Annotated in this window: 225 protein-coding genes, 4 tRNA genes and 2 pseudogenes (2 of these 231 cut by a window edge); 86 read left to right on the forward strand and 145 right to left on the reverse strand. The window is 65.6% G+C overall.

What is annotated here, in order from left to right:
• The 12 genes from C3B78_RS14040 to C3B78_RS14095 all read left to right on the forward strand — a co-directional run.
• On the forward strand, nt 1-945 hold the 3' portion of the coding sequence (locus tag C3B78_RS14040) for a CpaF family protein (RefSeq protein WP_104998614.1). It extends 528 nt beyond the left edge of the window; the window shows 945 of its 1473 coding nt (coding positions 529-1473); its start codon lies beyond the left edge, outside the window; it ends in the stop codon at nt 943-945.
• Nucleotides 946-947: 2 nt separating this feature from the next.
• Complete coding sequence (locus tag C3B78_RS14045; RefSeq protein ID WP_234005398.1) at nt 948-1889, forward strand: type II secretion system F family protein; 942 nt, start codon at nt 948-950, stop codon at nt 1887-1889.
• Between the two features lie 9 nt (nt 1890-1898).
• Nucleotides 1899-2777 carry a type II secretion system F family protein gene (locus C3B78_RS14050; protein WP_104998615.1) on the forward strand — a complete coding sequence of 293 codons (879 nt, stop codon included), beginning with the start codon at nt 1899-1901 and terminating at the stop codon, nt 2775-2777.
• Nucleotides 2778-3046: 269 nt separating this feature from the next.
• On the forward strand, nt 3047-3238 hold the full coding sequence (locus C3B78_RS14055) for a Flp family type IVb pilin (RefSeq protein ID WP_104998616.1): 192 nt from the start codon (nt 3047-3049) through the stop codon (nt 3236-3238).
• 150 nt (nt 3239-3388) lie between these two features.
• Complete coding sequence (locus tag C3B78_RS14060; RefSeq protein ID WP_104998617.1) at nt 3389-3763, forward strand: TadE/TadG family type IV pilus assembly protein; 375 nt, start codon at nt 3389-3391, stop codon at nt 3761-3763.
• Nucleotides 3751-4809, forward strand: a complete 1059-nt coding sequence (locus C3B78_RS14065) for a TadE/TadG family type IV pilus assembly protein (protein ID WP_104998618.1) — start codon at nt 3751-3753, stop codon at nt 4807-4809. The genes C3B78_RS14060 and C3B78_RS14065 overlap by 13 nt, the downstream gene beginning before the upstream one ends.
• A 38-nt stretch (nt 4810-4847) precedes the next feature.
• Nucleotides 4848-5606 (forward strand): Flp pilus assembly protein CpaB, encoded by a 759-nt coding sequence (gene cpaB, locus C3B78_RS14070; protein WP_104998619.1) that lies wholly within the window; start codon nt 4848-4850, stop codon nt 5604-5606.
• Nucleotides 5603-6799 carry an AAA family ATPase gene (locus C3B78_RS14075; RefSeq protein ID WP_104998620.1) on the forward strand — a complete coding sequence of 399 codons (1197 nt, stop codon included), beginning with the start codon at nt 5603-5605 and terminating at the stop codon, nt 6797-6799. Before cpaB ends, C3B78_RS14075 begins: the two co-directional genes overlap by 4 nt.
• On the forward strand, nt 6799-8283 hold the full coding sequence (locus C3B78_RS14080) for a CpaF family protein (protein WP_104998621.1): 1485 nt from the start codon (nt 6799-6801) through the stop codon (nt 8281-8283). Before C3B78_RS14075 ends, C3B78_RS14080 begins: the two co-directional genes overlap by 1 nt.
• A 10-nt stretch (nt 8284-8293) precedes the next feature.
• Nucleotides 8294-9226, forward strand: coding sequence for a type II secretion system F family protein (locus tag C3B78_RS14085; RefSeq protein WP_104998622.1), 933 nt, complete (start codon nt 8294-8296; stop codon nt 9224-9226).
• Between the two features lie 6 nt (nt 9227-9232).
• Nucleotides 9233-10117, forward strand: coding sequence for a type II secretion system F family protein (locus tag C3B78_RS14090; protein WP_104998623.1), 885 nt, complete (start codon nt 9233-9235; stop codon nt 10115-10117).
• Nucleotides 10118-10208: 91 nt separating this feature from the next.
• A complete protein-coding gene (locus C3B78_RS14095; protein ID WP_199775258.1) occupies nt 10209-10673 on the forward strand; it encodes an Hpt domain-containing protein in 465 nt (154 codons plus the stop codon).
• A 6-nt stretch (nt 10674-10679) separates the two neighbouring features.
• Here C3B78_RS14095 and C3B78_RS14100 read toward each other — a convergent pair whose 3' ends face one another.
• Nucleotides 10680-11471: a response regulator transcription factor gene (locus C3B78_RS14100; RefSeq protein ID WP_104998624.1), complete on the reverse strand. Its 792-nt coding sequence runs from the start codon at nt 11469-11471 to the stop codon at nt 10680-10682.
• A 251-nt stretch (nt 11472-11722) separates the two neighbouring features.
• Here C3B78_RS14100 and C3B78_RS14105 point away from each other — a divergent pair, with 251 nt between their 5' ends.
• Entirely contained in the window at nt 11723-13393 is a 1671-nt protein-coding gene (locus tag C3B78_RS14105; RefSeq protein WP_104998625.1) for a sensor histidine kinase, read from the forward strand.
• 43 nt (nt 13394-13436) lie between these two features.
• Here C3B78_RS14105 and C3B78_RS14110 read toward each other — a convergent pair whose 3' ends face one another.
• The 31 genes from C3B78_RS14110 to rpsJ all read right to left on the reverse strand — a co-directional run bounded on the left by C3B78_RS14110 (nt 13437) and on the right by rpsJ (nt 31912).
• Nucleotides 13437-14348, reverse strand: a complete 912-nt coding sequence (locus C3B78_RS14110; protein WP_199775259.1) for a tRNA pseudouridine synthase A — start codon at nt 14346-14348, stop codon at nt 13437-13439.
• 32 nt (nt 14349-14380) lie between these two features.
• The gene (gene rplQ, locus C3B78_RS14115) at nt 14381-14974 is read right to left on the reverse strand and encodes a 50S ribosomal protein L17 (protein ID WP_104998626.1); all 594 of its coding nucleotides are present in this window, start codon (nt 14972-14974) and stop codon (nt 14381-14383) included.
• A 71-nt stretch (nt 14975-15045) separates the two neighbouring features.
• Nucleotides 15046-16056, reverse strand: coding sequence for a DNA-directed RNA polymerase subunit alpha (locus tag C3B78_RS14120; RefSeq protein WP_013601812.1), 1011 nt, complete (start codon nt 16054-16056; stop codon nt 15046-15048).
• A gap of 130 nt (nt 16057-16186) precedes the next feature.
• Nucleotides 16187-16588 carry a 30S ribosomal protein S11 gene (rpsK, locus tag C3B78_RS14125; RefSeq protein WP_018769149.1) on the reverse strand — a complete coding sequence of 134 codons (402 nt, stop codon included), beginning with the start codon at nt 16586-16588 and terminating at the stop codon, nt 16187-16189.
• Nucleotides 16589-16642: 54 nt separating this feature from the next.
• Nucleotides 16643-17017, reverse strand: a complete 375-nt coding sequence (gene rpsM / locus C3B78_RS14130) for a 30S ribosomal protein S13 (RefSeq protein WP_003803743.1) — start codon at nt 17015-17017, stop codon at nt 16643-16645.
• A 183-nt stretch (nt 17018-17200) separates the two neighbouring features.
• On the reverse strand, nt 17201-17314 hold the full coding sequence (rpmJ, locus tag C3B78_RS14135; protein WP_009358722.1) for a 50S ribosomal protein L36: 114 nt from the start codon (nt 17312-17314) through the stop codon (nt 17201-17203).
• Between the two features lie 70 nt (nt 17315-17384).
• Nucleotides 17385-17606, reverse strand: a complete 222-nt coding sequence (infA, locus tag C3B78_RS14140) for a translation initiation factor IF-1 (RefSeq protein ID WP_009358723.1) — start codon at nt 17604-17606, stop codon at nt 17385-17387.
• A 167-nt stretch (nt 17607-17773) separates the two neighbouring features.
• Nucleotides 17774-18709 (reverse strand): P1 family peptidase, encoded by a 936-nt coding sequence (locus C3B78_RS14145; RefSeq protein WP_104999807.1) that lies wholly within the window; start codon nt 18707-18709, stop codon nt 17774-17776.
• 36 nt (nt 18710-18745) lie between these two features.
• Nucleotides 18746-19573: a type I methionyl aminopeptidase gene (map, locus tag C3B78_RS14150; protein WP_104998627.1), complete on the reverse strand. Its 828-nt coding sequence runs from the start codon at nt 19571-19573 to the stop codon at nt 18746-18748.
• A 71-nt stretch (nt 19574-19644) separates the two neighbouring features.
• Nucleotides 19645-20214 (reverse strand): adenylate kinase, encoded by a 570-nt coding sequence (locus C3B78_RS14155; protein WP_199775422.1) that lies wholly within the window; start codon nt 20212-20214, stop codon nt 19645-19647.
• 5 nt (nt 20215-20219) lie between these two features.
• The gene (gene secY / locus C3B78_RS14160) at nt 20220-21530 is read right to left on the reverse strand and encodes a preprotein translocase subunit SecY (RefSeq protein ID WP_104998629.1); all 1311 of its coding nucleotides are present in this window, start codon (nt 21528-21530) and stop codon (nt 20220-20222) included.
• Between the two features lie 214 nt (nt 21531-21744).
• Nucleotides 21745-22230, reverse strand: coding sequence for a 50S ribosomal protein L15 (gene rplO, locus C3B78_RS14165; RefSeq protein WP_104998630.1), 486 nt, complete (start codon nt 22228-22230; stop codon nt 21745-21747).
• Nucleotides 22231-22437 (reverse strand): 50S ribosomal protein L30, encoded by a 207-nt coding sequence (gene rpmD, locus C3B78_RS14170; protein WP_078027228.1) that lies wholly within the window; start codon nt 22435-22437, stop codon nt 22231-22233.
• Between the two features lie 2 nt (nt 22438-22439).
• Entirely contained in the window at nt 22440-23162 is a 723-nt protein-coding gene (gene rpsE, locus C3B78_RS14175; protein ID WP_104998631.1) for a 30S ribosomal protein S5, read from the reverse strand.
• On the reverse strand, nt 23159-23542 hold the full coding sequence (gene rplR / locus C3B78_RS14180; protein ID WP_104998632.1) for a 50S ribosomal protein L18: 384 nt from the start codon (nt 23540-23542) through the stop codon (nt 23159-23161). Before rplR ends, rpsE begins: the two co-directional genes overlap by 4 nt.
• Before the next feature lie 2 nt (nt 23543-23544).
• Entirely contained in the window at nt 23545-24081 is a 537-nt protein-coding gene (rplF, locus tag C3B78_RS14185) for a 50S ribosomal protein L6 (RefSeq protein WP_050054319.1), read from the reverse strand.
• An 18-nt stretch (nt 24082-24099) separates the two neighbouring features.
• Complete coding sequence (gene rpsH / locus C3B78_RS14190; protein WP_041652213.1) at nt 24100-24498, reverse strand: 30S ribosomal protein S8; 399 nt, start codon at nt 24496-24498, stop codon at nt 24100-24102.
• Nucleotides 24499-24590: 92 nt separating this feature from the next.
• Complete coding sequence (gene rplE, locus C3B78_RS14195; protein ID WP_102975105.1) at nt 24591-25172, reverse strand: 50S ribosomal protein L5; 582 nt, start codon at nt 25170-25172, stop codon at nt 24591-24593.
• Entirely contained in the window at nt 25172-25534 is a 363-nt protein-coding gene (gene rplX, locus C3B78_RS14200) for a 50S ribosomal protein L24 (RefSeq protein ID WP_102975106.1), read from the reverse strand. Before rplX ends, rplE begins: the two co-directional genes overlap by 1 nt.
• A gap of 3 nt (nt 25535-25537) precedes the next feature.
• Nucleotides 25538-25906, reverse strand: a complete 369-nt coding sequence (gene rplN / locus C3B78_RS14205) for a 50S ribosomal protein L14 (RefSeq protein ID WP_009358299.1) — start codon at nt 25904-25906, stop codon at nt 25538-25540.
• 635 nt (nt 25907-26541) lie between these two features.
• Entirely contained in the window at nt 26542-26847 is a 306-nt protein-coding gene (gene rpsQ, locus C3B78_RS14210; RefSeq protein ID WP_013601827.1) for a 30S ribosomal protein S17, read from the reverse strand.
• The gene (gene rpmC / locus C3B78_RS20305; RefSeq protein WP_013601828.1) at nt 26844-27173 is read right to left on the reverse strand and encodes a 50S ribosomal protein L29; all 330 of its coding nucleotides are present in this window, start codon (nt 27171-27173) and stop codon (nt 26844-26846) included. Before rpmC ends, rpsQ begins: the two co-directional genes overlap by 4 nt.
• Nucleotides 27174-27175: 2 nt before the next feature.
• Nucleotides 27176-27592: a 50S ribosomal protein L16 gene (gene rplP / locus C3B78_RS14220; protein WP_013601829.1), complete on the reverse strand. Its 417-nt coding sequence runs from the start codon at nt 27590-27592 to the stop codon at nt 27176-27178.
• Nucleotides 27593-28438 carry a 30S ribosomal protein S3 gene (gene rpsC, locus C3B78_RS14225; RefSeq protein WP_104998633.1) on the reverse strand — a complete coding sequence of 282 codons (846 nt, stop codon included), beginning with the start codon at nt 28436-28438 and terminating at the stop codon, nt 27593-27595. It abuts the gene before it with no gap.
• Nucleotides 28439-28804 (reverse strand): 50S ribosomal protein L22, encoded by a 366-nt coding sequence (gene rplV / locus C3B78_RS14230; protein WP_009358304.1) that lies wholly within the window; start codon nt 28802-28804, stop codon nt 28439-28441.
• 38 nt (nt 28805-28842) lie between these two features.
• The gene (rpsS, locus tag C3B78_RS14235) at nt 28843-29124 is read right to left on the reverse strand and encodes a 30S ribosomal protein S19 (RefSeq protein ID WP_003803803.1); all 282 of its coding nucleotides are present in this window, start codon (nt 29122-29124) and stop codon (nt 28843-28845) included.
• Nucleotides 29125-29136: 12 nt separating this feature from the next.
• Nucleotides 29137-29976 (reverse strand): 50S ribosomal protein L2, encoded by an 840-nt coding sequence (gene rplB / locus C3B78_RS14240; protein ID WP_104998634.1) that lies wholly within the window; start codon nt 29974-29976, stop codon nt 29137-29139.
• A 29-nt stretch (nt 29977-30005) separates the two neighbouring features.
• Nucleotides 30006-30311 carry a 50S ribosomal protein L23 gene (gene rplW, locus C3B78_RS14245; RefSeq protein ID WP_102975110.1) on the reverse strand — a complete coding sequence of 102 codons (306 nt, stop codon included), beginning with the start codon at nt 30309-30311 and terminating at the stop codon, nt 30006-30008.
• Complete coding sequence (rplD, locus tag C3B78_RS14250) at nt 30308-30931, reverse strand: 50S ribosomal protein L4 (RefSeq protein ID WP_104998635.1); 624 nt, start codon at nt 30929-30931, stop codon at nt 30308-30310. The genes rplW and rplD overlap by 4 nt, the downstream gene beginning before the upstream one ends.
• 4 nt (nt 30932-30935) lie before the next feature.
• Nucleotides 30936-31586, reverse strand: a complete 651-nt coding sequence (rplC, locus tag C3B78_RS14255; RefSeq protein ID WP_013601833.1) for a 50S ribosomal protein L3 — start codon at nt 31584-31586, stop codon at nt 30936-30938.
• Between the two features lie 17 nt (nt 31587-31603).
• Entirely contained in the window at nt 31604-31912 is a 309-nt protein-coding gene (gene rpsJ / locus C3B78_RS14260; protein ID WP_003803825.1) for a 30S ribosomal protein S10, read from the reverse strand.
• Nucleotides 31913-32322: 410 nt separating this feature from the next.
• Here rpsJ and C3B78_RS14265 point away from each other — a divergent pair, with 410 nt between their 5' ends.
• Entirely contained in the window at nt 32323-33759 is a 1437-nt protein-coding gene (locus C3B78_RS14265) for a GH1 family beta-glucosidase (RefSeq protein WP_104998636.1), read from the forward strand.
• 31 nt (nt 33760-33790) lie between these two features.
• Here the strand turns inward: C3B78_RS14265 and C3B78_RS20255 are convergent, their stop codons facing one another.
• From C3B78_RS20255 to rpoB, 7 genes are all read right to left on the reverse strand, one after another.
• Complete coding sequence (locus C3B78_RS20255; RefSeq protein ID WP_267895214.1) at nt 33791-33916, reverse strand: hypothetical protein; 126 nt, start codon at nt 33914-33916, stop codon at nt 33791-33793.
• 100 nt (nt 33917-34016) lie between these two features.
• Nucleotides 34017-35207, reverse strand: coding sequence for an elongation factor Tu (gene tuf, locus C3B78_RS14270; RefSeq protein ID WP_104998637.1), 1191 nt, complete (start codon nt 35205-35207; stop codon nt 34017-34019).
• Nucleotides 35208-35471: 264 nt separating this feature from the next.
• Nucleotides 35472-37586 (reverse strand): elongation factor G, encoded by a 2115-nt coding sequence (gene fusA, locus C3B78_RS14275; RefSeq protein WP_104998638.1) that lies wholly within the window; start codon nt 37584-37586, stop codon nt 35472-35474.
• A 69-nt stretch (nt 37587-37655) separates the two neighbouring features.
• The gene (gene rpsG, locus C3B78_RS14280; RefSeq protein WP_026531948.1) at nt 37656-38126 is read right to left on the reverse strand and encodes a 30S ribosomal protein S7; all 471 of its coding nucleotides are present in this window, start codon (nt 38124-38126) and stop codon (nt 37656-37658) included.
• A gap of 1 nt (nt 38127) precedes the next feature.
• Complete coding sequence (gene rpsL, locus C3B78_RS14285) at nt 38128-38502, reverse strand: 30S ribosomal protein S12 (RefSeq protein WP_009358312.1); 375 nt, start codon at nt 38500-38502, stop codon at nt 38128-38130.
• A gap of 421 nt (nt 38503-38923) precedes the next feature.
• A complete protein-coding gene (locus C3B78_RS14290; RefSeq protein ID WP_104998639.1) occupies nt 38924-42823 on the reverse strand; it encodes a DNA-directed RNA polymerase subunit beta' in 3900 nt (1299 codons plus the stop codon).
• Nucleotides 42824-42922: 99 nt separating this feature from the next.
• Complete coding sequence (gene rpoB, locus C3B78_RS14295; RefSeq protein ID WP_104999808.1) at nt 42923-46432, reverse strand: DNA-directed RNA polymerase subunit beta; 3510 nt, start codon at nt 46430-46432, stop codon at nt 42923-42925.
• Nucleotides 46433-46893: 461 nt separating this feature from the next.
• Here rpoB and C3B78_RS14300 point away from each other — a divergent pair, with 461 nt between their 5' ends.
• On the forward strand, nt 46894-48093 hold the full coding sequence (locus C3B78_RS14300) for an acetyl-CoA C-acetyltransferase (protein WP_104998640.1): 1200 nt from the start codon (nt 46894-46896) through the stop codon (nt 48091-48093).
• Nucleotides 48093-48590: an aminoacyl-tRNA deacylase gene (locus tag C3B78_RS14305; RefSeq protein ID WP_104998641.1), complete on the forward strand. Its 498-nt coding sequence runs from the start codon at nt 48093-48095 to the stop codon at nt 48588-48590. Before C3B78_RS14300 ends, C3B78_RS14305 begins: the two co-directional genes overlap by 1 nt.
• Before the next feature lie 137 nt (nt 48591-48727).
• On the opposite strand, the gene rplL is transcribed toward C3B78_RS14305, so the two are convergent.
• From rplL to C3B78_RS14350, 9 genes are all read right to left on the reverse strand, one after another.
• Nucleotides 48728-49105 carry a 50S ribosomal protein L7/L12 gene (gene rplL / locus C3B78_RS14310; RefSeq protein WP_013601842.1) on the reverse strand — a complete coding sequence of 126 codons (378 nt, stop codon included), beginning with the start codon at nt 49103-49105 and terminating at the stop codon, nt 48728-48730.
• A gap of 77 nt (nt 49106-49182) precedes the next feature.
• On the reverse strand, nt 49183-49764 hold the full coding sequence (gene rplJ, locus C3B78_RS14315; RefSeq protein WP_104998642.1) for a 50S ribosomal protein L10: 582 nt from the start codon (nt 49762-49764) through the stop codon (nt 49183-49185).
• 297 nt (nt 49765-50061) lie between these two features.
• Nucleotides 50062-51180, reverse strand: coding sequence for a GNAT family N-acetyltransferase (locus C3B78_RS14320; RefSeq protein ID WP_104998643.1), 1119 nt, complete (start codon nt 51178-51180; stop codon nt 50062-50064).
• Between the two features lie 8 nt (nt 51181-51188).
• The gene (locus C3B78_RS14325) at nt 51189-52328 is read right to left on the reverse strand and encodes a GNAT family N-acetyltransferase (RefSeq protein WP_104998644.1); all 1140 of its coding nucleotides are present in this window, start codon (nt 52326-52328) and stop codon (nt 51189-51191) included.
• 124 nt (nt 52329-52452) lie between these two features.
• A complete protein-coding gene (rplA, locus tag C3B78_RS14330; protein WP_104998645.1) occupies nt 52453-53160 on the reverse strand; it encodes a 50S ribosomal protein L1 in 708 nt (235 codons plus the stop codon).
• A 186-nt stretch (nt 53161-53346) separates the two neighbouring features.
• The gene (gene rplK, locus C3B78_RS14335) at nt 53347-53778 is read right to left on the reverse strand and encodes a 50S ribosomal protein L11 (RefSeq protein WP_003803853.1); all 432 of its coding nucleotides are present in this window, start codon (nt 53776-53778) and stop codon (nt 53347-53349) included.
• 129 nt (nt 53779-53907) lie between these two features.
• Entirely contained in the window at nt 53908-54720 is an 813-nt protein-coding gene (gene nusG / locus C3B78_RS14340) for a transcription termination/antitermination protein NusG (protein WP_104998646.1), read from the reverse strand.
• Between the two features lie 115 nt (nt 54721-54835).
• On the reverse strand, nt 54836-55120 hold the full coding sequence (secE, locus tag C3B78_RS14345) for a preprotein translocase subunit SecE (protein ID WP_104998647.1): 285 nt from the start codon (nt 55118-55120) through the stop codon (nt 54836-54838).
• 82 nt (nt 55121-55202) lie between these two features.
• Nucleotides 55203-55275: transfer RNA gene (locus C3B78_RS14350), tRNA-Trp, on the reverse strand.
• A gap of 275 nt (nt 55276-55550) precedes the next feature.
• Between C3B78_RS14350 and C3B78_RS14355 the strand changes: the two genes are divergently transcribed.
• Nucleotides 55551-56768 carry a pyridoxal phosphate-dependent aminotransferase gene (locus C3B78_RS14355; protein ID WP_104998648.1) on the forward strand — a complete coding sequence of 406 codons (1218 nt, stop codon included), beginning with the start codon at nt 55551-55553 and terminating at the stop codon, nt 56766-56768.
• A gap of 113 nt (nt 56769-56881) precedes the next feature.
• Here C3B78_RS14355 and C3B78_RS14360 read toward each other — a convergent pair whose 3' ends face one another.
• Nucleotides 56882-57571: a LuxR C-terminal-related transcriptional regulator gene (locus tag C3B78_RS14360; protein WP_104998649.1), complete on the reverse strand. Its 690-nt coding sequence runs from the start codon at nt 57569-57571 to the stop codon at nt 56882-56884.
• Nucleotides 57568-58995 carry an ATP-binding protein gene (locus tag C3B78_RS14365; protein WP_104998650.1) on the reverse strand — a complete coding sequence of 476 codons (1428 nt, stop codon included), beginning with the start codon at nt 58993-58995 and terminating at the stop codon, nt 57568-57570. The genes C3B78_RS14360 and C3B78_RS14365 overlap by 4 nt, the downstream gene beginning before the upstream one ends.
• A 124-nt stretch (nt 58996-59119) precedes the next feature.
• Between C3B78_RS14365 and C3B78_RS14370 the strand changes: the two genes are divergently transcribed.
• The 5 genes from C3B78_RS14370 to C3B78_RS14390 all read left to right on the forward strand — a co-directional run bounded on the left by C3B78_RS14370 (nt 59120) and on the right by C3B78_RS14390 (nt 63250).
• Nucleotides 59120-60712, forward strand: coding sequence for a PspC domain-containing protein (locus C3B78_RS14370; RefSeq protein WP_104998651.1), 1593 nt, complete (start codon nt 59120-59122; stop codon nt 60710-60712).
• A gap of 1 nt (nt 60713) precedes the next feature.
• Complete coding sequence (locus tag C3B78_RS14375; protein ID WP_234005399.1) at nt 60714-61013, forward strand: hypothetical protein; 300 nt, start codon at nt 60714-60716, stop codon at nt 61011-61013.
• A 3-nt stretch (nt 61014-61016) separates the two neighbouring features.
• Complete coding sequence (locus tag C3B78_RS14380; RefSeq protein WP_104998652.1) at nt 61017-61274, forward strand: PspC domain-containing protein; 258 nt, start codon at nt 61017-61019, stop codon at nt 61272-61274.
• 151 nt (nt 61275-61425) lie between these two features.
• Entirely contained in the window at nt 61426-62451 is a 1026-nt protein-coding gene (locus C3B78_RS14385; protein WP_104998653.1) for an ATP-dependent 6-phosphofructokinase, read from the forward strand.
• A gap of 82 nt (nt 62452-62533) precedes the next feature.
• Nucleotides 62534-63250, forward strand: coding sequence for a GNAT family N-acetyltransferase (locus tag C3B78_RS14390; RefSeq protein WP_104998654.1), 717 nt, complete (start codon nt 62534-62536; stop codon nt 63248-63250).
• A gap of 85 nt (nt 63251-63335) precedes the next feature.
• Here the strand turns inward: C3B78_RS14390 and C3B78_RS14395 are convergent, their stop codons facing one another.
• The 4 genes from C3B78_RS14395 to C3B78_RS14410 form a co-directional block, all read right to left on the reverse strand.
• On the reverse strand, nt 63336-63770 hold the full coding sequence (locus C3B78_RS14395; RefSeq protein ID WP_104998655.1) for an ankyrin repeat domain-containing protein: 435 nt from the start codon (nt 63768-63770) through the stop codon (nt 63336-63338).
• Nucleotides 63767-64852, reverse strand: a complete 1086-nt coding sequence (ygfZ, locus tag C3B78_RS14400; RefSeq protein WP_199775260.1) for a CAF17-like 4Fe-4S cluster assembly/insertion protein YgfZ — start codon at nt 64850-64852, stop codon at nt 63767-63769. The genes C3B78_RS14395 and ygfZ overlap by 4 nt, the downstream gene beginning before the upstream one ends.
• 100 nt (nt 64853-64952) lie before the next feature.
• On the reverse strand, nt 64953-65561 hold the full coding sequence (locus tag C3B78_RS14405; protein WP_104998656.1) for an FABP family protein: 609 nt from the start codon (nt 65559-65561) through the stop codon (nt 64953-64955).
• A 171-nt stretch (nt 65562-65732) separates the two neighbouring features.
• On the reverse strand, nt 65733-66500 hold the full coding sequence (locus C3B78_RS14410) for a permease (protein ID WP_104998657.1): 768 nt from the start codon (nt 66498-66500) through the stop codon (nt 65733-65735).
• 339 nt (nt 66501-66839) lie between these two features.
• On the opposite strand from C3B78_RS14410, the gene C3B78_RS14415 reads away from it, so the two are divergent.
• The 11 genes from C3B78_RS14415 (at nt 66840) to asd (ending at nt 76985) form a co-directional block, all read left to right on the forward strand.
• Complete coding sequence (locus tag C3B78_RS14415; protein ID WP_104998658.1) at nt 66840-67538, forward strand: winged helix-turn-helix transcriptional regulator; 699 nt, start codon at nt 66840-66842, stop codon at nt 67536-67538.
• Between the two features lie 33 nt (nt 67539-67571).
• Nucleotides 67572-68543: a mycothiol synthase gene (gene mshD, locus C3B78_RS14420; RefSeq protein WP_104998659.1), complete on the forward strand. Its 972-nt coding sequence runs from the start codon at nt 67572-67574 to the stop codon at nt 68541-68543.
• Nucleotides 68544-68671: 128 nt separating this feature from the next.
• Entirely contained in the window at nt 68672-70921 is a 2250-nt protein-coding gene (locus C3B78_RS14425) for an RNA degradosome polyphosphate kinase (protein WP_104998660.1), read from the forward strand.
• 11 nt (nt 70922-70932) lie between these two features.
• Complete coding sequence (locus C3B78_RS14430) at nt 70933-71901, forward strand: NUDIX hydrolase (protein WP_104998661.1); 969 nt, start codon at nt 70933-70935, stop codon at nt 71899-71901.
• Nucleotides 71902-71945: 44 nt separating this feature from the next.
• Nucleotides 71946-72749, forward strand: coding sequence for a thymidylate synthase (locus tag C3B78_RS14435; protein WP_104998662.1), 804 nt, complete (start codon nt 71946-71948; stop codon nt 72747-72749).
• A complete protein-coding gene (locus C3B78_RS14440; protein WP_104998663.1) occupies nt 72746-73330 on the forward strand; it encodes a dihydrofolate reductase in 585 nt (194 codons plus the stop codon). The genes C3B78_RS14435 and C3B78_RS14440 overlap by 4 nt, the downstream gene beginning before the upstream one ends.
• Before the next feature lie 3 nt (nt 73331-73333).
• Nucleotides 73334-73552 (forward strand): NF038396 family protein, encoded by a 219-nt coding sequence (locus C3B78_RS14445; RefSeq protein WP_104998664.1) that lies wholly within the window; start codon nt 73334-73336, stop codon nt 73550-73552.
• Between the two features lie 112 nt (nt 73553-73664).
• Nucleotides 73665-74708 (forward strand): WXG100 family type VII secretion target, encoded by a 1044-nt coding sequence (locus C3B78_RS14450; RefSeq protein WP_158677253.1) that lies wholly within the window; start codon nt 73665-73667, stop codon nt 74706-74708.
• Between the two features lie 20 nt (nt 74709-74728).
• Nucleotides 74729-75370 (forward strand): hypothetical protein, encoded by a 642-nt coding sequence (locus C3B78_RS14455; RefSeq protein ID WP_104998666.1) that lies wholly within the window; start codon nt 74729-74731, stop codon nt 75368-75370.
• The gene (locus C3B78_RS14460) at nt 75367-75777 is read left to right on the forward strand and encodes a hypothetical protein (RefSeq protein ID WP_104998667.1); all 411 of its coding nucleotides are present in this window, start codon (nt 75367-75369) and stop codon (nt 75775-75777) included. Before C3B78_RS14455 ends, C3B78_RS14460 begins: the two co-directional genes overlap by 4 nt.
• 65 nt (nt 75778-75842) lie before the next feature.
• Nucleotides 75843-76985: an aspartate-semialdehyde dehydrogenase gene (asd, locus tag C3B78_RS14465; RefSeq protein WP_104998668.1), complete on the forward strand. Its 1143-nt coding sequence runs from the start codon at nt 75843-75845 to the stop codon at nt 76983-76985.
• An 84-nt stretch (nt 76986-77069) separates the two neighbouring features.
• On the opposite strand, the gene C3B78_RS14470 is transcribed toward asd, so the two are convergent.
• The 9 genes from C3B78_RS14470 to C3B78_RS14510 form a co-directional block, all read right to left on the reverse strand.
• Entirely contained in the window at nt 77070-78179 is a 1110-nt protein-coding gene (locus tag C3B78_RS14470) for a winged helix DNA-binding domain-containing protein (RefSeq protein WP_104998669.1), read from the reverse strand.
• A gap of 87 nt (nt 78180-78266) precedes the next feature.
• Nucleotides 78267-79334 carry a UDP-N-acetylmuramate dehydrogenase gene (locus tag C3B78_RS14475; protein ID WP_104998670.1) on the reverse strand — a complete coding sequence of 356 codons (1068 nt, stop codon included), beginning with the start codon at nt 79332-79334 and terminating at the stop codon, nt 78267-78269.
• 39 nt (nt 79335-79373) lie between these two features.
• A complete protein-coding gene (locus tag C3B78_RS14480) occupies nt 79374-79811 on the reverse strand; it encodes a MaoC family dehydratase (protein WP_104998671.1) in 438 nt (145 codons plus the stop codon).
• A 2-nt stretch (nt 79812-79813) separates the two neighbouring features.
• A complete protein-coding gene (locus C3B78_RS14485) occupies nt 79814-80275 on the reverse strand; it encodes an FAS1-like dehydratase domain-containing protein (RefSeq protein WP_104998672.1) in 462 nt (153 codons plus the stop codon).
• A gap of 40 nt (nt 80276-80315) precedes the next feature.
• Nucleotides 80316-80540 carry a DUF3188 domain-containing protein gene (locus C3B78_RS14490; protein ID WP_104998673.1) on the reverse strand — a complete coding sequence of 75 codons (225 nt, stop codon included), beginning with the start codon at nt 80538-80540 and terminating at the stop codon, nt 80316-80318.
• 22 nt (nt 80541-80562) lie between these two features.
• The gene (locus tag C3B78_RS14495) at nt 80563-81495 is read right to left on the reverse strand and encodes a DUF2797 domain-containing protein (RefSeq protein ID WP_234005400.1); all 933 of its coding nucleotides are present in this window, start codon (nt 81493-81495) and stop codon (nt 80563-80565) included.
• A 29-nt stretch (nt 81496-81524) separates the two neighbouring features.
• Nucleotides 81525-82388 carry an HpcH/HpaI aldolase/citrate lyase family protein gene (locus C3B78_RS14500; RefSeq protein ID WP_104998675.1) on the reverse strand — a complete coding sequence of 288 codons (864 nt, stop codon included), beginning with the start codon at nt 82386-82388 and terminating at the stop codon, nt 81525-81527.
• 167 nt (nt 82389-82555) lie between these two features.
• On the reverse strand, nt 82556-83497 hold the full coding sequence (locus tag C3B78_RS14505; protein ID WP_104998676.1) for an aldo/keto reductase: 942 nt from the start codon (nt 83495-83497) through the stop codon (nt 82556-82558).
• Nucleotides 83498-83531: 34 nt separating this feature from the next.
• Complete coding sequence (locus tag C3B78_RS14510; RefSeq protein WP_104998677.1) at nt 83532-85244, reverse strand: glycoside hydrolase family 13 protein; 1713 nt, start codon at nt 85242-85244, stop codon at nt 83532-83534.
• A gap of 96 nt (nt 85245-85340) precedes the next feature.
• On the opposite strand from C3B78_RS14510, the gene C3B78_RS14515 reads away from it, so the two are divergent.
• Nucleotides 85341-86546 (forward strand): ROK family protein, encoded by a 1206-nt coding sequence (locus C3B78_RS14515; protein ID WP_104998678.1) that lies wholly within the window; start codon nt 85341-85343, stop codon nt 86544-86546.
• Nucleotides 86547-86552: 6 nt separating this feature from the next.
• Here the strand turns inward: C3B78_RS14515 and C3B78_RS14520 are convergent, their stop codons facing one another.
• From C3B78_RS14520 to C3B78_RS14545, 6 genes are all read right to left on the reverse strand, one after another.
• A complete protein-coding gene (locus C3B78_RS14520) occupies nt 86553-87203 on the reverse strand; it encodes an NAD(P)H-binding protein (protein ID WP_104998679.1) in 651 nt (216 codons plus the stop codon).
• A gap of 16 nt (nt 87204-87219) precedes the next feature.
• A complete protein-coding gene (locus tag C3B78_RS14525) occupies nt 87220-87777 on the reverse strand; it encodes a dihydrofolate reductase family protein (RefSeq protein ID WP_104999811.1) in 558 nt (185 codons plus the stop codon).
• Between the two features lie 195 nt (nt 87778-87972).
• Nucleotides 87973-88046 (reverse strand) — tRNA-Met (locus C3B78_RS14530).
• A 61-nt stretch (nt 88047-88107) separates the two neighbouring features.
• Nucleotides 88108-88179: transfer RNA gene (locus C3B78_RS14535), tRNA-Thr, on the reverse strand.
• A 250-nt stretch (nt 88180-88429) separates the two neighbouring features.
• On the reverse strand, nt 88430-90565 hold the full coding sequence (locus C3B78_RS14540) for a DEAD/DEAH box helicase (protein WP_104998680.1): 2136 nt from the start codon (nt 90563-90565) through the stop codon (nt 88430-88432).
• A 404-nt stretch (nt 90566-90969) separates the two neighbouring features.
• On the reverse strand, nt 90970-91626 hold the full coding sequence (locus tag C3B78_RS14545) for an MOSC domain-containing protein (RefSeq protein WP_104998681.1): 657 nt from the start codon (nt 91624-91626) through the stop codon (nt 90970-90972).
• 196 nt (nt 91627-91822) lie between these two features.
• Between C3B78_RS14545 and C3B78_RS14550 the strand changes: the two genes are divergently transcribed.
• Genes C3B78_RS14550 through C3B78_RS14560 form a run of 3 tightly spaced genes read left to right on the forward strand, consistent with a single transcriptional unit; the run spans nt 91823 to nt 95230 of the window.
• A complete protein-coding gene (locus tag C3B78_RS14550; protein WP_104998682.1) occupies nt 91823-92464 on the forward strand; it encodes a Tat pathway signal protein in 642 nt (213 codons plus the stop codon).
• 2 nt (nt 92465-92466) lie between these two features.
• Nucleotides 92467-93678, forward strand: coding sequence for a glutathionylspermidine synthase family protein (locus C3B78_RS14555; RefSeq protein WP_104998683.1), 1212 nt, complete (start codon nt 92467-92469; stop codon nt 93676-93678).
• Between the two features lie 13 nt (nt 93679-93691).
• Nucleotides 93692-95230 carry an APC family permease gene (locus C3B78_RS14560; protein ID WP_104998684.1) on the forward strand — a complete coding sequence of 513 codons (1539 nt, stop codon included), beginning with the start codon at nt 93692-93694 and terminating at the stop codon, nt 95228-95230.
• 76 nt (nt 95231-95306) lie between these two features.
• Here the strand turns inward: C3B78_RS14560 and C3B78_RS14565 are convergent, their stop codons facing one another.
• The 7 genes from C3B78_RS14565 to C3B78_RS14595 are packed head-to-tail and all read right to left on the reverse strand — an operon-like array spanning nt 95307 to nt 101395.
• Nucleotides 95307-96077, reverse strand: coding sequence for an SDR family oxidoreductase (locus C3B78_RS14565; RefSeq protein ID WP_104998685.1), 771 nt, complete (start codon nt 96075-96077; stop codon nt 95307-95309).
• 34 nt (nt 96078-96111) lie between these two features.
• On the reverse strand, nt 96112-97416 hold the full coding sequence (locus tag C3B78_RS14570; RefSeq protein WP_104998686.1) for an MFS transporter: 1305 nt from the start codon (nt 97414-97416) through the stop codon (nt 96112-96114).
• Nucleotides 97413-97904, reverse strand: a complete 492-nt coding sequence (locus tag C3B78_RS14575; RefSeq protein WP_104998687.1) for a winged helix-turn-helix transcriptional regulator — start codon at nt 97902-97904, stop codon at nt 97413-97415. The genes C3B78_RS14570 and C3B78_RS14575 overlap by 4 nt, the downstream gene beginning before the upstream one ends.
• Nucleotides 97905-97961: 57 nt before the next feature.
• Nucleotides 97962-99125 carry a cystathionine gamma-synthase gene (locus tag C3B78_RS14580; RefSeq protein WP_104998688.1) on the reverse strand — a complete coding sequence of 388 codons (1164 nt, stop codon included), beginning with the start codon at nt 99123-99125 and terminating at the stop codon, nt 97962-97964.
• Nucleotides 99126-99135: 10 nt separating this feature from the next.
• Nucleotides 99136-100521 carry a cystathionine beta-synthase gene (locus tag C3B78_RS14585; protein WP_104998689.1) on the reverse strand — a complete coding sequence of 462 codons (1386 nt, stop codon included), beginning with the start codon at nt 100519-100521 and terminating at the stop codon, nt 99136-99138.
• 33 nt (nt 100522-100554) lie between these two features.
• A complete protein-coding gene (locus C3B78_RS14590; RefSeq protein ID WP_104998690.1) occupies nt 100555-100932 on the reverse strand; it encodes a DUF1304 family protein in 378 nt (125 codons plus the stop codon).
• Between the two features lie 31 nt (nt 100933-100963).
• Nucleotides 100964-101395, reverse strand: coding sequence for a VOC family protein (locus tag C3B78_RS14595; protein WP_104998691.1), 432 nt, complete (start codon nt 101393-101395; stop codon nt 100964-100966).
• A gap of 168 nt (nt 101396-101563) precedes the next feature.
• Between C3B78_RS14595 and C3B78_RS14600 the strand changes: the two genes are divergently transcribed.
• From C3B78_RS14600 to C3B78_RS14610, 3 genes are all read left to right on the forward strand, one after another.
• Nucleotides 101564-102544: a DNA-3-methyladenine glycosylase family protein gene (locus C3B78_RS14600; RefSeq protein ID WP_104998692.1), complete on the forward strand. Its 981-nt coding sequence runs from the start codon at nt 101564-101566 to the stop codon at nt 102542-102544.
• Between the two features lie 112 nt (nt 102545-102656).
• Entirely contained in the window at nt 102657-103625 is a 969-nt protein-coding gene (locus C3B78_RS14605) for an ATP-binding cassette domain-containing protein (RefSeq protein WP_104998693.1), read from the forward strand.
• A gap of 20 nt (nt 103626-103645) precedes the next feature.
• The gene (locus tag C3B78_RS14610) at nt 103646-104428 is read left to right on the forward strand and encodes an ABC transporter permease (protein ID WP_104998694.1); all 783 of its coding nucleotides are present in this window, start codon (nt 103646-103648) and stop codon (nt 104426-104428) included.
• A 49-nt stretch (nt 104429-104477) separates the two neighbouring features.
• Here the strand turns inward: C3B78_RS14610 and C3B78_RS14615 are convergent, their stop codons facing one another.
• On the reverse strand, nt 104478-105419 hold the full coding sequence (locus C3B78_RS14615) for a hypothetical protein (protein ID WP_104998695.1): 942 nt from the start codon (nt 105417-105419) through the stop codon (nt 104478-104480).
• Between the two features lie 152 nt (nt 105420-105571).
• On the reverse strand, nt 105572-107248 hold the full coding sequence (locus C3B78_RS14620; RefSeq protein ID WP_104998696.1) for an AMP-binding protein: 1677 nt from the start codon (nt 107246-107248) through the stop codon (nt 105572-105574).
• A gap of 106 nt (nt 107249-107354) precedes the next feature.
• Between C3B78_RS14620 and C3B78_RS14625 the strand changes: the two genes are divergently transcribed.
• Nucleotides 107355-107633: a putative quinol monooxygenase gene (locus C3B78_RS14625; protein ID WP_104999812.1), complete on the forward strand. Its 279-nt coding sequence runs from the start codon at nt 107355-107357 to the stop codon at nt 107631-107633.
• 84 nt (nt 107634-107717) lie between these two features.
• Here C3B78_RS14625 and C3B78_RS14630 read toward each other — a convergent pair whose 3' ends face one another.
• Nucleotides 107718-108140, reverse strand: a complete 423-nt coding sequence (locus C3B78_RS14630) for a thioredoxin family protein (protein WP_104998697.1) — start codon at nt 108138-108140, stop codon at nt 107718-107720.
• 159 nt (nt 108141-108299) lie between these two features.
• Between C3B78_RS14630 and C3B78_RS14635 the strand changes: the two genes are divergently transcribed.
• Nucleotides 108300-109223, forward strand: a complete 924-nt coding sequence (locus C3B78_RS14635) for an ABC transporter ATP-binding protein (protein ID WP_104998698.1) — start codon at nt 108300-108302, stop codon at nt 109221-109223.
• Complete coding sequence (locus C3B78_RS14640) at nt 109220-110017, forward strand: ABC transporter permease subunit (protein WP_104998699.1); 798 nt, start codon at nt 109220-109222, stop codon at nt 110015-110017. Before C3B78_RS14635 ends, C3B78_RS14640 begins: the two co-directional genes overlap by 4 nt.
• Here the strand turns inward: C3B78_RS14640 and C3B78_RS14645 are convergent.
• The gene (locus C3B78_RS14645; RefSeq protein WP_104998700.1) at nt 110014-110565 is read right to left on the reverse strand and encodes an acyl-CoA thioesterase; all 552 of its coding nucleotides are present in this window, start codon (nt 110563-110565) and stop codon (nt 110014-110016) included. The two genes, C3B78_RS14640 and C3B78_RS14645, sit on opposite strands and share 4 nt — an antisense overlap.
• Nucleotides 110566-110666: 101 nt before the next feature.
• Between C3B78_RS14645 and C3B78_RS14650 the strand changes: the two are divergent.
• Nucleotides 110667-111125: pseudogene (locus tag C3B78_RS14650) on the forward strand (potassium channel family protein); the annotation flags it as partial.
• A 353-nt stretch (nt 111126-111478) separates the two neighbouring features.
• Nucleotides 111479-112447 (forward strand): LysM peptidoglycan-binding domain-containing protein, encoded by a 969-nt coding sequence (locus tag C3B78_RS14655; protein ID WP_104998701.1) that lies wholly within the window; start codon nt 111479-111481, stop codon nt 112445-112447.
• A 98-nt stretch (nt 112448-112545) separates the two neighbouring features.
• Here the strand turns inward: C3B78_RS14655 and C3B78_RS14660 are convergent, their stop codons facing one another.
• The 5 genes from C3B78_RS14660 to C3B78_RS14680 all read right to left on the reverse strand — a co-directional run bounded on the left by C3B78_RS14660 (nt 112546) and on the right by C3B78_RS14680 (nt 116588).
• Entirely contained in the window at nt 112546-112977 is a 432-nt protein-coding gene (locus tag C3B78_RS14660) for a CBS domain-containing protein (protein ID WP_104998702.1), read from the reverse strand.
• A gap of 140 nt (nt 112978-113117) precedes the next feature.
• Entirely contained in the window at nt 113118-114560 is a 1443-nt protein-coding gene (locus C3B78_RS14665; RefSeq protein WP_234005402.1) for a phenylacetate--CoA ligase family protein, read from the reverse strand.
• A 148-nt stretch (nt 114561-114708) separates the two neighbouring features.
• The gene (locus C3B78_RS14670; protein ID WP_104998704.1) at nt 114709-115785 is read right to left on the reverse strand and encodes a hypothetical protein; all 1077 of its coding nucleotides are present in this window, start codon (nt 115783-115785) and stop codon (nt 114709-114711) included.
• 298 nt (nt 115786-116083) lie between these two features.
• Nucleotides 116084-116165, reverse strand: a tRNA-Tyr gene (locus C3B78_RS14675).
• A 168-nt stretch (nt 116166-116333) separates the two neighbouring features.
• Nucleotides 116334-116588, reverse strand: coding sequence for a hypothetical protein (locus tag C3B78_RS14680; protein WP_104999813.1), 255 nt, complete (start codon nt 116586-116588; stop codon nt 116334-116336).
• A gap of 183 nt (nt 116589-116771) precedes the next feature.
• Between C3B78_RS14680 and C3B78_RS14685 the strand changes: the two genes are divergently transcribed.
• Nucleotides 116772-117263, forward strand: a complete 492-nt coding sequence (locus tag C3B78_RS14685) for a YajQ family cyclic di-GMP-binding protein (RefSeq protein WP_104998705.1) — start codon at nt 116772-116774, stop codon at nt 117261-117263.
• Between the two features lie 84 nt (nt 117264-117347).
• On the opposite strand, the gene htpX is transcribed toward C3B78_RS14685, so the two are convergent.
• Together htpX and C3B78_RS20100 are read right to left on the reverse strand one after the other, a co-directional pair.
• Complete coding sequence (gene htpX, locus C3B78_RS14690; protein ID WP_104998706.1) at nt 117348-118217, reverse strand: zinc metalloprotease HtpX; 870 nt, start codon at nt 118215-118217, stop codon at nt 117348-117350.
• Nucleotides 118218-118268: 51 nt separating this feature from the next.
• Nucleotides 118269-118535: pseudogene (locus C3B78_RS20100) on the reverse strand (MFS transporter); the annotation flags it as partial.
• Between the two features lie 217 nt (nt 118536-118752).
• On the opposite strand from C3B78_RS20100, the gene C3B78_RS14700 reads away from it, so the two are divergent.
• From C3B78_RS14700 to C3B78_RS14710, 3 genes are all read left to right on the forward strand, one after another.
• A complete protein-coding gene (locus C3B78_RS14700) occupies nt 118753-119238 on the forward strand; it encodes a Fur family transcriptional regulator (protein ID WP_104998707.1) in 486 nt (161 codons plus the stop codon).
• Between the two features lie 16 nt (nt 119239-119254).
• Nucleotides 119255-120751, forward strand: coding sequence for a catalase (locus tag C3B78_RS14705; protein ID WP_104998708.1), 1497 nt, complete (start codon nt 119255-119257; stop codon nt 120749-120751).
• Between the two features lie 128 nt (nt 120752-120879).
• Entirely contained in the window at nt 120880-121515 is a 636-nt protein-coding gene (locus tag C3B78_RS14710) for a DUF2461 domain-containing protein (RefSeq protein WP_104998709.1), read from the forward strand.
• An 86-nt stretch (nt 121516-121601) separates the two neighbouring features.
• Here C3B78_RS14710 and C3B78_RS14715 read toward each other — a convergent pair whose 3' ends face one another.
• From C3B78_RS14715 to C3B78_RS14750, 8 genes are all read right to left on the reverse strand, one after another.
• Nucleotides 121602-122207, reverse strand: a complete 606-nt coding sequence (locus tag C3B78_RS14715) for a TetR/AcrR family transcriptional regulator (RefSeq protein ID WP_104998710.1) — start codon at nt 122205-122207, stop codon at nt 121602-121604.
• A gap of 71 nt (nt 122208-122278) precedes the next feature.
• Nucleotides 122279-123826, reverse strand: coding sequence for an amino acid permease (locus tag C3B78_RS14720; RefSeq protein WP_104998711.1), 1548 nt, complete (start codon nt 123824-123826; stop codon nt 122279-122281).
• A gap of 176 nt (nt 123827-124002) precedes the next feature.
• Nucleotides 124003-124410, reverse strand: coding sequence for a DUF779 domain-containing protein (locus tag C3B78_RS14725; RefSeq protein ID WP_104998712.1), 408 nt, complete (start codon nt 124408-124410; stop codon nt 124003-124005).
• Nucleotides 124410-125432 (reverse strand): alcohol dehydrogenase AdhP, encoded by a 1023-nt coding sequence (gene adhP, locus C3B78_RS14730; protein WP_199775261.1) that lies wholly within the window; start codon nt 125430-125432, stop codon nt 124410-124412. The genes C3B78_RS14725 and adhP overlap by 1 nt, the downstream gene beginning before the upstream one ends.
• Before the next feature lie 38 nt (nt 125433-125470).
• Entirely contained in the window at nt 125471-126994 is a 1524-nt protein-coding gene (exaC, locus tag C3B78_RS14735; RefSeq protein ID WP_104998714.1) for an acetaldehyde dehydrogenase ExaC, read from the reverse strand.
• Between the two features lie 123 nt (nt 126995-127117).
• Nucleotides 127118-128467 (reverse strand): GAF domain-containing protein, encoded by a 1350-nt coding sequence (locus C3B78_RS14740; RefSeq protein ID WP_104998715.1) that lies wholly within the window; start codon nt 128465-128467, stop codon nt 127118-127120.
• 230 nt (nt 128468-128697) lie between these two features.
• Complete coding sequence (locus tag C3B78_RS14745) at nt 128698-130152, reverse strand: FAD-dependent oxidoreductase (protein WP_442778246.1); 1455 nt, start codon at nt 130150-130152, stop codon at nt 128698-128700.
• A 50-nt stretch (nt 130153-130202) separates the two neighbouring features.
• The gene (locus C3B78_RS14750; protein ID WP_104998717.1) at nt 130203-131201 is read right to left on the reverse strand and encodes a DNA topoisomerase IB; all 999 of its coding nucleotides are present in this window, start codon (nt 131199-131201) and stop codon (nt 130203-130205) included.
• A 105-nt stretch (nt 131202-131306) separates the two neighbouring features.
• On the opposite strand from C3B78_RS14750, the gene rarD reads away from it, so the two are divergent.
• Nucleotides 131307-132362: an EamA family transporter RarD gene (rarD, locus tag C3B78_RS14755; protein ID WP_442778276.1), complete on the forward strand. Its 1056-nt coding sequence runs from the start codon at nt 131307-131309 to the stop codon at nt 132360-132362.
• 40 nt (nt 132363-132402) lie between these two features.
• The gene (locus C3B78_RS14760) at nt 132403-133656 is read left to right on the forward strand and encodes an NAD(P)/FAD-dependent oxidoreductase (protein ID WP_104998719.1); all 1254 of its coding nucleotides are present in this window, start codon (nt 132403-132405) and stop codon (nt 133654-133656) included.
• 93 nt (nt 133657-133749) lie between these two features.
• Here C3B78_RS14760 and gabT read toward each other — a convergent pair whose 3' ends face one another.
• Nucleotides 133750-135120: a 4-aminobutyrate--2-oxoglutarate transaminase gene (gene gabT, locus C3B78_RS14765; protein WP_104998720.1), complete on the reverse strand. Its 1371-nt coding sequence runs from the start codon at nt 135118-135120 to the stop codon at nt 133750-133752.
• 53 nt (nt 135121-135173) lie between these two features.
• Nucleotides 135174-136604 (reverse strand): gamma-aminobutyraldehyde dehydrogenase, encoded by a 1431-nt coding sequence (locus C3B78_RS14770; protein ID WP_104999814.1) that lies wholly within the window; start codon nt 136602-136604, stop codon nt 135174-135176.
• Between the two features lie 168 nt (nt 136605-136772).
• Here C3B78_RS14770 and C3B78_RS14775 point away from each other — a divergent pair, with 168 nt between their 5' ends.
• Nucleotides 136773-138209, forward strand: coding sequence for a PucR family transcriptional regulator (locus C3B78_RS14775; protein ID WP_104998721.1), 1437 nt, complete (start codon nt 136773-136775; stop codon nt 138207-138209).
• A gap of 79 nt (nt 138210-138288) precedes the next feature.
• Here the strand turns inward: C3B78_RS14775 and C3B78_RS14780 are convergent, their stop codons facing one another.
• Nucleotides 138289-139875 carry a CYTH and CHAD domain-containing protein gene (locus C3B78_RS14780; protein ID WP_324778170.1) on the reverse strand — a complete coding sequence of 529 codons (1587 nt, stop codon included), beginning with the start codon at nt 139873-139875 and terminating at the stop codon, nt 138289-138291.
• A 152-nt stretch (nt 139876-140027) separates the two neighbouring features.
• Here C3B78_RS14780 and C3B78_RS14785 point away from each other — a divergent pair, with 152 nt between their 5' ends.
• From C3B78_RS14785 to C3B78_RS14795, 3 genes are all read left to right on the forward strand, one after another.
• Nucleotides 140028-141305, forward strand: a complete 1278-nt coding sequence (locus C3B78_RS14785) for an MFS transporter (RefSeq protein WP_104998723.1) — start codon at nt 140028-140030, stop codon at nt 141303-141305.
• Nucleotides 141306-141311: 6 nt separating this feature from the next.
• Entirely contained in the window at nt 141312-141992 is a 681-nt protein-coding gene (locus C3B78_RS14790) for a FadR/GntR family transcriptional regulator (protein WP_104998724.1), read from the forward strand.
• Between the two features lie 113 nt (nt 141993-142105).
• The gene (locus C3B78_RS14795) at nt 142106-143356 is read left to right on the forward strand and encodes an AI-2E family transporter (RefSeq protein ID WP_104998725.1); all 1251 of its coding nucleotides are present in this window, start codon (nt 142106-142108) and stop codon (nt 143354-143356) included.
• 111 nt (nt 143357-143467) lie between these two features.
• Here the strand turns inward: C3B78_RS14795 and C3B78_RS14800 are convergent, their stop codons facing one another.
• Nucleotides 143468-144004: a hypothetical protein gene (locus C3B78_RS14800; protein ID WP_104998726.1), complete on the reverse strand. Its 537-nt coding sequence runs from the start codon at nt 144002-144004 to the stop codon at nt 143468-143470.
• A 155-nt stretch (nt 144005-144159) separates the two neighbouring features.
• On the opposite strand from C3B78_RS14800, the gene C3B78_RS14805 reads away from it, so the two are divergent.
• From C3B78_RS14805 to C3B78_RS20105, 3 genes are read left to right on the forward strand one after another with little or no spacing between them, the layout of a single operon-like run.
• Entirely contained in the window at nt 144160-144450 is a 291-nt protein-coding gene (locus C3B78_RS14805; protein ID WP_104998727.1) for a hypothetical protein, read from the forward strand.
• A 3-nt stretch (nt 144451-144453) separates the two neighbouring features.
• Nucleotides 144454-145281, forward strand: a complete 828-nt coding sequence (locus tag C3B78_RS14810; protein WP_104998728.1) for a DUF1206 domain-containing protein — start codon at nt 144454-144456, stop codon at nt 145279-145281.
• Nucleotides 145282-145309: 28 nt separating this feature from the next.
• A complete protein-coding gene (locus C3B78_RS20105) occupies nt 145310-146596 on the forward strand; it encodes an SRPBCC family protein (protein ID WP_234005403.1) in 1287 nt (428 codons plus the stop codon).
• Between the two features lie 105 nt (nt 146597-146701).
• Here C3B78_RS20105 and C3B78_RS14820 read toward each other — a convergent pair whose 3' ends face one another.
• The 7 genes from C3B78_RS14820 to C3B78_RS14850 form a co-directional block, all read right to left on the reverse strand.
• On the reverse strand, nt 146702-148168 hold the full coding sequence (locus C3B78_RS14820; protein WP_104998729.1) for an FAD-dependent oxidoreductase: 1467 nt from the start codon (nt 148166-148168) through the stop codon (nt 146702-146704).
• Between the two features lie 98 nt (nt 148169-148266).
• Nucleotides 148267-149532, reverse strand: coding sequence for a uroporphyrinogen-III C-methyltransferase (gene cobA, locus C3B78_RS14825; RefSeq protein WP_104998730.1), 1266 nt, complete (start codon nt 149530-149532; stop codon nt 148267-148269).
• Nucleotides 149533-149713: 181 nt separating this feature from the next.
• Nucleotides 149714-150163 carry an SRPBCC family protein gene (locus C3B78_RS14830; protein ID WP_104998731.1) on the reverse strand — a complete coding sequence of 150 codons (450 nt, stop codon included), beginning with the start codon at nt 150161-150163 and terminating at the stop codon, nt 149714-149716.
• A gap of 166 nt (nt 150164-150329) precedes the next feature.
• Nucleotides 150330-151277: an ABC transporter permease gene (locus C3B78_RS14835; RefSeq protein WP_104998732.1), complete on the reverse strand. Its 948-nt coding sequence runs from the start codon at nt 151275-151277 to the stop codon at nt 150330-150332.
• Nucleotides 151267-151992, reverse strand: a complete 726-nt coding sequence (locus C3B78_RS14840) for an ABC transporter ATP-binding protein (protein ID WP_104998733.1) — start codon at nt 151990-151992, stop codon at nt 151267-151269. Before C3B78_RS14840 ends, C3B78_RS14835 begins: the two co-directional genes overlap by 11 nt.
• 28 nt (nt 151993-152020) lie before the next feature.
• Complete coding sequence (locus tag C3B78_RS14845; protein ID WP_104998734.1) at nt 152021-153181, reverse strand: ABC transporter substrate-binding protein; 1161 nt, start codon at nt 153179-153181, stop codon at nt 152021-152023.
• A 129-nt stretch (nt 153182-153310) separates the two neighbouring features.
• A complete protein-coding gene (locus tag C3B78_RS14850) occupies nt 153311-154477 on the reverse strand; it encodes an RtcB family protein (protein ID WP_104998735.1) in 1167 nt (388 codons plus the stop codon).
• A gap of 77 nt (nt 154478-154554) precedes the next feature.
• Between C3B78_RS14850 and C3B78_RS14855 the strand changes: the two genes are divergently transcribed.
• Nucleotides 154555-154908, forward strand: coding sequence for an SRPBCC family protein (locus C3B78_RS14855; RefSeq protein WP_104998736.1), 354 nt, complete (start codon nt 154555-154557; stop codon nt 154906-154908).
• A gap of 80 nt (nt 154909-154988) precedes the next feature.
• On the opposite strand, the gene C3B78_RS14860 is transcribed toward C3B78_RS14855, so the two are convergent.
• The 5 genes from C3B78_RS14860 to C3B78_RS14880 are packed head-to-tail and all read right to left on the reverse strand — an operon-like array spanning nt 154989 to nt 160736.
• The gene (locus C3B78_RS14860; RefSeq protein ID WP_104998737.1) at nt 154989-156395 is read right to left on the reverse strand and encodes a sulfate adenylyltransferase subunit 1; all 1407 of its coding nucleotides are present in this window, start codon (nt 156393-156395) and stop codon (nt 154989-154991) included.
• Nucleotides 156395-157342 carry a sulfate adenylyltransferase subunit CysD gene (gene cysD, locus C3B78_RS14865; protein WP_104998738.1) on the reverse strand — a complete coding sequence of 316 codons (948 nt, stop codon included), beginning with the start codon at nt 157340-157342 and terminating at the stop codon, nt 156395-156397. The genes C3B78_RS14860 and cysD overlap by 1 nt, the downstream gene beginning before the upstream one ends.
• Entirely contained in the window at nt 157339-158067 is a 729-nt protein-coding gene (locus C3B78_RS14870) for a phosphoadenylyl-sulfate reductase (RefSeq protein WP_104998739.1), read from the reverse strand. Before C3B78_RS14870 ends, cysD begins: the two co-directional genes overlap by 4 nt.
• Nucleotides 158067-159812, reverse strand: coding sequence for a nitrite/sulfite reductase (locus C3B78_RS14875; RefSeq protein ID WP_104998740.1), 1746 nt, complete (start codon nt 159810-159812; stop codon nt 158067-158069). Before C3B78_RS14875 ends, C3B78_RS14870 begins: the two co-directional genes overlap by 1 nt.
• Before the next feature lie 54 nt (nt 159813-159866).
• The gene (locus C3B78_RS14880) at nt 159867-160736 is read right to left on the reverse strand and encodes a sirohydrochlorin chelatase (RefSeq protein ID WP_104998741.1); all 870 of its coding nucleotides are present in this window, start codon (nt 160734-160736) and stop codon (nt 159867-159869) included.
• Between the two features lie 60 nt (nt 160737-160796).
• Between C3B78_RS14880 and C3B78_RS14885 the strand changes: the two genes are divergently transcribed.
• Entirely contained in the window at nt 160797-161465 is a 669-nt protein-coding gene (locus tag C3B78_RS14885) for a trimeric intracellular cation channel family protein (protein ID WP_104998742.1), read from the forward strand.
• Between the two features lie 14 nt (nt 161466-161479).
• Complete coding sequence (locus tag C3B78_RS14890) at nt 161480-161905, forward strand: hypothetical protein (protein WP_104998743.1); 426 nt, start codon at nt 161480-161482, stop codon at nt 161903-161905.
• A gap of 120 nt (nt 161906-162025) precedes the next feature.
• Here C3B78_RS14890 and C3B78_RS14895 read toward each other — a convergent pair whose 3' ends face one another.
• The 5 genes from C3B78_RS14895 to C3B78_RS14915 all read right to left on the reverse strand — a co-directional run bounded on the left by C3B78_RS14895 (nt 162026) and on the right by C3B78_RS14915 (nt 167455).
• The gene (locus C3B78_RS14895; RefSeq protein WP_104998744.1) at nt 162026-162889 is read right to left on the reverse strand and encodes a DUF559 domain-containing protein; all 864 of its coding nucleotides are present in this window, start codon (nt 162887-162889) and stop codon (nt 162026-162028) included.
• Nucleotides 162890-163394: 505 nt separating this feature from the next.
• On the reverse strand, nt 163395-164495 hold the full coding sequence (locus C3B78_RS14900; RefSeq protein ID WP_104998745.1) for a polyprenyl synthetase family protein: 1101 nt from the start codon (nt 164493-164495) through the stop codon (nt 163395-163397).
• Nucleotides 164492-165832: a geranylgeranyl reductase family protein gene (locus C3B78_RS14905; protein ID WP_104998746.1), complete on the reverse strand. Its 1341-nt coding sequence runs from the start codon at nt 165830-165832 to the stop codon at nt 164492-164494. The genes C3B78_RS14900 and C3B78_RS14905 overlap by 4 nt, the downstream gene beginning before the upstream one ends.
• 3 nt (nt 165833-165835) lie before the next feature.
• Nucleotides 165836-166612: a demethylmenaquinone methyltransferase gene (locus C3B78_RS14910; protein ID WP_234005404.1), complete on the reverse strand. Its 777-nt coding sequence runs from the start codon at nt 166610-166612 to the stop codon at nt 165836-165838.
• 51 nt (nt 166613-166663) lie between these two features.
• Nucleotides 166664-167455 carry an alpha/beta fold hydrolase gene (locus tag C3B78_RS14915; protein WP_104998748.1) on the reverse strand — a complete coding sequence of 264 codons (792 nt, stop codon included), beginning with the start codon at nt 167453-167455 and terminating at the stop codon, nt 166664-166666.
• Nucleotides 167456-167543: 88 nt separating this feature from the next.
• Between C3B78_RS14915 and C3B78_RS14920 the strand changes: the two genes are divergently transcribed.
• From C3B78_RS14920 to C3B78_RS14935, 4 genes are all read left to right on the forward strand, one after another.
• Entirely contained in the window at nt 167544-168953 is a 1410-nt protein-coding gene (locus C3B78_RS14920) for an isochorismate synthase (RefSeq protein WP_104998749.1), read from the forward strand.
• Between the two features lie 179 nt (nt 168954-169132).
• Nucleotides 169133-169936: an ABC transporter substrate-binding protein gene (locus C3B78_RS14925; protein WP_104998750.1), complete on the forward strand. Its 804-nt coding sequence runs from the start codon at nt 169133-169135 to the stop codon at nt 169934-169936.
• A gap of 147 nt (nt 169937-170083) precedes the next feature.
• Complete coding sequence (locus C3B78_RS14930; protein WP_104998751.1) at nt 170084-170875, forward strand: amino acid ABC transporter permease; 792 nt, start codon at nt 170084-170086, stop codon at nt 170873-170875.
• Between the two features lie 12 nt (nt 170876-170887).
• Nucleotides 170888-171682, forward strand: coding sequence for an amino acid ABC transporter ATP-binding protein (locus C3B78_RS14935; RefSeq protein WP_104998752.1), 795 nt, complete (start codon nt 170888-170890; stop codon nt 171680-171682).
• 28 nt (nt 171683-171710) lie between these two features.
• Here C3B78_RS14935 and C3B78_RS14940 read toward each other — a convergent pair whose 3' ends face one another.
• From C3B78_RS14940 to C3B78_RS14970, 7 genes are all read right to left on the reverse strand, one after another.
• On the reverse strand, nt 171711-172706 hold the full coding sequence (locus C3B78_RS14940; RefSeq protein WP_104998753.1) for a type IV toxin-antitoxin system AbiEi family antitoxin domain-containing protein: 996 nt from the start codon (nt 172704-172706) through the stop codon (nt 171711-171713).
• A 146-nt stretch (nt 172707-172852) separates the two neighbouring features.
• Nucleotides 172853-174604 (reverse strand): 2-succinyl-5-enolpyruvyl-6-hydroxy-3-cyclohexene-1-carboxylic-acid synthase, encoded by a 1752-nt coding sequence (menD, locus tag C3B78_RS14945; RefSeq protein WP_104998754.1) that lies wholly within the window; start codon nt 174602-174604, stop codon nt 172853-172855.
• A 150-nt stretch (nt 174605-174754) separates the two neighbouring features.
• On the reverse strand, nt 174755-176827 hold the full coding sequence (locus C3B78_RS14950) for a PhoX family protein (RefSeq protein WP_104998755.1): 2073 nt from the start codon (nt 176825-176827) through the stop codon (nt 174755-174757).
• Nucleotides 176828-177062: 235 nt separating this feature from the next.
• On the reverse strand, nt 177063-178067 hold the full coding sequence (locus C3B78_RS14955; RefSeq protein WP_199775262.1) for an o-succinylbenzoate synthase: 1005 nt from the start codon (nt 178065-178067) through the stop codon (nt 177063-177065).
• A gap of 22 nt (nt 178068-178089) precedes the next feature.
• Complete coding sequence (locus tag C3B78_RS14960; protein ID WP_104998756.1) at nt 178090-179106, reverse strand: magnesium and cobalt transport protein CorA; 1017 nt, start codon at nt 179104-179106, stop codon at nt 178090-178092.
• A gap of 70 nt (nt 179107-179176) precedes the next feature.
• Nucleotides 179177-180799 (reverse strand): ABC transporter permease, encoded by a 1623-nt coding sequence (locus tag C3B78_RS14965; RefSeq protein WP_234005611.1) that lies wholly within the window; start codon nt 180797-180799, stop codon nt 179177-179179.
• 1 nt (nt 180800) lies between these two features.
• Nucleotides 180801-181796: an ABC transporter ATP-binding protein gene (locus C3B78_RS14970; RefSeq protein WP_104998757.1), complete on the reverse strand. Its 996-nt coding sequence runs from the start codon at nt 181794-181796 to the stop codon at nt 180801-180803.
• A 105-nt stretch (nt 181797-181901) separates the two neighbouring features.
• Between C3B78_RS14970 and C3B78_RS14975 the strand changes: the two genes are divergently transcribed.
• The 6 genes from C3B78_RS14975 (at nt 181902) to C3B78_RS15000 (ending at nt 186632) form a co-directional block, all read left to right on the forward strand.
• Entirely contained in the window at nt 181902-182243 is a 342-nt protein-coding gene (locus tag C3B78_RS14975) for an ArsR/SmtB family transcription factor (RefSeq protein ID WP_104998758.1), read from the forward strand.
• Between the two features lie 11 nt (nt 182244-182254).
• A complete protein-coding gene (locus tag C3B78_RS14980) occupies nt 182255-182755 on the forward strand; it encodes an SRPBCC family protein (RefSeq protein ID WP_104998759.1) in 501 nt (166 codons plus the stop codon).
• Between the two features lie 132 nt (nt 182756-182887).
• Nucleotides 182888-183430, forward strand: coding sequence for a Chromate resistance protein ChrB (locus tag C3B78_RS14985; protein WP_234005405.1), 543 nt, complete (start codon nt 182888-182890; stop codon nt 183428-183430).
• Nucleotides 183427-184611 (forward strand): MFS transporter, encoded by a 1185-nt coding sequence (locus C3B78_RS14990; protein ID WP_104998760.1) that lies wholly within the window; start codon nt 183427-183429, stop codon nt 184609-184611. Before C3B78_RS14985 ends, C3B78_RS14990 begins: the two co-directional genes overlap by 4 nt.
• Nucleotides 184612-184707: 96 nt before the next feature.
• Nucleotides 184708-185613 (forward strand): phosphatase PAP2 family protein, encoded by a 906-nt coding sequence (locus C3B78_RS14995; protein ID WP_104998761.1) that lies wholly within the window; start codon nt 184708-184710, stop codon nt 185611-185613.
• A 308-nt stretch (nt 185614-185921) separates the two neighbouring features.
• A complete protein-coding gene (locus C3B78_RS15000) occupies nt 185922-186632 on the forward strand; it encodes a response regulator transcription factor (RefSeq protein ID WP_104998762.1) in 711 nt (236 codons plus the stop codon).
• Here C3B78_RS15000 and C3B78_RS15005 read toward each other — a convergent pair.
• Complete coding sequence (locus C3B78_RS15005; protein WP_104998763.1) at nt 186580-188070, reverse strand: sensor histidine kinase; 1491 nt, start codon at nt 188068-188070, stop codon at nt 186580-186582. The two genes, C3B78_RS15000 and C3B78_RS15005, sit on opposite strands and share 53 nt — an antisense overlap.
• A gap of 203 nt (nt 188071-188273) precedes the next feature.
• Here C3B78_RS15005 and C3B78_RS15010 point away from each other — a divergent pair, with 203 nt between their 5' ends.
• Nucleotides 188274-188786 carry a PepSY domain-containing protein gene (locus tag C3B78_RS15010; RefSeq protein WP_104998764.1) on the forward strand — a complete coding sequence of 171 codons (513 nt, stop codon included), beginning with the start codon at nt 188274-188276 and terminating at the stop codon, nt 188784-188786.
• A 203-nt stretch (nt 188787-188989) separates the two neighbouring features.
• Here C3B78_RS15010 and C3B78_RS15015 read toward each other — a convergent pair whose 3' ends face one another.
• Genes C3B78_RS15015 through C3B78_RS15025 form a run of 3 tightly spaced genes read right to left on the reverse strand, consistent with a single transcriptional unit; the run spans nt 188990 to nt 191897 of the window.
• Nucleotides 188990-189949 carry an LssY C-terminal domain-containing protein gene (locus C3B78_RS15015; RefSeq protein WP_234005406.1) on the reverse strand — a complete coding sequence of 320 codons (960 nt, stop codon included), beginning with the start codon at nt 189947-189949 and terminating at the stop codon, nt 188990-188992.
• Nucleotides 189946-190650, reverse strand: coding sequence for an esterase/lipase family protein (locus C3B78_RS15020; RefSeq protein WP_104998765.1), 705 nt, complete (start codon nt 190648-190650; stop codon nt 189946-189948). Before C3B78_RS15020 ends, C3B78_RS15015 begins: the two co-directional genes overlap by 4 nt.
• 29 nt (nt 190651-190679) lie before the next feature.
• Complete coding sequence (locus C3B78_RS15025; RefSeq protein WP_104998766.1) at nt 190680-191897, reverse strand: MFS transporter; 1218 nt, start codon at nt 191895-191897, stop codon at nt 190680-190682.
• A 235-nt stretch (nt 191898-192132) separates the two neighbouring features.
• On the opposite strand from C3B78_RS15025, the gene C3B78_RS15030 reads away from it, so the two are divergent.
• Nucleotides 192133-192477 (forward strand): hypothetical protein, encoded by a 345-nt coding sequence (locus tag C3B78_RS15030; protein ID WP_104998767.1) that lies wholly within the window; start codon nt 192133-192135, stop codon nt 192475-192477.
• On the opposite strand, the gene C3B78_RS15035 is transcribed toward C3B78_RS15030, so the two are convergent.
• The 5 genes from C3B78_RS15035 to C3B78_RS15055 all read right to left on the reverse strand — a co-directional run bounded on the left by C3B78_RS15035 (nt 192399) and on the right by C3B78_RS15055 (nt 197364).
• Nucleotides 192399-194348 carry a hypothetical protein gene (locus C3B78_RS15035; RefSeq protein ID WP_104998768.1) on the reverse strand — a complete coding sequence of 650 codons (1950 nt, stop codon included), beginning with the start codon at nt 194346-194348 and terminating at the stop codon, nt 192399-192401. The two genes, C3B78_RS15030 and C3B78_RS15035, sit on opposite strands and share 79 nt — an antisense overlap.
• A gap of 109 nt (nt 194349-194457) precedes the next feature.
• Nucleotides 194458-195210: a cation transporter gene (locus C3B78_RS15040; RefSeq protein ID WP_104998769.1), complete on the reverse strand. Its 753-nt coding sequence runs from the start codon at nt 195208-195210 to the stop codon at nt 194458-194460.
• On the reverse strand, nt 195207-195533 hold the full coding sequence (locus C3B78_RS15045) for an ArsR/SmtB family transcription factor (protein WP_104999820.1): 327 nt from the start codon (nt 195531-195533) through the stop codon (nt 195207-195209). The genes C3B78_RS15040 and C3B78_RS15045 overlap by 4 nt, the downstream gene beginning before the upstream one ends.
• Nucleotides 195534-195601: 68 nt before the next feature.
• On the reverse strand, nt 195602-196042 hold the full coding sequence (locus tag C3B78_RS15050; protein WP_104998770.1) for a hypothetical protein: 441 nt from the start codon (nt 196040-196042) through the stop codon (nt 195602-195604).
• Nucleotides 196039-197364 carry a serine/threonine-protein kinase gene (locus tag C3B78_RS15055; RefSeq protein WP_234005407.1) on the reverse strand — a complete coding sequence of 442 codons (1326 nt, stop codon included), beginning with the start codon at nt 197362-197364 and terminating at the stop codon, nt 196039-196041. The genes C3B78_RS15050 and C3B78_RS15055 overlap by 4 nt, the downstream gene beginning before the upstream one ends.
• Nucleotides 197365-197435: 71 nt before the next feature.
• Between C3B78_RS15055 and C3B78_RS15060 the strand changes: the two genes are divergently transcribed.
• The 6 genes from C3B78_RS15060 (at nt 197436) to C3B78_RS15085 (ending at nt 205283) form a co-directional block, all read left to right on the forward strand.
• Nucleotides 197436-199979, forward strand: a complete 2544-nt coding sequence (locus C3B78_RS15060) for a DUF4118 domain-containing protein (RefSeq protein ID WP_104998771.1) — start codon at nt 197436-197438, stop codon at nt 199977-199979.
• Nucleotides 199964-200635 carry a response regulator gene (locus C3B78_RS15065; protein WP_104998772.1) on the forward strand — a complete coding sequence of 224 codons (672 nt, stop codon included), beginning with the start codon at nt 199964-199966 and terminating at the stop codon, nt 200633-200635. Before C3B78_RS15060 ends, C3B78_RS15065 begins: the two co-directional genes overlap by 16 nt.
• A 198-nt stretch (nt 200636-200833) precedes the next feature.
• Complete coding sequence (locus tag C3B78_RS15070) at nt 200834-202816, forward strand: APC family permease (protein WP_104998773.1); 1983 nt, start codon at nt 200834-200836, stop codon at nt 202814-202816.
• Nucleotides 202817-202905: 89 nt separating this feature from the next.
• The gene (locus C3B78_RS15075; protein WP_104999822.1) at nt 202906-204285 is read left to right on the forward strand and encodes a TrkH family potassium uptake protein; all 1380 of its coding nucleotides are present in this window, start codon (nt 202906-202908) and stop codon (nt 204283-204285) included.
• Nucleotides 204286-204402: 117 nt separating this feature from the next.
• On the forward strand, nt 204403-204810 hold the full coding sequence (locus C3B78_RS15080; RefSeq protein ID WP_104998774.1) for a response regulator transcription factor: 408 nt from the start codon (nt 204403-204405) through the stop codon (nt 204808-204810).
• A 125-nt stretch (nt 204811-204935) separates the two neighbouring features.
• On the forward strand, nt 204936-205283 hold the full coding sequence (locus tag C3B78_RS15085; RefSeq protein WP_104998775.1) for a hypothetical protein: 348 nt from the start codon (nt 204936-204938) through the stop codon (nt 205281-205283).
• 127 nt (nt 205284-205410) lie between these two features.
• On the opposite strand, the gene C3B78_RS15090 is transcribed toward C3B78_RS15085, so the two are convergent.
• The 4 genes from C3B78_RS15090 to C3B78_RS15105 form a co-directional block, all read right to left on the reverse strand.
• Entirely contained in the window at nt 205411-207186 is a 1776-nt protein-coding gene (locus C3B78_RS15090; RefSeq protein ID WP_104998776.1) for an EAL domain-containing protein, read from the reverse strand.
• Nucleotides 207183-208019, reverse strand: coding sequence for an alpha/beta fold hydrolase (locus C3B78_RS15095; RefSeq protein WP_104998777.1), 837 nt, complete (start codon nt 208017-208019; stop codon nt 207183-207185). The genes C3B78_RS15090 and C3B78_RS15095 overlap by 4 nt, the downstream gene beginning before the upstream one ends.
• A 104-nt stretch (nt 208020-208123) precedes the next feature.
• Nucleotides 208124-208330 (reverse strand): helix-turn-helix domain-containing protein, encoded by a 207-nt coding sequence (locus tag C3B78_RS15100; protein WP_104998778.1) that lies wholly within the window; start codon nt 208328-208330, stop codon nt 208124-208126.
• Entirely contained in the window at nt 208330-208809 is a 480-nt protein-coding gene (locus C3B78_RS15105; protein WP_104998779.1) for a DUF2975 domain-containing protein, read from the reverse strand. Before C3B78_RS15105 ends, C3B78_RS15100 begins: the two co-directional genes overlap by 1 nt.
• Before the next feature lie 274 nt (nt 208810-209083).
• Between C3B78_RS15105 and C3B78_RS15110 the strand changes: the two genes are divergently transcribed.
• The 4 genes from C3B78_RS15110 (at nt 209084) to C3B78_RS15120 (ending at nt 212262) form a co-directional block, all read left to right on the forward strand.
• Nucleotides 209084-209839, forward strand: coding sequence for an SDR family oxidoreductase (locus C3B78_RS15110; protein ID WP_104998780.1), 756 nt, complete (start codon nt 209084-209086; stop codon nt 209837-209839).
• Nucleotides 209840-210064: 225 nt separating this feature from the next.
• On the forward strand, nt 210065-210811 hold the full coding sequence (locus C3B78_RS15115) for a GAF and ANTAR domain-containing protein (RefSeq protein WP_234005408.1): 747 nt from the start codon (nt 210065-210067) through the stop codon (nt 210809-210811).
• A gap of 292 nt (nt 210812-211103) precedes the next feature.
• Complete coding sequence (locus C3B78_RS19720) at nt 211104-211304, forward strand: hypothetical protein (protein WP_158677254.1); 201 nt, start codon at nt 211104-211106, stop codon at nt 211302-211304.
• Nucleotides 211305-211488: 184 nt separating this feature from the next.
• Nucleotides 211489-212262 carry a GAF domain-containing protein gene (locus C3B78_RS15120; RefSeq protein WP_104998781.1) on the forward strand — a complete coding sequence of 258 codons (774 nt, stop codon included), beginning with the start codon at nt 211489-211491 and terminating at the stop codon, nt 212260-212262.
• Here C3B78_RS15120 and C3B78_RS15125 read toward each other — a convergent pair.
• Both C3B78_RS15125 and C3B78_RS15130 read right to left on the reverse strand, forming a co-directional pair.
• Nucleotides 212259-213470: an acyltransferase family protein gene (locus C3B78_RS15125; protein WP_104998782.1), complete on the reverse strand. Its 1212-nt coding sequence runs from the start codon at nt 213468-213470 to the stop codon at nt 212259-212261. The two genes, C3B78_RS15120 and C3B78_RS15125, sit on opposite strands and share 4 nt — an antisense overlap.
• A 307-nt stretch (nt 213471-213777) precedes the next feature.
• Nucleotides 213778-214212, reverse strand: a complete 435-nt coding sequence (locus C3B78_RS15130; protein WP_234005409.1) for a hypothetical protein — start codon at nt 214210-214212, stop codon at nt 213778-213780.
• A gap of 152 nt (nt 214213-214364) precedes the next feature.
• Here C3B78_RS15130 and C3B78_RS15135 point away from each other — a divergent pair, with 152 nt between their 5' ends.
• On the forward strand, nt 214365-215048 hold the full coding sequence (locus tag C3B78_RS15135) for an ArsR/SmtB family transcription factor (protein ID WP_104998783.1): 684 nt from the start codon (nt 214365-214367) through the stop codon (nt 215046-215048).
• A gap of 236 nt (nt 215049-215284) precedes the next feature.
• Here C3B78_RS15135 and C3B78_RS15140 read toward each other — a convergent pair whose 3' ends face one another.
• The 3 genes from C3B78_RS15140 to C3B78_RS15155 all read right to left on the reverse strand — a co-directional run bounded on the left by C3B78_RS15140 (nt 215285) and on the right by C3B78_RS15155 (nt 219440).
• Nucleotides 215285-216412 (reverse strand): serine hydrolase domain-containing protein, encoded by a 1128-nt coding sequence (locus tag C3B78_RS15140; RefSeq protein WP_234005410.1) that lies wholly within the window; start codon nt 216410-216412, stop codon nt 215285-215287.
• A gap of 778 nt (nt 216413-217190) precedes the next feature.
• Complete coding sequence (locus tag C3B78_RS15150) at nt 217191-217889, reverse strand: hypothetical protein (RefSeq protein ID WP_104998786.1); 699 nt, start codon at nt 217887-217889, stop codon at nt 217191-217193.
• 93 nt (nt 217890-217982) lie between these two features.
• The gene (locus C3B78_RS15155; RefSeq protein ID WP_104998787.1) at nt 217983-219440 is read right to left on the reverse strand and encodes a sensor domain-containing phosphodiesterase; all 1458 of its coding nucleotides are present in this window, start codon (nt 219438-219440) and stop codon (nt 217983-217985) included.
• A 73-nt stretch (nt 219441-219513) separates the two neighbouring features.
• Between C3B78_RS15155 and C3B78_RS15160 the strand changes: the two genes are divergently transcribed.
• A complete protein-coding gene (locus tag C3B78_RS15160) occupies nt 219514-220407 on the forward strand; it encodes an SGNH/GDSL hydrolase family protein (RefSeq protein WP_158677256.1) in 894 nt (297 codons plus the stop codon).
• A 269-nt stretch (nt 220408-220676) separates the two neighbouring features.
• Entirely contained in the window at nt 220677-221027 is a 351-nt protein-coding gene (locus C3B78_RS19725) for an Hpt domain-containing protein (RefSeq protein WP_158677257.1), read from the forward strand.
• Nucleotides 221028-221083: 56 nt separating this feature from the next.
• Here C3B78_RS19725 and C3B78_RS19880 read toward each other — a convergent pair whose 3' ends face one another.
• The 4 genes from C3B78_RS19880 to C3B78_RS15180 form a co-directional block, all read right to left on the reverse strand.
• Entirely contained in the window at nt 221084-221224 is a 141-nt protein-coding gene (locus C3B78_RS19880; protein ID WP_199775264.1) for a hypothetical protein, read from the reverse strand.
• Between the two features lie 113 nt (nt 221225-221337).
• The gene (locus C3B78_RS15170; protein WP_104998790.1) at nt 221338-222192 is read right to left on the reverse strand and encodes an SGNH/GDSL hydrolase family protein; all 855 of its coding nucleotides are present in this window, start codon (nt 222190-222192) and stop codon (nt 221338-221340) included.
• The gene (locus C3B78_RS15175; RefSeq protein ID WP_104998791.1) at nt 222185-223117 is read right to left on the reverse strand and encodes a lipid kinase; all 933 of its coding nucleotides are present in this window, start codon (nt 223115-223117) and stop codon (nt 222185-222187) included. Before C3B78_RS15175 ends, C3B78_RS15170 begins: the two co-directional genes overlap by 8 nt.
• Nucleotides 223118-223237: 120 nt before the next feature.
• Nucleotides 223238-223592, reverse strand: partial view of an MBL fold metallo-hydrolase gene (locus tag C3B78_RS15180; RefSeq protein WP_104998792.1) — the 3' portion only. 461 nt of this gene lie beyond the right edge of the window; 355 of the gene's 816 nt are visible here — the last part of the coding sequence; its start codon lies beyond the right edge, outside the window; its stop codon occupies nt 223238-223240.

Below are 223592 nucleotides of genomic sequence, written 5' to 3' on the forward strand. Positions count from 1 at the left end.
CGGACAGTAATCGAACGGATCGTGTCCAAGGTGGGCCGCCGGATCGACGAGTCGTCACCCTTGGTGGATGCCCGGCTGGAGGACGGGTCCAGGGTCAACGCGATCATTCCGCCGCTCGCAGTCAATGGGCCATCCCTCACGATCCGAAAATTCAGCCAGGTGCCCTTGACGGTGCAGAACCTGATCGACTGGGGGTCGCTGACCCCGGAAATGGCAGAACTGCTAAGCGCCTGCGTGCGGGCCCGGCTGAATATCATCGTTTCGGGTGGCACCGGAACCGGCAAGACAACACTGCTCAATGTCCTGTCCTCTTTCATTCCTCCGGACGACCGTATTGTCACGATCGAAGACGCGGTGGAGTTGCAGCTCCAGCAGGAGCATGTTGTCCGCTTGGAAAGCCGCCCGCCAAACATTGAAGGCAAGGGTGCAGTGAACATCCGCGAGTTGGTCCGCAATTCCCTCCGCATGCGGCCAGACCGCATTATTGTCGGGGAAGTTCGAAGCGGCGAGTCCCTCGACATGTTGCAGGCCATGAATACGGGCCACGACGGCTCGTTGTCCACCGTGCACGCCAACTCACCAAGGGACGCCGTGGCCCGCCTTGAAACCTTGGTCCTTATGGCTGGCATGGACCTTCCGCTAAGGGCGATCCGCGAACAGGTCTCGTCTGCCGTCGACCTCATCATCCAGGTGACAAGGCTCCGGGACGGCAGCCGTCGCGTTACCCACGTGACTGAAGTGCAAGGGATGGAAGGCGACATTGTTACCCTGCAGGATGCTTTCCTCTTCGACTATTCCGCGGGCGTGGATGCGCAGGGTCGTTTTCTGGGGAAGCCGGTAGCCACCGGTATTCGGCCCCGTTTCTTGGATCGATTCGCCGAACTGGGCATTTCCGTATCACCAGCAGTCTTTGGTGCGGGCGTGGCCCCGGTAGGAAGGCGGTAGCAGTGGACTCCCCCATGGTTTTCGTCCTTGCCGTGACGCTCTGTCTGTCCGCCATAGTGATAGTGGTTTTCGTCGTCTTTAAGCCACGGCTTGGATTCATTCCGCTGGAACGAAGGCGGATCGGCGTCCAACAAGACAAATCGGCAGTTGCCCGTGTCTCGCAGACAGCCCTCGACGCGGTCGAGAATGTCATTGGCGAATCCGGTGGTCCTTATAACCGTGAAGTGCTTTACAACGCGGGCGTCAAAATGGCACCCGCAGACTTCACGGTCGGTGTAGCTCTTGCCTCGCTATTGACGGCGGCGTTTGCGGCGCTGCTGACGCACCCCCTTCTGGGGCTCCTGGCGGGGGCAGCGACGCCCTTTCTTGCCAAGATTGTTCTCCTCATTCTCAGGGACAGGCGGCGGGCCAAGTTTGAGGAACAGTTGACGGACACCATCCAGATGCTGATCGGTGGGCTAAGGGTTGGCCATAGCGTCCTTCGATCGGTTGAAGCTGCGGCCCAAGAGGCAGACGCGCCGACGTCAGAAGAACTCCTTCGCATTGTGAACGAGACCCGGATCGGCAAGGATGTCCGGCTGGCATTGGACGACGTGGCCACCCGGATGGACAGCGAGGACTTTCGCTGGATCTCCCAGGCCATCCAAATTAATCGTGAAGTCGGCGGCGATCTGGCGGAAGTACTCGAACAGGTTGCAGGGACCATACGTGAACGCAGTGAAATCAAGGGCCAGATCAGGTCCCTAAGCGCTGAAGGAAAGATGTCAGCCTATATCTTGATGGCAATGCCAGTGGGAGTTGCCTTCATCCTCGCCCTCATCAATCCCGGTTATCTCAACGTGTTCGTGGAAAAGCCGCTCGGGATGCTGATGCTGGCCAGCAGCATTGTCATGTTCATAGTCGGCGGCGTCTGGATGAGCCGCATCGTGAAGATCAAGTTTTAGGGGGACACGATGACACCAATAGCGTGGCTCTACATCTCTCTTGTGGTAGTACCAGTCGCCTATCTCGTCTGGGCTCTGGTGACGACTGACCGCAAGGCCGCACTAGCTGTACAAACTAATCTGGCGCAAGGTTTCACACAGGAGGGCGGGGCTGTGATTCAACGCCCGCCGGCACTCCTAGACCTGTCAAAGCGGCTGACTCCGAAGGGTTATGAGGCAAAGCTGGACCGCTGGCTGTCACTCGCAGGTCGGCCGGCATCGCTGCCTTTGGACAGAATGATCATCGCAAAGCCGCTGCTCGCCCTGGCCGGCGCCATGCTAGGACTGCTGATGTACGCTGGCTCACCATCAGCACAGATCATAGCTCTGGGCTTATTCTTGTCTGCTTTGCTCTATTTCCTTCCAGACCTGCTGGTCTACAACAAGGGCACCAAACGCCAACAAGAAATTGAGCTTGAACTGCCGAACACCCTGGACCAGTTGCTCATTTCTGTTGAGGCTGGACTTGGCTTCGAAGCTGCAATGAGCCGGGCGGGCGCTAACGGCGGCGGGGCCTTAGCACAGGAACTTATGCGCACGCTGCAAGACATTCAGGTAGGGCGTCCGCGGCAGGAGGCGTACGAGGCTATGGCTCAGCGCTCCTCAGTACAGGACTTGCGGAGCTTCGTGCGGGCAGTGGTCCAGGCAGATAAGTACGGAATCGGCATCGCCAAGGTTCTACGGACACAGGCAAAGCAGGCCCGCGTCAAGCGTCGCCAAAGGGCTGAAGAAAAAGCAATGAAGTTGCCCGTGAAGGTGCTCTTCCCGCTCCTTCTGTGCATCTTCCCCGTGCTGTTTATCGTTCTCCTTGGGCCGGCTGCCCTAAAGATCGTGGAAGCCTTCACCTAAGTAACCCCACCGCGCCGTCGTGGCGCCCAAGAGACCGGACCCCCTCGGCACCCAGAACCGAGGGGGTCCGTTTTGCGTTCGTACAGCAGTTGGATCCAGCCCATCCCCACTTCCCCTCAAGAAATGCTCTGCATAAGCGCAGGAAAAGCGCACTGTGAAAAGCCTTTGCGCAGGATGTCCCAAGATACGGCCAGAAGCCCCAAACCCGTTGCTAACTTCGTATTAGCGCTGGTACAGGGCCAGCCATCCGTCTCGCTCAGGAGTACAGAATGCTTTCTCTCATCGCCACCCTTCAGACCCTCGGCTTCAACCTCAAGAACCGCCTCAGCAACGAAAAGGGCGCAACCGCCGTCGAATACGGCATCATGGTTGGCCTCATCGCCGTCGTCATCATCATCGCCGTCCAGCTGTTGGGCACGACGCTGGACGGAATGTTCGACAAGGTGAACGTCACCATCTAAGAACTCCCCGCTCCCATGGAGCAATCAGGATCTATATTGCGGAACACGCCCAAACTTGTTGTGCGGCGCAGCCGAAACCTGCGCCGCACAATTTGCTTGCATCTCGAAAACGATGCGTGTCAAGAGTAGGTACGAGGAGGGACGCAGCCAATGCCGGAGTCATCAGAACGCGGGGCAGCCGCTGTTGAATTCGCTATCCTCCTTCCAGTACTCCTGATGCTCGTCCTTGGAACCATCGAGTTTGGGCGCGCGTACAACGCCCAGATCACCCTCACCAATGCCGGTCGAGAAGGAGTGCGGGTCATGGCGATTGCCAACGACCCGGTCGCTGCCAAGGCTGCAGCAGTGAAGGCTGCTGCAGCGGTCAGTACCTCAATTTCAGATTCGGACGTTACCCTGAGCCCCACCGTGTGCACCACGGGCGCCCAGGTGACACTAACCATCAAGTACAACCTGTCCACTATCACGGGCATTGCAGGCCCATTTCCCATGACGGGCAAGGGGGTCATGCTATGCGGAGGATGACGCGCGACACCACAAACGAACGAGGGGCCATCAGCGTCATCGTGGCCATCCTCATGGTGGCCCTCCTCGGCTTCGTGGCAGTCGCCGTCGACATCGGAGTGATCTACTCAGAACGTGCGCAGCTGCAAAACGGCGCCGACGCCTCCGCAATCGCCATAGCGCAGAAATGCGCGAGGAACGCAAGCGATGTGAACTGTTCCACGACGTCGGCACTCGCCGGCGCCCTCGCCAACCACAACGCTTTGGACGGCTTGAGCAAGGTCCACACCATCGACCTCGACAAGACCGCCAGGACGATATCCGTCGCCACCACGGCGAAGGAAACGGGCGGAGACGAGAACTCGGTATCACTTTTCTTTGCAGACATTCTCGGCATTCCTACGAAAGAAGTCGGAGCGCGGGCATCAGCCGTATGGGGCAGTCCCAAGGCCGGCCGTACCGCCTTTCCCCTCGCATTCTCCATCTGTCAAGTCAAAGGTCACGTGGATGGCTCGCTCCAACTGCTCCAGGACCACGGCAACAACGCCAACCCGGACTGCAACTATGGTCCGTCAGGCGCGGCGGTCTCGGGAGGGTTCGGCTGGCTTGCACCTGACGCCGGCAAGTGCGGCGGAAGTATAGATCTGGACCTCAGCGAGGGTGGCAGCGACACGGGCAACAACGCTCCCGGACACTGCGCTGCCGAGCTCTATCAGTGGGCTTCCGACATCTCGGCCGGCAAGGATGTCGTAGTCCTGCTGCCCGTGTTCGACGAGGTAACGGGAACAGGCTCCGGGGCTGTCTATGGCTTGGTGTCTTTCGCCGCCTTCAAAGTCACGGGTTGGAAGTTCAGCGGCGGCGACGGCAAAGGTCCCGATGACGACAGCCTTCCCTACACGTTCCGCAATCAAGTCTCGACCGTGACCGGCGTTACCAAGGCGACTGAATGCAAAGGCAGCTGCCGTGGAATAATCGGCAGCTTCGTGAAATACGTCTCGCTCGCCGACGGCTACACCTTGGGCCCAGTGGACGAATACGGGGCCACCATCGCTCGCCCCACCCTCTGATCGTTAGACGAAGAACCCACCTTATACAGGAGTTGAAAGTGAAGTCTCGCCTGCTCGCCGGAACGGCCGCGGTCGCCCTGGCGCTCGTGGGAGCCCTCCTCATCATTTTCTATGCGCAGGGCGCTGACCAGCGTGCCATAGCAACCACCCAACCAGTAGACGTCCTGGTGGTGAAGGCTGCAATCCCCGCGGGCACTCCCGTTAACGACATGGCTGCCGCCCTCGCCCTCGAAAAGGTTCCCGCCGCCGGGGTTTCAGACACCGCCTTGAGCACCCTGGACAACAAAGCCGGCACCGTTAGTGCGGTTGACCTCGTACCCGGGGAACAGCTCCTGGCCGAGCGGCTCGTCGCCCCGGCCGACGTCAAAGCCCAAGGCGCCGTCGAGGTGCCCGCAGGCCTTCAGGAAGTCTCCTTCGAGGTTGAACCCAAGCGGGTGGTGGGTGGTCGGATCAATGTGGGTGACCACGTCGGAATCGCGCTTAATTTCGAGGGCGGCGCTTACAAGGCCAAAGCCGAGGACGCAACGACGCAACTCACACTGCGCAAAGTACTCGTGACCGCCGTCCAGCGGGCACCCGAACCTGCCAGCACGGAGAAGCCGGCCGAGGGTGAGGCCAATTCTCAAGACACCACCCTCCCGCAGGGTTCCCTCATGATCACCGTCGCCGTCACCGATGTCGATGCCAGCAAGATCATCTTCACGTCAATCAACGGCACTCTCTGGCTCACCAAGGAACCCCTCGACGCCCAGGACAATGGCCCCCGGGTCGAACGCAAGGAAGTGGTCTACAAGTGAGCCGCTTCGTCCTGCTCTCCCCCAGTGGTGAGTTCGACCAGAAACTCCGCGACGCCGTCGCACACGGCCTGCGTGGAACAGTTCAGACGATCGCGTCTGACGTCCTCCCTGCCGGGCCTCAGGAACTGTTCGCACTCCTGAATCAGGAACAGCCGGAGGTCCTCATTATCGGCCCGGACGTTCCCCCCGAGGAGGCCCTGCGCTTTGCCAAGGTCTTCGACGTCCAGGTTCCCGAGCTGAGCCTGGTGCTGGTCAGCGACGTGAGCCCTACCTTCGTGTTGGAAGCCATGCGCGCCGGTATCCGCGACGTCCTGAGCCCGCACGCAGACGCGGCAGAAATTCGCGTGCTGTTGGAACGTGCCTGCCAGTCCTTCGCCACGCGGCACCGAAACCATGACATGCCGCCGTCCGAAAACGCCGGCAAGGGCCTGGTTATTGGCGTCTTCTCCCCCAAGGGCGGCGTTGGCAAGACCACCCTCGCGACCAATATCGCCATAGGGCTGGGCAAGATTGCACCCATGAGCGTGGTCATCGTTGACCTGGACCTGCAGTTCGGCGACGTGGCCTCGGGCCTGTACCTCAAACCGCAGCACACCGTTACCGATGCCGTTACTCCCGCCGCCAGCCAGGACTCCCTGGTGCTCAAGGCCTTCCTCACGGTGCACCCAGCGGGAATCTACGCCCTATGCGCCCCGGAGAACCCGGTGCACGCGGACCACATCACCGCGGAACAGGTGAGCCATCTGGTGGAGCAGCTGGCCCAGGAATTCCAGTACGTCGTCCTGGATACGGCGCCGGGTATGCAGGAGATCGGACTTGCCGCCATGGAACAGTGCACGGACGCCGTCTGGGTCAGCGGTATGGACATCCCCAGCCTTCGCGGACTGCGTTCGGGACTCGAAGTGCTGCGCCAACTCGAGATCATGCCGGAGTCCCGTCACGTTGTGCTCAACATGGCCGACAGCAAGTCCGGCCTCAATGTTCAGGACGTTGAATCCACTATCGGTGCTCCCGTGGACGTCAGTATCCCCCGGTCCCGTGCGGTTGCTTTGTCCACGAACAGGGGTATCCCTGTCCTCCAGGAATCCAAAAAGGACCCTGCCGTGAAGAATCTCCGCCAACTTGTGGAGCGATTCAACCCGGCATGGCGTACCCAGACCCAGCGTAAACTGCACCGAAGGGTGGTCATCTGATGAAACTGTCCGAACGGATCAGCGCAGTCCAGGACCGCAATCAGGCATCTGGCAGCAATGTTGCAGTGCTCGAGCCGACGCGTCCGACTGCTGCCCCCGCCCCGGCGCGGGAGAGCGAGCCGCGGCACTTTCCTGCCCGTCCCACCGTCGACGTAACGGCCGACGCCGGTGCTTCCAATGCGCCCAAGGTCCAGCAAGTGGATGTCTTCGCAGCCATGAAGCTCAGGGCCGCCACCGCCCTCTTCGAACGGATGGGCGCACGCTTCAACGACGCGGCGGTTACCGAGCAGGAGCTCCGAAGCACGGCGAAGGAGGAACTGACCCGCATCATCGACGCCGAGCAGGTTCCGCTGTCACCCGAGGAACGCACCCGCCTTGTCCGCGACGTTGCCGACGACGTCCTCGGCTATGGCCCTCTCCAGCGCCTGCTCGATGATCCTGATGTCAGCGAGATCATGGTCAATCGGATGGACCAGATCTACGTTGAACGCAAGGGCAAACTCACACTGTCAGAATCCCGGTTCAGTTCTGAGGAACACCTGCGCAAGGTCATTGAGCGGATCGTTTCCAAGGTGGGCCGCCGCATCGACGAGTCCTCACCCTTGGTCGATGCGCGCCTTGAGGACGGCTCCCGTGTCAACGCCGTGATCCCGCCCCTTGCCGTCGGCGGCTCCTCGCTGACTATCCGTAAATTCAGCAAAACCCCGCTGACCGTCCAAAACCTTATCAATTTCGGAACCCTTACACCCGAGATGGCGGAATTACTCAACGCCTGTGTCAAAGCCAAACTCAATATCATCGTTTCCGGTGGTACGGGCACCGGCAAAACCACGCTCCTCAATGTGCTGTCGTCCTTCCTGCCATCGGACGAGCGCATAGTCACGATCGAAGACGCCGTGGAACTCCAGATCCAACAGGAACACGTGGTCCGGCTCGAGAGCCGACCGCCTAACACCGAGGGCAAAGGCGAGGTAACCATCCGGGAACTGCTCCGGAACTCGCTGCGTATGCGGCCTGACCGGATCGTGGTGGGCGAGGTCCGTGGAGGCGAGTCACTGGACATGCTCCAGGCCATGAACACCGGCCACGACGGCTCGCTCTCAACTGTCCACTCGAACTCCCCCCGGGACGCGGTGGCTCGACTCGAAACGCTTGTGCTCATGGCAGGCATGGACCTGCCTCTGCGGGCCATCCGCGAACAGATCGCGTCAGCGGTCAACCTCATCGTGCAGATCTCGCGGCTCCGCGACGGCTCCCGCCGCATAACCCACGTCACCGAGGTCCAAGGCATGGAAGGAGATATTGTGACCCTGCAGGATGCTTTCGTCTTCGACTACTCCGCAGGAGTGGACGCCCATGGCCGTTTCCTCGGCAAACCCGTAGCCACCGGGATCCGGCCCCGATTCATCGACCGGTTCGAGGACCTGGGTATCCACGTTTCACCGGCCGTGTTCGCAGGCCCGCAGATGCCGGCCGCAAAATAAGGGGACAACCGTGATCCTTACTGTTGGAGCAATCATCCTGCTTGTCGCCGTGCTTCTGCTGGGCGTTGCTGCGCTTCAGCCCAGCGCCCCGACAGTGCCGCTGGAGCGCCGTCGTCCTTTTGAATCCGAACCTCCCTCCTCGCTGTCCCGGCTGGCGGGATCCGCCGTCAGGTCCTTCGAGCGCCTCTTTACCGGTCGGGATGTCAAAATGTTCTCCCGGGCCGAACTAGAAAATGCCGGGCTGCGGCTGAGTCAGGCCGAGTTCTTCCTGTTAGTGGGGATCGGCGCATGCGTGGGAATGCTGGTAGGGACTGTCACCGTGGGGCCTCTGGTGGGGTTACTGCTTGCGCTGCTGGCGCCGTTCGTCGGAAGACTGGTCCTAGGATTCCTGGCCGGAAAACGGCGGGCTGCCTTCGACAGCCAACTGGGCGACACCCTGCAACTGCTCTCCGGCGGACTGCGGGCCGGCCACAGCATCCTCCGCGCAATCGACGCCGCCGCCGCAGAATCACAAAAGCCTACGTCTGAGGAGATGCGGCGTGTGATCACGGAAACCAGCCTGGGCCGTGACCTGCTGGCCGCCCTGAATGACACTGCCGACAGGATGCAGAACGAAGACTTCGTGTGGATCTCCCAAGCCATACAGATCAACCGTGAAGTGGGCGGTAACCTAGCGGATGTCCTGGACCAGACCGGCGAAACTATCCGTGAGCGCAGTGAGATCAAGGGCCACATCAAAGCCCTCGCCGCTGAGGGCAAGTTCTCCGCATACATCCTGATCGCCATGCCCTTCGGCATCGTAGCCATGCTGGTGGCTATGAGTCCGACCTACATGAATTCCATGTTCGCCCATCCTTTGGGCTGGGCGATGATGGGGGTCTCCTTCGTCCTCATGACTATCGGCGCGCTGTGGATGCGCAAGATAATCGACCTGAAGTTCTGAGAAAACATGAACGTGATCATTCTCCTCTCGGTCGTCCTAGTCTCCGTTCCCATAGCCGCCCTGGCCTGGTCCGTCCTCACCGTGGACAAGCAGGGCCAGTTAGCGGTGAGCGAATTGCTGGCCCGGGGCGCCCCATCAGTCAGCGTGGCCCCGGCCGAAAAACGAAGCCTGCTCGAAACAATTGGACGCCGGATTACGCCCCCGGGCTACGTCGCATTCCTGGATCGTTTGCTTTCGCTCGCCGGGCGGCCCCTTTCCATGCCATTGGGCAAAGTAATGGGCACCAAGTTGGCGCTCGGACTTACGGGGCTCGTGTTAGGGCTCTACATGACGGTGGTGGGAACCACGCCGCTCATGAAACTTGCAGGCCTTTTCGTCCTATTCCTGGGTTATTTCATTCCGGACCTCCTGCTGTACAGCAAGGGAAAAGAACGGCAGAAGGTTATCCAGCTGGAACTCGCGAACACCCTCGACCAAATGCTGATTTCCGTGGAGGCCGGCTTGGGTTTCGAAGGCGCCATGGCACGGGCTGGCGAGAACGGGAAGGGCCCGCTCTCCGAGGAACTAGTGCGCACCCTGCAGGACATGCAGGTCGGCCGCAGCCGGAGGGAGGCCTATCTGGCGCTTGCCGAACGAACCAGTATCCCTGAACTTCGCAGCTTCGTGCAGGCGATAATCCAGGCGGACACCTACGGCATTGCCATCAGCCGGGTGCTTCGCGTCCAAGCCAAGGTGATGCGCATGAAACGGCGGCAGCGCGCTGAAGAAAAGGCAATGAAGCTCCCCGTAATGATCCTGTTTCCACTGCTCTTCTTCATTTTCCCGGTCCTCTTCATCGCCATCCTTGGACCGGCCGTCATCAATACCGTGGTGACTTTGGGCGGACAATAGGCCACGGCCTCCGTCTCAAAGGATCCGCAAGGTTTCCACAGGATCACCCGAATTAGGACAACGGACGAATTACAGGAAGTAGCCTTGAATCATGCAAAATCACGATCCCGGCTTCAGCAGCGAGGCCGCCGCTGCGGGCTACCTGCCGCCCGGGGTCGCTTCAGCCGCAGGAACACCACCCTCACAGGAAACGGCCGGACTCTTGCCGCTCGTTGACGCCGCGGTCCTCGAAGAGCTCGAAGACGAGCTCGCGGGCTCCGGCCTGGCCCAGCGCTTCGCCCGCGACTATGCAGCCATGTGGGACCAGCGCTACGCCCGGCTGGCCGCAGCAGTTGACAACCAGGACAGGGACTCTGCCCTTGACGCCGTAATAAGCCTGAAGATCACGTCCATGATGGTGGGCGGACTCCGCCTCGCGAAACTTGCCGAACTGCTGGAGGCCGTCATCCGCATAGGTGACTTTGGCCAAAGCAAGGTGTTGATGGTGCGGGTGGCAGAGGACGGCGGGCATACGGTGTCCGAGTTGCAGGCCAACTACATCCTGGAAAACGACTGATCCTGATCAACCCTCGGACTGTCTGCTGGGAGCCAGCCGGTACCCCACGCCGCGGACCGTCTGCAGCCAGCGCGGGGACACCTGGTCCTCCTTGAGCTTGCGGCGCAGATTTCCCACATGGACCTCGACTGCGCGTTCGTCCGCCTCGCTGATGTACGTGTCATGGTCATAGAACTCGCCGCGCACGGCCCGGACCAGGTCAGCCCGGGTGCACACTGCACCGCCGCCGCGCAGCAGCACATGCAGTAGATCGAACTCGCTGCGGGTAAGCCCCAGCGGTTCACCCTTGATCTCCACCGTACGCGTGCGGTGGTTCAGCGTAAGTCCATTGTGGTGCAGGACGGCGGTGTCATGGGTTCTCGCTGCGGCGGCCGGAGCAGGAGGCGCTCCCCCCGCGGACACGTCCGCTTTCTGCCCGCTGACTTCGTGCCTCGGCCTGCGCATCATTGCGGCTACGCGCGCCCGCAGTTCCCGGGGCCGGAACGGCTTGGCAATGTAGTCGTCCGCACCAGCGTTGAGGGCGGACAGCAGGTCCGGTTCCTCAGTCCTGCCGGTCAGCATTACCACATAGGCGTTACTGAAATGTCGGATCCGACGCAGTACCTCAAAGCCGTCGATGTCTGGCAGTCCAATGTCCAGTGTCACCACATTGGCCTGCTTGGTGCGGACCACTTCTACTCCGGCCCGCCCGTCCGCGGCTGTATGCACTTCAAAGCCGGCCTGGGTGAGCACACCTTCCAGCAGGTTGCGCACGTCGGCGTCGTCTTCTATTACTACCGCCACACCAAGTTCGTCCATTACTATCCCCATGCCAGGCGGATATGCCCCCCATTGGCCCAGCGCCAATGCCATACCCGCTCCAACCATTTATACGCTACTCGTAAGCGCTGCTGTTGACATCCATTCGACATTGATTTCGAAAAGTCAATTATCATGACAAGGGATGTGGATTATGATACCGAAAGGATGGGGCACGGTGACCCACCCGAAAATGCATTACAGCTGCGAATGCTCCAGCTTCGGGACAGTCCCAGAAATGGTGGTCGACGGTGGCTGAACACCTGTTCCAGCCTGGACCTGCGCGGATTTTCCGTGGTCTCGGACCCCGGGCCCAGGCGGCCCTGTGCCAGCTCCCACTCACGTTGATTGTGGCGGGGCTTGCGGTGGCTACGCCCTTTGCATGGCCGGCGTTGCTGCACAGTCCCCTCTATATGGCCGGCATCCTCCTCCATGCGATCCTCTTCCTAGGCTGTTTCCTGGTGCCGTGGGAACGCTTTGGCCACCAGGCCTATCTGTTTGTGCCCATCCTGGACTTCGCGGCAATCGGGCTCCTGCGCAACGGAGCCGCCCCGCTCCTGCCGGGGCTCGCTGTCCTGGTGGTATTCCCGGTGATCTGGCTTTCCGCCTCGGGAATGCTCACGCGCAGCAGCCTTGTGCTCAGCTTTGTTGGCCCAATGTTCATCGTGGTCCCCCCAGTGGTGGGACGATTCCCCAACCTCAACGCCTCGGACATCACCACCGTGATCCTCTTTCCCCTCATGATGCTGTCCGTATCGCTGGCCATCCGCTTCGCGAGCATCCACCTCCGTTTGCAGCAGCGCGAACTCGCGGAGAAAGACACCGAACTCCGGAAACTGCTGCAGGAGAGCCGGGAACGGGAAAAGCTGCTCCAGACGGTCCTTGACGCCACCGACGTCGGAATTGCCGCCGTCGACCGTACCGGCCATTTCCTCGTCTCCAACAACCGTCAACGCCACTTCCGCCGCGCCACCGGCGCCGACGACGCCGTGCCGGGCCAGGGACACCAGCTGATCTTCGGGCAGGACAGGCGTACCCCTCTGCCACCGGAAAAACGTCCCATCAACCGGGCGATCGCAGGCGAGTCCTTTGCCGACTATCTGGTGTGGGCCGGCGAAGGAACCGAACAGCGCGCCTTGTCCACGGCAGCGCGCCCCCTGGTCAGCGAGGACGGCAGCTTCAACGGTGCGGTGGTGGTCTACAGCGATGTCACCGGCTGGGTGGAAGCCCTCGCCGCCAACCAGGAACTCGTCACGAACGTCTCCCACGAGTTCAAGTCCCCCCTGAATTCGATCATCGGCAACATCGACCTCGTCCTGGACGACGTCGGCGCGGAACTGCCGCCGCAGGTGGCCCAGCGCCTGCTGGTGGTCCAGCGGAACGCGGAACGGCTGGTTGCCCTCGTCTCCGACCTTTCGGCGTCGGCGTCGGCCGCCCTGAATGTCCACCCGAAGCGGACAGACCTGGCCAGCCTGGTGGAGACCAGTCTCGGTTCCGCGCAGGCCCAGGCTGAGCGGGCACACATCGAACTCAGGACCGACGTTCCTTCGCCCCTCTGGGCCTACGCGGATCCGCTGCGCATCGGGCAGGCACTGGACAACCTCGTCTCCAACGCCATCAAGTACTCCCCCGACGGCGGGACGGTCAGCGTCAGCGCCAGTTTCAGTGAGGACTGGGTCCGGCTCAGCGTCAGCGACACCGGAATGGGCATGAGCAGCGAGGACACTGCAAGGGTCTTCAAGCGCTTCTTCCGGACGGAGTCTGCACGGAAGGCGGCCATATCCGGCGCAGGGCTTGGCCTGTCCATCACCAAGATGATTGTGGAGGGTCACGGCGGCACCATCACCTGTGAGAGCGGCCAGGGCAAGGGCAGCACGTTCACGCTGACGCTCCCGGCGGACGGGCCCCCGCCGTCCTTCTAGGCCGGGCCCACGCCCGGAGGATTCCCTGGCCGTACTTGCGAGGTTAGGGTGCGGGTGGGGACGAGTGCTCCCGCAGCGCCCTTGTCAGTTCCGAGCGGGCCAGCAGCTCGTCGTCTGACGGGTAGGCCACTTCCTCCAGCACCAGCGGGTGCGGCGCGGCGAGCACGGACCTGGCGTCCCGCTTCCTGGCCAGCAGGCGCTCATGCAGCCAGCCCGGTTCTTCAACGCCCTCCCCCACATACAGGGCAGAGCCGATCAGGGCGCGCACCATGTTGTGGCAAAAGGCGTCGGCCTGGACAGTGGCCACGATGACGCCGTCTTCGGCCCGCGTGAACTCGAAGCGCTGGAGCTCGCGGATGGTGGTTGCACCCTCCCGCGGCTTGCAGAAGGACAGGAAGTTCTGCAGCCCCAGGAGCTTGGCGGCACCCTCATTGAGCAGATCAACGTCCAGCGGATTCTTATGCCACAGGGTGGAGTAACGGCCCAGCGGGTCCCACAGGGCAGGCCCGTCCGCGATGCGGTAGCTGTAGCGCCGCCACAGGGCCGAGAAACGGGCATCAAAGCCTTCAGGTGCCAGAGAAATCCTGTGCACCTCCACGGCGCCGGTGAGGTCGCCTAGCACCCGGCTCAGGGCGCCGCGGATCCTGCGCAGCATGGCGACGGCGGGATCCAGTTCGTGCCCGCGCGGGAGTCCCAGCCACTCGGCTTCCGTGAGGTCCAGGTGGACAACCTGGCCGCGTGCGTGCACTCCCGCGTCCGTCCGGCCCGCAACAGTGACGCGGACCGGCCGCCGTACCAGCAGGTGCAGGGCCTCCTCGAGGACGCCCTGGACCGTGCGCAGCCCAGGCTGCAATGCCCACCCGTTGAAAGGGCCGCCGTCGTAGGATAAATCAAGCCGGACACGCAAAAACCCGCCGCCCCCCAAAACGGGGGCCGCGGGTTTTTGGTCGTTCATAGACTCAAGTCTATGCGAAGGAAGTCAGCGAATTACTTCGCGTCTTTCTCCTCGGCAGCCGGAGCTTCGGGAGCTTCTTCAGCGGCGGGTGCCTCTTCGGTTGCAGCCTCTTCAGCGGCGGGAGCCTCAGCCGCTTCGGTCTCAACAACCTCAGCCTCAGCTTCGGGAGCTTCCTCGGCAGCAGGGGCAGCAGCAGCGGTTTCCTTCTTGTCCGCGTCGCGCTTGGCAGCGGAGGTAGCCTCAGCCACAACAGCCTGCTTGGCGGAAACGGGCTCGAGGACGAGCTCGATGACAGCCATGGGAGCGTTGTCGCCCTTGCGGTTGCCGATCTTGGTGATGCGGGTGTAGCCGCCGTCGCGGTTCTCCACTGCCTGGGCAATGTCGGTGAACAGCTCGTGGACGACGCCCTTGTTGCTGATCAGGCCGAGGACCCGGCGGCGGGAAGCGAGGTCGCCGCGCTTGGCGAAGGTGACCAGGCGCTCTGCGTACGGCTTCAGGCGCTTGGCCTTGGTCACCGTTGTGGTGATCCGCTTGTGCTCGAACAGGGATGCTGCCAGGTTCGCGAGCATGAGGCGCTCGTGAGCCGGGCCGCCTCCGAGGCGCGGACCCTTAGTAGGGGTAGGCATAATTGTTTCTCCTCAAATGGAAGCCGTGGGCGCTGCACACCGTGGTGCCTGCCCGCCGGCCAAGGTCTGGTTTAGAGTTCGTCGTCGCCGAAGGCGGCGTCGTCCTCTTCGATTGCTGCGGCGCGTGCTGCGAGGTCAAAACCGGGAGGCGAGTCCTTGAGGGACAGGCCCAGTTCAACCAGCTTTGCCTTGACCTCGTCAATGGACTTGGCACCGAAGTTGCGGATGTCCATCAGGTCAGCCTCGGAGCGGGCAACGAGTTCACCCACGGTGTGGATGCCCTCACGCTTGAGGCAGTTGTAGGAACGGACGGTGAGGTCCAGATCCTCGATCGGCAGTGCCATGTCGGCTGCCAGGGCAGCGTCGGTGGGCGACGGGCCGATCTCGATACCTTCAGCTGCGGTGTTCAGCTCACGTGCCAGACCGAAGAGCTCCACCAGGGTGGTGCCTGCGGAAGCAACAGCATCGCGGGGGGCGATGGCCTGCTTGGTCTCGACATCGACAATCAGCTTGTCGAAGTCGGTGCGCTGCTCAACACGGGTTGCTTCCACGCGGAAAGTAACCTTCAGCACCGGCGAGTAGATGGAGTCGACCGGGATGCGGCCGATCTCTGCATCGCCGGACTTGTTCTGAGCTGCCGAAACGTAGCCGCGGCCGCGCTCGATGGTCAGTTCGAGTTCGAACTTGCCCTTCGAGTTCAGCGTGGCGATGTGCAGATCCGGGTTGTGGAATTCGACGCCGGCCGGAGGAGCGATGTCCGCGGCGGTGACGACTCCGGGGCCCTGCTTGCGCAGGTATGCAACAACCGGCTCGTCGTGCTCGGAGGAGACCGAGAGGCTCTTGATGTTCAGGATGATCTCGGTGACATCTTCCTTCACACCCGGAACCGTGGTGAACTCGTGCAGCACGCCATCGATCCGGATGCTGGTTACGGCAGCACCGGGGATGGAGGAGAGCAGGGTACGGCGGAGGGAGTTTCCGAGGGTGTAGCCGAAGCCCGGTTCCAGCGGTTCAATGATGAAACGCGAACGGTTTTCGGAGACTACCTCTTCGGAGAGGGTGGGGCGCTGTGCAATGAGCACTTAGGTTTCCTTTCGGCGAGCATCCGCTATATGACGCAACACAGGTGGTGGAAATTCGGTCTGAAGACTTAACGCGCTGGGCTTGCCCGGACCGTCGACGGTCCGGGCAAGCTCAAACGGCGGAAAAGCCTTAGACGCGGCGGCGCTTCGGCGGGCGGCAGCCGTTGTGCGCAGCGGGGGTGACGTCCTGGATGGAGCCAACCTCGAGGCCGGCGGCCTGGAGCGAACGGATCGCGGTCTCGCGTCCGGAGCCCGGTCCCTTGACGAAAACGTCTACCTTGCGCATGCCGTGCTCCTGCGCACGCTTGGCAGCAGCTTCGGCAGCCATCTGGGCTGCGAACGGGGTGGACTTACGCGAGCCCTTGAAGCCAACCTCACCTGAGGAAGCCCAAGAGATAACAGCGCCGTTCGGGTCCGTGATGGAAACGATGGTGTTGTTAAAAGTGCTCTTGATGTGCGCCTGGCCCAGCGCGATATTCTTCTTGTCCTTCTTACGCGGCTTGCGAACCGCGCCACGAGTCTTCGGGGGCATTTTTTCTCCTACAGAAAGTTATCGGGGGAAAGTCCGTTAGTCCCGGCGGGGATTTTAACGGGCCTTCTTCTTGCCAGCGACGGTACGCTTCGGGCCCTTGCGGGTACGTGCGTTGGTCTTCGTACGCTGTCCGCGTACGGGCAGGCCCTTGCGGTGGCGCAGGCCTTCGTAGCTGCCGATTTCAACCTTGCGGCGGATATCTGCTGCTACTTCGCGGCGAAGGTCACCCTCAACCTTGTAGTTGCCTTCAATGTAGTCACGCAGCTCAACCAGCTGGGCGTCAGTCAGGTCCTTGACGCGAACGTCAGCGCTGATGCCAGTGGCAGCCAGGGTTTCGTGTGCACGGGTCTTGCCCACGCCGTAGATGTAAGTAAGCGCAATTTCCAGCCGCTTTTCGCGGGGAATGTCTACGCCAGCGAGACGAGCCATAGTGGCAGTACTCCTTGATAAACCGGAGGTCCTAGGCAGTACACCCGCACGTTCTGTGCGGCCCCAGCCTCCGACCGGGGGTTAGCTGTCCGGACTCTTTCGAGCTCAATGTTCCAGATCAGCTTGTGCTGCCTTTATTTACTTGCGTGGGTTAGCAACCCAGGATTTCCCGATGAAGGGAAATTAGCCCTGGCGCTGCTTGTGGCGCGGGTTCTCGCAGATCACCATGACCCGGCCATTACGGCGGATCACTTTGCACTTTTCGCAGATCTGCTTGACGCTCGGCTTGACCTTCATGGCATTCCTTTGCGTGTAACAGTTGGTCAACTGGAGCGGCGCTCAGCTCGCGCTGAAGCCGCCCAGCAATTTACTTGTAGCGGTAGACGATACGACCACGGGTGAGGTCGTACGGGCTCAGCTCCACCACTACGCGGTCCTCTGGGAGGATTCGGATGTAGTGCTGACGCATCTTTCCAGAGATGTGTGCCAGAACGATGTGCTTGTTGGTGAGCTCAACGCGAAACATCGCGTTAGGCAGCGCCTCGGTCACAACGCCTTCGATCTCAATGACCCCGTCCTTCTTGGCCATACCCTCCGCTAACTGTTGTTGCCGCAGCCCTGCCGGATTGCACCGGGCATGGCCACGAACGTTTTGGTTGGATCGATTGCCGGCTCCAGACCCAAAAGGGCGTGGCAGTCCAGACAACCAACAAACAACACTACGCCACTTTGCAGCGAAAGTTAAATCCAGCCATGCTAGCGCATCCCGCCGCCGTACGCACCATATTCCCCCGCCGGAGTGCTCACGGCTTGGGCGCTGGCCACGCCATCGAGGATGGCCAGGCGTACGACGTCGGCTGCCGCACTCTGCAGGGTGATGAGGCTGAGCCGCCGGGCAGCTTCGTCCGAACGGTCGAGTGCCGCAGCCTGGGTGGCCAGGCAGAATACAGTGTCCCCGTCGGCCAGGGTGTGGCTTGGATTCAGGGCCCTTGCTATGCCGGCGTGCGCCGCGGAAGCAGTCCGCTTGCACTCGGCAACATCCAGAACGGCGTTGGTGGCGACAACGAGGAGGGTAGTGTTCAGTGGCGCGTCTGCATCATGGTGCTCGAGCTTTTCGAAACCAAACGGGAGTCCCAACGCGTTGACGATGGCAAGGGCTCCGACAATGACGCCGTTGTCCAGGGTAATGGAGGCCGTGCCTGCGCCGCCTTTGAACTGTCCCCTGCCGATGAGGGCCCCGGTGCCGGCGCCTACGTTGCCGCGTCCGACGTCGTGCCCTTCCGTTTGCGCCGCAGCGGCGGCGGTTGCCGCGTAGCCCATGTCCGCCGTCGGGCGTGCGGAGAAGTTCCCGCCCCTGCCCAGGTCGAAGATCGCCGCTGCCGGCACGATAGGGACTACTCCCCCGGGCACCGGGAAGCCGCGGCCGTTCTCCTCGCACCAGCGCTGGGCGCCGGCAGCGGAGGCAAGGCCGTAGGCGCTGCCGCCGGTGAGGACTATGGCGTGAACGGTGCTGACCAAGGTGGTGGGATCCAGCGCGTCGGTCTCGTGGGTGGCCGGTCCGCCTCCCTGGACATCCACAGAACCTGTCGTTCCAGGCGGCGGCAGGACCACCGTCACCCCGCTCAGCCAGCCGTCGTCGGATTTTTGCGCATGGCCAACCCGGATCCCGGGCACATCGGTAATTGCTCCCATGGCACCCATTCTTCCCCTCCGCGGGCGGAGCGAAACCTACGGGATCGGCACCGGGGTGACGCCGAGGGGCACCAGGTGCTCCGCGCCGCCGTCGGGCGCTGACAGCACCCAGATGCCCTTCTCATGGACAGCCACCGAATGCTCCCACTGGCAGGAGCGCTTGCCGTCCGTGGTCACCACGGTCCAGTCGTCCTCAAGGACAGCAGTGTCGATGCCGCCGCGGACCAGCATGGGCTCGATCGCGAGGCAGAGGCCGGGCCGGATCTTGGGGCCACGGTGGCTGGTGCGGTAATTCAGCACATCCGGGGCCATGTGCATTTCCGAGCCAATGCCGTGGCCTACGTAGTCTTCAAGGATCCCCAACGGCTTGCCGGGGACGGAGGAAACGTAGTCGTCGATGGCGGCGCCGATGTCACCCACATGCTTGCCCGTGGCCAGCGCCGCGATTCCGCGCCACATTGCCGCATTGGTCACGTCCGAAAGGCGCTGGTCCTCCGGATCGGCGGTGCCCACAATGACGGTCCTGGCAGAGTCGGAGTGCCAGCCGTTCACGATCGCGCCGCCGTCGATCGAGATGATGTCCCCGTCCTTGAGCACACGGCTGCCGGGGATACCGTGCACCACTTCCTCATTGACGGAGGTGCAGATGGTGGCCGGAAATCCGTGGTAGCCGAGGAAGTTCGACTTTGCGCCCGCCTCGTTCAGCACTGCGGCGAAGACGTCGTCCAGGTGCTTGGTGGTCACTCCGGGCACGGCCGCGGCGACGGCAGCGTCAAGCGCGCGGCTCAGGACCAGGCCTGCCTCGTGCATGGTACGCATCTGGGCATTGGTCTTGTATTCGATGCGGGGCTGGCCAAAGGCCATGGTGTTCCTTCTTTCAAATGGCTGAGGCTCCTCCCGGATGACGGGAGGAGCCTCGGATAACTGCCGCCTTGTCAGGCTGCCTGCGCTGCCTTGATGGCCTGCATGACGCGGTCGGTGACCTCGTCGATGGGGCCGATGCCGTCCACCTGGGTGAGGATGCCGCGCTCGGCGTACTTTGCCACCACGGCTTCCGTCTGCTCGTGGTAAAGGTCCAAGCGGTGGCGGATGACGGCTTCGTTGTCGTCGCTCCGGCCCGTTTCCTTGGCCCGGCCGAGCAGCCGGTGCACCAGTTCCTCATCGTCTGCAGTCAGCTGCAGGACGACGTCGAGCTTTTCCTCACCCTTGGCGAGGATCTCGTCCAGGTAGTCCACCTGGGCGGTGGTGCGGGGGTAGCCGTCCAGCAGGAAGCCGTTTTCGACGTCGGCCTCGCTGAGCCGGTCCCGCACCATCTTGTTGGTCACGCTGTCCGGAACGAAGTCGCCGTTGTCCATGTACTTCTTGGCCTCGATGCCAAGGGGCGTCTCGCCCTTCACGTTCGCACGGAAGATGTCGCCGGTGGAGATGGCCACAACGCCGAGGCGCTCTGAAATCCGTTCCGCCTGCGTTCCTTTTCCGGAGCCCGGAGGCCCAATAATCAGCATTCTCGTCATCGCAAAAGCCCTTCGTAGTGACGTTGTTGTAGCTGCGCATCAATCTGCTTGACGGTCTCCAGGCCCACGCCCACCATGATCAGGATCGAGGTGCCACCGAACGGGAAGTTCTGGTTCGCGTTGATCAGAACCAGTGCAACCAGCGGGATCAGCGCCACGAACCCCAGATACAGGGCTCCGGGCAGGGTGATCCTGGAGAGCACGTACTGCAGATAGTCAGCGGTCGGCTTACCCGCGCGGATACCCGGGATGAAACCGCCGTACTTCTTCATGTTGTCCGAGACCTCTTCAGGGTTGAAGGTGATCGCGACATAGAAGTAGGTAAAGAACACGATCATGGCGAAGTACAGCACCATGTAGATCGGTTGGTCGCCGCGGACCAGGTTGTTGTTGATCCATTCCACCCACGGCTGGAGCTGCTCGCCCTGCTTGGGCTGGTTGAACTGGGCAATCAGGCCCGGCAGGTACAGCATGGAGGAAGCGAAGATCACCGGAATAACACCGGCCATGTTGACCTTGATGGGGATGTAGGTGCTGGTGCCGCCCACGGTGCGGCGGCCGATCATCCGCTTCGCGTACTGCACGGGGACACGGCGCTGCGACTGCTCCACAAAGACCACCAGGGCCACGGTGAGCAAGCCGACGGCGAGGACGATGAAGAACGTCCCGGGACCCTGCGAGGTCCAGATGGCGCCCAGGGAGGTGGGGAAGGTGGCGGCAATGGACGTGAAGATAAGCAGCGACATGCCGTTGCCCACGCCCTTCTCGGTGACGAGTTCGCCCATCCACATGATCAGGCCGGTGCCGGCCGTCAGGGTGATGATGATCAGGATGGTGGTGACCACGCTGCTGTCAGGAATGATCGGCAGGTTGCAGCCCGGAAGCAGCTGGCCGGAACGCGCCAGCGACACCAGGGTGGTGGCATTGAGCAGGCCCAGCGCGATGGTGAGGTAACGGGTGTACTGGGTCAGTTTCGACTGACCTGAGGCGCCCTCTTCGTAGAGCTGCTGGAAACGGGGAATGACCACCCGAAGCAGCTGGACGATGATGCTGGCCGTGATGTACGGCATGATGCCCAGGGCGAAGATGGACACCTGGAGCAACGCGCCGCCGCTGAACAGGTTCACGAGCTGGTACAGCCCGCCTGCCGTCTGACCGTTCTGCAAGCATTGCTGGACATTCTGGTAGTTCACACCAGGCGAGGGAATGAAAGCACCCAAGCGGAAGATGGTGATGATTCCCAGCGTGAACAACAACTTGCGTCGCAGATCAGGCGTGCGAAAGGCCCGGCCAAATGCGCTAAGCAAGCGTCCTCCTGTGGTGTAAATAAGAGTGGTGTGATGGGGATCTATGAATCCCAACAACCGAGTCTAACGGGTGTACGCGCCCTGCGAACAATCCGCGGAAGCGGCACTGCGCCGGATGGCGGCGAAAAAACGCCGGGCGGATGGAAAAACTCCCGGCCCCGGGGCCGTAGCCCCGGGACCGGGAGTTCAACAACGGGCTTGGCGCCCACCGGCTCTAGAGCGCGGTGGTGCTTCCGCCTGCTGCGGCAATCTTTTCAGCGGCGCTGGCCGAGAATGCGTGGGCGGTGACGTCAACCTTGACGGTGATGTCGCCGGTGCCCAGCACCTTGACGGGCTGGTTCTTGCGAACGGCACCCTTTTCGACCAGGTTCTCCACGGTGACTGCGCCACCTTCGGGGAACAGCTCGTTGAGCTTGTCCAGGTTTACAACCTGGAACTCGACCCGGAACGGGTTCTTGAAGCCGCGCAGCTTGGGCAGGCGCATGTGCAGCGGCAGCTGGCCGCCGGCAAAGCCAGCCTTGATCTGGTAGCGGGCTGCAGTACCCTTCGTGCCACGGCCAGCGGTCTTACCCTTGGATGCTTCACCACGACCAACACGGGTCTTGGCGGTCTTGGCACCCGGGGCGGGACGCAGGTGGTGAACCTTCAGGGCGTTCTGCTTCTCAGCAGCCTGTGCCTTATCAGCAGTGTTCTCTGCCATTTACTTCGCCTCCTCTACCTTTACCAGGTGCGGAACCGTGTTGAGCATTCCAACGGTCACGGCATCAGCGGTGCGGACAACAGTCTGTCCGATCCGCTTCAGGCCGAGGGACCGCAGGGTGTCGCGCTGGTTCTGCTTGCCGCCAATGGCGGACTTGATCTGAGTGATCTCCAACTGGGCGTCGGAGGGAATCAGGTTCTTAGCCATGACTAGGCACCTGCCTTCATGTTCAGAAGGGCCTTCACCAGTGCCGGCGGAGCGATCTCGTCGAGGGGCAGGCCGCGGCGTGCTGCCACTGCTGCCGGCTCTTCGAGGCGCTTCAGGGCATCAACCGTCGCGTGAACGATGTTGATGGCGTTGGAGGAACCGAGCGACTTGGAGAGGATGTCGTGGATGCCCACGCACTCCAGTACTGCACGGACCGGGCCACCGGCGATAACACCGGTACCGGCGGAGGCCGGACGCAGCATTACGACGCCTGCGGCAGCCTCACCCTGAACGCGGTGCGGGATGGTGCTGCCAACGCGGGGAACGCGGAAGAAGGACTTCTTAGCTTCTTCTACGCCCTTTGCGATAGCGGCAGGAACTTCCTTAGCCTTGCCGTAGCCAACGCCGACCATACCGTTGCCGTCACCGACGACGACCAGGGCGGTGAAGCTGAAGCGACGACCACCCTTGACCACCTTGGAAACGCGGTTGATGGTGACGACGCGCTCTACGAACTGGCTCTTCTCGGCTTCACGGCCGCCGTCGCGGCCGCCACGGCCACCACGGTCGCCGCGGCCCTGGCCACGGTCGCCACGCTCGCCGCGACGAGCGCCACCACGGCGGTCATCGGCAGCTGCGGGGGCAGTGGTCTCAGCGGCAGCTACGGCTTCAGTAGCCTTCTGATCTGCAGACACAGTGTCCTTTTCCTTGTTTGCTTCCGTCACAGTGACAGCCCACCTTCACGTGCACCGTCAGCGACGGCGGCGATCCGGCCGTGGTACTTGTTACCACCGCGGTCGAAGACAACAGCTTCGATACCGGCAGCCTTGGCACGCTCTGCGACGAGTTCGCCAACGCGCTTGGCCTTGGCAGTCTTGTCGCCGTCGAATGCACGAAGGTCGGCTTCCAGAGTGGAGGCGCTCGCTACGGTCATGCCCTTGGTGTCATCGACAACCTGGACGAATACGTGGCGTGCGGAACGGTTGACGACCAGACGCGGACGTACAGCCGTACCGGAGATGCGCTTACGGATACGAAGCTGGCGGCGGCTGCGCGAAGCAGACTTGCTCTTGTTCGTACGCTTCTTGTTAATTGAGATGGCCATGGTTACTTACCAGCCTTTCCGACCTTGCGGCGGATGACTTCGCCGGCGTAACGGATGCCCTTGCCCTTATAGGGGTCCGGCTTCCGCAGCTTGCGAATGTTGGCAGCAACCTCGCCGACCTGCTGCTTGTTGATACCTGAAACAGAGAGCTTGGTCGGGGTCTCAACTGCAAAGGTGATGCCCTCCGGTGCGGAGACATTGACCGGGTGGCTGAAACCGAGAGCGAACTCAAGGTCAGATCCCTTGGCCTGAACGCGGTAACCGGTACCGACGATTTCAAGCTTCTTCTCGTAGCCCTTGGTGACACCCTCGATCATGTTGGAGATCAGGGTGCGGGTCAGGCCGTGGAGTGAACGGGAGGCGCGCTCGTCGTTCGGGCGGGCGACAGTCAGGGTGTCTGCATCCAGGGTGACCTCGATCGGGCTGGCCACAGTGTGGTTCAGCTCGCCCTTGGATCCCTTGACGCTGACGACAGAGCCGTCAACCTTGACCTCAACGCCGGCAGGAACGGTGATGGGGAGACGTCCAATACGTGACATTATTCTCTTCCTTTCCCGTTACCAGACGTACGCGAGGACTTCGCCGCCCACGCCCTTCTTGCCGGCCTGCTTGTCAGTCAGGAGGCCGGAAGAGGTGGACAGGATTGCGACACCCAGGCCACCGAGCACGTGCGGCAGGTTGGTGGACTTTGCGTAAACACGCAGGCCCGGCTTGGAGATACGGCGAACACCAGCGATTGAACGCTCGCGGTTCGGTCCGAACTTGAGCTCGATGGTCAGCTTCTTGCCAACCTCAGCGTCCTCTTCCTTCCAGCCGGCGATGAAACCTTCGGCCTTGAGGATGTCGGCGACGCGTGCCTTGAGCTTGCTGTACGGCATGGTCACGGTGTCGTGGTATGCCGAGTTTGCATTGCGCAGACGCGTAAGCATGTCTGCGACAGGATCTGTCATTGTCATGGTGGGCTCTTGCCCTTCCTCGTAACGGTTTCCGCGGCGCAGCTTTCCTGACGGAGTCAGGACCGTGCCGCCGGACCTTTTACGTAGTTAGATTAGTCTTCGGCCTTGAACGGGAAACCAAGCGCCTTGAGCAGCGCGCGGCCTTCGTCATCGGTCTTGGCAGTGGTAACAACCGTGATGTCCATACCGCGGACGCGGTCGATCTTGTCCTGGTCGATTTCGTGGAACATAACCTGCTCGGTCAGACCGAAGGTGTAGTTGCCGTTGCCATCGAACTGCTTGCCGGAGAGACCGCGGAAGTCCCTGATTCGGGGCAGTGCCAGGGTGACAAGACGATCAAGGAATTCCCACATGCGGTCGCCACGCAGGGTAGCGTGCGCACCGATGGGCATGCCTTCGCGCAGCTTGAACTGTGCGATCGACTTGCGGGCCTTGGTTACCTGCGGCTTCTGGCCGGTGATCTGGGTGAGGTCGCGGACAGCGCCGTCGATCAGCTTGGAGTCCTTGGCGGCATCTCCAACACCCATGTTCACAACGACCTTCACGAGGCGGGGAACCTGGTTGACGTTCTGGTACTTGAATTCCTCAATGAGCGTGCTCTTGATGGATTCGGCGTACTTGGTCTTCAGACGAGGAACGATCTTCGTTGCCGGAGTCTCGAGAGTCTCAGTCATTAGATGTCCTTCCCTGAGCTCTTGGCCACGCGGATGCGGACTTCGCGCTGCTTGCCGTTACGCTCAACGGTCTCAGTGCGGAAGCCGACGCGGGTGGGCTTCTTGGTGGACGGGTCAACCAGAGCCACGTTGGAGATGTGGATCGGGGCTTCAACAACCTCGATGCCACCGGTCTTGGTGCCGCGCTGCGACTGACCGACCTTGGTGTGCTTGGTTACGCGGTTAACGCCTTCAACCAACACGCGGTTGGTGTCGGTGAAAACACGCAGGACCTTGCCCTGCTTGCCGCGGTCGCCGCCGCGCTCAGCCTTGGCGCCAGTGATGACCTGAACGAGGTCACCCTTCTTGATCTTAGAAGCCATGGACTAGAGCACCTCCGGAGCCAGAGAAACGATCTTCATGAACTTCTTGTCACGGAGTTCACGACCAACCGGTCCGAAGATACGGGTACCGCGGGGGTCACCGTCGCCCTTCAGGATCACAGCTGCGTTCTCGTCAAACTTGATGTAGGAACCATCCGCACGGCGGCGTTCCTTCTTGGTACGGACGATGACTGCCTTGACAACATCGCCCTTCTTTACGTTGCCGCCCGGGATTGCATCCTTGACGGTGGCGACAATGACGTCACCGATGCCTGCGTAGCGACGGCCAGATCCACCGAGAACGCGAATGGTAAGGATTTCCTTAGCACCCGTGTTGTCGGCGACCTTGAGTCGCGACTCCTGCTGAATCACTATTTACTCCTTGCGTCGCGCCGGTTCTCAGACCGAAAATCTTCCTACGGAATGAGCCTTGCGGAACGGTTGATCGGGGTGTCTCTTGACCTGCCTGGATTTTGCCAGACCAGGCCTAAACTCCCGTGCCAGAAGCAGTTGCTCCCATCCGGTCCAGGACTGGTCCTGGGCGCAAGGGGGCACTATGCCGTGGCACGCTTGTTTACGAGGTTGATGACGGCGCACGAAAGGCGCCATACAAACTCAAAATCTTAGCACAGTTCCGCCCAGTCCCCATATCACCCCCGGCGCTCCCCCGCAAGGCGGACGACGGCGTCACGCACCGCAGCCTTTCGGCCCCCCTGGTGCCGCTCCCCGCCGTCGGACGCTCTCTCACTTAATGCGCCATTTCCACCATCGCTCTCTCACTTTCCTGAGGGAAGTGAGAGAGCGACGGCCAAAAACCGGCGTTAAGTGAGAGAGCGTCCGGGGATAACGACGGCGTCATTAGCGGCGGCCTTTCGGCGTACCTTACATGCCACTTCCGCACGAAGCCGCAGCGCCGCCGTCGTGCGGTCACCAGGAGTACACGCTGTTAAAGCGGAAACCCCCGCTCCCAAGGGAGCAGGGGTTTCCGGTTACCGAAGCAGCAGGTGCTACTTGGCCTTCTCGAGGATCTCCACGAGCCGCCAGTTCTTGGTGGCGGACAGCGGGCGGGTCTCGGCGATAACAACGAGGTCGCCGATGCCGGCGGTGTTGTTTTCGTCGTGAGCCTTGACCTTGGAGGTACGGCGGATGACCTTGCCGTACAGGGCGTGCTTCACGCGGTCTTCAACCTGGACAACGATGGTCTTTTCCATCTTGTCAGAGACCACGTAGCCGCGACGCGTCTTGCGGTAACCGCGCTGCTCAGCCGTGGCTGCGGTAGCAGTTTCCGTCACGTTCTCGTCCTTTTCACTCACTTGGCATCCTCCTCGGTCTCAACCGTTTCAGCCGGCTCGGCCTTCTTGGTTGCGGCCTTCTTGGACTTCTTCTCTTCCTTGGCTTCCACAACCGGTGCGGCAACCTCGGCACGAATGCCCAGTTCGCGCTCACGGAGAACGGTGTAGATGCGGGCGATGTCCTTCTTTACCGCGCGCAGACGACCGTGGTTCTCCAGCTGTCCGGTGGCGGACTGGAAACGCAGGTTGAACAGCTCTTCCTTGGCCTTGCGGAGTTCTTCAACGAGACGCTCGTTGTCGAAACCGTCCAGCTGTGCGGGAGCCAGATCCTTGGATCCTACTGCCATTTCTATTCACCACCTTCGCGACGCAGAATGCGTGCCTTCAACGGGAGCTTGTGGATTGCCAGGCGCAGTGCCTCGCGGGCTACCGATTCCTCGACACCGGAGATCTCGAAGAGAACCCGGCCCGGCTTGACGTTTGCGACCCACCATTCCGGTGAACCCTTACCGGAACCCATGCGGGTTTCGGCAGGCTTCTTGGTCAGGGGACGGTCCGGGTAGATGTTGATCCAGACCTTACCGCCACGCTTGATGTGGCGGGTCATCGCGATACGGGCAGACTCGATCTGACGGTTGGTGACGTATGCCGGGCTCAGGGCCTGGATGCCGTACTCACCGAAGGAGACCTTGGTGCCGCCCGTAGCAGCGCCGGAACGACCCGGGTGGTGCTGCTTACGGTGCTTGACTCGACGTGGGATAAGCATTTAAGCCTGTCCTCCTTCTACAGCCTGTGCCGGTGCGGCAGCAGCTGCCTCGGCTGCCGGAGCCTCGGCAGCAGGAGCTGCGTCGGCGGCCGGGCGGTCGTTGCGACGGCGGCGGTCACCACGGTCAGCGCCACCCGGGCGGCCCGGACGGTCGCTGGGACCGCGGCCACGGGACGGGGCGGAAGCGGCCTGCTGGGCCAGTTCCTTGGCGGTGACGTCACCCTTGTAGATCCAGACCTTCACGCCGATGCGGCCGAAGGTGGTCTTGGCCTCGTAGAAGCCGTAGTCGATGTTCGCACGGAGGGTGTGCAGGGGCACACGGCCTTCGCGGTAGAACTCCGAGCGGGACATTTCAGCGCCACCCAGTCGACCGGAGCAGGCGATACGGATGCCCTTGGCACCTGCACGCTGCGCGGACTGCATGGCCTTCTTCATCGCGCGGCGGAACGCCACACGTGAAGTCAGCTGCTCAGCAACGCCCTGGGCAACAAGCTGGGCTTCCATCTCGGGGTTCTTGACCTCGAGGATGTTCAGCTGGACCTGCTTGCCGGTGAGCTTTTCGAGCTCGCCGCGGATGCGGTCTGCTTCTGCTCCACGGCGGCCGATGACGATGCCGGGACGGGCCGTGTGGATGTCCACGCGGACGCGGTCACGGGTGCGCTCGATCTCAACCTTGGCGATACCGGCGCGCTCCATGCCCGTGGACATGAGCTGGCGGATGCGGATGTCTTCGCGAACGAAGTCCTTGTACCGCTGGCCGGCCTTGGTGCTGTCAGCGAACCAGTGCGATACGTGATCGGTGGTGATGCCGAGTCGGAACCCGTGCGGGTTTACTTTCTGTCCCACTTAGCGAGCCTCCTCTTTCTCCGGGGTAGCGACTACCACGGTGATGTGGCTGGTGCGCTTCTTGATCTGAAATGCACGACCCTGGGCACGCGGCTGGAACCGCTTCATGGTCGGGCCTTCATCAACAAACGCTTCGCTGATGATGAGGTCACCTTCGTCAAACGCCACGCCGTCGCGGTCCGCGAGGACCCGGGCGTTGGAGATTGCCGACTGTACTACCTTGAATACCGGCTCCGAAGCTGCCTGGGGGGCAAACTTCAGAATTGCCAGAGCCTCATTCGCTTGCAATCCACGAACAAGGTTGACGACGCGCCGGGCCTTCATAGGCGTTACGCGGATGTGGCGCGCAATTGCCTTGGCTTCCATTGCTTTCCTTCTCTCGTCTTTGACGTAAGTGCAGGCGCCTAGCGGCGCTTGCCCTTACGGTCGTCCTTGACATGGCCGCGGAATGTCCGCGTGGGAGCGAATTCGCCGAGCTTGTGCCCGACCATCGACTCAGTGACAAACACCGGAATGTGCTTGCGTCCGTCGTGTACGGCGATCGTGTGTCCGAGCATGTCGGGGATGATCATCGAACGGCGGGACCAGGTCTTGATGACGTTCTTGGTGCCCTTTTCGTTTTCCCTGGCTACCTTCACAAAGAGGTGCTGGTCGACGAAAGGACCTTTTTTCAGGCTGCGTGGCATGTGTCCAGGCTCCTATCGCTTGTTCTTGCCAGTACGACGGCGACGAACAATAAGCTTGTCGCTCTCTTTGTTGGGGCGGCGGGTGCGGCCTTCCCGCTGACCGTTGGGGTTGACGGGGTTACGTCCACCGGACGTCTTACCCTCACCACCACCGTGCGGGTGGTCAACCGGGTTCATGGCGACACCACGGACGGTCGGGCGGACGCCCTTCCAGCGCATGCGGCCGGCCTTGCCCCAGTTGATGTTCGACTGCTCGGCGTTGCCGACCTCGCCGACGGTTGCGCGGCAGCGCACGTCAACGTTGCGGATTTCGCCGGAAGGCAGACGCAGCTGGGCGAACCGGCCTTCCTTGGCAACAAGCTGGATGGATGCACCGGCGGACCGGCCCATCTTGGCGCCGCCACCCGGACGCAGTTCAACTGCGTGGATAACGGTACCCACGGGGATGTTACGCAGGGGCAGGTTGTTGCCAGGCTTGATGTCAGCGTTGGCGCCGGCTTCTACGAAGTCACCCTGGGCAAGCTTGTTCGGGGCGATGATGTAACGCTTGGTGCCATCAACGTAGTGCAGGAGGGCGATGCGAGCCGTACGGTTCGGATCGTACTCAATTTCAGCAACGCGGGCGTCCACGCCGTCCTTGTCGTGACGACGGAAGTCGATCAGACGGTACTGGCGCTTGTGTCCGCCACCCTTGTGACGGGTGGTGATCTTACCGGTGTTGTTACGGCCGCCCTTTTTGGGCAGCGGACGTACCAACGACTTTTCCGGCGTTGACCGCGTGATTTCGGTGAAGTCCGCTACGCTCGAGCCACGACGGCCCGGGGTAGTCGGCTTGTATTTACGGATTCCCATAATTTATTTCCTCGTTAAAGTGGTCTCCGCTACGAGAGCGGACCGCCGAAGATGTCGATGGTGCCTTCTTTGAGGGTGACAATCGCACGCTTGGTGTTCTTGCGGGTACCCCATCCGAATTTGGTGCGCTTGCGCTTACCGGCACGGTTGATGGTGTTGATCGAGTCGACCTTGACGGAGAAGATTTTCTCCACGGCCAGCTTGATCTCGGTCTTGTTCGACCGGGGGTCCACCAGGAAGGTGTACTTGCCCTCGTCGATCAGGCCGTAGCTCTTTTCCGACACGACGGGTGCAAGCACGACGTCGCGGGGATCCTTGATGGTGGCTGCACTCACTTGGCATCCTCCTCATTCTTTGCCACTGCCTTGCCGGCAACGAATGCGTCGTAGGCAGCCTTGGTGAAGACAACGTCATCAGACACGAGAACGTCGTAGGTGTTCAGCTGGTCTGCGTACAGAACGTGAACACCGGCGAGGTTGCGCACGGACAGTGCAGCAACATCGTTGGCGCGCTCGATGACGACCAGCAGGTTCTTGCGGTCGGAGACGCCGCGCAGCGCTGCAAGTGCAGCCTTGGCGGAGGGCTTGGAGCCTTCTACCAGCTCGGCGACAACGTGGATGCGTCCGTTGCGTGCCCGGTCAGACAGTGCGCCGCGCAGTGCAGCAGCAATCATCTTCTTGGGAGTGCGCTGGCTGTAGTCACGCGGGGTGGGACCGTGGACAACGCCACCGCCGGTCATGTGGGGAGCACGGATTGAACCCTGACGGGCGCGGCCGGTGCCCTTCTGCTTGAACGGCTTGCGTCCTGCACCGGAAACTTCAGCGCGGGTCTTGGTCTTGTGGGTACCCTGGCGAGCAGCAGCGAGCTGGGCAACGACAACCTGGTGCAGCAGCGGCACGTTGGTCTGAACGTCGAAGATTTCTGCAGGCAGGTCAACCTGGACAGTGTTAGCCATTGGACTAGGCTCCCTTCACGGCGGTGCGTACGAGGACGACCTGGCCGCGGGCGCCGGGAACGGCACCCTTGATAAGGAGCAGCGACTTCTCGACGTCAACCGCGTGAACCGTGAGGTTCAGCGTGGTGTGACGAACGGCGCCCATGCGGCCGGCCATTTTCATGCCCTTGAAGACGCGGCTCGGGGTGGATGCGCCACCGATTGAACCGGGCTTACGGTGGTTCTTGTGGGCACCGTGGGAAGCTCCAACGCCGTGGAAGCCGTGACGCTTCATAACACCGGCGAAGCCCTTACCCTTGGTGGTGCCGATGACGTCGATCTTCTGGCCGGCTTCGAAGACCTCTACGGAGAGCTCCTGGCCCAGCTCGTACTCTGCAGCATCTGCGGTACGGAGTTCGACGACGTGGCGGCGAGGCGTGACGCCTGCCTTTTCAAAGTGACCAGCCAGCGGCTTGGTGACCTTGCGGGGATCGATCTGGCCGTAGCCGATCTGAACGGCGACGTAGCCATCAGCTTCTGCGTTGCGCAGCTGGGTGATGACGTTCGAATCTGCCTGGACCACAGTGACGGGGATGAGCTTGTTGTTCTCGTCCCAGACCTGGGTCATGCCGAGCTTCGTGCCCAGCAGGCCCTTTACGTTACGGGTTGCGGTCATAGTCTCTCAGCACCTCCCTACAGCTTGATTTCGATGTTCACGTCAGCCGGCAGGTCGAGACGCATGAGCGAGTCAACAGCCTTCGGCGTGGGATCGATGATGTCGATAAGACGCTTGTGCGTGCGCATTTCGAAGTGCTCGCGGCTGTCCTTGTACTTGTGCGGAGAGCGGATCACGCAGTACACGTTCTTCTCCGTAGGCAGCGGCACGGGGCCCACTACCGTTGCGCCTGCGCGCGTGACCGTCTCAACGATCTTCCGTGCTGAAACGTCAATGACCTCGTGGTCGTATGACTTCAGCCGGATGCGGATTTTTTGTCCCGCCATGTCGCCTGACTCTCTTTCAGTCTGTGCTTCCCCTGGTTAGGGCTGCCCTGTTCATTTCTCGTTGTATGGCTGCCGAAGCATTTGAAGTCGTAACTACCACCCGCCGCACAAACTGAATCCGGATGAATCCGGGTTCCTCACCTTGCCGGCGCAACCGACCCCCGCGGTCGGGCGTGTCGCGCTCTGCACGCATACAAATCCGCTATTCCATGGGGAGTGGGTTATGTTTGGTCTTCCACTTGGACCCTGGCATCCGGCATTATCCGGATCGGGACGCGAAGAAGCGCTTGAACAACTCATCTAGTATGCCGGAATTTGGCGGCAGAAGCGAATCGGCGGTCCTGACGCCCGCCTTGGGCCGCCCGCCCGGGGCCATTGCCCCCGGTCCTTGCCGAATGGATGATAGGGGCATGACCCTCGAACGCACTGAATCGGCGACGGAACTCGCCAGCCGCATGCCGCCGTCGTTCACTTTGGGGGTGGCCGCCGCCGCCTTCCAGATTGAAGGAGCATTGGCCGACGGCGGGCGCGGGCCCTCCGGCTGGGACGCCTTCGCCGAAAAGCCCGGCGCCATCGTGGACGGCCACTCCCCCGCCGTGGCGTGCGACCATTACAACAGGTTGCCGGAGGACGTGGCCCTGCTGCAGGATCTTGGGGTGGATTCCTACCGCTTTTCACTGTCCTGGCCGAGGATCCAACCCGAAGGGCGCGGCGGTTTCAACAAAGAAGGCCTGGACTTCTACGACCGGCTCCTGGATCACCTGCTCGCGGCCGGGATCAGCCCCATGGCCACGCTCTACCACTGGGATACCCCGCTGCCGCTGGAACACGGCGGCGGCTGGATGAACCGGGAGACAGCCGAGCGCTTCGGCGAATATGCCAGTGCCGCGGGCGAACGGTTCGGGGACCGGGTGGCGCAGTGGGTCACCTTGAACGAGCCCGTCTCGGTGACCCTGAACGGTTATGCCCTGGGCGTCCATGCCCCCGGCCATGCGCTGATGTTCGATGCCCTCCCGTCCATCCACCACCAACTGCTGGCCCACGGCCTCGGTGCCCAGGCCCTGCGGGCGGCCGGCGTAACCGGAGGCATCGGGGTGACCAACCTGCACGCCCCTGTGCGGCCCGCCAGCGGCAAGATAGGTGACCGGCTCGTGGCCCACCTCTATGACCTGCTGATGAACAGGATCTACGCAGATCCCGTGCTGCTGGGCCGCTACCCGAAGCTTCCCCTGTATGCCAAGCCGTGGCTGCGCTCTATCGGAAGGATCTCCGATGCCGATCTGCGCACCATCCACCAGCCACTGGACTTCTACGGCCTGAACTACTATTTCCCCGTGAAGGTTGCGTTGGGACGCGGCACGGCATCAATCCCGGCAGACGTCCACAAAGCGGTGGCCAGGCTCCCCTTCCACGAGGTGGGCTACCCGGAATACGACAGCACCGGATTTGGTTGGCCTGTGGCCCCGGATCACCTGGGTGTCCTGCTGAAGGAGCTCCACGACCGGTACGGCGAAGTTTTGCCGCCGGTGTTCATCACCGAGGGCGGCGCAAGCTTCCCGGAGCCCGAGACGGTGTCAGGAACGTTGCAGGACGAGGCGCGGGTGCGCTATTTGGCCACGCATCTCGGGGCGGCCCTTGATGCCACGGCGCCGGACGGGATCGCCTCCGGCGTGGACCTCCGCGGCTACTACGTGTGGACCCTCATGGACAACTTCGAGTGGGCGGCCGGATATTCACAACGCTTCGGACTGGTCCATGTGGACTTTGACACCCTGGCGCGCACGCCGAAACAGTCCTTCTACTGGTACCAGGCACTCAGCCGTGCGAGGAAGGCGCGCAGGACCTAGTTTGCGCTCCCGGTAAGGCTGCCGGGAGCCGCTACAACTTTTTGTTTGCCCTGTTAATGCGTTTCGCGCGGTCGATCTCGTGGCGGAAATGCCTCTTGGCCCAAAACACGCCGGCCACGACGGCAACAGCGATGATCAGGAAAATTAGCCAGGTCACGGTGGACTCCTTTCGGTCCAGCAACACTATCAGGCGGCGTTAACGGAAAAGAACAGCCCCGCTGCAGTAGCAGCGGGGCTGTTCTTCAGTTCAACAAGAATTACTTGATGATCTTGGTAACGCGTCCTGAACCAACGGTGCGGCCGCCTTCGCGGATTGCGAAGCCGAGGCCCTCTTCCATTGCGATCGGCTGGATGAGCGCAACGGTCATCTCAGTGTTGTCGCCAGGCATAACCATTTCCGTGCCCTCGGGCAGGGTGATAACGCCGGTTACGTCCGTGGTACGGAAGTAGAACTGCGGGCGGTAGTTGGAGTAGAACGGGTTGTGACGTCCGCCTTCGTCCTTGGAGAGGATGTAGACGTTAGCCTCGAAGTCGGTGTGCGGGGTGATGGAACCCGGCTTGACAACAACCTGGCCACGCTCGACATCGTCGCGCTTCAGACCGCGGAGCAGGAGGCCACAGTTCTCGCCGGCCCATGCTTCGTCGAGCTGCTTGTGGAACATCTCGATACCGGTAACCGTGGTCTTCTGGACCGGGCGGATGCCGACGATCTCGACCTCAGAGTTGATGGCGAGGGTTCCACGCTCGGCGCGGCCCGTAACAACGGTGCCACGGCCGGTGATGGTGAAGACGTCCTCGATCGGCATCAGGAAGGGCTTGTCGCGGTCGCGGATGGGGTCCGGAACGGACTCGTCCACAGCAGCCATCAGGTCCTCAACGGACTTGACCCACTCGGGGTCGCCTTCGAGGGCCTTGAGGCCGGAAACGCGCACAACCGGTGCTTCGTCGCCATCGAAGCCCTGCGAGCTGAGGAGCTCACGAACTTCCATTTCAACGAGGTCCAGCAGTTCCTCATCGTCAACCATGTCGGCCTTGTTCAGGGCGACCAGCAGGTAGGGAACACCAACCTGGCGGGCGAGCAGAACGTGCTCGCGGGTCTGTGCCATGGGGCCATCGGTAGCAGCAACCACGAGGATTGCGCCGTCCATCTGGGCAGCACCGGTGATCATGTTCTTGATGTAGTCAGCGTGACCGGGAGCGTCTACGTGTGCGTAGTGGCGCTTCTCGGTCTGGTACTCCACGTGGGAGATGTTGATGGTAATACCACGCTGACGCTCTTCGGGAGCAGAGTCGATCGACGCGAAGTCGCGCTTCTCGTTGAGATCCGGGTACTTGTCGTACAGCACCTTGGAAATGGCGGCCGTCAACGTCGTCTTACCGTGGTCAACGTGACCAATGGTGCCGATGTTAACGTGCGGCTTAGTCCGCTCGAACTTTGCCTTTGCCACAGGTTCCTCCTAGAACGTTTTCAAATGACGTACCCTTCAGCCGCGCTTGTCGCGGCGGAAACTCAGGTAAGTCTACTTGGGGGGCTTTGGATTGGTGAAATTGCAGATTCAGGAACTAATACTAGTGCCTTGAGCCTGTTCGTGCAGATGGCCGAAACCCGGCTTGACCGGATGAATCCGACCGGCCCGGCCACCTGCACCGGCTGCGCTGTCCGCTTCCGGCAGGCGCACCCGAGGTTATTCGCTTAGAAAAGTCCCAGGGGACTATTCGCCACGGCTCTTCTGGATGATCTCGTCGGCAACAGCCTTCGGGACCTCGGCGTAGCTGTTGAACGTCATGGAGTACACAGCACGGCCCTGGGTCTTGGAGCGCAGGTCACCGATGTAGCCGAACATGCCGGACAGCGGGACGTGTGCACGGATGACCTTGACGCCCTGTGCATCTTCCATGGACTGCATCTGGCCACGGCGGGAGTTGAGGTCACCAATAACTTCACCCATGTATTCCTCAGGGGTGCGGACCTCGACATCCATCAGCGGTTCGAGCAGAACAGGGTTCGCCTTGCGTGCGGCTTCCTTGAAAGCCATACGGCCGGCGATCTTGAACGCCATTTCCGAGGAGTCGACATCGTGGTATGCGCCGTCAACCAGCGTTGCCTTGATGCCAACAACCGGGTAGCCGGCCAGGACACCGTCGTTCAGCGCATCCTGGATACCAGCGTCAACCGACGGGATGTACTCGCGGGGAACGCGGCCACCGGTGACCTTGTTCTCGAACTCGTACAGCTCGCCCTCGGCAGTGTCCAGCGGCTCGATCGCAATCTGGATCTTTGCGAACTGGCCCGAACCACCGGTCTGCTTCTTGTGCGTGTAGTCGTGACGCTCCACAGCACGCTTGATGGTTTCGCGGTAGGCGACCTGCGGCTTGCCCACGTTGGCCTCGACCTTGAACTCGCGGCGCATGCGGTCCACCAGGATGTCCAGGTGGAGCTCGCCCATGCCGGCGATGATGGTCTGGCCGGTGTCTTCGTTGAGGGACACCTGGAAGGTGGGGTCCTCAGCGGAGAGCTTCTGGATGGCCGTGGAGAGCTTCTCCTGGTCACCCTTGGTGTTCGGCTCGATGGCAACCGAGATCACGGGCTCCGGGAAGCTCATGGACTCGAGGACGATCTGGTTCGCGGAATCACACAGGGTGTCGCCCGTGGTGGTGTCCTTCAGGCCGATGGCTGCGTAGATGTGGCCCGCGGTAGCGCCCTCAACGGGCATTTCCTTGTTGGCGTGCATCTGGAACAGCTTGCCGATGCGCTCCTTCTTGCCCTTGGTGGAGTTGACCACCTGCGCGCCTGCCTCCACGTGACCTGAGTACACGCGGATGAAGGTCAGCTGGCCGAAGAACGGGTGCGCAGCAATCTTGAAGGCCAGTGCGGAGAACGGCTCTTCGGAGGACGGCTTGCGGGTCAGTTCCTTCTCTTCGTCGCGAGGATCGTGGCCGATCATCGGCGGGACGTCAAGCGGGTTCGGCAGGTAGTCCACAACTGCATCGAGCATGGGCTGGACGCCACGGTTCTTGAATGCGGAACCGCAGAAGATCGGGTACAGCTCGGAGTTGATCGTCATCTTGCGGATGCCGGCCTTGAGCTCGTCGATCGAGATCTCTTCGCCCTCAAGGTACTTCTCCATGAGTTCTTCGGAGGACTCGGCGACGGTCTCAACGAGGTTCGCGCGGTACTCCTCAGCCTTTGCCTGGAGGTCGGCCGGGATCTCGCGGATCTCGTACTTGGCACCCATGGTCACGTCGCCCTTGGCGTCGCCGGGCCACACGAGGGCGCGCATGTAGAGCAGGTCCACAACACCGATGAAGTCGTTCTCTGCACCGATCGGCAGCTGCATGACCAGCGGCTTGGCGCCGAGGCGGCTGATGATGGTGTCTACGGTGAAGTAGAAGTCGGCACCGAGTTTGTCCATCTTGTTGACGAAGCAGATGCGCGGAACGTTGTACTTGTCAGCCTGGCGCCAAACGGTCTCAGACTGCGGCTCAACGCCTTCCTTGCCATCGAAAACGGCAACGGCACCGTCGAGGACGCGCAGGGAGCGCTCAACCTCAACGGTGAAGTCAACGTGGCCGGGGGTGTCGATGATGTTGATCTGGTTGTTCTCCCAGAAGCAGGTCACGGCGGCAGACGTGATGGTGATGCCGCGTTCCTTTTCCTGTTCCATCCAGTCAGTGGTCGAAGCGCCGTCGTGCGTTTCGCCGATCTTGTGGTTCACACCCGTGTAGAACAGGATGCGCTCGGTGGTGGTGGTCTTGCCGGCATCAATGTGGGCCATGATGCCGATGTTGCGGACCTTACTAAGGTCGGTAAGCACGTCCTGTGCCACGGGGTCTCCTTTTGGGATTGACTACGCGTTCGCCGCCGGCTCGGTTGAGCCGGCGGCGCCCGGGGAGTATTACCAGCGGTAGTGTGCGAAGGCCTTGTTGGACTCGGCCATCTTGTGGGTGTCTTCGCGACGCTTCACAGCGGCACCGAGACCGTTGGATGCATCCAGGATTTCGTTCTGGAGGCGCTCGGTCATCGTCTTTTCGCGGCGGGCCTTGGAGTAGCCAACCAGCCAACGCAGTGCGAGGGCGGTGGAGCGGCCCGGCTTGACCTCGACCGGAACCTGGTAGGTTGCGCCACCAACACGGCGTGAGCGGACCTCAAGGGAAGGCTTGACGTTGTCCATGGCCTTCTTGAGGGCTGCTACGGGGTCGCCGCCGGACTTGGCACGGGCGCCTTCGAGGGCACCGTAGACGATGCGCTCTGCAGTGGACTTCTTGCCGTCAACGAGCACCTTGTTGATGAGCTGGGTGACCAGCGGGGAACCGTAAACGGGATCTAGTACGAGCGGCCGCTTGGGGGCCGGACCCTTGCGAGGCATATTACTTCTTCTCCATCTTTGCGCCGTAGCGGCTGCGTGCCTGCTTACGGTTCTTGACACCCTGGGTATCGAGGGCGCCACGGACGATCTTGTAGCGGACACCCGGAAGGTCCTTCACACGACCACCGCGAACGAGCACAATGGAGTGCTCCTGCAGGTTGTGGCCAACACCGGGGATGTAGGCGGTAACTTCCACGCCGCCGTTGAGGCGCACACGGGCCACCTTACGCAGAGCCGAGTTCGGCTTCTTCGGGGTGGTGGTGTAGACGCGGGTGCAGACACCGCGGCGCATGGGGCTGCCCTTAAGCGCGGGAGCCTTGGTCTTTGAGACCTTAGGCGTGCGGCCCTTGCGGACCAGCTGGTTAATCGTAGGCACTCTCGTGTTCTCCGTTTTATCCGGAGTGGCCGCTTCCGGCCACTCTCCTTTGCGTTGCCCCGCCGCCCGGGCCTTGAAGAAGTTCTCCATGGCGGCGAAGGCGAAGCCTTAATAGTCGGATCGCATCCAAAGGAACTGACTCGCGTCTTCAATGGCCCCTAGGCATGCAAAAATGTGGCATACGTTGCACAAGAACCCTGCAAACCGGAAACGTCGCTCTGGTTCAGCCTTTCAGCTGGTACCGGCGCACTCATCCACTGCCACAATAACAATTGGTAACAAGTCTAGCATGGACGGGCTCCACGCCTTAATCAGGCCGTACTCCCCCGGTGCACCCGGGCTTAAACAGCAACGCGGGGTCACTACGTGCCCAATCCGGGGTGCGGATTGGGCCGTAAGTGACCACGCGTTGCTTTAGGGGTTAGCGGAAGTCGTTGCCGAGGTCGTAGTCATCCAGCGGGATGGCGTGGAACTCGGGAGCTCCATCCCCACCCAGGGTGTCGTACGAGAAGTCACTGAACGCGCTGGGGCCGGTGAACAGGTTGGCCTTTGCTTCTTCAGTGGGCTCCACGGTGACCTCGGTGTAGCGCGGGAGGCCCGTGCCGGCCGGGATCAGCTTACCGATGATCACGTTCTCCTTGAGGCCCAGCAGCGGATCGCTCTTGCCCTCCATGGCCGCCTGCGTCAGGACGCGGGTGGTCTCCTGGAAGGATGCTGCGGACAGCCAGGATTCAGTGGCCAGCGACGCCTTGGTGATACCCATGAGCTCAGGACGTCCGGATGCCGGAGTCTTGCCCTCGGACACAACGCGGCGGTTGGCATCCTCGAAGCGGCTGCGCTCGGCGAGCTCGCCGGGCAGCAGGTCCGATTCGCCGGACTCGATGACCGTGACGCGGCGCAGCATCTGGCGGACGATAACCTCGACGTGCTTGTCGTGGATACCGATGCCCTGGCTGCGGTACACGCCCTGGACCTCGTCCACCAGGAACTTCTGTGCTGCACGCGGGCCCATGATGCGCAGGACCTGCTTGGGATCCACCGGTCCGTTGATCAGCTTCTGGCCGACGGTGACGTGGTCGCCATCCTCGATCAGCAGGCGTGAACGGCGCAGGACCGGGTACGCGATCTCTTCGGTTCCGTCATCGGGAGTGATGACCAGGCGCATCTGGCGCTCGGACTCTTCGATGGTGATGCGGCCGGCTGCTTCGGCAATCGGCGCGACACCCTTCGGAGTACGTGCTTCGAAGAGCTCCTGGATACGGGGCAGACCCTGGGTGATGTCGTCGCCACCGCTGGCGGAGACTGCACCACCGGTGTGGAACGTACGCATGGTCAGCTGGGTACCGGGCTCACCAATGGACTGTGCGGCGATGATGCCCACGGCCTCACCGATGTCCACGGTCTTGCCGGTGGCCAGCGAACGGCCGTAGCAGAGGGCGCAGGTGCCGACGCTGGACTCACAGGTGAGCACGGAGCGGACCTTGACCTCGGTGATGCCTGCCTTGAAGAGCTCATCGATGACCACGTCACCGCAGTCGGTGCCGGCGGCCGCAAGGACCTTGCCCGTGGAGTCCACGACGTCGACGGCGAGGGTGCGTGCGTAGGCACTGTTCTCGACGTTCTCGTCCAGGACCAGCTCACCGTTGGAATCGGCGACGGCGATGGGCGTGACCAGGCCACGCTCGGTGCCGCAGTCCTCTTCGCGGACGATGACGTCCTGGGACACGTCCACAAGGCGACGGGTCAGGTAACCCGAGTTTGCGGTACGCAGCGCGGTGTCAGCCAGGCCCTTACGGGCACCGTGCGTGGCGATGAAGTACTCCAGCACCGACAGGCCCTCGCGGTAGGAGGACTTGATGGGACGCGGGATGATTTCACCCTTCGGGTTGGCCACCAGGCCACGTATACCCGCGATCTGGCGGACCTGCATCCAGTTACCACGTGCACCGGAGGACACCATGCGGTTGATGGTGTTCATCGGCGACAGGCTGTCGCGCATTGCCTGGGCGATCTCGTTGGTTGCCTTGTTCCAGATCTCGATCAGTTCCTGGCGACGCTCGTCGTCGTCGATCAGGCCCTTGTCGTACTGGCCCTGGATCTTGGCAGCGCGTTCCTCGTAACCGGCGAGGATCTCAGGCTTTGCGGCCGGAACCTCGATGTCCGAGATGGCGACGGTAACGCCCGAGCGGGTGGCCCAGTAGAAACCGGCATCCTTGAGGTTGTCCAGCGTTGCCGCGGTGACGACCTTCGGGTAGCGCTCGGCGAGGTCGTTGACGATGCGGGACAGTTCGCCCTTGTCGGCAACAGCCTCAACCCACGGGTAGTCCTCGGGCAGGGTCTCGTTGAAGAGAACCTGGCCCAGGGAGGTCTGGACGAGTGCCGGCTGGCCCGGCTCCCAGCCCTCCGGAGCTTCCCAGCCGGCGTACGGCACGAAGCCTTCGAGGCGGATCTTGACCTGCGAGTTCAGGTGCAGCTCGCGGGCGTCGAACGCCATGATAGCCTCTGCGACCGAGCCGAAGATGCGGCCTTCACCGGCCGAGCCCTTCCGCTTGGTGGTCAGGTGGTAGAGGCCGATGATCATATCCTGCGACGGCAGGGTGACCGGGCGTCCGTCAGAGGGCTTCAGGATGTTGTTGGAGGACAGCATCAGGATGCGGGCTTCAGCCTGGGCTTCGGGGCTCAGCGGCAGGTGGACTGCCATCTGGTCGCCGTCGAAGTCGGCGTTGAAGGCGCCACAAACCAGCGGGTGGAGCTGGATTGCCTTGCCTTCAACAAGCTGCGGCTCGAAGGCCTGGATGCCGAGGCGGTGCAGGGTGGGTGCACGGTTGAGCAGCACCGGGTGTTCGGTGATGATCTCTTCCAGCACGTCCCAAACCTGCGGACGGTAACGCTCAACCATGCGCTTGGCCGACTTGATGTTCTGGGCGTGGTTGAGGTCAACCAGGCGCTTCATCACGAACGGCTTGAAGAGCTCCAGCGCCATCTGCTTGGGCAGGCCGCACTGGTGCAGCTTCAGCTGCGGACCGACGACAATGACCGAACGGCCCGAGTAGTCGACGCGCTTGCCCAGAAGGTTCTGGCGGAAACGGCCCTGCTTGCCCTTGAGCATGTCGCTCAGGGACTTCAGCGGACGGTTGCCCGGTCCGGTGACCGGACGGCCGCGGCGGCCGTTGTCGAAGAGGCTGTCAACAGCTTCCTGAAGCATGCGCTTCTCGTTGTTGACGATGATCTCCGGAGCACCGAGGTCAAGCAGGCGCTTGAGGCGGTTGTTGCGGTTGATCACGCGGCGGTACAGGTCGTTGAGGTCGGAGGTCGCGAAGCGGCCGCCGTCCAGCTGGACCATGGGGCGCAGTTCCGGCGGGATCACCGGGACGGCGTCGAGGACCATGCCAAGCGGGCTGTTGTTGGTGGTCAGGAACGCGTTGACCACTTTCAGGCGCTTCAGGGCGCGGGTCTTGCGCTGGCCCTTGCCGTTGGCAATGATGTCGCGCAGCAGGTCCGATTCGGCCTGCATGTCGAAGCTCTCAAGGCGCTTCTTGATGGCTTCGGCACCCATGGAGCCTTCGAAGTACATGCCGTAGCGGTCGCGCAGCTCACGGTACAGGCCTTCGTCACCTTCGAGGTCTGCGACCTTGAGGTTCTTGAAGCGGTCCCAGACCTGCTCGAGGCGCTCGATGTCGGCGTCCGCACGCTTGCGCACGTTGGCCATCTGGCGGTCCGCGGAGTCGCGGGCCTTCTTCTTGTCGGCAGCCTTCGCGCCTTCGCCTTCGAGGCGGGCGATTTCGCCTTCGAGGTCGCGGGCGATCGCCGCGATGTCGGAGTCGCGGTTGTCGATGAGCTGCTTCTTCTCGATGTCGTGCTCAACCTGCAGGTTGGGCAGTTCCTCGTGGCGGGCGGCTTCATCAACGCTGGTGATCATGTAGGCGGCGAAGTAGATGACCTTTTCGAGGTCCTTCGGCGCCAGGTCAAGGAGGTAGCCCAGGCGTGAGGGAACACCCTTGAAGTACCAGATGTGCGTGACCGGAGCGGCCAGTTCGATGTGGCCCATGCGTTCGCGGCGGACCTTTGCGCGCGTGACTTCAACGCCACAACGCTCACAGATGATGCCCTTGAAGCGCACGCGCTTGTACTTGCCGCAGTAGCATTCCCAGTCCCGGGAGGGGCCGAAGATCTTCTCGCAGAAGAGGCCGTCCTTCTCGGGCTTGAGCGTGCGGTAGTTGATGGTTTCCGGCTTCTTAACCTCGCCGTAAGACCAGCCGCGGATGTCTTCCGCGGTGGCGAGGCCGATCTGCATGAGGCCGAAGGAGGATTCGCTGGACATATGGTCCCTGTTCTCTCTTGTTCTCTAAATTCTGAAGTCTTGGGTGCGGGATGAGGAAGGAGGACGACGACGGGCACCGGCCCGTCGTCGTCGGACTCCTTAGACCTCTTCTACGGAACTGGGCTCTGCACGGGACAGATCGATACCCAGTTCCTCCGCAGCCGTGAAGACTGCGTCATCAGAGTCACGCATTTCAATTGTGGTTCCGTCCGTGGAGAGGACTTCCACGTTCAGGCACAGCGACTGCATTTCCTTGATCAAGACCTTGAAGGACTCGGGAACGCCCGGCTCGGGGATGTTCTCGCCCTTGACGATGGCTTCGTATACCTTCACGCGGCCATGGATGTCGTCAGACTTGATGGTGAGGAGCTCCTGGAGCGTGTAGGCGGCGCCGTAAGCTTCGAGCGCCCACACTTCCATTTCACCGAAGCGCTGGCCACCGAACTGTGCCTTACCACCCAGCGGCTGCTGCGTGATCATGGAGTACGGGCCGGTGGAGCGCGCGTGGATCTTGTCGTCCACCAGGTGGTGGAGCTTCAGGATGTACATGTAGCCGACCGAGATCGGATCCGGGAACGGCTCGCCGGAGCGGCCGTCGAACAGGCGGGTCTTGCCGGAGGAGTTGATCAGGCGTTCGCCGTCACGCGTCACGTTGGTGGAGTCGAGCAGGCCCGTGATTTCCTCTTCGCGGGCGCCGTCGAACACCGGCGTTGCAACAGTGGTCTGGCCACTCTCGCGCGGCAGGTTCGGCAGCTGCTTGACCCATTCGGGCTCGCCTTCGATCTTCCAACCGGTCTTGGCAACCCAGCCGAGGTGCGTCTCGAGCACCTGGCCCACGTTCATACGGCCCGGAACACCCAGCGGGTTCAGGACGATGTCAACGGGGGTACCGTCGGCCAGGAAGGGCATGTCCTCAACGGGGAGGATCTTGGAGATGACACCCTTGTTGCCGTGGCGGCCGGCGAGCTTGTCGCCGTCGGTGATCTTGCGCTTGGCAGCGACGTAGACGCGGACCAGCTGGTTGACGCCCGGGGGCAGCTCGTCGTCGTTGTCGCGGTCGAAGACGCGCACGCCGATGACCGTGCCGGACTCGCCGTGGGGCACCTTCAGGGAGGTGTCGCGCACTTCGCGGGACTTCTCGCCGAAGATCGCGCGCAGCAGGCGCTCTTCCGGGGTCAGCTCGGTTTCACCCTTCGGGGTGACCTTTCCGACCAGGATGTCGCCGGCTTCAACCTCGGCACCGATGTGGATGATGCCGCGCTCGTCCAGGCCCGCCAGGACTTCCTCGGACACGTTGGGGATGTCACGGGTGATTTCCTCGGCACCAAGCTTGGTGTCGCGGGCATCGATCTCGTGCTCCTCGATGTGGATGGAGGAAAGAACGTCCTCGGCAACAATGCGCTGCGAGAGGATGATGGCGTCCTCGAAGTTGTGGCCTTCCCATGACATGAATGCCACGAGCAGGTTCTTGCCGAGGGCGAGCTCGCCCTGGTCCGTTGCCGGACCGTCGGCGATGATGCCGCCAACTTCCAGGCGCTGGCCTTCGTTCACCAGGACACGGTGGTTGTAGCAGTTGCCCTGGTTGGAGCGGGCGAACTTGTTGATGCGGTAGTTGGTCTCGGTGCCGTCGTCGTTTAGCATGATGACGAGCTCGGCGGAAACCTCGGTGACCACACCGGCCTTCTTCGCGATGACAACGTCACCGGCGTCGACGGCTGCTGCGCGCTCCATGCCGGTGCCCACGAACGGAGCCTCGGAACGGACCAGCGGCACGGCCTGGCGCTGCATGTTGGCACCCATGAGTGCGCGGTTGGCATCGTCGTGCTCGAGGAACGGGATCAGGGCGGTAGCCACGGACACCATCTGGCGCGGGGAAACGTCCATGAACTCGACGTCTGCGGCGGGAACGAGGACAGGCTCGCCTCCACCACCGCGGGCACGGACCAGGACGGTCTCTTCGGCGAACTTCTTGTTCTCGTCCAGCGGCGCGTTGGCCTGGGCGATCAGCACTTCGGCCTCGTCGTCGGCCGTCAGGTACTGGACGTCGTCGGAAACGACGCCGTCCTTGACCAGGCGGTACGGGGTCTCGATGAAGCCGAACGGGTTGATGCGTCCGTAGGAAGCCAGCGAACCGATCAGGCCGATGTTCGGGCCTTCAGGGGTTTCGATGGGGCACATACGTCCGTAGTGGGACGGGTGCACGTCACGGACTTCCATGCCGGCGCGGTCACGGGACAGACCACCGGGGCCAAGCGCGGACAGGCGGCGCTTGTGGGTCAGGCCCGAGAGCGGGTTGTTCTGGTCCATGAACTGCGAGAGCTGGGAGGTTCCGAAGAACTCCTTGATCGCGGCGACCACGGGGCGGATGTTGATCAGGGTCTGCGGCGTGATGGCCTCGACGTCCTGGGTGGTCATACGCTCGCGGACAACGCGCTCCATGCGGGACAGGCCGGTGCGGACCTGGTTCTCGATGAGCTCGCCGACGGCGCGGATGCGGCGGTTGCCGAAGTGGTCGATGTCGTCGATTTCGACGCGCAGGTCCACCTCCTGGCCATCGCGGGTGCCCTTGATGGTCTTCTCGCCGGCGTGCAGCGCGACGAGGAACTTGATCATGGCAACGATGTCTTCAACGTGCAGGACCGAAGCTTCCTTGTCGCCAAGGGAGCGGTCGATGCCAAGCTTGCGGTTGATCTTGTAGCGGCCAACCTTGGCCAGATCGTAGCGCTTGGAGTTGAAGTACAGGTTGTCCAGCAGCGACTGGGCAGCCTCGACGGTGGGCGGCTCGCCCGGGCGCAGCTTCCGGTAGATGTCAAGCAACGCGTCTTCGCGGGTTTCGGTGGCGTCCTTCTCCAGGGTTGCCCGCATGGAGTCGTACTGGCCGAACTCCTCGAGGATCTGGCCTTCGGTCCAGCCGAGGGCCTTGAGCAGGACCGTGACGGACTGCTTGCGCTTGCGGTCGAGGCGCACGCCGACCTGGTCGCGCTTGTCGATTTCCAGTTCGAACCAGGCGCCGCGGGACGGGATGATCTTCGCGGTGAAGATGTCCTTGTCGCTGGTCTTGTCGGCGGCGCGCTCGAAGTAGGCGCCCGGAGAACGGACCAGCTGGGAGACGACGACACGCTCGGTGCCGTTGACGACGAAGGTGCCCTTCTCGGTCATCAGCGGGAAGTCACCCATGAACACGGTCTGCTGCTTGATTTCGCCCGTGTTGTTGTTCATGAACTCGGCCTTGACGTACAGGGGAGCCGAGTATGTAGCGTCCCGGTCCTTGCACTCGGCCATGGTGTATTTGGGGTCAGCGAACTCCGGATCGGAGAAGCTCAGGGACATGGTGCCCTGGAAGTCCTCGATCGGGGAGATCTCTTCGAAGATGTCCGACAGGCCGGACGTAGTGGCGACGCTGAGATCGTTTTCTTCGACAGCCTTCGCTACGCGTGCCTGCCAGCGCTCATTTCCGACCAGCCAGTCGAAGCTGTCCGTCTGGAGGGCAAGCAGATTCGGAACGTCAAGAGGTTCGTGAATCTTTGCGAATGAGAGCCGGCGAGTGGCACCATCAGTGCTGTCGGCGGTGTTAGCGGTTTCGTTATTAGAGGTGCTCGAGGCGACCAAGAGGGATCCTTCCACAGACCTTCAGGCGTTTTCAGATCTCCCCCGCTGTGCACCCTGCGGAATGCTCCGCAGTGCTACCAGTCCGGTTCCGCTATATGACCCGGGGCCCGTGCTGACCATGCTGTGACGTTGTTGACGGCACGTTGATTGTCAGCTGCCAGGCAAAGCCCACCGCTATATGAAGGCTGAAGGTAAACAGGGAAGACGCAAATATCTACGATACGGCAAAATAACCTACATGTCTACCCCACATCCGGCCCGATTGCAAGCACCGGTTTCCGCCCAGCTCTACGGCACCATTTGAAGGGGCCCCCTGAACAAGCCCCGGGACGCCACCCGCTTTCCGGGATGCACCTCGCTTTGCGGAATGCACCTGGCGGGACCGGCGTTTGAATAGTTAGGTGACCAGGGTCACGGTACCCTTGGTGGCCTACACCGAAAATAGACCGGAAGAGATAACCATGGGCAACTCTCCTGACAACACTGACGTTGTCATACTCGCAGCAGCGCGCACACCGCAGGGCCGGATCAACGGTCAACTGGCAAGCTTCACCGCGGTGGAGCTCGGGGCCCGCGCCATCAAGGCTGCCCTGGAAGCCAGCGGCGTGGGCGCCGCCGACGTGGACGCCGTCATCATGGGCCAGGTGCTGCAGGCGGGCGCCGGCCAGAACCCCGCCCGGCAAAGCTCCATTGGCGCCGGCATCGGCTGGGACGTCCCTGCCGTGACCGTGAACAAGGTGTGCCTGTCCGGGCTCACCGCGGTGATCGACGCTGCCCGCCTGATCCGGGCCGGGGAGGCGGACGTTGTGGTGGCCGGCGGCCAGGAATCCATGACCCGGGCCCCGCACCTGCTGCCCGGCTCCAGGCAGGGGTGGACGTACGGCTCAATCCAGGCACTGGACGCCGCCGCCCACGATGGCCTGACTGACGCCTTCGACGGCCAGTCCATGGGCCTCTCCACCGAGACCCGCAACCTGGCCCTGGGGATTGACCGGACCTCCCAGGACAACGTCGCGGCGCAGTCCCACCAACGTGCCGCGCTGGCTGCCAAGAATGGAACGTTCGACGACGAGATCGTCCCGGTCAGCGTGAAGCAGCGCAAGGGCGACCCCATCGTGGTGTCCACGGACGAAGGGGTCCGGCCCAACACTTCCGTGGATTCCCTCGCCGGCCTGCGCGCCGCCTTCGTCACGGACGGCACCATCACCGCCGGGAACTCCTCTCCCCTGTCCGACGGGGCGGCCGCCCTTGTGCTGGCCTCCCGCGGTTATGCGGAGAAACACGGCCTTGAGTACCTTGCTGTGGTTGGGAAGCCCGGGCAGGTGGCAGGACCGGACAACTCGCTGCACTCCCAGCCGTCCAACGCCATCCGGGACGCTTTGGCACGGGCGGGCTGGACCGCTGCTGACCTCGACTTCATTGAAATCAACGAGGCCTTCGGATCGGTGGCGGTGCAGTCACTGAAGGACTTGGACTACCCGCTTGAGAGGTGCAATATCCATGGCGGGGCAATTGCGCTGGGCCACCCTATCGGGGCCTCCGGCGCCCGCCTGGCCGTGCATGCAGCCCATGAACTCAAGCGCCGCGGAACCGGCAAGGCGGCAGTGTCCCTGTGCGGCGGCGGCGGGCAGGGCGAAGCGCTCCTGCTGTACCGCGACTAATGGCGGGCCAGATCAGGAAGGACGCGGACGGCGTCGGACATGGACGCTTCCTGGCCGATGCCGCCGCCCGCGGCCTGCAGGTGGACGTCGTCGAAAGACCCGCCGCCAAAAGCCTCGAGGAAGCAGCCGGCATCCTGGGAATCACGCCGGGGGACATCGTGAAGTCGCTGGTGGTCAAGCACAAGGACGGCTCGTTCCTGTTTGCGCTGATTCCCGGCGACCGCCAGATCTCGTGGCCCAAACTGCGGACACTGGTGGGCGTCAACAAGCTGTCGCTGCCGCCCGCGGACGTGGCCCTGGATGCAACCGGCTATGAACGCGGCACCATCACCCCGCTGGGCAGCACCAAGAGCTGGCCGGTCTATGCGGACTCCACCGTGACCGGGCGCAGGATCTCGATGGGCTCAGGGGCCCACGGCTACAGTGCCTTCGTGGACGCGGACGCCCTGACCGCAGCACTGGGTGCCGTGGTCGCGGACATCAGCGACCCCGCCTGACCTCCCCGGACCCAACTAGGTAGCGCCAAGTGTCGTTTTGAACCCTCAAAACGACACTTAGCGCTACCTAGTTGGGCTGGGAACGCAAAAGCCCCGCCCACTAGATGTGGGCGGGGCTTTTCGTGGAAAAGGCGCTGTTACTTGAGGGTAACGGTGGCGCCTGCAGCCTCGAGCTGCTCCTTGGCCTTCTCGGCAGCTTCCTTGGTTGCACCTTCGAGGACAGCCTTGGGAGCGCTGTCAACCAGGTCCTTTGCTTCCTTGAGGCCCAGGGAAGTGATGGCGCGAACTTCCTTGATCACTGCGATCTTCTTGTCGCCGGCTGCTTCGAGGACGACGTCGAAGTCGGTCTTCTCTTCAACCTCTTCAGCAGCTGCGCCACCGGCGGGGCCGGCAACTGCAACAGCAGCAGCGGTAACTTCGAAGGTCTCTTCGAAGAGCTTGACGAACTCGGAGAGCTCGATGATGGTCAGTTCCTTGAAAGCTTCAATGAGCTCTTCGTTGCTGAGCTTCGCCATGGTAGGCGTCCTTCCTGTTGTGGTGTTCAGCGGCACGGGGCCGGGCATCACACCGGAGTCTGGTGGGGTGAAGAGACTTAGTTCTCTTCAGCTGCGGGAGCGTCAGCCGGGGCTTCAGCTTCTGCGGCAGGTGCTTCTTCAGCGGCAGGCGCCTCGGCAGCTGCCGGTGCACCGTTCTCTTCTTCAAGCTTGAGGCGCAGTGCGTCAATGATGCGTGCAGCGGCGGCGGCAGGGGCCTTGAGGACGCCTGCAACCTTGGCGAGCTGCAGCTCACGGGACTCGAGTGCTGCCAGTGCGGCAACCTCGCTGGCGTTCAGAGCCTTGCCCTCGAAGTAGCCGGTCTTGATGACGAGCTGCTTGTTGGTCTTGGCAAAATCCGTCAGGCTCTTGGCAGCGGCAACTGCGTCACCCTTGATGAACGCGATTGCAGTGGGGCCGGAGAGCTGGTCGTTGAATGCTTCAACGCCGGCTTCCTTGGCTGCAATGGCGGTCAGGGTGTTCTTGACGACCGCGAACTTGGTGTCCTGGCCGAGAGAAACACGCAGCTGCTTGAGCTGTGCAACGGTGAGCCCACGGTATTCGGTCAGGACAGCGGCGTTCGATTCCTTGAAATCGTTAGTGATCTCAGCTACTGCTGAAACCTTGGTAGGCGTTGCCATAACCCTCCTTCCGGGGATAGTGCCGGTATTCGACGGTCCCCGCTCAAGGTGAGCTAAAACTAAAAACGCCCCGCGCAGATGCACGGGGCTTGGCTCAACACGGATATCCCATGGAGCTGCTGCTTCGTTCACCTGCGCCGGCCGCCCTACGTTGAGGGTCCTTCGTCCAGAAATCCACTGCGCCTCCCGCGCACAACTGCAGAGTTGAGCCATGTTCGAGAGAGTGGATTTCCAACAACCGACGGTCTTTGGTCCTTCAAGTCTACGGGAGAGCCATCACTGCGCCAAATCGCGCCGTCAGCTGGTGCTTGTGCCCAGCTGCGGGAGTTCTTTCTGCCAGATGCCGGTGACCCCGGCCGTCTGGAACCCCAGCTGCTTGTTGACCGTCAGGAGGTACCGGTTTTCCGGCGCATTCCAGGTGTAGATGATCCGGGCATCCGGAAACTGTTCGGTGAGCCGTTCCATGTTTGCCACCTTGATCAGCAGGCCGAGCTTGTTTCCGCGGTGTTCCTGCAGCACCAGTGTGTCGTCCTGGAAGACAACATCGGCGCGGTGAGCCAGGACAGTGATGGTGGTCAGGCCCACAAGGGCGCCGGTGGCGAGGTGCTCGACGGCGGTGACCACCGTCCGCCGCCCCTGCGCGATGGCGACGTCTTCCGCTTCCCGGAGGATGCCGCCGTCGAACACCATGTCCTGCTCAACGGGCGCTTCCAAGGAGGGATCGACGTCGGCACCCGCCTGGTTCTCAAGGACGGCGACAGCTTCGAGCCATTGGTCAGGGCACCGGTCCGTCCAGTGGTGCAGCCGGTAGCGGCCGTTGTTGGCCTCTTCCGCTTCGGCCTGCAGATCCGCAACCAGCTTCGAATCCAGCGGCAGGGCGCAGGAGCTGAACTGTTCAATGTGTTGGAGCGTGTACCCGGTCTTCTGCGCGAACTCTACTTCGCGGCTCTCAAGCGGCACGAAGCCCTGGCCGGAACCGGGGACAAGCTGAGCCTTTTCGAACTCGTGAAGCGACGCACCCGGGTGGTTGGTGTCCACCAGGATCATGGTGCGCCCCTCTGCCCGGGCCAGCTGTTCGGCGGCCTGGAGCAGCCGCCTGCCCACGCCCTGGCGCTGGAATTCCGGCAGGATGTCCAGCGTGAACTCCGCGAGGTCCAGGTTGTCGGTGAGGGGCAAGGCGATGTCCACGGTGCCCACGATTTCGCCCTCCACTTTGGCCACCAGGATGAGCTGCCGCTCATAGGGGTCTTCAAATTCCAGGAGCTTTTCCAGCGGCTCGTAGGCGAGGTCGTCACTCCCCCAGGTCTGCATCCGGACCTTCCGGCCCACCTCGACGGCGGCAAGGAAGTCTGCGGCGTCCGGGGACTCGAGTGAGTCGGGGATCCAGAGCTGTTCGATCTTCACGTCTTTTGCCATTGGCGTCTTCATCCCAGCCGTTTCTGCCACTCACCTTCATAGCCGGCGGGCCTGAATCCAAGGGCAATATTTATGGCCAGCATATGTTGGTTTTCAATGGCATTCCACGTCAACACCGAACGCGCGGACGGCCACCTGTCCTGGGCGCGCCGGAGGTTCGCCAGTTTCACCAGGAGCCCGAGGCGGTGGCCGCGGTGGCCTCCGGCAACGAGCGTGTCCTGCTGGGCGATCGTGTCGGGGACCCCGGGCCGCCAGTTCAGGACGGTGTAGGCAACCAGCTCGCCCGTACTTAGGTGGAGGGCCGCCGTCACTGCCGACTGCACTCCGCCCCCGAGCAGCGTCCGTTCCTCCTCCCGCACGCGGGCGGCATCCCAGTCCTCGCCTTCCCAGTCCATGCCGGCGATGGGAACGTCCTCGGTCATCCTGGCCTTTAGCCGGGCGAAGGCGTCCACCAGGGTCTCCGGGCAGTGATCGTCCCAGCCGATAAGTCCGTAGCCTGCGGCCCGGGAAGAGGCTTCGGCCTCCAAATGGTCCAGCAGTTCCGGCGGCACCGGCAGCTCCAGGCGGCTGGATCGCTCAACCTGCTCCAGCTCGTAGCCGGAAGCGAGGGCAAAGGCTACGGCGGGGGCCGTCAGCGGCAGGGCACCCGCACCGGATTTGGCGGGCAGCAGGACAGCTCCGTCCGCATACTCCAGCGGGACCTCGTGATAGGCGTCCAGGGACGTCCTGCCCCGCTCCCGGGCTACGGTTTCGGCGTGTTCCCGGAGGATGCGTCCCAAACCCCGGCGCCGGTGGGCCGGGGAGACGAGGACGTCGATTCCGGCGGTGTGCGTGTTCTCGCGGAGCGGGAGCGTCACAGAGCAGAAGCCCACCGGTTCCCGGCCTAGCCTGGCAAGGTAAAACTGCCGCTCCTCGTACTCATTGCCCCGCCAGAACTCCACGGCTTCCGCCAGCGTGGGGCAGCGGTCCAGGTTGCCCCACAGCTCCAGTTCGTGGGCCACACGCATGGCATGGCACACCTTGAAGTCGGCAGTTGCCTCCCGGGCGCCTGCCACCATTCCGCTGCCAGGTGCCAGGAGGACGTCGACGGCGGAAATCGTGAGGGCATCGGGCGTCCCCGGGACGCCATCCAACTCCGGTCCGGCCATTTCTACAGCTTAGGCACAACGCAACCCTTCCGGGACGGACGCTTAAAACACAACCGCCCGGCACAGGTGCCGGGCGGTTGTGTTGGCTGCGGACGGGTCCGCAGCCAGAAGTTCAGGTGAGGATTTAGGCCTCGGTCAGAACCTTGGTGACGTTCGGGTCAACGGAGATGCCGGGACCGAACGTGGTGGCGACAGTAGCCTTCTGGATGTAACGGCCCTTGGAAGCGGACGGCTTCAGGCGAAGCACCTCTTCCAGCGCTGCTGCGTAGTTCTCGGCCAGCTTGACGGCGTCGAAGGACACCTTGCCGATGATGAAGTGCAGGTTGGAGTGCTTGTCGACGCGGAAGTCGATCTTTCCACCCTTGATGTCGTTGACGGCCTTGGTGACGTCAGGGGTCACGGTGCCCGTCTTCGGGTTCGGCATCAGGTTACGCGGACCCAGGACCTTACCGAGGCGGCCAACCTTGCCCATGAGGTCAGGGGTGGCGACGGCGGCGTCGAAGTCGGTCCAGCCGGCCGCGATCTTTTCGATCAGGTCATCGGAACCAACGAAGTCGGCGCCGGCGGCGATTGCAGCCTCAGCCTTGTCGCCGGTGGCGAACACCAGGACGCGGGCGGTCTTACCGGTGCCGTGGGGCAGGTTGACCGTGCCGCGGACCATCTGGTCAGCCTTGCGGGGGTCGACGCCGAGGCGGAATGCAACCTCTACGGTGGCATCGAACTTGGACGGGTTGGTGTCCTTGGCGAGGGTTACTGCCTCGAACGGCGCGTAGAACTTCTCCGCGTCGATCTTGGCGGCTGCTGCCTCATATGCTTTGCTGCGCTTTGCCATGCTGCTTGTTTCTCCTTGTGCAGTTGTGGTCTGCGGACCGCGCTGGGCCCTGCCACAGTTGGTGAGCGGACTCGTTATCCGTGCCCGGTTCCCAACATTTCTATGTAGGTGGTGCCGGTCGTCCCGGCGGTGCCGCCCGTCGTCGTGATCGGTTTCCCGAGCCCGACGCCAAGGCGACGGAAGCGACTAGCCTTCGACGGTGATACCCATGGAGCGGGCGGTGCCGGCGATGATTTTCGCGGCGCCTTCGAGGCTGGTGGCGTTGAGGTCTTCCATCTTGGTGGAAGCAATCTCGTTGACCTGGGCCTGGGTCAGCTTGGCAACCTTGACGGTGTGCGGGGTAGCTGAACCCTTGGCGACGCCTGCAGCCTTCTTGATGAGCTCTGCAGCCGGCGGTGTCTTGGTGATGAACGTAAAGGAACGGTCCTCGTAGACCGTGATTTCCACGGGGATGACGTTTCCGCGCTGGGCTTCCGTCGCAGCGTTGTACGCCTTGCAGAATTCCATGATGTTGACACCGTGCTGGCCAAGCGCAGGACCGATCGGCGGAGCCGGGTTAGCGGCACCTGCCTGGATCTGCAGCTTGATGAGGCCGGTGACCTTCTTCTTGGGAGCCAATGTAGGGTCCTTCTCTCAATAACGTCCTGGGGCACAGGAGCGTGCCTCAGGTTTTTGGCCGCCATGGCGAGGCGGCCGGCCGTTCCGGTGCCGCTAAGCGGGCAGCGCCGGGACGAATTCTTTGGATAATCAGATCTTGGTGACCTGGTTGAACGCCAGGGTGACCGGGGTTTCGCGCTCGAAGATGGAAACCAGCACCACGAGGGTCTGGGATTCGACCTTGATCTCGGAGATCGTGGCGGGAAGGGTCTCGAAGGGGCCCTCCTTGACGATGACCGACTCGCCGACCTCGAAGTCAACGTCCACCGGAGCCTGGTTCTGCTTGTTGACCGGCTTGCCCTTCTCGGCCTGCTCTTCCTCGAAGACGGGGGCGAGCATGGAGAAGACCTCATCAAGGCGCAGCGGCACCGGGTTGTGGGCGTTGCCCACGAAGCCGGTAACGCCGGGGGTGTGCCGGACGGCGCCCCAGGAGGCGTCGGTCAGGTCCATGCGGACCAGCACGTAGCCCGGGATGCGGACGCGGTTGATCACCTTGCGCTGAGCGTTCTTGATCTCAACGACTTCTTCCATCGGGACCTGGATCTCGAAGATGTAATCTTCCATGTCCAGGGTCTGGATGCGGGTTTCCAGGTTGGCCTTCACGCGGTTTTCGTAACCTGCGTAGGAGTGGATGACGTACCAGTCACCTTCCTGGCGGCGCAGCTTGGCCTTGAACTCTTCTGCGGGGTCTACCTCGGCCTTGGCGGCGGCAGCGGCGAGGGCGTCGGTGGACTGTCCCTCGGAGCCGGCCTCGTCATCGGCCTCTGCGTCGAAGTCATCGGAATCGGCGTCATCGGATTCGGGCGCGGAGGATTCAACCCCAGACTCGTCACCGGCTTCTGCCGTGATGTCCGCGGACTCTTCCAGCTCAGTCTCGGTTACCTCGAGCTCCTGCTCAGACACTTGGTCTCCTGCTTCCTCATTGCCTAACATGCCTATTTAAATGGCTCAATTCCGCACACCGGGTGTTTCCCTCCGGATTCCCGGATGGAACACACAGCCTGCGGACGGTGCAGCCTTAGCTGTCCGTGGGGCCTTTACCGCCGAAGAGCCAGCCGACGGCGGATCCGAAGCCAATGTCCAGCAGGCTGACGATGACCATCATGATGCCTACGAACACCAGCACCACGAGTGTGTAATTAATCAGTTCCTTGCGGGTTGGTGCAACAACCTTCTTCAGCTCGCCGATGATCTGGCGGACAAAGAGTGCAATACGGGCGAAGAAGTTTGCCTTGGCGTCCTTCTTAGCTGGGCGGCCCTTGGAGCTGCTGGCAGCTGTTTCGGTCACCTGGTCCTCGCTCATCTTTGCAATGTTGGATTACCCGGCCCTGATCAGAACCATGGTTGCTGCGCTTGCCCCGGATTTTCGCCCGGGGCAGCTTGCGCAGGGCAGACAGGACTCGAACCTGCAACCTGCGGTTTTGGAGACCGCTGCGCTACCAATTGCGCCACTACCCTATGGAGTGAATTCCACTCTCCGATGACGAACCGCCAGCTGCACTGGGGCGCACGTCATCATCCGTGTTTCAACACCGGTGAACCAGTCTACGCAACAACTTCGCGTTCGTCGAACCGGCCCGTTTCCGGCCCCCGACTGCTGCCCCTGGCTGACATTGACCGGAACAGTCACAAATCAAAACGGGCAACCCGGAGGGTCCGCTGAACAGCATAGAGTAGAACTCGTCGAATCCCACATTCCAGCCGCCAGGCTGCAAGCGAAGAACGGACCTGCCATGTCTGCCGCCCGCGTTTCCCAGCGCATTTCCGCCATTGCCGAATCCGCAACCCTCGCCGTTGATGCCAAGGCGAAGGCGCTGAAGGCAGCAGGCCGGCCGGTCATTGGTTTCGGCGCGGGTGAACCCGACTTTCCCACCCCGGACTACATCGTCCAGGCCGCCATTGAGGCGGCGGGCCAGCCGAAATACCACCGCTACTCCCCCGCCGGCGGGCTGCCCGAACTGAAGAAGGCCATCGCCGAGAAGACCCAGCGCGACTCCGGCTACGCCGTGGACCCTTCCCAGGTGCTGGTGACCAACGGCGGCAAGCAGGCCGTCTACAACACCTTCGCCACCCTGGTGGACCCGGGTGACGAGGTCATTGTTCCCACTCCATTCTGGACCACCTACCCGGAAGCCATCCGGCTTGCCGGTGGCGTGCCCGTGGAGGTCTTCGCCGGCCCGGAGCAGGACTACCTAGTCACTGTTGAACAGCTTGAGGCGGCTGTCACGGACAAAACGAAGATCCTGCTTTTCGTCTCGCCGTCCAACCCAACCGGCTCGGTCTACTCGCCGGAGCAGGTTGCCGAGATCGGCAAATGGGCGGCGTCAAAGGGCCTGTGGGTGGTCACCGACGAGATCTACGAGCACCTGACGTACGACGGCGTTCCCTTCACCTCGATCGCGACCGCCGCCCCTGAGCTGGGCGACAAGGTCGTCATCCTCAACGGCGTCGCGAAGACTTACGCCATGACCGGCTGGCGCGTGGGCTGGATGATCGGCCCGGCCGATGTCATCAAGGCAGCCACCAACCTCCAGTCACACGCAACGTCCAATGTCTCCAACATCATGCAGATCGCCGCCCTGGCCGCCGTTTCCGGTCCCCTGACCGCCGTCGACGAGATGAAGGTGGCGTTTGACCGCCGACGCAAGGCCATCGTTGCGGGCCTGAACGCCATCGACGGGGTGGAATGCCCGACGCCGAAAGGCGCCTTCTACGTCTACGCGGACGTCCGCGCGCTGCTGGGGAAGGAATTCCCGACGGCGTCCGGCACCGCCACGCCGCAGACCTCCGCTGAGCTGGCGGCACTGATCCTGGACGAGGTCGAGGTGGCAGTGGTTCCGGGTGAGGCCTTCGGCCCCTCCGGCTTCCTGCGCCTTTCGTACGCACTGGGCGACGATGACCTCGCCACCGGTGTGCAGCGCCTGCAGGACTTCCTGGGCAAGGCCCAGTAGGCACCCTCTCTCACTTAACGCGGGAAAAACCGGAGCGCTCTATCACTCCCTCCAGGAGAGTGAGAGAGCGTTCGGGTTTAAGGCGCATCAAGTGAGAGAGCGTTGCGTGGGGGTTAGAGGAGGCGGCGTTCGGCGGCCCACTTGGTCAGCTCGTGCCGGCTGGACAACTGGAGTTTGCGGAGTACTGCCGAGACGTGGGTTTCCACGGTCTTGATGCTGATGAAAAGCTCCTTGGCCACCTCCTTGTAGCTGTAGCCGCGGGCGATGAGGCGCATCACCTCGAGCTCCCGCGCGGAGAGCCTGTCCAGCTCGTCATCCGCGATGTCGGCCGGGGCGGTGCCGAAGGCGTCCAGGACAAAGCCGGCCAGCCGCGGCGAGAAGACGGCGTCTCCTCCGGCCACCCGATATACGGCGTCGGTTATTTCGGCCCCGGAGATGGTCTTGGTGACGTAGCCCCGGGCTCCAGCCCGGATGACCGCCACCACGTCCTCCGCCGCGTCCGAGACGCTGAGCGCCAGGAACCTCGTAGTGGACAGCAGTGCCGCCGAGCCGGCGATCACTTCGCGGCCGCCGCCGCCGAGGCCGCCCGGCAGGTGGACGTCGAGCAGCACCACGTCCGGCCGTTCCTGCGCTATCACGGCGATGGCCTGCTCCACGGTGGCGGCCTCGCCCACAATCTGGACGCTCGGATCGAGGTCGGCCTTCAGGCCTGAACGGAAGATCGCGTGATCATCCACGAGCACCACCCGGACAGACTGTGTGGCGCGGTTGGTCCCGTTGCCGGCTCCCTGTGCTGTGTTCATGGTTTGCCTTCCGTGTACTGCGGTTGCTTCTCCGCCTGCGCGGCCGGGAACCCCAGCCGGACTTCCGTGCCTTCACTGGTGCTGGTGATGGTGGCCGAGCCTCCGTGCCGGTTCATCCGGCCGATGATGGACTCCCGCACGCCCAGCCGGTCTTCGGGGACGTCCTGGAGTTCGAAGCCGGGACCCCGGTCCTTGATGAACACTTCGGCCCGCCCGCGGGTGGCCTCAAGATAGACCGATACCGCGCCGCCGCCGTGCCGCGACGCGTTAAGCATTGCCTCACGGCTGGCCTGGATCAGCGCCTCATGCCCCTCGGTGACCTCGGTGTCTCCCACGCTGACCACCTCCACTGCGTTCCCCAGCAGGTCCTCCACTTCCCCGGCGACCGCCTTGATCCGGTCCGAGAGCAGCCCGGAGTCCTTTCCGGGGTCGCCGAATAGCCAGCCCCGGAGTTCCCGCTCCTGCGCGCGGGCCAGGCGGACGACGTCGTGCTCGTTGGCGGCGCGCCGCTGGATGAGTGCCAGCGTCTGCAGGACCGAGTCGTGAAGGTGTGCCGCGATTTCCGCGCGTTCGGTCTCGCGGATCCTGCCGGCGCGTTCAGCTTCGAGGTCGCGCCAGAACTTCAGCGCCCACGGCAGCAGGACCAGCACCACCCCGCCGAGGACGGCCACGGATGCCAGCAGCGCCAGCCAGGTCTGCTCCCAGGAACCGGAGCCGGACACCATCACCAGGACGCCCGCCACCACCAACGCCAAGCCGGCGGCGAGCCGGGCCCAGCCGCCCGCTTGGTTTGCTTTGGTCTTGTCCACCAGCCCGGCCCGGCGGGTCTCATCAAGCTGCATCCAGGCGATGGAGGCCCCGCCCAGGACCGCGGCCGCGGGGATGATGGTCCCCAAGGGAACGTCCACGCCCAGCAGTTGGGCGCTCAGGATGCCCGCCACCAGGAGCAGCCCGGCACCGAGCAGGATCTCCTTGCCGTACCGCATCTCGCGGAACCGGAACCAGGGTGCCGGCACCTCCTCCGCGGCCAGTCCTGCTCCTGCAACCATGCCGGGGCCGGCGTTAGCCGACGGCGTGCCCATACCGGCGCCGGCGGGAGAACCGCCCGGGGAGCCGCCGGCAGGAACGCCTTTGAAGGGATCCACCGTAGTCCCGGCCGGCAAGGGCTTGAGGCTCACGGCAGGAGCAATGGGCGACGCCGGCCGCCGTCCCTGCCGCCGGGCGCTTTCGTAAGCGGTGGGCACCATGATCCAGAGCCAGGCGTAGAACACGACGCCGGCACCTCCGGCAAGGGACGCCAGGACCATCCCCACACGCACAGTGTTCACCGGCAGCCCAAGATGCGCGGCGAGGCCTGAACAGACCCCCGCAATGAAGCGGTCGCTGCTCCGGACCAGCGGCGGGCGGGCAGGCGCGGATGTCATGGTTCAATCCAAGCACGGATCAGGGTCTCCCGGACCCGGTTCGCACGGGAACCGGGGGCCCCTCAGGGAAGGCTCAGGGTGTCCCCCAGTAGAGCGGCCCAGCCGGGGGCGGCACGATCGAAGTATGAACTCGCTAACCCCAAACCCCCATGACGGCACGCCGGAAGATCCCCCAGCCAGCCCGGAAAAGGAGAATCCCACAGAGCCCCTCCCCAGGCGCGGGAACCCCATTCAGCCCCTGGTTCTGCCTCCTTCTGCCTCCGCATCGCCGCAGGATTCCGCAAGCCCGGGCCCAGCGCATGAACCAGTCTTCGAAACTGCGCAGGAGTCCGCCCAGGACTATCCGCATGGTCACCGGTCCCAGGGCCCTCCGCAGCCGGAAACTCCTGGCGGCGGCAGCTACTCCTATGCCGGAGTCCCGGACCAGCAGACCGACTTCTTCGGCTGGGTCCGCAGCCAGGGAATCAGCCGCGGCCAGGACCGCTGGGTGGGGGGCGTTTCCAGCGGCATCGCGCAGCGTATGGGAATCGACCCGTTGATTGTCCGCGGCGTCTTCATCATCCTTGCCCTCTTCGCCGGGATCGGCGTGCTTCTCTACGGACTTGCCTGGGCCTTCTTGCCTGAGCCCGACGGGCGCATCCACGTCCAGGAAGCCGGCGCGGGGCGCTGGACCACCGGGATGACGGGTTCACTGATCACGGTGGTGGCAGGATTCAGCGGGCTCGGCAACGGCTTCTGGGGCTGGGGCAACCGGGGTGTTGGCCCCTTCCTGTGGTCCCTGTTGTGGGTCGGCGGTGCCATCTACCTGGTGTACTACCTGGTGCAGCGCAACAAAACAGCCCCAGGCACGCCGGCCAGTGCAGCTACGGCCGGCGCGGCTGCCTACCCAGCGGGGACGTCCACTCCAACTACCCCGCCGTACTCAGACGTCGCAGGCAGCGGCCCGTTTGCCGGCAACCCCTACGGCGGGACTGTCGGTGGCACCGGAGCTGGTGCCGGGAGCGGTTCCGGCAGCGGTGGATGGGGCAGCGGTGGATACAGCGGCGGCCGGCCGTCGCCGGTTCCGCCCCCCGCTCCCAGGGTGCGCGCCGCAGGTCCCGGAACTCCCGCCGTCGCAATCGCTGCAGGCAGTGCGCTGCTGGTGGGCGCTGGCCTGAAAGCCCTGGACCTCACCAACGTCATCGACCTCGGCAACTCCGCCAACGCGGTTGCCTGGGCCAGCGCGGCAGCCGTCCTGGGCATTTGCATCCTCATTCTTGGCCTCCGCGGCCGGACCGCCGGCATCCTCTCGTTCTTTGCCGTGGCGGCCCTGATCACAGGAGGAATCTTCAATGTGGTGGGCAACAACGGAGACCGCGTCCGCTTCCAGCACGTTGACTGGGCACCGACGAGCATCGAGCAGGCCAGCGGCGGATTCGACATCACGGCCGGCAGCGGAACCGTTGACCTTACGGCTATGCCCCTGGATACCCCGCTCACCTCGGAGGTCCGCGTCCCCCTGGACATCACCGCCAGCAACGTCACAGTGATCATCCCGGGCGAGGTGCCCGTGGACATCAAGGCGGACATGACCCTCGGCAACCTGAACGAACGCGGGAACCAGCGGGGCGGCATCACCACCCGGCAGGGCAGCTACAACACCGACAAGCCCGGCAGCCACCTGGTGATCCAGATCAACGGCACCGTCAGCAACGTCACCATCCAGGAAGGCAAGTGACATGAGCAGCCAAACTACGGGCCCAAACCCGTACATTCCGGATCCGCATGCACAGGGAAGCACGACGGCGGCAGGCGCCTCTCCTGCCCCATCTTCCGGGGCACGCGTGGGAACCATCGTCTGGGGCCTGATCGTCCTGGCCCTCGCCGCACTGATCATCATCGCCCAACTGGGCATCGTCGCCCTCAACGGAACCTACGTCCTGATCGGACTCATGATCGGGGCAGGCGCGGCCCTGGTGCTCGGCGGCCTCCTCTCCGCCCGGAAACGTGACAACGGCCCAACAACACGGAAGTCTTGAACCATGGACAAGTTTTTCAGCATCGTCAGGGGCCTCGGCCTGAAACGCGGACCGGAACGGTGGCTTGGAGGCGTACTGGGAGGAATCGCGGCCAAGCTCAACGTGGACGTTGCTTTCGTCCGCATCGCGTTCCTGGTTTTCTGCCTGCTCCCCGGCCCGGCCGTCATCTTCTACCTCCTGGCCTGGGTGATCCTGCCGGACCAGAAGGACGTCATCCCGCTCCAGGTATTCCTCGAGCGGCGGTCCCTGAACCGTCCCTGACAACAGCACTACAAGGCCCCCGCTCCAGCTGCACCGGAGCGGGGGCTTTGTGTAACCAGTTTGTGTCGTACCCCACACACGCCACTAGAATCTATGTGAGCTCAGCGTGGCGCTCTGCCTGTAAACCCTCTCCCCAGGATTTGAGCGAGACATGAAAATCGGAATTCTTACCAGCGGTGGCGACTGCCCCGGCCTGAATGCGGTCATCCGCGGCGCGGTCCTCAAAGGTATTGCCATCCACGGCCACGAGTTCGTCGGCTTCCTCGACGGCTGGCGCGGCGTCGTTGAGGGCGACATCATCGATATCCCCCGGACCATGGTCCGCGGCATCGCCAAGCAGGGCGGCACCATCCTGGGCACCTCACGTACCAATCCGTTCGAAAACGGTGGCGGTCCCGAGGTCATCAAAGCCCACATGGACCGGCTGGGAATTGATGCCATCATCGCCATCGGAGGTGAGGGAACGCTCGCTGCGGCGAAGCGCCTCACGGACGCAGGCCTGAAGATCGTCGGCGTGCCCAAGACGGTGGACAACGACCTTGATGCCACGGACTACACGTTCGGCTTCGACACCGCTGTGCAGATCGCCACCGAAGCGATCGACCGCCTCCGCACCACCGGTGAGTCCCACCACCGCTGCATGATTGCCGAAGTCATGGGCAGGCACGTCGGCTGGATCGCCCTCCACGCCGGCATGGCCGCCGGTGCGCACGCCATCCTCATCCCGGAGCAGAAGGTCAGCATCGAGCAGATCACCGAGTGGGTGAAGGAAGCCCATTCCCGCGGCCGTGCGCCGTTGGTGGTGGTGGCGGAAGGTTTCGTCCCGGAGCACATGGAGACCCCGCATTCCGAGCGCGGCCTGGACACCTTCGGCCGCCCCCGCCTGGGCGGCATCGCGGACCAACTCGCCCCGGAACTGGAAGCCCGGACCGGCATCGAAACCCGCGCCACCATCCTGGGCCACATCCAGCGCGGCGGCGTGCCGTCCGCCTTCGACCGCGTCCTGGCCACCCGACTGGGCATGGCGGCCATCGACTCCGTGGTGGAAGGCTACTGGGGCACCATGGTGGCGCTCAAGGGAACGGACATAGAGCACGTGGGCTTCCAGGATGCGCTCGGACAGCTCAAGACCGTCCCGCAGAAACGCTACGACGAAGCCGCCGTCCTGTTCGGCTGAGTTGTCGCCGGGAGGCCAGGTCCTCCCCTGCTGCCGTGGCGTCCTGTTCTGCGGCGCGCGCTGCCCGCCCTAGGCTGGAGGCATGACACTTGACCCCGGTTCCGCAGCCATCATCCAGCTCGCGTGGGCCCGGCACCTGGGACTAGAGGACGACGCCTTCGGATCCGCCCTGGCGTCCGGGGAACGGATCGTCCGCGCGGACGACAATGCCCGGACGGTGGAGTTTGTCCGGCTTTTTGGCAGCTCTGCCCTGGTGGGCCCTCAGTGGGTCATCGACGCCGCGGAGGGCATCGCCGACGAAGAGATGGCCCAGCATGTAACGCTCATGACGCTGACGCGGTCCCACGGCGGCCATGGGATGGGCGCCGCAGCCCTGTTCTTCGCGGACGACCTCCCCCTGAAGCAGCCCCCGGAAGAGATGACTGTTTCACACGGCAACCCGGAGGCCATCGAACTGGAGGGCAACTGCCCGCCGGACGACGTCAACGAGGTGGGCCTGTCGGACCTCGAAAACCGTTACACGATCGTCCACGAGGTGGAGGGCCGCCGCGTGCCGCTTGCCTGCGGAGCCTATTCCGAGTGGGAGGGCCTGCTGGCCCACTTGGGTGTCCTGGTGGATCCGGCATGGCGGCGACGGGGCCTGGGGACGCTGGCCGCTTCCATCGCGGCGCACGAGGCGCTGGCCGCGGGGCTTACGCTGCAATGGCGGACGGACGTCAGCAACACCGGAGCCCTGGCGCTGGCCCGGAATCTCGGCCTGTCAGCCGGCGGAATCCAGACCAGCGTCCACCTTGGCTGACCCCGGGATTGCCGCGCCAGGTCCGGTGAGGGCCACCGGGTCCTCCTCGGCCAGGTTGTGATCTGCCGGACGCGACCCGGTGGCACTAGCCCAGGAGATCCGTGATCTCCTGGCGGGCGAACATTTGGGCTGCTGCGCGGGCGGACGGCGAACCTGCGTCCGGATCGGCGCCGGCGTCGAGCAGGACCCGGGCAACGTCGGTGTAACCCTTGAATGCGGCCCCGGCGAGCGGTGTCTGGCCCCGGTCGTTCGCGGAGTTGGCATCGGCACCGTGTTTCAGGAGGAGCTGAACGGTCTCCGCGTGGCCGTGGTAGGCGGCCAGCATGAGCAGCGAATCCCCGGCCGCATTGGTCAAGGTGGCGGGAGCGCCGGCGTCGAGATACGCACGCAACAGTGCAGTCTCCCCCTCCCGTGCCGCCTGGAAGAGCGTCTGCGCCAGGGCCAGCGTCTCGTCGTCGGGCGCTGCGCCGCGTGGTGCTGTGCTGGACGGCGCTGTTCTGGTTTCGGCGTCTTCGGTCATGAGCGTGGCCCCCTGAGGAATCCGGTCTGGCGCCCCACCACCTGGCCGGCGTCGGGGGCAACGATGAGTTCCTGGGCAGCGGGGTACGGCTCGTCGCCGTCCAGGACCGTCAGTATCTCATCGGGGGCAACCGAACGCTTTATGACTGCCAGGGCAACCGGGCCCATCTCATAATGCTGCGCCACGGATGTAACGGTCCCCACTTTCCGCTCCCCCGCCAGCACGGGGCTGCCGGCCTGGGGCAGCGTGTGCTGGGAGCCGTCCAGCTGGAGGAAGACGAGCCGCCGGGGCGGGTGGCCCAGATTGTGCACCCGCGCGATGGTTTCCTGTCCTTTGTAGCAGCCCTTGGCCAGGTGCACGGCGGTCCGCAGGAGGTCCAGCTCGTGCGGAATGGTCTTGTCGTCCGTCTCGGCCCCGATCCGGGGACGCCAGGCGGCCACGCGCAGCGCCTCGGCGGCAAGGACGCCTGCAAGGGGGCGCTCTCCCACTGTCCGCTCCAGCTCGTCGGCCGGCACCAGGTACTCGAACCACGGCCGGTCCAGGCCGGGGTGGCCCGACTCCGGGACAGTGGCGTAGGAGTAGCCGCCCGCCCCCACGTGCGGCCACGGGTCCTGCCAGGCCAGCAGACCGGACCATTCGGGCACAGCCTTCGTGCTGCCGACCACGGCCCAGTCCGCGGAGGCATCCGCGATATCCACCCGCAGCGTGAACTTCATCCTGTTGAGGAACTCTGCCAGCGGGGCGGCTTCGGCGGCCTCGACGATCAGCCAGGTGGTGCCGCCGTCGTCAATGACCCGGGCGTCGAAATCGATCCGGCCCTGCACGCTCAGAAGGAGCAGTTCGCTGGACTCGCCCGGCTGCAGGCCTGTGACCTGCTGCGAGGAGAGGGTGTTGAGCCAGCTGAGGCGGTCCGGACCTGTCACTGTCACGACGCCGCGGGAGGAGAGGTCGACGACGGCGGTTCCGGCCGCGAGGGCGCGCTGCTCGCGGAGGGGCTCACCGTAGTGGGCGGCAACACCGGCGTCGGCACCGGCCGCCTCGACGGCGCCAGGGCGCGACAGCAGGGGGCTGGGAGTAGTCATATGTAGTAGAAGTCCTTGGGGCTCGGCGGTATTCCGGATTCTTGCAAATCGACGCGGGATTCGGCCGCCTGCACCCTCGGCGCGGAAGGACGGGTAGGGGTCAGGAGACCTTTTTCAGGAAGGCCGAGGCGTGCGCTTCCAGGCCCTTTCCTTCCTTGCCGCCAACGGCCACGTCCCAGCGCCACAGGAGGTTCCCGTCTACCAGGCCGAAGATGCGCGTGGCGGCGCTGTAGTCCTTGGAATGGCTGCCGCGCATCACCATATCCGTGGTGAGCTGGATCTGCGGGCCCTTGATCTGCCCGTAGTAGAGCTCGGAAATGCCGCCGGGGTGCGAAATGGACACCGAGATGTCGAACCCGCCCTCGCTGTTGCGCAGGGCCTCCACTTCGTCGGCACTCTTCAGCGCCGGAACGATGTCCGCGGGGATCAGGCCCGGGCCGCCGTCGGCATCAAGCTGCTTGCGCTCCAGCGCCCAGAAGCCGGTCTCGACGGTGAGCGGCCGCAGGCGCGTGCCGTCGTCGTCCGTCAGCCAGCTCTCCGCGCGGTACTGAAGGTACGGCAGCCCGTTGTGGGTGAAGGACACGTGCTGCAGGAAATGCTCCGAGTCCTCGTCCCCGCTGCCGAGGCGGCCGCGGCCTTCCCACTCACCAATGAGCCAGGAAAGCGGAACAAGTTCGGGAGTCAGGTCTGTGGGAATCTCAATGGGCACTGCGATTACCTCGGGAAACGGCTAGCTCCGGAAAAGGGGACTACTTCTGGCCTTTGAACAGGCGGTAGACCACGAAGCCGGCAAACCAGGCCATGGCGAGGCTGGCGATGCCGAGCAGGACAAGGAAGAAGATTTCAAAAGCAAGTACGGACATGGTGCCATCCTAACGCGTTAGTAGATGAGAAGTTTGTCTATGAAGTAGGCCAGGGAACCCACCGCGGAGACAGGAGCTAGGCCCATGCTAAGGGCTGCCTGGATGTTAAGGGGTGCACCGCGAAGCGTGACGAGCCGCCGGAAGCTTGCCAGTACTGCACCAACCACTACGCCGAAGATGGCGGCCGGCAGGACGGCTATGTCCGAGAACACCAGTCCGGCAAGGGGCCCGGCAAGGCCGGCCAGCACGATTCCAAGGGGCGCCACCACGCTGTCCGGCCAGCGGATCAGCCCGGCCAGCAGGGCAACTGCGGCACTGATGGCCGCCACCAGGAGCATCTCCCGGACACCGTTGAACCGCGCACCCGCTATCCAACCGGAGCCCAGGCAGGCGAGCAGCACGCCTACGCAGCATCCCAGCGTGGATTCCAGCCGCTGCGCCTGCCCGGTTCCGCGGATCAACTGCACCACAAAGACCGCGATCATGCCCAGGGCGATGAAGGCGGGGGTCCAGTCCAGGTACCCGGGAGCGGGAGCCAGGCCGGCACCGAGCGCGGCTCCGGCGCCTGGCACGGCAATCACTGCTGCCAGGGTCTTCTTGGCAGGAATACGGAGAAAGTGCGGCCAGCCGACGCCGATGGCGGCGGCGGTGGCCACCGCCACGCCTACGAGCACCTCGCGGGACGTATAGACGCCGGCAATGATCGCGGCCAGGCCGGCCATTCCCACCACGCCGATGGTCCACGAGCCCAAGGGCCGCGCAGGAGCCTGCAGTTCCGCCGTCATGCGGAACCCGGCCTGGACTTAGTTTCTGCACTCACTGCGCTGCAATCCCATCCTGGCGGCGACCTGGAAAGGCGGGCCGCCCTTCGCGGAGGGCGTCGGGGCCCTTGGCTCAATCCTGCCTTATATGAACGGCATATGTCGCAAAACGTCCCCTCATCCGGGCCGAATCCATGGTTGCGAAGGCACCGCCGGGTATACTCAAAGCTCAGCTACGCTCCCTGCTGAGGTTGCCGGCCGGCGCCCTGAACAATGGCCGGAGACCCGAGCAGGAAGCCAGTACCGGCCGGTGGAAACCCGGTTCAGTCGCCCAATGATGCGCGGACGGCCCTTGGAGGAACAATGTCGCACATCCTGCTCTTGACGAACAGCCCTGGCTCTTCGGTGGACATCCTGCCCGCCCTGGAATTGCTGAACCACCGGGTCCACATCCTCCCTGCCGAGCCCACCGCGCTGCTGGAGACGGACCCCTGCGACATCGTGCTGCTGGATGCCCGCAAGGACCTGGTGGGCGCCCGCTCCCTCACCCAGCTGCTCAAGGCCACCGGCCTGAGCGCGCCCCTGGTACTGATCCTGACCGAAGGCGGAATGGCGGCTGTTTCCTCGGCCTGGGCCGTGGACGACATCGTGCTGGACTCCGCCGGGCCTGCTGAAGTGGAAGCCCGGATCAGGCTGTCTGTTGCCCGCGCCGTCCCGGACCAGGAGGACACGCCGACGGAGATCCGGGCCGCCGGCGTAGTCATCGACGAAGCGAGCTACACCGCCCGCGTGAACGGCGCACCGCTCAACCTGACCTTCAAGGAATTCGAGCTGCTGAAGTACCTGGCGCAGCACCCCGGCCGCGTTTTCACCCGCCAGCAGCTGCTCACCGAAGTGTGGGGCTACGACTACTACGGCGGCACCCGCACCGTGGATGTCCACGTCCGCCGCCTACGGGCGAAGCTGGGCGCCGATCACGAGAACCTCATCAGCACCGTGCGCAACGTGGGCTACCGCCTGACCTTGGTGCGGCAGCAGGAGGATGAGCTCACCGAGGCCTGAGCGCCGGAGCCGCTTCCCGTATAGCCTTGCCTCATGACTCCAGCGCACCCAGAGAAGTGGCCCGTCCATGCTGAACGGGGCGCGGTTGACCAGCAGCTGCTGAAGGACTGCCGGGACCTCCTGACCGCGGCAGAGGAATCGGACGGTAATCCTTCCATTTCGGAGCAGACCCAGGTGACCATGCGCGCCGGCGATTCGGCGGAGCACTCGGTGCTCACCCTGGCGCTGTATGCCCCTGACGAGGACTCTGATCCCGCCAGCGGGCAGGACCTGGCCGGATTTGCCGTGGTGGTGGAATCCCCCGACGGCACCGGAGTGCTGGAGATCGCCGTCCACCCCAGCTACCGGAACCAGGGCGTGGCAGACCGCCTGGTGGGTGCCCTTCAGGACAGCCGCGGCCTAAACGGATTGAAGGCGTGGTCCCACGGCAACCACGAGGCCGCCGCGGAACTGGCTGCCCGCTACGGTTTCGGGCCGGTGCGTGAGCTTTGGAAGATGAGGATGACGACGGCGGGGGCGGACCTTCCCGAGGCCGTCCTGCCGGAGGGCGTGTCAATCCGCGCCTTTGTTCCCGGGCAGGATGAGGAAGCCTGGCTGGCCGTCAACCGGGCCGCCTTCGCCCACCACCCCGAACAGGGCAGCCTTACCCGGGCCGACCTTGAGGCGCGCATGGCCGAGGACTGGTTCAACCCTGAAGGCTTCCTGCTGGCCGAGGATCGGCAGGGCAGGCTGCTGGGTTTCCACTGGACCAAGGTCCACCCCAAGCACGGACCCCACCCGGCCATCGGCGAGGTGTACGCGGTGGGTGTTGCCCCTGAAGCGCAGGGCATGGGCCTTGGCAAGGCCCTTACCCTGGCCGGCATCAGGTACCTGCAGGACCTGGGGCTGCACGCCGTCATGCTTTACACCGATGCCGACAACGTCCCCGCAGTTTCGCTGTACCGGCGGCTGGGGTTCACCCGTTGGGACATGGACGTAATGTACGGGCCGGTGGCAGCCGGTTAGTCCTGCAGGCGGTTCATGAAGGTGGGGCCGGAAATCCGCGGTCTTGGGCCAGCTGAATGCTTGTAAGGTTGAAGCAGGACCGCGCAGGCCGGAAGCGCCAGCATCAACCGCCAGGTAAAGGAGATGCCATGAACCCGGAACCTTCCGGATCAGCCACGTCACAGGATGTTGCCGTGCCGGTGCGTGCCCGCTTCGGTTCCTCTGAGGTTCCGGCGTCGCGCGCCACCCAGGACCGCATTGACATCCCCGAATTCGCGCCGAACCTGCAGCCGGAGGGCGACATCCGGCCGGACCGCTTCCTGGACCGGGAGCTGAGCTGGCTCAGCTTCAACTCCCGCGTGCTGGAACTGGCCGAGGACGCCACCCTCCACCTCCTGGAGCGCGTCAGCTTCCTGTCGATCTTCGCCTCCAACCTGGACGAGTTCTTTATGGTGCGGGTAGCCGGCCTCAAACGGCGCATCGCCACCGGCCTGGCCGTCCCCTCCCCCGCGGGCCTCAGCCCGGTGGAGGTGCTGGAACGGATCAGCGAAGAGGCCCACCGGTTGCAGCAGCGGCACGCGCAGGTCTACGCCGAGCAGATCCGCCCCGCCCTGGCCTATGAACACATCCACCTCATGCACTGGGACGAACTGGATGAGACCGCCAAGCAGCAGCTCAGTGTGATGTTTGCCGAGAAGGTGTTCCCCATCCTCACGCCCTTGGCGGTGGACCCGGCCCACCCCTTCCCCTACATCTCAGGGCTTTCGCTCAACCTCGCCGTTGTGGTCCGTAACCCGGTCAGCGACAAGGAGCTCTTCGCCCGCGTCAAGGTACCGGACCAGCTCCCGCGCCTGATCTCCATCGACGGTCCCCGTGCCGGTGCGGTGGCCGGGCGCGTGGCCCGCTTCATCGCCCTTGAGGAAGTCATTGCCGTCCACCTTGACAAGCTTTTCCCTGGGATGGAGGTCCTGGAGCACCACACCTTCCGCGTCACTAGGAATGAAGACGTTGAGGTGGAGGAGGACGACGCCGAGAACCTCCTGCAGGCCCTCGAAAAAGAACTCCTGCGCCGCCGCTTCGGCCCGCCCGTCCGGCTTGAGGTCACCAACGACATCAACCCGAACATCCGCGCGCTGCTGATCCGCGAGCTGGGCGTCGACGAATCCGAGGTCTACTCCGTTCCGGCTCCCCTGGATCTGCGCGGGCTGTCCGTGATTGCCGGCATCGACCGTGCCGACCTCCACTACCCCAAGCACGTCCCGCACACGTCCCGGTACCTCAATGAGTCGGAGACGTCCAAGGCCGCGAACGTGTTTGCCGCCATGCGCCGGCGGGACATCCTGCTCCACCACCCCTACGACTCGTTCTCCACCTCCGTGCAGGCTTTCCTGGAGCAGGCTGCCGCGGACCCCAAGGTCCAGGCCATCAAGCAGACCCTGTACCGCACGTCCGGCGACTCCCCCATCGTCGACGCGCTGATCGATGCTGCCGAGGCCGGCAAGCAGGTCCTGGCCCTGGTGGAAATCAAGGCGCGGTTTGACGAGCAGGCGAACATCTCCTGGGCGCGCAAGCTGGAACAGGCCGGCGTGCACGTGGTCTACGGCATCGTGGGACTCAAGACCCACTGCAAGCTCTCGCTGGTGGTCCGCCAGGAGGTTGACGGGCTGCGCCGCTACTGCCACATCGGCACCGGCAACTACCACCCCCGGACTGCCCGCTACTACGAGGACCTGGGCCTGCTGACCGCCAACGAGCAGGTGGGCGAGGACCTGTCCAAGCTGTTCAACCAGCTCTCCGGCTACGCGCCCAAGTCAACGTTCAAGAGGCTGCTGGTCGCTCCACGCTCCGTGCGTTCAGGGCTGATCGACCGCATTGAGACTGAAATCCGCAATGCCCGTGCCGGAATCCCCGGCCGGGTGCAGATCAAGGTCAATTCCATGGTGGATGAGGCCATCATCGATTCCCTGTACCGCGCCTCGCAGGCCGGCGTGAAAGTGGACGTGGTGGTCCGCGGAATCTGCTCCCTCCGCCCGGGAGTGCCGGGCCTCAGCGACAACATCACCGTCCGCTCCATCCTGGGCAGGTTCCTGGAACACTCCCGCGTGTTCGCCTTCGCCAACGGCGGGGATCCCGTGGTGTACATCGGTTCGGCGGACATGATGCACCGCAACCTGGACCGCCGGGTGGAGGCCCTGGTCCAGCTGGCCAGCGCCGACGACATCAGCTACGTCCTTGACCTGTTGAAGCGCTACATGGCTCCGGAAACCGCCAGCTGGCACCTCGACAACCAGGGGGTCTGGACCCGGCACCACCTGTCCGAGGACGGAACGCCGCTTGAAGACGTCCAGTCCTGGCTGCTGGCCTCCCGCCCCCGGCAGCGCAGCCTGAGCCGGCGCTAAGGGCCACTGTTTTGTCGAGCGATGCACTTGTAGCAGACCAGACAGACCACCCCGGGGAACCAGTAGCCGTAACAGCTGCCGGCGCCCTGCCCTGGCGCGTGGTGAAGGACAAGCTTGAGGTCCTGCTGATCCACCGCCCGCGCTACGACGACTGGTCGTGGCCCAAGGGCAAGATCGACGACGGCGAGACGGTGCCGGAGTGCGCGGTCCGGGAGGTGCAGGAGGAAATCGGGCTCATCGCCCAGCTGGGCATCCCCCTGCCGCCCATCCACTACCACGTGGCCTCCGGCCTCAAGGTGGTCCACTATTGGGCTGTCAAGGCAAACGGGGTCAGCCTCCTTCCCGACGGGAAGGAGGTGGACAGCGTCATGTGGTGCGCCCCCGAGAAGGCGGCTGCGCTGCTGTCCAACCCCTCCGACGTCGTGCCCCTTCAGTACCTGCACGACGCGCACAGGCGCGGGGAGTTGGACACGTGGCCGCTCATAGTGCTCCGCCATGCCAAGGCCAAGCCGCGCTCATCCTGGAGCAAGGCGGAGGGCGAGCGGCCGCTTGCCGCCACGGGGACACGGCAGGCGCAGGCCGTCAGCAGGCTGCTGCACGCCTGGAAGCCGCTCCGCGTGGTGACCAGCCCCTGGCTGCGGTGCGTGGCAACAGTGGCGCCTTACGCGAAGGCGGCGGGCGCGAAGGTGAAGCTGGCGGAGCCGCTCACGGAGCACCGGCACCAGCGGAGCCCCAAGAAAACGGCAGCCGTCATCGAGGGCCTTTTCGACAAGCAGCGTCCGGTGGTCATCTGCACGCACCGCCCCGCGCTGCCCACGGTGTTCAGCCAGCTCAGCCGGCACATGCCGGCGCACCTGCGCGCCCTCCTGCCGGCCAAGGAGCCGTACCTCAGCCCCGGCGAACTGGTGGTGTGCCACGTGGCACCAGGCGGGCAGGCGCGGGTTGTGGCGGTGGAGCAGTTCAAGCCGTTCGACGACTGAATGTCGCGCAGCTGCTCTCCGGACCAGCCAAGTAGACTTTAGCCGTGAGCATCCCAACGCCTTATGAAGACCTCCTCCGCGATGTCCTGGCTTCCGGCACGCACAAATCGGACCGCACCGGAACCGGAACCACCAGCGTTTTCGGCCGCCAAATACGCTTCGACCTGACGAAGGGTTTCCCGCTGATCACCACCAAGCGGGTGCACTTCAAGTCCGTGGCAGTAGAGCTCCTGTGGTTCCTGCGCGGTGAAACAAACATTAAATGGATGCAGGACCAGGGCGTCACCATCTGGAACGAATGGGCTGACGCCGACGGCGACCTCGGACCTGTCTACGGCGTGCAGTGGCGCAGCTGGCCCACTCCCGACGGCGGCCACATTGACCAGATCGCCGAGCTGATCGACAACCTGAAGTCCAACCCGGACTCACGCCGGCACATTGTGTCCGCCTGGAACGTCTCCGAACTCCAGGACATGGCCCTGCCCCCGTGCCACGCCTTCTTCCAGTTCTATGTGGCTGACGGCAAACTGTCCTGCCAGCTGTACCAGCGCTCCGCGGACATGTTCCTGGGCGTCCCCTTCAACATTGCCTCCTACTCGCTGCTCACCTGCATGGTGGCGCAGCAGGTGGGGCTGGAGCCCGGCGAGTTCATCTGGACCGGCGGAGACGTCCACATTTACGAGAACCACATGGACCAGGTCCTCAAGCAGCTGGAGCGGGAGCCGTACGAATACCCGCAGCTGAGGATCACCCGCAAGCCGGCGTCGATCTTCGACTACACGCTGGAAGACTTCGAAGTGGTGGGCTACAAACACCACCCGACCATTAAGGCCCCGATCGCCGTATGAGCACCGAGAACTTCACTGACCCGCAGTCCTTCACTGAAGAACTTGCCGCCTCCGTGACGGGCGTTGGCCTGGTCTGGGCGCAGACCCCGGACGGTGTCATCGGCAAGGACGGCGACATGCCGTGGCACCTGCCCGAGGACCTCAAGCACTTCACCCGGCTGACCATGGGCCACCCCGTGATCATGGGCCGCAAAACGTGGCTGTCCTTCCCGGACAAGTACCGCCCCCTGCCCGGCCGCACCAACATCGTGGTCACCCGGCAGAAAAGCTGGGCCGAAACGCCCGAGGCGGAGGGCGCCGTCGTCGTTCCCTCCCTTGACGACGCGCTGCTGGAATCGCAGTTCGTGGATGGCGGGGACACGGTCTGGATCCTGGGCGGCGGCGAGATTTTCCGGCAGGCCACCGAGCTCGCCAACGTTGCGGTGGTCACCACCATCGACGTCGAGGCCGACGGCGACACGTTCGCCCCGGAGCTTGGCACCAGTTGGGAGGCATCCGCCTCCGTCCCTCCCGACGGGTGGCTCACGGCCGCCAACGGCACGCGCTACAGGTTCACCAAATGGTCAAGGACCGAGGGCTAGGACATGCTGAAGAAACCGGAAACCCTGTTTGTCCTCGGGTACATGCTTCTCCCGCTCCTGGCTCTCTTGTCCGCGATCGTTGGGCTCACCATGATTTTGGGCGGGAACAAGATCGCCGGAGCCATCGTGCTGGTGGTGGTGACGCAGGTGTTCGCGTTCGGTGCATTCTTCGCCTTGCGTGCCCGAAAAGCTGCTGTGCGGGAGGAATCCGACACTCGTTAGTGGCCTTGTTCGAGGATGGGGAGGACACCCCATCGCGCACGCCCCGGGTTGTTAACTAGGCTGGGGCCTGCAGCGTCAAGGACGGCTGTTTCAAAAGATTGGGGGATGCCTGGTGGCAGGAAACTTGTGGGGCGCCGACGTTGAGCAGCTGCGGACGCTCGCGAAGCAGTTCGGCACAACGGCGGACCTGCTGCTGCAGCAGTCCACGCAGCTGAGCAGCCAGATCAACAACACGCCTTCCTGGAAGGGCCAGGACGCTGAGCATTTCCGTTCCGACTGGAACGGCAACCACCGTGCGCTCCTGCAGAAGACGGCTGCACGCCTGAAGCAGGAATCAAAGCTTTTGCTCACCAACGCCGACGAACAGGACAGGGCGAGCAGCGCCGGTGGTGCCGGCACGCCCGGGACAGGCGGCGCGGGAGCGCCGGGCGGCGGTCCGGGCGGGACTGTCCCCGGACAAGGCAGCAACAACCCGTGGGGCCCGGACTGGCTCGCGGCGGGTTCACCATTCAGGGATGCCTGGGGGCTCCGGGGAACGGGAAAGGCAGCCCTGGACCTGCCCAAAAGTGTCTTTGGACTCGCCGCCATGGCCTCCAAAGGGCTCGACAGCTTCACTGATGCAGCCCTCTGGGCCAAGCTTCCGGCCCAAAGCGTCACCTACAACTTGCTGGATTCCGGTACAGACCTCCTCGGACTCAAGAATCTCCAGAAATACGTCCCGGCCCTCAACCAATTCGGTGGGGTCTTCAAGGAGAGCCCGTGGCTGTTCAAAGGCCAGGGCTCAATCATGGAAAGCCTTGGGAAAGGCGGTCTCGGCCGCGGCCTGGGGTGGGCTGGTGTGGGCCTGAATGCATTCGACACAGCCGGTTACATCGCGGCGGGTAAAACGGAGGATGCCCTCTGGTCGGGGGCAAAGACAGTGCTTGGCGTAGCGTGTTTCCTTCCGCCGCCTGCCGGGACCATCTGCACGGTGGCCAGCGCGGGAATCGCGATCTACGAAATTCCTGCTGTCAAGGAGTTCGTGAACGGTGCTGCCAGCACCGTCGCGGACACTGTGGCCAGCGCTGTGAAAGATCCAGGCAAGTTCGTCGAAGACACCGGCGAGAACCTGGCGGACCTCGGAAAGAGCGCCGCCAGCTTCCTCGGATTCGGATAACTCAACCAAAGGACAATCCCGTGACAACCAGCATCGACTCCACCGAGTCGCCCGGCACTGCAGTGGGCTTCGGTTTCGCCGAAATCGCCTACCTCATCAAAAGGTTTGATACCGAAGCTGCCAAGAAGTCCGGCCAGGTACTGCGGCTGGAAGAGGAAGTGCAGTCCGATCCAATCTGCATCGCCGGAGGATCGTCGCTTCTGGGCCGCGGCTTCGCGAGCGTCGACGACGACCTTGAATTGGAAGGGCCGGCAGTACCCACCGCGTATGCCTTGTCCAAGGCGGTCCGCTGGACCGAAATCAGTCTTGTCGACGGGGAGAAAACCGACACTGTCGTACACGTCGAGTCCGACAAGGTATCCCTGCTTATGCAGCCCCGAACCTTGGGCACCTGGTTTGTCTTCGCCCAAGACCCCGACGTTGACGGCGCTGACGCCCAACTCTCCGTTATCGAAGCGCACACCCAGGCCAATCCCCAAGGGACCGCATTCATCAGGGTCAAGTCGATGTCCGGCGAAGACCACCTGCTGATCCGACCGGACGGCCTCGGCTGGGCGGTCGCCAAAGTCGTCGATCCCACAACGGATGTCGAGGAAACCACCGGCCTGGACACTTCAGGGCTGCTCACGTCCATTCGGGAAACCCGGGGAGAAACTCCATGAGCAACGAGATTCCGCCTGCTGAGCCTCCGGCCCGGCGCAAGGGCTATTACAAGCGCCAGGTCGAACTGGAAGCCGCGAGGCAGGGACTCACGCCGGAGGAGTACGGAGTCTACAAGGGCTCCACCGGCAGTGTCATCAAACCCATAAATTCGGCCGGTGGCCTGCTCTTCCTGGCTATTCTGATCTCAGTCTTCTCCGCGGTTGTCGTCGGGGCCGCCATCATTCTCCTCACAGGTGAGGGGGTCACCAACTGGGTGCAATTCATTATCGGCTGCGCCGTTGTGGTTTTCCTTGTCCCGACGTCATGGGCGTACTACTTCAAGGAACGCAAAGCCACACGTTTACGGAAGGCAGCGGGGAAAACACTTGAACCCCCTACCCGCCGCTCAAGCAGGCCGGACTGGTAACAACGCGTTCCGCACCGTGACGTAACCGACTGCGCCGTCCCGGTTCCGAAGTCTAAACTGGACGAATGACTACAGCAGCTACCCCTTCCGTCGGCCTGGTCGGATGGCGCGGCATGGTCGGTTCCGTCCTCATGCAGCGCATGCAGGACGAGGGCGACTTCGCCAACATCAACCCGGTGTTCTTCTCCACGTCCAACGCGGGAGGTGCCGCGCCGACACTGGCCGGAACAGCAGCAGGCAGTGCCGGCAAGCTCGAAAACGCGTTCGACGTCGACACGCTGGCTAAGCTGCCCATTATTGTCACCGCCCAGGGCGGCGATTACACCAAGCAGGTCCACGGTGAGCTGCGCAGCCGCGGCTGGGACGGCCTCTGGATCGACGCCGCCTCCACCCTGCGCATGAACGACGATTCAATCATCGTGCTGGACCCGATCAACCGGGACGTCATCGACAAGGGCCTGGTCAACGGCACCAAGGACTTCATCGGCGGCAACTGCACGGTCTCCTGCATGCTCATGGGCCTCGGCGGCCTGTTCAAGAACGGCTTGGTGGAGTGGGGCACTTCCATGACCTACCAGGCTGCCTCCGGCGGCGGCGCACGGCACATGCGCGAGCTGCTCAGCCAGTTCGGCACGCTCAACGCCGAGGTCAGCACGGAACTGGACGATCCGGCGTCGGCCATCCTGGACATTGACCGCAAGGTCCTTGCCCACCAGCGGACGGACATCGACGCCACCCAGTTCGGCGTTCCGCTGGCCGGTTCCCTGATCCCCTGGATCGACGCAGACCTGGGCAACGGACAGTCCAAGGAAGAGTGGAAGGCCGGGGTCGAGACCAACAAGATCCTGGGCACCTCCGAGGAAAACCGCGTGATCATGGACGGCCTTTGTGTCCGGATCGGCGCCATGCGGTCCCACTCGCAGGCCCTGACGCTCAAGCTCCGCGAGGACCTGTCCGTCGCCGAGATCGAGAAGCTGCTCGACGAGGACAACCAGTGGGCCAAGGTGGTTCCGAACACCAAGGAAGCCTCCATGGCTGACCTGACGCCGGTTGCCGCATCAGGCACCCTTGACATTCCGGTGGGCCGCATCCGCAAGATGGAAATGGGCCCGCAGTACATCAGCGCCTTCACCGTGGGTGACCAGCTCCTCTGGGGTGCTGCCGAGCCGCTGCGCCGCATGCTCAACATCGCCACCGGGAACCTGTAGCTCTCCCCGTACAGAGCAACGCGGGGTCACTTACCGCCCGATCCGCACCCCGGATGGGTCGCTAAGTGACCCCGCGTTGTTTTGTCAGGTGCTGAGGAACGTGAAGTAGCGCTGGGCTGCTTTGGCGAAAGCTGCCTCGGCGGCCGGACCTAGCGGCCGGGCGGCGTCAAACAGTTCAGGCACGACGCCGGCGCGCGGGCCGGTGCCGTCGCGGGACCACGTGCCGATCACCTCTCCCCCGGCCACCAGTATCTTCTTGAAGACGCCGTTGCCGCCGGGGACGATCCTGCCCGAATGCTCCGGCGGCAGCACGGCGCGCCGGTCCGTGTAGCCCAGCAGGAACTCGTCGAAGCCGGGCAGGAGCAGGATTGACCGGGCCCCCGGCACCCCGGTGTCCAACAGGGAGGCGGTCTCCGGCGACATCCAGAAGTCCCCGCCGTCGAACCGGAAATCCACCAGCAGGCCGCGGACGGACTCGAGCGCCGCCCGGACCTCAGCCAGGGGAATCTGGGTCCACCAGGCAAAATCGCGCAGGGTGGCCGGGCCATGGCTGCGGAGGTACCGCAGCAGGAACTCTGCGACGGCCTCCTGCCGTTCCAGCTTCCGCGAAACGGGTATCCAGTCCTCGAAGGCCACCAGCAGCTGCTGGTTCTTGGCCAGCGGCCCCTGAACGAGCCACGCGTGCCTGCACAGGGTCCCCAGGATGTGAATGCCCCGCTGGCCCTTCGTCGGCTGCCCTGCTGCGTCGAAGGCGGTGAACAGTTCGGTGCGGCTGGCGGGACCGCCGCCGGCAATATGGTCCAGCGCGATGTCCCGGCATTTCTCGATGTCCGCCCACGTGATTTCCAGCTCCCGGTGCCGCGCGGCAATAATCTTGGTGAGCCGGTCCGCTGTGAGCCCAAGCATCCACCGCAGGTCCTCCGGAGCCACCAGGTGCAATGTCCCGCGCATCGGCCAGGACCGCACCACAGCACCTGAATCAATGGCGGACCGGACGTCGGTGAGGCCGCATCCGGGAACCCTGGCGCCCACAGCCCACATCGCTGCCTGGAGGTCCTGCGCCTGCATGGCGGTCATCCAGCGGACAGCATCAGCAACCGAGCTGGACGGCCGGGCTCCGCCTGCGAGGCCCTGCGAGGCCATCCTCAGGCGGCCCACCGTTTTGCGGTTGGAACGGTGCAGGTCAGCAGCCATGGGCCCATCTTAGGCACGTTCCCGGCCCGCCCGCACAGCCCGTTAGGGAACGGGGAGAGCGGCGCGGCCAGGACTAAGCGGCCAGGACTAAAGCGTCAAGCCGATAAGCAGGGGTTCCGGGTGCAGTCGGATGCCAAAGCGCTGCTCGACGCCGGCGCGCACCTCCCGCGCCACCGCCAGCACGTCCTGGGCGCTGGCAGAGCCGCGGTTGGTAATGGCGAGCGTGTGCTTGGTGGACAGGGACGCCCGGCCCCCGCTCACACTGCCCGGCTCCAGTCCAAAGCCCTTGCTGAAGCCCGCCTGGTCGATGAGCCAGGCCGCGGACAACTTCACCATCCCGTCATTGCCTGCCGGGTAGCGGGGCGCCTTTTCCGGCAGGGCTGCCGCGATTTCGGCGGGGACGATCGGGTTGGTGAAAAACGACCCCGTGGAATAGGTATCCCTGTCCGCCGGGTCCAGCACCATTCCCTTTGAAGCCCGCAGCCGCAGCACTTCCCGCCGCACGTCCGTGGAGTAGGCGCGCTTGCCCTGCTCCACGCCCAGTGAGCGGGCCAGCTCCGCATACCGGATGGGAGCGCTCATCCGGCCGATGGGCAGCTGGAATTCCACGGTCAGCACCACGTAGCGCGGCGAGCCATTCGTGGTGGCCTGTTTGAGGATGGAGTCCCGGTAGCCGAACTTGAGCTCAGAGTTCGTGAAGGTCTTCACGGCGTTCCGCTGGCGGTCCCAGGTCCGGACAGCGGCGATGGTCTGGGACACGTCGGAGCCGTAGGCGCCGACATTTTGCACCGGGGTGGCTCCCGTGGAGCCCGGGATGCCCGCGAGGGCCTCAATCCCGGACCACGCGTGAAGAACAGCGTATTCCACCAGCTTGTCCCAGTTGTGGCCGGCCTGCACCACCACGGCCACGCCGCCGCAGGAATCCTCCGCGTTGACCGCGAAGCCTTCCGAGGCGATCTTCACTACGGTGCCGGGGAACCCGTCGTCGGAAACCAGCAGGTTGGAGCCTCCGCTGATGATCAGCAGAGGCTCCCCGGCAGCGTCGGCTGACCGGACGGCCTCGATGATCTCAGCCTCGGTGCGGGCCTCGATGTAGGTGCCGGCGGGCCCCCCGACGGCGGCCGTTGTGAGCTGGGAGAGCAGGGTGGAAGTCACCAGACAACCCTATCGGGAAAGTGGGACACGCTTCCCGGCTCAGCTGAGCCGGACGACGGCCTGGGCTTTCATCAGGACCTTCTGTCCCGCGGAAACTACGGTGAGGTCAACACGCGCGGTGTTCGCCTCGGCGTCGAGCTTTCCGATGATGCCGCTGACCTCGATGGTGGCGCCGGGTTCGTCTGTACCCGTGGTGTCCGTGACCAGGACGGGCTTGGTGAAGCGGGTCTGGAAGTCGACGACGGCGGCCGGGTCGCCTGCCCAGTCAGTGACCAGCTGCACGGCCGAACCCATGGTGAACATGCCGTGGGCGATGACGCCGGGCAGTTCCACGCTGGTGGCGAAGGCTTCGTTCCAGTGGATGGGGTTGAAGTCGCCGGATGCTCCGGCGTACTTGACCAGGTCGGTGCGGGTGACCTCGATGGTGCGGCTGCCGATCTCCTGGCCGGCGCTGAGGTCGTGGATGCTGAGGCTCATGGTTACTGTCCCTCTCCGCGGACCAGGATGGACGACGTGGTGGTGGTGACGGGCTCGCGGGAATCGTCCGTACCGAGGGAAAAGACCTCCGAACGCGTGGTGATCATTGCCCCGCCACCCATGGCACGGACGCCGTCGACGTGGAGCTCCGCTACCAGGCGGTCGCCGGCGAAGATGGGCCGGTGGTGGGTGAAGCGCTGGTCCGCATGGACCACGCGGGAGAAGTCGATGCCGGCCTCCGGATCCTCGATGAGCTGTGCGTCGGCGCGCTGGGCGATGATGATGGCGAACGTCGGAGGGGCAACAAGATCCGCGTGCCCCAGGGCCTTGGCGGCGTCGACGTCGAAATGTGCAGGATGGGCGGCCTTCACGGCGCGGGCAAACTCGCGGATTTTCTCGCGGCCAACGTCGTACACCTCTGCAGCAGGGTAGCTTCGGCCCTGCAGGTCCGGATTGATAGTCATGGGCTCCAGCCTATCGCCAGGCTTCGGGGCGCCCGAAAGGTTACCGGCGGAGGTTCTTCCGGATGGCCTGGCCGCGGACCACGATCCCGGCGATATGAAGGACGAGGCCCAGCCCGATCAGCGGGAGGGATGCGGTGGCGAGGACGGAGTTGCCGCTGGTGTTGCCCACCAGGTTCAGGATGATGCCGACGGCGATCATTCCCATCGCACTGAAGACCAGGACTTTGTAGCGGGTTGGCGCGGTGGCCCAGAATTCGTTCAGCACCCTGAAAGTCTACCGGGCAACCTCAGAACAGGGCTTCCTGCACGGCCGGGACCTCCGAGGAATAGTCTCCCAGTTCGATGGTTCTGCCTTTGAGCCGGCCGAGGTCCACGACGAATTCGAGGTCCGTTCCACCGAGGGCGGCCAGCACGAAACTGCCGCTGACGGACTGGATGGTGAAGCCGTGCGGCCCGGACGCCAGGCTGTGGGGGTAGGCGTGCCTGGGGCTTGCCGAACACAGCCGCCAGGCCAGTCCGGGCCTGCGCCAGGCCTCGTCCACCACCTCGAAACCTTCCAGGCCGGAGCCGGAAATGACCTGGCGCGCGGTGGCCGCCAGCGTCAGATTGTGCGCCGTGAGCCGGCCCGCCGGTGCGGGGCCGGCCAGGGCACTTGCCTTGGCGGCTGACCGCACCTGTTGCGGCAGCCCGCAGTCGCGCGTTACAAGGTCCTCAAGGATCCGCACTATCCGCCCGTCCGCGGCGCGCGCCACGTAGCTCGCTACCACCGCACCCTGTTCCGCGAGCCGCTGCCATTTCCTCAGATTGGAGGCCGTTCCCACCTTGCTGGCCCCGTCGGCGAAGGTGGCGATATACAGCCAGTGCGGCTGCATCAGGTAGCTGCGGAGGCCCGGCGGGACGCGGCCGTCCCGGTGGAAGTCGTGCATGAGCCGGAAGTCGTCCGCCACAAAGCACCGTTCGCACTGATGTCCACGGGCGGAGGGCAGGCGTTCGGCACAGAGGATGTGGTCCCGGCGGGCCGGGCCGTGGACCCGGTGGTGGCCGAGGCAGGACTTCCCTTCGGCGGCGAGCCGGATGCCCAGGCGGGTGCCGTCGTCGAGCGCTGTTTCCTGGAAGGTGCCGTCCGGAGCCTGCAGCCGCAAGACAGGAGGCGCGCCGTTGGCGGAATCGTCCGCCGCAGGCCAAAAGACCCCGTGGACCAGATAGCGCGTACCGGTCACGGGGTCTCCTGGGGTGAAAAGCATGGGTTCTACAGTGCGGGCTGCACCCCAAAGGCTACCGCGAGCTTCATGATCTTCTCGGCGCGGCCCAGGCGGGGCAGGTCGGACCCGTCACGGATCACGCGGCCGTTGGCTTCGAAGTCGGCCATGAAGTCGGTGGCCCAGGCGACGTCCGACGGCGTGGGGCTGATGACCTCGTTGATGACGGGGGTCTGGTCGATGGCAAGGCAGAGCTTGCCGGTCATGCCCATCATCACGGTGATGCCGGTCTGTTCGCGCAGGATGGGGTGGTTGGTGCCCACCGTGGGGCCGTCGATGGGCCCGGGCAGGTTCCCGACGCGGCTGGCGACCACAAGCTTGGCGCGCGGGTAGGCCATGGCTTCCGGGGTGGCGGCCATGCCGGTGTCGCGGCGGAAGTCGCCGGAGCCGAAGGCCAGCCGGAAGGCCCCCTGCGCCTTGGCGATGTTGTTGGCTTCCTCGATGCCGACGGCGGATTCCACCAGCGGGATCACGGGCGTATTGCCGTCCATGCGGTGGAAGCTCTCAGTCACCTGGTCCGCGGATTCGGTCTTCGCCAGCATGATGCCGAGCAGGCCCGGCGTGCCGCGGAGGCCGGCCAGGTCCGCTGCCCAGAACGGGCTGGTGGCGTCATTGATGCGGACCCAGGCCTTGCCGCCGGCAGTCAGCCAGTCAATGACGTTGTTCCGGGCATGGTCCTTCTGGGAGGGGTCCACCGCATCTTCAATATCCAGGATGATCGAATCGGCGCGGGACACTGCCGACTGGTCGAAAAGCTCCGTCTTCATGGCATTCACAAGGAGCCATGAGCGGGCGATCTCTGCTGGGATATTGCGTTCCGGCCTTACGGTCTCGGTGGCGATGGTAGACGTCATGTATCTACCGTATCCGCCCGGGCAGGGGCACGGGGCACAAAAACGGCCAGCACGGGAGGTTCAATACGAACTAAACGGGATATGACGGCCGGCCAGCGAAAGCAGGTGGCAGCAGGTGTCGATCCGGGGCGCCAAAACGACACCTGCTGCCACTCAGTTGGGGTGGATCAGGGGATGTTGCTGCCGCGCGCAATGACCCACAGCCGGTACCAGTCCGCGCGGGTCATCGCCTCGGCCACGCGCGCGGCGTCGGCACAGGCCCGGATCCGGCCCGGGTTGACGGTTCCTATCACCGGCGCGATGCCGGCCGGGTGCTTCATCAGCCATCCCAGCAGGACCGATTCCCCGGAACTGCCGTACTCCCCCGCCAGCTGCGCCACGAGCTCGACGGTGGCTGCCTCCGCCGACGCCGGACTCTCCGGTTCCGCCCCCGTGTACAGGCCCTTGGCGAGCGAGCCGTAGGCCTGGAGCGTGATGGAGTTCCGGACGCAGTACTCCAGGGTGCCGTGCGGGAAACTGTAGTCCAGGTGCTCGGCGTGGTTGACCAGCACCTGGCTTTCCAGCCATGCCCGCTTGAGCAGGCTCATTTCCAGCTGGTTCGCCACCACGGGCGTTTCCAGCCGGTCCTGCAGGGCCTCGATCTGCGCGCCGGACATGTTGGAAACACCCAGCTGCCGGACCTTGCCTTCGGCCATCAGCTGCCCGACGGCGGCCGCCACCTCCGCCGGGTCCGCCAGGGGATCCGGGCGGTGCAGCAGGAGGATGTCCACGTAGTCCGTCCGCAGCCGCTTCAGGCTTTCGTTGACGCGTTCCAGGATGGCTCCGCGGCTGAGGTCGTAGTGCCCGGGCTGCCCGGGTTCGCTGAGCCGGATGCCGCACTTGGTCTGCAGCCGGATGCGGTCACGCAGCCCGGGAGTGGACGCCAGCACCTCGCCGAAGACTGCCTCGGATTTGCCCCTGCGGTAGATGTCCGCGTGGTCAAACAGGGTGATTCCCGCACCCAGGGCGGCTTCGATGGCGGCAGCGGCCTCGTCCACATGCTCGGTGGCATGCGGCTCGTCGGACCAGCTGCCGCCCAGGCCCATGCAGCCATAAATCAGTTCCTGCATCAGGCATCCCGCCCTTCAGGGGCCGGTACCGGCATCAGCGCAGCCACGCGGTGGTGTTAGCGGGCAGCTTGCCGTCCTCCAGGACATCGCTGCTGACCAGGACGGCGCCTGCCGGGAGGTCGACGGCGGTGTCCCCGAAGTTGGTCACGGACTGCCAGCCGTTGGGGCGGCGGAAGTGGAGGACCTCCGGGTTGCCGGTATCCACCCATTCCAGCACTTCGTCCGTCTGCAGCTCGCGGCGGAGCTTCAGGGCCTTGCGGTAGAGCTCCAGCGTGGAACCCTCGGTCCCGTCCTGCGCCTCGACAGCGTACTTGCTGAACCAGTCAGGCTGCGGCAGGTGCGCGCCGCCGTCGCCGAAGCCGAAGGAGGTTCCCTCGACCTTCCAGGGCAGGGGCACCCGGCAGCCGTCACGGCCGATTTCGACGCCCTTGTTGCGGAAGAACGAGGGATCCTGGCGCTCTGATTCCGGGATCTCCGCCACTTCCTGGAGTCCCAGCTCCTCCCCCTGGTACAGGTAGGCAGAGCCGGGGACGGCGAGCATCAGCAGCGTGGCGGCGCGGGCACGGCGTTCACCGAGCTCCACGTCCAGCTCCTCCTCGGGGCCGCCGGCCAGCAGCCAGTCCTTGCCGTCTTGGCCCTTGGTGCGCTCCTTGCCCTTGGAGACCTGCGGCAGGCCGTACCGGGTGGCGTGGCGGACAACGTCGTGGTTTGAGAAGACCCAGGTGGAGGAGGCTCCCGTGGCAGCCGCCTCGGCCAGGTTGCGCGTGATGATCTCGCGGAACTCCGCCGCGTCGAAGTCGGCCTGCAGGAGGTCGAAGTTGAAGGCCTGGCCGAGTCCCTCGGGGCTGGCGTAGCGGGCACGGCGCGTGGCATGGACCCATGCCTCGGCGACGGCGGTGCGCGGCGGGTTGTACTCGTTGAACACCTCGCGCCATTCGGCGTAGATCTCATGCACTTCGTCGCGGTCCCAGAAGGGGTGCGTGCCGTCGTCGAAACCGTCCACGCCGGTGTTGGCCGCGCTCAGTTCCAGCTTGGACAGCAGCGGTTCGGTGAGGTCCTTGGTCAGCGCATGCGCCACGTCCACCCGGAAGCCGTCCACGCCGCGGTCGGACCAGAAGCGCAGGGTCTTCAGGAAGTCCTCGCGGATTTCCCGGTTGGACCAGTTCAGGTCCGGCTGCTCCTTGGCGAAGATGTGCATGTACCACTGGCCGGGGGTGCCGTCCGGCTCGGTGATGCGCTCCCAGGCAGGGCCGCCGAAGACGGAGTCCCAGTCCGATGGCGGGAACTCGCCGTTGGGGCCTTTGCCGTCACGGAAGATGTACCGGTCCCGTGCGGGTGATCCCTTCGGGGAAGCGAGCGCTTCCTTGAACCACTGGTGCCGGTTGGAGGAGTGGTTGGGGACGATGTCGGCGATGAGTTTAATGCCGGCCTGGTGCAGCGCCTTGGCCATCTCGTCAAAATCGGCCAGCGTGCCCAGCTTCGGGTCAACGTCGCGGTAGTCGTCCACGTCGTAACCGCCGTCGGCAAGCGCCGAGGGGTAGAACGGGCTCAGCCAGACGGCATCGATCCCGAGCGATTTCAGGTAAGGGACCTTGGCGGTGATGCCCTTGAGATCGCCGATGCCGTCGCCGTTGGAGTCCGCGAAGCTGCGCGGATAGATCTGGTACACAGCGGCTTGGCGCCACCAGTTGGGATCGGCCGGGCGGTGGGAATCGGAAAGGGTTGCCAGAGTGGCGGTGGTGGACAAGGGGTGATCCTTTGCTGCTTGTCGACTATATTTATTTTGGTTCTAAATTTAGCTGCCCGATCATTATCTGGCGCCCTGCCCGGAAAGGTCAACAGCATGGCTGAAACCACCGCCGCCACACCCCAGCTGCTCCGCCGAGTAAGCGCCGGGGCTGTGCTGGACTTCATGCGTTCCTCCGGTGTTGTCACCGTCACCCAAGTCATGGAAGCCACCGGCCTCACCCGCGCCACGGCCATCTCCGTCTGCGAGGACCTCAAGGAGCGGGGCTGGCTCCGCGAACTGGAGAACCAGCGTGCATCCGGCGGGTACCGGAAGGGCCGGCCCGCCCGCCGGTTCGAACTCAACGAGCGTGCCGGCTGCGTGCTGGGCATGGATGTGGGGGTTTCCAAGGCCACGGTGGTGGTGTCGGACCTTCGCGGGCAGGTGCTTGGGCGGTCCACCCTGCCCTTCGCGGAAGCCGAAATTTCGGCTGGGGAACGCATCTCCGTCATCGACCGCGCCGCGATGACGGCCCTTCGCAGCGTGGGCGCCGCCCCGGCGTCGGTCCTCGCCGCCTGTGCCGGCATCGCCGCCCCGGTGGACCGCAACGGTGACGTGCTGGTGGCCCAGCACTTCTGGGGATTGTTCGACGTCGGCCTGAAGGCAGCCATGCGGGACCGGCACGGCTGGACGGTCCTGCTGGAAAACGACGCCAACCTTGCCGCGCTCGGCGACCGCTGGCGGGGTGCGGCGGCGGGAGTGGACGACGTCGTGGTGATCCTTGCCAGTGAGCGTTTCGGTTCAGGGGTGATCGACGGCGGGCGGCTGCTGCACGGGAGCCGCGGCGGCGCCGGTGAACTCGCCTTCCTGGACCAGGTTGAGGGCGTGGGGGACACCTTCGGCATTGCCAGCCTCGCCAGGACGTGGGCGGCCGAGGCGCTGGCCGGCAAAACCCGGACATCCCTCCGGGATTATGCAGCCCAAGGCGGCGCGGAGGCTGAGCACGTCTTCGCGGCCGCTGCGGAGGGCGACGCCGTGGCCCTGCTCATTCTTGAACGCCTGGCGGACCGGCTGGCCCGGGTCATTGGCGCGGTGGCAACGGTGTTCAACCCGGAGCTTGTGGTGATCGGCGGTGCAGTGGCCAACTCCGCAGGCGTCCTGCTCGGACCGATCAAACGGCGGCTGAAGGATTTCACCGCCACTCCCCCGCGGATTGCGGTCTCGCCGCTGGGCGACTCGATCGTGACCGTTGGGGCCGTCCGGGGCGCGCTGGACTACGTGGAGAAGCATTCCCTCGACTTGCAGCTGATCCCCCGCGCTTAGTCCGCGCTAGGTCTGCAGGGCAGCGGCGATGGGCAGCGTTCCGTCACAGAATTCGATGGTCCTGCCCGCGGTTTCCGGCAGGTCCAGCACGGCGACCGCGACGCTTGCGGTATTGCTCCGGGAGGTTTCCCGGGTGCCCCCGGGGGCGGGATCAACGTCGATCAGCCCGGTTCCCGGCTTGTCCGTCAACGTCCCCGGGCCCAGGATGGTCCAGGCGAGGCCCGTGCCGCGCAGGTACTCGTCGGCGGCGGCCTTCGCCTCGGCGTACGCAAAGAAGGAGTGGTCCGCCGGCACGCCATGGTCCTTGGCCGCGCCCAGGTAGGAAACCATCACGTAGCGGCCCACCTTGGCGTCGGAGGCAGCATCCATCGAACGGATGGCCGCGTCGCGGTCCACCGCATAGGTGCGTGACGGGTTCCCGCCGCCCGCACCGGCGGACCAGACCACCGCGTCATGGCCCTTCAGCGCTTCGGCGAGTGCCGCCGTCGTCGCATTCTCAACGTCCAGGACCGACGGCGTTGCGCCGGTTCCGGCAACATCGTCGGCGTGGTCCGGGTTCCGGATGAACGACGTAACGCTGTGGCCTTCTTCCGTGAGCAGGGCGGACAGGTGGAGGGCCACTTTGCCGTGGCCGCCGATGATTGCGATTCGCGTCATGGACCCATTCTGCCCTTCACCGCAGGATGCGGTAGCGCAGGTACGCCACGCCGTTGCCGAAACGGCGCAGGTCGAGGAGCTCAAGCCTGGATTCCAAGCCGTCGGGCAGGAAACGCAGGCCCCCTCCCACGGCCACCGGACTGATGAGGAGCTGGCACTCGTCCACCAGTCCCGCCCGGAGCGCGGCGGCGGCCAGCGTGGCTCCGCCGATGCTGATGCTCCTGTCCGTACCGGCCTTCATTTTGCGGACGGCTTCCGGATCGAAGGTCCGCTCCACGCGGGTGCGGGCGGTGGTGGTTTCAGCCAGCGATGAAGAGTAGACAACCTTGTCTGCCTCCTGCCAGATCCGGGCATAGTCCTGAATGACCGGCGGTTCCGCCGGGCCGCCCATCGTTTCCCAGGCCGACATCACCTCGTACATGCGCCGTCCGTAAAGGTGCGTACCGGCGTCGCGCTCCAGGTCGTTGACGAAGGCGTGGACTTCCTCGTCGGGGGCGCTCCAGTCGAAATTGCCGTGGCTGTCAGCCACATACCCGTCCAGGGAGGTGATGCAGGTGTAAATAAGCCGGCCCATGGTCCCCATTGTGGCCGCGAAGGCAGGGAGTTGGAAGCCGCCGCGTCCACGCGCAGTTCCCCGGCGGGGTCAGGCTGTCCGCCGGAACCAGTCGTTCCGGCAGGCCAGGAAGTACCTCAGGACCTTCCGTGGGTGCCGCGCAAAAAGGGCACAGAAAAACCCCCGGAACCTCAGGGATTCCGGGGGCTTAGCCTGTAGCGGTGGGGAGGCTCGATCTCCCGACCTCACGATTATGAGTCGTGCGCTCTAACCAACTGAGCTACACCGCCACGAATGAGAAAAACCTGCGCCAAGCCGGTCAAAACCGCCTTGACACAGGCCCTCATCCAGAGCCCCCCACCGGAATCGATCCGGTGACCTCGTTCTTACCAAGAACGCGCTCTACCACTGAGCTAGGGGGGCAACGAGTAAATACTCTACCGGAAGATTTTCCCACCAACAAATCGGCGCTCCGACGCAGCCCTGGCCCCTTAAAAGCGCATAAAACCGGGCCTCAATGAGCCTTCGGTGCGCCAATGAAGGGCCGGCAGAACCCGCAGTGAAACAGGTGTGACGAAGCGAACACGCCGGTCCCGCCGTCGTGCGCTTAAACGCCAGTGGGCCGGCTCGAAAGCCGGCCCACTGGGGGGAACTGCGTCAGGCTAGCTGACGGTTACCACTTGCCCTTGCGGTTGAAGTCTCGCTGGCCGCCCTCGTTGCCGTGGCGGGGCTTGCGGGAGCCGTCACCGTGGCCGCCGAAGCGGGAGTCACTGGCCTGGCCGCGGCTGGCACCGCTGTCAGCGCTGAAGGAGCGCTCGCTGTAGGAGCGGCCGCCGCGGTCCGCGGAGGAACGCTCGCCGTCGTTCTTGCGGAAGTCTTTCTTGAACCCGCCGGCGCCCTTGAAGTTGCCTCCCCGGTCACCGCCGCGGTTGCCTTGGTAGGAGCCGCGCTCGCCGGCAGGCTTGCGGCCGTTGTCCAGCTCGAGGTGGATCAGCTCGCCGCCGATCCGGGTGCGGGACAGGGCACGCAGCTGCTCGGGGCTCAGGTCCGCCGGGAGCTCCACGAGGGAGTGGTCCGAGCGGATATCGATGCCGCCGATCTGTGCCGAGGAGATGCCGCCCTCGTTGGCAATCGCGCCCACGATGGAACCGGGCATGACGCGCTGGCGGCGTCCCACGGCGATCCGGTAGGTGGCGTTGCCCTCGGTGAGCGTGCGGGTCGGTCCGCGGGAGCCGAAGCCGTCCTTGGAGCGCTCGCGCTTCTGGAACTCGGGAGCTGCGGGCAGTTCCTTCACCAGCAGCGGCTGCCCGCCCTGGGCCATGACGGCAAGCGCAGCAGCGATCTCCGAGGCAGGCACGTTGTGCTCTTCCTCGTAGGAGGCGATGAGGTCGCGGAACGGGGCCACGTCCTCGGAGGCGAGGGTTTCCGTGATGCGCTCGGCGAACTTGCCCAGGCGCAGGGTGTTCACGGTCTCGGCGGTGGGCAGGTGCATCTGCTCCACCGGCTGGCGCGTTGCCTTCTCGATGGAACGCAGCAGGTACTTCTCCCGCGGCGTCATGAACAGGATGGCGTCACCGGAACGGCCCGCACGGCCGGTGCGGCCGATGCGGTGCACGTAGGACTCGGTGTCGTGCGGGATGTCGTAGTTGATGACGTGGCTGATGCGCTCCACGTCAAGGCCACGGGCGGCGACGTCGGTGGCCACGAGGATGTCGATGCGGCCTTCCTTCAGCGCGTCCACAGTGCGCTCGCGCTGCTGCTGCGGGATGTCACCGTTGATCGCGGCGGCCTGGAAACCGCGGGACTTCAGCTTGTCAGCCAGGTCCTCGGTAGCCATCTTGGTGCGCACGAAGGCGATGACGCCGTCGAACTCTTCCACCTCGAGGATGCGGGTCATGGCGTCGAGCTTGTGCGGGCCCATGACCTGCAGGTACCGCTGGCGGGTGTTGGCGCCGGTGGTGGTCTTGGACTTGACGGAGATCTCGGCCGGGTTGTTCAGGTACTGCTTGGACATGCGGCGGATCTGGCTCGGCATGGTGGCGGAGAACAGTGCAACCTGGCGGTCCGACGGGGTCTGCTGGAAGATCTGCTCCACGTCTTCGGCGAAGCCCATGCGCAGCATTTCGTCGGCCTCGTCCAGCACCAGGTACTGGAGTTCGGACAGGTCCAGGGAACCCTTGGAGATGTGGTCGATCACGCGGCCGGGGGTACCGACGACAACCTGGGCGCCGCGGCGCAGGCCGGCGAGCTGGGGGCCGTAGGCGGAGCCGCCGTAGACGGGGAGGACGGTGAAGTCATCGATGTGCTTGGCGTACGAGGTGAAGGCCTCGGCTACCTGGAGGGCCAGCTCGCGGGTGGGAGCCAGGACCAGTGCCTGGGTCTTCCGGGACGGGCCGTTGAGGTCGTGGAGCTCGGCCAGGCGGGAGAGTGCCGGTACTGCGAATGCTGCAGTCTTACCGGTGCCGGTCTGGGCGAGGCCCACGACGTCGCGGCCTTCGAGCAGCAGCGGGATGGTTGCTGCCTGGATGGGGGACGGCTTCTCGTAGCCGACGTCCTGGAGGGCGGCGAGGACGCGGCCGTCAATGCCGAGGTCGGCGAACTTGACGCCTTCTTCTTCGTCTTCCTCAGCCTGGGCGGCGGGAGCGGCGGCGGCAGGAGCCTCCTCAGCCTGGGCGGCGGGAGCGGCCGGTGCTTCAGCAGGAGCTTCGGCGGGAACCGTTGCGGCCTCAGCTGCAGGAGCAGCGGGCTCGGTGAATTCGATGCTGGCGGTTGCTGCTTGAGCGGCGGCGTCGTTGTGATTTTCGGGCATAGGGGAATATTCCTCATCCATAGGGGGCCAGGCGGCACTACCCGAGGTGAGCGGAGCCGCAGTACGTGTGACTAAAGGTGCCAGGCAAACATTGACTGGCGGTCACAGAAGTCCGGCGCTTTCGCAATCCCGTGGCAGGACTTCCCGCTGCATCTCTTGGCTGCTATCCCAGCAGTCTGTACAGCGTTTTCTTTAGCCGGCTCTCCCTATGAAAATGCCCGCATCGCTTGTGCGGGCCCCAACACTTGCCAGTCCTGCCTCAAAAATTGGGCAGGAATAAGGGATTTCCGGAGTGGGGGATGTTTCCAGTGTAGGGCACGCGGCCGCTCCAGCGGAAATTAAGGGCGCGACGGCGGCGGTGAGCTTGCGCACACCGCTCCCCTTCCAGCCGCTTTAGCCTGGGGTTACCGGCCCAGCTGCCGTTCCAGCGCCTCGAACTTCTGGTTGAACTCCGGCTGCTGCAGGCGGATCTCGCCGTCGGCATCGGCGTCGCGCAATGCTTCCATCGCCTCCAGGTCCGGCTCGCTGAACCACTTGCCCACAGTGATGCCGTGCTTCGGGACATATAGCCGGTGGATATGGTCTCCCGCCTGGATGCTCCCGGTCCTGATGACGCGCAGATAGGCTCCCACCCGGCCCTCCTCCGTGAACCTCTTGACGAAGTGCGGCTCCCCCATCCGGCGCTGGAAGGTGGCGCAGGGGGTACGGGGCGAGGTCACTTCCACTTCGACGTCCAGGCCGATCCGCCAGCGCTCGCCAATCACGGCACCAGTGACATCGATCCCGGCCACCCGCAGGTTTTCGCCAAAGATCCCCGGGGGCAGGTCCCTGGCGAGTTCACGGGACCAGTAGTCCGCATCCTGCCGGGAGTAGGCGTACAGGGCCTGGTCCGGTCCCCCGTGGTGGACGCGGTTCGCCTGGATGTCACCCTGGAGGCCCAACCGGTGCACTTTGACCGGGCCGTCGGCGGGGCGCTTGTCGATGGCGGTGACGCCCACGTTCGAGGTATCCGGCAGGAGCTGGTGGACGCGGCACACGGCAAGGACGGAGGCGGTTTCCATGGCTCCAGTGTATGGCTCCCCTTGACGGCCCCTACACCCAACTCGCACTCATTTAAAGTCGCCAAACAGCGGTTTCGCGGCGTTTAATGCGAGCTGCTTGGGCCAGCGGGCACCGGCAGGGACTACGCTGATTTGAGGATTGCAATTGGGGGTGCGCCGCTGTGCCCAATTCACGTGGACAACTCAGGGGGACACCATGGACCCGAACAAGGACCCGGACCACGGGCGGCCCGGCAGCGAGCCGCCTGCGGGCGAGGGCCACCAGCCGGCCGGCGAGGGCGTCCAGCCGGCCGGAGACGGGCACGGCGGCGCCAAGCCTCCTCCCTGGCAGGTACCCAAGCCGGAACTCCGCCCCGAACTCCTGAACCAGCCGGTTACCCCGGTGGACCCGTTCGCCCGGGACCGCGAACGGCAGCTCGACGAGGAGGCGTCCCGGAAGAAGCGCTCCCAGCGGCGCACCGTCGTCGTGGGTTTGGGCGTGACGGCGCTGCTCGCCGGCACCATCACCGCCGTGGTGGCCAGCAACCAGGATGATCCCGAGTACGCGCAGGTGTGTTTTAACGACGAAACGGGCGAGCGCGTGGAGGACACCAACTGCAACAGCTCCGCCGGAAGGGGCGGCGGCCTCTATGCCTGGTACTTCTTCTCCCGCGGCGCGTACGTCCCCGCTATCGGCCAGAACCGCTCCACGGCACCTAACTACTCGAGGACCGTGCCCAGCGGCGCGAAGGCGTCCACGGGGTACAGCTCCCAGGGCGGAACGGTCAGCCGGGGCGGGTTCGGCACCAGCGCGAAGAGCGGCACCAGCAGTGGCGGCAGCAAGGTCTCGGGGGGCTGAGTGTGAAGCGGTTGATGTCCGAGCCCCGGCCCGGCTGGAAGCAGAAGATCGAAGAGCAGGGCTTGGTGTTCTCCACCACCACCATGGAGGACGGCCGCCGGATCGAGTACTGGAACGAGGCCGCGTACTACGAATTCACCATGGAGGAGGTGGAAACCCTCGAGGTGACGGCCGAGAACATGCACAAGATGTGCCTGGAAGCGGCGAAGTTCCTGGCCACCGGTGCCATGGGCAACATCGGCATCGGGCCGCAGGCCCTGGAACTGGCCGCGGAATCCCTCCAGGCCGGGGACGTGGATGTCTACGGCCGGTTCGACTTCATCTATGACGGGCAGGGCGGCCCGGCCAGGATGCTCGAGTACAACGCGGACACCCCCACGGGCCTGATCGAGGCGGCGGTGGCGCAGTGGTTCTGGCTGCAGGACGTCTTTCCGGAAAAGGACCAGTGGAACGGCATCCACGAAGCCCTGATCCGGCAGTGGAAGAAGGTGCAGTACCGCACCGGGATGAGCACCCTGCACGTTGCCCACTCGGAGGTTGAGGAGTCCGGCGAGGACTGGATGACCGCGGCCTACATGCGGGACGTGGCCGGCCAGGCGGGCTGGACCACCATTGGCATCAACATGTCCGATATCGGCTGGGATCCCAACCTCAACCGCTTCGTGGACCTGGACAACTTCATGATCAGCACCATCTTCAAGCTCTACCCGTGGGAGCTGATGATGAAGGAGCCGTTCGGGCACCGGCTGCTGGAACGCGCCCACAACCCCCGCTGGATCGAGCCGGCCTGGAAGATGCTGCTCTCCAACAAGGCCCTGCTGGCCGCGCTGTGGCACCTCTACCCCGAGCACCCCAACCTGCTGCCCGCGTACCTCAACGAGCCGGGGCCGCTGAAGGAATGGGTGGCCAAGCCCCTGCACGGCCGCGAAGGCGACAACATCAAGATCCACGCACAGGGCATCAGCCTTGAGCAGCCCGGCGGCTACGGCCGTGAAGGTTGGTGCTACCAGCAGTACCAGGAGTTGCCCGCCTTCGACGGCAACCATCCCGTCCTGGGCCTGTGGGTGGTGGACGGGGAATCCGTGGGCTGCGGCATCCGGGAATCGGACGGGCCCGTCACGGATTATTACTGCCGCTTCGTGCCCAACACCATCGACGCGCCGGCGCCGCTTTCGGCCGTGGCCGCCTCCAGCAAAGCAGGTATCGCACTATGAACCCGGTGACAGCATGAGCACAGGCATTACGACGGCGGGAGGCCCGGGCGGCGCGCCCGGCACCACAGTCCCGGCCAAGGGGCTTCGGGCCGGCATCCTGGATCTCGGCGACTCCGTGATGATCGGCCTTGCCTCCACCGCACCGGTGTACTCACTGGCGGCAACACTTGGCCTCATCGTGGCCGTGAACGGGAACTACACTCCCCTGATCCTGCTGCTGGGCTTTGTCCCCGTCCTGTTCATCGCCTACGCGTTCCGCGAACTGAACAGTGCCATCCCGGACTGCGGAACCACCTTCACCTGGTCGCGCCGTACCTTCGGCCCCTGGGCGGGCTGGCTGGGTGGCTGGGGCGTGGCGCTCGCGGGCATTGTTGTCCTGGCAAACCTGGCCCAGGTGGCCGGACAGTACCTGTGGCTCCTGGTGGGTGACGGCTCGCTCGCGGAAAACAAGGTGCTGGTCACTGCCACGGGCGTGTTGTTCATCGCCGTCATGACACTGGTCAATTACCGCGGCATCCGGCTCGGCGAGCATGTCCAGCGGGTCCTGACGTATGTGCAGTACATTGCGCTGGGCATTTTTGCCCTGGCCATCGTCGTCGGGATTGTCCGGGGCTCGGCGGGCGGCGACACCACCATCCAGCCCTTCGATTTCGAGTGGTTCAACCCGGCAGGTGCCTTCGCGGACCCCGGAGCAGTGGTCCACGGCGTGCTCCTCGCCCTGTTCATCTATTGGGGCTGGGACACCTGCCTTGCAGTGAATGAGGAAACCGAGAACCCCTCTACCACCCCTGGCCGCGGTGCCGTGATCTCCGCGTTCATCCTGGTGGCCATCTACGTCTCCGTCGCACTGCTGGTGATGATGTACGCAACCGTGGGAACGGAAGGCATCGGCCTGGGCAACGAGGCCAACCAGGACGACGTCTTCCTTGCCATGCGGGACGTGGTGCTGGGCCCGTGGGGCTGGCTGATCGTCGTCGCGGTCCTGGCCTCGGTGCTGTCCTCCACCCAGACCACCATCCTGCCCACGGCCCGCGGTACCCTCTCCATGGGTGTCCACGGCGCACTGCCCGCGAAGTTCGGCGAGGTCCACCCGAAGAACCAGACGCCGGGCTTCTCCACGCAAGTCATGGGGGTTGCGGCCATCGCGTACTACGTGGCCATGAGCTTCCTGAGTGAAAACCTGCTGTCCGATTCCATCAGCGCCATCAGCCTGTTCATCGCGTTCTACTACGCGCTGACCGGTTTCGCGTGCTTCTGGTATTTCCGCAGCACTCTGGGACAGTCCGCGCGGAACCTGTGGTTCCGGGGCATCCTTCCGCTTGTGGGCGCGCTCCTGCTGACGGCCGCCTTCTTCATCTCGGCCGTCCAGATGTGGGACCCGGCCTACGGCAACACCCAGATCTTCGGCGTCGGCGGCGCGTTTGTGAGCGGGGTGCTGCTGCTGGCCCTGGGTGTGCTCCTGGCCGTGGTCTGCCGTTTCCTGCCATCAACCCGGGGCTACTTCACCGGGACCAGCGTCGCAGGCGAAACCCCCGCCCCCTCCCCCAAGTAGGTAGCGCTAAGTGTCGTTTTGAGGGGTCAAAACGACACTTAGCGCTACCCAGTTGGGCCAGGCGCGCAAAGGTGCGTCATGCCGAGAAGCCGCCGTCGGATTTGATGAGCTGGCCGGAGACCCAGCGGCCGGCGGGTGAGAGCAGGAACGCCACGGTGGCGGCGGCGTCGGCCGGTGTCCCCAGGCGGCCTCCCGGCTGGCGGTCGGTCAAAGCTTCCCGGACCGCGTCGTCCATCCAGCCAGTGTCCACCGGCCCTGGGTTAAGGACGTTCGCAGAGATGCCCAGCGGCCCAAGCTCCCGGGCCGCTGCAATCACGATCCGGTCCAGCGCACCTTTCGAGGCGCCGTACGGCAGGTTGAACGCTGTGTGGTCACTGGTCAGCGCAACGATCGCGCCGCCGTCGTCCGTTGCCTGCCGCGCGAAGGCGGCAATCAGCTGCCAGCTGGCCCGGGTGTTCACGGCGAAGTGCCGCTCGAACGATTCAAGGCTGGTATCCAGGATCCCCGAATCGACGGACTCGGCGTGGCTCAGCACCATGCCGTGCAGCGGGCCGGCGAGCTGAACGGCGTCAGCCACCAGCTTCTCCGCCGCGGCAGGGTCCTCCAGGTCCGCCGGCAGGGCGTGGGCCTGGGCTCCGATGGCTTCCAGCTCGGCGGTCAGGCGGACGACGCCGTCCGGTTCCGTTCCCCACGGCATGCGGGCGTCGTAGTCCGGCCAGTAGGCCAGGACCAGGTCCCAGCCTTCCGCCGCCAGCTGCCGGGCAACACCGGCGCCGATGGAGGCAAGGCGGCCCGCGCCCGTCACCAGGGCTACGTTTCGGACGGGAACTTCGGGTGGGGTCTCCATGGCACCAGCCTAGCGGCGGTGTCCGGGGGCGGTATTAGGAGGGCACTCCGGCGGGGGCGGGCTCGCGGGAGACGGCGTGCTTGCGGATAGTGGCGCTGATCACCGCCGCGATGGTGCACATCGCGGCGGCGCCGAACCAGGCGTAGGTGTACTGGCCGGTGGCGTCCCGGATGGCACCGGCGCCCAGGGCGGCCGCGGCCGCGCCGAGCTGGTGTGCCGCGAACACCCACCCGAACACCACGCTGCCGTCCGCGCCGAACGTTTCCCGGCAGATGGCTGCTGTTGGCGGCACGGTGGCCACCCAGTCCAAGCCGTAGATCACGACGAAGACGATCATGCTTGGCCGGACTTCGGCGCTCAGCAGCAGGGGCAGCACCAGCAGGCCGATCCCTCGGAACTGGTAGTAGACCGCCAGCAGGATGCGCGGGTTGAACCGGTCGGTCAGCCAGCCTGAGGCGATGGTGCCCACGATGTCGAAGATTCCGACGACGGCGAGCAGGCCCGCGGCGGTGGTTTCGGCCATGCCGTGGTCGTGGGCGGAGGGGATGAAGTGGGTGCCGATCAGGCCGTTCGTGGTGGCGCCGCAAATGGCGAACCCGGCCACCAGGGCCCAGAACGTCCTGACCCTGCTGGCCCGGCGGAGCACCTGGAGTGCGCGGACGGCGGCATTTGTCCGTGGGCCGGCGCCGTCCGGAGCATGGGTGGGCGTGCCGGGTTCCGCGGGTTCCGCACCGTAGGGCAGGACGCCGACGTCGGCCGGCGAGTTTTTGAGGAACTTCAGCACGAGCGGGACCACCGCCAGGGCTCCGGCGGCGATCAGGAGCGATGCCTGCCGCCAGCCGGGATCTTGCGCGAGAACGGCGATGAACGGGAGGAAGACCAGCTGGCCTGCCGCGCTGCCGGCTGTCAGGATGCCGATGACCAGCCCGCGGCTCTTGACGAACCAGGTGTTGGCGATAGTGGCGGCAAACACCAGGGCCATGGACCCCGTACCCAGTCCGATCAGCAGCCCCCAGGTCAGCAGGATCTGCCAGGACTGGTTCACCAGCACCGTTAGGGCGCTGCCCATGCCGATGAGCACCAGCGCCAAGGCAGTGACTTTCCGGATGCCGAAGCGCTCCATCAGGGCGGCGGCGAACGGTGCCGTCAGCCCGAACAGGACCAGGTTGATGCTGACAGCCGCCGACAGCACCGTGGTGGACCAGCCGAATTCCTGCTGCAGCGGAACCATGAGCACGCCGGGTGCGGCCCGGAAGCCTGCCGCCCCCACCAGCGCGAGGAAGGCAACGGCGGCCACGATCCACGCAGGATGCAGGGGGCGGTTATTGGTGGCCCTCATGCGGCTGCCGTGGCGAGCCGGACAGGTTCCGCTGAACGGGTCCTGCTGTGCCAGCTGGTGTTGGCAGCCGTCAGCCGGTCACCGCACCCGGTGCAGGTGTCGGCGGAACTGGTGCGCTTGCCACAGCCGGAGTGGATGACATAAAGATGCGCCTGGTCGGACGGGGCCGGGAGGTGCTTCTCCGACCAGATGGCCAGAGCATTCAGCACCGGGAGCGCATCTTCGCCTTTCGGCAAGAGGACGTACTCAAGCCGGGCGCGGCCGCCGTCGTCGTACGCCTGTTTCTCCAGCAGCCCCTCCTCGACCAGGCGGGCCAGGCGCCTGGTGAGCACGGAGTCCGCCACCTCAAGGTGCGCCTTCATGGCGTCAAACCGCCCGTTGCCCAAAAAGACCTCGCGCAGGACAAGGATGGTCCAGGGGTCGCCCAGGATGTCCAGCCCGCGGGCAATGCTGCAGTTCCGCTGCGACCAGTCGGATCGAAGTGCCATACCCGCACCCTAGCTGACTATCTTGAAGAAAGCCAGCTAGGGTTTTTGTGCATATCGCTAGGGGATAGACGAGAACGCCTGCTCAAGGTCCGCCACCAGGTCCTCCACGTCCTCGATGCCGCAGGAGAGCCGGAGCAGGTTCACCGGGACGGCCAGCTCGGTGCCCTTGACCGAGGCGTGGGTCATCTCGGACGGGTAGTTCATCAGCGACTCGATGCCGCCCAAAGACTCCGCGAGGGTGAACACGGAGGTTGACTCGGCCACCTTGCGGGCCGCCGCCTCGCCGCCCTTGAACTGCACCGACACCATGCCGCCGAAGCTCCGCATCTGCCGCTTGGCCAGCTCGTGGCCGGGGTGGGACGGCAGGCCCGGGTAGAGGACGGCTTCCACCTCGGGCCGCTCCAGCAGCCACTCGGCCACGGCCTGCCCGTTGAGGCTGTGCCGGTCCATCCGCACGCCCAGGGTTTTCAGGCCGCGCGTGGTGAGGAAGGCGTCCATGGGGCCGGAAACAGCGCCCACGGCGAACTGCACAAAGCCGATTTTCTCCGCCAGCTCGGCGTCCTTGACGACGACGGCGCCGCCCACCACGTCCGAGTGCCCGCCGATGTACTTGGTGGTGGAGTGGACCACGACGTCGGCACCCAGGGCGAGCGGGGTCTGCAGGTAGGGGGACGCAAACGTGTTGTCCACGACCAGGAGGGCCCCGGCGTCGTGCGCTATGTCCGCGAGCGCGGCGATGTCGGTGATCTTCATGAGCGGATTCGACGGCGTTTCCACCCAAAGGATCCGCGCCTTGTTCGCCGCGACTGCTTCGCGGACGGTGTCCAGGTTGGCCATGTCCACGGGGGTGTTGCCGATCCCCCAGCCGCCGAGCACCCGGCTGATCAGCCGGTAGGTGCCTCCGTAGGCGTCGTTGCCCAGCACGATGTGGTCCCCGGGCCGGGTCAGGGCACGGATCAGTGAATCCTCGGCGGCCAGCCCGGAGCTGAAGCTGTAGGCGTGCGTGCCGAGTTCCAGTGCTGCGAGCTGTTCCTGCAGGGCGTCCCGGGTGGGGTTGCCGCCGCGGCCGTACTCGTAGCCGTCGCGGAGCCCGCCGATGCCGTCCTGGGCGTAGGTGGAGCTGAAGTGCAGCGGCGGGACCACCGCACCGGTGCGCGGCTCGAAAGCCTGGCCTGCGTGTACGGCGCGGGTGTTGAAACCCTGGTTTTCAGAGGCGGACATGGTGCTCCTGTCAGTTGCTGAGGTAGGCGAGGAGGTCGTGCCGGGTCAGGATGCCCACGGGGGCACCCACGAACGTGACCATTACGGTGTCCACGTCCGAGAGTAGTTCCCTGGCCGCTGAAATGGTCTCCAGCGAGCCGATGACGGGCAGCTTGGGGCCCATGTGTTCGGAGATCTTGTCCGTGAGCTTGGCTTCGCCGCGGAACAGTTTGGCCGTAAGGCTGCGCTCATCCACGGCGCCCAGCACCTCGCCCATGACCACCGGCGGCTCCTGGGACAGGACGGGGATATGGCTGACGCCGAACTCGTTCATGATGTTGATGACGTCGCGCACGGACTCGTTCGGGTGGATGTGGACCAGGTCCGGCAGTTCACCGTTCTTGGAGCTGATGACCTCCCCCACCGAGGTTTCCTCGCCGCCGGAGAGGAAGCCGTAGGAGCGCATCCACTGGTCGTTGAAGATCTTGGCCAGGTAGCCGCGGCCCGAGTCGGGAAGAATGACGACGACGACGGCGGACTCGGGCAGGTCCCGGGCCACCTGCAGGGCGGCCACCACAGCCATTCCCGAGGATCCGCCCACCAGCAGGCCCTCCTCCCGGGCGAGGCGGCGGGTCATGGCGAAGGAGTCGGCGTCGCTGACGGCGATCACCTGGTCGGGGACGGACTTGTCGTAGTTCGCCGGCCACATGTCCTCCCCCACGCCCTCCACGAAGTACGGGCGCCCGGTGCCGCCGGAGTAGACCGAACCTTCCGGGTCCGCACCGATGATCCGGACCACGCCGCCGTCGGACTCCGGCCGGCCAGCCGAAACCTCTTTCAGGTACCGGCCGGTGCCCGTGATGGTGCCGCCGGTGCCGGCGCCGATCACGCAGTGGGTGACCTTACCGTCCGTATCGCGCCAGATCTCCGGGCCGGTGGTCAGATAGTGGCTGCCGGGAGCGGCAGGGTTGGAAAACTGGTCCGGCTTGTATCCTCCCGGTGTCTCCCGGACCAGGCGGTCCGAGACGCCGTAGTAGCTTTGCGGGCTGTCCGGCGGGACGGCCGTGGGCGTGACCACCACCTCCGCGCCGTAGGCCTGCAGGACGGCACGCTTGTCCTCGCCCACCTTGTCCGGCACCACAAAAATGCACTTGTAGCCTTTTTGCTGCGCCACGAGGGCCAGGCCCACTCCCGTATTGCCGGAGGTGGGCTCGATGATGGTGCCGCCGGGCTGCAGCTTGCCGTCCCGCTCGGCGTCCTCGATCATCTTGGCCGCGATGCGGTCCTTGATGGATCCGCCGGGGTTCAGGTACTCGAGTTTGACCAGGACGGTGGCCTTGATGCCGTCGGTCACGTGGTTGAGCTTGATGAGCGGGGTATTGCCGATGAGGTCCAGGACGGACTGGGCGTACTTCATAGGTACAAAGCTACCGCTTCCGCCCGCCCGGCTTCAGCCGGCGAACATGAGCCACAGGATTACCACCGGGAGGAACGACTGTCCGATGCCACTGAGCCATAGCCTGCGCTCGCTGATGATCAGCACCATGCCCAGGATTGCGTGCGCGATGCACATCATTGCCACGACCGTCCGGCCCACCGTGACCTCTCCGGAGTTGGCCAGCACCACGCCGGCGATCCCAAATAGGCCCCAGACGATGTTGTAGAACCCGACGTTGACCGTCCAGAGCCGGACGGCGTCTGTGTCCTCCGGCTTGATCAGGAAAATCGGGTGGAGTCGCTGGTCCTTGTACCGGAAGGCTTCCAGCAGTCCGACGGCGATCAGGACGACGCCGGTGATGACGGCCAGCACCTGGACGAGGACACTCACGGCTGCGCCCCAATCTGTTTGCGGCCGGCTGCTAAGCGGGAGTGCCGTCCGCAGTGTCCCCGGCCTGCCCGGCCTGCTGGTCCGGCGGCAGGTTCTCCCACAGGCCCATGACGTTGCCCTCGGTGTCCTTGAAGTACGCGAAGAAGCCCATTCCGGGGATGGTTTCCCGGGGCTTGACCACGGCACCGCCCAGCGACTCCACTGTCTGCAGCGTGGCGTTGATGTCCGGCACGTCCACGGTGATCACCGGGGTCTTCAGGTCCGGGTCCCTGGCGAACATGCCGCCGTTGATGGCGCCTGCTTCGGTGGGCTGGCCGGTTGCCTCGTCCATGGGGGTGGTGATGACCATGTTGTAGTCCATGCCCGGGACGGGGTCGATCCGCCAGCCGAGGGCCTCCTGGTAGAACTTCCTGGCCCGCTCCTGGTCGTCCGCGGGGATTTCGAAATGCACTACTCCGCCCATTGTTTCCTCCTGGTTTTTCGAGCTTCCGGGCGCGGTGTTTTCCGCACCACAGGGTGGAGTCTAGTCCTGGTCACGGGGCTGGTTAAGGGGCTGTTTCCCTCGCCTGCATGGTGCCGCCGGAGCGTTGCTCGCAGGCGGATGTCGCAGGGGCGTGGGACGATGGAGGACATGACGATTGCAGAGGCACCTCCCCGGCTGGCAGCCGCGGCGGACGCCTCTCTCCGGTGGTATCCGGCCGGCCCGTACCACCTTGCCCGCACGCTCGGTCCGCTCCTGCGCGGCAACAGCGATCCGTCCTTCAGCGTCCAGGGGAGCGTCATCTGGAATGCCTTTACGACGACGGACGGCCCGGCCACTGTGAGGTTCAGCGCGGCTGGCGGGGACCTGGAGCATTGGGTGGATGTCCAGGCGTGGGGACCCGGCGCCGCCGCGGCCGTGGCGGCAGCGCCCCGGCTCCTGGGTGCCGACGATGACTGGCAGGACTTTGACGAGCCCGCTTTCCATGCCACCCTCCCGCACATGGTCCGTGAAGCACGACGCCGGAGCCTGGACCTGCGCCTTCCCGCCAGTGGGCGGATGGTGGACCAGCTGGTGCCCATCATCCTCGAGCAGAAGGTCACGGTGATTGAGGCGCGGCGGGCCTACCGGTATCTGGTGCACCGTTACGGAAGGCCGGCGCCGGCGGCCGGATTGTCCACTCCGGCCGGTTTGCTGGTGCCGCCCGCCGCGTGGCAGTGGCTGCAGGTTCCCAGCTGGGAATGGCACAGGGCGGGGGTTGGACCACAGCGTTCGGCGACCGTGATGCGGGCGCTGCGGTCCGCCGTCGCACTTGAACGGCTGGCAGCCCTGCCTGCCCTTGAGGCGGGCGCGAAGCTGCAGGCCATCCCGGGCATCGGCATCTGGACGGCGGCGGAAGTGGTGCAGCGTACGCATGGTTGCCCGGATTCCATCTCGGTGGGCGACTACCATCTGGCGGCATACGTGGGGGCCGCTTTGACAGGCCGTCGCACCGATGACGCGGGCATGCTTGACCTGCTGGCTCCGTGGAAGGGCCACCGGCAGCGGGTGGTCCGGATGATCCAGGCCAGCGGTTTCCGCAAGCCCACCTTCGGCCCGCGGATGACCATCCAGGACCACCGCCGGCACTGACGCCGCCCCCGGCTGTCCAGGTGCCCGTGGACTGGCCCCGCAGTTGGGTATAGCGTGGCGCCAGGGAGCCCTTTCGAGGGGCCCCGGCAAGCCGCATCCTCCGGAGTCACCCATGATTCACACGGACAAGCTGAGCAAGACCTTCACCGTCAAGAAGGAAACCGTGGAAGCCGTCAGGGGCGTCGACATCGACGTTGCCCCCGGGGAGCTGGTGGCGTTCCTGGGTCCCAACGGTGCGGGCAAGTCGACGACCCTGCGGATGCTCACCACCCTGCTCCGCCCCACCTCCGGCTCCGCCACCGTGGCCGGGGTGGACGTCACCGCGGATCCGGCAGGGGTTCGGGCACGGATCGGCTACATCGGCCAGGGCAACGGCGGCGGGCACAGCTTCCGCGTGATTGATGAACTGGTGATGCAGGGCCGTTTCTACGGCATGAACAGCAGCGACGCCGCCGCCCGCGCCCAGGAACTGCTCCGGTCGATGGACCTCTCGGACCTCGCCAAACGCACGGTGGTCAAGCTCTCCGGCGGCCAGCGGCGCCGGATGGACGTTGCGCTGGGCCTGATGCATTCCCCCAAGCTGCTGTTCCTGGACGAGCCGTCCACCGGGATGGATCCGCAGAACCGGGCCAACCTCTGGGACCACATCATGCGGCTTCGCCGGGAGCACGGCACCACCATCGTCCTGACCACGCACTACATGGATGAAGCGGATTCCATGTCGGAGCGGGTCATCGTCATCGACCACGGCCGGATCATTGCCGATGACACGGCCGCGCGCCTGAAAGCCAACCTCGCCGGCGACCTGCTGGCCGTCGAGGTGGCGGCTGAGTCGGCGCCGGGCGTGCGGGGATTGCTGGGACGGGCCGCGGCGGGCGGCGAACTACAGGAAAACAGGCTCGACGGGGTGGTGACCTTCCGGTTGCGCCTGCCCGAAGGCGCACGGCTCGCCCCGGCCCTGCTGAAGGAAATGGACGACGCCGGCGCTCCCGCACAGTCGCTTGAACTAAAGCCGCCCACCCTGGATGACGTGTTCCTGGAACTGACCGGGCGCAACCTCCGGGAAGGAGCGAACCGGTGAGCGTGGAAAGTCCTGGCGCGATGCGCGAAAGGCCCGGCCTGGGCCAGGTCCTGCGCGACACCAGGTACGTCTTCTGGCGCGAGATGCTGCTGCCGCTGCGCGACCCGTTTTCCCTGGTCTTCTCCCTGATCCAGCCGCTGGTGTTCCTGGGCCTGTTCGGCCCGCTGCTCAGCGCCTCCGTGGGCGCCCCGGCGTTCGGCGGGCAGTCCACGCTGCAGTGGTTCCTGCCGGGTGTGGTGGTCATGATCGCCCTGTTCGGCACCTCGATGACCGGTTCAAACCTCCAGTACGAGCTGATGACCGGATCCTATGAGCGGATCCTCGCCACTCCCCTGTCCCGCTCGTCCCTGATGATCGGTCGGGCGCTGAAGGAGTGGGCGCCGCTGGTGGTCCAGGGGCTGCTCATCGCCCTGGTCTGCATCCCGTTTGGCTTTGTCTTCCACCCCCTGCACGTGCTGGCCGGGCTGGTGATCCTCGGGATCTTCGGCGTCGGCATCGGCGCGCTCTCCTATGCCCTGGCGCTGGTGTCGCAGAACAAGGAATGGATTTTCTGGGGCGTGCAGCAGACGCTGCTCTTCCCGCTGATGATCCTCTCCGGGATCATGCTCCCTCTCGAGGCCGGCCCGGCCTGGATGAAGACCGCCAGCATGTTCAATCCCCTGACGTACCTGGTGAACGCCGAACGGGAACTGTTCGCCGGGACCATCGGCGGGCACACCCTGTGGGGACTTGTGGCAGCAGCGGTGACGGCCGCCGTCGGACTGGTGGTCGGCGTGCGGGCGATTAACCGCACCATCAGGTAGCAGCGGGACCACTGCAACGCGGGGTCACTCCTAGCCCGATAAAGCCGGATTATCGGGCGGAAAGTGACCCCGCGTCATGGCGGGAATAGGCCCGTTTGATTCTGGCGATGAGATCCTGAAAACTGTCGGCGAGGTCATCTGCGTTCGGCTTGAAATAGGACCAACCCGCATTGATGAAGAATTCGTCGCGACGGTTGTCGCGCGACTGTTGTTCCCTCGTCCGGTGATGGGCGCCGTCGTACTGCACCGCGATCCGGTGCCTTCGATACCCAAGGTCGGCTGCAGGCGACCTTGGATCGCCGGGGTTAAGACGGAGCTGCAATTCGGGTTCGGGGAGGCGCGCGTCCAAGAGCGCCAGCCGCAGGAACGTTTCCGGGAGGGAATCCGACCCTACCCGCATCTCATCCAACGCCAGTCGCGCCTTTTCGACACCTTTCATGTTGGGATGCTGCCGTATCAAAAGGCGCAGACCTTCCTTGTAGGCAAACGGCAGGCTGCGGAACTCCAACTCCGGCCGGGGAGTGCGGATCAGTTGGTCCCCCATGGCCACGAGATACCGCAAGGGAAGCTTATGGGCCAGATCAAGCCACGTTCGAGCGGGACAGCTGACCCTGATCCCGTCAATCTCCATGACTTCGCCGGGAATTACACGCACGCGGTGACCGATGACCCCGGCCCGGCGGACCCTTGGTAATCCGTGAGGCTTGCTGAGATGGATGAGCGGCTCCTGGCCAAGCCATGGAGGGAGACCCAGATCGAAGAAGATACCAGCAGTCTCGTGCGACACCCAAGCGTCCGGGGTGGCAGCACACAGCACGCGTGCCCGCTCGACAATGGAAGGCTCGCGGCCGGTGTGCACCCGGATTAGGCGTCCTGCTCCCATCAGGTCCTTGGCCCGCAAACGGTTCGGCGCAACACCCAGGGTCCGCGCCTGATAGATCGTGAATGGAAGTTTTGAGAGCTCCTCGGGGAGTGGCTTCGCAGTAACCATGCCACCCAGTGTGCGCGTTCGTGCAGAACAGCGTCTCAAGTTATCCACAGGGCGCCGTTCCCTCGGCAACGCGGGGTCACTCCCTGCCGGAGAAACCCGCATTATCGGGCAGAAAGTGACCCCGCGTTGCTGTAGGTGCAGTGGAGGGCGAGTCAGATACCCAGCCGGGCCACTGCTTCCTCGCGCATCTCCACTTTGCGCACCTTCCCGGAGACTGTCATGGGGAAGCTCGCCCGGATGTCCACATAGCGCGGGACCTTATAGTGCGCCAGGCGCCCGCGGCAGAAGTCCGAAACAGCGGAAGCATCCAGTGGTTCCGCCCCTGGTTCCAGGATGATGCAGGCCATCAGTTCCTCGCCGTATTGCGCATCCGGGACACCGATGACCTGCACGTCCCGGATGGACGGATGGGTGTAGAGGAACTCCTCGATTTCCCGGGGATAGATGTTCTCTCCGCCCCTGATCACCATGTCCTTGATCCGGCCCTCGATCACCACGTAGCCGTCCCCGTCCATGCGGGCGAGGTCCCCGGTGTGGATCCATCCCTCGGTGTCGATGGCCTCGGCCGTCTTGTCGGGCTGGCTCCAGTACCCTTCCATCACCGCGTAGCCCCGGGTGCACAGCTCGCCGATTTGCCCGCGCTCCAGGACATCTCCGGAGCCCGGATCCACGATCTTGCTTTCCAGGTGCGGCATGGTCCGTCCCACTGTTTCGGTGCGGTGCTGCAGGGTATCGCCCTGCCGGGTCATGGTGGACACCGGAGACGTTTCCGTCATCCCGTAGCAGATGGCCACATCCCGCATGTTCATCTCCGAGATCACCCGGTTCATCACCTCGATGGGGCAGAGGGAGCCGGCCATGACGCCGGTGCGCAGGGTCGAGAGGTCGTAGGACGCAAAGTCGGGCAGCGCCAGTTCGGCGATGAACATGGTGGGCACGCCGTACAGTGACGTGCCGCCAAAATCCTGCACAGCCTCCAGGGCCGCTGCGGGGTTGAAGCCGCGGCTGGGAATGATGGTGGCCGCACCGTGGCTGAGGGCGTTGAGGTTGCCGATCACCATGCCGAAGCAATGGTAGAACGGCACCGGAATCACCACCCGGTCGTGCTCCGTGTAGCCGAGCAGCTCGCCAATGGAAAACCCGTTGTTCAGGATGTTGTGGTGCGTAAGGGTGGCTCCTTTTGGGAATCCCGTGGTCCCGGACGTGTACTGCAGGTTGATGGGATCGTGCGGGCCGAGTTCAGCCATGCGGGCCTTCAGGCCGGAATGTCCGACGGCGTCAGCGCGCCGAAGCAGTTCGGCGTAGGTCAGCTCCGCGTCACTGAGGGGGACGCCGGCGTCGAACCCTTCCCCGCCTGGTGCCGGGAGGAAAACGAGCTCCTTCAGGTCCGGGCAAACGGCGAGCGCCCGGCGGGCCATGCCCACGTAGTCGCTGTTCCGGTCCGACGGGGCGGTGACCAGCATCCGCATGCCGTTCTGCTTTACCACGAATTCCAGCTCGTGGCTGCGGTAGGCCGGGTTGACGTTCACCAGGATGGCGCCGGCCTTGGCCGTGGCGTACTGCAGCAGCGTCCACTCGGCGCAGTTCGGGCTCCAGATCCCCACCCGGTCCCCTTTGGCGACGCCCATGGCGAGGAGCGCACGCGCCAGCCTGTCGACGTCGTCATTCATTTTTGTGTAGCTCCAGCGGCGCGCATCCGCCCCCGGAACAGGCGCCGCCTCAATCAGCGCGTCGTGGAACGGGAACCGCTCCACCACCCGCTCAAAGTTCTGGCCAATGGTCTCCTCGAGCAGCGGGACGTCAGTGTCCCCGGCTGTGTAAGCGCGCATGGTGGCACGCTACCAAGTGGCCCCCGGCAATAAAAGCACCGCTGAACCACGGGTGTCCGGCGCAACAGAGGCAAAGCCCTCCCCTGCTGCCGGTATTGTGAAATCCATGAGTTCACCCATTGACCTGCAGGCAACGTTCATCCCCAACGACGGCGAGTTCCACCGTGTAAAGCTGGCCCTCGAAATAGCCATCGATGAGGTGGTGAACGAACCGGGCTGCATCCGTTACGAGCTGACCGAAGCCACAGAAGAGAAGCTGGTCCTGACCGAACAGTGGGCGTCGGAGGAGGACCTGGCCAAGCATTCCAAGGGCATCGCGGTGCAGGACCTCAACGAATCACTGAGCGCGCTGCTGGCGGAGCCGGTCAAGGTGGAACGGATCTAGCTACAACAACGCGGGGTCACTCCGCGCCCGAAGAACCGAGGTTATTGGGCGCGGAGTGACCCCGCGTTGCTTTAAGGAGGTGGGTCAGTCCGGGATCTGGGTTCCGTCCTGGGGTCCGGCATGCTTGCCAGCCGTTGCTCCGGCTTCTTCCCGCTGGCGGGCCACATGGGCATGGACTTCCTCCATGTCAAGCGCCTTCACGGCGTCCACCACCTGTTCGAGCTGCTGGGCGTTCAGCGCACCGGGCTGCGAGAACACCAGCACCTTTTCACGGAAGGCCATCAGGGTGGGGATCGACGAGATGCCTGCCTCGGCGGCGAGCTGCTGCTCCGCCTCCGTGTCCACCTTGGTGAAGAGGACATCCGGGTGCTTCTCTGAGACCGCCGAATACGTGGGCCCGAACTGCTTGCAGGGGCCGCACCATTCTGCCCAGAAATCCACCAGGACAATGTCGTTGCCTTCGATGGTGGATGCGAACTGTTCACCTGTGATGTCACGAGTAGCCATGCGTCAACGGTACGCGTGATGGCCCGGCATGTCCTGCGCGGAGGGCCCTTGTTCGCTCCCCGCGTCATCGGGAATAACCGTGAGCCTTCCATGTACACGGGGCGCGGGGGCACCTAGTCTTGGGGTCAACCGCCGCTGCGTTCGCGTCCAGGAGGGCTTGTGGCAACCGCTGTCTCTGCGAAGTCACTGACCAAGAAATTCGGCCGCCGGGAAGTGCTCCACGGCGTGGACTTCGCCGTGGAGGCAGGCTCCGTGTTCGGGGTGATCGGACCCAACGGTGCAGGAAAGACCACCACCATGCGCTGCCTGCTGGACATCATCCGCCCCACCAGCGGGGAAATCCGGGTGCTGGGGGTGGAGCCCAGGGCTGGCGGCCCTGGACTGCGGCGCCGCATCGGATACCTTCCCGGGGAGTTGTTCCTTGCGGGACGGGTGACGGGACGCAAACTGCTTTCCCACTATGAGGCCATCAGCGGGCCGGTGCCGCCGGGCCGGATTGACCAGCTGGCGGAGCGGCTGGGACTGGACCTTGACCGGCATACGCGCCAGCTGTCAAAAGGCAACAAGCAGAAGCTCGGGCTGGTGCAGGCGTTTATGCACCAGCCGGAACTGCTGGTCCTCGATGAACCCACCAGCGGCCTGGATCCGCTGGTCCAGCAGGAGTTCCACGCGATGGTGCGGGAGGCGAGACACCGCGGACAGACCATCTTCCTCAGCTCGCACGTCCTGAGCGAGGTCCAGCAGACAGCGGATACAGTTGCCATCCTGCGCGATGGGCGGATCATCACCGTCGAGTCCGTGGAAGGGCTGCGCGAAGGCGCCATCCGGCACCTCCGCTTCACCGCGTCCGGCATCGCAGCGCACGACGCCGTGGCGCAGCTGGCCCGGGTGCCCGGCGTCGGGCAGGTGCAGGTGCTGGAGGCGGACGGCAGCGTGACGCTGTCCGCTGTACTGGAGGGCGCCATCCAGCCGCTGGTCCGGATGCTGGACTCCCTCCAGCTGACCGACCTCGTCCTGGAGGAGCCTGACCTGGAGGAAGCCGTGCTGAAGATGTACGCCGGCGAGCCGGAGGACGCCCGGTGAAAGCACTTCCCTTGTTCCGCCGCGCCTTCTTCGACACGTGGCGCTCCACCCTGGGCTGGGCGGCCGGACTCACTGCCGCAATCTCCCTGTACCTGCCGCTGTATCCCTCAATCGGGGGCAGCGCCGAGATGCAGCAAATGGTCAACGCGCTCCCGCCGGAGATGACCAAGGCGCTGAACTATGACCAGATCGCCAGCGGCCCCGGCTACGTGCAGGCCACCTTTTTCGGGCTGATCGGATACATGCTCATGACCATAGCCTCGGTTGCCTGGGGCGCCGCTGCCGTGGGCGGGGACGAGGAGTCCGGCCAGCTGGAACTGACCCTGGCCCACGGTGTGACCCGCGGCCAGGTGGTCCTGGAGCGGGCGCTGGCATTGTTCCTGCGCGTGGTCCTGCTTGCTGCCCTGGCCTGTGCGCTGGTGTGGCTGCTGAACGTGCCGGCGCAGCTGGATATCAAGCTAGACAACCTGCTGGGTGCCACCGTCTTGTTTGCCGGGCTGGCACTCCTGAGCGGAACGGCTGCCCTGTGCGTCGGCGCTGTCACGGGCCGGCGGACCCATGGACTCGCGACGGGCGCCGCCGTGGCCGTCCTCGGTTACGTCTTCAACGCCGTCGGACGCCAGAGCGAGGACGTGGAGTGGCTGCTGGACCTGAGCCCCTACCACTGGGCCTACGGCAACTCGCCGGTGGCCAACGGGGCGGACTGGGCGGCGGCAGCGTGGCTGTGGGGCGTTTCGGCGGCACTGGTGGCGGTGGCCGCCGTCGCACTGGAACGGCGGGACGTGGGCGCTTAGGCCGCTGCCCAGTCATGCGGGGCCGGCGTTCTGCTGCCAGGCAGCGCGCTGGACGCCCGCCACTCGTGGATCCAGTCGGGAAGGACCAGGTCCGCCGGCGGCTCGCCGAACTCACGCAGGATCTCCTCCTGGCTGACCGGCCGGCCCTTCGCCACCAGCCGCGTGGCGATGTACGCGCGGGCGTAGATCTCGCCGTCGGCCACCATGCGCTGCTCGAAGAAGATCGCTTTGGCATCAAGCCCGATGATCCGGGTCTCGATGGTGTAGTGCTGCCACAGCTGGAGGGACTTCCGGAAAGCGATGGTCTCCGCGGCCACCACGGGGCCCCATCCGCGACGGCGCATCCGCGTCCAGACTCCGCTGCGCACCATGAGGTCGAACCGGCCCAGGTCCATGAGGGACAGGTACATGCCGTTATTGACGTGCAGGGCGATGTCGATGTCCGTGGGCAGGACCCGCAGCGGGAGCGAGGCGCTGTCCCAGACCGTCACCGGCGGCCGGCGCGAGGAACGGAAGAGCATCAGGAGGGTTCTCAGGAGCAGGTGCATCCCCTTATGCTACCCGCCAGTAACATGATGGCCGCAGCCGACGCCGGAGCTGTTAGTAGGATTTTCTGCATGACCCAACAACGCTACCGGGACCTGGCCGGAACCTGCATGAACTGGTGATTGTGGCACTGCCGTTTTTCCGGCCGCTGCGCCTCCTCCGCCTGGTGACGCTGCTGTCCGTGTTGCACCGGACGCTGGGCGACACGCTCAGGGGACGCGTCCTGGACGCGGAGCAGTCGGCGCCGGACGCGAAAATCATGACCTTCGGTGATGCCCTGTGGTGGGCCATGACCACCATTACCACCGTGGGTTACGGCGACATGTACCCGGTGACTCCGATCGGCCGCACGGTGGCCGCCGCGCTGATGATGAGCGGTATTGCCGTCCTGGGTGTGGTCACCGCGTCCATTGCGTCCTGGCTGGTCCAGCGGGTGGAGGACACCGCCGAGGCGGTGTCCGAGGCCGAGGAGCCGGTCCGCGCGGAAGTGGCGGAGCTGGTGGCCGAAATTGCCGCGCTCCGGCGCGAGATCGCCGGGCTCCAGGAGCGGCGCACGCCGTAGTCCGCCCGCGTCGGGGCAAGTATCGGCTGCCCGCGGTTGAGTAGTTGGTGGCCCGCTACCGCGTAGGCGGCGCAAATATTCGGGTAATTCCTACTGGTGCCGCCTGACTGCGGACTTCCTAGACTCGGGATTCCTAGGACCTGACACGTGCGGGCGGGTCCCCCGGGCTGGCTTCCCGGGGTCCTGCCTCCTCACGGGGCCTCCGTATTTTCTGGGTATGCGGACGCTCCATCACGCGCCTTTTGTGCGGCCCGGCAACAGCTGGGGGCGGCCGGCGCATATTTCCTGAATCCGTCCTGCCTGCTGAAGCGCACAGCGCCAGCCTGCCTGGACCGAACCCGGATGGGCTCCCCATGAACCAGCCATACCTCTCCTCTCCCGAAGGCCCCAGCAGGAGCTTCGCCACCGATGAACCCCGCACGGACCTCACCGAGGTGCGGCCGGCCATCAGCAACAAGCTGTGGGCCGGCATGGCCACTGCTGCTGTGGTGGCCGCCGTCGGCGTCGGTGCCCTGGCGGCGCCTCCCGCGTCGCTGAACCAAAGCACGACGGCGATCGGCCAGGTCGCCGGGGCCGCGGCACCTGAAGTGCCGAATGCCGCAGCGGAGCCAGTTTCCGCGGCAGAAGCACCAGTTCCGGAAGCGGAAGCTCCCACGCCCGCAGCGCCCGAAGCCGCGGCACCGGCTGAACCTGCACCTGCTCCGGCGCCCGCGCCTGCACCCGCGCCTGCAGGTGATCCGAACCTCTACACCGTGGTGCCCGGGGATACTGTCGGGGCTATCGCGGCCAGTCACGGCGTGGACATGAATGCGATGCTCGCGGCGAACGGCCTAGGCCCGTTAAGCATCATTTACCCAGGGCAGACGCTGGTACTGACCGGTCCACCTGTTGCGGCGCCGGCGCAGGCTCCCCCTGCTTCCGCCCCTGCTGCGGCGCCCGTTTCGGCCCCGGCACCCGCGGCCGCCGCTCCGGCAGCTGTCCTTGCCGCACCCGCCGTCCGCACCATTTATGTTGCGGGCGCCGGCGGCCAAGGCATGGTGGACGCCTGCATCGGTCCCATCCACTACACCCCCAATGACGGCTATTCCCTCTTCATCACGGAGCACGATTTCTGCGGCGGCTGGGCACGCTTCTCCGGCATTGGGGTGGGCGAGACTGTGAGCATCCCGGGCTATGGAACGTACACGGTTTCTGCACGGGGACAGGTACCTAACCCGGGAACCACCAACGACGTTATTGCGGTCTTCGGCGGCTTCCCCCGGGCCATCCTGCAGACCTGCATCCCCGGCACCAGCCAGATGCTCCTGATCGCGCTGAACTGACTGCCTTGAAGATTGGCTGGCATAGCTTGTCCGCGGTCCCTGGCCTTCAAGGCAGGGAGCCGCGGACAAGGGCATGAACTGCGCCAGGAAAATCCCGGCTATGCGTTCATCCGCTTGCGTTCCGAGATGTGCTCCACCAGCTCGCCCACGCGCTGTTCCGAGTAGTTGCGGGCGATGTCCCCCTGGCTGATGATGCCAACCAGCCTGTGGTCGGCGATGACAGGGAGCCGGCGGACCTGGTGTGCTTCCATCATTTCGATGGCGGCGTCAACGTTCGCGTCGGCGTCGATCCAGTAGGGCTTGCCTGAGGCGAGTTCGCTGGCCAACATTTCGCGCGGATCACGTCCGGCGGCCACGCACCTGATCACGATGTCACGGTCGGTGATCATGCCATGCAGCTTGCCGTCATCGCCGCAGATGGGCAACGATCCGCAGTCCAGGTCCATCATCATCCGCGCGGCATCGGCCAGGGACTGGTTTTCCTTAATACACTGTGCGTCCGTAGTCATGAATTCACGTACGGCACTCATTGGTCCTCCTTCATCGATTGGGTATCGACGCAGGGCATCGGGCACATGCGCCGATGCTGCCAGACTACGCCTGGGCACTACCGATGTCGACGGCGGTTTGGCACTGTTCCGGGGCAGCTTCGGCCCTTGGACGGCCCACGTCAGTCAGCAGATGCCCGGCTCTTTTGGGCCCGGAACGTGAGGTCCAGCTCCCAGTCCTGGGGAGCCGTAGAGCCAAGCTGCCAGACGTACTCGTTCTTCAGCTTTGAACCGTCCGATGTGAAGGGGCCGGTGCGCAGCGGATAAAAGGCAATCGTTGGGAGGCTTGCATCTGGTGATGTAAGGATTGCGTTGTTGAAGTCGCCGTTCATGCTTCTCAGTCGTTCAAGGATGTATGTCCTGTAGGAAGCTGCCTCGAAGGTGCCCTCGGTGCTGGCTTTCGAGGTGAGCTGAAGCGCGATGTGAAGCTGTCGGTTTCCCAGGGCATCCTCAAAGCTGACAAGCCGATGGTTTTCCACGGCTGAAAGAAGGCTCTGGTCACTGCTAAGGACGTCACGCAATGCATCCGGTGCCACAACCGCTCCGTTGAAGTCGACGGACAGGTCGCTCCTGCCGTAATGGAAGAGCAGGGGCAGATCGAGGAACTGCTGTCGGATGATGTGTTCGAGCCCAAATTCCCGAAGCACAGCGTTGACTTCACGCACGCGCAGCACGTGTCCGCGGTCATGAATGTTGTAGCGGATCCGCGGGTTGACGTTCTCCTTGCGCACAATCGTGACGACGAGTTCGCCGTCCCCGTTCGTTTCGATGAGGTAGTCGTACGGGTTGAACTGGAAGATCATCGGGAGCACACCGTATTCGTCCTGTCGGGTGAGCCGTGCCGACAGTTCCGGGTTGGCCGCGACCGCCTGGCGGAGCTCCACGGTGTAGTCCGTTTCGATGGCTATGTTGATCTCAAGGTCGGACGCACCGTACGAGCCGAAGGCACTGTGGGCGTACTTCGTGATGTGTGCCCGCATGTTCTCGCTGATGCCCTCGCCGCCGAATGCCGCCACGATGTCGTAGTCCTCCCAGATGATCCGATCGTCGTCGAACAGGGCTTTCAGGAAGGGCGGATAGCTAAGGATGATGTAGGTGTAATCCGGCCCGAACTCCAGCATCGTGGCAATTACCTTGTCGCGGTCCGGGCCGATTGATTTGATCATTGTCACGTCTGTCAGGGATGTCGTGACGTTCATCCCCGTTGCCCATGCTCCGAGTGAGAAGCAGTTGAGCACGAACGGCTGCTTCCTAAGTGTCTCGGCGGTGCGTGAAAACCCAACCTGGAGCAGCTGCCTTGTTGCAAGACGTTCATCGAGGCCGCGCACCCAGCTGGTTGGGACGCCTGAGCTTCCGGAAGATTCATCGACAACCACACCGTGGCGGGGAAGCACGCCGTCCACGCTGCGGGCAGGAATGGTCCAGCGTTTGATGTAGCTGTCCTTGTCCATCTCCGGCAGCGCGGCGAAGGCCTCCGCCACCGTCTTGCGTTTGAGGGAAAGCCTTCCGCTTACGCCGTGCTCGGCGAGGAACTCACGATAGGCAGGCACGCGTTTAGCCGCCATCTCAAAGGTCCGCCAGGCCCTCCAGCGTCCGGCGGTCCAACGGAACGGTTCTATGCCCGGCATAAGCAGTATCCGATGAGTAGAAACCCTTGGCGTAAAGACCCCGACGAATCTGTCCATAAGAAAGACGAACGCAAATATGAGCTTCTTATTCAAGGTGTGGCTCCTGTACGTATATGTCATCGGTGAGCAGCATCGAGGCCGCGGGGCGGCGGTGAGCCTTCGGCGGGGTGGCGCTATAGCCGAACCTGAACAGCATCCACGCCATCCTGTTCGCTCCCTCGTTGATTCCAGCCTCCTTGACGAATTCCGCGTGAGAAGAAGGGTTAGTGATCACAGTGCCAAAGGGGTGGAGGGATACGCCCTTTTCCGAAAAGAAGAGCCATACCTGCATGAACGTGCGCCCGGCTTCGAGGAAATGGCTCGGCTCCGCGAACGGGCCTTCCAACCAGCCAAGCTGCCGCACGCCACGCATTGTGCGTAAATAGACGGCCTTAATGAAACCGCCGATGGCTGGGAAGGACCAAAGATTACGGTGCTCCATTGCGAATCGAAGCACCCGCCCGGGAATGATCATGGTCTCCGCGCTGAGACCGTCTGCCCGGGCGGCAGCCTCGTCCTTCGAAAACCGCAGCCACTCCATGATCTCGGCGTAGACCGCATTATTGCGCAGGTCGGAAAAAAGAGTTTTTTGATTAATCCGCACGAGCGATGAAACAGTTCTGCTGTCAGCGGTTGAATGGAATTCGTATCCTTGGCGGGCGGCAATGGAAGAAGCCGCCGTCAAGATCGCCTCATCGACCACCCGCCTGTCGTACGGCCGACGCGACGTCCGCCTGGCCCGGAATGCGGCCAAAGTACTTTCAGCCAAGGGACGGGAATGGGCGTCTACAGCAGGTTCCAATCTGACTGTGCCGATACGATGCAACCGGTCCTCGGCAGCGAAATCCATTTCGGAAAGCTCAAGGCTTTCCACGGTGCGGTAGCCCCTGGTCGCGGCCACCACAGACAATGACTCCAGGAAGACGCCCGCGCACACGTGGCCGAAAGGAATTCCGAACGATTCGGCAGGCAACCCGAGGTCAAGGTCATAATAAACAACTGCGACGGTCTCGCTGATCGGCCTCAGCTTAATCGGCTGGGAGTTATGTGGCGAGGGATACCAGCGGACCTCCTCAGCGATATCGAGCCAGGGTCCACCAGTATCTTCAGACGTGCCGGCCATCGACAATTTCCCCCCATAAAATTGCGAATATGTGAGAACACTATCGGTGGCATCATCAAGATCCGCCCAGATTTGTCACAGGATTGGAAAAAGATCGGACGGCGTGCCCACCTGCCTTGATCCGAAGCCAATGCAGGCCCACTGCCCATAGCCTTGCAGCGGATGCTCGGGGTCGCCCGTCCGGACGCTGCGGTCTCAAGGCTGGCTGTTGCGGGTGTTGCCGCCCGGACGGCTGCCGGGCATGACGAAGGCCCGTAGTTTTCCAGGTTTCCGGGAAAACTACGGGCCTTCGCTTGGGTGGCAGATGAGGGATTCGAACCCCCGTAGGCGTTGCCAGCTGATTTACAGTCAGCCCCCTTTGGCCGCTCGGGTAATCTGCCGAACTTCAAAAGAAGTACCCGCCGATGCAGTCTGCGGAACGTCCCTTTCCGGGCCGATCCGCTTCCAGTAACCGCGGGCAAGACAACTTTACAGAACTTCCGCCGAAGAATCGAATCGGGCCGCAAAGGCCCGGGAATCCCTTGAAACAACGGGGAAAGGGAACGGAATCAGGCCTCCCCCAGAATCCTGCCGGCTAGCCGGGCCTCGAACTTCACGGCCTGCTCCTCAGTGATCTGGTTCAGCTGGACTGCACGCAGCAGGTCCTCGCTGACTCCCTCCATCCGGGATGAAGCGTCTGCCACCGGCGCGAGGGTGATGGACGCCGCAACCGCCGCTGCGGCCACCGACGACGCCACTGTTGCCACTGCCCCGGCGGCTGCTGAAGTAGTGCGGGTGGCATACGGGACGGCTTTGGGGTGCATGGTATTCCCTTCGAGCAACTTCCCAACACGTTCAACTCTTCCCGGCTTTCCTTCGTTCCTGCGGAGCGTCCGCTGGGAATGAACTGTGAATCCCGGACCTCCTCAACGCGGGCATCCGTACTAGGCTGGAATGCAGTGATCACGCCCTGTCCGCACAGGGCTTCCAACAGCAAAAGGAGAGTCATGGCAGGCGAGTCAACGTTCGACGTCGTAAGCAAGGTAGACAAGCAGGAAGTGGCCAACGCGCTGAACCAGGCGCAGAAGGAGCTGGCGCAGCGCTACGACTTCAAGGGCGTCGGTGCCGAAGTGGACTTCAGCGGTGAGAAGATCCTGATGAAGGCGAACTCCGAGGAACGGGTGCTTGCCGTGCTGGACGTGCTCCAGTCCAAGCTGATCCGCCGCGGCATCTCGCTGAAGTCGCTGGACGCCGGCGAGCCCTACGCGTCCGGCAAGGAATACCGGCTGGAAGCCTCCATTAAGGAGGGCATCGCACAGGACCTGGCCAAGAAGATCAACAAGCTCATCCGCGATGAAGCCCCCAAGTCGGTCAAGTCCCAGATCCAGGGCGATGAGCTTCGCGTGACGTCCAAGTCCCGCGACGACCTGCAGGCCACCATGGCCCTTCTGAAGGACTTCGAGGAAGCCGACCTGCAGTTCGTCAACTTCCGCAGCTAGCCGTCAGCCGCCGCGTAAAGAGGCCGGCGCCCCCCGATTATGGGCAGCGCCGGCCCTCTTTGCGCGTTACGGAGGCGCCGGACGTCAGCGAAGTGGCCGGCCTGCCATCCGTTCCAGCCTGGAAATCCTGTCCCGCATGGGCGGATGCGTGGCGAACAGCTTGGTCATGGCCCCGCCGCGGAACGGGTTGGCGATCATCAGGTGCGAGGCGTTGACCAGCCGCTGGTCCTGCGGCAGCGGTGCGATGGTGACGCCGCGCTCGATCTTGGCCAAGGCTGAGGCAAGCGCCAACGGATCTCCGGTCAGCTGCGAACCGTCCTCGTCGGCGTCGTACTCCCGGGTCCGGGAAATGGCCAGCTGGATCAGCGACGCGGCAAAGGGGGCCAGGAGCGCCATGGCCAGCATCGCCAACGGATTGGAATTGCGCCGGTCACCGCCGCCAAAGAACAGCAGCATCTGGCCCACCGACGTGATCACGCCTGCGACGGCGGCGGCCACGGACGAGGTGAGGATGTCCCGGTTGTAGACGTGCATGAGCTCGTGCCCCAGGACTCCGCGGAGCTCCCGGGCGTCCAGCAGTTGCAGCATTCCCTCGGTCACGCACACGGCGGCGTTCCGCGGATTGCGGCCGGTGGCGAAGGCGTTCGGGTTCATGGTGGGCGAGAGATAGATGCGCGGCATGGGCTGGTTGGCCCGGACGGACAGTTCCCGGACCATCTGGTACAGCTGCGGCGCCTGCGGCTCCGTGACGGGGTAGGCCGCCATGGCGCGGATGGCGATCTTGTCGCTGTTCCAGTAGCCGTATGCCGTCGTGGCCACCCCAAGGAGGGCCATGATCCAGATCGGCGCGGAGCTGCGGGTACTGGTGCCGACCAGCGCCCCGAGGCCCAGCAGCACCGCCCACAGCACCCCGAACAGCGCCGCGGTCTTGAGCCCGTTGTAGTGTTTATGCACGTCTCCTCCTTACTCACTATGGAAACGGCTGTCTAGGGGACCGGGTTCCGCGCGTCGTACCTGCGGAAGCCCGGCTGGCGGCAGGCCGCCGATCCGGGTGCCCCGGTCACCACCACGATGCAGGACGCCTACGGTCGCTTCGCCGCCGCCGATCATGACGGCACCGATGGCTGGCATCAGCGCCCGCGGCTGGGCCAGGACCGTGGCGACCAGGTCGATGACGAAGGTCGTCCGGAGGGTGGGCCGCGTGCCGAGGAAGCGGAAGCCTTCGACGACGGAGCGGACTCCGGGCCTGCCCGGACTCCCTGACGGCGGCAGGGCAGCCTGTAAACAGCATGGGCAGGATGGCGCTGCGGGCCGGTTGGTTGATGGCCTGCGCGCCGCCGGCCCTGGGTGGGTCCGGGCCGGAGCGGCATGATATCAGCCAGCAGCTTCCCTACCCTGCAACCCTAGCGACGGCACGATTTCTTCCCGTTCACAACGTGTTAGCCGAGCCTTATTGTGAGATGCTCATAATAAGTGCTTGAATGGTGGCATGACGGAACACTTTGACGGCCAGGACGCATGGGCTGCCGCCCTGCGTGCCCACGGACGCAGGGTGACCAAACAGCGGCTGGCGGTCCTGGCCGCCGTCGAACGCCACCCCCACTCCCCCGCCGAAAGCATCCTGAGCGCCGCCCGCGCCGAACTTCCGGAACTGACGGCCCAGTCCGTGTATGTGGTGCTGGGCGACCTGACGGACCTTCACATGCTCCGCAGGTTTGAGCCGCCACACTCCCCCGCCCTGTACGAGACGCGGGTGGGGGATAACCACCACCACGCCATCTGCATCAGCTGCGGCCGGGTGGAGGACGTGGACTGTGCAGTGGGCCACGCTCCCTGCCTCACCCCCCACTGGGATGAAAACGCCAAGCCGATGACCATCCAGATCGCCGATGTCATGTACCAGGGCATCTGCCAGGACTGCCAGCAGTCCCAACAACTTCCTTCCAATCGTCCCTCTGAAGAAACACAGAAATAAGAGAAATAGGAGAACAATGACTGCCATTTCAACAACCCAGTCAGGTGCCCCCGTCACGTCCGACGCGCACTCCAAGTCAGTTGGTGCCGACGGTGCCATCATCCTGACTGACCACTACCTGGTGGAAAAGCTCGCCCAGTTCAACCGCGAGCGGGTGCCGGAGCGCGTAGTGCACGCCAAAGGCGGCGGCGCATTCGGTACGTTCACGGCCACCGAGGACGTGTCCAGGTACACCAAGGCAGCCTTCCTCCAGCCCGGCATCGAAACCGAAATGCTGATCCGCTTCTCCTCCGTAGCGGGCGAAAGCGGCTCCCCGGACACCTGGCGCGATCCCCGCGGCTTTGCCGTGAAGTTCTACACCTCCGAGGGCAACTACGACCTCGTGGGCAACAACACCCCGGTGTTCTTCATCCGCGACGGCATCAAGTTCCCCGACTTCATCCACTCCCAGAAGCGCCTGCCGGGCACGCACCTGCGCGACGCCGACATGCAGTGGGACTTCTGGACCCTGTCCCCCGAGTCCGCCCACCAGGTCACCTGGCTCATGGGCGACCGCGGCCTGCCCGCTTCCTGGCGCGAAATGCAGGGCTACGGCTCGCACACCTACCAGTGGATCAATGCCGAAGGCGAGCGGTTCTGGGTCAAGTACCACTTCAAGTCCAACCAGGGCGTGAACTCCATGAGCAGCGAGCAGGCCGAACAGCTGGCCGGCTCGGACGCGGACTTCTACATCCGCGACCTCTCCGAGAACATCGAAGCCGGCAACTTCCCGTCCTGGGACCTGCAAGTCCAGGTCATGCCGTACGAGGACGCCAAGACCTACCGCTTCAACCCGTTCGACCTGACCAAGGTGTGGCCGCACGGCGACTACCCGCTGATCAAGGTGGGCACCATGGAGCTGAACCGGAACCCGGAGAACTACTTCGCGCAGATCGAGCAGGCCACCTTCGCGCCCTCGAACTTCGTGCCCGGCATCGCCGCTTCCCCGGACAAGATGCTGCAGGCCCGCATCTTCTCCTACGCCGACGCCCACCGCTACCGCGTGGGCACCAACCACGCCCAGATCCCGGTGAACCAGCCCAAGAACCAGGTCAACAACTACAGCCAGGACGGCGCCGGACGTTACCACTTCAACGCTCCGTCCGTGCCGGTCTACGCCCCGAACACCTTCGGTGGCCCGGCTGCCCTTGAGCCGCAGAACCCGGCCGGCGGCTGGGAGAACGACGGCGAGCTGACCCTCGCTGCGCACTCCCTCCACGCCGAGGACAGCGACTTCGTCCAGGCCGGCACCCTGTACCGCGAGGTCTACGACGAAGCCGCCAAGGCCCGCTTCCTCGAGACCATCACCGGTGCCGTGGGCGGCGTCAAGCGCTCCGATATCAAGGAACGCGCCATCCAGTACTGGACCAACATTGACGCCGAACTCGGCGCCAAGCTGCGCGCCAACCTCGGTACCGCGGCCGCCCCGTCAGCTCCGTCCTCCGATGCTGAGGCTGCCAACAAGATCGGCTGATCCCGCTTCTGCCGGCTTCACTGCTTTGAGGGCACCCCGTCACGGTTTCCGTGGCGGGGTGCCCTACTTTTTGCACATACGGGTCGGCGGCCGTGTCCATCCCCGCAGAGGGTCCCTAGGATCGCTTCATGACAACTTTCCAGGGCATACCTGCCGGCGCCTTCGGGTTCTACGAGGAGCTTCAGGACAACAACAACCGGGAGTGGTGGCAGGAACACAAGGACAGTTACCAGTCCCTGGTCAAGGAACCGCTCTCGTCATTACTCGCAGGGCTGGAACCCCGGTTTGGGCCGGCGAAGCTCTTCCGACCGAACAGGGACATCCGGTTCTCCGAGGACAAGTCTCCCTATAAGACCGCCCAAGGCGCGGTGGCATCCGTCCAGGAGGGGGTTGGCTACTACCTGCAGCTAAGTGCCGGGGGCCTGCTGGTGGGCGGCGGATACCACTCGCATACGCCGGCACAGCTGGCCCGGTACCGGAATTCGGTGGACGCGTCCGGCACCGGCGAGTCCCTCCGGCAGATTGTGGAGGCTGTTGCCGCGGCCGGCTTTGCCGTGGAGGGGGAGAAGCTGAAGACGGTGCCGCGGGGGTATGCGCGGGAGCATCCGCGGGCCGAACTCCTGAAGCACAAATCCCTTTCAGCGAGCGTCAACCTTGGCCGGCCGGACTGGCTGGCCACCCCTGCCGCAGTCCAGCACATCGCCGGTCTGTGGGAGGACCTGCGGCCGTTAGTTGACTGGGTCAGCCGGCATTCTGCCCCTTGAGCGGAGCCTCCTTCCCGGATGAGGCTACAGCCGGGCGGTGCCCCTTCTTTCCCAGCTGGATCTGTTCGTGCACGTGGTGGCGCGGATCAGCCCTGCCCGCCGCCGGCAGCGAGGCGCGTCTCCAGGTTGTTGAAGAAGACCGCCAGCATCAGCTCGAAGGCTTTAGTGGCCGCTTCCGGCTCATTCATGACCACGAAGTCGAACTGCAGCCCGTAGAAGGTGGACGTGAAGAGCCGCGCGTCAGTATCGGCAAACTCCTCCGGAATTCCCTGCACCATGAGCCAGTCCCGGGTTTTATGGTGGAGCATCCGGAAGTGCTCCTGCGACGTCCCCCTCGGTTCTGCAGCCACGATGTCCTGCGCCGTCGCTTCGAATTCCAGGCGGGTCAGGTGCCGATTCCGCTGGGCCATGGTCCACTGCCAGGAGTCCAGCAGGAAGTCCCGCCAGGCGGCGCGGTCGATGTCGCGCACATCGGTGTTGCGCATCCGGTCCAGCCGGGACTCGATCGAAACGACAATGTCGTTGATCAGCTGGTCCCGGCTGCCAAAGTGGTACACCAGCACATAGGCGCTCATCCCCAGGCCCTCAGCGAGGCTCCGGAAGGTGAGCTCGGCAAGCGTTTTGTCCATCAGGTAATCCAGGATCGCAGCCAGGAGCTCTGCCTTGCGTTCGGATCGTGTGGGACGGGCCATGTGATCCATCCTAGAAGCCGGACATGCAAATGCCCGCCCTGGCCAGGCCAGGGCGGGCATTTGCAGGGGCGTCAAGCGCGGGTGAGCTCGTCCTCGCCTTCGCGCGCTTTGTCAGCAGCCGGTCCGTTGACGGCCGTGCTGGCGTCGCCGAAGCGCTCGTTGAGGCGGGAGTGGCGCTGGCCGTAGGAGAAGTAGATCGCCATGCCGATGACCAGCCAGACTGCAAAGAAGATCCAGGTCTCCACTGCGAGGTTGGTCATCAGGTAGAGGCACAGCACGGCGGACACGATGGGCAGGACCTTGCCGAACGGTACCCGGAAGGCCGGCTTCAGGTCCGGACGCTTCTTGCGGAGCACCAGGATGCCCAGGCTTACCACCACGAAGGCGGACAGCGTCCCGATGTTGATCATTTCTTCCAGCAGGTCCACCTTGGTCAGGCCGGCCACCGTGGCGACGGCGGCCCCGCAGATGATCTGGAGGCGTACCGGCGTCGAACGCTTCTGGCTGGTCTTGGACAGTGCGCGGGGAAGGAGCCCGTCGCGGCTCATGGCCAGCACCACGCGGGAAAGGCCCATGAGGAGCACCATGATCACGGTGGTCAGGCCCACCAGGGAGCCGAAGGCAATGATCTTGGCCGCCGAGGTGTCCCCTACCGCTTCGAAGGCGGTGGTGAGGGTGGGGTTCTCGGCCTCGGCCAGCTGCGTGTAGGACACCATGCCGGTGAGGGCCAGGGATACCAGGATGTAGAGCAGGGTTACCAGGGCCAGGCCGCCGAAGATGCCGCGCGGCAGGGTCTTCTGCGGGTTCTTTACTTCTTCCGCGGAGGTGGCCACAACGTCAAAACCGATGAAGGCAAAGAAGACCAGAGCGGCGCCGGCGAAGATGCCGAGGGTGCCGTACTGGGCAGGGGCGGCACCGGTGAGGAAGCCGAAGAACGACTGCTTCAGGACGTCGGCGCCACCGTCGCCGCCGGTCGGCTGGGCGGCCGGGATGAACGGGGCGTAGTTTTCGAACTTCACGTAGGTGAAGCCCACCACGATGACAAAGAGGACGACGCCGATCTTGATCAGGGTGAAGATGTTGCCTACGCGGGCCGACAGCTTGGTGCCCAGGACCAGCAGCACGGTAAAGACGGCAACGATCAGGAAGGCACCCCAGTAGAGGTCGACCCCGCCCAGGGAGATGGCCGGCGGGATATCGGCGCCCATGAGGGCGAATACCTTGCTGAGGTAGATGCCCCAGTACTTGGCGATCACGGCAGCGGCGGTGAAAAGCTCCAGGATCAGGTTCCAGCCGATGATCCAGGCCAGCAGTTCGCCCATGGTGGCATACGTGAAGACGTACGCGGAACCTGCCACAGGGATGGCGGTGGCGAACTCGGCGTAGCACATGATGGCCAGCGCGCAGGTGACGGCGGCGATGGCGAAGGACAGGGTCACTGCGGGACCGGAGAAGTTGGCCGCAGCCTTGGCGCCAACGGAGAAGATGCCGGCGCCGACAGCAACCGCGACGCCCATGATCATCAGGTCCCAGGTACTGAGGGAGCGCTTCAGCTTGCGCCCGGGCTCATCGGCGTCAGCGATCGACTGCTCGATGGATTTGGTCCGGAGAAGGTTCATTGGGGGATCACAATCTTGGTTTCGGATGGAAACAGACCTATTAACGGTAGTGTCCATCCACTGGACGGGCCCAATTGTCCCGAATGGTGAGACGGTTACTCTGCCGAACTTTATTCCGGCAAAGCACTTGGGACCCTTCAGATGAAGGGTCCCAAGTGGTAGTTGGTCGAACGGGCCTAGGCAGGCCAGTCCATCAGGGCGGACCGGATCAGGAACCTTTTTCCTTCCGGTGCCTCGACCGAAAAGCCGCTCCCCCGGCCCGGCACCACGTCCACCGTCAGGTGCGTGTGGCTCCAGTAGCTGAACTGCTCCCGCGACATCCAGAACTCCAGCGGCTGTGGCTCCAGCCCGTCGGACAGGTCAAACAGGCCCAGCAGGACGTCGGAGCTGCCCGTGATGAACTCGCCTGCGGGATAGCACATGGGTGCGGACCCGTCGCAGCACCCGCCGGACTGGTGGAACATGAGCGGGCCGTGCTGGAGCCACAGCTTCCGCAGCAGCTGCACGGCCGCCGGGGTGAGCGCCACCCGGGAGAAGTCTTCCCCGGGCAGCGTCACTCCGGCGTCGAGCTTGTCCAGCGGCATCAGAACCTCAGGACCACGCGGCCGTCGATCTTTGCGTGCTTCATTTCGTCCAGGACGTCGTTCACCTCCGAGAGTTCCCGGACGGACACCGTGGGGTGGATCTTGCCCTGGGCGTAGAAATCCAGCGCCTCCTCCAGGTCCTGGCGGGTCCCCACGATGGAGCCGCGGACCGTCAGTCCCTTGAGCACAATCTCGAAGATCGGCGCGGGGAAGTCGCCCGGCGGCAGCCCGTTGAACACAATCGTGCCGCCCCTGCGTGCCATGCCGATCGCCTGCCCGAAGGCCGAGGGATGCACGGCGGTGACCAGAACTCCATGGCATCCTCCGGTTTCGCGCTGGATGACTTCCGCGGGATCCTCGTGCAGGGCGTTGACCGTCACCTCGGCCCCATGGGCTTTCGCAAGGGCCAGCTTGTCGTCCGCGATGTCCACCGCAGCGACGCGGAGGCCCATGGCAACGGCGTACTGCACTGCAATGTGCCCGAGGCCGCCGATGCCGGAAATGGTGACCCACTGTCCCGGCCTTGCTTCGGTCATCTTCAGGCCCTTGTAGACGGTGACGCCGGCGCAGAGCACCGGCGCCACCTCGACGGGGTCGGATCCCGCCGGTATGCGGGCGGCGAAGCGGGTATCCACGAGCATGTATTCGCCGAACGAGCCGTCCACGCTGTAGCCGCCGTTCTTCTGTGCCTCGCACAGGGTTTCCCAGCCGGTGCGGCAGTATTGGCAGTCCCCGCAGGCGGACCACAGCCAGGCGTTGCCCACCAGGTCCCCGACCGCCAGATCGGTGACACCCTCGCCCAGGGCCACCACTTCCCCAACCCCCTCGTGTCCGGGGACGAAGGGCGGCGAGGGTTTCACGGGCCAGTCGCCCTCGGCCGCGTGGAGGTCGGTGTGGCAGACCCCGGTGGTGAGGACCTTGACCAGGGCTTCCCCTGGCCCCGGGGAAGGAACTGCGATGTCCTGGACCTGCAGGTCCTTGCCGAATTCAGTTACTACTGCTGCTTGCATTGTCGTCGTCATTGGCGAAATCCTTGCGTCGGTGTAGCGGATAAGGCGTTTTAGAAGAAGCCGAGCTTGTTTTCGTTGTAGCTGACCAGCAGGTTCTTGGTCTGCTGGTAGTGGTCCAGCATCATGGCGTGGTTCTCGCGCCCGATGCCTGAGGACTTGTAGCCGCCGAACGCGGCGCCCGCCGGGTAGGCGTGGTAGTTGTTGACCCAGACGCGGCCGGCCTGGATTTCGCGGCCGGCGCGGTAGGCTACATTGCCGTTGCGGGACCAGACGCCGGCGCCGAGGCCGTAGAGGGTGTCGTTCGCGATGCCCATGGCATCGGCGTAGTCGCTGAACCTCGTCACGGCGACCACCGGGCCGAAGATCTCCTCCTGGAAGATCCGCATCTTGTTGTGCCCTTCGAACACCGTGGGCTGGACGTAGAATCCTCCGGCGAGGTCTCCCGGCAGCTCTGCACGGGCGCCGCCGGTCAGGACCTTGGCGCCTTCCTGCTTGCCGATGTCGATGTAGGAGAGGATCTTTTCCAGCTGGTCGTTGGAGGCTTGGGCGCCCACCTGCGTTTCGGTGTCCAGCGGGTTGCCCTGGATCATCTTTTCCACCCGGGCCACGGCGTCGGCCATGAAGGACTCGTAGATGTCCTCCTGGACCAGGGCGCGGGACGGGCAGGTGCAGACCTCGCCCTGGTTGAAGGCGAACAGCGCGAAGCCCTCCTGGGCCTTGTCGTAGAACGCGTCGTTGTCCTGCGCCACGTCATTGAAGAAGATGTTGGGGCTCTTGCCGCCCAGTTCGAGGGTGACGGGGATGAGGTTCTGGCTGGCGTACTGGCTGATCAGCCTGCCGGTGGTGGTCTCACCCGTGAAGGCGATCTTGCGGATGCGGGGGCTGGAGGCCAACGGCTTGCCGGCTTCAACACCGAAGCCGTTGACCACGTTCACCACGCCGGCGGGCAGCAGGTCGCCGATGAGTTCCATCAGGACCAGGATGGATGACGGCGTCTGCTCGGCGGGCTTGAGCACCACTGCGTTGCCGGCGGCGAGCGCGGGAGCAAGCTTCCAGACGGCCATCAGGATGGGGAAGTTCCACGGGATGATCTGGCCGACGACGCCGAGCGGCTCGTGGAAGTGGTAGGCGGTGGTGTCGTCGTCGAGCTGGGAGAGCCGGCCCTCCTGGGCGCGGACGGCCGAGGCGAAGTAGCGGAAGTGGTCCGCGGCCAGCGGAATGTCCGCGTTGAGGGTTTCGCGGATGGGCTTGCCGTTGTCCCACGACTCGGCGACGGCCAGCATTTCCAGGTTCTCGTCGATGCGGTCGGCGATCTTGTTCAGGATCGCGGCACGCTCGGCCACGGACGTCTTGCCCCAGGACGGTGCAACCTTGTGTGCGGCGTCGAGCGCCAGTTCGATGTCCTCCGCCGTGCCGCGGGCAACCTCACAGAAGGCCTTGCCCGTGACGGGGGTGACGTTTTCGAAGTACTGGCCCTTGACGGGGGCGACCCATTCGCCGCCGATCCAGTTCTCGTAGCGGTCCTTGAACGCGATCTTCGAACCCTCGGTACCAGGCTGGGCGTAAACAGTCATTGCTAGCTCCTTTGCTGTGCATGGGGCGGGGCCGGGTTATGGCCGCGCCGTTGCACTCAGCGTAGGAGCGTGAAGGTTGCAGTCAGGTTGCAACCCTGTGGCTCATGTCACAGGGGCTCGTTGTCAGGCGTGGAGCTCAGCTTCCAGCCGCTCGAGGTCGGCGACGACGGCGGCACGCTTGGGCGAGCGGGCAGGCAGCAGTTTCAGGGCGGCACGCCGGACCCCGACGTCGTCCCTCGCCTCCGGCAGCTCAGCGTACTTGAGCACCGTTTCGGCGCTGCCGTCCGTGAGGACGGCTTCCCTCATCAGGGACGAGACCCTGTCCCGAAGATCGATGATGCCGGGAGCCTCGGACTTAGGCAGCACGGCGCCGCGGTAGATCTCCAGCGCGATCCGGTGGGCGCCGCGCTGCAGGCAGTTAAGGACCTGGCCGCTGTCCGGCACCAGGTCCAGGGGCAGCCTGTACGGCCGCGAGCCGGGAACGGCGGCCGGGTTGAGCTGCTGAAGGACCTTGCGCAGCCGGACCATTTCGGCGCGCAGGGTCATGGTGGACCCTTCGCCCGGGTACAGGAGGACGCTGAGTTCCTCGGCGCTCAGTCCATCCGGGTGCGAGCTCAGCAGGGCGAGGATTTCGCTGTGCCGGGCGGACAGCACCACGGTTTTGCCTTCAATGCTGAGCAGGGCCTGGTCGCGGCCCAGCAGCTGGAGGCTGTTGCGGTACAGGCTGCCTTCCTTCACGCCCGCCCGCGGCGACCGGGAGGCGGTAGCCGCCGGCCGCCGTCGTGCTGGCCTGCTGGCAAGCTCGGCCGCGAGCTGCAGCCGTTCAACGCGAAGCTGCGCCTGTGCCGCCGCGACGGTGGCTTCCACGAGGGACAAAGTGTGGGGTGCCACCGCCATGGCCGTGCCGGTAATGTCCACCACGCCCAGGACAGCGCCGGAATCGGGATCGTGGAAGGGAACGGCGGTGCAGCTCCAGGGATGGACGGTGCGCTGGTAGTGCTCGGCCCCGGCGATCTGGATTCCGCGGCCCAGGGCCAGGGCGGTTCCAGGGGCACTTGTTCCCACCGTTGCTTCGGACCAGTCGGCGCCCGGGACGAACATCATGCCCTCGGCGCGGCGCTGCAGCACAGGGTCCCCGTCCACCCACAGGAGCCGGCCCACCTCATCGCCCACTGCCACCAGCAGGCCGCTGTCGTGGCTGGGCTGGACCAGGAGCTTGTTGATGACAGGCATGATGGCCGCCAGTGGGTGCTGGCTGCGGTAGTCCTCCAGCACATCCCGGTCCATGGCGAGCGGGGCTGCCGGGCTGTCCGGGTTTGCCTTGAAACGGGCCGAACGCTGCCAGGACTCTTTGATGAGCTTGCGCAGGCCTGGAATCTCCGGGGTGCCTGCAGCGGCACCGTCCAGGTACTCATGCCCGGCGAGGGCTGCCCGCTGGTGCGGCTCGGCGGCCGGCTGGATCAGGTTCGTCATCGAACTCCCATGATGGTGCGCGGCATTCGTTCTGCCAGCCCGGCCATTGTACCCCTCGGCCAGCTGAACGGCGGGCCGCAAATGCGTTGCTTTTGGCGCCCGTGGCAGGCGGCAGTCACCGGAACGGCGCGGTTGCGGGGACCAGGTGCCTGCAAAAGTTACGCAAACAGGGACGCGTCAACCGGGATGGAGTGAAGCTCGAATAACACCCCAATACAGAGCGTGAACCGTTAGCCGCGGGAGATACGGATCATCTCCTCGCGCGGCACCACCTTGATGCGTTCGCGGACCACGTGGTCCAGGCCTTCGGGTCCGGTCCAGGCAGCACCGAGGCCTGCTTCGTGGGCGTCGAGCCTGTTCCAGCCCTCCCACGTGGTGTACTCGATACCGCGCTCTTCCAGCAGGTCGATGATCGCCTGCGGGTCAGGGTTCTTGGCCGGCGGCAGGGTCAGCCGGTCCTCGAGCAGGAAACCGATGGTTTCCAGGGCGTCGCCCTTGGTGTGGCCGATCAGGCCAACCGGTCCGCGCTTGATCCAGCCGGTGGCGTAGATGCCGGGTATCGGGTTGCCTTCAGCGTCTAGGACGCGGCCGCCTTCGTTGGGGATGACGCCCCGCTTGGCGTCGTACTCGAGTTCGTCCAGGGCTGAGCCGTGGTAGCCGATGGCCCGGTAAACGGCCTGGACCGGGTACTCCATGTACTCCCCCGTGCCCTTGGCATTCCCGGTCCCGTCGAGCTGCATGCGCTCGAACTTGATCCCGCCCACCTTGCCCGCGCCGTCATCGAGCACCTCTACGGGGCTGTGCAGGAAGTGCAGGTGCAGCCGCCGGGAGGACGGGTTCTCGGACTCGGTGTGCTCTTCCACCAGCCAGTTGGTGAGCGTATTCACCATGGTTTTGATCTGGTTGTTGCTGCGGATGGCGTCATCGGAGGCTTCGTCGAACTCGAAGTCCTCGGGGTAGAGCACGATGTCCACGTCGTTCATGTGGCTCAGTTCCCGGAGCTCCAGGGGCGTGAACTTTACCTGGGCCGGGCCCCGGCGGCCGAACACGTGCACGTCCGTGACCGGCGAGGCCTTGAGTCCCTGGTACACGTTGTCCGGAATCTCGGTGCTCAGCAGTTCCTCGGGGTGCTTGACCAGCATGCGGGCCACGTCCAGGGCCACGTTGCCGTTGCCGATCACCGCGATTTCCTTGGCGTCCAGCGGCCACTCGCGGGGGACGTCCGGGTGTCCGTCGTACCAGGACACAAAGTCCGCGCCGCCGAACGAGCCCTTCAGCTCGATGCCGGGGATGTCCAGGTCCGCGTCCTTGACAGCGCCGGTGGAGAAGATCACGGCATCGTAGAAGGCACGGAAATCGTGCAGGGTGAGGTCCCGGCCGTAGGTGACGTTCCCCAGGAACCGGATGTCGCCGCGGTCCAGGACCTTGTGCAGGGCGTTCACGATGCCCTTGATCCGGGGGTGGTCCGGCGCAACGCCATACCGGATCAGGCCGTAGGGCGCCGGGTAGGCCTCGAACAGGTCGATGCTGACCTCGAAGTCGCCGTCCTTGACCCCGCTGGACTTGGTGAGGATGTCCGCAGCGTAGACACCGGCCGGCCCCGCGCCCACAATGGCGACACGGAGGGGACGGGAGGAGGCGGATTCGCTGTGGTTGGACACCGGAAGCCCTTCTGAACTGGCCATTTGAGGAAAATGCGCCGGAACAGGTAGCGCACAGTCCCCTATTCTAGGCCTCAGCCGCTCTTCGCCAGCGGCACCACGTCACCTTCGCGGTACAGGAGGGCCCGGAGTTCGGCCTCGGCGGAGTCGGGCCGTTTGGGATCGATGGTTTCGCCCTCGTGGTAGTGGTCCACCACACGGGGATCCACGTAGCTCTTGCGGGCGATGGACGGCGTGTTCCCCAGCACCTCGGACGCTTCCATCATGGCCCGGGCGATGGCCCTCTTGCGTTTGGCGGCCGTCCGCTGGGCGCCCGTGCGGGCCAGGCTGGCAGCGGCCGCAACCGTGCCCCGCAGGGTCCGGAAGTCCTTGGCCGTGAAGTCGGATCCGGTCCGTTCCTTCACGTAGGCGTTGATGTCGGCACTGGTGACGGGCTTCCACTGCCGTCCCTCCTTGTACGCCAGGAGCCGGGCATTGGGGCCGCGCCGCTTGAGCAGCCGCAGCAGGACGGCGAGGTCTGCATCGCGGAACTCCGACTCCCAGTCCTTGCCGCTCTTGGCGGGGAACCTCAGGAGGATGCGGTCCTTGCGCACCGTCACGTGGGCGCAGAGCAGGGTGGCGAGCCCATGGCTGCCGTTCTCGTTCGTGTACCGTTCAGACCCCACCCGCAGCGACCCGCTGTCCAGCATCCGGAAGGCCCCGGCCAGGACCCGGTCCCGCGAAAAGCCCTCACTGCGCAGGTCCATGGTGACCCTGCGGCGCGCCGCCGGCAGCGACTCCGCCAGCTGTAGGGAACGGTCGAACTTCACCCTGTCCTTACGTTCCCGCCATTCCGGGTGGTAGATGTACTGGCGCCGGCCAACTGCATCCACACCCGTTGCCTGGATGTGGCCGTTCTCGAACGGGGCAATCCATACATCGGTCCACGCCGGCGGAATGCCGATGCTTTCCAGCCGGTCCCGGACCGGGCCGGGCGGCAACGTGGAGCCGTCCAGGTCCCGGTAGCTGAAGCCTTTGCCGGCAGCAACACGGCGGTAGCCCCGGCCCGAGGCGTTGCTGCGGCGGAGCCTCATGGGGCCACGTCCGGCCGCTTGGCGAAAATCATAAAAGCAAGCCTACTGACTATTTGCCGGGTTGCGTGCCCTGCCTGCAGGAATACCTGCCCCCGGGGTGGTGTTATTGGTTCCGTGCCCACTCCCGATGGATCCTCCCCCGCCAGCGCCCCGGCTCCCGCCGCTGCGCCCCCTCCTTCCCCGGCAGCCGGTCCCAAAGCCGCCGGTCCCAAGGCCGTCGGTCCCAAGGCCGTGGACAAGGAGACGACGGCGGGCATCCTCTTTGGCATCGGCGCTTACGGGCTGTGGGGGCTGCTCCCGCTGTACTTCTTCGTCCTCATGCCGGCAGGCGCCGTCGAGATCGTGGCCAACCGGGTGGTGTGGTCCCTGCTCTTCTGCGCCCTCCTCATCACGGCCACCCGCTCATGGTCCGCCCTGGCGCAGGCCCTGCGGAACCGCGCCGTGTTTGGCTCGCTGGCCCTGGCCGCCCTCCTGATCGCCGTCAACTGGCTGACCTACACCTACGGGGTGACCACCGGGCAGGCCGTTGAGGCGTCCCTTGGCTACTTCATCAACCCGCTGGTGTCCGTCCTGCTCGGTGTGTTCGTCCTGAAGGAGAGGCTGCGTCCGCTCCAGTGGACCGCCGTCGGCATCGGTTTTGTGGCGGTGGGCGTCCTCACCTACTCCTACGGCAAGCTGCCGTGGATCGCACTGACCCTGGCCTTCAGCTTCGGCCTCTACGGTTTCGTCAAGAAGCGGGTGGGGTCCAGGGTGGACGCCGTCACCAGCCTCACGGTGGAAAGCATGGTGCTGGCCCCGTTCGCGGGCGCCACGATGGTCTACCTGGCAGCCGCCGGAACAGCCACGCTCACCACCCAGGGCCCGGGCCATTTCTGGCTCCTGCTGGCCTCCGGCGTGATCACGGCGGTACCGCTGCTGTTCTTCGGAGCCTCGGCCCGCCGGCTTCCCCTGACAACCATTGGGCTGCTGCAGTACTTCGCGCCAGTGCTGCAGTTCATCCTGGCGCTGGTGGTGTTCAGGGAAGCGATGACCCTGGACCGCTGGATCGGCTTCGGCGTGGTGTGGGTGGCGCTGCTGGTCCTGACCGTGGACATGCTGCGCACGGCCCGCAAGGCGTCCGTGGCCCGGCGACGGAACCGAGCGGCCCTCAAATCCTCCTAGCCCCCTGTTGCCGGGAACCCCGGTGGAGTAGGTTGCTCGGATGGAGGACTCATATCAGGTCATCGTGATCGGGGCCGGATTCGCCGGCACCGCTGCAGCCAGGGAACTTGGCCGCAAGGGCGTCCGCGTCCTGCTTATCGATTCGAACAACTACCACCAGTTCCAGCCCCTGCTGTACCAGGTGGCCACCTCGCAGATCGGTGTGTCCGCCATTGCCCGTCCCATCCGGTCCATGTTCCGGCGGATTCGCAACGTGCGGGTCCTGACCGCGGAAGTGGCCTCGGTTGATGTTGGAAACCACACCGTCACCACCGACGAGGGCGACACGTTCCGCGCCAAAGTTTTGGTGATCGCCGTTGGCGCCGTTCCCAACTTCTTCAATACGCCCGGGGCGGAAGAGCATGCCTTCCCGCTGTACTCCGTTACCGACGCCACCAGGCTCGGGACCAGCGTGACCCGGCTGCTGGACCGGGCCGACCGCGAGCCTGGAACCGAAGTGGACATGGTGGTGGTGGGCGGCGGTCCCACGGGTGTGGAGACTGCCGGCGCCCTGGCGGAAAACATCAAGTTCGTTGTGGCAAAGTACTTCTCCCCGGAACTGGCGGCCCGGTGCCGCGTGCACTTGGTGGACATGGTGCCGAGCGTGCTCGCCATGTTTTCTTCCAAGTCCCAGGAGTACACCCGGCAACGCCTGGCGAAGATTGGTGTCCAGATGCATATGGGGGTGGGCGTCACTGAGGTCAGGGCCGACGGCGTGACGCTGGCTGACGGGACGGTCATCCCCGGCGGGATCGTTGTCTGGGCCGGCGGGCTGAAGGGCGGGCACCTCATCGCCGGCTCGGGCCTGCCGCAGGGAAAAGGCGGGCGGATCGACGTCCGGGCGGACCTGACGGCCCCCGGCGCGGAAGGCGTGTATGTCATCGGCGACGCCGCCAACATCACCGATTCAACCGGAGCGAAACTGCCGCAGCTCGGTTCGGTGGCCCAGCAGGCCGGGAAGTGGGCGGCGCGCAACATCCTTGCCGACCTCAACGGCGGAACCCGGCAGCCTTTCCGCTACGTGGACAAGGGATACATGGCGATGATCGGGCGGGGCGCGGCGGTGGCTGAACTGGGTCGCCGGCGCGTCCAGCTCCAGGGTCCGCTGGCTTTTCTGTCCTGGCTCCTGGTGCACCTTGCCCTGCTGTCCGGATTCCAGCAGAAGGTCCGCGCCCTGTTTTCCTGGCTCAACGGTTACGTCCTGCACAGCCCTGCGCAGGTGGTCATCGGCGAACCGGACAAAGCCCAGAGGTAGCGGCGCCTTAATCCCCTGAGGCCCCGGAACAGTAGTTCCGGGGCCTCAGGTTGTGTTCGCGCCGTTGCGAGGGGACGCTAACTCTGCGGACTGCTAGGCGTTCGCCTTGATGGCGGCGGCCAGGACCTCCAGGCCGTCGTTGAGCAGCTCGTCGGTGATGACCAGCGGCGGCAGCAGCCGGATGACGTTTCCGTAGGTGCCGCAGGTGAGGATGATGACGCCTTCCTTCAGGCACGCGGCCGCCACGGCCTTGGTCAGTTCCGGGTTCGGTTCCTTGGACCCGGCCTGGACCAGCTCGATGGCGAGCATGGCACCGCGCCCGCGGACGTCGCCGATGACGGCGGTTCCGGCACCGGCCAGCTCGGCCTGCAGCGCGCGGAGGCGGGTAGTGGCCAGGGCTTCGATGTGGCGGGCCCGGCCGGCGAGGTCGTATTCCTCCATGGAACCGATGGACGCCAGCGCGGCAGCGCATGCCACCGGGTTTCCGCCGTAGGTGCCGCCCAGGCCGCCGGGGTGCACGGCGTCGAGGAGGTCTGCGCGGCCGGTGATGGCGGAGAGCGGCATGCCGCCGGCGATGCCCTTGGCTAGGGTCATGATGTCCGGAATTACGCCCTCGTGGTTCACGGCGAACCATTCACCGGTGCGGCAGAAGCCGGACTGGACCTCGTCGGCGATGAACACGATGCCCTTTTCCTTGGCCCAGGCAGCGAGCGCGGGGAGGAAGCCCTCGGCCGGGACAATGAACCCGCCTTCACCCTGGATGGGCTCGATGATGATCGCGGCAACCTGGTCCCCGCCGATCTGCTTCTCGATCATGGTGATGGCGCGCTGGGCGGCCTCGGCACCCTTGATGGCGGGGTTTTCCTCGCGGTACGGGTAGCTCATGGGCATCCGGTACACCTCGGGTGCGAAGGGGCCGAAGTTGGTCTTGTACGGCATGGCCTTCGCGGTGAGAGCCATGGTGAGGTTGGTGCGGCCGTGGTAGGCGTGGTCAAAGGCGACGACGGCGTCCCGGCCGGTTGCCAGGCGGGCCACCTTGACTGCGTTTTCCACTGCCTCCGCACCGGAGTTGAAGAGGACCGTGCGCTTCTCGTGGTCGCCGGGGGTGAGGCGGTTCAGCTGCTCCGCTAGGGCTACGTAGCCCTCGTACGGGGTGACCATGAAGCAGGTGTGCGTGAAGTGCTCCACGGCTTCCTTGACGGCACCGACGACGGCGGGATCGGAGGCGCCCACGCTGGTCACCGCGATGCCTGAGCCGAGGTCGATGAAGGAGTTGCCGTCGACGTCGTGGATGATCCCGCCGTCGGCGTCTGCCACGTAGACGGGAACAGCGGAGGCGACGCCGGCGGCAACTACCGCCTTGCGGCGCTCGGTCAGTGCAACCGACTTGGGTCCGGGGAAGTCCGCCTGGACCCGGCGCTTCTGCTCCAGGCGGAAAGTGATGTCTGATGCGGTGGTGGTCATGGGGAGCCTTTCTGGAAAGCCTGGGGGTTCGGTGCGGAGGTTTGGAGGCGCGGCTAGGCGTCGAGTGCACTCATGACGTGCTTGATGCGCGTGTAGTCCTCAACGCCGTACATGGAGAGGTCCTTGCCGTAGCCGGACTGCTTGAAGCCGCCGTGGGGCATTTCGGCGGTGAGGAGGATGTGGGTGTTGATCCAGACGGCGCCGAAGTCCAGGTCACGGCTCAGGCGCATGGCCGTGCCGTGGTTGGTGGTCCACACGCTGGAGGCGAGGGCGTAATCCACGTCATTAGCCAGTTCCACAGCTTCTTCCTCGGTGCTGAACTTCTGCACGGTGATGACGGGTCCAAAGGTTTCCTTCTGGACAATGTCATCGCTCTGCCTGGCGCCGGTGACGATGGTGGGTTCGAAGAAGTAGCCCTTCTCCCCGGCCCGGTGGCCGCCAATTTCGATCCGGCAGTTGGCGGGCAGGTTCTCCACCACGGAGCTGACGGCGTTGAAGTGGTTGATGTTGTTCAGCGGGCCGAAGTAGTTGTCCTCATCGTTCTGAGAGCCGGTGCGCAGGGTTTTGGTGTGCTCCACCATGGCGGCGACGACGTCGTCGTGCACGGAGTCCTCCACCAGCACGCGCGTGATCGCGGTGCAATCCTGGCCTGCGTTGAAGAATGCGAACTCGGCGATCGCCGCAGCACTCTTCTTGATGTCGGCGTCCTTGAAGACGATGGCCGGCGCCTTGCCGCCAAGCTCCAGGTGGGCACGCTTGAGGCCCTTGGCGGCACCGGAGGCCACAGCGATGCCGGCACGGACGGAGCCGGTGATGGACACGAGGCCGGGCACCTTGTGGTCAATCATCAGGGCACCGGTCTCACCGGTGCCGAGCACAACGTTCAGGACGCCGGCGGGCAGGATGTCCCCTGCGAGGCGGGCCAGCACCAGCGTGGATTCGGGGGTGGTGTCCGAGGGCTTGAGGACCACGGTGTTGCCGGCGGCGAGCGCCGGGCCGATCTTCCAGATGGCCATCAGGAAGGGGTAGTTCCAGGGCGCAACCTGGGCCACGACGCCAATGGGTTCGCGGCGGACATAGGAGGTGTGCCCCTCGAAGTATTCGCCGGCGGACTTGCCTTCAAGGATGCGGGCTGCGCCGGCAAAGAAACGGAGCTGGTCGGCGCCGGCCGCCACTTCCTCGGAGGCGATCAAGGAGCGCACCTGGCCGGTATTGCGGTGCTGGGCCTCCACGAGCTCCTCGCTGTTGGCCTCGACGGCGTCGGCGAGCTTGAGGAGCATGAGCTGGCGCTGCCCGGGGGTGACGTGCTTCCAGGTCCTGAAGGCGTCCTTGGCTGCGGTCATCGCGGCGTCCACATCGGCCTGCACGGAGACGGGCGACTGCGCCACCACTTCCCCGTTGGTTGGGTTCACGATATCCAGCAGGGTGGTGCCGGCAGGGGTGACGAACTTCCCGTTGATGAAGTTCTGCAGGGTCTGGACCACGGTGTGCAACCTCTTTCGTAGGGGCCACCCGCGCCCGGGCGGAGTTCGGAGCGGATGGATGGAACTGCCTTGAGCCTATGCCAGCCCCCTTGCGCAGTGAATAGCCACCTGCACACCCTTCAGGGAACTGTTTAGTGCGGTTGCCCAGCGCCCGTTTATCCTTGACCCATGGCCATTTCCCTTGCCGCCCTGCTGGGCGTGAACTCCCTGAAGCTGTCCAAGGCCGGGGTGGCCGAGACCACCTGGCATCAGGACATCAACTGGGTGGCAGTCACGGAGTTGGAGGATCCGCACCGGTTCCTCAACGGCGGGGAACTGATCCTCACCACAGGCCTGCGCCTGCGGTCCGCGCCGGAGCAGCGGCGCTTTGTCCGGCAGGTGCAGCGCGCCGGTGCCGTGGGCATCGGCTTCGGCGTGGGCCTCTCGCACGAGACGGTCCCCCAGGCCCTGCTGGCGGAGGCGAACCGGTGGGGCCTGCCGGTGGTGGAGGTTCCCTACGAGACGCCGTTCATTGCCATCGGCAAGCTGGTGGCCGATGCCCAGTCCGCGGACCACTACGCCAAACTCGAGCGGCTGATCGCCGGGCACCAGGTGCTGGCCCGGGCCCTGCTGACCGGTGGCGGGCTCGCCGAACTCCTCAAGCACCTGGGCAGCATGCTGCGCACCGATGTTGCCCTCACCCAGTTCACGGCCCAGCTCTACAACAGCGGCGCCGATTCCCCGTCCGCGGACACCTGGTCTTCCTACCCCGTCCCCACGGGCCGGCGGGATGCCTGCACCCTCTGGGTCCGGCAGCCCTTCGAGGACTCGGGCATCATCGGGTACGCCCAGAGCCTGATCAGCGTGGAGCTGAACAACATGGTCAAGCAGCGCCAGGCCCAGCGCGCCCTCTGCGGCCAGGTCCTGGAAGACGTGATCCACGGGGCGTTGGAAACCAGCGAGGCCCAGCGCCGCCTGGCCGGAGTGGGCGTCAACAGCACCCGGAAGAACGTGGTGCTGCTGGCCGTGTCGGCCGCCCACAACAAGGCCCTGGTGAGTACCTCGGTGCCACGCGAACTGGAAAAGGCGGTGGCCGCCGTCGTGGGCAAGGACCTGGTGCTGGTCATTAATGACGACGGCGGCGGCGCACCTGCCCTTGCCCGGAAGCTGAGCGACCACCTGGCAGAGGCCGGCATCCACGCCACGATCGGGATCGGCGGCGCGTACACCAAGCCGAACGGCCTGCGCTGGAGCTACTTTGAGGCCCGTGACGCGGCAAGCCACGGCCTGCCCGTCAATGAGCCGGAGCGCCTCAGCCTGACATCGCTGCTCCTGGCCAGCGAGGACGTGCCGCTGGCGGACATGGCCAACGAATCCCTGGACCCGCTGCGAACCTTTGACGCCGCCCACGGCTCGGAACTGATGGCCACGCTGGAGAGCTACCTCAACAACAACGGCTCTGTGGCCGCCGTCGCCGAGCAGCTCACCCTGCACCGGAACACGGTCCGGTACCGGCTGGCACAGATTACCGAACTGACCGGGTACGACCCCGCCGTCACCGCGGACCGCGTGCAGCTCTGGCTGGCGCTGGCCGTGGCCCGGCTGTCCGCGCGGCAGGGGAAGTAACGCCAACGCGGGGTCACTTCCCGCCCCATAATTGCCCCTTATTGGGCGTGAAGTGACCCCGCGTTGCCCTGACTTGCCGCTACCCCACCCCGCGGCGCAGCAGGTTCCGGGACTTCTTGCGGGCTTTCCGGTACTTGGCCTCGGAACTTCTGATCAGCTCGTCCTCCCGCGCCTCCAGGGCAGCATAGGCCGCCGCGGCCGCCGTCGGTTCCTGGCGTGAGCCCACCGTGGCCAGCAGGTCCCGGGCGATCACTGCGTCGTGGAAATTGCCCAGGATCTTTTGCTGCCGGTGCGCGGCCTTGGCCACTTTGGGCCCACGTTTGCCAAAGACCTGGGCGGCAGATTCCGCCACGTGCCGCAGCCGCTTGGCATCCTTGCGCACCTGATGGAGGGCGGTCTCGTGGTCGGTTCCGTGCCGGGACCGCGCCGCGGCCTTGTGCGAGCGCCGCAGCCGCCTGGCGGCCTTGGCCACGGCTTTCGCGGCAACCCGGCGCCCCGGCGCCACGGGGTCCGGACGGACCGGCGGTTTGTCCCGGAACGCCTCCAGGTCATCCAGGAGCCGGAAGTAGCGGTCCGAGCGCAGCGCCTCCTGCAACTGCCGGTAACCGTCGTCATACGCGCCGCCCACTTTGCGCTCCACCTTGGCCTTGACGTCGTCCACGCCTTCCCCCGGCGGAAGGTCGTCGAGGTGCCCGCGGAGCCTGTCCAGCAGGACCTCGGCATCCCGCGGCGCGCCGAGCAGCTGGCCCAGCCATTTCAGTTCGTCGCGCAGCCGGCGAACCGGGGCGGGCACATACAGTTTCCGGTAGGCGGCGAGCACCGAGCGGACCCGGCGGAGCGCGGAGCGCATGTCGTGCACCGATTCGGGCTCCTCCAGCCTGACTCCCGGGTCCTGGGCCAGGATCTCCGCGATCTGCCCGCTGAGGTAGGCAGTGACGACGGCGGCTGCCGGGGCCTTCTTGCCGGCAGCCAGGCCAGGGGTGCTTCCGTTCCGGGACGGGCCAGCGTCGGGGAGCGCTCCGGCGGCACCGCCCAGCGCCCGGGCAAGCTTCGAGGCGTGGCCGGCAGGACGGGCTCCGGCCTTGGCCAGAAGTTCCTCCGCGGGGCCGAAGAGGCCGGGATCGCCGTGGACGAGTTCCAGTTCCCATTCACGCCAGTGCTGTTTCTCCCCGCCCCCCGACGCTCCTGATTTGTGTCCGGGGTGCAGGCGCTCGGCCGTCACCCGGTCATCGGCGAGGTCTGCCAAGTGCACGCCGTCCTCGCCGTACAGGGCGTGCGTGGTGCGGCTGGTTTCCAGCCGCACCACCGGCGCCACTTCAGCCCCCCGGAGGTATGCCTGCAGGTAGGCCAAGAGGCCGTCAGGCACAACATCGGGCTGCCCCAGCGGGGCGTGCAGCTCCCGCCGCTGCCGGGGTTCCGCCCCGGAAGCAGCGCCGTCCAGCGGCGGCAGCTTCAGGTGCCAGCCGGCATCGGTTCCGCCAGTGCGGCGGCGAAGGGTGATCCGGTGGGACGCCAGCGTGTAGCGCTTCGTGTCGAAGTAGACGGCCTCGAGCACCTCAGTATGGGGAAGACCCGCCCTGGTGACCCCGGGCAGCCCCTCCAGCGGAGGCACTGCGGCGTCCTCGCCGACGTCGTACTTCTTTTCAATCTCCGTTTGTTGGCTCACCAAAACAGGCCGTCCTTCCGCGTCGTTGCGGCGGATCCGGGCCTGGCTGGCCCGGCGTGCCGTAACCGGATTCTATGGCGCGAAGGTTAACGGGCGGGAGAGGTTCCCCACAAGACTGCAGACATCAAACGTCTAACCTTTAGACTGGCAAGATGCCCGAGTCGCATCCTCCCGCCGCCAACGCGCCCGCTGCCGCCGTTCCAGCAACCCCGGCCGTCCCGGCCGCCGCTTTGCCCGGGAGGGGCACCCGCCCTCGGTCCGCCGTCGTTTTCGGCGTGGTTGCACTGGTGCTGATCGGGCTGAACCTCCGCGCGGGCATCACCGGAGCATCCGCGTTGCTGCATGACCTCCAGGCGGTCCTCGGGTATGGCGCGCTGGTGGCCGCCGTCATCCCGTCCATTCCCACTCTGTGTTTTGCACTGGCGGGTGCGGGGACATCCTGGCTGACCGGGCGCCTTGGCGTGGAAAAGGCGATCCTGCTGGCCCTGGCCATGCTGGCCGGAGGCCTCCTGCTGCGCGGCATTCCAGCCACGGGCATGCTCGTGGCCGGGAGCGTCCTGGGCATGTCCGGCCTGGCCGTCTGCAACGTGGCCATGCCCTCCTTCATCCGGGAACACTTCGCGCACCGCACGTCGCTCATGACCGCCGTCTATACGGTGACCATGACCACGGGTGCCACCGTGACCGCCGCCGCCGTGGTTCCGCTGGCCCACGCACTGGGTTCGCCGTCGGCGGCCGTCGGTGCCATTGGCATCACCGCCATCGCGGCCCTCCTAGGCTTCCTGCCCGTGGCACTGCACGCCCACCGCAACAGTCCGCGGAAGCCAGCCGCCCGCGTCTCCCCGTGGCCGCTGCTGCGGACCCGCAAAGGGCTGCTCCTCACAGTAATCTTCACGCTGCAGGCCCTGCTCGCCTATGCGCTGTTGAGCTGGTTCCCCTACATGCTGACCACCATGGGCATGAGCGCCTCGGACAGCGGGCTGATGTTCGGGCTGATGCAGTTGGTCTCCGTGCCGGCCGGCATGGTGCTGATCGCGATCGGCTCCAGGCCCCGGATGCTGCGGCCGGCGTTCTACCTGGTCAGTGTCACCATGGTGGCGGGCCTGGTGCTGCTGCTGGTCCTCCCGGTGGGGCTGGCCGCCGTCCCAGCCGCCCTACTGGGGTTCGGCCTCGGGATTTTCCCGCTGGTGATGGTGATGATCAGCCGCAGCGGGGCGAGCACCGCCGAAACAACCGCACTGTCCACGCTTGCCCAGTCCACGGGCTACCTCCTGGCCACGGCCGGGCCGTTCGGGATGGGACTGCTGCACAGCGCCACCGGTGGCTGGACCCTGCCCCTCCTGCTCCTGCTTGGCCTGGCGCTAGCCCAGATCGTGGTGGCCCACCTGATCACCGGCAGTGCCATGACCAACGCCATCGGAAGGAAGTAGCACGCCATGGCCCTGAGCCCTTCCGCCCGCCCGCCGCTCGTTGACGAAGTCACCGCCAAGCTGCGCGCCATGGTCCACTCCGGCGAATGGGCCTTGCACCAGCGCATCCCGTCCGAAACCGAGCTGATGGCCGGACTCGGGGTCTCGCGCGGCACCCTCCGCGAGGCCGTTAAGGCCCTTGCCCACAGCGGAATGCTGGAGGTCCGCCGTGGCGACGGCACCTACGTCCGGGCCACCAGCGAAATTTCCGGCGCGGCGCGCCGGCTGTACCAGGACCACACCGAGGAGCACATCCTGGAAGTCAGGCTGGGCCTGGATACCCAGGCGGCCCGGCTGGCGGCGAGGAATGCCACGGCCGACGACGTCACGGCCCTGCGCGCCCTGCTCGCCACCCGGGACCAGGCCTGGGGGGCCGGCGACTACGAAGCCTGGGCGCGCGCCGACTGGGGTTTCCATGAACGGGTAGCCCAGGCCACCGGCAACCCCCTGCTGCACGAGCTGTACATCAGCTTTGGCGCCGCCTTCCACCAGGACCTCCTGAAGCAGCAGGGCCGGCCCGGTTTCGACGGGCGTCCGCATGAGGGGCACGGCCTGCTGGTTGATGCCATTGAACTCCGCGACGGGGACGCCGCCGTGGCCACCGTGAACCGGAACCTGAATTCCTGCGCCGAATGGCTCGCAGGCTAGCCCAGCGGGGTTTCACCCCGGCCCAATCCGTCAGTAGGCTTACTATCTGAGAAGGTAGTAAGCCTGTCCGGCATTCCGGCGCGGCAGGCACCCGCCGACGATGAGGAGTTCCCATGGCGCGTTCATCACGCCTCACCGAGCACGACGTGAGCCACGAGCCCCCGCAGGAGGCCACGGCGCAATCACCGGCTGCCGCCGCCGCTGCCGCGCTGGGGGAGCCCGGTGGCGAGGGCCAGCGCCCCCCTGCTGCCCGGAAGCCCAAGGAACCCAAGTCCCCCTCCGAGCTCTGGGGTGACGGCCTGGGCAGGGTGGGCATCCGCGCCGCCCAGGTCCTGTTAATCCTCACCGTGGCGGTTGTGTCTGTCTACGCGCTGATGCAGATCAAGCTTTTGGTCATTCCAGTCCTGATAGCGCTGATCCTGGCCGCGGCCATCGGCCCGTTCGTCAACATGCTCCGGCGCCGGGGAATGCGCGGAGGACTGGCCACAGGCATCGCCTTCATCGGTCTTTTGCTGGTGCTGGGCGGCGTGTCCACCGTCATCTACTTCTCCGTGCGCAACCAGTGGGGCGAGCTCGCGCAGCAGGCCTCCTCCGGGCTGGATGAGCTGGAGAAGTTCCTGTTGACCGGCCCCATCCCTCTTGAACAGGAGCAGCTGGACCAGGCCCGGCAGGGCATCGTTGACTTCGCGGCCAGCAGCCAGGTCCGCTCCGGCGCCATCACCGGATTGTCCGTGGTCACCGAGTTCATCGCCGGAGCCGGCCTGATGATCGTCATCCTGTTCTTCTTCCTGAAGGACGGCGCCAAGATCTGGAACTTCTTCCTCCGCCCGTTCAGCGGAGCCCGTGAAGCCAAGCTGCGCCGCGTTGGCCGCCGCACCCTTGAAGTGCTGGGCGGCTATGTCCGCGGTACCGCGATCGTCGCCCTGGTGGACACTGTGGCCATCGGCGCGGCACTGCTGATCCTGCAGGTGCCCCTGGCCATCCCGCTGGCCATCATCGTCTTCATCGGCGCCTTCGTCCCGCTGGTGGGTGCAACGGTGGCCGGGATCCTTGCCGCCCTGGTGGCGCTGGTGGCAAACGGGCCGGTGGTCGCCCTGATCGTGGTGGCCGTGGTCATTGCCGTCAACCAGCTCGAGGGCGACCTCCTGCAGCCCATCGTCATGGGCAAGTCCCTGCAGCTCCACGCACTGGTGATCCTGATGGCGTTGACGGCCGGAACCATCCTCGCCGGCATTGTGGGTGCGGTGCTGTCCGTGCCGCTTGCCGCCGTTGCCTGGGCCATCGTCCAGGTATGGACGGCCGAGGACCCGAACCTGGAGGACATGAACCCGAACCTGCCGCCGGCGGGCACCAAACCGATCTAGGCCCCGCCTGCAGGGCACCTCCCCAGCCCCGCGCACGACGACGGTCCGGCACCTAAGTGCCGGACCGTCGTCGTGCGTTGCTGCCTTACCCCGGGGCGGGCACCCGGCTGGCTAGGAGCGCAGGCCCGCGAAGACGTTCTTGGGACGCTGCATCTCGCCGTGCTTCGCGCCCAGGATAACCACCAGCCCGGCCAATGCCGGGATGGCCCACTGCAGCACCTTCAACTGCTGCTGGGCAGCCTTAAGTTCATCAGAGGCATCCGGCCGGGGCTCCGTGGCACCTTCGGCGCCCTGGTCCGCAAGCTTCTCCACCTTCTTGCCAAGGATGCCGGAGTACAGGGTCACAGCGGCACCCACCACCGTCACCGCCGTCTTGATCACGGTGTCCCGGCCCACGCCTTCCTGCTTGGCGATTCGTCCCTTGTTTTCCCAGGCGATGGCGAGGTCCGCCACGAGGTGCGAGGCGAAGGCCGCCGTCTGGAACGGCGCCCACTTCATCCAGCCGGCACTGGAAAGCCTGGTCCGCTCGGAGGGGTCCTTGGCTGCCGCCGCTGCCCCGTTCAGGCCGATGGCACCCATCAGGGATCCACCGAACCACGCCGCTGCGGTCAGATCGTGAACGGACCGGGCAATGAGATTTCCTGCCATGATGTGCATTCCTAACGTCGAAAAGGTTGCGGGATGCCGCTCGTGCGGTCTTCGCTTGCCGTATCCCTGCAGGGTCTTGGCCCGCCCATGGTAAGCACACTTACTAATGTTACGAAAGCCCGTCTTCCCAGAGCAGAACGCGTAACATCGTCGCCATGGGAAACACAGGGACTTTGTTTGGCTGGGCTTTTGGGGACCCGGCCCGTGAAGGCGAGAAAGCGTATGTAAAAGGCCTGCAGAACGAGGCACTCGGGAACGCCCGGGAAACGGCCAAAGCCAAGGGGGTGGCCGTGGTGCCGGACTCGCAGGTGTTCACCGTCCTGAGCGCGGACGACTCCCTGGTGGAACTGGAGAACGCCCCCGGGAAGCTCGTGGTCCGCTGCACCGTGCATGTCGAGGGGCCCGGAGCCGAAAAGCTGCGGGCCGAAGGACCAATGAACGGCTGAGCCATGTCTGACGGGGAATCCCCGATCCGCCAGGCCGCGGACGCTGTCGAGGAGGCCTCCAACCACAAGGCCCTGGACGTCCTGGCGCGCACCGGCTTCGCCGTGATGGCCCTGCTGCACGTGATTATCGGCGCCATTGCCATCGCCGTGGCGTTCGGCCAGCCCGGCGAGGCGGAACCCACCGGGGCGATCGAGCAGCTCGCCGCCAATGCCTGGGGCCCGGCCGTGATGTGGGCCTGCGTGCTGGCTTGCCTCGGCCTGGGGCTGTGGCAGGCCAGCGAGGCCACCCTGCGGGCACGCCGGCTCCCCCGCAAGGAGCGGGTGTCCAAGCTCATTTCGTCCGGCTTCCTGGCCATCGCGTACAGCAGCGTGGGGTTCAGCTTCGCAGGGTTCGCCGTAGGGCTGCGCGGTGATTCCAGTGACAGCACCCGGGATTTCAGCGCCTCGCTGATGGCTACGCCGCTGGGGCTGTGGACGCTGGTGGCCCTCGGCCTGACGATCATTGGGATCGGCATCTACTTCGTGGTGAAGGGGGTGCGCCGGGGGTTCAAGGAGGAGCTGTACTTCTTCGACGGCATGCGGCGCGGCAGGCTGATCGACGTCCTGGGAGTCGGCGGCCACATTGCCAAAGGCGTAGCCCTGGTCCTCACCGGACTGCTCTTCGTCATCGCCGCCGCCAAGCACAGCCCGGACGAATCCACCGGGCTTGACGGCAGCCTGAAGGCCCTCCAGGACCACCCCCTCGGGCCGTACCTCCTGGTGGCAATCGGCGCCGGATTCATCGCCTACGGGATTTTCGCCCTTGTCCGGTCGCGGTTCGGAAGCATGTAGTTCCGCCTTTTCGGGGTAGGAAGGAAGCATGACGGACCACCGTGTGAGTGACCAGCCAGCCGCCGGCGGCGCGGAAGCCTTGAGTACGACGGCGGGTGGGGCCTTAAGTGCGGCGGCGGGCGGAGCGTTCGCGGGCATTTTCCGTGTCCTCAAACTGGCCCGACCTGACCGGCCTATCCATCCGGACGGGGTGGGCCTCGCCGGGGACCTGGCCAGGACCGGCAACCCCGGTGAGCCGAGCGGGCTGGACTGGCTGGACCAGCCCGGCACGGACACCGTCGAGGCGAGGTTTTCGCGGTCCGTCGGCCTGCCCCAGGGACTTCCGGACATCCTGGGGCTAGCCCTTCGGGTGGCGCCGCCTGACGGTAGTGTTCCTGGCGCCAATGCCGACGGCCCTGCCGGCACCGGCCCGGCTGACGTCCTCTTCGCGTCCACGGGCTGGCGGCTGCCCGGCAGGTTCCTGCTTCAACCCAAACTCGACGTCGCCAGCGCCGCCCTGACCACCCTCATGCCGTACCGCGGCCGGAAAGGTCCGGTGCTGCTGGGCCTGCGGACGGAGCAGCTGCCGGACGGGTCGCTGGCCTCCGGCGAATGGGTGCTTGGACTGTATTGGGCCAGGCCAACCGGGCAGTGGCGTCAGTGCGGCGAGGTGCGCCTGCGCGCTGCCCCCGAACCGCGGGACATTCACCTGCGCTTCGACCCGCTCGCAAACCAGCCGCCCGGAGCACAAACGTATGCCTGGGCGCGACGCCTCCGGGAGCGCTCCTACCTGGCGGCGCAGCGGCCGGCTCCTGCCGCCGTCGTGAACGCTCCCACTGCGGCTCCCGCCGCGGCGGGGAACCCTGCCCATTCCATCACCACAGGAAGGAACACTATGTCCACCGTGTCCCAGCTGTTCAACTCCCCCGCCGCCGACATTTGGAGAGTCATCGCCGACGGCTGGCTGTACTCCGGCTGGGTGGTGGGGGCTTCCCGGATCAGGGCCGTGGATGACACATGGCCGCAGGCCGGCGCACGCCTGCACCACTCCGTGGGCGCGTGGCCGCTGGTGATCAACGACAGCACCCAAGTGACCGGCGTCGAACCCGGTAAATCCCTGGAACTTGTGGCCCGCGGCTGGCCCATGGGCGAAGCGAAGGTGGCCATCACCCTTGAGGACCGGGGCGATCAGTGCCTGGTGACCATCGCCGAGGACGCCATCCGCGGGCCCGGCAAGCGGGTGCCCAAGGTACTGCGTGACCCCGCAATCTCAGTGCGCAACCGCGAGACCCTCAAGCGGCTGGAACTTATGGCAGCAGGCGGGGCCGGCAGATAGCGCGCACGGGTTAAAGCAACGCGGGGTCACTTCCCGCCCAATAACGTCGGATTATCGGGCGGGAAGTGACCCCGCGTTGCCGTGTGCGTTAGGGGTGCGTGCTTGTCATACCTGTGCGGCCACGCCGTCACGGGAGATGTCCACCATGTCCTCGCGCGGCACCACCTTGATGCGCTCGCGCTTGACCTCCACGCCGTGCGAACCGCCGGCCTCGGTGGCGGCTGCGCCGAGGGCAAGCTCATGGGCGTCCAGCGCCAGCCAGCCTTCCCAGCTGGTGAACTGCACGCCGCGGGCGTCCAGGAGTTCCACGACCGCGTCCTCTGCAGGAACGCTGGCCACCGGAAGGTTTTCGCGGTCTTCCAGCAGGTAGGTCACGGTCTCTAGGGCGTCGCCCTTGGTGTGGCCGATCAGCCCGACGGGTCCGCGCTTGATCCAGCCGGTGGCGTAGATGCCCGGCACGTGGGTGCCGGACGCGTCCAGGACGCGGCCGCCGTCGTTCGGGATGACACCCTTGGTGTGGTCGAACTCGATCTCCGGCAGGGCGGAACCGAAGTAGCCGATGGCGCGGTACACGGCCTGGACCGGGTAGTCCACGAACTCGCCGGTGCCGCGGGCGTTGCCCGTGCCGTCCAGCTCGGTACGCTCGAACCGCATGCCGGCCACCTTGCCCGGCGTCTCGGCGTCGTCATAGATCTCCACCGGGCTGTGCAGGAAGTGCAGGTGCAGGCGGCGGGAGGCCTTGAGCTCAGAGAGGTCCTCGGGCTGCTCGGCGATCCAGTTGGTGAGCGTACCCACCATGGTCTTGGTCTGGTTGTTCGTCTGGATCTGGCGGTCGGATTCCTCGTCGAACTCGAAGTCCTCCGGGTAGAGGATGATGTCCACGTCCTTGGAGTGGGACAGCTCGCGCAGCTCCAGCGGGGTGAACTTGACCTGGGCGGGGCCGCGGCGGCCGAAGACGTGCACGTCGGTGACCGGGGAAGCCTTCAGGCCCGCGTAGACGTTGTCCGGGATTTCGGACACCAGCAGGTCGTCGGCGTGCTTGGACAGGACGCGGGCCACGTCCAGGGCCACGTTGCCGTTGCCGATCACGGCGATTTCCTTGGCCTCGAGCGGCCATTCGCGGGGGACGTCCGGGTGGCCGTCGTACCAGGAGACGAAGTCGGCGCCGCCGAAGGAGCCCTCCAGCTCGATGCCGGGGATGTTCAGGTCCGCGTCCTTGATGGCGCCGGTGGCGAAAATGACGGCGTCGTAGTGGGTGCGGAGGTCCTCGATGGTGAGGTCGGTGCCGTAGTCCACGTTGCCGAAGAAGCGGATGTCGCCGCGGTCCAGGACCTTGTGCAGGGCGTTGACGATGCCCTTGATGCGGGGGTGGTCCGGGGCAACGCCGTAGCGGATCAGGCCGTAGGGTGCCGGGTAGCGGTCAAAGAGGTCGATGCTCACGGTCAGCTCGCCGCTCTTCACGGCCTCGCTCTTGGTGAGGATGTCCGCGGCGTAGACGCCGGCCGGGCCGGAGCCCACGACGGCGACGCGCAGCGGACGTTCGGCAGAACCTACGGTGGTGCTTGATGACACGGCTGTGTTCCTTTTCTTCGGTCCGTCCCAACTAGGTAGCGCTAAGTGTCGTTATGAGGGCTCAAAACGACACTTAGCGCTACCTAGTTGGGTGGGGGCTAGGTTGTGAGGACTCGGGGCTTGCGGGGGCTGTTCGGGGTGGTGGTGCTGTAGTCAGCGGTTTTGAAGTGCGACGGCGCGAAAGGGCTCACGCGCACCACGTCACCGATGACAATCACTGCGGGATTTGCGACGCCGGCGGCTTCCGCCTGGTCGGCAATGGAACCAAGGGTGCCAATCGTCACGCGCTGGTCCGGCAAATAGCCGTTTTCCACAATACCAACTGGCGTCCCGTCAGGCAGCCCGGCTTTGCCCAGGGCGGACGCGGATTCGCGCAGCTGGCCCACGCCCATGAGCAGGACGATGGTGTGGTCGGGGCGGGCCGGGATCTCAGAGAGTTCCTCGTGGCCGGTCACCACGCTGAAGCCCTTGGCCAGGCCGCGGTGCGTCACCGGGATGCCGGCGGCGGCGGGAACGGAGATCGCGGACGTGACGCCGGAAACCACTTCAACCTCGACGCCGTGCTGCCGGCAGTATTCGGCTTCCTCGCCGCCGCGGCCCAGGACGTACGGGTCGCCGCCCTTGAGCCGGACCACGCGGTTGCCGTTCAGGGCCTCCTCGACGAGGATCCGGTTGATCTCCGCCTGCGGCACGGGGTGGTGGCCGGGGGTTTTCCCGACTTCGATGATCCGGACGTCCGGGGCAAGTTCGTTCAGGAGTCCACGCGGGCCCAGGCGGTCGGCCACCACGACGTCGGCCTGGCCAAGGAGCCGGCGGCCGCGGACGGTGATCAGCCCGGTATCGCCCGGTCCCCCGCCCACCAGGGCAACGGACCCGCGGTGGGCCCGGCGGCGGCGCAACGGAAGATCGCCGGTTTCGAGGGCGGTGGCAACGGCGTCGCGGACGGCCATGGCGCGGCGCGGGTCTCCCCCGGCGTTCACGGCGATTTTGACGTCGTCCACTTCGGCAACAGCGGGAGTCCAGGCTGCGGACGCTTCGTGGTCGGAGGCGTTGACGCACCAGACGCGCTGCGACTCGGCGTCCTTTGAGACTTGGGCGTCCACGGCGGAGTCGCCGGTAGCGGTCTGGACGAACCAGACGCCGTCGACGTCGGACGGAAGGTAGGTGCGCGGCTCCCAGGTGAGGAGGCCGGCGTCGGCCAGTTCCCGGAGCGCGGCGGAGGCAACGGGAGCGACGACGGTAACCTGGGCCCCGGCGTCAAGCAGCCCCTTGGCGCGGCGGGCTGCAACGGGGCCGCCGCCAACCACCAGCACGGGGCGGCCGAGCAGGCGCAGTGCTGTGGGGTAGATATCCTGAATTGCCATGAAACAACGGTAGGGCCGCGTCACAATCGCCCACAAAGGCCGAGCAACACCAGTTCACGCAAGGTAACGCTGCGTCACAAAGGCAGGCGGCCGCCGTCGTCCGCCTTTGCGGGGCACTTTGGCGGGGGCCAGGGCCGTCCAGGCCGAGAGCCCCGGCGTGTCCGTGCCGATGTGCCCCGGTTCAGCTGCTGATGCCGGCGAGGAACCGGCCGCGGTCCCGGATGAGGCGCTGCAGGTACGGTCGCAGGACCAGCTTCTCGGCCAGGCGGCCAAGGGGCCCGAACGGCGCGCTGAACTCCACCCGGTCCGTCATGATGCAGCCGCCGGGCGTGGCCTCGAATTCATGGACGTGGCGGAAGGACCGGAACGGGCCGCGGACTTGCTCGTCCGTGAAGCTCCGCGGGTAGTCCATCTGGGTGACGCGGCTGGTCATGGTGAGCGAAAGCCCGAAATGCCGTGCCCGCCAGGTGACTTCCTGGCCCTCACCGATCAGCCCGGACGTCACGCCGCCCACCGCCCGCTCCCCCGAGCCTTTCTGGGATTCCACGTGGGCGTCGATGCTGCGGGCCAGGTCGAACAGCCGCTCCGGTGGAAGGGAGCTCTCGGTGCGGCACGCAAAACTGGCAGTCATGGGGCCAGTCTGCCACCCAGGTCCTGACCATCCGGGCCCATTTCACAGCTGGGGCGGGCCGTAAATGCGTAACTTTTGGGTCTGGCGCAGGTCAGTGCCCGCGACATTGCACGGCGGGGGCCAACCGCGGGCGGGTAGAAGTTACGCAGTTGGGTCGCAGGGGTGCTTAGCGGGTGCTGCCGGCCAGGAGCCCGCGGCTGCGGAGGAGGCGCTTCTCGATGGGCCCGAACACCAGAAGTTCAATCAGGATACCGACGGCGAGGATCAGCAGGATTGCCGACATCACCACGGTCATGTCGGACAGGATGCGGCCCTGGTCCAGCAACGAACCCAGGCCGAAACCAATGGTGCCGCCCACGGCGATGATTTCCGCGGCCATGAGCGAGCGCCAGGAGAAAGCCCAGCCCTGCTTCAGGCCGCCCAGGTAGCCGGGCAGCGCGGCGGGAAGGATGATCTGCAGCGCCATCTCCAGGCGGGACGCGCCCAAAACCGTGCCCACGCGCCGGTACTGCGGCGGGATCTGGTCCACACCGGAAATCAGGCCGTTGATGATGGACGGGATGGCGCCCATGAACACCACGAAATAAACAGTGGCGTCGGTCAGGCCGAACCAGATGATGGCTGCCGGGACCCAGGCTACGGACGGGAGGACCTGGAGGCCGGAAATCAGCGGGCCGAATGCGCGGCGCAGCGGAGCGACCTGGGCCAGCAGCAGGCCCACCGGAGTGGCGATTGCCACCGAAATCAGGAAGCCCACCAGCCCGCGCTGCAGCGAGGTCCATACGGCTTCCTGGAGCTTGCCCTCGTTCCACAGGACACCCACCTGCATCGCGACGTCCAGCGGTCCGGGAACCAGGTCGCGCCGCTTCAGGCCGAGCGAGACATAGAACTGCCACGCCAGCACCAGCACCACCAGGGCGGCGATGGGCAGAAGGATGCGGCTCCAGTCCACCCGGCGCTTCCGGTCGGCGTCGGACTGCAGGGAGTCCAGCCCGGACTCGAGTTCGCGCAGGTCCTCGCGCCCGGTGGAGGACCGGGTGAGCGCGGCATGGATATGGCGGGGCTCCGAGGGCTCGGAGGGTGCTTCGGCAAGCGGCGTTGGGTTACTTGGCATGGCGGCGTATCTCCTCCCGGAGCCGGGCGGTGATGACCCCGGTCAGCTGGCCGGCGAGCCCGGCGTCGGTACGGTGTTCCTCGGTGACAGCCCATTCCTGGACCACCCGTCCCGGGCGCGAGGACAGCAGCAGCACGCGCTGGCCCAGCCGGACGGCCTCGCGGACGTTGTGGGTCACGAAGACGATGGTCCGCCCGGTTTCTTTCCAGATCCGCTCCAGCTCATCATGCAGCAGGTCGCGGGTGATGGCGTCGAGGGCGGCAAAGGGCTCGTCCATCAGGAGCAGCTGCCGGTCCTGGGCCAGCGAGCGCGCCAGTGACACGCGCTGCCGCATGCCGCCGGAGAGCTCGTGCGGGCGCTTGTCCCCGGCCGAGCCCAGGTGCACCAGCTCCAGGAGTTCCTGGGCCTTGGCCTTGCGCTCGGCTTTGCCCACGCCGCGGAGTTTCAGGGCCAGCTCGATGTTCTCGCGGGCGGTCAGCCAGGGGAACAGGGCAGCGTCCTGGAACATGAAGGCGGCACCGTCGCTGGGCACCTCGAGGGCGCCCGACGACGGCGGCTCCAGTCCCGCGATGATGTTCAGCAGGGTGGATTTGCCGCAGCCGGAGGCACCGAGGAGGGCAACGAACTCGCCCTTCCCGATGGTGGCGTTGACGTCGTCCAGTACCGGGGCGCCGTCGCCGAAGCGCTTGCCCAGGTGTTCCAGTACGACTGGCATGGTGCCGTCCTTAAGTAGGTGGGTGGGATCAGTCCTGGCCGAGGCCGGCTGCTGAAATCTTGGTGCTGCCCTGGCTGCCCTGGCCGGCGGGGCTTGAGCTGGCGGCCACGTCGTTGAGTGGGCGCAGGTCGAAGAGCCCGTTGATGTCGGCCTGCTTGGTGGTGCCGGCCTCGACGCCGTCCTGCAGCAGCCGCGGGTAGCTTCCGGCCAGCGGGTCCAGCGTGTAGGTGATGTTGGCCAGGGACCGTGCCAGGACGTCCCCGGCGAGGGCCGCGCCCGCGGATTCCTGCAGGGCCGAGTTGATGACGGAAGCCTTTTCCGCGGCGGGGGCCTCGTTCAGCCAGGCCACCGACTTCGCGTGGCCAGCCAGGAGTGCGTTGACGGTTTCCGGGTGGTCCGCGGCGAACTTCTGGTTCACGATCAGCACAGTTGTGGGGAATTCGCCCGGCTTCCCGGTACCAGCCCCGTCCCACAGGTCCTTTTCGTCCACCAGCACCTTCGCACCGGCCTGGAGCACCAGGCGTGACGCCCACGGCTCAGGCAACCACGCGCCGTCGAGCTTTCCGTCCTGGAACAGCTTCAGTGTCTGCGCGTTTTCCGTGGGGTTGATGGCGACGTCGCCGCTGCCGTCAACGTTCGTCTTGTAGCCCTGGTCGGCAAGCCAGGCGCGGAGGGCAACGTCCTGCGTGCCGCCCAGCTGCGGGGAGGCGAGGGTCCTGCCCTGGAGATCGGCGGCAGAGTTGATCCCCGGCTTGACTACCAGCTGCGCGCCGCCGGCGGCGGCACCGGCGATGATCCTGACGGACTCGCCCTGGCTCTTGACATACGAGTTGATGGCCGGGTTCGGGCCGATGTACGCGGCATCGATGGCGCCCGCGTTCAGGGCCTCGATGGCTGCGGGTCCGGCGTTGAAGGTTTCGGTGCTCAGGGACGTGCTGCCCAGGGCCTCGGCCAGGAAGCCTTCCTTAATGCCCACCAGGGCGGGGGCATGGGTGACGTTGCCGAAGTAGCCGAGCTTCAGCTCAGCGGCGGGGCTGGGTCCGGCGGCCTGCGCCTCCGTGTTCCGCGAAACGGTGGACGCCACCACGGCCCCGACGGCGATCAGCAGGACCAGCCCGATGGCCAGGGCAGCCTCGATGGCACGCTTGCGCTTGGGTGCTGCGCTTTCGCCTGCCACGATGCGGATCATCCCGGGCTTGGAACTAGTCATTGTTTCACCATAGGGAGAGTCATATTCCCGTTCAATGAAGCCTAAACGGGGGGTCACGCACGTTCATCTAGCGTCACATTCGGCCGCACTGCCACCGGATTCCGCGATTCAGTTGCCCTTCACATTGACCAGCTGCCGCAGCTTGTGCCGCACCGAGACCAGGTCCGCGGCGTCATGCATCACCTGGTCAATGGGTTTGTAGGCTGCGGGAATCTCGTCAATGAAGGCCTCCGACGCCCGGAACTCAATCCCCCGCATGGCCTTCTTCAGCTCCTCCAGGGAAAACGCCTTGCGCGCGGCGTTGCGCGAGTGCTCACGGCCCGCCCCGTGCGGCGAGGAGTTCAGCGATGCGGGGTTGCCGCGGCCTTCCACCACGTAAGACGCCGTTCCCATGGACCCGGGAATGAGTCCAGGATCGCCGGGCCCGGCTTTGATGGCGCCCTTGCGGGACACCCAGACCGACTTGCCGTAGTGCGTCTCCTGCTGGGTGAAGTTGTGGTGGCAGTTGATCCGTTCCAGCTCGCGCACCCGGCCGCGCACCCAATGGCCGAATTGCGTGGTAACGCGGTCCATCATCTCCTCGCGGTTCAGCAGCGCGAAGTGTTGGGCCCAGCGCAGCTCCGCGATGTACCTCTCGAACTGGGGCGTGCCCTCCTCGAGGTATGCAAGGTCCGGGTCCGGGAGGTGGACCCGGCTTTTCGTCACCACGCGCCGGGCGATGCCGATGTGGTGCTGGGCGATCTTGTTGCCGATGCCGCGCGAGCCGGAGTGCAGGAAGAGCCAGACCGCGTCGGATTCGTCTGCGCAGACCTCAATGAAGTGGTTGCCCGAGCCCAGGGAGCCCAGCTGCAGCTCCCATTTTTCGACGTACTGACCGGGATTGAAGCCGGCTTTCGCGGCCAGCCTTTTCAGCTCCGCGATCCGGGGCTCCGCTGTGGGAAGCACTGTCCGGTTGTTGTGCCCCGCGGAAAGCGGGATGGCGCGTTCGATGTCCTCGCGCAGCGTCTTCCGGTCCTTGGGGAGGTCCTTGAGCCCATACTGCGTCCGGACCGCGATCATGCCGCACCCGATGTCCACCCCCACCGCCGCAGGGATGATCGCGCCGAGCGTGGGGATGACCGAGCCCACGGTGGCACCCTTGCCCAGGTGCGCGTCCGGCATCAGGGCAAGGTGCGGATAGATGAAGGGCAGCTGCGACGTCATCACGGCCTGCTCGCGGGTCTTTTCATCCAGGATCGAAGCCCAGTTCAGAAGCTTCGGACTGATGGTCTCCATGCTCCGCCTCCCGTGCACCGCCGAGGACTACTGTGAGTCCTAGGCTAACCCCGCCCCCTTCCGGGGGAGACGCAGCAATGGTCAACGTCCAGACCGAAATCCACATCAACAGGCCACGCGCCGAAGTTGCCGAGTACGCCGCCAACCCGGACAACGCGCCGCAGTGGTATGTGAACATCCACAGTTCGCAGCGGCTGACCGACGGTCCCATTGGAGCTGGTTCCAAGGTGGCTTTCACCGCGAAGTTCCTGGGCCGGGAGCTGAGCTACACCTATGAGTTCGTGGAGTACGTCCCTGGCGAGAAGCTGGTGATGCGGACAGCCCAGGGCCCGTTCCCCATGCAAACCACCTACACGTGGACGGACGACGACGGCGGCACGCGCATGAGCCTCGGCAACACCGTGAGCCCCTCGGGTTTCTCGCGGCTGTAACAACGAAAACCGCGGCTTGTTCGCGAATCAGAACCTTCACGGTCCGGATCTGCGAACAAGCCGCGGCTTCGGGGACAAACTCAGATGCTGTAGCGCTCGTCCTCGTGGTCGCCCGGGTGGTCCTTGACCAGGCCGGCGGCGAGAGTGTTGCCGTCCAGCGGGTCGATCACCAGGAACGCTCCCGTGCGGCGGTGGTGCAGGTAGTTCTCCAGCGGCAGCGGCGCGGCGAGCCGGAGCTGCGCGTTGCCGATGTCGTTCAGTTCCAGGGTGGACGCCGGTTCCAGCTTGAAGGACGCGAGGTCCAGCTTGCCGCCAACATTGCGGACCAGCGCCTGGACGGTGCGGGTGCCGTGCTTGACCAGCACCTTCTGTCCCTCACGGAGGGGCTTCGGGGACAGCCAGCACAGTGACGCGTACAGGTCTGCCGATGCCTCGCGGACGGTGCCCGCGGCGGCGATGGTGTCACCGCGTGCGACGTCGAACTCCTCCGCCAGGCGGATGGCCACGGACTGCGGGGCGGCGGCTTCCTCCAGCGAGGCGCCGGCGAAGTCGATGCCCACCACCGTGGTGGTGCGCGGGCCCTGGCCGGGGGTCAGGACCGAGACCTTGTCCCCCACCTTGACCGAGCCCTCGGTGATCTGGCCGGCGTACGCGCGGTAGTCGCGGTAGGCTTCCACGTCCAGGCCGGCAGCGACGGCGTCCGGGGCCAGCGCGCCCTGCGGCCGGATGACCAGCTGCACCGGGAAGCGGAAGCTCTCAAGGTGGCTTTCCAGTTCGTCGGCGGCCGGCAGAGTCTCGAGGACCTCCAGCAGGGCGGGGCCGGCGTACCAGGGGGTCCGCCCGGAGCGCTCCACCACGTTGTCACCGTCGAGGGCGGACACGGGCACCACCAGCAGGTCGGTGATGCCGTCGGACCCCAGCCCCAGCTCGCGGCCCACCTGCTGCACGTCGGCTTCGATCCCGCGGAACACGGATTCGCTGAAGTCCACCAGGTCGATCTTGTTCACGGCCACGATCACGTGCGCCACACGCAGCAGCTGCAGCACGGACAGGTGCCGGCGGGTCTGCTCCAGCACACCCTTGCGGGCGTCAATGAGTACGACGACGGCATCCGCAGTGGACGCGCCGGTCACCGTGTTCTTGGTGTACTGGACGTGCCCGGGGCAGTCGGCCAGGATGAAGCTGCGGCGGTCGGTGGCGAAGTAGCGGTAGGCCACGTCGATGGTGATGCCCTGCTCGCGCTCGGCACGCAGGCCGTCCGTCAGCAGCGCCAGGTCGATCCCGCCGGCAGCCCCGCCGAAGCCGCGGTCCGCGGAGGTGCGGGCAACGGCGTCGAGGGTGTCAGCCAGGATGGCCTTGGAATCGTGAAGGAGGCGGCCCACCAAAGTGGACTTGCCGTCGTCGACCGATCCTGCGGTGGCGAACCGGAAAAGAGTGGTGGGCAGGGCTGTTTCCAGGTCCGCCGGGAGAACTGCTTCGGTGGTCATTAGAAATACCCGTCCTTCTTGCGGTCTTCCATGGCGGCCTCGGAGATGCGGTCATCTGCACGGGTGGCGCCACGTTCGGTCAGGGTGGAGGCAGCGACTTCAACCACGACGTCGGACACGGTGTACGCGTCCGATTCGACGGCGCCGGTGCAGGACATGTCCCCCACAGTGCGGTAGCGGACGGTCTTGGTAATGACTTCCTCGTGCGGCAGCGGCTGGGAAACCTCGCCCACCGCGCGCCACATGCCGTCGCGGGCGAAGACTTCGCGCTCGTGGGCGTAGTACAGGCCGGGCAGCTCGATGTTCTCACGCTCGATGTAGCGCCAGATGTCGAGCTCGGTCCAGTTGCTGATCGGGAACGCGCGGACATGCTGGCCCACAGTGTGGCGGCCGTTGTAGAGGTTCCACAGCTCGGGCCGCTGGTTGCGCGGGTCCCACTGGCCGAACTCGTCGCGGAGGCTCAGGATGCGCTCCTTGGCGCGTGCCTTGTCCTCGTCGCGGCGGCCGCCGCCGAACACGGCGTCGAACTTGTTCCGCTGGATGGCGTCCAGCAGCGGGACGGTCTGCAGCGGGTTGCGGGTGCCGTCGGCACGCTCGGCCAGTTCACCGCGGTCAATGAACTCCTGCACGGAGCCCACCACGAGCTTCAGGCCCAGCCGCTCGACGGTCCGGTCACGGAAATCGATGACCTCCGGGAAGTTGTGGCCGGTGTCCACGTGCAGCACGGGGAACGGGACCTTGCCCGGCCAAAAAGCCTTCGTGGCCAGGTGCAGCATCACCACCGAGTCCTTGCCGCCGGAGAACAGCAGCGCGGGCTTCTCGAACTCGGCGACAACCTCGCGGATAATGTGGATGGCCTCGGATTCGAGGGTGTCCAGGCTGCTCAGTCGGGTTGAGACGGCGGAGTCGGTCACCTGGGTAGTCTCCTCGGTTAGGAAAGTGCTCATACGTGTAGTCCGCATTCTGTCTTGTCGGTCCCTGCCCAGCGGCCGGCGCGGGGGTCGTCGCCGGGCGCCACCTTCCGGGTGCAGGGCTGGCAGCCAATGGAGGGGTAACCCTGGGAAAGCAGCGGGTTGACGGGCAGGAGGTTGTCGTCCGAATACTGGACCAGCTGGTCGAACGTCCATGCGGCCACCGGGTTGACCTTGACCAGGCCGTTCTTCTCGTCCCAGCCGACCAGCGGAGTGTTGGTGCGGGTGGGCGCCTCATCGCGGCGGACGCCCGTGAACCAGAGTTCGTAGCCGGCGAGGGTACGCTGCAGCGGAGCCACCTTGCGGAGGGCGCAGCACTGGGCGGCGTCACGGGCGAAGAGGTCCTTGCCCAGGAGCCGGTCCTGCTGCTCCACGGTGTTCTCGGGAAGCACGTCCACCACGTTGACGCGGAGGTTTGCGGCCACCTCGTCGCGCGTGGCATAGGTCTCCGGGAAGTGGTAGCCGGTCTCCAGGAACAGGACGTCGACGCCGGGCATCTGGTCAGCAACCAGGGCAGGCAGGACGGCGTCGGCCATGGAGCAGGCGACGGCAACCGCGGGCAGGTCGAAGTTGCGCTCCACCCAGGCGATGACATCGCGGGCGGGGGCGTCCCAGCCGAGCTCGGCGGCGCCGGCTTCTGCCAATGCCTTCAGCTCTTCCACGGGACGCTTGGCAGGTGCGGGTGCGAGGTGCTTTGCCATTACTGCAGTGCCTCCTCGTCTGCTGCGTGGGCCCACTCGGCGAAGGTCTGGCCCTCGGAGCGCTGGGCCACGAAGGTGCGGACGACGCGCTCCACGTAGTCCGGGAGATCGTCCACGTAGACCTTGAGGCCGCGGACGGTGCGGCCCAGGCCCGCTTCCTCGCGGTCCTTCGAAGCCAGCCCGCCGCCCAGGTGGACCTGGAAACCCGGGGAGGGGTCGCCGTCGGGCGTGGGAAGCATCATGCCCTTGAGGCCGATGTCCGCCGTCTGGATGCGGGCGCAGGAGTTGGGGCAGCCGTTGATGTGCAGCGACAGCGCGTGCGGCAGTTCGCCGGACTCGGCGAGGTCCGCCAGGCGGCGTTCCAGCTCGGCAACTGCGGTTGCTGCCGTGTGCTTGGTTTCCACGATGGCCAGCTTGCAGTACTCGATGCCGGTGCAGGCGATGGTGCCGCGCCGGAACACGGACGGACGGGCGGACAGGCCCAGCGCGTCCAGCTCAGCCACCAGCGGCTCAACCTGTTCCTTCTCGACGTCCAGGACCACGAGCTTCTGGTGCGGCGTGGTGCGCAGCCGGTAGGAGCCGCGGGCCTCGAGGGTGTCCGCCAGCTTGACCAGCGCGGCGCCGGACAGGCGGCCGGCCAGCGGGGTGGCGCCGATGAAGAACTTGCCGTCCTTCTGCTCGTGCACGCCGATGTGGTCACCGGGCGTGGTGGGCTTGGGCGCGGCGGGGCCGTCGGCCAGCTTGTAGCCGAGGTATTCGTCCTCGAGGACCTGGCGGAACTTCTCCGGACCCCAGTCAGCCATCAGGAACTTCAGGCGGGCCTTGGTGCGCATGCGGCGGTAGCCGTAGTCGCGGAAGATGCTGGTGACGCCGAGCCACACGTCGGCGGCCTGCTCCGGCTTCACAAAGGCGCCGAGGCGCTTGCCAAGCATCGGGTTGGTGGACAGCGCGCCGCCGGCCCAGAGGTCGTAGCCGATGCCCAGTTCCGGGTGGCGGACACCCACCAGGGCGAAGTCGTTGATCTCGTGGACCACGTCCTGGCTCGGGTGGCCGGTGATGGCGGTTTTGTACTTGCGCGGCAGGTTGGACAGCAGCGGGTTCCCGATGAACCGCTCCCCCAGCTCCGCGATCAGCGGCGTTGGATCGATGATCTCGTCCTTGGCGATGCCGGCCACGGGCGAACCCAGGATCACGCGGGGAACGTCGCCGCAGGCCTCGGTGGTGGACAGGCCAACACCTTCCAGGCGGGTCCAGATCTCGGGGATGTCCTCCACGCGGATCCAGTGCAGCTGGATGTTCTGGCGGTCGGTGAGGTCGGCCGAGTCGCGCGCGAAGTCCACGGAAATCTGGCCGATCACGCGCAGCTGCTCGGTGGTCAGGGCGCCGCCGTCGATCCGCACGCGGAGCATGAAGTACTTGTCCTCGAGCTCGTGCGGCTCAAGCGTTGCGGTCTTGCCGCCGTCGATCCCGGGCTTGCGCTGGGTGTACAGGCCCCACCAGCGGAACCGGCCGTGCAGGTCCTGGCCGGGGATGGCGTCGAAGCCCTCTTTGGAATAGATGGTCTCGATACGCTCGCGCACGTTGAGGCCGTCGTCTTCCTGTTTCCAGGTTTCGTTGGCGTTCAGGGGCGTTTTGCCGTCCACTTTCCACTGCCCGTGCGGCTTCGCGGCGGGTCGGGACGTGCGGGCCGGGCGCTTGGAGGCAGCGGAGTCCGCGGACGCTCCGGCTAGAGCTGTATCAGTCATGCATCGACTGTAGGTCCCGCCCGAAGAGCGTCACAAAGGCCCGGAAACGCTAAGTCACCTAGGGAAATATTTCGTCACGAAACGCCGGGCAGCCTTGAAGAAGCCACCTTCCTGTGTTTCGGGCTCCGGTTGTGCGGGGGTTTCCTTGGGCGCGGGGGCGGCGGCCGCGGCCGGCACCTGGGCGGCGGTTTCGCGGGCCTTTGCGACGGCGGCGTCGTACCGTTCCAGCGCGATCTCGGCCAGCACGGGGGACGGCAGCAGGGGTTCGGTCACGAGGTCGGCCCCCGCCTTGGCGAGCTGGTCGTGGAAGTAGCCCGGCGCCAGGAGGTAGGAAGCAATCACCACGCGCCCGCCGACGTCGACAGCCCCCGCGGACTCCCCCGCGCCGGCACCGCCTTCCAGTTCCTCGCGAAGCATAGCGACGGCGTCGGGCACGGACGGCTTGGCCGAAGCACCATAGGCGGCCACCATCCGGTTGGACCGCAGCTCCCGGAGCTGGCCGAGCAGCTCCTCGACGCTGACGGCCGCGTTGGGGTTGGAAGAGCCCGCGGCGGCCAGGACGATCACGTCATTGTCCGTGACGCCGGCCTCCCGCAGCCGCTGGTCCAGCAGCGCGGCCAGGCGCGGATCCGGCCCCAGCGGCGCGGCGGCAGCACTGCCCGGCCGGCTCTTCACGGCCCTGGCGATGTCCACCTTGACGTGGTAGCCAACGCTGAGCAGCAGCGGAACCACGACGGCGGATTCCCCCTCGGGCAGGCCCGCCACCACGTCCACCAGGTCCGGCTGCTGGACGTCCACATAGGCTTCCCGGACGTCGAGGCCCGGGCGGAGGGCGGCGATGGCCGCGCGCAGGGCGTTGACCTCCGCGGCTCCCTGTGTGTTGGACGTCCCATGGGCGCAGGCGATCATGATGGGGCTGTTCATAGGGGCTAGCGTAACGTTGGAGCCGCCCTGTCCGCCCTCTTTAAACCGCCGGGACGCTCCATGACATTCCCTTTTGACATCGCCCTGGTATGGCTGGACCTGGCCGGCATCTTTTTCTTCGCGGTGTCCGGCTCGCTGCTGGCGGCCCGGAAGCAGTTCGACATCGTGGGCTCGCTCCTGCTGGCCTCGCTGGTGTCGCTCGGCGGCGGCGTGATCAGGGACATCATTCTCGCCGTCATCCCGGCGGCGTTCACCAACCCCGCGTACCTGGTCCCGCCGGTGCTGGCTACGGTCCTGGTGTACTTCCTGTTCCCCGCGTTCCAGCGCTTCACGTCCCTGCTGGTGCTGTTCGACGCCGGCGGGCTGGCGCTCTTCTGCATCACCGGCACGCTGAAGGCGCTGTCCTTTGGCGTGAACCCCCTGGCCGCAGTCCTGCTGGGTGTCACGACGGCGGTGGGCGGCGGGCTGCTCCGGGACATCACGGCCAACGAGGTGCCGCAGCTGTTCAACCCCGCGGACCTGTACGCGGTGCCCGCGTTTTGCGGGGCCGCGCTGACCGGCGTGCTCTGGGTGACCGGAACGTTCAATGCGCTCACCGCATGTGCCGTTGCCGCCGTCGTGTTTGCCTTCCGGGTGGCGGGCTGGCGGCGGTCCTGGCGCATCCCCCTGGCCGTCCACGGCTGGCACCGGGCTGAGGCCGACAGCGGCGAATTGCGGGGCCGCGATTAGCTAGGATAAGAGCCATGACTGACATGTTCCTCGAGAAGTTCCGCGCGCTTGTTCCGAAGTATCTCGAGGATGAATGGCAGGAAGATGACGGGCTGTCCGTCGAGGAACTGGACAAGGCCCTGGCCGACCACCAGTTCCAGATTCCCCTGGTCCTCCGCGAGTTCTACCTGGCCCTTGGCGGCTGCGAGGACCTGATGGAGGCGTACCACTACTTCTGGGATCCGGACGAACTGGAAGTCGACGACGAAGGCTTCCTGATGTTCCTCGAGGACGAGGAAGAGGAATACACCTGGGGTTTCCGTGTGGGAGACCTCAGCGTCCCTGATCCCATCGTGTACCGCCGCAACAACGCCCGCGGCCAGTGGAAGTCCGAGGAAGGCACCTTCTCGGAGTTCGTGTTCGACATGTTCGAGTGGGCCTTCGAGGACGACGAAAGCTAGGTTTCCAGCCAAAACGGGCACTTGATACGGACGCGCGGCCGCAAAAGCGTGACTTATGGAGCAGGCACCCTGACAGATCCCTGAGTTTCCGTGAACGGGCAGCCGTGGCAGAGCCAAAAGTTACGCACTTTCGTCACCGCCATCGGCAGGACGCGACGGAAAGACACCTCTGCGCCTCAACTCAAGGACAGACAGGACCTCAGCGACCATCGCCCCCGGCGAGTACACCACGTCTTCGTAGTAGTAGCGGAGCACCAGATAACCGCCCAGAATGCTCCGGTTGTTCCGCCGCTGGTCCTTCTTGACTGAACGTGGTTCAAAGTGGGTTGAGCCGTCGGTCTCCACAACAAGGCACTCCTCAATAAGGAAGTCCACCTCCCCCACCCCGGGAATCAGCACGTGCCTCCGCACCCTGAGCCCAGCTCTGGCAAAGTGCGTATTGGCAAGCACTTCGAGCACTGAATCCGCCCTGGGAATTACCAGGTCCAGAAGCTTCCTTGCCTTGCCATTGCGCTTGCCACCACAGCTGGCATAGAGGAAGTCGAGAGAGATGTCGCCGCGCCCGGTAGCAGACTGGATCAGTATCAGGGACTCCAGCTCGGGTAGACAACGCATGCTGTGCAGCAGGACGTCTGCCAGACCGGCAACAGGGAGCCAGCCGTGCCTTGGATGCTTGGGCCGCCCATGCTCCACCACTCCCGGGGTGCGCACGGGATGACTGCGGCAAATGTGCAAGGCCGAGTCACTCTTCAAGGTCCACAATCCGTAGACGGGTGCAGCAGACACACAAGTCAGAAGCCCTCCCCGATCCATGGCCTGCTGAAGGGGACTTGCTGCTGGAATGGCGTAGACGCCGCGGCTGGACTTCACGATCCGGCCGCTGGCCACGGCACTCCTGACGGCTGCCCGTCCAAATCCGGCCTTTTCCAGGTGTGATGTCCGGGCCACGCCTCCGCGGCGCTGAAGATAGTCGCTGATGTCCACCGAGCCAGCGTCACCCGGGAGCAGCCCGATCCGCGAGACCGGGCAGGAGCTATGTGGACGAAGACGGAGCATCACTCAAGGAAGGCGGTGCCATACGCGTATCTTTTGGCCCGTTGCAAAGGCAGAACCCTTGCGCTTCCGGGGATCACCGTTCCCATTGCGCCCGAAAGTCACGCTTTTCAGCCATCGACCACCGGCCCGCGTTAGCCCGGAAAATCCTGTGACAGCAGAACTAACAAACAGCTTGCGCTTTGTGACAAAGCTGTCATAGACTGTTCACGGATCCGCTAAACGCCTCCGGCGGGTCTGATGCGAACGGAGAGATAGCCTCGGTTCAAAGCAACGTATGACTCGTATCGTTGCGGAGAACCGGGGCTATCCCGTTTAACCCATCGATTGCTCCGCACCTGCCGTTATGTGGCGCGAAAACGCCATCTGCACAGCAATCGATGACACGGAAAAGCCCGGCACCTTTGCGGCAACCGGGCCTCCACGCAGGTAAGACTTAGCTGGCGCGGTCCACCACAGCCAGCGCGAAGTTGGACAGGGAATCCTTGACCACGCCTTCGGGCAGCGGGGCAAGGGCTGCGATGGCTTCATCGGCCCACCGGCGGGCAACAACCCAGGACTCCGCAGTCACGGGGTGCTCGCGCAGCCCGGCTACGGCCTCGGCAAGCGCCTCGTCCGAGGACAGGTCCCCGTCAATGAGCCGGAGAAGCCCGACGGCGGATTGGTCACCATCCGCGGCAGCCCTGCGCAGGAGCAGCACCGGCAGGGTGGGAACACCTTCGCGCAGGTCGGTGCCCGGCGACTTTCCGGATTTGACCTTGATCCCGGTGACATCGATGACGTCGTCCGCAAGCTGGAAGGCCACACCCACCTTCTCGCCATATTCCACCAGGACGGGCTCGAACGCGGGATCGGCGTTGGCGAAAATGGCACCGAGCTGGCCGGACGCCGCCACGAGGGAACCGGTCTTGTCAGCAATCACGGAAAGGTAGTGCTCGATCGGATCCTCATCCGGACGCGGCCCCACGGTCTCGTGCAGCTGCCCCAGGCACAGCCGCTCGAACGTGCGCGCCTGGATGCCAAGGGCCCGCGACCCGAGTTCGGACACCAGGATCGAAGCCCGGGCGAAGATAAGATCGCCGGTGAGCACCGCCACCGAGTTGCCCCAGACCTCGTGGGCCGTGGGCGCTCCGCGGCGGAACGGGGCAGAGTCCATGACGTCGTCGTGATAAAGCGTGGCCAGGTGGGTCAGTTCAACCACGACGGCGGCCTGCACCACGGCGGGAAGGGAAGCGTCGCCGAGGTGCGCGCACAGCAGGGTCAGCAGGGGCCTGATGCGCTTGCCGCCGGCTTCGACCAGATGCCGCGACGTCGCATCAGCCAGCGGATCCGAGTTGGCGATCGCTTCGCGGAGTTTTTTCTCGACGCGGGCCAGGTTGTTGGTGATGGCCGGGCCCAGTTCGGCGTCTCCGGCAATGGCGGCGAAGCCCGCAGGCAGCTGCAAACCCGTAGCGATGGCGGTGGTATTAAGGCTGGGTTCGGAGTCCGGCAGGCCGTGTCCGGCGTGCGTCCAGCTGTGGTCTGCGGGGTTGGTCACGGGTTAACCCTAACTTTTTGTTGCGGATACCGCTGATTCGAAGCCGACGGGGTGGGCGATGTGTTGGTTGTGGCCGGGACCAGCGCTTCGAGGACCCGGATCACCCGGTCCTCAAAGCCCCTCGCGGACGGGTCCGTGAGGTTGGCCAGGAGCCGGACCACAAAGCGCATCAGAACCGGGATCGGCATGCCGGTGCGCAGCGCGAGCTTCATGACGGCAGGTTTGCCGATCAGCGCGGCGAAGGCCCGGCCGAGCGTGAAGTGCGAGCCCCACTGGTCCCGCACGTAGTCCGCGTACCGCGCGAGGTGCGCGTCGGCGTCGTACGTTCCGCCCGAAGCAGCCGAGCGCGAGGAGGCATCAATCAGGAACTCGGCGGCGAAGCGCGCGGACTCCATGGCGTAGGAGATGCCCTCACCGTTGAACGGGGACACCATGCCGCCGGCATCACCCAGGAGCAGCAGGCCGGGCGAATAGTGCGGGGTGCGGTTGAAGCCCATGGGCAGCGCGGCGCCGCGGATCTCGCCCACCTGGTTCTCCGGCGTGAAGCCCCACTCGGCGGGCATGCCGGCGGTCCATTCGCGCAGGACCTGCTTGTAGTCGAGCTTGCCGAATTCCTTGGAGGAGTTCAGGATGCCAAGGCCCACGTTGGAGGTGCCGTCGCCCACGCCGAAAACCCAGCCGTAACCGGGCAGCAGCTTGCCGTCACGGCCTGGCAGTTCCAGCCAGCCTTCCATCCATTCGTCGTCGGTGCGCGGCGAGGTGAAGTAGGTGCGTACGGCCACGCCGAGAGGGCGGTCGTCCCGCTTCTGGATGCCGAGGGACACGGCGGTTCGGGTGGAGTTGCCGTCCGCAGCGAGGACGACGTCGGCACTGAAGTCGCGCGTCTCCCCCGCCTTGCGTCCGGACTCATCCAGGAGCGCTGCGCGGACACCGGTGACGCGGCCGTCCTCAGAACGAAGCGCTTCGGTGACGCTGTGCCGCTCAAGGATTTCCGCGCCGGCCGCCTGGGCGTGGCGGGCCAGTTCCTCGTCGAAGCCCAGGCGGGTGCGGATCAGGCCGTACTGCGGGAAGTCGGACACCTCGGGCCAGGGCAGTTCAATGGTGCGGCCGCCGGCGATCAGGCGCAGGCCCTTGTTCCGGCGCCAGCCTTCCCCCTCGGGGTGGGGCAGGCCCAGTTTCTGGATTTCACGGACGGCGCGGGGGGTGAGGCCGTCGCCGCAGACCTTCTCGCGCGGGAAGCTCGTTTTCTCCAGGACGGTGACGTCGATGCCGGCCTTGGCAAGGTAGTACGCGGCGGTGGAGCCGGCCGGCCCCGCACCGACTATCAGTACCTTCACAGGTCAGCGTGTGATGTTGCGGCGGAGCTTGGCCACGGGGCCCTTGTGCGCGGCGATGGCGGCAGCCGCGTTGTCCGGAGCCGACCCTGCAGGCTTGAACGCACGGTGGACGGCCACGATCCCGCCGGAAAGGTTGCGGTAGGTGACCTGTTCCCACCCGGATTCCTGCAGCCATGCGGCGAGGTGGTCCTGGTCCGGCCAGGCGCGGATGGATTCGGCGAGGTAGACGTACGCGTCCGGATTGGAGGCAACCTTCGTGGCAATGGCCGGCAGGGCGCGCATCAGGTATTCGGTATACATGGTGCGCCAGAGCGGGATCACGGGCTGGGAGAACTCTGCGATGACAAGCTTGCCGCCCGGCTTGGTGACGCGGAGCATCTCCTGCAGCGCCTTCTTGGGCTCGTTGACGTTCCGCAGGCCGAAGGAAATAGTGCTGGCGTCGAACGAGTTGTCGGCGAAAGGCAGGTTGGTGGCATCCCCGGCAACAAAATTGATGTCCGGGCGGCGGCGCTTTCCAACCTTGAGCATTCCGAGGGAGAAGTCGCAGGCCACAACGTCTATTCCTGCGTCGGCATAAGGCTCGCTGGAGGTGCCGGTACCGGCCGCCAGGTCAAGGACGCGCTGGCCCCTGCTGACGTCCATGGCTTCCACCACAACCTTGCGCCAGCGCCGGGTCTGCCCCAGGGACAGGACATCATTGACGACGTCGTATTTCGGTGCGACGTCGTCAAACATCGTGGCTACTTCGTCCGGACGCTTATCCAAGGATGCTCGGTTCACCATGCCATTGTCTCAAATGTTCGGGAGGGTCCGGACCAAGGCGGCGTGGAGTCAAAGCCCCGCCAGGAATGCCCTGGTATCCGCGGCCACCCGCTCCGGGCATTCCCAGAGGACCACGTGGCCGGTTCCGGCGTACGTTTTCAGGACGGAGCCGGGAATGCGGGCTGCGAGGATTTCCTGCTGGCTGCGGGGCAGGAGGCCGTCCTGCTCTCCCCAGAGGATCAGCGTGGGGGCGTGGATGGCTCCGGCTTCGGTGGGCGGTACCGCCTGGCAGAGCCCTGCCAGCACGGACTTCCACACGGTAGCAGGCATTTTCAGCCCATCCGCCACCCGGTCATCGAGGTACCAGCCGGGCACCGCCTGGCCCAGGGGAAACCACAGCAGCGATTGACGCACCCAGTCCTCGTCCAGCGGGTCGGCCAGGGCCTCCACTTCGTCGGCGAACGCGGGCCTGCCTTGAAGGGTCAGCGGCGAACCCACCAGGATCAGGGCATCAGCACGTTCAGGCTGCATCACGGCCAACTGCTGGGCCACGTAGCCGCCGCTTGAGGAGCCCAGGATGGCGGCCGATTCAAGAGCCAGTGCATCGAGGATCGCGGCCACGTCCCGGGCCTGGTCCTCCAGCGAATAGCCATTAACAGGTTTATCCGCATCCCCCTGGCCGCGCAGGTCAGGCGCCAGGATCCGGAATTCCTCCAGAAGCGGGACCAGCCGGTCGAAGCTCCTGCGTGATTCCCCCCAGGCATGGAGCAGAAGCAGGGGCTGCGCCGAGGCATCTCCCCGGACCAGGCACGGCACGCGGATCCCGGTGCCGAGGAACAGCTGGCGGACTTCGGAGTCCATGGCAGAAGGCTACGCCCGCCCGGCCGCCGCCGGTACCTCCAGCAGGCCTCCCGGGCCACCGCACGCTCGGGAGTAGTGTTGTCTCATCATGACGAGCACGTTCCGCACCTTGACAGTCCCCCTGGATGGAAAAGAATTCCCCGGGGGGCTTCCTGCGTTTCTGGTCCGGGACGATGTCCTCTGCTGGACCCGCCGCGAGGCCGGACTGGCAGGATTCGGCGAGATTGCGCGCTTCACGGCAACGGGCCCCGAGCGGTTCCTTGAGGCAGACATCTGGTGGCGCCACCTGGTCCTTGAGGCCGAGGTCATTGATTCCGTGGAGCTTCCTGGCACCGGGCCGGTGGCCTTCGGCTCCTTTGCCTTTTCCAAGACCTCGGCGCACGAATCGCGGCTGATCGTGCCGGAAATCGTAGTGGGCGTGCGCGACGGCCAGGTGTGGCTCACCCAGCTGACGTTCGACGACGGTCCCCTCACCGGAGACGGCGCCCTCGTCGCACTGGACCGCTGGCTTGCCGGCGGTCCAGCAGCTGCTGCGGCCACACCCGTTGGAGCAGGCCCGACGGCGGCAGCGGACCCTGCCGGGGACGGCACCCTGGGCGGTGCCCGTGCCAGGGCGGGCGGCGCCGTCGTGCGTCCCCTCCCGCTCGCCGCGGCGGCAACCTTGCACACCGGTTCCTTGAGCGAGGAAGCCTGGATGGCCGCCGTCGAAGCGGGCGTAGCCGAAATCCGGACGGGTGCGCTGGAGAAGCTGGTGCTCGCCCGGGACGTGTTGGCCACTATTCCGTCGGGCGTACACGCCTCAGCGGTGCTGCGGGAGCTCGCCGCGCGGTACCGCGAGTGCTGGACATACGGGGTGGACGGGCTGGTGGGGGCGACTCCGGAGATGCTGATCCAGGTTGAGGGCCGCACTGCCCAGGCCCGCGTGCTGGCAGGAACACTGGACCGCCGCGATGCGCACGGCGAAGACGGCCTCCCCATGGATTACGCCACCCGCGTGCTGGCAGGATCCGACAAGCAGCGGCACGAACACGAGATCGCCATTCAATCGCTGACCTCGCAACTGGCACCGTTCTCGGAAGCCATGAACGCCCATGACGAGCCGTTCATCCTGGAACTGCCCAACGTGTGGCACCTGGCATCCGATGTGAAGGCTGAGCTCGCAGAGATCGAAGGGCATGTGCCCACCTGCCTTGCGCTTATCAACGCCCTGCACCCCACCGCGGCCGTCTGCGGAACTCCCACGGAGGTGGCCGGGGCACTCATCCGCAAACTGGAGCACCTGGACCGCGGACCGTACGCCGGGCCGGTGGGTTGGCTTGACGCGGCAGGAAACGGCGAGTGGGGCATTGCCCTGCGCGGCGCCGTCATCGAGTCCTCCACCAACGTGCGGCTTTATGCCGGCTGCGGAATAGTCGACGGGTCACAGCCCGAAGCGGAGCTCGCTGAAACGTGGGCCAAGTTCCGGCCGATGCTGGAGTCGCTCGGCATCAGCAGTTGATTCCCCCTCCCGGCCAGTCCGGGATCGGAGACAACCCCTTCTCCGGCACGCTTGATTTCCGCTGTGATTTAGTTATCCAATAGTGAAACTAAGTTTCCTGTGATGCACATCTCATGATCTGGCGCTACACTATGAATCGATTTAGTACTACACACTCCCCGCAACAAAAGGTAAGAAACATGCAGCTCAAGTCCCTGGCCACGGCCAAAATGACCGCCAAGGCAGCAGCAGTCTTCGTCGTCAGCGCCCTCACCCTCACGGCATGCGGCGGCGGAAGCTCCACCCCGGCAGCCTCCGAAGGCGGCATCCAGCTCATCAACGCCGGCAAGCTCACGGTCTGCTCGGATGTCCCCTACGAGCCGTTCGAGTTCGAAAAGGACGGCCAGACCGTCGGCTTCGACATCGACATCGCCAAGGAGGTGGCCAAGGACCTCGGTGCCGAACTGAGCATCGTGGACAGCTCCTTCGAGGCAATCGAGACCGGCACCGCGCTGACCCAGTGCGATCTGTCCATCTCCTCGATCTCCATCACGGACGTCCGGAAATCGGTCATGGACTTCTCCACCCCCTACATGGACGACGACCTGACGCTCCTGGCAACCACGGCCTCCGGCATCACCAACATTGACAGCGCCAAGGGCAAGAAAGTGGGAGTCCAGCAGGCCACCACCGGTGCCAAGTACGCGGCAGAGAAGGGGATAGACGCCCAGCAGTTCGAGGACACCGGCCTCCTGGTGCAGGCCATCCAGGCCGGCACCATTGACGCTGCCCTGGGCAACCAGTCGGTTCTGGCCTACGCCATCAAGGACAACGCCGACTGGAAGCGCGTGGAGAACTACGCGAGCGGTGAAAAGCTCGGAATCGCCTATAAGAAGGGCAACACCGCCATGGGCGACAAGGTCAACGCGACCCTCAAGCGCCTCACGGACGACGGCAGCCTGAAGAAGTTCGAAACCACCTGGTTCGGCGAAACCGCCAAGTAGCCCCGAACCGCACCTAGCAACGAGCGGGCCCCAGCGCATACAGCCCTGGCGCCTGAACAGCCCTGAGAATGACGCAGCAGGGGCCCTGGACGGGCTGCACCGCAGTCCGTCCGGGGCCCCTGCCACGCAAACGAATGTGAGCACCCCATGGCAATGACCGCACGTCAACGCGCCAGAGTAAGCCTGTATGTCCAGGCCGGAATCTTTGTTGTGGCCGTCGCCGCGCTGATCCTGGCCACCGACTGGAAGACCATCGGCAACAGCGTCTTCAACTTTGGCAAGATCGGACCGATGTTCCCGGGTATCTTCCTGGTGGGCCTGAAAAACACCCTGATCTATACGGTCCTCGGCTTCATCGTGGGCCTCTCCGGCGGCCTGCTGCTGGCCCTGATGAAGCTCTCCAGCTTCCCTCTCTACCGGTGGATCGCCACCGGCTACATTGAGTTCTTCCGCGGCGTTCCCGCCCTGCTGGTGTTCATCGCCTTCGGCTATGGCGTTCCCTTGGCCTTTGGCGTCCAGTGGAACGTCACCGTGATCGTGATGGTTTCCCTGGGCATGGTTGCCGCGGCGTACATCGCCGAAACCCTCCGCGCCGGCCTCCAGGCCGTACCGAAGGGCCAGATGGAAGCGGCCCGGTCGTTGGGCATGCCCCAGTGGCGGGCCATGGTCACCATCGTCATCCCGCAGGCCTTCAAGATTGTCCTGCCGCCGCTGACCAACGAGGTCATCCTGCTCACCAAGGACTCCTCCCTGATCTACGTCCTGGGCCTCACCGCATCCCAGTACGAGCTCACCAAATTCGGCCGCGACGGCATCTCGAGCCTCGGTGCGGGCCTGACGCCGCTCCTGGTGGCCGGCGCCTTCTACCTGGTGATCACCATCCCCCTGAGCTTCCTGGCCCGGAAGTTCGAAAGCCGCACCGCGCGGAACAATCGATAGGCAGGGAAGACCATGAACGACGTCGTAAATTCCTCCGCCGGCACCATCCACGCCGCCGGCGTCTCCATCAAGGACCTGCGCAAGGCCTACGGCTCCAACGAGGTCCTCAAGGGCATCAGCCTGAATGTGGCGCCGGGCGAAGTGGTGTGCCTGATCGGGCCCTCCGGCTCCGGCAAGTCCACCCTGCTCCGCTGCGTGAACCTGCTGGAACAGCCCAACCAGGGCAGCATCCACGTGGGCGGCTACGAGGCCACGGACCCGGATGTGGACATCGACAAAATGCGCCGCAAAGTGGGCATGGTGTTCCAGCAGTTCAACCTTTTTCCGCACCTGGACGCCAAGCGCAACTGCTCCATCGCACAAACGAAGGTCCTCAAGCGCTCCCAGGCCGAGGCGGACAAGGTGTCCATGCACAACCTTGAGCGCGTAGGCCTGGGACACCTCGCGGACCGTTTCCCTGACCAGCTCTCCGGCGGCCAGCAGCAGCGTGTGGCTATTGCCCGGGCGCTCAGCATGGACCCGGAGCTGATGCTCTTCGACGAGCCCACCTCCGCGCTGGACCCTGAGACCGTGGGCGATGTCCTCTCCGTCATGCGGAACCTCGCGAAGGAAGGCATGACCATGCTGGTGGTGACCCACGAAATGGGCTTCGCACGCGAGGTGGCGGACCGCGTGGTGTTCATGGACGGCGGCGTTGTGGTGGAGGAAGGCGCGGCCGAGCATGTCATTTCCGCCCCCACCCAGCCCCGCACCAAGGAGTTCCTGCGCCGCGTCCTCGATCCGACGCATATCGGCCTCGAGGAGTAGCGCGTTTCGCGCCCCCAAAGGACAGCCGCTATCCGGCCCCGGATGGCGGCTGTCCTTTTCGGGCGCGGACACCCGGAATGGTGGCGCGAAGCGGTAGCCTGGGCACCCCCTCGGCGATGAGGAAGGCGGCAAAAGTCTCCGCATCCCGCAACTCAGCCCATGTCCACCGGACAACCCTCCGTCCAGTTGCGCGGATCCGGTCCTCCCTCTTCTTCTCGGCAATCACCACCTCGGAGGGAGTGCGGCCGCGCAGAAACTCCGGTTTCTGGTACTTGACGAGGCCATCAAACTCGCCTGCTATCCTTTCGGCGCCCCATTCGAAGTCGAGGTAGGCCACAAAGCCTTTCCTGTCCACCACCCCGCGCTGAAGCAAGGGGATGGGAAATCCCCCGAGGAACATGTAGGCGCGACTCAAGGATTCACCCGGTGATCCGGAATTCGGGTCGGCGAAGTCCAGTGCGGTACCGATTCGCCTGGCCGCGGCCGCACTGTATCGTTCGCTTGCCATCAGCTTCAAAGAGTCTTTGTCCAGGGGTGGCAGGCCCGTAACGGCGTCCGGCTTGAGTACGTGGTCGAACGCAATCACGGCGTGCTCAAACGGCCGGAGAGCGCCCAAATCCAGGACAGTACGTTCCCTTGAAGTCACCAGGAGCCCTGTCCGCTCGCAGATCTCCGAACCACTCGCGCTGATGCGGTGGCGGCTGATCCCTGGCTTCGACCGGCCACCAGCCGGATCGTCGGTGCAGGCATGGACCACCTTCTGTGCCCCCAGGAGCGGGATGCGCCAAAGGGCCGCCGCCGATTCCAGGCAAAAAACGCTCCGCGTCCTCAGTGTGGTGGCCGTCGCCAGGATCAGCAGCGGATACCGGTCCCATGGCTTGAGGTCCCTCCAGACAGCCTCGGAAACATAGACGCCATGCCTGATCCGGCGCAGCTCCCCTGCTGCGCACTTCCGCGCAAGTTCCCGGGAGTCTTTGCCAAGGCGGGCATAATCGCTGCTGAGTATGAGTGCATTGGTGTCCATCCAGCCATGGTTGCGGGGCTTACACGCCGCCGTAATGCCCGATCACGTGTATGTGGATTAAGGTGGTGCGCCCGATTCGGATGACGGCTCCCGGGATCCCGGTGGCCGATGTCGGAACGGGTAGCGCAGATCCAATCCGGCCGCCGTCAGCGGGCCAGTACTCCCGCTACCGCCGCGGCCACGGCTTCCCTGATCCGTGCGTGCAGGCCGCGCAGGCCGTGCCGGTCCGTCCGGACCTCCACTATGGTGCGGCCTTCGATCGGCCGGGCAAGCGCCTCGGCGAGTCCCGCCGTCGTACCCACCACTGAATGCCCGACGCCGTACGCTGCGGCGAGTGCCGAAAGGTCCACTGTGTGCGGGGTGCCGAAGAGGCGTTCGACGGCGTCCCCGTAGGTTCCGGCCTCGCGCACCGCACCGTGCTCCAGCAGGTCGAAGATGGCACCGCCGGAGTCGTTGAGGACCACGATCCGGAGCTGCGGCTGTTCCTCCCCGGAGCCGAGGAACAGCCCTCCGGCGTCGTGAAGGAAGGTGATGTCCCCCAGCAGGACGGTTGTTTCCTGCCGGCCGCCAAGCGCTACGCCGGTGGCTGTGGAGATGGTGCCGTCAATGCCTGACAGCCCGCGGTTGGCATACACCGTGGCGGCCGGTTCGGGAGCGGGCAGCCCGGCCAGGTCCACGTCCCTGATTCCATTGGAAGATCCCAGCAGCAGTTGGCCGCCGCTGTGCTTCCAGACCAGCGATCCCACGGACAGGCCGGTGGCGGCGGCGTCAGCTGAAAGTATTCCGTCCAGGGCATGCTGCGCTGCCGAGCTGGCGAGGAGCCAGGTATCCAGCCATTCCGGTGCCCCGCGGCCCGCGAATTCCGCCAGGTCTGCAAGGTTCTCCAGCGGCAGCTCGGTGCGGCGGCCCGGCTCGAACCAGGCCACGGGAAGCGGCTGGTACAGGGCGGACGGAACTTCCGCGCGGGCCAGAAGGGCTGCCACCGGGCGGGACAGCGTGGGGCGGCCAAACAGCACCACGCGCTCAATCGGCATCGCGGACCCTGATCCGAAGTGCTCCAGCAGAAGCCGGTACGGCCCCGCGGCGTTCGGGCCGAAGCGGGCATTCGATGACGGCTCCGCCAGCAGCGGCAGGCCGTGGGCGCGGGCAAACGCCTCGGCGACGGGTCCGGCGTCGTGCCCTGCCAGGACCACCGTCCGCCGCTCGGGCAGCCCCGCTGACGCCGGCGGCAGGTTCATAATGAGGGGCTCGGTGCCGATCCGGTAGCGCTGCCGCTCGGCCGCCGGCGGGAGCGCCTCTTCCGGCGAGGGAACCAGCGGATCGCGGAAGGCGAGATTCAGCTGGACGGGGCCCGGCGGGAGCTCCGGGAAGGCGCCGGTGGCGGCGGACAGGCCGGTCCGGATGGCGCGCGCGGGGTCCGATCCGGCGGGGATGTCGGCGGCGAAGCGCACCTGATCGCCGAAGAGGTCCGGCTGGACGGTTGTCTGGTTGGCGCCCGTGCCGCGGAGCTCATCCGGGCGGTCCGCGGACAGGACCACCAAGGGAACCGCAGCGTGGTTGGCCTCCATGACGGCGGGCATCAGGTTTCCGACGGCGGTACCGGACGTCGTCAGCACGGCAGCGGGAGAGCCGGTGGCAAGTGCCAGGCCCAGGGCCGTGAACCCGGCAGAGCGCTCGTCGATGCGCACCAGCAGTTCCACCCGGCCCTCAGCTGAGGCTTCGGCCAGCGCGTATGCCATGGGAGCCGAACGGGAACCGGGCGAAACCACCACGTACTGCACGCCGCCGTCGATCAAAACCCCGACGGCGATCCTTGCCGCCGCGATGGCGCTGATGGAAGGGGCGTCCGGTGAACCTGTCTGGGAAGTGCCGGGGGCGGCATCGTTGTGCGAAGTCACCCGACCAGTCTGCCACCCCCACACCCTCTCTCACTTAATGCGCCTTTAACCCAAACGCTCTCCCACCTTTCGAACCCGGCGGGGCGAAAAGTGAGAGAGCGTTGGCCCAAAACCTGCAGGAAGTGCGAGAGCGTTGCAGGGCTGGAGGGGTCAGGCGTCGGTGCGGAACACCTGGATCACGGACGGGCGGGGTGCGCGTACCTGGCCGGGAGCCGGCGTCGTGCCTTCCGTGACGTAGTCCGGGAAGAAGGAAACCTGCTTCTCGAACGTGCCGTCCTCGCCCGGGTGCTGCACGGCGACGAACACGGTGCGCTCCTCATCGTGGATGATGGGGCCGCAGGTCTCGGCATCGCGCGGAACAGCCAGGAACTGCTCCACCTTCCCGCGCTCGGCTCCTTCCAAGGTGACCTTGAAGAGCCCGTCCGCGCGGCCGATGCCGGAGGGGGCGCCGTCGGTGGAAATCCAGAGGTTGCCCACGGAGTCGAACGCGAGGTTGTCCGGGCAGGAGATGGGCGAGACCTGGTCCACCGGGAAGCCGGAGAAGTAGGTGACGTCGCCCTGCTTGGGATCGCCGCAGACCATGAGCAGGTTCCAGGTGAAGGTGGTGGAGGTCTGGTCGCCGGTCTCGGTGATTTCCACGATGTGGCCATCGCGGTTCTGGTTGCGCGGGTTGACCTCGGTGGCGCCTTCGTTCGTTCCGGTGCCGCGGTTGGAGTTGTTGGTGCACGCCACGTAGACCTTGCCCGTGTGCAGGCTGGGCTGTACGTCCTCGGCGCGGTCCATCTTGGTGGGGCCAACCTTGTCGGCAGCCAGGCGGGTGTACACCAGGACCTCTTCGACGGACATGCCCGGAACAGCGGACTTTCCGTCTACAACCAGGGGCAGCCACTGGCCGATGCCGTCGAAGGCACCGTCCGAGGGGACGGCCCCGGTGCCGGTGATTTCAGCGGCCGGTGAGTTGCCCGTGAACTTGGCGACGTACAGGTTACCGGCGGACAGGAGGGTCATGTTGTGTTTGCGGTCGCCCTCAATGTACTTGTCCTTGGAAACGAACTTGTACAGGTAGTCGAAGCGCTCGTCGTCGCCGGAGTAGGCCACTACGTGACCGGACTCGGCGATGATGACGTTGGCACCCTCGTGCTTGAAGCGGCCCAGGGAGGAATGCTTCTTCGGGGTGGAGGTGGGATCGAAGGGGTCGACTTCCACGATCCATCCGAAGCGGTTGGCCTCGTTCTCGTAGCCGGGCTTGCGGGTGTCCCAGCGGTCCTCGTCCAGTTCCCACTTGCGGGCGGTTGGCTTGCTGGTGATGCCGTAGCGCTTGTCTCCGGCGGAAGTGCCGTTGCCGACAAAGTAGCCCTGGAAGTTTTCCTCACCGGAGAGGATGGTGCCCCAAGGGGTGGTTCCGCCGGCGCAGTTGCCCAGGGTGCCCTTGATGAAGCGGCCGTCCTTGTCCTCGACGGTCTTGACCAGTGCAGATCCTGCAGCAGGGCCGGTCAGTTCATAGACCGTGCTGTTCAGGTAGCGGCGGTTCAGTTCCGCGCCCTTGACGTAGGTCCACGGCTGGTTCTTGTTGTGGCGCTCCAGCTCCACAACGGACAGCCCGTGCGCAGCTGCTCCCACTTTGCGCTGCTGCTCGGCCGGCATGGCGGGAGGGAACATGATGGCGTCGTTGGTGTACTCGTGGTTGGAGAACAGAACGGCGCGGCGGCCCTTGCTGCCCGGGATCTCAAGGATGTCCGTGTAGTCGTTGTTGTAGCCGAACTGCCTTTCCTGGGCTGCAACCGTCTGGTTGTTCAGGTCCAGCTCCGGCGCGTCGTTGAAGATGGGGTCGCCCCAGCGGATGACCGGCTTCCAGGTGAAGCCTTCCGGCACGGTGACGGCGTCCACCATCGCATCAATCGAGGGAATGGCGGTGAACTGAAGCTTGGACTTGCCGAAGCCTTCCTTCGCTGCCTTGGAGAGGCCGGCGGCATGTGCGGAGTCCGGCGAGGTGACGGCGCTGCCGAGGACGACGGCGAGGGCACCGGCGGCGCCGAAGCCCAGGGCGGCGCGGCGGGACATGGTGGCGGAGGCGATGTCGCGGAAGTAGCTGTTGGAGCTGGTGTTGCAGACGTCGCCTGCGCAGGCGTTGTCGCACTTCAGGGCGCAGGTGACGGCGCTGCGCTTGCCCTTGGTGTGGCCGAGCATCGGCAGCAGGGTGAACTTGCGGGCAGTTTCAGACATGGTTGCCTTCCAAAAAAATCGATGCGGTGCCCTCACCTTGCCAGCCGGTTCCTACGGGCAGCCGTCAGCGAGGTGAACCGGAGGTAAACCCGCCGGTAACCCCCGATGACCTGCGCACATGCGAGAGCGTCAGCCCGAAAGGCGCGTTAAGTGAGAGAGCGTCAGCCCGAAAGGCGCGTTAAGTGAGAGAGCGTCAGCCCGAAAGGCGCGTTAAGTGAGAGAGCGTCGCGGTGGGCTAGCGGGCGGCCAGGAGCGCGTGGACGCGGGCGAGCCGGTCCAGCCACCAGTCCCGCCGTTCCGCGGAAGCCGCGTACCGCTCCAGCAGCCCGGCGTCGGCGGCGACGTCACGCAGGCGGATGGCGCCGTCGTCGGCCACTAACGGATCCGTGGTGACGTCCGATTCGAACAGGGACACCGTCCCCAGACCGCACGCATACGGCAGCTCCGGCAATGCGGCCGCCAGGGCCAGTCCGGCGCGGATGCCCACCGAGGTGTCCAGCGCGGAACTGACGACGGCGGGCAGCCCGGCCCGTGCCACGACGTCCAGGGCGCGCCGCACTCCCCCGAGCGGTGCCACCTTGACCACGATGAGGTCCGCCGCGCCGGCGCGGGCAACCCGCAGGGGGTCGGATTCCTTGCGGACGCTTTCGTCGGCCGCAATCAGCACCGGCGTTCCCGCCCCGCGGAGCGCGCGCCGCACCTGCGCCAGACCCTCAATCGTGGGCACCGGCTGCTCGGCGTATTCAAGCCCGACGACGGCCAGCCGGGTGAGTGCCTCGACGGCGGCCGGAACGTCCCAGCCGCCGTTGGCGTCCACCCGGACGGCAGCATCGGGGAGGGCGGAACGGACGGCGGCGAGGCGCGCGACGTCGTCGTCCAGCGTTTGTCCCTGTTCGGCCACCTTGACCTTGACCGCGTCCACCCGGCCGAAGCGTGCCAGAACGTCCGGCACGCGGTCCGCAGGTACGGCGGGAACCGTGGCGTTGACGGGGATCACCGAACGCAGCGGGGCGGGGAAGCCTTGCCAGCCGGCTTCAACGGCCGCGGCGAGCCAGCGGGAGGCCTCTGCGTCGCCGTACTCGGGGAACGGGCAGAACTCGCCCCAGCCGGCGGGGCCGTGCAGCAACAGGGACTCGCGCTCCATGATGCCGCGGAACTTGACCCGCATGGGCAGGCTCACGACGTGCGCGCCGGCCAGGAGTTCCGCTAAAGGGGGCACGGTGGGCAGCGGCGTGGGCATGGACCCACTGTACAAGCGGGCGCTAGATCCACCTGTTGTGGCGGAAGGTCCAGTAGAGCGCCAGCCCCATGGCAATCATCAGGCCGAGGGCAAACGGGTAGCCAAACACCCACTCGAGCTCCGGCATGGAACGGAAGTTCATGCCATAAATGGTTCCCACCAGCGTGGGCGCAAACAGGATGGCCGCCCAGGAGGAAATCCGCTTGACCTGCTCGCTCTGGGCAATGCTGGATTCGGTGAGGCGGCGCATCTCGTCATTCTGCCGCTGGGCCACCAGCGCGGCGTTCACGGCCAGCGCGTTCTGCAGCAGCACACGGAAGGATGCCACGCGTTCATTGAGCCGGAGCACGTGGTCCAGCACGTCGCGGAAGTGGTCCTGGAGTTCCGGATCGGGCTCCCGCTCCGGCGTCCCGGCCATCAGGACCTGGAGGATCCCTGCCAGCGGGCTGGTGGCGCGCTGGAACATGATGACCTGGCGGGAAAGCTCGTAAATGCGCCGGGAAACCTCCGGGTCCGCCCCGAAGAGGTCGTCCTCGATCTCGTCAATGTCGTTCTCGAGCCCCGCCGCCACGGGTTCGTACTCGTCCACCACCTGGTCCAGGATGCCGTAGAGGACCGCATCCGGGCCCAGGGCCAGGAAGTCCGGCATGGCTTCCATCCGGCGGCGCACCTTGGCCAGGTCCGGGGATTCGGCATGCCGGACGGTCACCACATAGTCGGCGCCGACAAAGACGTGGATCTCGCCGAAGTCCACCTTCTCCACGTCGTCCAGGTAGCGGGCCGGCCGCAGCACCAGGAAGACGCATTCGCCGTAATGCTCCAGTTTGGCTCGCTGGTGGCCGGCCAGGGCATCCTCGACGGCGAGCGCATTGAGGTCGAATTCCTCGGCCACCGACTGCAGTTCCCCGGGGTCCGGCCGGTAAAGGCCGATCCACGCCATCCCCTCGCGCTGGCGGAGCACAAAGTAGGTCTCGTCCAGGCTGGCGGGATCCTCCGTCCGCAGCCCGTCGACGTAGACGGCGTTGTCGATAATGGTCACGGCCGGCCTCCTGTGTCTAGGTGCGCTTCCGGCGGCTGCGCGCCGGTGCTGTCAACAAGCTTTCCTGCCGTCAGGCCGTCCCTGTTTCGCGGCGCCGCATCGCTGCCACGGCCACGGCGGCCGCGACCACGGCGATGGCCAGCATCCACCACGCTCCGCTCCAGTCCGTCGTCGAACCGCTGGGAACAGGGGTGTGGGTGAACGGCGAGAGGTCGCGGACGCTCTTGTCCAGGCCCACCAGTCCGCCGAAGATGCCCATCACCACGCCGGCCCCGAGGAGGGCCCAGCCCCCGGCGATGGTCGCGGCCGGCCAGATGACGAACACCAGCGCGGGGACGGCCAGGTAGATCAGTGCCGCCGGCAGCTGGGCCGCCGCGGTCTCCCATACGGCCTGCCCTTCCACGGATGTGTCGCCGGCCGCGGCCAGGGAAGCCCAGGCACCGAGGGCTGTCAGGGACAGGACCAGTACCACCGAGGCCATGCCCAGCAGGAGGTAGCTGGCCAGCCAATGCACGCGGCTGATGGGGGCGGCGAGCAGGAGTTCCGCCGTGCCGCCGGCCTCCTCCTGCCTCAGTCGCAGGACCGCCTGCAACCCGCAGGCGGCGGCCAGGATGCCGGCGATCGAGAACATCGCCGAGATCATCAGCTGGGTCAGTGACACACCCTGGGTTTGGAGGATGGCGCGCAGCGCAACAGTGATGTTGCTGCCGGCGGTCTCCGTTGACGCAATCGCCCTGCCCAGCGAACCGGCCAGCAGCCCCATGGTCAGCCCGCCGACGCCCCAGCCGGTGATCGAGCCAGCCTGCAGCCGGAGGGCAAGGGCGGTGGGGCTGCGCAGGCCGGGCCGGGCCGCCATCCGGCCGGGCAGCGCACCAAACACGCTCGCGCCGCTGTCCCGCCGTTCCAGGAGGACCCACGCCACGCCACCGGAGAAGACGGCCAGCCCCAGCGGCAGGAGCAGCGGCCACCAGCGGCCGCCGGTGAAGGCGAACGTCTGCTGGCCCCATCCGATCGGGGAGAACCAGCTGGCCGTTCCGGCGGTCATGGGGAGCCCGTCGGCGCTCGGCGTGCCGCCGGCATCGCCGATGCCCCGCAGGAGGTAGGCCAGCACAACCAAGGAAGCCGCGTAGCCGTTTGCGCCGCGGGAGGTCCCCATCAGCTGGGCGACGAAGAGCCCCACGCCCAAAAACGCGAGCCCGACGGCGCCTACGGAGGCTCCCGCCAGCAACGAACCGTCACGATCCAGCCCCGCCGCCAAGAATCCGCCGAACACCGCGAGCGCGACCAGGACATTGGCGCTGATGCCATGCATGACCGTGGCCACGGCAGGGGTCAGGCGACCGGCCGGGGTGGCTGCGATCAGCTCGGCGCTCCCGGTCTCCTCATCGGCCCGCGAGTGGCGCACGGCCAGGAAGGTGCTCATCAGGCCTGCCAGCAGCGCCAGGAAGGCGTAGATCAGGAAGAACATGAAGCCGCCAAGGCTTGCGTCGCGCGGCAGGCCGCGGAGCATGAGAATGGCCGGGGTGGCGATGGCCACCTGGAGGATCTCCGCCCGGCTGGACTCCTCGCCGTAGGTCTGTTGGATGGCGGAAGCAGCGAACAGCGTGAGGGCGCCCATGCCCAGCACCCAGGTGACCAGCTGCCAGCGGTCACGCCGCAGCCGCTGGCCCCACAGGATCCGGAGTTCGCGCATGTCAGCCACGGCCCCTCTCGCCAAGCAGGTGCCGCCGCCGGGCGTGCTCAGGGTGCTCTCCCCGTGCTTCAACTCCCTCCCCGCCGGCCCCCACCGAGGTGTCACCATAGTGGCGCAGGAACAGCTCCTCCAGGGACGGCGGCGTGATGATCAGCCCCTGGACCCCCAGTGCGCCAAGGAGCGGAAGCACCTCGGCGATCCGGTCGGAATCGGCACCAAACTTAACCCTGCCGCCGTCGGCCGTCAGGTCATGGACAACGCCCAGCTGGGCCAAGGAACCGGTGTCCACGCCGTCCGCGGCGAAGGAAACCTCGGACCGGGTCAGGTGGCGCAGCGACTCCAGCGTCCCGCCGTCCACCACCCTGCCGGAGCGGATGATGCTGACGCGGCGGCAAAGCACTTCCACCTCGGACAGGATATGGCTGGACAGCAGCACTGTCGCTCCGCGGTCGACGGCGGCCAGTACCTCCCGCCGGAAAACGGCCTCCATGAGCGGGTCAAGGCCGCTCGTGGGCTCGTCGAGGAGGTACAGCTCGGCGTCCGTGGCCAGGGCAGCAATCAGTGCAACCTTCTGCCGGTTGCCCTTGGAGTAGGCGCGGCCCTTCTTGCCGGGATCGAAGTCGAGAGCTTCACAAAGGCGGTCCTTGCGCTGCCGGTAGCCGCGGGCGTCGGTGGTGCCGCCGCGGAGGCGTGAGAGGAGGTCGATGGTCTCGCCGCCCGACAGGTTGGGCCAGAGCCGAATGTCGCCGGGAACGTACGCGAGGCGGCGGTGCAGCTCTACCGACTGTGTCCACGGATCGAGGCCCAGGACGGTAGCGGTGCCGGACGTGGCCTTGGCCAGGCCCAGCAGGACGCGGAGGGTGGTTGACTTGCCCGCACCGTTGGGGCCAAGGAACCCGTGGATCTCGCCGCGCTGGACCTCCAGATCGAGTCCGTCGAGGGCCCGCACCCGGCCAAAATGCTTGTGCAATTCAACAGTCTGGATGATGGACTCCATATTCCGGACACTACTCAGATTCACCCGTTTGTGAAGGGCCGAAAGTCGGTCCGCGGGTGCCGGGCAGCCTAGCAATGCATATCCATATGGATATATAATTACGGCATGGCACGGGCGGCAACAACGGCGGATGCGTTCAACGCGGTGGCGGAACCCCGCCGGCGCGAAATCCTGGACGCCCTGGCCGGCGGCGAACGGCCGGTCGGCGAGCTTGTTGACCTGCTCGGCCTGGCCCAGCCGCACGTGTCCCGGCACCTGCGGGTCCTGCGCGAAGTGGGCGCCGTCGTGGTCCGCGACGAAGGGCGGCAGCGGCTGTACCGGCTGGACCCGCAGGCACTGAGGCCAATCCACGACTGGGTTTCGGGTTACCAGCACCTCTGGAACGAGCGCTTCGAGCTGCTCGAAGACGTTCTTGGGGACCTTCAACAGGAAGACACGCAAGATTAGGGAGCAGGGCAATGGCACCAACAAACACCTTGGACATCAGCTTTCCCACCGACGAGGAAATCCTCATCACGCGCACGGTCAACGCACCACGGCATCTCGTCTACAGGGCCTGGACCACGTCGGAATTGGTCAGGAGGTGGTGGCCGGGCCGGCGCGGCGAAATGACGGTGGCGGACATGGACTTCAGGGTAGGCGGGGCCTGGCGGTACGTCATGGTGGCGCACGGGGAATTCGAGGTGGCCTTCCACGGGACGTACCGGGAGATCGTCCCGAACGAGCGGATCGTCCACACCGAGGTGATGGAGACCCCGGGCGCGCTGCCGGACAGTGAGGAGGGTGCGGTGGTCAACACGGTCACCTTCGAGGAGGCCGACGGCGGCGCCACCGTGGTGCGCATCCGCACCAACGCCGGCAGCAAGGAAGTCCGGGACAGGATCGCGAAGTCCGGCATGGAGGGCGGCGTGCGCGAGCAGTTCGAGATCATCGAGGAGCTGGCGGCTGCGCTGGGCTGACCTCCCACCCGCACTCCCAACTAGGTAGCGCTAAGTGTCGTTCTGGAGGGTCAAAACGACACTTGGCGCTACCTACTTGGGAGGGAGGCAACCCGCACTCCTGATCCTGTAACAGTTGTTACACTTCATGGTGTGACTTCCCTTGAACAGGTGCCCTGGCTGGTGATGCTCGTGCAGGTGCCCTCGGAGCCTTCGCGGCACCGGGTGGCGGTCTGGCGTGAGCTCCGGCGCTTCGGCGCGGTCCCCGTCGGGCAGGGCGCCTGGACGGCGCCCGACGTGCCGGCCTGCCGCGAGGGTGCGAAGAAGGCCAAGGAGCTGGCCGGCGCCGGAAACGGCGAAGTGCTCCTGCTCACCACCGCGCCGGCCGACGACGACGCCGCCAGGCTGCGTGAACTCTTCACTGCTGCACGCGCGGAGGAGTGGGCGGAATTCGTTGCCGACTGCGGCAAGTTCACCGACGAAATCGCGAAGGAAATCGCCAAGCGGAAATTCACGCTGGCCGAGCTTGAGGAGGAGGAGCAGAGCCTGGACCGGCTGCGCCGCTGGTTCCGCGCCCTCCGGACCAAGGACGTCTTCGGCAGCCCGGCTTCGGCGGGTGCCGAGCGGAAGCTCGGTGACTGCGCCGCCGCCCTGGACGGTTTTGCCGCCCTCGTCTACGGCGAGGTGCACTCGTGACTGCCGCCCGCACCGCTGCAGCCAAGGCCGCCAGCGTCTCCGCGCCCCTCTACGCCGCCGGGTTCGTGACGGCATTCGGTGCCCACAGCATCGCGGCGGGCCTGGGCGCGCAAAGCGGGAACATCGGCCTGACGCTGCTTAACTTGGGCATCCTCCTCGCCCTGTACGACGTTTCCGAGGTCTTCCTCAAGCCGGTCTTCGGCGCCCTGAGCGACAGGATCGGCGCCAAACCCGTCATCGTCGGCGGGCTGCTCGCTTTTGCCGCACTGTCCCTGATCGGGCTCTGGGCGGCGGACCCGCTGATGCTGGCCCTGGCGCGGCTCGGCCAGGGCGCAGCGGCATCCGCGTTCTCGCCGGCATCCTCCGCCATGGTGGCCCGGCTGGCACGCGGCGGGAATGCGGGCACGTATTTCGGCAGGTACGGGTCATGGAAAAGCCTGGGCTACATCATCGGGCCGCTGCTGGGCGCGGGCCTGATCTGGGCCGGCGGCTTCGCCCTGCTTTTCGGCACCCTGTCCGTCCTCGCGGCAGCCACGGCAGCGTGGGTCCTGCTGGCTGTGCCGCACTTGGAACCCCTCCCCCGCCAGCGCTACACCGTGCTGGACCTCGCACGGCAGGTTGGCGAGCGGCGCTTCCTCGTGCCCACGCTGGTCCTGGCGGCATCGACGGCGGCGCTCGGAGCCGCCGTCGGATTCCTCCCCGCGCTGGCCACGAGGCACGGCCTGGACGCCGTCGCCGGCACCGCCGCGGTCAGCCTCCTGGCGCTCGGCTCCGTCCTGACCCAGCCGCGGATCGGCCGGCTGCGGGACCGGAACCGCATCACGGACAACAAGGGCACGACGGCGGGACTCCTCCTCATCGCGGCAGGCGTCGGCGTGCTCGCGGCCGCCCCGGGCCCGGTCACCATCTTCCTTGCCGCTGCAGCAATCGGAGTCGGCGTGGGCGCGGCAACCCCGCTGGCTTTCGCGCACCTCGCGGACACCACCCCGCCCGAGCGCATGGGCCGCACCATGGGCTCTGCCGAACTGGGGCGCGAACTCGGCGACGCCGGCGGGCCGCTGCTGGTAGGCGGCGTGGCCACGCTGACCGCCCTGCCCTTCGGACTCGGGGCCCTCGCGCTGTTGATTGCAGCGGCCAGCTTCCCCAGCCTCGCCCCGGCCAGCCCGCCCCGGCCCAACTAGGTAGCGCCAAGTGTCGTTATGAGCCTCCAAAACGACACTTGGCGCTACCTAGTTGGGTGAAGCGGGCTCCCAGCTTTCTGTGACACCCTTAAACCGATGACTTACCAACGGCAGACACCCAGCAGGACAGCAGCCCGACCCGCACCGGGGTCGGGCTTCCTGTTCGTGTTTGCCACCCTGGCCTGCGTGGCCGGACTCATCGCCACCTACTACTACTTCGTGCAGACCACCACCGGCCAGTTCATTGATGAGTCGGCGCTGGTGGAGGCCGTGGGCATCCACGGACCGGCGGGCAAGGCGAGCACAAGGTTCCTGGACCTGCTGCCAACCATCTCACTGGTGATGGCCGCCGTCGTGGTGTTGTTTGTCACGGTGATCCGGAAGCACTGGACGGAGGCCGGGATCGCCGTGGCCGCGTGCGTCGGGGCAAACATCGCCACCCAGGTGCTGAAGGACCTGCTCCCGGCCCGCCCGGACAAGGGTGTGGTGACTCTGGAGCTGAACTCGCTGCCGTCCGGGCACACCACGCTGGCGGCATCGGCTGCGGCCGCGGTCTTCCTGATGGCCTCCCCCCGGTGGCGCCCGATGGCCGGCTTCGTGGGCGGCACGTTCGCCATTGCGTCCGGGGTCTCCACACTGATCAACCAGTGGCACCGGCCTGCGGATGTGGTGGCGGCGTTCCTGCTGGTGGGCGCGTTTATGATTCCGGCGGGCTGGCTCATCATCCGGCGCGGGTCCTGGAATGAGTGGGACGGGTTCGGCAGGCACATCGGCTCGGCACGGCTCTGGCTGACGCTGCCGGTTGCGATCGGGCTGGTATCCGCGGCCGTGGCGCTGTACTCGCTGGCCCGCATCGCGCCCGGCCCTTGGCAGGAGGCCAGCACCACGAACTATTTCTGGGCGGGGATCGCGCTGATCGTGATCGCCGGGTACCTGGCCACCGTCGCCACCACCTCACTGTTCGCATTTGCCGCACGACGGCGGGACTCACCAGGGCGCTGACGGTCGCCTCTGACCCCGACTGAGTGAATGTTGACTGTTTCTTGAGGAATTTCCGGCCCCTTTTTTGATACAGCCCGGGAATACTTGCTGGTGCTTGGCCGGGGATTTCGACCACATTGGTGCTCTTCGACCCGGCCCATCTGTCTCCTGGCGTCGTTTTGAAGTGGGCGCCGCCAGGTATCCCGCGTCCCGGCGCCGCCTGTCCCCCCACGGCGGCGCCGGGACTTCCATCGGCTGGCGGCTTGCTGGGTGTGGTGCTGCCCAGCCGGGGTCAGGGATACTGTCGGTATGAACCGGGAGGCGCGGTCATGAGGGTTCTGGTCGTCGACGACGAAGTGGTGCTGGCCGAAACGGTTCGCCGCGGGCTGCGCAATGAGGGGTTCGTCGTGGACCTGGCCCACGACGGCGTCAGCGGCCTGCGGGCTGCGGTGGAGAACCCCTATGACGTGATCCTGCTGGACCTGATGCTGCCCCTGAAGAACGGCTACGACGTACTTAGGGGAATCCGGGAGCACCGGATCTGGACGCCGGTCCTGATGCTGACCGCAAAAGACGGTGAGTACGACCAGACCGACGCCTTCGATCTTGGCGCGGACGACTACCTTACCAAGCCCTTCAGCTTCCTGGTGCTGGTGGCGCGCATCCGGGCCCTGGCACGCCGGGGCGCCCCCGAGCGGCCTGTGGTCATCGCCCTCGGCAGCCTGAACCTGGATTCCGTAAGCCGCAGTGTCCACCGCGGAGACACCCCCATCGGACTCACCGCCAAGGAATACGCGCTGCTGTACTACCTGATGCGCAGGCACGATCAGGTGGTCTCCAAATCCGAAATCCTCCGCAACGTCTGGGGTTCCGACTTCGAGGGAGGCGGCAACGTCGTCGAGGTGTACATGGGCTACCTGAGGCGGAAAATCGATACGCCTTTCGGGCTGCACACCCTGACCACCATCCGGGGAATGGGGTACATGCTCACCCCCGACCGCCCTGCCGCAGCGGTTTTCCCGGCGCCTTCAGGGGCGTGAAAGGCTGGACCAGGGCCTCCTCGGCGGACTGAACCTGGGTGGCCTGGGCGGGAAATGCCAGCTCGAACCGGCAGCCGCCGTCGGGGGCTTCCGTGCACAGGATCCGGCCGCCGTGGGCACTGACTATTGCGGACGTGATGGCCAGGCCCAGGCCGCTGCCGCCGCTTTCGCGCGACCGGCTTTCGTCAAGCCGGACAAAGCGTTCAAAGATCCGCTCGCGTTCGGCAACCGGCACCGGCGGGCCATCGTCATCTATGGTGAGCAGTACGTCGTCCGGCGAGTTTCGCACCTGGATTCTGATCCGCGCCCGGGCGTACCTCTCCGCGTTATCCAGGACGTTCCGGATGGCCCGGCCGAGGCTCCGGACATCCCCCGTGATCCGGGCCGGTTCAAGCCTGGCCTCGATCTTGTGCCTGCTGGTGCAGCGCAGGCGGCGGACTTCGTCGTTGAGGACATCGTCCAGGTCCACGTCCGCCGCTTCCAGGCGCAGGCCCTGGTCATCGGCCTTGGCCAGGGTCAGCAGGTCCTGGACCAGGTAGCGCATCCGGGCCGTTTCCCCGGCCACAACCTCCTTTGTCTCCTCCCACATGGCCCCGGACGGATCGGCGGCTGCGATCTCCACTGCGGCGCTGAGGGTTGCCAGGGGGCTGCGCAGTTCGTGGCTCGCATCGGAGACAAAGCGCCGCTGTTCCCGGTCCGAGGCTTCCAGCCGGTCCAGCATCATGTTCATCGTCTGCGCCAAGGCCTGGATCTCGTCGGACGTCCGGGGCACCCCCACCCGGCCGTCCAGGCTCCGTGCGTTAATCCCCGCAACCTGGTCGCGGATCTGCTCAACCTGGCGCAGCGACCGTCCCACGAGGATCCAGACGCCGAAGCCCACACCCGCCAGGAGGAGTGGCGCGGCGCCAAGGATGAACCATGCCACGGTGGCCACAGTCTCGGCCTGCGCTGTTACCGTGGCGCCAACGGCTACGGTATAGACCTTCTCGTCCTCGCCAACGCCCGTGGCCGCCACAAGCAGATCATCGTCGAACAGGCTCTGCTGCACGGAGACATGCTCGAACAGCGTTTGTTTGGCTTCCGGCCGCAGCGCCGTGATGGGCCTGGTGGCCGCGGCGGGGACCGACGCCGCCAGGACGGCTCCGTTGGGGTCCAGGATCTGGATGTACTGGCCCGGGCGCGCCGCCGACCTGACATAGTTGGCCGCTTCCTCGAGGTCCTGTTCCGCGATGTGGGCCACCACGTCCTCGGCTTGGAGCCGGGTGAGCCTTTCGGCGGACGCCACCAGGGCCCTCTGCAGCAGCAGCAGGAGAATCAGTCCGCCGACGAGCAGCGCAGCCGCCACAAAGGCGACCGCCGTGGCCGTTGCCCGCTTGCGCACCCCCCAGCGTCGGGTGCGCGTTTTCCCGAAGCGGGGGCGCCGCTGTTCGGCATCCATGAACCAAGGATGCGTCCCGCTGCCGCCTGTGACAAACCCTCCCGGCAACTGTTTTTGATTCCTTTGTCCTGGCTGTGCCCTGGCTGAGGAAAACTGAGCCCTGGCTGAGATTTGCCCGGTGAAATTTGTGGGCGCAGAAGCCTTGGCAGCACACTGGTTTTATCGATCAGGATCTGTTGGGGGCCATACAACAGGAGACCGTCATGGGCAGGAAAATTCTTTTGCTTACAGGCGTTGCTGCCGCGGCAGCCGCAATCTCCGGAGCGTCCATTGCCACTGCCGGCACCACCCCGGGCGACGACCAGCCATTGACCGGAAATGCCCTGCAGCAGGCCAGCGACGCGGCCATTGCCCGCACGGGACCCGGCACCGTCATCAGTGCCGAGACTGACAACGATCCCAATACTTCCTATGAAGTAGACGTTCAGTTGAACAACGGCACCCGGGTGGAAGTGGAACTCGACGGCTCGTTCCAGGTGGTCTCGGAGGGCAGGGACGACGACCCCGGACAGCCGCTGAGCGCTGCAGACCGCGACAGGGCAGGCCAAGCCGCACTGGCGAACGTGGGCAAGGGCCGGATCGGGGACGTGGAACGGGAGAGCGGGGGCGGCGCCGCCTACGAGGCGGAAATCGTTCTTGACGACGGTTCCGAAGTTGACGTTGAACTGGGGGCAGATTTCCAGGTCCTGCGGACGGGCGCGCCTGAACGCGACTGATCCGCGGGCCAAGCCGAGCATGCAGGGCGGGGAGGCGCGCCAGATGAGGATACCGGCAAGAATTCACTTCCTCGCCCTTGCAATGGACAGCGGTGTCCTGGCCGCGGGATTGCTGGCCGGTCCTGAGGCCACAGGTACTGCCCTGTTCCTGGTTTCGATAGGGCTCGGGGCTTATGCGAGATTCGGGCACCGGACGACTGAAGTCAGCCAGAAGCATCCGGCCGGCCCGGCTCGTACAGGTCAATGATCGGCAGGTGACCGTCGGTGCGGATGGCATCGCCGCCGCCGTTGCGGTGGTGGTAGCCGCTGGAGTAGTTGAGGATGACGTGCACGGACTGCACGGCCTCGGCTGCCTGCAGCGTGGCAATGATGAAGTCGCGTTCCTCGTCCGTGCGGTCGGCAATCTTGTGCGTGATCTGGAACGTGAACAGGGACAGTCCCACGCTCCTGTCGTACGTGCCGGCCCCCACCCAGTCCACGGCCAGGCCGCCCGGCAGCATCCACCCGGGCGGGCACTTCCAAAACCGGACATGGTGCCGCTTGCGCGGGTTCCCGTCGATCTCGCGCTGGAACGCCAGGTCCTGCCTGTTGCCGAAGACGTACAGGGAACTAACCGGGGCGGCGGGATAGCTGCGGCCCAGGACGGTGGACACCAGGGTGTGCCAGGCGGTCGCCGGGGTGATGGGATCCGCTTCCACCCAGCCGGCGGAACGCATGGCCCGCCGCAGCTCTTCCTCCGTCCCCACCACGGCGAGGTTAACGGGATCGCCCAGCACGCCGTCGCCCGTCCTTGCCCGGCCGATGAAGTAGTCAGGGATGTACAGGCTGCTCAGGATCTTATGGATGCGCGGCAGCAGGGCATAGGCCAGGATCAGCCAGACGGGCAGGAACACCCACGCCTGCTCAGGGCCACGGGAGAGCCTGGCGAGCAGGAAAAAGTACACAGCCCAGCCGACGGCGACGGTCACCGACAGGTACAGCAGCCGCTGCAGCACCGCCAGCACAGTGGCCCACCTGCTCTGCCGGCGCTCCACGGCGCTGTTGGAGCGGGAGTGGTCAGGCTCGTCCGGAACCGCGCGCGGGGACCCCGCATCGAAGGACCCCGCCCGCGCGGACCCCGAATCCGGTTCTCCGATATCCGGGTTCTCCAGTCCCGGGGTCACGGCTCGTCGAAGTTCAGCTGCTCAACGATGATCCGCGCCGTCTCAGGATCACCCAAAATCCGGAAGTGCCCTGCCGTGGGCAGCTCGATGTTCGTGGCACCGGGAAGGACGCTGCCTTCCGGAATGTGCGGATCGAACGGGCCGTAGATGGACGTGATCCGGCTGTTGATTGCCTCCTCGCGGGCCAGCTCAAGGGTCAGGGGGTTGCGGGGGGAAAAGATGCGCAGGCTCGGCAGCAGCATGTACCTGGCATAGCGCGAACCGGAGAACGGGGTGCACACCGTAACCATCCGGTTGATCCGCTGCTCAGGATCCAGCATCATCATGGCGTACTTTCCAATCAGGCCGCCCTTGCTGTGCGCCACGATCGCGGCATCCCGCAGCCCAGCTTCCTCCAGGTGCTGCGCCACCATCCGGGCCGCCGCGGGGACATCGAGCTGGTTCCGCTGCAGCACCGTGACCACGTGGACGGGATGGCCGGCGTCGTGGATGGACTGGATGAGCGGCATCATGAACTGCCAGTTTTCGTAGACGCCGGGGATGATCAGGACCGGCCGCCGGTGCCCCTGGTGGAAGGACCCGGGCTGGACACGCGACAACATGCCGCGGACCTGCCATCCCGCGGCATATAGGTAGTCCTGCAGCCACCAGGCGCCTTTTTGCAGCGCGCTGATCCTCGTGGGCGTGCCCGGTTCACTCATCTGTCGAGGATATCCCGCCCTCGCGTGGCTCAGTAGTTGCGCCGGTGCCTCAGGCGGGGAATCACGACGGCGAACACGGCCGCCGCCGCGAACCCCAGTATGCCGGTGGCTGAGATCCCCGCGCCCAGGGTGGCAAGGGCAGTCACCCCGGAGAGCAGGACGGGGCCGGCGGTGGACCCGGCGTCGGCCATGAACCGCCACAGCCCCAGGAACTGCCCGCGGCCCCGGTCCGGCGAGAAGTCGGCGCCCAACGTCATCACAAGGCCCGAACTGATCCCGTTGCCGAACCCGATCAGCAGCGCAGCCAGCAACAGCCCCGTGAAGGACCCGGTCAGCGGAATCAGCAGCAGGGCCACGCCCATGAGAAGCGTGGACGGGACGGCGACGAACTGCCGGCCCTTCCGGTCCATGAGCTTGCCGGCGGGATAGAACACCAGCATGTCGATCGCGCCGGAGAGCCCGTAGATCAGGGAGGCGGAAGTTGCGTCCATGCCCAGGTTGTCCGCCCACAGCGGGATGACCACCTGCCGGGAGGAGCGGAGGGCGCTGAGCAGCAGGATCCCCAAGCCCAGCGAAAGGAACACGCCTGCGTGGGATACCGCCACACTGCGGAGGGTGGGCTCCGGACCCTTGTAGCCGCCGTCGGGCGCTGGCGGAACGGCCAGGTCCGGGATGGTGAGGGACAGCAGCGCGGCTCCCGCCATGGCAACCACGCCCACCCAGTAGGCGCCGCTGATTCCGGCGAACTGCATCACCGCCGCGCCCAGGAACGGGCCGATGAACACGCCGATGCGGTTCACGCCGCCCAGCGTGGAGAGCGCCCGGGCACGGAATTCCACGGGTACGGCCTCGGTGAGGTACTTCTGCCGGGCCAGCCCGAACACGGCCCCGGACATCCCGACGACGGCCATCGCCACTGCGAGCAGCCACAGCCCGTTGGGGACCACGGACGTCAGCCCGGCCGCCGCGAGCGCGAGCCCGGCGGCCGCGGCGGCAGCCACGATGGACCAGCGCTCACCGAATTTGAGGGTCACCAGGGAGGCGGGCAGGTTGAAGAACCAGGACCCCACGCCGATCAGCGTGACGATCAGCGCCGCAACGGCCACCGAAGCGCCGAGATCGCGGGCGGTGAGGGCCACCACCGGCAGGATGGCTCCCGTGCCGATCCCGTAGAGCAGCGTGGGCCCGAAAGCGGCCACCGCCATGCCGCGCAGGCTGAAGGGCTGGGGGTCGTCCGGGGAAGTCATCAGATTTATCCTATGGCCGCCCACGAGGCGCCGCCGTCCGGCGCAGCGAGGGCAGGCGTCAGTGCGCAGGACTGGCCCATGCGCACCGAAGCCGGGCCTCCGGGCGCAGGCCGGACGCGCCCATGCCCCGGCCAATAGGACGGGTGAAATTCGGGGGTCACAAACGCCCCGGGAAGGAGTAGCGTTCGCTTTATGGGGCGCTTTCCCGCGCCCACACAAACGGGGAGGTCATTCGATGGGTGAAGTGTGGATCCGCACGCTCGGCAACGGGCTGGTCCGGGCAGACAGAGTCACCGAAATTTCATCCACCAGGGGGTCCTTGCACGAGGACCAGGGGTATTCACTGAAAGTCATCGTGGACGGCAAAGGCCACGTGCTGATCGACGACGCCGACTTGCAGGGCACGCTGGCGGAGCGGCTGGAGTATGCGCGGCATGTGGAGGACGCCCTGCTGCTCGCCATGGACGAGGCACGGGACAGCGACGCCGCCGTCGTCATTTCCTATGAGCCTGAGCGCGAGCGCTGGTCCGCCGCACCTGTCACGGTGTTAGCCGGAAGGCTTGCCGAACCGGTGGGCTGAGCCTGCCGTTCGCCACGTACGACGCCGGGCGGCGGCTGGGGTGCCGCCCGCTGCGGTTTGGCAACCGCTTGCTCCTGCACGGGTTCACCGGTACGCGCCGGCAGGCCCGTGATGCTGGTGCGCGTGAAGCAGAGCGACCAGAGCGCAAGCACCAGCACCACCACCGCAACCCAGGGCAGGTCCGGCCACGCCAGCATGAACGGCACAGCCACGGCCGCCGCCGTCACGATCAGCAAATACCACGTGACGTACCACCACGGGTTGGCCGGCAGGTTCCGGGTGGGATCGCTGGACTGCCGGAACGACGGCTTGCGCAGCCGCTGCAGCCGGTCGTGCAGCACTCCCCACACCGGCCCGTTCAGGAGTCCCACCAGCACGCCGGCAAAAACGGCGGTTGTCACGGCCAGCACGCCCAGGTCCTGCCAGTGCGCCCAGTGGTACGTCGGGCCGGAGCACAGCCAGGCGGACCACCATGGATCCCGGCCGGCGCCGGGCGGTCCGCACTGGACCAGGTTCCGCGTCCAGTCCAGGGAACCGAGCCACGCCAGCGCCGCCGGGGCGCTCAGCGCTGAGGTGATGACGGCGAGAAGCCGCGTCACCCCAAGGCTCTTCACCATGACGCGGTGCGGGCGGAGCCGCCGGTCGCCGTCGAGCATCCTGAACGCCAGCCCGGGAGGGTCCGGTGGCGGGTCCAGGACCAGCCGCGCCAGCGGATCCAGCACCTCAACGCGGTTCTTGGAGTAGACAATGTGGTCGTAGATCAGGGCGGACCGGTTGTACACGGGATGTTCCTCGGGGCCCGGACCGCCGTCGCCCTCTGTGTCCCGGGCATAGATCTTGCCGAAGACGGGCAGCCGACCGTTGGCGTGCGTGGAGATCGGCCCGGCGGGCACAAAGTCGAACTTCCCCCACACGTTGATCCAGCGGGGGCGCCGGGGGTTGGCCAGCCAGTCCGTCACGGGGTCCTCCCCCGTTCCGCCGCCCCACTGCGCGTAGCCCAACAGGTCCAGCCCGCTGCCCACGCTGACAAAGTTGGTGGCGCGGGCCTGGTTCTGGAACAGGACCTGCCCGGTGATCGCGGCGCCCTGGCTGTGCGCCACCACGGTCACCTCGGTGCCCGTGCCGTGGTCCCAGCGCTGGAGCGTGTCCACCACCCGCTGCCGCATGGCCGCAGCCTGCAGGGGCTTGCGCTTCCACACCTGGGGATCGCCCAGGAAGTCCGCGAACAGGGACACAAGCTTCCCCATCCACCGTCCCGGCCCCGGAATCCAGGCCAGGATGATGATCAGCAACAGCACCACGAGCACCGCCAGCAGGATAAAGAACCCGGCGAACGCGGCCAGCGAGGTAAGGACCAGCTGCCGCAGCCAGGCGCCGAGCCACCGGACGTCCTTCCGCTGGCCGGGATGGAGGTTCCATTTGATCAGCTGCACGGACCGCATGTACACCCGCAGGGCGGTGCGCAGCGCCCACGAGTAGGTGGACGCGGCCGACGCCGGCTCGAAGTCCCTGCCCCAGGACGCCTCGGTCATGAGAACAGTCAGATAGTCCGGCTTTTGGCCGGCAACGCCGCGGAGGACCTTGACCAGCACCTCCGGTGCGTCCCCCACCGCGTTCGCCTTGGTGATCACCAGGTGCGGATGCGCGGTGCGCGGCACCATGTCCAGGGAGAGATCGTGCAGGCTCAGCATCAGGGGCTGGGCCCATTCCTGCAGGGTGCCGCCTTTGAGGGCCCGGCCCATGCCGTGGACGAACACCACCACGTGGTCCGGCCGGCCCGGTTCCCCTGGTTGCCCTGGCCCGTCCGGTGGCTCCGCGGCCTCCGCGCCTTCGGCGGCGTCATGGCCGCCACGGCTTGCGCGCTTGTCCATGGCTAAATGATCCACCCGCGCCAACTGGCGGGGGAAGGGGAAAGTGCGGATCCCGGATCCTGGTTCCCGAACTGTGGCCCGGACGTTCCCCTGGGGTGGAGACGGGCGCTCAGCGGCCGGCCGGCGGCGGCCCGGATGCCGGGGTTTCCGGTGCCGGCTTGTCCTGCTGGGCCGCGTCCCCGCAGCCGGCGCAGCACGCAGCGTCTACTTCATCAGGGCCGCTGCCCTCACCGCCGTGCAGGACGGGGCAGCAGGCCTCACCCCGCCAGGCGTCGATGCCTTCACGAACGGCGATGGCGGCGATGACCAGGGCGGCACCGGCATCGGCCCACCACCAGCCCAAAGCGCTGTTCAGGACCAGTCCAACCAGCAGTACGGCCGAGAGGTACGTGCAGAGCAGCGTTTGCTTGGAATCGGCCACGGCGGTTTTGGAGCCGATTTCCCGCCCGGCGCGGCGCTGCGCCCAGGACAGGACGGGCATGACCGCCAGGCTCAAGGCTGCGATTGCGATTCCCGGCGCCGAGTGCCGGGCTTCTCCCCCGCCCGTGAGTGACCGGACCGCGTCCACGCTCACGAATGCGGCAAGGGCAAAGAAGGAAATGGCAATGATCCGCAACGTCAGGTGCTCGCGCCGCTCCGGATCCTTGGCGGTGAACTGCCACGACAACGCCAGGGCGGACGCCACCTCTATGACGGAGTCCAGGCCGAAGCCCACCAGCGCGGAGGAGTCCGCGGTTCCGCCGGCCCAGAGTGCCACTACGGCTTCGATGACGTTATAGCTGATGGTGGTGGCCGCGAACAGCCGGATCCTCCGGCTCAACACTGCGCGGCGTTCCGGGGTTGGTGTGTGGAGCAGCGTCATGCAACGCACTCCCCGTCCGGGGCGCAGCAGGCCGGGTCCACGGCAAGGACAACACCGATCAGGTCCTTGATGGCGTGGCCAAGCCTGGCGTCCGCAAGTTCGTAGCGGCTCCGCCGCCCGTCCGGGACAGCAACCACCAGTCCACAGCCGCGCAGGCAGGCCAGGTGGTTGGACATGCTCTGCCGCGAGACCCCCAGGGAGTCAGCCAAATCCGACGGATAAGCCGGCGCTTCGGAGAGGGCCAAAAGAATCCGCGCACGGGTTGCGTCCGACACCGCGTAACCGAACCTGGACAGCACGGGGGCATGGGTAAGCGATTCCATGGACTTAAAGTACATCCGAAGATGTATTCAGGCAAGCATGTACTAAGGGCCTGGTGGCTACTCTGCCCTTAGCCGTTGCCTTTGCCTTTACCCTTCCCGGCGTCCTTCTTGGCATCCTCGGGCTGCTCTTCAGCCTCTTTTTGGGCGTCTTCCTCCTGGTCCTCAGCGGCCGTTGGTTCCGCGGAGGGGGCGGGCTGCGGTTCCGCCGCCTGCTGCGCCGCCTCGAGCTCAGCCCTGATTTTGCTGATCGCAGCCTCCGCGCGCGCCTTCCGTTCGGCCGACATCATGCCCTTTTCCGCTGCGGTTGCCACGCCCTGGCCCAGCTGTTGAAGCTCGGCGAGCGCCGCCGGAAAGTCCTGCTGCGCGGCGAGCTGTTTAGCGGACGCCACCCGGGCCTGCAGGTCTTCCGCCGTTCCTGCATCCAGCTCCGACGCGCCGGCGCAGGACGTGAACAGCACCAGCCCCAGGCAGACGGCCAGGATCCGGACTGAGTATCTTGTCCGGCTCATGGCGTGACGCTCTCTTCCAGTTCCTTGAAGTGCTCGCCCAGCGGTCCGGTGATGACCGGCTGGGGTGTTTCCACGGGGGCGGGGGCGGGGCGTTGGATGGAGGTTAACAGGAATGCCGCGAGGACCAGCACAAGAACGACGACGGCGGCCAGGATCCAGGGCCGGCGGCCCTTCAAGGTGCCGGGTTTCTTCCACGGACGCTGCGCGATTGATGGTCCGCGGGCGGGAGCTTCAGGGATTCCTGCCCTGGCTTCAGGGATTCCTGCCCCGGGAGCCCGCTGCCACGACGTCACGTTGGTTGCTTCGCTGCCGGAAAGGGTGGGAATCCTTGGCCCCCGGGTACCTGCCGGTCCAGCGGGCTCGGGGTTCCCGGACGGTTCGGGAGCATTCCCGGGCCCCAGGGGCGGGAGGACGCGGGTGGGCTGCGGAAGGGCTTCCGTGGCGGCCGTTGCCCCGCCGGCTGCATTGGCCAGCCCGCCCCGGTCTCCGGCCGTGCCGAGTTCCGCGGCCACGCCCGAGGCCTCCGGCCGTGCCCGGGGGTCCCGCGCAGTCATGGCGGCGAGCAGCGGCGTCCAGCGCGGACCCAGGGCATCAGGAATATCCGGGTCCTGCGAGAGCCTGGCCACTGCGGCCTCAAGCGGCGGCCCGGGGAATGCCACTTTCCCGGTCAGTGCCTCCAGCAGCACAAGCCCCAGCGCATAGATGTCCGCCGCCGGTCCAACCTGTTCTCCGCTGGCCTGCTCCGGACTCAAGTAGGCCGCGGTCCCCGGCACCATATTGGTGGCGGTGACCCGGGCGCCGTCGAGCATCCGTGCGATGCCGAAGTCCGCCAGCTTGGGGCGCAAGGGGGAATCCGCCGTATAGCGGGTCAAGAGGATGTTGGCTGGTTTGATGTCGCGGTGGACCACACCGCGGTGGTGGATGTACTGCAGCGCACCCGCGAGCTCGGCGCCCAGGCGGGCCACCTCGGCTCCGGGCAGCGGGCCCGAGGCCAGGTGCCCGCGCAGGTCCACCCCGCTGACCAGCTCCATCACCAGGAAAGGCACCTCCCGCCCGCCGCTCAACAGGGTTCCCGTATCGAAGAGCGTCACCAGGCCGGGGTGGTTCAGCCCGGCAAGCATCCGGGCTTCTGCCTGCTGCCTACGCAGTTCCTCCGGATCGGTGACGTCGGCACGGAAGACCTTCAGCGCCACTTCCCTGCCCAGCACCACGTCGGTGCCCCGGTAGACGCTCCCCATGCCGCCGTCGCCAATTACCTGGCCAACCCTGTAGCGCTCACCCAGGACCGTCCCGGCCATACCCGTCTGCGTTTCTTCCGTCATGCGGCCCCTGCCCTTCAGTCCACCCATCACTCTAGCCATGCCGCCGTGCGCGCAGGGGGAACAATAGAGCCATGGCACGAGGTAATCTGCGCATCTTTCTTGGGGCTGCGCCCGGGGCAGGCAAGACGTTTGCGTTGCTGGAAGAAGGCCGCAGGCTGGCCGGAGAGGGCTTCGACGTCGTCGTTGGTGTTGTCGCTGCCAAAGACCGTGCCGACAATGAAGAGATGCTGGCGGGCCTGGAACTGTGCCCGAAACCGGGGAGCCAGGGCCTGGAAGGCGGGCTGGACGTCCAGGCCATTAAGGACCGGGCCCCGGACATCGTCCTGGTCGACGACTACGCCGCTGCATCGGGCGGCGTGCGCCGGTGGGAGCAGGTGGACGCCCTGCTCGAAGCCGGGATCAATGTCATCTCCACCTTGGACATCAGGAACCTGGAATCGCTGTCCGACGCGGTCCGGGAGGTCACGGGAGAGCAGGAGTCACCTACTGTCCCGGACACCGTGGTGCGGGGCGCCGGCCAGATCGAACTCGTGGACGCCTCGCCTGAGCTGCTGCGGCAGCGGCTTGCGGACGGAAAGATCTACGGCACCCGCGAAGAGGCCGACGCCGCGCTTGCCGGCGTTTTCCGCATCGGCACGCTCGCCGCCCTGCGGGAGCTCGCACTGTTGTGGCTGGCTGAGCGCGTGGACGCAGACCTGTCCGGCTACAAGGAATTGAAGAGGGTCAGGGAGAGCTGGCCGGCCCGGGAAAAGATCGCCGTCGGGGTGGGCGGAAAGAGCCGCGACCAGGCCCTGGTGCGCAGGGCTGCAAGGATGCTCGCCGCGGCTGCCGGCGGAGAGCTCCACGTGGTCCACGTCCGCACCGGCACGGAGGCATCCGCGGAGTCCGGCAAGGACCTGGCGATGCTGCGCAGGCTCACTGCGGAATTCGGCGGCGTCTTCCACGCCATCGGCGGACGGGACGTCGGGCAGGCCCTGGTGGACTTTGCCAGGAGCATCAACGCCACCCAGGTCATGGTGGGGTCCCCCTCCCGCCGCTCCCCCCTACGTGGCCGGACCGGGGTGGCAGCCGGCGTGCTGCGGGACGCAGGCACCATGGATGTCCACCTCATCAACCACCTTCCCGGCCCCTCCGGCGGCCAGAGGCGGACGCCTCCCCGGCTGGGGCGGCGCCGGGAGATCCCCGCGTTTGCCCTGGCGGTGGGGCTTCCCCCTGTCCTGCAGTTCGTCCTGGACCTCCTCCCCCACAACCAGCTGTCAACGGACATGCTGGTCCACCTGACCGGCATTGTGGGTGTGGCCCTGCTCGGGGGGCTTTGGCCGGCCGTGGCGGCGGCCGTCGTCGCGGGGCTGATCGTTAACTACTTCAGTGTCCGGCCTGTCGGGTCCCTGTCAGTCATCGATCCGGAAAACGTCCTGGCGCTGCTGATCTTTGTCCTGGTGGCGGTGGCCGTCTCGCTGGTGGTGGACCGGTCGGCCAAGCTCAGCAAGGAAGCACACATAGCCGGCGCGGAAGCCGCCGTGCTGGGTGAACTGAGCCGCAGGGCGGTCGCCGAAGGCAACAGCATCCCCGCCTTCCTTGACCAGGTCAGGGAGCATTTCCAAGTGCAAGGGACCGGGCTGTGGGCCAGGCGCGGGACCGGCAGGTCCGCGGCGTGGGAGCTCCAGGAATTCTCCGGCGAACCCCGCCCCGCTGAAGTTTCGGAGGCGGACACGGTGGAGCAACTGAACGGGGACAGGATGCTCACCCTGACGGGAAGGGAACTCTCGCAGGACGAAAGGCGGCTGCTGGCTGCCTTCGGCGCGCACCTGCTGGCCATGGTGCAGCGCGAGGAACTCTCTGCCAGCCAGCGCGAAAACCTGCGCCTGGCCGAAGGCAACACCATGCGGACCTCCATCCTGCGGGCGGTGTCCCACGACCTGCGCACCCCCCTGGCCGGCATCAAGCTGGCCTCCAGCAGCCTGCGGGACAAAACCATCACCTTCGGACCCGAGGAACAGGAAGAACTCCTGGCCACCATTGAACACGGCGCGGACAGGCTGGACCGGCTGGTCAGCAACCTCCTGGACATGTCCAGGATCACGGCCGATTCCGTGGCGCCGCTCATCCGCCCCGTCTACTGGGTGGATGTGGTGGGCGAGGCATTGCGGGGAACGGACTCGGAGCGGCTCAGGGTGCTGCTGCCGGACAACATGCCCCCGGTAGATGCAGACCCGGGGATGCTGGAGCGCGTCATCGCCAACCTGGTGGAGAACGCGCTCAAGTACGCCCCGGATTCTGACGTGGTGATTGCCGGGGCGGTCGGAGGTGCGGGGAGTGCGAGAATTGGGGATGTTCCTGCCAGCGAGCTCACCGTGGTTGATCACGGCTCAGGCATCCCTGCCGACGAGGTCCTGGCGATGTTCCGCCCCTTCCAGCGCGCGGATGACACCACGCCCGGGACGGGGATCGGCCTTGGCCTGGCTGTCGCGAAGGGATTCACCGAGGCCATGGGCGGGGTCCTATTGGCTGAACCCACTCCGGGCGGGGGCCTGACCATGGTGGTCCGGCTGCCGCTCTCCACCGGCGCCGCGCCGGAATCCGGCACAAGGGGGGCATCATGGCAGCAGTCCTGATCGTTGATGACGAGGTCCAGATCCTTCGTGCGCTCCAGATCAACCTGAACGCCAGGGGCTACTCCACCGTGACCGCGTTTACCGGCCAGAGCGCGCTGGAGCAGGCCGCGCAGCACCCGGTGGACATCATCATCCTGGACCTGGGGCTTCCCGACCTGGACGGCGTCGAAGTCATCCGCCGCCTCCGGCGCTGGAACGACGTACCCATCCTTGTCCTCTCTGCACGGCACGGATCCGAGGACAAGATCCAGGCCCTGGACGCCGGCGCGGACGACTACGTGACCAAGCCGTTCGGCATGGATGAACTCCTTGCCCGGCTCCGCGCCGCCCTGCGCCGGGGGGCACCGGGGGACTCCCCTGTTGTGAAGACGAATGACTTCACCGTTAATCTGCCGGCCAAACAGGTAACCCGCCGCGGAGTGCCCGTGCGGCTGACGCCCACCGAGTGGAACATCCTGGAAATGCTGGTCAGGAACAGCGGCGCCCTGGTCACGCACGAGGAAATCCTCACGCAGGTGTGGGGCCCCGGTTACGCGGGCGAGACGGCCTACCTGCGGGTATACCTCGCACAGTTGCGGCGGAAGCTCGAACTGGATCCGGCCAATCCCCGGCACCTGCTCACGGAAACCGGGCTGGGGTACCGCTTCCAGGAGTGACCGTCCAGCACCGGCGAGCCCCTGTTCCGCTGCACCCTGCACTGCTGTAGCAGAGGCGTTAAGAAAGCATTAAGATCCCCGGAAACGCCCGTTGGACAAGACCTGCCCGGTGTTACGCTCCGGTGGTTATCAGCACAGTGCCGCGCCTGGAAACGGGGACCGCGTGCCCTCATCCGGCAGTAAAGAAAGACACGTCCCTTGACGGCTTCCGCCCAGTTCTCCATCCCCGCCACCGTTCCCAACCCCGAACGCGAGACAGTGCCCGGCAACGCGTTCACCCGCTGGCTGCTTGAGCACCGGGTGCACCAGCCTGTCGGCCCGGAAGCAGCAGAAGCCCATGCCCCGCAGCATCGCTGGTGGAAGGTCATGTGCCTCACCGGGGTGGACTACTTCTCAACCCTGTCCTACCTTCCCGGCATTGCCGCCCTGGCCGCCGGTGCACTGTCTCCGCTCGCCACCCTGCTGATCGTGGCCCTGACCCTGCTCGGAATGCTGCCCATGTACAGGCGGGTGGCCAAGGAAAGCCCCCACGGGCAGGGGTCCGTGGCCATGCTCGAACGGCTCCTGCCGTTCTGGCGGGGAAAGGTCTTCGTGCTGATCCTGCTCGGCTTCGTGGCCACGTCCTGGATCGTCACCATCACCCTGTCAGCCGCCGACGCCACCGTGCACCTGCTCGAAAACCCGTTCCTGCCCCACTTCCTGGAAGGCCAGGCCGTCGCGATCACCGTGGTCCTGCTGCTGATCCTGGGCGGGGTGTTCCTCATGGGTTTCTCCGAAGCCGTGGCCGTGGCAATCCCGCTGGTGGCGGTGTTCCTGCTGATGAATGCCGTGATCATCGGGGCAGGAGTCGTCGAGATCTTCACTACTCCGGGCGCTTTGAGCGGCTGGACCGGCGCCCTCACCTCCTCCGGCGGAGGTTTGGGCGGGGTCATCGGCCCGGCCCTCATGGCATTCCCCCTGCTGGTCCTGGGGCTGTCAGGCTTCGAGACCGGCGTCAGCATGATGCCCCTGGTGGCGTCCAAAGGCGCAACTCCGGAAGAGAAGCTCGCCGGCCGGATCAAGAACACCCGCAAGCTCCTGACCGCAGCGGCGGTAATCATGAGCGTCTACCTGATCGGCAGCAGCTTCGTCACCACGGTGCTGATCCCTGCCGAACAGTTCCAGGCCGGGGGCGAAGCGAACGGCCGTGCGCTGGCGTACCTTGCCCACGAAAAGCTCGGCAACGGTTTCGGTTCCGTCTATGACATCAGCAGCATCCTCATCCTCTGGTTCGCCGGCGCCTCCGCGATGGCCGGGCTGATCAACATCGTGCCGCGCTACCTGCCCTCCTACGGCATGGCCCCGGACTGGTCCCGCGCCGTCCGCCCGGTGGTGCTGGTCTACACGGCCATCAGCATCCTGATCACCATCGGTTTCAAAGCGGACGTCAACGCCCAGGCCGGCGCCTACGCCACCGGAATCCTGGCCATGATGGTCTCCGGCGCCATCGCCGTCACCATCTCCGCCATCCGCCGGAAGCAGCGCGCGGCATCCATCGGTTTCACTGTGCTCACGCTGGTGATGCTCTATGCGCTGGCCGCCAACGTGATCGAGAAACCGGACGGCATCACCATCTCCGCGTTCTTCATCCTCGGCATCATTGCCATCTCCCTCGTCTCCCGCGTCAGCCGCACCACGGAGCTGCGCGTGGACAAAATAGAGTTCGACGACGGCGCGCGCCGCTTCATCAGCGACACGCTTGAGTACGACGGCAGGATCAACCTGATCGCCAACCGTCCGCAGGACCGGGACGGCGCCGAGTACAGGGACAAGGAAGCGGTGCAGCGGGAGAACAACCCCGTGCCCGGCACCGCTGATGTCATCTTCCTGGAAATCGACATCACCGACCCCTCCGAGTTCAGCGACACCCTGGAAGTCCGTGGCGTGGAAGTGGACGGCCACAGGATCCTGCGGGCCAACAGCCCCGCTGCCCCCAACGCCATCGCCGCGATCCTCCTTGCACTGCGCGACGGCACGGGTGTCAAACCGCACGCCTACTTCGAGTGGTCCGAAGGAAACCCCCTGGCCCACCTGATGCGCTACCTTCTCCTGGGCCGCGGGGACACCGCCCCGGTGGTCCGGGAAATCATCCGCGAAAACGAACCCGACCCGGACCGCCGCCCGGGCATCCACGTAGGATGAGCCTGCGCAGGAGCGGCCCGCCGCCGTCGAATTCCCCGAACGCCGGGAACCCCGGCACGGAACCGGCCAACGTCGCCGCAATCCAGAAGATGCTCCGGGACGCCAGGAGCGGGAAGGAAAGCAGAAAGGACAACTTTGTCCGCCGCCTGCTGACCCACCCCGTCAGGGCCGTCCCGGTGGCCTTCCTGCTGGTCATCTTCACCGGCGGGGCCCTGCTGATGATCCCGGCAGCCCGGCAGGACGGGGGCTCCGCGGAGTTCATCGACGCCCTGTTCACCTCCGTCTCCGCCGTCTGCGTCACGGGCCTTATCACCGTAGACACCGCCACCTACTGGACACCGTTAGGGCAGGGCATCATCCTGGGCCTCATCCAGGTAGGCGGGTTCGGCATCATGACCCTGGCAACGCTCCTGGCACTGCTGGTCCGCAAGAGCATCGGCCTGCGCGGCCAGCTCGTGGCCCAGTCCGAGACCCACACCCTGAACCTGGGGGACGTCCGGGCGGTGCTGCTCCGGGTGGCAAAAATCATGCTCACCTTCGAGGCCGCAACAGCCTTAATCCTGACCGCCCGGTTCTGGATCGCTTACGACCAGAACCCTGCCACCGCCCTGTGGCATGGGCTGTTCCATGCCATCTCAGCGTTCAACAACGCGGGCTTTTCCCTCTTCAGCGACAACCTGATCGGCTTCGCCGAAGACCCGTGGATCATCGTTCCGGTCTGCCTGGCCGTTATTGCCGGCGGGCTCGGCTTCCCGGTCATCATCCAGCTCACCCGCGCCGAGGTGGCGCCGAAGAACTGGTCTGTCCACCTGCGCCTGACCATCTACGGAACGCTGCTGCTCCTGGTGGCCGGTTTCGCACTGTTCGCGGCCTTCGAGTGGAACAGGAACGAAACCCTGGGCCCGCTTTCCCTGACGGGCAAGATCCTGGGCTCCTTCGCAGGCAGCGTCTTTCCCCGCACCGCCGGCTTCAACAGCATCGACTACGGTGCCGCTGCCCCGGAAACGCTGATGGTCACCAACATCCTGATGTTCATCGGCGGCGGAAGCGCCGGTACCGCCGGCGGTATCAAGATCACGACGTTCCTGGTGCTGGGCTTCGCCATCTGGAATGAAGTCCGCGGCCGCGACCAGGTGACCATCGCCCACCGCTCCATCAGCTCGTCCTCCCAGCGGCAGGCCCTGTCCGTCGCACTGCTGGGGATCGCCGCCGTCGTCATTGGAACCATGCTCCTGCTGATGTTCACGGACTACAGCCTGGAAAAGGTCCTATTCGAATCCATCTCCGCGTTCGCCACCGTGGGCATGAGCACCGGCATCACGTACGACCTTCCCCCGGCAGCGAAATGGGTGCTCATGGCGCTGATGTTCACCGGGCGCATCGGAACGGTGGCCGTGGCTTCCGCCCTGGCCCTGGCGGCCCGCCCGCGCCTGTTCCGGCTGCCGGAGGAACGGCCCATCATCGGCTGACCCCGCCAGCGCCGGTACGAGGATCCGGGTGGGAGCCGGAAAGAAATATGTCTCCTGTTTGCCCATGACCGGCATGCCAGCCTTAGACTTTTGGCAATTGCGAGAGCTGGGGGCCATGTGGAAGAACAGAGCGTTTGCCTGGTCATAGAAGATGACCCGGACATCCGTGGATTGATCACCGCCGTGCTGGGCCGTGCAGGATTCAAGGTGCTGGCCGCCGAGTCCGGAGCCGAGGGAATTGCCGCGTGCACCGCCGCCGGCCCATCCCTGTCCCTGATTACCCTTGACGTCGGCCTGCCGGACATGGACGGTCATGAAGTTGCCCGGGCCCTGCGGGAAGTGAGCCAGGCGCCGCTGCTGTTCCTCACCGCCAGGTCAGAAGAAGAGGACGTCCTTTCCGGGATGGCATCAGGAGCCGCTGCCTACATCACCAAGCCTTTCCTTCCACGGGCTTTGAAGGAAGCGGCCCTCGGCCTGGCGGGGCGCCAGGACCATACAAAGCTTCCGGCAACGGGGAAACCCTAACCGTTGTAATAATGGCCCTGGTGTTGCGTCCATCACATTCAGCCCCTACTCTGATTGAGGCTTAAGAAACAGGCCATAGCAAGAAGCTGCAGCGTCGCAGCCAATGCCGGGGAAGGCTTTACAACTTGAATTCCAAGCTGAACATTGTTGTCCGTGTAGATCTCGACCACGCCAGGGCCTTGGTGATTGCCAAGGGGCACGTCACCATCCACAGCGTCAACGCCCTTTATGTAGTAGTTAAACGCGCCAATTCCTTGCGGAATGGCCTCGACCTGAAGCTGGACATTTCCCACGCCCGGGTGGACCCGGAAGCGCTGGAAATGCTCCATGCGTCCTCCGCAACACACCACCTGCCGGCCAAGATCGATCCGGAGCAGGCACCCTGTACCATCAGCGTCCTGGCACCGCGCGCAGACGCCGGGGCCGGCCGCCGCGCCGCTTATTCGATTTCGCCGGCCCTCATCGCCGCCTAGGCACCTAAGGCAACGCACCCGAAGCGCCCAATCGTCGGGCCAGGGAGCCAGCCGCAACCTTATCCTTCGTGTTCCACGCCTGTGAGTGCAGCTGTATCCGAATAGACGGGTAGCTGCACTCCCGGCTTCACTGAAAGTCCTTGCCACCCCCAGGGTGTGCATCCAGCCATTCCTTGAGGCGCGGCGCCGGAAGTGGGCGGCTGAAATGGAAGCCCTGGGCAAGATCGCAGCCCATCTCCTTGAGGGTTCGCAACTGGCCGGACGTTTCCACTCCTTCGGCAACGGCCCGCAGGCCCACCGCATGCGCCAGCTCTATGCAGCTGCCCACGATCGCGGCGTCTCCGTGGTCCGAGTCCAGTCCGCCTATGAAGGAGCGGTCGATCTTCAATTCGTCTATCGGGAATTTCTTCAGGTAGGTCAGGCTGGAGTAGCCGGTGCCGAAGTCGTCCACGGCAAGGCCCACGCCCAGCTTCTTGAGGGCAGTCAGCGACTCGAGGGCGGCGCCGGGATCCGCCATCAGGGCTGTTTCCGTGATTTCCAGGAGCAGTACGGCAGGGTCGATCCGGGCAAGCCGGAGGGCATCTTCCACCATCGTCACCAACCCGGGGTCATTCAGCTGCCGGGCTGACAGGTTGACCGCAACGTCGAGCTCCGCGGCACGGCGCCCCTCGCGGCGCCAGCTGGCTGCCTGCCTGAGGGTTTCATCCAGGACCCACGCGCCCAGGGGCCGCACCAGGCCTGATTCCTCGGCCATGGTGATGAATTCCGACGGCGGCAGCAGCCCGCGCGTCGGGTGCTGCCACCTGACCAGCGCCTCCACTCCGCTGGCATGGCCGGTACGCAGGTCCACGCGAGGCTGGTAGTGGACGCGCAGGTCACCGTCACTGATCCCCCGGCGCAGCTCTCCGAGGGCGCGGAGCCGGTCCACGGTGGGGTCTGATTCCGCGTGCTGGTGAATCTCCCAGCGGTTGCGGCCGAGCGCCTTTGCTCGGAACATGGCGATATCGGCACGGCGGACAAGGTCGTCAAGGTTTTCCGGCTCATTCCCGGATACCGCCACTCCAATGCTGGCGGAGGTAACGATCTCCAGGCCCTCGAGCAGGATCGGGGCGCTGAGGACGTCCAGGATCCTGGCCGCGAGTGCTGTTGCTTCCTCGGCGGACCCGAACACGTCCAGCACCAGGAACTCGTCCCCGGAAAGCCGCGCCACGGTGCGCGATTCGCCAGCGGCCGGCGCCAGGCGCTGTGCCACGGACTTCAGGAGCTCGTCCCCTGCCGCGTGGCCAAGGCTGTCATTCACGGCCTTGAAATGGTCAAGGTCAATAAAAAGGGCAGCCAAGGTGCCGCCGGCTGGCGGGCGATCCGCCAGGACCGTCTTGAGCTTGGCTTTCAGCCCCGCCCGGTTGGGGAGCCCGGTCAGGGCATCGTGGAACGCGAGGTGCTGCAGTTCCGTTTCGGCCTGCGCCCGCCGGGCTTCGGATTCCTCGGCCTCCCGCAGGGCGGACACCAGTTCCTTTTCGTACATCCGGCGTTCGTGGGCGCTGAAGATGATGACGCGGACACTGGCGGCATGTTGCGGGGAGCCGGGAGACCTCGAGGCCGAGAGCAGCGCGGCGCGGCGCCGTCCGTCAGCGGCAATAATCTCTACGGCTATTTCCGAAATGGCTCCGGCAATGCCCAGCTGCGGAATACAGTGCGTGGAATATAGCATTTGGTCGCCGACGGGCATCAGGGACTGCAGCCGGGTTCCCAGGAGTTCCGTAGGGGCATAACCCGACCAGTGCGCAAAGGTTTCATTGACCGCGGTGATACTCCCGCCGTCGTCCGTTACCAGGTAGCCGCACGGCGCCTTGTGGAACAGTGACTCGAAGTCCGCCGGCCCGCCGGCCTGGGCGCCGGTCACGGGCCGGTGGCAAGGTACTGCCGTATGGCCCCCGCTGTTGCCTCCGGTGCGCTGACGTGCGGACAGTGTCCGGTGGCCTTGAGGTGCACCAGCGAACTGCGTTCCAGCTGACGGTTCAAGTAGGTTCCCACTTCGGGCGGCGCGAGCAGATCGTCGGAGCACTGCAGGATCAGGCTGCTGGTGCGTACTTTCCCGAGTTCATTCCGGGTGTCGGAGAGGAACGTAACCCTGGCGAAGTGCCGCGCGATGGAGGGGTTGGTCCGGCAGAAACTGCCGCGCAGATCCTCGGCCAGTCCGGGTTCGTCCGGGTTGCCCATTACCATCGGCGCGAGGGCCGCCGCCCACGCAAAGTAGTTGCTGTCCAGGGAGTCCAGCAGGCTTTGGATGTCCTCCCGCGAGAATCCGCCCACGTAGCCGTCGGAAGGGTCGTTCGTGTAGCGGGGCGACGGCGCCACCAGGATCAGGTGGGAGAAGCGGCCGGGCTCCTGGACCGCCGCAAGTACGGAAATCATTGCGCTGACACTGTGGCCGACGACGATGACGTCCCTCAGGTCAAGGGCCGCGCAGATTTCCAGTAAGTCAGCCGCATAGCCGTCCAGGGATCCGTATTTGGTGCGGTCGTAGGCAGAGGCGTCCGAGCGTCCGGCGCCCACATGGTCGAAGAGGACCAGCCGGTAGTCATCGGCGAAATACGGCAGGAGCCTGCGCCACATGTCCTGGTCGCAGCCGAAACCATGCGCAAACAGCATCACCGGCCCATCAGGGCGGCCGGACAGGGTGATGTTGTTCCGGCGGATAACCGGCGAAACCATTGCGGGTGCCGCTTCGACCATGTGCTCACCAACCGTAAGTAGCCTGACCTATTCCTGCCTCAGATACTATCGGCGGGACGTCCAGGAATCCTAGGATTCCACGCCACAGGCATCACGGCGCAGCTCTAGTCCTCCACGAACTCCAGCAGGTCGCCGGGCTGGCACTCAAGGACCCGGCACATCGCTTCCAGCGTGCTGAAGCGGACCGCCTTGGCACGGCCGTTTTTCAGGACCGCAACATTGGCGGGCGTGAGGCCCACGCGTTCGGCAAACTCCCCCACGCTCATCTTCCGTTTGGCCAGTTCGACGTCGATGCGCACCACGATGGGCATCAGATGACCGCTTCCATGTCCGCGCGGAGGTCAGCAGCCTGCCGGAGCAGGGCGCGGAGCACCACCACCACAAGGCCCAGGGCGGCGCCGGCCACCAGGACCAGCAGCAGCAGGAGCGGCAGTCCGGGATCGTCGGCATTGAGGACCACGACGGCGGCGAGCGCGGCGAGCATGGTCCAGCCGGCCGCGATTGCCCACACAATGGCAGTTACCCACACCAGGGCGCCGCGGCTGAAGATCCTGTCCTGCTTGACAAGGGTCAGCAGCTTCCACGTGCTGACGATCACCACCTGGACGCAGGCCACCTCCAGGATGAAGAACATGGTCAACGGCCACTGCAGGTGCGCCCGCTCCGGGTTCTCCTGCGCCATATGGGCGAACTGTCCGGGAATGGACATGACCTGGAACAGGACCAGGAGGAGGAAGGCGGCAACGAGCACCATCCGTAGGGCAGTAACGGCCAGGCGGGTGATTTGCATGTATCGAGTTTCGGCTACTACCTATCGAAAGTCAATTGAAATGGGCTTCAGGGGACCCCGGAGGGTGAATGCCGCGGATCAGGGAAGCAGTTGGGCCCTGCGGAACCGGAGCTCCCTCCGGGCGCCATTGGGCGGTGATCCTGTAGAAGGCAGGGAGTCCAGGCCGATGCCCTCGGCTGCTTGGAGGGCGTGGGCATTGGGTCGTCGCCACAGAGCAGGAAATAACCTTCCGGTGAGCAAACCATCCATCGAGGTAATTACGTAGGATTTCTCCATGAGGATCGCCGTTGCAGGGGGAACCGGTACCGTCGGGCGCCACGTGGTAGCCGTAGCGAAGGAACGCGGCCACCACGTCGTCAGCCTGAGCCGTGCGGAGGGCGTGGACCTGGTGAAGGGGCACGGCCTGGCCCAGGCCCTCGCCGGTATGGACACCGTGATCGACGTCTCCGGGATCCAGACCACCTCCACCAAGCAGGCCGTGGACTTCTACACCAATGCCACCCAGAACCTGCTCGCGGCGGAACAGGAAGCGGGCGTGCAGCACCACGTGGCACTCTCCATCGTGGGGATCGACGGCGTCACGTCCGGCCTGTATGCGGGAAAGCTGGTGCAGGAGGACGAGGTCCGCCACGGCGGCGTCCCGTGGACCCTGCTCCGCTCTACCCAGTTCCACGAGTTCGTCCCGCTGACGGTGAAGATCGGGACGGTGGGCCCGCTGGTGGCCGTTCCAAAAATGTTCACCCAGCCCGTAGCTGCCCGTGAGGTGGCCGAGGCCCTGGTGGACGCCGCGGAGGCGGGACCGCAGGGACGGATCAATGACCTCGGGGGGCCGCGGGCCGAGGAACTCGCAGACCTCGTGCGCTCCTATCTCGCGAAGACCGGCGAGCGCAAAAAGGTCCTGGAGGCAGTGCTGCCAGGCCGGATGGGCAAAGCCATGCGCAGCGGCGCGCTGATCCCGGCGCCGGGTGCCGCCGTCGGACGCCAAACATTCCAGCAGTGGCTGCAAGCCGGGAATTCGGACGCCGGATAGCACCTCCGACTCCGGGCCCGAGTCCGAGAAGGGCGCCTACAACTCCGCCTCCGCCCGGGGAAAGGGCTGGTCCGGTCCGTTCAGTGCGCCAAGCAAGTAGTCCAACTGCCGGGCAGGAAAAATAGAGTACCTGCTACTCGTGCCCTTTCCGTGCCGCTCCACTAAGTTCAGGGAAAGCCCGCGCTTCGGCAAGGCGCAGGCCGGAACGTGGACGGGGGCAAAAGCGTGGCAGCACATCCGGCGACTGACGGCAGGCGCCAGGACCGGCCCGGGTTCCTGCTGGACCTCATAACCGGGATGGACACAGAACTGGACTCCCTGCAGCGGCTGACCGAGGCCGCTGCGAAGGCGGTGGAGGGGCCGGCCGGGCCAGGGCTCGACTGCGCCGCGGTACTGGCGCGTGGCGGGTGCACCCCGGTCACTGCCGGGAGCAGCATGGCCGCATCCGAACTGGCGGCATCGGAGGACCGGTACGGGGACGGGCCCTTGATGCAGGCCCTGAGCACTGCCGCCGCGGTGGCGGTCGACGGCGACACGTCAGTGCGGTGGCGGACGTATCGCCGGCGGCTCGCGGATGCCGGGTATTGCGGTGCCGTGGCCGTCCCGTTGGGGCTGGCCGGCGGCACATCCTGCGCCCTGGTATTCCTGGGGCGCACCGGCACCGGGCTCCCGCAGGGCCTGTTGGCCGAGGCCAAATGGTTTGCCGGGGTGGCAACGCACAGCATGCGGCTGGCCCTTGAGGTGCGCAGCGTCCGGTCCGCCGGAGACAACCTCAAGTCTGTGCTGGAAAGCCGCACCTCCATCGACGTGGCGTGCGGGGTGATCATGGCGCAGAACCGCTGTACGTACCCCGAAGCCTTCATCAAGCTGGCCAGCGCGTCGCGGCAGCGGAACCTCAAGGTCCGCAATGTCGCCGAGAACATCCTCAAGGCGCTGCCCAGCGGCGCTCCGGCGGCCAGGTTCGAATCCTGAGGCAGGGCCCCCGGCCCGAAGGAGCAGCCGGGCTGGCCGGGCAAGGGGAAAGCCCCTCATGGGAGGGGCTTTCAACGTAGTGGTCAATTGTCTTCTGGTTACGGTCAGTGGTGATGCGCTACCCCCTCCCAGACGCCCCCCGGCGCCCATCTGGACTATGACAGACATGACTTTAATAACCTGCGCCGCGGAAGTAAACAACAAATTAAAAGTCCCCGCACTCCCGCTGCGGATTTCCACGCGTTTGGGGACTTTTACTTGTGCGAAACAGGCCCGACCGTATTATTCATGCATGTGGACTAAACAGCACCAGGCCCTTTGCATTACGTGCGGCAGGAACACCAACCACGTGACGCACTATAAGAAGGACGACGGCGGCGGCCCGCTGACTGCCGAGGTCCAGTGTGCTGAGCACCGCGAAGCTCCCCCGGCCGCCCGTAGCGGGCAGTACCAGGCTGCGTGGCTGGCGCAGACGGCCGAGCCCGCTGCCTGACCCCCCGCCGCCGCTGCAAGGCCCTGGCCTGGCGTGAAGGACGCTCCGCTGCGGCGGCACAATGTGGACATCATCCTCTGCTGGTTTAGGGGCATGCGAAATTAGTAAGTAGACTGATTAGCATGGCCTGTAAATCAGCACGGCGGCATGGGTTGGATGCGCCTGCCATGCCCGGGCGCACAGCATGAGCGACGATTCAGAGCGGCGGCTCAAGCTTGCGGCCATGGTTGTTGCCGGCTTGGACCCGGCGCACGTCTGGCCGACCTACTTTGGCGGGCGGCCCTTTTCCGATTTTGAGCTGCATGCCTACCTTCACGGCGCACTGTCTTTGCCCGAATTCGAACGGGGCTACAGTGCCGGCTCGGGGCCCGCAGCGGCGCAGCCGCCGGGCGAGGGACCCCGGCACGGGCGTGGACGTGCCGGCGAGGATGCGCTGGCCGGCCTGGGAGCTGCGGGCAGGTTCCTCCTGACGCCTGAAAGGGCGGAGGAGGAACGGCTCCAGTCCCTTCGGGAGACCGACCTGCTCCACGGAGGCACAGTGGAAATCTTTGACCAGGTTGTGGAAACCGCCAAGGACTATTTCGGCGTTGGCGCTGCGTCACTGTCCCTGATCGCCGAAAATACCCAGTTCCTCAAGTCCGTGGTGGGTCCCCTTCGCGAGGAGACGCCCCGGGAGGTCGCGCTGTGCACGCATACCGTGCGGCTGAACACGATGCTGATCATCAACGACACCCTCACCGATGACCGGTTCGCCACCAACCCGCTCGTCATCGGGGAACCCTTTATCCGGTTCTACGCCGGTTATCCCCTGCACGGGCCGCGCGGCTGGAACATCGGAACGCTGTGCGTCATCGACCAGCGCCCCCGGGCATTCAGCGCCTCGGACCAGCAAGTGCTCCGCACACTGGCCACCATCGTCCAGAACAACATCAACGCCCGCACTGACGCCGCAGGCTAGGATTCCCGGCCTGCTGACACCAGTTCGGGCCGGCGGTCCGGTGCCGGTGCGGAATTTCGCGCCGCTTCCGGAGATGAACGGACGACGGCGGGCTCCAGCCTTGTATTTGCCCAGCGGCGGACGGGCGCCTCCACCAGGCGGTGGGACGCATAGGCGAGCAGCACGGTTACCGCTGCGGCCAGCGGCACGCGGAACCACAGCGAGGGAACGAGCGGCATCAGCAGCAGGTAGACGGGCAGGTGCCAGAGGTAGAAGGCGTAGGAGAGGTCGCGGCCGGGACCGGCAAGCCACGGGTGGCTGAGGACACGGGCGGCGCAGCCCGCCGGCTGCAGGATGAGCGATCCGATCAGGACGGCCGCCAGCAGGGACAGCACGGCGGGCCCGGCGGTCCAAAAGGCACTGAACCAGGGGCCGGGGGTGTCCGGCTCCTTCAGCAGGAACACGGCGGCCAGGAGGACGAGCCCGGCGGCCGGTCCGGCCCAGCGCGCCGCCGCCAGGAGGCTTGCGTGGAACCGGGAGCCCGGTGTGATGGCTGTGAACACGAGGGCCAGGGCGCAGCCGATCAGCAGTTCGTCGGCCCGGGTGTCCGGCCCGTTGTAGAGGCGGTTCAGCGGCGCCCCGAGCAGGACCAGGACGAACCGTTCCAGCAGGAACGCCGCAGCCAGGCCTGCGGTGATCCAGGCGACCGTGCGGACCTTCCAGAACCGCAGGAGCACCAGCAGGAGCAGCGGCCACACCAGGTAGAACTGCTCCTCGACGGCCAGGGTCCAGGTGGGGCCAAGGGTTTCACCTGCCACGGAGTCGCCGAACATTCCGAAGCGGGCCAGGTTCATCACGTACGCGGCGGCCGGGAGGACGAACCCTTCCTGGCCGGCCCACTTTGACGCCGGGAAGGCCACGCCCACACTGAGGATCACTCCGCACAGCGCCAGCAGGGCCGGCCACAGCCGGGCCAGCCGCTTTGCGTAGAAGACGCCCAGCCGCAGCCGGCCCGTGGCCAGGTGCTCCTTCATGATGAGGAGGGTGATCACAAAGCCGCTGAGCGTGAAAAAGACGTCCACCCCGATGGAGCCGCCCGGCACCAGGGTGGTTGCCGCGTGGAAGAAAAACACCCCCGCCACGGCAACAGTCCTGAGCCCGTCGAGGGCGTGCTTGCGCCCGGCGATGAGGCTTGTTTCCGGTATCGCGTTACGTTCTGGGGCTGACAAATTTCCGCTGCTTGACCTAAAAACCACCAACCCAGCATATATAACGTTTCCGTAACTGCGCTGGGTGCTGGCTGGACGCAGCCTCGGTACGGCATGCCCGCGGGGACGATGGACGGTCCGGAAAAGGAATCCGTGGGCGCCCAGGACACCGCAGGCCAGGGTCAACCGGCTCAGGGCACGTCGGCTAAGGAAGCAACGTCCGGGATGATGCCGGCCGGAGGCATGCCGGCAACCCTCCGGCCAGGCACCCAGGGTGACGTACGACGGCGGCACGCGTCCGCCGTCGTACGTCACTTTCGAGCCGGCGTCAGTGGTGCTCAGCCGCGGAGCTTCGCATTCCGCTGTAGGCCGCCACGACCCCCACCAGGAAAATGAGCACGGCGAGGTAGATCAGGCCGAGGTGCCCCAGCGTGGCCAGGCCCCACGGGTAATGTGCGGGGAGGGCCACTGCGAGCCCAACGATCGGGACGGTGACCGCGGTGGCGAAGGCCCACCGTTCTCCACGGCGCACCCCGAACCAGGACAAGCCTGCGACAGCCAGGCCGGTTGCCGCAATGAAGCCGCTGACCGCGATGTGCAGGTGGCTGATGTAGTGATACAGCTGCGGGCTGAACGCCTCGATCTCCGCCTTCCCCTTGTCCACCTGCTCGGGCCCGATGCCCAGTTCGAGGAAGGCGTCCGTGAAGTTCATGATCAAAAAGATCACGGCGTACCCCACGAAGGCCAGCCCGGCCAAAGTCATGAGGCCCGCTCCTGTCCGGAGCCGGGACTCTTGCTGGTGTGGCGTCTGGATGGTGGACATGGCCACCACCCCCTTTCTTATTCAAGTAGGTACTTGAATAAGAAACCCGTCGAGGTAGGCTTGTCAAGAGATATCTTGAATAGGAGGCGCAGATGGGCGACCAGCAGGACAAGGATGCGCTCTACGACGTCCTTGTGGAAGCTGCCAAGGCAATAGGGAACGGCCGGAGGGCCCAGCTCATCGATGTCCTCGCCCAGGGCGAGCGGCCGGTTGAAGAGCTGGCAGCAGAGATCCACCAGAGCATGGCCAACACATCCCAGCACCTGCAGCGCCTGCTGCGGGCCGGCCTCGCCTCCTCACGGCGTTCGGGGACGCGAATCTACTACTCCCTCGCCAGCCCTGCAGTGGAACGGCTATGGCGGGCACTTCGGGAGACAGCCGAAACACACGCCGGGGAGCTGGGCGAGCTCGTCCGCGCCTACGTCGGCGACCGCGCCGACCTGAGCATGATCACGCGCGACGACCTGCTGCTGCGGCTGCGGCAGGGCGACGTCGTGGTGCTGGACGTGCGGCCACAGCCGGAGTACAACGCCGGACATATCCCCGGTGCAATCTCCCTGCCCCTCCCGGACGTCAGGTCCCGGCTGCGGGAGGTCCCGCAAGGGAGCGAAATCGTGGCCTACTGCCGCGGACCGTACTGCCTGTTTGCGGACGAGGCCGTGCGGCAGCTCACGGACGAAGGACGCACTGCCGTAAGGCTCGAGGAGGGCTTCCCTGAATGGAAGGCGGCGGGGCTCCCGATCGAGCGACGCCCGGTTGCCTGGCCCGGAATTTGAGGAAGTCTTGGGACGTTCTTGACGCTAACTGCCGCTTCCCTTGAGGATGGCAGCCCAGACTAATCAGTGAAAGGCAGCGGCGCATGGGGGTGCGGCTGGAACTGGGTCCAGTAATATCGCGGCCTTGAGTCGGGAAACCGATGGGTCTCAGCGCTTGGCGGTGTCAGGGGCGGCACCGCCAAGCGCAACACCCGCGCATGGGCCGCCACAGCGGCGCGCGGCCGCCGTCGTACCCCTCACGGATCAGCCGGGCGTGCGGGTGCGCACATGCTGGCTGCTGTGGAACGGGCAGCCTCCTCCATCCGGGCAACGAGCGGCGGGACGGTGGACACGTCCAGTTCCGCCGGCGGCAGCGCCATGCCCACGGAGACCTGCTGCTGGCCGTCCAGCGAGGAAATGGACTGCACGTTGTACGCGCCTCCCCCGCCGTACACAAAGACGTGGCGCTGGCCGGGGCAGATCCCTTCCGTCTGCTGGAGTCCCCCCAGAACACACGGGTTTCCCTCCACCATTGACTTCCACGCCTCCATACTGACCAGCCGTCCCGCTGGTAGGGCGGCGAAGAATGCGTTCAGGTCTGCAACGGTGGAAATGATGCCGGCATCGCCGGACCCCGCGACGATGTCCGTGCGGGTGAAGTCAATCCTGTTTCCGCCGGCCAGCACGTAGCCGTGGAGCATGGGCTCCGGCGGCGGTCCCGGAACGGCAACCAGGGTGTTACCCATGCCTGCGGGCTCAAAGACGTCCGCGCCGAGGACATCGGCGAGCGTACGGCCATGGATCCGTTCCAGCATCCATGCCAGCACTTCCCAGTCGGTTGCGGACCACGCCGCCTCGGACAGCGGCCCAGGCGAGGCAGGCGTTCCGGCCGCGATCCTGAGCCTTTCTTCGAAGGTCAGCACGCTGGTCTGCAGCTCTTCCACCGTCCGGGTCCCGAGCAAGCGCGGAATGTAGTCCGGGAGCCCCGAGCGGCTGCCGAGCAGCTCCCGGATTGTGGTCCGCTGCCAGCCCGGGAAGATGGCGCCAAAGTCGGGCAGGTGATCGGAAACCGGATCGTCCAGGCGGATGGCGCCCTTCTCCACGAGCTTGAGGACGGACACGGCCACCATCGGCGCTCCGGCGCCTGAGATCCACAGCCTGTCCGCTGGCCGGGCGGGCTCACGCGAGTCCAGGTCCCTGGCCCCGGAGGCTTTTGCTTCCTCCCGGCCGCCGTTGCGCACATGGATGACCACCGCCGGCGCGCCGGCCTCCACGGCGCCGCGGGCAAAGGTTTCCAGCTCCGAGGTGGGGGCGGCCGGGGGCTCAGGACTGGGAGCGGCGGGATTGGGGGATGTGCACGCGCCGACCAGGACAGCGACGGCCACAGCTCCGATTGCGGCGGGACACAGCAGCCGGAATTGAGGACCCATGGCGCGCGGTCAGCCCATTCCCGCGGGGCCTGCCCAGGTGCCGGGGGCGCCGGTCCCGCCTCCGCCGCGGTCATCGTCCTTACCGCAGCAACGGCATCGCTTGTACAGGCCGCCGTCTTCGGCGTGTTCCACATGCCAATCGTGGCGGATGTTCAATCTGCACATCAGGGCCTGCAACATGGCTTCTCCTCACTGAGAATTCCTGCCGTCCCCCACCGTTAAGTATGTTCCTCAGACACATGCCCGGAGTAGGCCCTGAATACTGCCGGTCTTGCTAAAGGTGAAAGCGGAGCGAAGGGGAAGGATATAGCACGCCGTTACAATGGCGGATATTGCCCTTAGCCTCCCGGAGGAACTCAATGCTGAACTACTTTCGCGAGCGGCAAGATGCCCTGGAAGCTACGTCGGGGCGGCGAATTTACAACTATTCCTCCGGGGCCCTGGTCCTTGCAGTCATGGCATTGGTTTTTGCGGGTCTTGCACCCGTATGGGTCTCCTGGGCGACTCTCCTGGCGTCTTGTTCCCTGGACGTCTTTCTGACCAGGAAATGGATTAGGGAAGATGCGCTAAGGGCTTTCCGGGCCCATCATGCGGTCTGATTTCCCGTACACCGGACGCTAGGGCGCAATTGAATTGACGCACCCGACTGGCTGTTTCCGATGCCCCGCCCTGGAGTGTTTTCAGGGGCTGTTGGATCTGGCCGCCCCCAGCAGCGGCCAGTCCCGCCTGGGGGTCAGCGCAGGACGCCGCAGACCGCCGGGTCGGTGGCTTCGGCCGGCAGGTCACCATTCAGTTCGCTTCCGCCTTCAGGGTCACTGAAGTTGTAGGTTCCGTTGCCGTCGTAGTCCAGCCCGTGGATCACGAGGACGCCTTCGCCGTCCCGGATGGAATCCGCGATCTGCTTGGCCGTCCCGAGTCCGCCGGCACCGGGGTAGCCTGTTCCGGCGACGTCGGTGAACTCGATGTTGTCCCGGCTGTAACTCAAGATCCCGTCGCGGGAGACGGGGAAGCGGGCCACATCGAGGAAGCTGGCCGGCGTGGTGTCCCCGGTGGTGTTCAGCGATACCACCACCGGGCCGTAGGCCGGTATGCCTTCAACGGTGTTGATGCGGCCGTCCAGGTTCGCGTCCTGGGCGAGGGTGGGGCACTCGTTCAGGGCGTCGTTGCCGTAATGGATGTGCTGGGCGTGGGGCGCGTCCGGCGTCAGGCCCTCAGCGTGGACCTCAATGTGTTCGATTTTCTGGTTTTTCACCACGGCCGTAGCGGTGCCGGACGCGCCGGATCCGTTCAGTTCGCTGAGCACAGCGGTGAGCGTCACCGACTTGTCCGACGATTTCCCGTTATTGGCCAGGACGGGGCCGGCACCCAGGGATACCACTGTGATTACTGCTGCTGCGGCGCCGCCAATGGCCAGTTTGGAATTTCTGTTCATTTTCTGCTCCCTACCGAGGGGCCGCCGAGGAGGTTCGGCGGTCTTCTGTGATTCGCAGCACAATGGCCCCGGGATGGGTGTGGTCCCCGCAGGCTATGGATGGTTGTGCCGCCCCGCCCGGCGGGTGGAGGGGCTGTGGTTAGAGCTTGTCCCAGACCACAGTTTCCATTCCTCTGTGGCTACAGTGGGCCTGCCCAGCAGGTAACCCTGGCCTGCACCCATGCCCAGCTTCCGCACAGCCGCAAGTTCAGCCTCGGTTTCAATCCCTTCGGCAACGAGGGAAGCACCAATCTCTCCCGCGAACTTGACCATGGCGGCGCCCAAGGCCTGCAGGCCGGCGTCGGCATTGATGCCGGTGATGATGTCCCGGTCGAGCTTGATCAAGTCCGGCCTGAGCTCCACAATGTGGCGCATGGAGGCGAACCCTGCACCGGCATCGTCTACGGCGATCTTCAAACCTGCGCGCCGCAGTGGGGCCAAGGCTTCTCCAAGCCGGCCGTAGTCGGCCACCCCATGGTGTTCCGTCAGCTCCAGCACAACGCGTCCAACCGGAATGGCGCTTCCCTGCACCACGCTGGATATCCGGTTATCAAGGCAGGCCCCGGGGGAAAGATTGACTGCCACGTAGAGGTCCTCCGGGAGGGACACCGCGGCGGACAGCGCCGATTGAAGCGCGATAATTTCCAGATCCACACCCAGTCCCACGGAGGCAGCCTCCACAAACCAGGCCTGCGGGGACATTCCGGGATCATCAGCGCTCAGGAACCTGGTCAGCGCCTCCGCGCCGATCACGGCGCCGGAATCCAGGGCTCGAATCGGCTGGAACGCCGTCAACAAAGTTCGGGAAGAAAGCATGGCTTCCACCCCGGCGCGGGCTTCTTCGGCTGCAGCGTCATGGGCCGCCGGCACGTCCAGGGCACGCGTGGTCCCCTCGAAGCCGCACACCTGCCCCTGGCCGTCAAAGATGGGCCTGCCGGAAACCTCAACAAGGACCCGGCTGCCGTTCCGGTGACGGATCGCGGTCACGAGGCCGGTCCATGAGGAGTCATTAGCCTCCAGGCCCACCCGGTCCTGCAGCGCCCGGGCCAGGTCATCGGGTTCCATAACCTGGCTGAAGTGCTGGCCGAGGAGCTCGGAGGGGTCATATCCGATGAGCTCGCGGGACATTGGCCCGGAGAACGTGAACCTGCCGTCCGGGCCAATAGTCCACAACCATTCCCTGCTGGGGCCAGCACAGCTTCCAGGAGACGGGACGTCCTGGAAGCGGCAGCGGATTTTCGGTTCTGCCTGCGCAGCAGTGTCCACGCCAAGTAGGCAGCAACCGGCGCAATCACGGCGGCGAGGACAACCGCTCCCCAGGGTTCCATCAGCAGGAGCGCCGATACGGATTACTACTGATTGGAGCCATGGTTCCCCCCGGAGACCAATTACTAACTTTGCTTGGTAATTCAATATAGCCTGACGGTATGCCCGTGCCAGTAACGCTGTAGTAACGCCGCGGAAGGTAGAGCTGGGCGGACCGCTCGACACATAAGCCAGAGGCCACGGCACCTGGCACTACGCCAGGGAGAAGAACATGAAGAACCCGTCGTACAGAGAAACCCGGACCGCGCATTCTGAGCCAGTGGCAGGCCGAGGCGCCCGCTCCTGCAGGGGTATCGCGGGGCGCCTGGGGTTGCTGGCCGCCGTCGTCACCGGACTGGTGGCCGGCTCCGTCGCTGCGCCGGCAGCCGCGCAGGCCCCGGCACCGCTGGACTACGTCGCTTTGGGGGATTCCTATACCTCCGGCATCGGCGCCTCCCCTAATGTCACCATCTCTCCGCTCTACCCCGCCGGGCTGCAGCCGTGCTACCAGGCCTCGCCGGGCTACGCCGACGTGCTGGACGCGCAGGACGACGTGCAGCTCACGGCCAACGCCGCCTGCGCGGGCTGGACCGCCGCCATGGTGCCCATGCAGGTCCACGTGGCATCCGCGGCCGGAGTGCTGAACGCGGAAACGGACCTGGTGACCATCACCGCCGGCGGAAACGACGTTGGGTTCGGGAACCTGCTCGGAGCCTGCATGCGGTACCCCCTGGACATTTGTGCGGCGGAGGTCAAGGCCGCGGAAAGCGTTGCCCAGGCGGTGGTCCTCCCTGCCCTGACCGCTGCCTACGCAGCCATCCGCGCCCAGGCACCGAATGCCAGAATCGTGGCACTGGGCTATCCGCACCTGTTCTCGCCGGAGGTCGGGGCCAACGGCTACATCACCAATGAAGCGGCGAAGGTCTTCAACAAGGGCACGGACACCCTGAACAAGGTCATCAAGGAGGCGGCCAAGAAGTCCCCCGGCACCGTCTATGTCAGCGTCACGGACGAGTTCGCCGGGCACGGCGTCGGCTTGCCCGGTTCCTGGTTCTTTTTCGACCCCGCCGACCCCTTCAACGGCATGAATTTCCACCCGAATGCCACCGGCTACGCCCTGGGCTACGCTGACGCCATCATCCGCGAAGCGAAAGTCCCGGCCCTCAGCAAATGACGGGAAGGCACGCCACCGACCGGCCAGCCGAGAATTGATGGAATGTTGATTCTGGGAACGGCGCTTTCTTGATGGTGGACCGCCAGAATCAAGTGGTTCGGCCGGGCCGCTGTGGCTCGGCCCGTCACTTGAACGGGGTAAACCTCATGGGTATCGGCGTGAAAATTGTGTCCGGTGAGGTCCGGGTCCCGCGGACTGTTGTTGCGGACAGCTCAGGCCCAGGGGCACGGACGGCTGGGCAAGCGCCAGCGTTGGACCTCGCGCAGCTCATGAAAATTGGCGACGATCTCAGCCCGGAAATCGCGCTCAGATTTCTGTCTGACTACCTGGGCATGATTCCCGGCCGCTGGTCCCGCATCCTCCTGGCCCTGGACGACGAAGACCCGGACGTGGTCCTGGACGCCCTGGTCAGTTTGCGGATCACCTCGTCCATGGCGGGCGCCTGGGAGGCAGAAGCGCACTGCCGGGAGTTGGAATCGCTGGTGCGTGCAGGATGCACTGCCAAAGCACGGGTGGAAGCCTCGAAGCTCGGCCCCAAGCTTGAGCGCCTCTTCTGCGCGGCCCCGGATCTACTGAAGCAGGCTCAAGGTAGCCTGCAGGTGCCGTTTTCCGGTAGGTAACGGCCGGCGCAGGAGAATCCCATGCGAGTCATGCCGCGGTTGGAACGTGCATCGGCTCAGCCACGCATCAGGACGTAGGCGGCCAGAACCAGGACCACCAGCAAGACGACACCAAGGATAACCAGCGGCGGGCGGCCTCCTTTGGCCGGACCCGGCCCCCTGCGGCGCCCGTGCTTTCGTTCAATTACATTCGCCATGCGCAGACTCTACGCATCCCCTCGCTTCGGCGCCTGCGTATTGCCTACTCGTTTTACAAATTCCCACCACGTGGTTCGGGCGGCTTCGGGAGCCTTGGCGCCTGCCGCCCTCCTCAACGAGTCAAGCCGGCCCAGGATTCCAGGAACTTCCCGGCGATGTGGGCGTGGCCGGCGGTGTTGGGGTGGGCGCCGTCGGCGTCGAAACCCGGACTGTTGGCGCCCGTGAACCAGTTGCCCTCCGCGGCGTCAATAAACGGCGCATTGGCAGCCGCGGCGCCGGCGCGGACAGCGCTGTTCACGCCGCGCAGTTCCTCCGCCAGGGGCCGCGGCGCCGACGGCCCCAGCACCACCACCTGGACGCCCGGCCAGAACCTGCGGGCCGCCTCGATGGTTTGGGCAGTGGCGGCTTCCACTTCAGCTGGGTTACGGACGGCGGCATCGTTCTGCCCGCCCTGCAGTACCAGGACGTTGGGCACAAAGGCGGGGTTGGCGGCGATCCTCCGCAACCGGACTTCGTACTCTTCGCCCTGCTCGTCCTGCGCCCCGCCGCCCCAGGCGAACCCGGTTCCGCCCGCGCCGTCCACGGTGGCGGGGTAGCCGAGCTCCGCGGCAACAAGGTACGCCCATCCCTGGTCCGGCTGGTCCGCCCCCACCCCGGCTGTGTACGAATCACCGAGAATCAGCAGGGCAGGCTCGGCGGGCAGCTCAATGCCCAAGGTTCCGGGCGTTGGAGGCGTGGCGGTACCCGTGAAAGCGGGCGACGGCGCCACGGAAGCAGTAGCCGACGGCGCGGCTGCCGACGGGCTCGCGGCCGCGGGACCAGCTTCGTCCGGGTTCCGGGGCCCCATCAGGGCAATGGCGGCCACCCCGAACGCCACCACGGCCAGCACGAAAAGTCCGCCGTACTTGAGCCAGTCCTGCCTGGACCTGAACGCACCGCCAGCCGGCCGGCGTCGCCCGCTAGCCATCGAACCGCGCACTGGTGCTGCTTGCCGGCACCACCACGTGCACGGCGTTGCGCTCGATGGTGAACTCCGCGGGCGTGTCCGTGGCGATCTCGCCGTCGAGGTTCACCGGCATGGGCGGTTCGGTGACCAGCCGGACCCGCCGGGTGGTCAGGTGGTACACCCCGTGGCGCTCCACGAAGCTGCCGTCCTTCAGCAGCCGCGCGATCCGCACGTGCTCGCGGAGCGGCGCTCCGGGGATTGCATAAATGTCGAGGAGGTGGTCATCAATCCCGGCCGTCGGCGAGACCGTGTTGCCGCCGCCGTAGTGCCGGCCGTTGCCCACCGCCACCTGCAGCATATCCTTGAGCTCCAGCGCGTCATGGTCCCCGTCCGGGAACTCGAGCCGGGCGCGGAACGGCCGGTGCCGGGCGTAGGCGCGCACGGCGGCCACGCCGTAGGCCGCCGGCCCGAGGTACCGCTTCAGGCGGGGGCTGAGTGTCTCGGTGACACCTACTGACAGGCCAACGGATGCAACGTTCAGGAAGGGCATGCCATTCGCCCGCCCCAGGTCGATGTCCACCACCTTCCCGCCGGCGAGCGCAGCGCAGGCCCCGGCAAGATCACCCGGTATCTCCAGCGTGCGGGCAAGGTCATTGGCGGTTCCCAGCGGCAGGACACCGAGTACGATTCCGGTCCCGGCGAGCCGGCCGGCGGCGTAGGAGACCGTCCCGTCACCGCCGCCAACAACCACCAGGTCGTGCCCGTCGGCAACCACCCGGTCGAGCATTCCGGGCAGCTCCGCGCCGGACAGCACGTGGTGCACGGAGGAGACGGGGAGGCCGGCCCGCTGCAGTGTGTCCGCTGCCAGCTCCGGCGCCGCCGCCCCCAGCCGCGCCCCGGCGTTTATTACCAGGGCAGCGGAGTTCGCCTCTCGGGCAACCTTCATGAGGAACATCCTAGGCGGGGCGGGCTGGGAAAACGCCGGGCGACCAGGCGGAAGGTACGCCCCGGACAACGGAAGAAGTACGACGGCGGCACGCGGCCGCCGTCGTACGTTCCACTATGGCTAGTGCTCGCGGCGGGTCTCCTGGAGCCTCTTAATGAACCAGCGCGACTGTTCCGGCCCGTAGGGCAGGACCGGGATGGCCTTGGTGGCATCGTCCGGGGTGTCGCGGATGGACTGGCGTGCCTGGCGGACCGCGGTGGTCAGCGTGTGGGCCATGGTCTTGACGAACTGGTCGCTGCACGGCTTCCCGTGCCCGGGGATCAGGAACTCGTAGCGGTGGCGGAGCGCGGAGATGTGGCGGAGCACGTCCGCCCACTCCTCCGGGTACGAATCCTCGAAGGACGGGTGCGCGCCCTGCTCCACCAGATCGCCCACGTAAAGCGTGGTGGGGGTGCCCACCAGCAGGTCACCGTCG

The organism is Arthrobacter sp. PGP41, assembly GCF_002953935.1.
Classification (GTDB): Bacteria; Actinomycetota; Actinomycetes; order Actinomycetales; family Micrococcaceae; genus Arthrobacter.

What these genes read in the sequence shown, in the direction of transcription:
- C3B78_RS14050 (WP_104998615.1), top strand. Translation starts at nt 1,899, where the DNA reads ATGACACCAATAGCGTGGCTCTACATCTCTCTTGTGGTAGTACCAGTC.
- C3B78_RS14055 (WP_104998616.1), top strand. Translation starts at nt 3,047, where the DNA reads ATGCTTTCTCTCATCGCCACCCTTCAGACCCTCGGCTTCAACCTCAAG.
- C3B78_RS14060 (WP_104998617.1), top strand. Translation starts at nt 3,389, where the DNA reads ATGCCGGAGTCATCAGAACGCGGGGCAGCCGCTGTTGAATTCGCTATC.
- C3B78_RS14065 (WP_104998618.1), top strand. Translation starts at nt 3,751, where the DNA reads ATGCGGAGGATGACGCGCGACACCACAAACGAACGAGGGGCCATCAGC.
- C3B78_RS14080 (WP_104998621.1), top strand. Translation starts at nt 6,799, where the DNA reads ATGAAACTGTCCGAACGGATCAGCGCAGTCCAGGACCGCAATCAGGCA.
- C3B78_RS14090 (WP_104998623.1), top strand. Translation starts at nt 9,233, where the DNA reads ATGAACGTGATCATTCTCCTCTCGGTCGTCCTAGTCTCCGTTCCCATA.
- C3B78_RS14095 (WP_199775258.1), top strand. Translation starts at nt 10,209, where the DNA reads ATGCAAAATCACGATCCCGGCTTCAGCAGCGAGGCCGCCGCTGCGGGC.
- C3B78_RS14100 (WP_104998624.1), bottom strand. Translation starts at nt 11,471, where the DNA reads ATGGACGAACTTGGTGTGGCGGTAGTAATAGAAGACGACGCCGACGTG.
- C3B78_RS14110 (WP_199775259.1), bottom strand. Translation starts at nt 14,348, where the DNA reads ATGAACGACCAAAAACCCGCGGCCCCCGTTTTGGGGGGCGGCGGGTTT.
- rplQ (WP_104998626.1), bottom strand. Translation starts at nt 14,974, where the DNA reads ATGCCTACCCCTACTAAGGGTCCGCGCCTCGGAGGCGGCCCGGCTCAC.
- rpsK (WP_018769149.1), bottom strand. Translation starts at nt 16,588, where the DNA reads ATGCCCCCGAAGACTCGTGGCGCGGTTCGCAAGCCGCGTAAGAAGGAC.
- rpsM (WP_003803743.1), bottom strand. Translation starts at nt 17,017, where the DNA reads ATGGCTCGTCTCGCTGGCGTAGACATTCCCCGCGAAAAGCGGCTGGAA.
- rpmJ (WP_009358722.1), bottom strand. Translation starts at nt 17,314, where the DNA reads ATGAAGGTCAAGCCGAGCGTCAAGCAGATCTGCGAAAAGTGCAAAGTG.
- infA (WP_009358723.1), bottom strand. Translation starts at nt 17,606, where the DNA reads ATGGCCAAGAAGGACGGGGTCATTGAGATCGAAGGCGTTGTGACCGAG.
- C3B78_RS14145 (WP_104999807.1), bottom strand. Translation starts at nt 18,709, where the DNA reads ATGGGAGCAATTACCGATGTGCCCGGGATCCGGGTTGGCCATGCGCAA.
- map (WP_104998627.1), bottom strand. Translation starts at nt 19,573, where the DNA reads ATGGCCTTTGGCCAGCCCCGCATCGAATACAAGACCAATGCCCAGATG.
- C3B78_RS14155 (WP_199775422.1), bottom strand. Translation starts at nt 20,214, where the DNA reads ATGCTGATTATTGGGCCTCCGGGCTCCGGAAAAGGAACGCAGGCGGAA.
- rplO (WP_104998630.1), bottom strand. Translation starts at nt 22,230, where the DNA reads ATGGCAGAGAACACTGCTGATAAGGCACAGGCTGCTGAGAAGCAGAAC.
- rpmD (WP_078027228.1), bottom strand. Translation starts at nt 22,437, where the DNA reads ATGGCTAAGAACCTGATTCCCTCCGACGCCCAGTTGGAGATCACTCAG.
- rplR (WP_104998632.1), bottom strand. Translation starts at nt 23,542, where the DNA reads ATGGCCATCTCAATTAACAAGAAGCGTACGAACAAGAGCAAGTCTGCT.
- rplF (WP_050054319.1), bottom strand. Translation starts at nt 24,081, where the DNA reads ATGTCACGTATTGGACGTCTCCCCATCACCGTTCCTGCCGGCGTTGAG.
- rpsH (WP_041652213.1), bottom strand. Translation starts at nt 24,498, where the DNA reads ATGACAATGACAGATCCTGTCGCAGACATGCTTACGCGTCTGCGCAAT.
- rplE (WP_102975105.1), bottom strand. Translation starts at nt 25,172, where the DNA reads ATGACTGAGACTCTCGAGACTCCGGCAACGAAGATCGTTCCTCGTCTG.
- rplX (WP_102975106.1), bottom strand. Translation starts at nt 25,534, where the DNA reads ATGGCTTCTAAGATCAAGAAGGGTGACCTCGTTCAGGTCATCACTGGC.
- rpmC (WP_013601828.1), bottom strand. Translation starts at nt 27,173, where the DNA reads ATGGCAGTAGGATCCAAGGATCTGGCTCCCGCACAGCTGGACGGTTTC.
- rplP (WP_013601829.1), bottom strand. Translation starts at nt 27,592, where the DNA reads ATGCTTATCCCACGTCGAGTCAAGCACCGTAAGCAGCACCACCCGGGT.
- rplV (WP_009358304.1), bottom strand. Translation starts at nt 28,804, where the DNA reads ATGGAAGCCAAGGCAATTGCGCGCCACATCCGCGTAACGCCTATGAAG.
- rpsS (WP_003803803.1), bottom strand. Translation starts at nt 29,124, where the DNA reads ATGCCACGCAGCCTGAAAAAAGGTCCTTTCGTCGACCAGCACCTCTTT.
- rplB (WP_104998634.1), bottom strand. Translation starts at nt 29,976, where the DNA reads ATGGGAATCCGTAAATACAAGCCGACTACCCCGGGCCGTCGTGGCTCG.
- rplD (WP_104998635.1), bottom strand. Translation starts at nt 30,931, where the DNA reads ATGGCTAACACTGTCCAGGTTGACCTGCCTGCAGAAATCTTCGACGTT.
- rplC (WP_013601833.1), bottom strand. Translation starts at nt 31,586, where the DNA reads ATGACCGCAACCCGTAACGTAAAGGGCCTGCTGGGCACGAAGCTCGGC.
- rpsJ (WP_003803825.1), bottom strand. Translation starts at nt 31,912, where the DNA reads ATGGCGGGACAAAAAATCCGCATCCGGCTGAAGTCATACGACCACGAG.
- C3B78_RS14265 (WP_104998636.1), top strand. Translation starts at nt 32,323, where the DNA reads ATGACCCTCGAACGCACTGAATCGGCGACGGAACTCGCCAGCCGCATG.
- rpsG (WP_026531948.1), bottom strand. Translation starts at nt 38,126, where the DNA reads ATGCCTCGCAAGGGTCCGGCCCCCAAGCGGCCGCTCGTACTAGATCCC.
- C3B78_RS14290 (WP_104998639.1), bottom strand. Translation starts at nt 42,823, where the DNA reads ATGTCCAGCGAATCCTCCTTCGGCCTCATGCAGATCGGCCTCGCCACC.
- C3B78_RS14300 (WP_104998640.1), top strand. Translation starts at nt 46,894, where the DNA reads ATGGGCAACTCTCCTGACAACACTGACGTTGTCATACTCGCAGCAGCG.
- C3B78_RS14305 (WP_104998641.1), top strand. Translation starts at nt 48,093, where the DNA reads ATGGCGGGCCAGATCAGGAAGGACGCGGACGGCGTCGGACATGGACGC.
- rplL (WP_013601842.1), bottom strand. Translation starts at nt 49,105, where the DNA reads ATGGCGAAGCTCAGCAACGAAGAGCTCATTGAAGCTTTCAAGGAACTG.
- rplJ (WP_104998642.1), bottom strand. Translation starts at nt 49,764, where the DNA reads ATGGCAACGCCTACCAAGGTTTCAGCAGTAGCTGAGATCACTAACGAT.
- C3B78_RS14320 (WP_104998643.1), bottom strand. Translation starts at nt 51,180, where the DNA reads ATGGCAAAAGACGTGAAGATCGAACAGCTCTGGATCCCCGACTCACTC.
- C3B78_RS14325 (WP_104998644.1), bottom strand. Translation starts at nt 52,328, where the DNA reads ATGGCCGGACCGGAGTTGGATGGCGTCCCGGGGACGCCCGATGCCCTC.
- rplA (WP_104998645.1), bottom strand. Translation starts at nt 53,160, where the DNA reads ATGGCAAAGCGCAGCAAAGCATATGAGGCAGCAGCCGCCAAGATCGAC.
- secE (WP_104998647.1), bottom strand. Translation starts at nt 55,120, where the DNA reads ATGAGCGAGGACCAGGTGACCGAAACAGCTGCCAGCAGCTCCAAGGGC.
- C3B78_RS14355 (WP_104998648.1), top strand. Translation starts at nt 55,551, where the DNA reads ATGTCTGCCGCCCGCGTTTCCCAGCGCATTTCCGCCATTGCCGAATCC.
- C3B78_RS14360 (WP_104998649.1), bottom strand. Translation starts at nt 57,571, where the DNA reads ATGAACACAGCACAGGGAGCCGGCAACGGGACCAACCGCGCCACACAG.
- C3B78_RS14365 (WP_104998650.1), bottom strand. Translation starts at nt 58,995, where the DNA reads ATGACATCCGCGCCTGCCCGCCCGCCGCTGGTCCGGAGCAGCGACCGC.
- C3B78_RS14370 (WP_104998651.1), top strand. Translation starts at nt 59,120, where the DNA reads ATGAACTCGCTAACCCCAAACCCCCATGACGGCACGCCGGAAGATCCC.
- C3B78_RS14375 (WP_234005399.1), top strand. Translation starts at nt 60,714, where the DNA reads ATGAGCAGCCAAACTACGGGCCCAAACCCGTACATTCCGGATCCGCAT.
- C3B78_RS14380 (WP_104998652.1), top strand. Translation starts at nt 61,017, where the DNA reads ATGGACAAGTTTTTCAGCATCGTCAGGGGCCTCGGCCTGAAACGCGGA.
- C3B78_RS14385 (WP_104998653.1), top strand. Translation starts at nt 61,426, where the DNA reads ATGAAAATCGGAATTCTTACCAGCGGTGGCGACTGCCCCGGCCTGAAT.
- C3B78_RS14390 (WP_104998654.1), top strand. Translation starts at nt 62,534, where the DNA reads ATGACACTTGACCCCGGTTCCGCAGCCATCATCCAGCTCGCGTGGGCC.
- C3B78_RS14395 (WP_104998655.1), bottom strand. Translation starts at nt 63,770, where the DNA reads ATGACCGAAGACGCCGAAACCAGAACAGCGCCGTCCAGCACAGCACCA.
- ygfZ (WP_199775260.1), bottom strand. Translation starts at nt 64,852, where the DNA reads ATGACTACTCCCAGCCCCCTGCTGTCGCGCCCTGGCGCCGTCGAGGCG.
- C3B78_RS14410 (WP_104998657.1), bottom strand. Translation starts at nt 66,500, where the DNA reads ATGACGGCGGAACTGCAGGCTCCTGCGCGGCCCTTGGGCTCGTGGACC.
- C3B78_RS14415 (WP_104998658.1), top strand. Translation starts at nt 66,840, where the DNA reads ATGTCGCACATCCTGCTCTTGACGAACAGCCCTGGCTCTTCGGTGGAC.
- mshD (WP_104998659.1), top strand. Translation starts at nt 67,572, where the DNA reads ATGACTCCAGCGCACCCAGAGAAGTGGCCCGTCCATGCTGAACGGGGC.
- C3B78_RS14425 (WP_104998660.1), top strand. Translation starts at nt 68,672, where the DNA reads ATGAACCCGGAACCTTCCGGATCAGCCACGTCACAGGATGTTGCCGTG.
- C3B78_RS14440 (WP_104998663.1), top strand. Translation starts at nt 72,746, where the DNA reads ATGAGCACCGAGAACTTCACTGACCCGCAGTCCTTCACTGAAGAACTT.
- C3B78_RS14445 (WP_104998664.1), top strand. Translation starts at nt 73,334, where the DNA reads ATGCTGAAGAAACCGGAAACCCTGTTTGTCCTCGGGTACATGCTTCTC.
- C3B78_RS14460 (WP_104998667.1), top strand. Translation starts at nt 75,367, where the DNA reads ATGAGCAACGAGATTCCGCCTGCTGAGCCTCCGGCCCGGCGCAAGGGC.
- asd (WP_104998668.1), top strand. Translation starts at nt 75,843, where the DNA reads ATGACTACAGCAGCTACCCCTTCCGTCGGCCTGGTCGGATGGCGCGGC.
- C3B78_RS14470 (WP_104998669.1), bottom strand. Translation starts at nt 78,179, where the DNA reads ATGGCTGCTGACCTGCACCGTTCCAACCGCAAAACGGTGGGCCGCCTG.
- C3B78_RS14480 (WP_104998671.1), bottom strand. Translation starts at nt 79,811, where the DNA reads ATGAGCCTCAGCATCCACGACCTCAGCGCCGGCCAGGAGATCGGCAGC.
- C3B78_RS14485 (WP_104998672.1), bottom strand. Translation starts at nt 80,275, where the DNA reads ATGACTATCAATCCGGACCTGCAGGGCCGAAGCTACCCTGCTGCAGAG.
- C3B78_RS14500 (WP_104998675.1), bottom strand. Translation starts at nt 82,388, where the DNA reads ATGACGTCTACCATCGCCACCGAGACCGTAAGGCCGGAACGCAATATC.
- C3B78_RS14505 (WP_104998676.1), bottom strand. Translation starts at nt 83,497, where the DNA reads ATGCAGGAACTGATTTATGGCTGCATGGGCCTGGGCGGCAGCTGGTCC.
- C3B78_RS14515 (WP_104998678.1), top strand. Translation starts at nt 85,341, where the DNA reads ATGGCTGAAACCACCGCCGCCACACCCCAGCTGCTCCGCCGAGTAAGC.
- C3B78_RS14520 (WP_104998679.1), bottom strand. Translation starts at nt 87,203, where the DNA reads ATGACGCGAATCGCAATCATCGGCGGCCACGGCAAAGTGGCCCTCCAC.
- C3B78_RS14525 (WP_104999811.1), bottom strand. Translation starts at nt 87,777, where the DNA reads ATGGGCCGGCTTATTTACACCTGCATCACCTCCCTGGACGGGTATGTG.
- C3B78_RS14540 (WP_104998680.1), bottom strand. Translation starts at nt 90,565, where the DNA reads ATGCCCGAAAATCACAACGACGCCGCCGCTCAAGCAGCAACCGCCAGC.
- C3B78_RS14545 (WP_104998681.1), bottom strand. Translation starts at nt 91,626, where the DNA reads ATGGAAACCGCCTCCGTCCTTGCCGTGTGCCGCGTCCACCAGCTCCTG.
- C3B78_RS14550 (WP_104998682.1), top strand. Translation starts at nt 91,823, where the DNA reads ATGGACCCGAACAAGGACCCGGACCACGGGCGGCCCGGCAGCGAGCCG.
- C3B78_RS14560 (WP_104998684.1), top strand. Translation starts at nt 93,692, where the DNA reads ATGAGCACAGGCATTACGACGGCGGGAGGCCCGGGCGGCGCGCCCGGC.
- C3B78_RS14565 (WP_104998685.1), bottom strand. Translation starts at nt 96,077, where the DNA reads ATGGAGACCCCACCCGAAGTTCCCGTCCGAAACGTAGCCCTGGTGACG.
- C3B78_RS14570 (WP_104998686.1), bottom strand. Translation starts at nt 97,416, where the DNA reads ATGAGGGCCACCAATAACCGCCCCCTGCATCCTGCGTGGATCGTGGCC.
- C3B78_RS14575 (WP_104998687.1), bottom strand. Translation starts at nt 97,904, where the DNA reads ATGGCACTTCGATCCGACTGGTCGCAGCGGAACTGCAGCATTGCCCGC.
- C3B78_RS14580 (WP_104998688.1), bottom strand. Translation starts at nt 99,125, where the DNA reads ATGTCCGCCTCTGAAAACCAGGGTTTCAACACCCGCGCCGTACACGCA.
- C3B78_RS14585 (WP_104998689.1), bottom strand. Translation starts at nt 100,521, where the DNA reads ATGAAGTACGCCCAGTCCGTCCTGGACCTCATCGGCAATACCCCGCTC.
- C3B78_RS14595 (WP_104998691.1), bottom strand. Translation starts at nt 101,395, where the DNA reads ATGGGCGGAGTAGTGCATTTCGAAATCCCCGCGGACGACCAGGAGCGG.
- C3B78_RS14600 (WP_104998692.1), top strand. Translation starts at nt 101,564, where the DNA reads ATGACGATTGCAGAGGCACCTCCCCGGCTGGCAGCCGCGGCGGACGCC.
- C3B78_RS14605 (WP_104998693.1), top strand. Translation starts at nt 102,657, where the DNA reads ATGATTCACACGGACAAGCTGAGCAAGACCTTCACCGTCAAGAAGGAA.
- C3B78_RS14610 (WP_104998694.1), top strand. Translation starts at nt 103,646, where the DNA reads ATGCGCGAAAGGCCCGGCCTGGGCCAGGTCCTGCGCGACACCAGGTAC.
- C3B78_RS14615 (WP_104998695.1), bottom strand. Translation starts at nt 105,419, where the DNA reads ATGGTTACTGCGAAGCCACTCCCCGAGGAGCTCTCAAAACTTCCATTC.
- C3B78_RS14620 (WP_104998696.1), bottom strand. Translation starts at nt 107,248, where the DNA reads ATGCGCGCTTACACAGCCGGGGACACTGACGTCCCGCTGCTCGAGGAG.
- C3B78_RS14625 (WP_104999812.1), top strand. Translation starts at nt 107,355, where the DNA reads ATGAGTTCACCCATTGACCTGCAGGCAACGTTCATCCCCAACGACGGC.
- C3B78_RS14630 (WP_104998697.1), bottom strand. Translation starts at nt 108,140, where the DNA reads ATGGCTACTCGTGACATCACAGGTGAACAGTTCGCATCCACCATCGAA.
- C3B78_RS14645 (WP_104998700.1), bottom strand. Translation starts at nt 110,565, where the DNA reads ATGCACCTGCTCCTGAGAACCCTCCTGATGCTCTTCCGTTCCTCGCGC.
- C3B78_RS14655 (WP_104998701.1), top strand. Translation starts at nt 111,479, where the DNA reads ATGAACCAGCCATACCTCTCCTCTCCCGAAGGCCCCAGCAGGAGCTTC.
- C3B78_RS14660 (WP_104998702.1), bottom strand. Translation starts at nt 112,977, where the DNA reads ATGAGTGCCGTACGTGAATTCATGACTACGGACGCACAGTGTATTAAG.
- C3B78_RS14665 (WP_234005402.1), bottom strand. Translation starts at nt 114,560, where the DNA reads ATGGCGGCTAAACGCGTGCCTGCCTATCGTGAGTTCCTCGCCGAGCAC.
- C3B78_RS14670 (WP_104998704.1), bottom strand. Translation starts at nt 115,785, where the DNA reads ATGGCCGGCACGTCTGAAGATACTGGTGGACCCTGGCTCGATATCGCT.
- C3B78_RS14680 (WP_104999813.1), bottom strand. Translation starts at nt 116,588, where the DNA reads ATGCACCCCAAAGCCGTCCCGTATGCCACCCGCACTACTTCAGCAGCC.
- C3B78_RS14685 (WP_104998705.1), top strand. Translation starts at nt 116,772, where the DNA reads ATGGCAGGCGAGTCAACGTTCGACGTCGTAAGCAAGGTAGACAAGCAG.
- C3B78_RS14700 (WP_104998707.1), top strand. Translation starts at nt 118,753, where the DNA reads ATGACGGAACACTTTGACGGCCAGGACGCATGGGCTGCCGCCCTGCGT.
- C3B78_RS14705 (WP_104998708.1), top strand. Translation starts at nt 119,255, where the DNA reads ATGACTGCCATTTCAACAACCCAGTCAGGTGCCCCCGTCACGTCCGAC.
- C3B78_RS14710 (WP_104998709.1), top strand. Translation starts at nt 120,880, where the DNA reads ATGACAACTTTCCAGGGCATACCTGCCGGCGCCTTCGGGTTCTACGAG.
- C3B78_RS14715 (WP_104998710.1), bottom strand. Translation starts at nt 122,207, where the DNA reads ATGGCCCGTCCCACACGATCCGAACGCAAGGCAGAGCTCCTGGCTGCG.
- C3B78_RS14720 (WP_104998711.1), bottom strand. Translation starts at nt 123,826, where the DNA reads ATGAACCTTCTCCGGACCAAATCCATCGAGCAGTCGATCGCTGACGCC.
- C3B78_RS14725 (WP_104998712.1), bottom strand. Translation starts at nt 124,410, where the DNA reads ATGCCGCTGGACAAGCTCGACGCCGGAGTGACGCTGCCCGGGGAAGAC.
- adhP (WP_199775261.1), bottom strand. Translation starts at nt 125,432, where the DNA reads ATGACGACGACAATGCAAGCAGCAGTAGTAACTGAATTCGGCAAGGAC.
- exaC (WP_104998714.1), bottom strand. Translation starts at nt 126,994, where the DNA reads ATGACTGTTTACGCCCAGCCTGGTACCGAGGGTTCGAAGATCGCGTTC.
- C3B78_RS14740 (WP_104998715.1), bottom strand. Translation starts at nt 128,467, where the DNA reads ATGACGAACCTGATCCAGCCGGCCGCCGAGCCGCACCAGCGGGCAGCC.
- C3B78_RS14745 (WP_442778246.1), bottom strand. Translation starts at nt 130,152, where the DNA reads ATGGCCAGTTCAGAAGGGCTTCCGGTGTCCAACCACAGCGAATCCGCC.
- C3B78_RS14750 (WP_104998717.1), bottom strand. Translation starts at nt 131,201, where the DNA reads ATGAGGCTCCGCCGCAGCAACGCCTCGGGCCGGGGCTACCGCCGTGTT.
- C3B78_RS14760 (WP_104998719.1), top strand. Translation starts at nt 132,403, where the DNA reads ATGGAGGACTCATATCAGGTCATCGTGATCGGGGCCGGATTCGCCGGC.
- gabT (WP_104998720.1), bottom strand. Translation starts at nt 135,120, where the DNA reads ATGACCACCACCGCATCAGACATCACTTTCCGCCTGGAGCAGAAGCGC.
- C3B78_RS14775 (WP_104998721.1), top strand. Translation starts at nt 136,773, where the DNA reads ATGGCCATTTCCCTTGCCGCCCTGCTGGGCGTGAACTCCCTGAAGCTG.
- C3B78_RS14785 (WP_104998723.1), top strand. Translation starts at nt 140,028, where the DNA reads ATGCCCGAGTCGCATCCTCCCGCCGCCAACGCGCCCGCTGCCGCCGTT.
- C3B78_RS14790 (WP_104998724.1), top strand. Translation starts at nt 141,312, where the DNA reads ATGGCCCTGAGCCCTTCCGCCCGCCCGCCGCTCGTTGACGAAGTCACC.
- C3B78_RS14795 (WP_104998725.1), top strand. Translation starts at nt 142,106, where the DNA reads ATGGCGCGTTCATCACGCCTCACCGAGCACGACGTGAGCCACGAGCCC.
- C3B78_RS14800 (WP_104998726.1), bottom strand. Translation starts at nt 144,004, where the DNA reads ATGGCAGGAAATCTCATTGCCCGGTCCGTTCACGATCTGACCGCAGCG.
- C3B78_RS14805 (WP_104998727.1), top strand. Translation starts at nt 144,160, where the DNA reads ATGGGAAACACAGGGACTTTGTTTGGCTGGGCTTTTGGGGACCCGGCC.
- C3B78_RS14810 (WP_104998728.1), top strand. Translation starts at nt 144,454, where the DNA reads ATGTCTGACGGGGAATCCCCGATCCGCCAGGCCGCGGACGCTGTCGAG.
- C3B78_RS20105 (WP_234005403.1), top strand. Translation starts at nt 145,310, where the DNA reads ATGACGGACCACCGTGTGAGTGACCAGCCAGCCGCCGGCGGCGCGGAA.
- cobA (WP_104998730.1), bottom strand. Translation starts at nt 149,532, where the DNA reads ATGGCAATTCAGGATATCTACCCCACAGCACTGCGCCTGCTCGGCCGC.
- C3B78_RS14830 (WP_104998731.1), bottom strand. Translation starts at nt 150,163, where the DNA reads ATGACTGCCAGTTTTGCGTGCCGCACCGAGAGCTCCCTTCCACCGGAG.
- C3B78_RS14835 (WP_104998732.1), bottom strand. Translation starts at nt 151,277, where the DNA reads ATGCCAAGTAACCCAACGCCGCTTGCCGAAGCACCCTCCGAGCCCTCG.
- C3B78_RS14840 (WP_104998733.1), bottom strand. Translation starts at nt 151,992, where the DNA reads ATGCCAGTCGTACTGGAACACCTGGGCAAGCGCTTCGGCGACGGCGCC.
- C3B78_RS14845 (WP_104998734.1), bottom strand. Translation starts at nt 153,181, where the DNA reads ATGATCCGCATCGTGGCAGGCGAAAGCGCAGCACCCAAGCGCAAGCGT.
- C3B78_RS14850 (WP_104998735.1), bottom strand. Translation starts at nt 154,477, where the DNA reads ATGGAGACCATCAGTCCGAAGCTTCTGAACTGGGCTTCGATCCTGGAT.
- C3B78_RS14855 (WP_104998736.1), top strand. Translation starts at nt 154,555, where the DNA reads ATGGTCAACGTCCAGACCGAAATCCACATCAACAGGCCACGCGCCGAA.
- C3B78_RS14860 (WP_104998737.1), bottom strand. Translation starts at nt 156,395, where the DNA reads ATGACCACCGAAGCAGTTCTCCCGGCGGACCTGGAAACAGCCCTGCCC.
- cysD (WP_104998738.1), bottom strand. Translation starts at nt 157,342, where the DNA reads ATGAGCACTTTCCTAACCGAGGAGACTACCCAGGTGACCGACTCCGCC.
- C3B78_RS14870 (WP_104998739.1), bottom strand. Translation starts at nt 158,067, where the DNA reads ATGGCAAAGCACCTCGCACCCGCACCTGCCAAGCGTCCCGTGGAAGAG.
- C3B78_RS14875 (WP_104998740.1), bottom strand. Translation starts at nt 159,812, where the DNA reads ATGACTGATACAGCTCTAGCCGGAGCGTCCGCGGACTCCGCTGCCTCC.
- C3B78_RS14880 (WP_104998741.1), bottom strand. Translation starts at nt 160,736, where the DNA reads ATGAACAGCCCCATCATGATCGCCTGCGCCCATGGGACGTCCAACACA.
- C3B78_RS14885 (WP_104998742.1), top strand. Translation starts at nt 160,797, where the DNA reads ATGACATTCCCTTTTGACATCGCCCTGGTATGGCTGGACCTGGCCGGC.
- C3B78_RS14890 (WP_104998743.1), top strand. Translation starts at nt 161,480, where the DNA reads ATGACTGACATGTTCCTCGAGAAGTTCCGCGCGCTTGTTCCGAAGTAT.
- C3B78_RS14915 (WP_104998748.1), bottom strand. Translation starts at nt 167,455, where the DNA reads ATGGACTCCGAAGTCCGCCAGCTGTTCCTCGGCACCGGGATCCGCGTG.
- C3B78_RS14920 (WP_104998749.1), top strand. Translation starts at nt 167,544, where the DNA reads ATGACGAGCACGTTCCGCACCTTGACAGTCCCCCTGGATGGAAAAGAA.
- C3B78_RS14925 (WP_104998750.1), top strand. Translation starts at nt 169,133, where the DNA reads ATGCAGCTCAAGTCCCTGGCCACGGCCAAAATGACCGCCAAGGCAGCA.
- C3B78_RS14930 (WP_104998751.1), top strand. Translation starts at nt 170,084, where the DNA reads ATGGCAATGACCGCACGTCAACGCGCCAGAGTAAGCCTGTATGTCCAG.
- C3B78_RS14935 (WP_104998752.1), top strand. Translation starts at nt 170,888, where the DNA reads ATGAACGACGTCGTAAATTCCTCCGCCGGCACCATCCACGCCGCCGGC.
- C3B78_RS14940 (WP_104998753.1), bottom strand. Translation starts at nt 172,706, where the DNA reads ATGGACACCAATGCACTCATACTCAGCAGCGATTATGCCCGCCTTGGC.
- C3B78_RS14950 (WP_104998755.1), bottom strand. Translation starts at nt 176,827, where the DNA reads ATGTCTGAAACTGCCCGCAAGTTCACCCTGCTGCCGATGCTCGGCCAC.
- C3B78_RS14955 (WP_199775262.1), bottom strand. Translation starts at nt 178,067, where the DNA reads ATGCCCACGCCGCTGCCCACCGTGCCCCCTTTAGCGGAACTCCTGGCC.
- C3B78_RS14965 (WP_234005611.1), bottom strand. Translation starts at nt 180,799, where the DNA reads ATGCGCGAACTCCGGATCCTGTGGGGCCAGCGGCTGCGGCGTGACCGC.
- C3B78_RS14970 (WP_104998757.1), bottom strand. Translation starts at nt 181,796, where the DNA reads ATGGAGTCCATCATCCAGACTGTTGAATTGCACAAGCATTTTGGCCGG.
- C3B78_RS14975 (WP_104998758.1), top strand. Translation starts at nt 181,902, where the DNA reads ATGGCACGGGCGGCAACAACGGCGGATGCGTTCAACGCGGTGGCGGAA.
- C3B78_RS14980 (WP_104998759.1), top strand. Translation starts at nt 182,255, where the DNA reads ATGGCACCAACAAACACCTTGGACATCAGCTTTCCCACCGACGAGGAA.
- C3B78_RS14995 (WP_104998761.1), top strand. Translation starts at nt 184,708, where the DNA reads ATGACTTACCAACGGCAGACACCCAGCAGGACAGCAGCCCGACCCGCA.
- C3B78_RS15000 (WP_104998762.1), top strand. Translation starts at nt 185,922, where the DNA reads ATGAGGGTTCTGGTCGTCGACGACGAAGTGGTGCTGGCCGAAACGGTT.
- C3B78_RS15005 (WP_104998763.1), bottom strand. Translation starts at nt 188,070, where the DNA reads ATGGATGCCGAACAGCGGCGCCCCCGCTTCGGGAAAACGCGCACCCGA.
- C3B78_RS15010 (WP_104998764.1), top strand. Translation starts at nt 188,274, where the DNA reads ATGGGCAGGAAAATTCTTTTGCTTACAGGCGTTGCTGCCGCGGCAGCC.
- C3B78_RS15020 (WP_104998765.1), bottom strand. Translation starts at nt 190,650, where the DNA reads ATGAGTGAACCGGGCACGCCCACGAGGATCAGCGCGCTGCAAAAAGGC.
- C3B78_RS15025 (WP_104998766.1), bottom strand. Translation starts at nt 191,897, where the DNA reads ATGACTTCCCCGGACGACCCCCAGCCCTTCAGCCTGCGCGGCATGGCG.
- C3B78_RS15030 (WP_104998767.1), top strand. Translation starts at nt 192,133, where the DNA reads ATGGGTGAAGTGTGGATCCGCACGCTCGGCAACGGGCTGGTCCGGGCA.
- C3B78_RS15035 (WP_104998768.1), bottom strand. Translation starts at nt 194,348, where the DNA reads ATGGACAAGCGCGCAAGCCGTGGCGGCCATGACGCCGCCGAAGGCGCG.
- C3B78_RS15040 (WP_104998769.1), bottom strand. Translation starts at nt 195,210, where the DNA reads ATGACGCTGCTCCACACACCAACCCCGGAACGCCGCGCAGTGTTGAGC.
- C3B78_RS15045 (WP_104999820.1), bottom strand. Translation starts at nt 195,533, where the DNA reads ATGGAATCGCTTACCCATGCCCCCGTGCTGTCCAGGTTCGGTTACGCG.
- C3B78_RS15050 (WP_104998770.1), bottom strand. Translation starts at nt 196,042, where the DNA reads ATGAGCCGGACAAGATACTCAGTCCGGATCCTGGCCGTCTGCCTGGGG.
- C3B78_RS15055 (WP_234005407.1), bottom strand. Translation starts at nt 197,364, where the DNA reads ATGACGGAAGAAACGCAGACGGGTATGGCCGGGACGGTCCTGGGTGAG.
- C3B78_RS15060 (WP_104998771.1), top strand. Translation starts at nt 197,436, where the DNA reads ATGGCACGAGGTAATCTGCGCATCTTTCTTGGGGCTGCGCCCGGGGCA.
- C3B78_RS15065 (WP_104998772.1), top strand. Translation starts at nt 199,964, where the DNA reads ATGGCAGCAGTCCTGATCGTTGATGACGAGGTCCAGATCCTTCGTGCG.
- C3B78_RS15075 (WP_104999822.1), top strand. Translation starts at nt 202,906, where the DNA reads ATGCTCCGGGACGCCAGGAGCGGGAAGGAAAGCAGAAAGGACAACTTT.
- C3B78_RS15095 (WP_104998777.1), bottom strand. Translation starts at nt 208,019, where the DNA reads ATGGTCGAAGCGGCACCCGCAATGGTTTCGCCGGTTATCCGCCGGAAC.
- C3B78_RS15100 (WP_104998778.1), bottom strand. Translation starts at nt 208,330, where the DNA reads ATGCCCATCGTGGTGCGCATCGACGTCGAACTGGCCAAACGGAAGATG.
- C3B78_RS15105 (WP_104998779.1), bottom strand. Translation starts at nt 208,809, where the DNA reads ATGCAAATCACCCGCCTGGCCGTTACTGCCCTACGGATGGTGCTCGTT.
- C3B78_RS15110 (WP_104998780.1), top strand. Translation starts at nt 209,084, where the DNA reads ATGAGGATCGCCGTTGCAGGGGGAACCGGTACCGTCGGGCGCCACGTG.
- C3B78_RS19720 (WP_158677254.1), top strand. Translation starts at nt 211,104, where the DNA reads ATGTGGACTAAACAGCACCAGGCCCTTTGCATTACGTGCGGCAGGAAC.
- C3B78_RS15120 (WP_104998781.1), top strand. Translation starts at nt 211,489, where the DNA reads ATGAGCGACGATTCAGAGCGGCGGCTCAAGCTTGCGGCCATGGTTGTT.
- C3B78_RS15130 (WP_234005409.1), bottom strand. Translation starts at nt 214,212, where the DNA reads ATGACTTTGGCCGGGCTGGCCTTCGTGGGGTACGCCGTGATCTTTTTG.
- C3B78_RS15135 (WP_104998783.1), top strand. Translation starts at nt 214,365, where the DNA reads ATGGGCGACCAGCAGGACAAGGATGCGCTCTACGACGTCCTTGTGGAA.
- C3B78_RS15150 (WP_104998786.1), bottom strand. Translation starts at nt 217,889, where the DNA reads ATGAACAGAAATTCCAAACTGGCCATTGGCGGCGCCGCAGCAGCAGTA.
- C3B78_RS19725 (WP_158677257.1), top strand. Translation starts at nt 220,677, where the DNA reads ATGAAAATTGGCGACGATCTCAGCCCGGAAATCGCGCTCAGATTTCTG.
- C3B78_RS19880 (WP_199775264.1), bottom strand. Translation starts at nt 221,224, where the DNA reads ATGGCGAATGTAATTGAACGAAAGCACGGGCGCCGCAGGGGGCCGGGT.
- C3B78_RS15170 (WP_104998790.1), bottom strand. Translation starts at nt 222,192, where the DNA reads ATGGCTAGCGGGCGACGCCGGCCGGCTGGCGGTGCGTTCAGGTCCAGG.
- C3B78_RS15175 (WP_104998791.1), bottom strand. Translation starts at nt 223,117, where the DNA reads ATGAAGGTTGCCCGAGAGGCGAACTCCGCTGCCCTGGTAATAAACGCC.